This is a genomic window from Pseudomonas fildesensis (genome assembly GCF_001050345.1).
Lineage (GTDB): Bacteria > Pseudomonadota > Gammaproteobacteria > Pseudomonadales > Pseudomonadaceae > Aquipseudomonas > Aquipseudomonas fildesensis.
Genome location: NZ_LFMW01000013.1, coordinates 113,494 through 312,079, shown reverse-complemented (window position 1 = coordinate 312,079; position 198,586 = coordinate 113,494). Strand labels below are relative to the sequence as shown.

Sequence of the window (198,586 nt, the reverse complement as noted above, 5' to 3'; positions counted from 1 at the left end):
CACCAACTGAGGCTGTTCCTTGTCGACAACGGCTTTGAGCAGCTTGGCAACGGCCAGGGAGGTCAGCTCTTCAGCGGACTCAACCAGCACGGCGCGGTCGGCGCCCAGTGCCAGCGCGGTACGCAGCTGCTCTTGAGCAGTGGTCGGGCCGATGGAAACCACGACGATTTCAGTCGCCACGCGCCCTTCTTTTATAGAGAACTCTTTCAGGCGTACGGCTTCTTCCACGGCGATTTCGCAGAAAGGGTTCATCGACATCTTGACGTTAGCGAGGTCGACGCCGGAATTGTCCGCCTTGACGCGAACTTTCACGTTGTAGTCGACCACCCGTTTGATGGCTACCAGGACTTTCATGAATAACTCCATAGCAACTTAGTGAACCCGATATGCCACCGGCATACCGGGAAAAAAGATCAGCGCTCGCCCAGTTGCTCGATCACGCCGCTGGCTTTCAACTGCGCCAGACGCTCGTCATCCAAACCCAGCTGACGCTTGAGCACTTCATCCGTGTGCTCACCGAGCATCGGCGCCGGACGCAGGTATTCCACCGGTGTGCCGGACATCTTGATCGGGCTGCCGACCGTCACGAAGTCCGCCTTTAATGGATGTGGAATCGTCACCAGCATATTGCGCGCCTTGACCTGAGGTTCATCCAGGGCCTGGGCGATGCTGTTGATCGCACCGATAGGCACGCCACGCGGATGGACTCGGTCAATCCACTCCTGTGCACGCCCCTCAAGGAAGTGCCCTGACAAGATCTCAATGATCGCTTCGCGATTGGCCACACGGTCGGCGTTACGTGTAAAGCGAGGGTCTGCCGGCAGATGTGCCAGGCCGATGGCGTCGCACAGCGCGACAAATTGCGAGTCGTTGCCGCAGGCGATGATGAAGTCCTGGTCGCTGGCACGGAACACCTGATACGGCACGATATTGGCGTGAGCATTGCCGTAGCGCCCCGGTGGTTTGCCCGAGGCCAGGTAGTTCTGGCTCTGATTGCACAAGGTAGCGACCTGCACGTCCAGCAGCGCCATATCGATGTGTTGGCCTACACCGGTTTTTTCGCGGCTGAGTAAAGCCGCCTGGATGGCAACCGTGGAATAGAGGCCGGTCATTAGATCAGAGAAGGCCACGCCAACCTTCTGCGGGCCGCCGCCAGGCAAGTCATCGCGCTCGCCGGTAATACTCATCAGCCCGCCAATGCCCTGCACAATGAAGTCGTAACCAGGTTCGGCCGCGCGCGGGCCAGTCTGCCCAAAGCCTGTGACGGAGCAGTACACCAGCCGAGGGTTCAGCTGGGACAACGAGGCGTAATCCAACCCGTATTTTGCCAGGGAGCCAGCCTTGTAGTTTTCGATCAGTACATCACAATCGGTCGCCAGCGCACGCACCAATTCCTGCCCTTGCGGGCTGGCCAGGTTCAGCGCTACCGACAACTTGCCGCGATTGGTCGATTGGTAATACGACGCTTCAGAGGTCAACTCATCGCTCTGGCCTTTCATCCAGGGCGGGCCCCAACCACGGGTATCGTCGCCCGCGCCTGGCCGTTCGACCTTGATCACCTCTGCGCCCAGATCGGCCAGAGTTTGCCCGCACCAGGGGCCGGCAAGCACACGGCTCAAGTCGAGTACGCGGTATCCAGTCAAAGCACCCATGTCATTTCACCTTTGCTTGAGCGATTACACACGCTCGATCACCATCGCCAGCCCTTGGCCGACACCGATACACAGACTCACCACGGCGTAGCGCTTACCGCTGCGCTGCAAGGCTCGCGCAGTGCTAAGCGCCAGACGCGCACCGGAGGCACCCAAGGGGTGACCCACCGCAATCGCGCCGCCATTGGGGTTGACGCGAGGATCGTCGAACGCCACGCCCAGCCCTTTGAGGCAACCCAGAACCTGGCTGGCAAATGCTTCGTTGATTTCGATGATATCCATGTCCGCCAACGTCAGGTCTGCCCGTGCCAGCGCTTTATTGATTGCCTCCACCGGGCCCACGCCCATGATACGAGGGGCGACACCGGCAGCCGCGCTCGACAGGATACGCACCATGGGCACCAAACCATGGCGCTCGCCGGCCGCACGCGTGCCGATCAGCAACGCAGCGGCGCCATCGTTGACACCCGACGCATTGCCGGCGGTGACCACCCCGCCCTCGTGCAGCGGTCGCAGGCGGCTCAACGCCGCAAGGTCAGATTGCGGGCGTGGGTGCTCATCGTGCTCCACAAGGTTGGGCGGCGTTTTACGGCCAGTGGGCACGCTGACGGCCAGTATTTCATCGTCGAAGAAACCGCTTTCGCGCGCGGCTTCATAATTGGCCTGCGAGCGGGCCGCAAAAACGTCGGCCTGTTCACGGTCGATGCCGTATTCCTGCGCCACGTTGTCGCCGGTCTGCGGCATGGTGTCGTTGCCAAACTCCGCCACAATTTTCGGGTTCGGGAAACGCGCGCCAATGGTGCTGTCGTACACCGTCAAATCCCGGCTGTAGGCCGCCTCGGCTTTAGCCATGACAAAGGGCGCGCGTGACATGCTCTCCACCCCACCCGCCACAAACAGCTCGCCTTCGTGGCAAGTGACTGCGCGCGCCGCATCAATCACCGCTGCCAGTCCGCTGGCGCACAAGCGGTTGACCGTCTGTCCAGGCACAGTGACAGGCAGCCCAGCAAGCAGCGCCGCGTGACGCGCAATATTGCGACTGTCCTCACCGGCCTGATTGGTATTGCCGAGAATCACGTCCTCGATGGCATCGCCGGGGATGGCGTTGCGCGCGAGCAATTCCCGAATCACGTGGGCCGCAAGGTCGTCAGGCCGTACCGGCGCGAGTGCGCCCGCATGACGACCGAAAGGCGTACGTAACCCCGCAAAAATATAAGCATCGAGCATGGCAGTTTCCTAAGCGTTGAAAGGTCAGGTCAGTGTCGGTTCTGGGTGGCACAGCGATAGGCCCAGGGCCGCGCGACGGCGCAGCCAGGGGCCGGGGCGATAACGCGGGTCGCCGGTCAGATCGGTCATGCGCTCGAGGATGGTCAGCAAACGTTGGGGGCCGACACTGTCGCCCCAGGCCAGCGGGCCTTGCGGGTAACCCAGCCCACGGCGCACGCCTTCATCCAGGTCTTCAACGCTGGCAATGCGCTGCTGGACGATATCGCCCGCCAGGTTGACGATTAGCGCCAATACCCGCTGAGCGACGAAGCCGACGCTGTCATTGATCACACTGACGCCCACACCGTCGCGAGCCAACAGTGCATGGGCGGCATGGCGCATATCAGTGCGGGTCGCCGGTGTGATCATCAGCGTGCGGTAGCGCGTGCAATCCAGCAGAGGGTCAATGCACACCGTGCGCGTCGGGTCTACGCCAAAACGTTGCGCCGCGTTTGTCGCGTCAACGCCATAGGGCGCCAACAGGCAAAGCGCAGCGTCAGAAGGAGTGCTGCCCTGCTCTACCTGGGCGCCCAGTCGTTCCAACAATGCGCGGAGGCTGGCACGGTCGGCATCGTTTTCGGTACCCAACCACACCGGTGGCATAGCCTCTACGACGGGCACGGACTGGGGTTGCGGCACGTCGACCATTTGGCCGTTGGCATAGCGGTAAAAACCACGCCCCACCTTACGCCCCACATAGCCAGCCTCAAGCATTTGGCGGGTCAGCGCGGCAGGACGATAACGGGGTTCCTGGTAGAACTGGTTATAAATAGACTCGATCACTGGGTGGGATACATCCAGTGCCGTCAGGTCGAACAGCTCCAGCGGGCCCATGCGAAAACCCAGGCCTTCGCGCAGAATGCGATCGATCTCGGCGGGCTCGGTCACGCCTTCCTTGAGTATCTGTAAGGCTTCGGTGCTGTAAGCGCGCCCCGCGTGGTTGATGATGAAGCCGGGGGTGTCTTTGGCGCGGATCCCGCGGTGCCCCATCCTCGTGGCCAATGCCTGCAGGCTGTCACCGACGCCAGGGTCACTGGCCAGGCCATCAATGACCTCCACCACCTTCATCAGCGGCACCGGATTGAAAAAGTGAAACCCCGCCACACGTTCAGGCTTGCGGCACTCGCGAGCGATGCTGGTGACCGAGAGCGAAGAAGTATTGGTGGCAAGAATACAATCGTCGCGAACGACGGCCTCAAGCTGGGCGAGCAAGGCTTGCTTGGCATCAAGGCGTTCAATGATGGCTTCGACCACCAGGTCAACATCGCTGAGATCAGTCAATGCGCTGGCAACACGCAGGCGCTCAAGGGTTGCCTGGGCATCACTGGCCGAGATTTTGCCTTTGGCTACCAACTTGTCCAGGGTCTGTTGCAGGTTTTCGCGAGCGGTCTGCGCGGCGCCTTCACGGTTGTCGAACAGCATGACCTCAACACCGGCCTGGGCCGCTATCTGAGCAATACCCGTCCCCATGACACCCGCGCCCACGACAGCCATCCGTTTGATTTCACGTGCCATGGGTCATTCTCCAGTGAAGGTTGCTTTGCGTTTTTCAAGGAACGCATTGGCGCCTTCCTTTTGATCCCTGGAATCAAACAGCAACTGAAACGCCTTGCGCTCCAATGCCAGCGCACTCTCCAGAGGCAGGTCGGCACCGAGCAGCATGACTTCTTTGATCTGCGCGACGGCCAGAGGCGGCAACGCGGCTATTTGCGCTGCCAGTTCGAGGGCTCGGGGCAGTGTGAGCTCATCACTAACCACTTCACTGACCATGCCCATGGCAAGTGCCTCGGGTGCAGGCACCAGGCATCCGGTCAGGGCTATTCGCATGGCCTGGAATTTGCAGACAGCGCGGATCAGCCGTTGAGTGCCGCCGGCTCCCGGCATCAGGCCAAGCTTGACCTCGGGTTGACCGAAGCGCGCCGATTGACCGGCAACAATGATGTCGCAGTGCATCGCCAGTTCGCAGCCGCCGCCCAGGGCGAACCCATTCACTGCGGCGATGATCGGCTTGGGGCAGCGAGCGATAGCGTCCCACAGGAGTTCCGTGTGGCGAAGATACATCTCGACGGGGCTGGCCTGAGCAAACTCGCGGATATCAGCCCCAGCGACGAAGCACTGCTCGCCGCCAGTGAGGACGATTGAACGCACGCGGCCATTCACGGCCAAAGCGCGAAAGATATCGGCCAGTTGTTCACGTACGGCACTGTTGAGCGCGTTCTTGACTTCGGGCCGTTCAATGCGCACGACAGCGACCGCATCGTCTTGTATGTGCAGATGCACGACGGGCTCTTGATGGGAGTTCATATCGACCTCTTATTATTGTTTCGCTAGACGAAACTGGATTCCGTAATTAATAACAATCATAGGTATCCTCGTAAAGGCCTGTAAACAGAAAAAGAAAAAACACGCTTAAACCCCAGAATTTACTCGGCCGTAAGAACTTAAAATAAGTCACTTGGTTTTTAATACGCCAGCACATACAATTTCGTCAGGCGAAACTTAGTTTTATTTTCTTGCATTTTTTTAAAAGGGGGTTCTACCATGGCTCGCATCAAAGCAGATCAACAGGCCGCCGACACGACAACGGGAGCGGACGAAATCGGGTTACTGAAGATGGGCATGCTTGACCCCGCCAGCGCATTGAGCGACGACGAAAACAGCGGCCAGTTCGTAACGGCGCTGGCACGCGGGCTGGAGTTGATGCGCTGCTTTACCCCGCGCGACAACGTGTTGGGTAATCAAGAGCTGGCACGCATGACGGGCCTGCCCAAGCCGACTGTGACTCGCCTGACCAATACGTTGATGCGCTTAGGCTGCCTGAAACGAGAAGTGCATTCCGGCAAGTATCAGCTGGATGTTGGGGTGCTGGGTTTTGGCTACGCGATGCTATCGAACCTGGCGATACGCACGGTGGCCCATCCGTTGATGGAGGAGCTCGCCAATCATGCGCAAGCGGCTGTCGCCATGGCATCCCGCGATCGCCTGCAGATGGTTTACCTGGATGTGGTTCAGGGTCAGGGCAACATGACCATGCGCCGCCAGACCGGCAGTTACTTGCCACTGGCACAGAGCTCGGTAGGCCGCGCATGCCTCGCGGCAATGCCCGAAACCGAACGGGAGTTTTTGCTCGACCACATCCGCCAGCGTGAATCGGAGCAGTGGCCAACCATTCGCAAGGGGCTGGACCGAGCATTCAGAGATTACGCCGACTATGGCTTTTGCTTGTCGATCGGCGAGTGGCATCGCGACGTGAACTCGGTAGCGGTACCGCTGCTGCATCCGCAGTACGGGTTGCTGACCTTCAACTGCGGCGGACCGAGTTTTCAACTGCCGCGTGAACGACTGATGGACGATATCGGGCCGCGGCTGATCAACATGGTTAACAACATTGGTGCCGCTGCTCGCTGACGCAACGGAGTAACGGCGCCCTAATAAAAGAACCGCTCGCCTGCGAGCGTTAGGAGCGCACATGATCCGTGATACCGAAACCCTGCAGATTTTGTTGGATTCACTTCGCCAATTTGTCGGTGAAGTGCTGATTCCTCGCGAAAATGAGGTGGCTGACACCGACGCGATCCCCCAGGACATCGTCGAGCATATGCAAGCCATGGGGCTGTTTGGCCTGACGCTGCCGGAAGAGTTTGGCGGGCTGGGCGTGACGATGGAGGAAGAGGTGAATATCGCCTTTGAATTGGGGCGCACATCCCCGGCATTTCGCTCCTACATCGGCACCAACAACGGGATTGGCTCCATCGGTATCCTCCTGGATGGGACTGCAGAGCAGAAACAGCACTACCTGCCCAAGCTTGCCAGCGGCGAGCTGCTCAGTTCCTTCTGCCTGACTGAACCCGATGCCGGCTCTGATGCCGCCTCGCTCAAGACCAGTGCGGTGCGGGATGGCGACAGTTACATCCTCAATGGCACCAAGCGTTTCATCACCAACGCGCCCCATGCCGGCATCTATACCGTGATGGCTCGTACAAGCACCGAAATAAAAGGCGCTGGCGGTATCAGTGCGTTTATCGTCGAGCGCGGTACACCCGGTGTGTCCTTGGGCAAGCCCGACCACAAGATGGGCCATAAAGGCGCGCACACCTGCGACGTCATCTTTGAAAACGCTCGCGTGCCAGCCAGCCAATTGATTGGCGGCGTCGAAGGCGTGGGTTTCAAGACCGCCATGAAAGTCCTCGACAAAGGCCGCCTGCACATTGCGGCCTTGAGCGTAGGAGCGGCTGAGCGGATGCTCGATGATGCCCTGCGCTATGCGCTGGAGCGCAAACAATTCGGTAAACCCATCGCCGAATTCCAACTAATCCAGGCGATGCTGGCCGACAGCAAAGCGGAAATCTACGCCAGCCGCTGCATGGTCCTGGATGCTGCCCGCAAGCGCGATGATGGCCATAACGTGAGCACCGAAGCCTCGTGCGCCAAGATGTTCTCCACGGAAATGTGCGGGCGCGTTGCCGATCGCTGCGTGCAGATCCATGGCGGCGCCGGCTACGTCAGCGAATACGCGATTGAGCGCTTCTACCGCGATGTACGCCTGTTTCGCATTTATGAGGGCACTACCCAGATTCAACAGATCGTGATTGCGCGGAACATGATTCGCGACGCTCAAGGCTAAGGCACGCCCTTCCCTGCTCTACTCCACCCTAATAAATACAATAAAGGTAAGGCCCTCTATGGACGCTGCTGTTCATGCAAGCGCGACTGCGCACGCCAAATCCAATACCTGGGTACTGGTGTTCATTTTTTGTTTTCTTGGCTTGTTGATCGACGGCGCCGACTTGATGTTGCTGTCATACAGCCTCAATAGCCTGAAAGCTGAGTTTGGCCTCACGCATGTCGAGGCCGGCAGCCTGGGTAGTTTCACCCTGGCCGGCATGGCGATTGGCGGAATCTTCGGCGGCTGGGCGTGTGACAGGTTCGGCCGAGTCAAAACAGTGGTCTGGAGTATTTTGCTGTTCTCCATCGGCACTGCCGCCCTGGGCCTGACGCACAGTTATTGGCAGTTCGCGACCGTCCGATTCCTGGCTTCATTGGGCATCGGCGCGCTTTACGTAGCGTGCAACACGTTGATGTCCGAGTACGTCCCAACCCGTTACCGCACCACAGTGCTTGGCACCCTGCAGGCCGGCTGGTCTGTGGGCTACATCGTCGCGACCCTGCTGGCTGGTTGGATCCTGCCTATCCATGGCTGGCGCTGGCTTTTCTACATCGCGATTATCCCGGTGATACTTGCTCTGGTCATGCAACGGTTCGTACAGGAACCGCAGGCCTGGATCAATGCCCAGGCCGAGCGAGCCAAAGAAAAACTCGCAGGCATCCGTCATGGGGCAGTCGTCAAACGCGAGAGTATGTACAAGCAAATTTTCAGTGATCCGCAGGCACGTCGGATGTTTTTTTGTTGGGCGCTGACGGCCGGCTTCCTCCAGTTCGGCTATTACGGCGTGAACAACTGGATGCCAACCTATCTGGAAAGTGAACTGGGCATGAGCCTCAAGTCCATGACCGGCTACATGGTAGGCACCTATACCGCCATGATCCTCGGCAAAATTCTCGCAGGCATGGCTGCCGACCGCATTGGACGTCGAAGCGTATTTGCTTTTGGCGCACTGGGAACAGCTATTTTTCTGCCGGTGATCGTGCTGTTCCAAAGCCAGGAAAACATCCTGTGGATGCTGGTGGTGTTTGGCTTTTTGTATGGCATTCCGTACGGGGTGAATGCGACGTACATGACCGAAAGCTTCGAGGCAAAACTACGTGGGTCGGCGGTTGGAGGCGCCTATAACATAGGCCGAGTGGGTGCGGCGATCGCACCAGCTGCCATTGGCTTCCTGGCGTCACACGGCTCTATTGGCGTAGGTTTTCTAGTGATGGGTGCTGCTTACCTTATTTGCGGTGTGATTCCTGCGTTGTTCATCCGAGACAAACAATTTGATCCGCAAAAGCAGTAGGGAGAGCCTTGCATATGACCAGGAGCGATGGCATCTGCATCGTGGGCCGTCTTACGATAGGACGGGGATCTAAAAATTAAAAAGCCCGCCGCGATAGGCGGGCTTTAAGTTCGTTACAGGGTGAGGATTGGATAACAGTTTCCCGTGTTCACAAGTATGTTGCTCAGCGTGTGAAACGGCGGGCATCCATTATCCAGATACCACCAGTTTTTTTGCGACGTGGGTATCATCGACGTTACTGACCGAATGGCACAGCGCGGCTGGTCTGTATAAGGTCGACAGCTGTACATGGCGGATCACTACCGAGCCGCATCCGACATGATTGTGAGGTGGGCACTGAGCAAGTCCGCGCACTGCAATGTCGAGGTCGCTGAATGGTTGCCCTCTCAAGCAGAAAAACGGCGATTATTTGCGATGTTTGATCTGGGAACGCCACAGCTTTTCGAGCTAGGAAAGCTGCAAAAAATGGAAGCTTGGCTTAGTTCGCAATAGGTCGGTGGAGACAGTTTGATCGGAGCAGCTGCTTGCAGGGCTGCGCGAAACCATTACCCATGACAACCATCTGCTGGCAGCTGCAACTGCAATCTTCGATGGCCTGCTCGCGGGGTTCGTGAAAGAGGAGCAACCCAATGAGTAAGGTTTTTGCATCAGCGGTTGAAGAGGATCTGTCGAGGCCTGAACCAATCAGTTTGCGTGAGGCATTCTGGTTCTGGCTGAAGCTAGGGTTCATCAGCTTCGGCGGGCCTGCGGGACAGATCTCGATCATGCACCAGGAGCTTGTAGAGCGGCGACGCTGGATTTCCGAGCGCAGATTCCTACACGCTCTCAACTACTGCATGTTGCTGCCTGGGCCAGAGGCTCAGCAGTTGGCGACCTATCTTGGCTGGCTAATGCATCGAACCTGGGGAGGAGTGATCGCCGGGGTGCTCTTTGTGCTGCCCTCACTTTTCATCCTGATCGCGCTGTCGTGGGTGTACATCGAATTTGGTGAAGTACCCGTGGTGGCCGGACTCTTCTATGGCATTAAACCCGCCGTGACGGCTATCGTGGTGCAGGCGGCACATAGGATCGGCTCTCGGGCATTGAAGAACAATTGGCTGTGGGCGATAGCGGCTGCGTCATTTACAGCAATCTTTGCATTCAATGTTCCTTTCCCGCTGATTGTCTTGGGGGCAGCGTTAATTGGCTATTTCGGAGGGCGTTTGGCTCCGGAGAAGTTCAGAACCGGGGGGCATAGCGCTGCCAAAAAGTCCTTCGGCCCAGCCTTGATCGATGACGACACTCCGTCCCCGGAACATGCCCAGTTCAGTTGGCTCAAACTGGCGTCACTCGTATTGATCGGCGCCGTGCTATGGGCTTTGCCAATGGGGATTTTGACCGCGCTCTTTGGTTGGGAAGGCACATTGACCCAGATGAGTTGGTTCTTTACCAAGGCGGCGTTATTGACTTTTGGCGGGGCCTACGCTGTGTTGCCGTATGTCTACCAAGGCGCAGTCGGTCACTATGGCTGGCTAACCCCGACACAGATGATCGACGGGCTGGCTTTGGGGGAAACCACGCCAGGGCCGCTGATCATGGTGGTGGCTTTCGTCGGCTTTGTCGGGGCCTATGTCTCGCAAGTGTTTGGGGCGGATGAGGTGTTTCTGGCTGGAGCTGTCGCGGCCTCCCTAGTGACATGGTTCACCTTCCTGCCCTCATTTCTGTTCATTCTTGCGGGCGGCCCGCTGGTGGAGTCGACCCATAACGAACTCAAGTTCACGGCGCCACTTACTGCTATTACAGCAGCGGTGGTGGGCGTAATCCTCAATCTGGCGTGTTTTTTCGGCTATCACGTGCTTTGGCCGAAGGGCTTCGGCGGCAACCTCGACTGGCCCTCTGCACTGATCGCCATTGCAGCGGCAATTGCTTTGTTCCGCCTCAAGCGGGGCGTCATCCAGGTGCTGATGGCCTGCGCGCTCGCCGGTTTGGCAGTGCATCTGCTGCGTTAGAAAGCAGCAGCTGTTTAGCAATCTTTGGCGGGCAGGCTGATCATAAAGGTCGTATAACCTTCCTTGGAGACACATCCAACGGTGCCGTCATGTACATCAACCAGCGATTTGACGATTGCCAAACCTAACCCCGCATTGTTCGTGGCGCCCTCTCTACGTGCAGGATCAACTCTGTAAAAACGGTCAAACAACCGGGGCAAATGCTGTACCGCTATCTCCTCGCCGGGGTTTTCCACTGACAAGTTGATCATGTTGCCATCGGGCTCGATTCTCACGGAGATCGTAGAGTTATGGGGGGTATACCTGAGCGCATTGGACAGCAAATTGGAGATCATCCGATCTAGCATAGTCCTGTCACCGTACACCGTGCCGTGCCCAGAGACCTGTAGCTTTACCCCGGTGTCGTCTGCCAGTAACTGGTAATACTCGAAGAGTTTTTCGACGGCCGAACGTAACTCGATTTTCTCTTTGGCAGGTAGAACCAGACCGTTGTCCGACTTCGCCAAGAAAAGCATGCCGTCAATAATGCTGGAGAGCCGGTTCAGATCCTCTAGGTTGGAATAGAGATTCTCTTCATAGGTATCCGGCGCACGTTTCTTTGAAAGGATGACTTCGGTGTGGGTACGCAGATTGCTGATAGGAGTTCGTAGCTCATGCGCAATATCGGCTGAAAAGTTGGACAGCCGAACAAAAGACTCTTCAAGGCGAGCAAGCATGGCGTTGAACGAAGAGACGAGGCTCTCAAGCTCACGAGGCACCGAGTCGAACGGAATGCGCTCCTTTAGCGATCCAGCTGACATCGAAGCCGCTACTTTCGTCACTTGAGCGACCGGCTTCAAACCGCTGCGCGCCACCAGCCACCCTAAAGCTGCGCTGACCAACGCGCTGATAGCCAGCCCAATCACCAACCACCAGCGTAAAGTTTCAAAGAAATGCATATGGCTGGTGATGTCCAGACTCAACCACGCGGTCAATGCCTCGGTGTCACTTACCAAATGAACTTGGGCCTGCATGCCTCGGTACGTATGGCCTCCAGCCGTCCACTCCCACACATCTTTCTCTGGGTCACCAGAGTAGGTAGGGGGATGTCCAACTGCATTCGGTGTAGCGAAAATTGTCTTCCCTCCCTTGGTGGTAATCGAGGCTGAGAGTTCCTGATGAGCACCAAGGAGAGCTTGTAGTTGCAACACCACTTCTGAAGAGCCTACTGAGCCAGCTTCGCCATCCATAATTTGCCGAATGGATTCGAGCTTTTCCGTCATCGCCTGACGGTCGAGCGCTTTGAAGTGATGCCTGCTGAACGCATCGAAGGTAAAGCCTGCTAAAACCAGCACAGCTACCACTGCACAGACAAACATCATGCTCAAACGGAAGGTAAGAGATACACGCTTCATTCTGTATCTTGAGCATCTAGCATGTAGCCCATTCCCCTAGTGGTCTGAATCAGCTTGGTGTCGAAATCATCATCGATTTTGGCCCGGAGCCGGCGAATCGCGACCTCGATCACGTTGGTATCACTGTCGAAGTTCATATCCCAAACCTGCGATGCGATCAGTGATTTTGGGAGGACTTCCCCTCTACGGCGCATAAGGAGTTCTAAGAGGGAGAACTCCTTGGCGGTGAGGTCAATGCGTCGACCTGAGCGCGAGGCACGTCGTTTCAGAAAATCGACCTCCAGATCGCCGATTTTGATAGATGTTTGGTTGGGTACGGCGGAACCACGGCGAAGCAAGCTTCTGACACGAGCAAGCAGCTCGGAAAATGCGAAAGGTTTGACTAGATAATCGTCCGCTCCTAATTCCAAGCCTTTGACCCGGTCATCAACCCCATCCCTTGCTGTCAGAAATAGCACAGGAACTGAGCTCCCGGCTGTACGGACAGATCGAATGACCTCCCAGCCGTCCACGCCCGGCATCATTACGTCTAGGATCAGAAGATCGTAGGTCTCATTTAGCGCCTGGTGCAACGCCTCTTTTCCCGTAACAACTCGGTCGACAGTGAAGCCAGCCTCCACAAGACCCTGCTGTAGGTACATTCCGATTTTGGGTTCGTCTTCTGCGACCAAGAGTTTCATACACGGGCTCCGGTTTGCGGTGTTCTAGTGTGCTACCAATCTGACAACTTGTGCGCAAGCTTACGTAAATGTAATTGCCTCAACAGTCAGCGGATCGCGCCCTGGCACGACAGGTCGGTGTGTGGTGGCTTGGGTGAAGTGAGCTGGAAGGCAGCTTACAAAAATGTAATCAGCGATCTGAGCTTTTTGCGCTTAACCTACCTTCCAACCAAGGCGGAAGCACGACTCGTGACCCAAGGCTGGGGCATACAGGGCAACCGCACACTAAAACGTGACGAGGTGCATCGAATGTTCAAACTAAAGCTATCGCTGGCCGTGGCCTTGATGATTTGTGGTGTCGCGCAGGCAGCTGAGCAGCTCATAATTGATGTACATCGTGACGCGAACTGCGGGTGCTGCAAGGAGTGGGTTAAGCACCTTGAATTGAATGGATTCAAGGTGGTCGACCACGTAGAAAGCAATATGAGCGCTATCAAGCAGAGCCTGGGCGTGCCACAGGAACTCGCCTCATGCCATACGGCTGTAATTGGCGGAAAATTCGTAGAGGGTCATGTCCCAGCCGATGAAATCAAGAAGCTGAGTGGTCGTTCAGACCTAGCAGGAATTGCAGTCCCAGGCATGCCCGCAGGTTCTCCAGGCATGGAATACGGCCAAAACCATCAGCCATATAAAGTCTTGGGAGTCACCAAGGCGGGGGCGCAGGAAGTAGTCTCGCAGTACCCGATCAGCCGATAGCCTTTGCCCAGATCTGAATGCCCTCAAGGCCGCTCTGATCTGGCTTCCTGATCACCCCTGAGCCATCTCGATTGAGGGGCTCAAGGTTCCTAGCCAAGCCACCAGGCAAACGATGACGACAGCACAGGTGGATTCCAGCACAACGCTTTTTCTCAAAGCAGTCGCTGCCAGAGAATAGTCACCGGCCTGCAATGAGCGCTCAAGAGCAGGGCTCAGATAGAAGCGATTGAGGGTAGCAAGCCCGATCATGCCGGCGAACAGTACGATTTTCACGAGTAAAAGGACGCCATAGGGGCTGGATATGACATCAGTTACCGTCGGCCCGACGATGAAGAGATAATTAGCGACGCCTGTCACTATGATCGTACCCACAATGAGTGCGCCCGCTGTTTCAAACCCTTTGAGCGCTCTTGAAAGCACTCTTACGAGTTGCTCCGAATCAGCCCCCTTAATCCTCAACATCAGTCCAAACGCTGCGAGAGCGCCAATCCAGCCGCCAGCAGCAAGTAGGTGGAGAATATCAGCTGCAAAGTGCCAGAACCGCTGGGTACCTTCGTCCATCGCCCCGTGACCTGTCCATGCGAGCGTTGACAACGCGGTGCTGCCTGCCAAGGTAGCAACCCAGAGACTCCCTGTTGGCCATCTCTTGCTCTGGCTTGCGGCAAAAACCACCACTGCTAGCGAAATCATGCGCGTCAACCAGCTATAGCCGATCTCAGTCTCGTACAGCATCATTTCTATGTGAGGTCGCAGCTCGTCCCAGTCAGCGGCGCCACTCATATTGCGCGTCATAACGACAAAAAATGCTATGGACAAAAGCATACCCATAGCAGCGGTGCCAGCCAGTAGCGACCCAAAATGCAACAACGTTCCAGACACGCGCTCTTTACCCCGAAAGCTGTACAGTCCAAATACCGCCAGTCCGAACAAGAGCATCAGATCGAGATAAAGCGCGAGGCGCAGCGCCACGTTCAATGGGTCGCCCATGCTTATTTCACTTTGAACGTAACGCTGCCGGTAATCGGATGGGTATCGGAGGAGACCGCTCGCCATTCGACTTTGTAGGTGCCCGCAGTGAGAGGAGATGCCGGAGTCAAGATCATGGTTTTAGGATCGCTACTGCCGGCCACGCTGGCTTTCACAGCCATTGGGGCGTGTGACATACCAGGCATTTCCGTCATGACCAACTTGGCTCCGGAAAACTTGGTCACCAGGTTTTCGGAAAAATGCAGCTCAATCTTCGCAGGAGCTAGCCCGCTCTCGCCCTCAGCCGGAGTTGAAGACAGCAGCTTCGGGTGAGCTTGGGCAACTGCACTGAGCAGCAGGCTAGAAGAAAGAGCGACGGCCACAACACAGGATTTGAATACGGACATGCAAGGCTCCTCACAGCGCGAAGCTGTTGTAATGAGGTTAGATAATTATTTAGTACCGCTAACTTTGTTTCAGAACCACACTCGGACGCCGAGCACTAGGCGTGCTTCGTTGTTATCTTCGCCTTCCTCGCGGGCATAGTCTGCGGTTCTGCCATAAGCCCGATTCCAAGTTACACCGACGTAAGGTGCGAATTGCGGGCGGACTTCGTACCGAAGCCGCAAACCAACCTCACTTTCAGACAGCCCTGAACCAACCCCGCGTTGAGGATCGTTTTTGCCATAGAAATTGAATTCTGCCGTCGGTTGCAGAATCAGCTTATTAGTTAAGAGAATGTCGTAATTCCCTTCTAAACGCGCTGCGGTCTGGCCACCTTCACCCAAATAAGCAGTAGCTTGGGCCTCGAAATTGTAGAGCGCCAAGCCTTGGATACCGAAAGCAGCCCACGTCTGAGGGTCGCCTGGCTTGAAGTCTTGACGCACCCCTCCGACTAGATCCCACCAAGGGCTAATGGCGTGTCCCCATAAAGCTTGAACTTCAGCCTTTTCAGTCTTCCCATTAGTGCGCTCGCCTTCGGAGCGCAACCATAGCCGATCAACATCACCCCCTATCCAACCTTGTGCTTCCCAGTTCAGCGCGCTTCCATCGTCAGCATCCTGCCATTCCAGCTTCTCAAATATAAAAAATGAGTTGAGGGCTGTGTCATGAACTTGGTGACCACCTGGGGACTTATAGACTGCGGCTCTATCGGCATCGGTTAGCGGCGGAATCGGAGTCCGGCTTTGGATTTGTGGTTGCTTGGCGGGCTGCATACTCTCCATTTTACTGTGATCCATGCCCTGCATCTGGCTGTGATCCATATCGTCCATCTTGCCGTGATCCATACCCTGCATTTGGCTGTGATCCATGGTCTGCATCTGCCCGTCTTCGGCACCCCGGCTTGTTTCAGCGGCTGCCGGCAAGACAAAACCAGCAGTTATAGCAAATGTAAATACTGCTGAGTGCATGCGAGTCCCGCAAAAATAATTGCTCATAAGTCGACTCCTCATTCTTCTACACGCACTTCGCGGAACATCCCCATTTCCATGTGGTACAGGAGATGACAGTGATAGGCCCAGCGCCCGAGCGCATCGGCTGTTACTCGGTAGCTGCGCTTTGACCCTGGTGGCATATCAATAGTGTGTTTGCGGACAAGGAATTGGCCGTTCTCATCCTCAAGATCGCTCCACATGCCATGCAAGTGGATGGGATGAGTCATCATGGTGTCGTTAACGAGAACGATCCGAACTCGCTCACCGTATTTCAGTTTTAACGGCTCGGCATCGGAGAACTTCACGCCGTTGAACGACCAGGAAAATTTCTCCATATGACCGGTCAAGTGCAGTTCGATAGTTCGACTTGGCTCGCGGCCATCTGGGTCTTCAAACGTGCTCTTAAGATCAGAATACGTCAGTACCTTTCGACCATTTTCGCGAAGGCCCATGCCAGGATCATCAAGCTTTGGCGACGTCGACATTGCCTGCATATCGACGAGAGGATTGTTGGATTCTGTGGTTGGGTGCGACTGCATTTCCCCCATACCACCCATAGACATTTTGCTGTGATCCATTCCAGCCATATCGCCCATACCAGACATCGCACCATGATCCATACCGGCCATACCCATGTCGGCCATGGTGACGAGAGGACGAGGGTCAAGCTCAGGTACTGGGGCAGTCATGCCAGACCGGACGGCCAAGGTGCCTCTGGCGTATCCCGACCGATCCATCGACTGCGCAAACAGTGTGTAGGCGTCCTGAGTGGGTTCGACAATCACATCGTAAGTCTCGGCAGTGGCAATCCTGAACTCGTCTACGCTCACCGGCTTAACATACTGGCCATCGGCAGCTACAACAGTCATCTTCAAACCCGGAATACGAACATCAAAGTAGCTCATGGCTGAACCATTGATGAACCTCAATCTGAGCTTCTCGCCGGGTTTGAACGTGCCTGTCCAGTTGGAGTTCGGAGCCTGGCCGTTCATCAGGTAGGTGTACGTCGCACCACTGACGTCTGCAATGTCAGTGGGATTCATCTTCATTTCTGCCCACATTTTTCGGTCAGCGACGGTTGCTGACCAACCCTTGTCAGCTACGTCATGGATAAAGTCACTGACTGTTCGCTTGTGGGTGTTGTAGTAATCAGACTGCTTCTTCAGTGTTTTCATCAGCGAAGCAGGATCTTCATCCGTCCAGTCGGTAAGCATCACCACGAGGTCGCGGTCATACTCAAAAGGCTCCGGCTCTTTGGCATCGATGACCAGCGGGCCGTATACGCCAACTTGTTCTTGGAAACCGGAGTGACTGTGATACCAGTACGTTCCGTTCTGCTTGACCTTGAATTGATAAACATACGTGCCGTCAGGCTCGATCCCATGAAAGCTGAGGCCCGGAACACCATCCATGTTCGCGGGAAGGATAATCCCGTGCCAGTGGATAGAAGTCATATCCTTAAGGCGGTTCTTGACCCGCAAGGTCACGGTATCGCCCTCGCGCCAGCGCAGCTGAGGCCCCGGAAGCCCGCCATTGATTGTCATGGCTGTCCGAGGCTTTCCAGTGATATTTACCGGAGTTCCCCCAATAAAGAGGTCGAACTCTGTACCTGACAGGACATTGGTTTCGCCCAAGCGAGGTGCCGCCCATATAGGCGTCTGCCAAAGCCCTAGGCCACCGAGAATCCCGCCTGCGGTGAGACCTTTCACAAAGGTGCGCCGAGAAGTTTTGGATTGCATACCGATTAATGCCCCGTCAGTCGGATGTCAGTGCCTGCACTAGGATGTGCCCCTATGGGTACACATTTTGAAGAGCCGGTGTGTTAAGTCGGAAGATGCCACAAGCCAGCAAACGGGGTGATTACATTTCCGTAAGCTAGATGGCTCAGCAGTGATGCTTCTGCGTAAGCGTCCGGCCAAGACGCCCCCTTGAAATCACAATCAGTCGAAACTTTCGAAACCCGTTTACCAACACAGCTGTCGCAGAGAAATTTCAAAATTTTTGAACCGAGGTTAATCTTCTACCCCTTCGACTATGACGCAACCGTGCTCCACCTTTCAGCCTCGGTCATCAACACCCTCTATCGGGTAAAGGAGCTTCTTAGCAGGTAAATCCCGGGCGCGGGAACGTTCGGCTACATACTTTTACGTTCAATTGTCCGCAAGGTTTTTCCGAGCCCACTGCTTGGCGGCGGTGACTTGAATCGACTGCTGCTCGTTGAAAGTGGAATCTTTAGGCCACGCCACGCCTCTGCCTTGTGCGAACACAGCGCGATACTTTTTGATGTGATGAGTGGGGTCTTTCTCCAGTTCTTGGATAAGGTACGGAACTGTCCACACGTTCCGTTTGAATGGGCGTCCCAGAACACGTTCAAGGATGCTCGCAACCTGCCCATACGTCACAGTGTCGCCAGAAAGGTAGACGATTTGATTGCGGAAGCGAGGTTCAAAGAAAACAATTCTGCGCAGCCTACTCACATTGCGTAAGTCAGGCCTGAATCCATTGGTGCGGGAGTAGTTGATCAATCTCACTCGCCCGTTGAGTCGCACAGACTGGATCAAACTCATGATCGCAACCGCCCGTTTCCCAACGCGTAGCGATCCGGCGAAGAGCAGTTCTTGCGTCCAAGAGCCCAGGTCGGATTTGGTTATCACACCAATTATTATCAATGGGCACGCCACCGTCGTAGATGTAGCGCGAGAGCGCTGCCCAACGTTTAAGGCAGTAATCCAGCGCTCTACACATAGCCGAACCTTAGGGCACAAGCATTTGGCCAGGGGCGCATTTCGTAAGGTAGTAATCAAAATCTCGTAGACTCAAGAAACGACTGGGGCATCCGGCGGTGGAGTATCGACACCACTTACTCAAGTCGGTAGCTTTTATCGAAGGGTTGCAGCGCCGAAGTCCTAGTCGAGACTAAGCCGCCGGACGGCTCAAATAATTAGGGCGCTACATGCGTTTGGAAAATCTTGCTAACCACAGTCCACTTGCCTTCGACTTTCAGCAGATGAAAGAAATCAGTGAAAGAGATGCCTGACATACCGTTGGCGTCGATTCGAGCACTAGCGGCAGTACCGACGATCTCTATGCGCGTGATAGCAGCCTTTGCGTCAGGAGATGGGCGAAAATCCTTGTCGATCCCATCGAACAAGATTTGAATTGCTCCGCCAGACAACTTGCCATCGGCACCGACGCTGTACATCGTTGCTTTTTCGCTGAACGCAGGCTTCATGATGCTGCTCTTGGCCTGCCTGCAGCCCTCAATGTACTTGTTCAATACCTCAGTGATAGCGTGGTATTCGTCTACGTACATAGGTTTGACCATTGTTTTATTACTGATGACTTGTGGGTCGCCCGGTAGGTTTTCTGCTTGAGCAATCGCGCCAAAGCTCGAAATCAGGGCGACAAAAAACAAAATCTTGATAGAAGTAATTTTCATTTTTCTACTCTTAACTTAATAAGTAATTCGATTATCAATTTATGCTCAACTGCAAAAAACACAGCGGGCGTTCCGAAAAACTTTGGTGTTAATTTAGCTTCGTAGTGAACCAACGATGTGTTTTCAAAGATAATTTCCGCAGATTCACCGTAACCTGCGGACTCTTTGTTTTTTGAAACTACTCACTCAGACTGGTTTTGAGCTCTTGAGATGCCTGCTCGATCGCGGTGCGGGGAGTCGGCAGATGGCTGAACGCGTTCGACAGCCCGAAATCGTGAATCATACCGTTGTAGCGAACCGTCTTCACGGGTACGCCTGCAGCGTCGAGCTTGCGGCCGTAAGCTTCAGCTTCATCGCGCAGGACATCGAATTCCGCCGTTTGGATCAGCGTCGGCGGCAGGCCCTTCAACTGCTCGCTCGTGGCCAGCAGTGGAGAAGCGTAAATCTGTTTGCGTACCTCGGCGTCGGATGCGTAATTGTCCCAGAACCACGCCATCATGTCCTTCGTCAGGAAATAGCCGTTGGCAAACTCCTTGTACGACGGCGTGTCAAAGTTGGAGTCTGTCACTGGGCACAGCAACACTTGCGAGCTCAGTGCGGGTTTACCCTTCTCGTTGGCCATCAGGGCAACTACGGCGGCAATGTTCCCGCCTGCGCTGTTGCCGGCTACGGCGAGGCGAGTGCCGTCTACCTTGATATCTTCGCCATGTTCGGCGACCCATTTTGTCGCGGCATAGGCTTGCTCGGTGGCGACGCCATATGCCGCCTCTGGCGAGAGGCTGTAGTTGACGAAGACCGCCACCGCACCTGAGCCTACCACCAGGTCACGCACCAGTCGTTCGTGGGTCGGGAAGTCGCCCAACACCCAGCCGCCGCCGTGGAAATACATGAACGCGGGCAGCGTCTTCTGTTGGCTACCGACCGGGCGCACGATGGTCAACTTCAGATCGCTGCCGTTGACGCGTATCGTCATCTCGCTGACATCAGCTGCCGGCAAGGCCACTTGGGGGGCAGCCTGGGCACCCGCCAGCGCGGCACGGGCATCGACCGGCGTCATGGAGTCGAGCGTCTGGCCACCTTCAAGCGATTGCAAGAGTTTCGCCGTGTTGTGCTCAACTCCCGGGTATATGGTGGCGGAGGCAGTACCAGGCGCAAGGGCAACGACGGTAGGAGCGAGAGCAGAGGTAAGGGTTTTCATGACGTTTCCATTTTTATGTCTGAGTGCTGGGAAGCCTCAACTACCGCAGACTCAAGGACGACAGCGGTTCAAGACGCGACGTGGATGTGAAAGATCTTGCTGACGACCGTCCACTGGCCATCGACTTTCAACAAATGGAAAAAGTCGGTGAAGGAAATGCCTGATATGTCGTTGGCGTCGATGCGCGCACTAGCCGCCGTACCGACAATCTCAATGCGTACGATAGCTGCCGGTGCATCTGGAGATGGGCGAAAACCCTCGTCGATCCCCTTGAACAGGATTGCAATTGCGCCGCCGGCCAGCTTACCGTCTCCATCGACGCTAAACATCGTCGCTTGCTCATTGAAAGCAGACTTCATGATGCTGCTCTTTGCTTGCTTGCAGCCCTCAATGTACTTGTTCAGCACCTCGGTGATGGCTTGGTATTCGTGTACGTAAGTAGGTTTGCTCATGGTTTTACTCCTGCTTCGTTGGATTGGGTTGAGGACTAGCACCTCCCAGCCGCCCGCTTAGGACCTGGACTAATTCACGCTTTGGTATCAAGCCATACAGAACCGTAACGAGTGTAGGCAGCAGGAATCTCAATGATTTCTTTCAAATCATCCGCTGCAGTGCGCACCCAGAATGGATCACGCAGCATTTGCCGCCCGACAAACACCAGGTCGGCTCGGCCGTTCTGCAGGATTTCTTCGGCTTGACGACCACTCTGGATTACACCCACGGCCCCTGTAGCAATATGCAGTTCCTTACGCAGCAACTCAGCAGCCGGGACTTGGTAACCTGGATAGGTCTGAACCTTGATCATCTTGATCCCGCCGGAGCTGCAGTCGATCAGATCGACGCCCTGCTCTTTCATCCAGCGACCGTATTCAAGGAATGACTCAGGCGTGTTTCCGCCTTCGGCGTAATCAGAGCTGGAGATACGAACAAACAGCGGACGATCGCCCCAATGGGTTTTGACTTCATCCAGCACTTCGCGCAGGAAGCGATAGCGACGCTGGGCATCACCGCCATATTCGTCATCGCGGGTATTGGCGAGTGGGGAGAGGAACTCATTCAGCAAATAACCATGAGCGGCATGGATCTCGAGCACATCAAAGCCCGCTTCACTGGCGCGTCGTGCGGCATCGCCATAGAGCTTTACCAAATCCGGAATTTCATCAGCCAAGAGTGCGCGAGGCACAGGGCTGGTATCCGTGAACGGAATCGCCGAAGGTGCGATATGAATAAGGTTGGGCAGATCGGCATTGCGCCCTGCATGACCGATCTGGGCACCAGCTTTTGCACCAAAGCTGTGAAGCAGTTCAGTCAGAGACTTTAAGCCGACAACGTGTTCATCACTCCAGATACCAAGGTCACCGGCACCGATACGACCGTCAGCCTGAATAGCCAACGTTTCGGGAAAAATCAGCGCCGCCTGACCCAGAGCACGAGCTCCATAATGAACGCGGTGCCAGTCAGTGACAAAGCCATCATCCGCTGCCATGTGCATGCACATAGGGGACATGACGACCCGGTTTTTCAGTTTTAGGCCTTTAATTTCATGTGGGGATAACAACAAGCTCATCAAGCGGATTCCATAGTGTTCAATATCGAATGATGCTAGCTTACGGAGCACTTTCGCGTAAGTACGCACAATTTTGTGCTGTAGGCACACTTTTTATACCGTGGTGATAACAGTGAAAAAATGTAACCCTCAGGATGAAATTGAGGCCTTCGCTTGTCCCGTCGCGTTTACTGTCGATGTCATTGGCGGAAAATGGAAATCGCTCATACTGTTTCACCTGATGTCAGGAACGAAGCGCTTCAACGAACTGCGACGCCTGATACCAGATATCACTCAGAGGATGCTGACACTGCAGCTGAGAGAGCTGGAGGTTGATGGGATTATTCATCGCGAAATCTATCGCGAGGTGCCGCCAAAGGTGGAGTATTCGCTGACAGAATTAGGTAGCTCTCTCGCGCCTTTGGTGAGTGCCATGCGGGAATGGGGAGCTGTACATGAGCGTAAAATTTTGGAACTCAGGCGTGCGGTGCCGGTAAGTTCGGTCGCCTCCTGTTCCAGCATTTGATCTCGCGCGAGCGTCGGGCCTTAGTGCAGCCTTAGCCTTGATACGCCTTGGCGTGATCGGCAACCATCGCAACGAATTCGTTCTCGCCAACCGATTGCTGGTGGCAATCTTGGGCTCGAAAGGCCTCTGCTGCCCAAGCGATGGAGGCTTACCCCGGCGCCCAACAGACCCAGGCGTTGCTTTATATGACCCTAACGCCCCGCCCGGTGTACATATCCTGCCAGCCGAACGATTGGCCTGAGTTTTTAATCCTCGTACTAACGTCACGCAGGCTAGGGCCCGCCAGAGCTCCAGCAATGCACTTGGTTAAATAAAACACCCTGATCGAAACCCGGGTGTTCAGCGATGGCTGCAGTAGTCAACTGAGCTGAATGTCATCAGCTTCCAAATGCCCTTTTGCATTCAAGTTTAAAATGCTTGCCTAGCCAGGACTGGACGTGTCAATTCCTTGAATTCTTTAATGCCGGATTAGAAACAACTGAAGACTATTGTGACCATCCACGATCAGTCCTCGTATGAGTTCCTGGTAGTGGTCTGCTGTATTCAAATCTTGCAGGTCAAAGCTTGCAGACCAATTGATGAACGTCTTGGACTGTCCAGTGAGAGAGGCCAATTTCACCGTGGCAACATAGTTGTCCAGCGCTAATGGAGCCTCCTCGAAGCGGTAGGATAGCGTTGTATTGTGATCATCGACCGATAACAAACGCTCCCTGACAACTGCACCATCGGCCAGCGTGAGTCTGCGAATACAGCCGACCAATCCATCAGGTTGGTTGTCCTCAATGCTGCTTTCGACAATCGACGGATGCCATTTATGAATCTCTCCAAATTTTTTCAACACGCTCCAAGCGTTTCCTGTATTGCAGTCCAAGACAGCGGAAAACTCAACCATCGGCATCGTGTATCTCCCTTCAAATGATCTATTTGTGAAAACAGCTAACTCCGGCTCAAATGCAGCACTCGGAGGTGATGATGTGGACACCCGGTCTGTGCTCAAGGGCGGACTCGAGGAGCAGCTGGGCGATTCGCGACGCGGGGTTAAGTTGCCACCGAGCGGGTAAAAATCTTCCTGCCAAGCCGAGCGCAAACACCAGTGCACGCTCGCCGAGCCGCAGCTCATTGCGCGTCCCACTGATGACGCCGGGTCTCACATAGGTGAGTGATTCAAAACCAAGACCTGTAAGAGATGTTTCCAACTCGCCCTTTACCCGGCTGTAGAAAAAACTCGAGTTTGGGTTCGCCCCAATGGCCGAGTTGAGAACATATGTTGAGGTGCCATTCATTCTGGCAAAGCGCGCTACATCCAACGGGTACTCGTAATCAACAAGCCGAAAAGCGTCTCTCGATCCAGCGCGCCGCATCGTCGTGCCCAATGTGCAGATCACGGCATCCGCCCGCCACCAGTCGACTGTTTCCGGTAGATTGTCGAAGTCGGTTAGAGGTGCATGTAACTTGGGATGTGCTGCAAGCGCACGGCGAGTCGGCGCAACCACAAGGCTGATACGTGGATCGTCGAGCGCCTGTTTCAGAACCTCGCGTCCAACAAGCCCCGTAGCGCCAACCAAAATCAACTTCATTGTAAGCAACGCTCATGACCAAGCCTGCGAACCGCGTCGGAGACTGGTGTGTCACCCTGAGTGAGTTCGATAATGACCCGGCTCACCTTGGGCTGATCGATCAACTCGGCAAGTGTCGCTGCCACGTCATCTCTTGAAACTTCACCGTAAGGAATAGCGACGTCAGCACGGATTTTGCCAGTGCCGGTGTCATCCAGAAGCGTTCCTGGGCGCACAATCACCCAATCCAAACCCGTCCCCACCAAGTGAGCATCAGCTCGTTTTTTCACGGCAATGTAATTTTCGAAACCTTCGGATACCGGGCTACCACGCAGCGCATCGGGGAAGGCCGAGACCAGAATGAAACGCCGGACACCTGCTTGAATGGTTGCGGCCACTGCCAACTCCAATCCTCGCCCATCAATCGCATTGGTCAGATCCATACCTGCGCCGCCCGCACCTGCAGTGAAGACAACGGCATCACTGCTCGACATAAGCTGCGCCATTCGCCCTGATTCAAGCTCCAACAAATTGCCTTCGATGGGCGTCGCTCCCAAATCCGCAAGCTCACTCCCCTGCTCCGGGTTCCGATGCAGTGCGATCGCTTCGTAACCTCGCCCGACGAGTTGCTTAATCAATCGCCGCCCCACTTTGCCAGCGGCGCCGATGATGAAAACCTTACTCATGATCGCTTCTCCATTTGACGATGAACGAGCTCCGATCCCGGCATTGATTCAACCGGGATCGGTGAACACTCAACCTTCGAACTGGTGATAAACCTTGGCGATGACCTTCCAGGTGCCGTCGATTTTGATCAGGGTCAGGTAGTCGTTGTAGTCCGCGCCTATCGCATCCTTTTCCATATCGACACGCACCACGGCTGTCGTGGGTGTGATCGCCAGTATGTCGAGCCGAGTGGTAATTTCTGGGGCGCTACCGTTCTTCTGAACGAAATCAAACAAATTCTTGATCGGGCCGCCAAGCAGCTCACCATTTGTGAAACCGTACATCACGGCGTCTTTATGGAAAGCCTGAGCAACGCCTTCTGCACTGCCCACTCGCAGACCTTCAACGTACTGATTGGCAGTTGCGATGACAGCGTTGTACTCGGAAGTTGGTACTGCCTTGATGTTCTTTGACATGGTTTTCTCGTTTTAATAAGGGCGAGGTACAACCCACCTCGCCAGAGGCGCTCAAATACTCAAGCGCTCGGATGGGTGTGGTAAATCTTGCTGACGATCGTCCACTTGCCTTCTACCTTCAGCAGGTTGAAGAAGTCGGTGAATCGAAACCCCGAAACATTGTCGGTATCAACGCGCGCACTGGCGGCAGTGCCCACAATGTCGATGCGAACGATCGCGGCTTTGGCTTCGGGAGATGGGCGAAAAGAGTTGTCGATGACGTCGTACAGATTCTGGATCGCCCCGCCGACGAGCTTGTCACCGTCGACCCCAAACATGGTGGCCTGTTCGTTGAACGCGGGCTTCATCAAACTGCTGTCAGCCTTGGCCCCACCTTGGTTGTACTGGCTCAAAACGGCGACGATCGCGTTGTATTCCTGGACGTAAGTTGGATTGCTCATCATGTACTCCTGGTTGCATGTTGCCGGTGACCCTTTTGGTCAATCGGACACGAAAAACTCAACCGACAATTACCAATCCTGGCGAGTCGGCGAGATGATCAAATCGTTGACGGTGACGTTTTCCGGTTGATTGAGCGCGTAAATCACAGCACGGGCGATATCGTCAGGCGCAATGGCAATCCGGTTCAGCTCCTGAGCAGCCTTGCGCCCTTCAGGATCGCTGACCTTGTCTGCCCAGCCGGTATTGATCACGCCGGGGCTGACGGTGTTGACGCGAATACCATGCTGCACGCCCAACTCCTTGCGCATAGACTCGGTCATGGCCTGGACGAAAAACTTGGTAGCGCTGTAAACACCCGCCGCCGGGCCGACCTGGTGACCTGCAACGGAGTCCATGTTGAGAATCTGCCCGGACTTCCGTTCCAACATGAACGGCAGTACCGCAGCAGTAGCGTTGAGGTAGCCCTTGATGTTCACATCGATCATCTTTTCCCAATCCTGCACGGCCAAATCGACCCAGTTGGAAAAGAGCATGAGACCGGCGGTGTTGACCAAGATGTCCACAGCCCCGTAGGTGTCTTGTGCAAACTTCGCGAGCGCTTTGGTTTGATCCAGATGGGTAACGTCTGTGGTGAAAGCGACTACGTCGCTCCCGGCCTCACGCAGCTCGGCAACAAACGCTTCCAACCCGTTCTGATCGAGTGCTGCTGCCACGACGCGAACGCCCTGTGCGGCCAATGCGCGGGTGGTGGCAGCACCAATGCCGGAAGACGCGCCAGTGACAATGGCAACCTTGTTTTGCAGATAATTCATATTTAAGTACCTCTTGTGCGGCGAAATGCTTTCGCGACGGAGCCTCAAGCAGGTTGATAACGTCTTTCAGGCTGTAGCCATACTTTGCGAGCAAATTGCGTAGCTTCGTTTCGAATTCAATTTCTTTCTTGAGGCCAGAATCCCCCTTCAAGGCTTCGAGAGCTTGGAGCTGTTCGGCGTGGAGAGAAGGTCAGCATTCTCGTTCAGTACACTGGCAGATCCTCTGACGTGCCTAATAGAGAGGGGAAATGTCAAAAGAACTCCCTAGGGGCCTTGGCCTACAGAACTTGTACGTGCTCGCCACGTAGGTGGCCGAGATCGATGGGATCGATGCGGGCGCGAAAACGCCCGCATTGCCCTCGCCATCGGCAGCCATGGAGTCGTGCGTATACTGCGATTCTGTCAATTGCATAAGCTTTCCAATGAAAAAACTGCTTTCCGTAGGCAATCAGCCCCACCTTCTCAAGCCCTCCAACTACGTTTTCCGAAGCCAAGGTCGTTGCAAAGCAAAAGATCTACCTCGACCAGGCGAACAGTGCCATGGCCGAGCTGTGTTGCGGCTGCAAATGGACATGGATAGCTACAGCGAACCATGATGCAGTAAAAACCCGGGGCTCAAGACTTCAGAGCGTTTAGGGTTGATGCCCGGGCCCCAATCAAGGAGTGGGTTACCGCATGACAGCAGTTATAGATGATAGCTCGGGCTCCCCCGGAACCCATGCTTTACCCAGGCGTAGAAGCTATGCGTCAACACGCCAAGACGGGCAGCTACATTAGCGACAGGCAGCTTCTTTTCGGTCACTTGATTGACCGCTTGGATTTTGAATTCTTCGGGGTAACGCGGATTGCTAATGGCACCTCCTAATTGGCCTCAGTCTAAGGCAAAGGGGTGTCTACGAAACCCGGGGCGATTCACAGTTCCCTATGTTTTGTCTTCACGTTTCATTTCACGAAAAAACATTCGCCGATACTCAGACGGCGAAGTGCCGAGCTGAACTCCGAATTGTTGCCTCAAGGATAAGGGGGTACCAAAGCCTGCCTCACCGGCAACGCATTCAATCGGTAAATCCGTCGTTTCGAGCAGCTGTTGCGCCCTGGCGACTCGCTCAGCATTCAACCATTTAGAAACGGTACAGCCAGTGGCCTCCCTGAAACGTCGAGTGAACGTGCGCCTACTCATCTTCGCCATGTCTGCAAGAACGTCGAGCGACAGATCATTGGCTAGGTTCAATCTGGCCCACGCCAGTACATCAGACAAATGGGTCTCTCTAGAAAGTTGCGGCACAGGATGCTCAACGTATTGAGCTTGACCTCCTTGCCTATGTGGCGGCGTCACCAGCATCTTCGCAGTGCGATTCGCCACATCGGCGCCAAGTCGCTGCCTTACAAGATGAAGGCAACAATCGATTGCCGCCACGGTTCCCGCAGAGGTCACGATATTGCCATCACTGACATAGAGCACTTCGGGCCTGAAACGAACTTCAGGGAAACGTCTCGCAAACTCCTCTCTGACTGCCCAGTGAGTAGTCGCTTCTCTCCCATCAAGTAACCCGGCATCCCCAAGCACGAATGCGCCTAAACATAATCCGACGATGAGCTTGCCTTGGGCATTGGCGAGCTGAAGCGCACCCACCAGCTCGGCAGATGCAACGAGCGATTGCTCGGCCCACGCTGGAATGACGATTACGTCAGATGCCTCCATCAGCTCCAGGCCGTGCGTGACCGCTAAACCGATTCCTTGGTCGCTGCTCACCATTCCCGGCGTCTCTGCGCAGTAATTGATCTCGTATTGAGGTTCGCCAGGTGCCGACTGCGCCGTCCCCAGCACCACTCCCGGCACAGAAAGGTGGAACAGGCTAACGCCGTTAAAAGCCAGAACAGCAACACGTATCGATTGCATCAGGCAGCCTCTAATTGGCCGTGTACTTGCCATCGACGCACACGGGAATTTATGAACGACCGTCTACGGTGATGTATTTGCACAGACGGAAGGGGTAAGTCGTCTGCCTTCTCACATTTCCGGACAACACTGGCCACATGGCCCGATTATATCGAAATATGTCATTCAGGCCACTGTTGAGGTTCAAAGCATTGGGCAAGAATGGTCTCCTCGATGTATCAACAGGATTAATTTCATGAACCTTAGAACTCTCCCTCTTGCCATCAGTATTGCTTGCGCCGGGGTCGCCACAGCGGTATCTGCGGGCTCAGACATCTCCAAGATGTCGGATGCATCCCATAAAGTGGACTTGCAGCAAGTTCGTAACGCGACGGTCAGAATCTCCTACGGCGGTACGACCTTCCTGATCGACCCGATGCTGTCCAAAAAGGGAACCTACCCAGGATTTGAGAACACCTACCGCAGCAACCTCCGTAATCCGCTGGTAGATCTGCCCGAGTCGCCCGAAAAAGTGATCTCTGGTATCGACGCCGTCATCGTGACTCATACGCATCTTGACCACTGGGACGATGCCGCACAAAAGGCGTTGCCGAAAGACATCCCTCTGTTCACGCAGCATGAAGAAGATGCGAAGTTGATTCGCTCCCAAGGTTTCAAGAACGTACGCGTACTGACAGATGACGCTGAATTCGGCGGCGTCAAAATCACCAAGACCGGTGGTCAGCATGGCACCGACGAAATGTATGCAGTACCCGCTCTCGCCAAACCTCTGGGAGAAGCAATGGGAGTTGTTTTTCAAGCGCCAGGCTACAAGACCCTTTACCTAGCTGGCGACACTATCTGGCGTAAAGAGGTTGATCAGGCCATCGAGAAATATCGCCCCGAGGTCATCGTGCTTAATGCTGGGAAAGCAAAGATGACCGGCTTCGAGGGTGCAATCATCATGGGCGAAGAGGACGTTCTGCGCGCATCGAAGGCCGCGAAAAACGCGAAAATCGTCGCCGTGCACATGGACGCAGTCAACCACATGTCCCTGACTCGTGAAGAACTGCGCACCTACGTCAAGAAGCAAGGTATTGAGAGTCGCGTCGATATTCCGGAAGACGGCGCTTCACTAGAGTTCTGATTAATTGGGCTGTCGTTGACGCAGGCTTAATGTCCCGCAAACGGCTCGCCCTCACGACAGCATCACGTTGATAATTTGACTGGAGATCGTTCATGAAACGAGGTCTTGTAGTAGTTGATCTGCAAAACGAATACCTGCCCATTGGCAAATTGCCTTTGACCGGCATCGAAGGGGCTGTCGCGAATGCTGTCCGGGTGATCAGTCACGCGCGCGATACAGGTATTCCAGTTTTTCACATACGGCATGAGTCCGATAATGAGGGCGCTACCCTCTTCGTTAAGGGATCTGCCGGCGCGGAAATTCAACCAACTGTGGCTCCTGAAGGTCGCGAACCCGTGATCGTCAAAAAGCATATCAATGCTTTCAGGGAAACTGATCTGAAACAGCAGCTGGACGCCGCAGGTGTACAGGAAATCGTTGTCATAGGTGCAATGAGCCACATGTGCATCGACGCCGTTGTACGCGCTGCAGCAGACATGAGTTATCCGGTTACCGTATTGCATGATGCCTGCGCCACATTGGATCTCACTTTTCGCGGCGTAACTGTCCCTGCCGCTCACGCGCATGCGGCAATAATGGCAGCATTTGAGTTCGGCTACGCCAGCGTTAAATCTGTCGACGAGTATCTGTCGGCTTAAACGCGTATCGATTCAGCTATTCGGAGCCCATGCGGGCTCCTTTTGTTTTCTGATCTTGAAGGCTGAGTTAATCGGGCGATGTTTGCCCCATCTGGCCAACCTAGCGTTGGTAAATGACGCAAGCGTGCTTGCACGGCTCACTTGAAGTCCTTTAACCCTTGATAGCTACTAAATGTTTTGCGACAGCATCAAGGTTCAATAACGATTTCCTATGCGTAGGCCCTGTTGTGGTGAAAATAATTAGGTCGATGCAAATCATCGCAACAGGTCTCGCACAACGGTGGCACATGCAGCAGCGCTTTCGGTGGGCTAGTTCACTTTGACGGTGCCGCGCGAGTCGATGCTTTATGAAGCAGCTAACGAATGCCCTCCCGCTAGCTGAAAGGGCAGCGGAATGAAAGCAGGCTGCAGCGCGGTGGCTTTGTTTGTTTGCACTTGAATCCATTTATGGACGATTCGGGTCAAGGCTGTGCTTCTGCGCGACGCGGGCAATCGAAGTTCCGGGCTGGACGCACTCTAGGACAACCCGGATCTTGAAAGACTTAGGATAGAAAAGACATTGTGGTTGCATGGAAAGACCTGTTTGAACAGCTAGAAAGAGCGTCCACTCAATTTGATCTGCCCCCGAAAAGTTGCACGCCTTCTATGCCCGCCGTGCTTGAGTCCTGTACCCATTACGCAGCGGGAAACGGGAGAGGCGATCATGAGTTTGATCCTGTCTGCGCGGCTGAAGTGGCTATGCGTAGTGGACAATTCCTATGGGACGACGCTACTGGATAGCGTCGTCGAATCGTAGGCCATCAAAACGGGTAGTGCCTACCCCTGTAATTTGGCCCCATCATCCACAAAGGAAAGGTGGCGCTTCTTAAGCCACCTGAGTCGCAAACCTGCCCACCGCATCGACTACTCTCTTGGCGCCCTCCTGAATCTCAACAATTACTTGGCCTGCTTGCGTGGCAAGCTCAAGGCCTTGCTCAGCTTGGGACTTGCTGTTGGTCATCTCCGCGACGGTCTCATCTACCAGCTTCTGGTTCTGCAAGACGACCGAGGCAATTTCTTCAGTGGCCGTGCTGGTGCGTCCGGCTAATTGTCGAACCTCATCAGCCACCACCGCAAAACCTCGACCCTGCTCACCTGCACGAGCAGCTTCAATCGCAGCATTCAATGCCAGCAAATTAGTTTGCTGGGCGATACTACTGATTGTCTGAATGATGGAGCTGATCAACAATGACTGCTTACCGAGCGCTTCGACCCCACCCGAGGCAGCCTGCATATCAACAGCGATTTTACGCATGGTATGCATAGTGTCGTTGACTACGACTGCTCCGCGTTGAGCACTAACATCAGTCTGCTGGGAAATTTCAAATGCAGTCTGTGCTGCACCACTCACTTCTTGTTCACGGGCAACCTGGTCGGTGACAACCGTCGCAAACTTAACGACCTTGCAGAGTGTTCCTTCGGTGTCATAAACCGGGTTGTACGTCGCTTCCAGCCATACGGTTTGACCGCGACTGTCAATACGTTCAAATCGGCCAGCAACAAATTCACCCTTGTTCAAAGTTGACCAAAAATCCTTGTATTTTTGAGACGAAACTTCCTCTGGCTTGCAGAAAAGACGGTGGTGACTCCCTTTAGCTTGGCCCAGGTTGTAGCCCATCGCGTTTAAGAACTGGTCATTTGCCATGAGTACATGCCCGGAGAGATCGAATTCGATCACCGCCGTCGAACGAAGTAATGCGTCAATGAAAGAGGTGTTTTCCGATGCTTTTTCTACTCGTGAGGTAATGTTCGTCGCATAGCAGATGATATGACTCAAGCTGCCAGTCGCATCCGTTATCGGCTGCCAATGTGCGTGAAGCCACACCAATGAACCGTCAGCATGCAGATACCTGTATTCGTCAGAGATCGACTTACCTGCGGCTACTGCTGCTCGAAAGTTATGAAAACACGGAAGTTTGGATACGTACTGCGGAACGATATCGGCCATGGCACGACCTACGAGCCGATCCTGGGTGTGGCCCAAAGCCTTTGCAAAATTTTCGTTGCATGCGGTGATTTTAAAAGTCGAATCGATACTCAACGTTAGCATTTCACGGTTTAACCCATCACGCAGTTGGCGCAACTCCGACAGCTCGGCTTCCTGAGAGTGAAGCTGGCTCTTGATTTTGGTATTGAACATGGGAAACCGCCTCTAGGGTCATAACAAATATATCGGAATGACCTGCTGCATATAGAGGTCGTCCGACGGGCATAAAGCGATAGAACGTTTAGTCTTACTGCGAGGTGGATGAGCAACCGTCACATGAGCGGCACGACATTGTTCAGTGCAGACGTTCAATTTATAAGGCCTGGATGCCAGCGGAACTCTATTCTTCAAAGAAGCCCATTCGGCCCCGCCCTGAACATCCTAAGCCGCGCTGAAGAACGCCACTTTCGCGGTAAGGCTATCCGCCAACAGCGAGAGCTCCATGCTAGCCGTTGCCACTTGACGCGAGCCGGTGGCCGACTGCACCGTTGATCCGTGAATGCGGTTGATATTTTTAGCGACATCATCGGCCACGCTGCTCTGCTGCACGGATGCGCTCGCGATCTGGGCGTTCATGTGACTGATAGCGCCAACCTGCTCGCTGATCCTGGCCAATGCATTCTGAGCACTGCGAGTTTGTGTAACGGTTTGGCTTACCAGCTCGCAGCTATTGCGCATGGTTTCCGATGCGGTCTCAGCACCCAATTGCAGCGTACTGATCATCTCCCGAATTTCCTCGGTCGACTGCTGTGTACGGTTGGCCAGAGAACGTACTTCATCAGCTACCACCGCAAACCCGCGCCCATGCTCTCCTGCCCTCGCAGCCTCAATAGCGGCGTTTAGGGCCAACAAATTGGTTTGGGAGGCTATGGAGTTGATGACGTCGATCACTGACTCGATATTTTCACTGTGTTTGGATACCTGGTTCACGGTATCCGTAGTTTGTTCAAGAGTTAGTGCAAGCTGTTCGATGGCAAGAGTGGTGCTTGCAACTAATTGATTGCCGCTTTCCACTTCTATATCGGCCAACCGGGAAGCATTAGCCGCCTGCGCGGCATACCCGGATACTTCATTAACAGTCGCAGCCATTTGCGTGATGGCTGTGGCCACCTGCTCGGCTTCGCGGGTTTGCAGGCTAATCTGCTCATTGTTAGCCGATGATGTGGCAGACAATTGGGTAGACGAGTGATTGACCTCTTGGGCCGCTCTCCGCACCTGCTGGATAGTCTCTCTCAGGTGGCTAAGCGCGTCTTTCAATACACCCATCACGCTGCCAGGATAATCTGTGGAAATAGTCTGATTAAGATCACCTGCAGCCAGCCGCTGGATGGCTAATGCAACCTCGGTGGGCTCGGCGCCCAACGTGGATTTAACAAAACGAATAATCACAGCCGACAACATGATGCTCAGCAGCAGGGCAATAACGGTTGCGATCAGCATCAGTGTACTGAATTGGCTGGCTGTTGCCTGAACCGCGCCAAGCTTCGCCTTGATTGACGCCTCCTCGTAGTCGATCAGCGCATTCACCCGCTTCAACCACTCGCTGTAATCCATAGACGTTTGACGCATCAGTAGTGCCTGGGCTCCTGGAATGTCACCAGACCGGCGCAGTGCCAGTAACACCTGGGTAGATTTTAGGGTTTGTTGTTCGATTTCCTTAATAGCGCTGAGTAATCGAACCTCTTCCGCAGTCACGCTTGCGCCCTTGAACAGCTGATCCAGAGGAGCCGCAGAGTCGGAGTAGGCCTTTTCCAAGGTTGTAACCTCGAACAAGTATTTTTCCAGATCCAGATCGTTCGTCACCAGCACCGCATCCCGGATAGCAATTGCGCGGTTATGCACGCTTCCACGGAAATTGATCGCGTAGCGCTGCACCTTAGCTGCGTTTTCGCTAACGTCGCCTAGGGTGGAATCAATAAACGCAACGCGCTGAATGCCGATGGCAGTGATCACTAAAAGAAGCGCTAGGACTGCTGCGAAGCTAAGGCCTATACGTGTGGCCAACGAAAGCGTTTTCTTCATGGCTAGCTCGAAAATGTGCCCTGTACAGGACTGGAAGGATGCGGATGTCGCGAGTGGCGCTATTAGCCAATTACGCTTGCTGCGTTGACGATACGTCGATACCGAATTGCCCATCCAGTGAGTAATACGCACCACACCGATAGCTCATCGCTATCATTAAGGGCCGAATTTGTCGGCTGATATGCAATGGCCGCAGCAAGCTGTCCATGGGATTTAAGGATGGTTATGGCAGTCGGATCTATTGAGAGCGGTTGCCGAAAGCTAACGTTCCAGAGATCGCCAAATGGGCACCAAAAAACCCGTTTCATCGCGTAGTTGAGCCCCCATTTTTGGTTCGTGTCCTTGATCATATCCTGTAAAAAAACTTATACAAGATGTTTGTTTGTGTACAAGAAAAAGCGGTGACCACTGACGGTCTATTTTGATGACGAGTGCCCACCTTGCGCTCGAGAAAGGCTGCAGGAGGAATCGGGGGTGAGACAGAAGGCCTGGGATAAATGCTTTGTTCAGAGTGGGAGTGTAGCCAATTCGATACGCGCAGAGCGACGATGTCATTGCGTAAGGTGAACTGACCTTTAGTAGCAAAATCGTTTAGGCGGTAGTGGTTTGCTGACAGCAGAAAACACTGACGTTACCTCCCAAACGGGCTAAAAATTACCTGTACACTCATATTTCCTTGTATAGGCTTTATTTCTCGATAACGAAATCACTGGATTCTGTTTGATGATCACGACTCGGCGGTTACTCATCGTTCTGGGGGAGCCGAGACGCAGGCCCCCCCATCATCGACTCATGCCTGGCGTATTTCGTTAATGCACACCACTTTGGGTTGCGTCATGTCCTCATAGGCAAACCGCACCCCTTCCCGCCCCAGGCTTCCGTACTTGGATCCACCGAAAGGCATGGCATCGAAACGATAATCGGACGAGTCGTTAATCATCACGCCACCGGCTTCAATTTGCCGCGCCAACTTCAGGGCCTTGGACAGGTCACGTGTGAACAGTCCCGCATGCAAGCTGTACTCTGCAGCGTTGGCCAGAGCAACGGCATCGTCCAGATGATCAAAAGACTCCAGGATGACCACCGGTGCGAAGACTTCCTGCTGCCAAATCTGACTGTTATGGCTTACAAGCTCCAGCACGGTCGGCGAATAGCTTCCCGCTTGGCGATGGTGCCCGCACAAGAGAAGAGCACCCTCGGCCAGTGCTTCATTCACCCATTGTTCCGTGCGACGAGCCGCCTGCTCCGTAATCATCGGGCCAACATCGGTTGCTCGTTGATTCGGATCGCCAAGTACCAATGCACGCGTTTGACTGACAAAACGCTCGCGGAAGTCTTCGTAGATTGAACAATGTACGAGGATACGCTGCGTGCCGATGCAGTTCTGCCCCGCCGCCCAGAACGCACCAGAAACACAAGACGCTACGGTTGGTTCAAGATCACAGTCTTCGAGCACCAGAACCGGCGCATTCCCCCCTAGATCCATGGCCAGCTTCTTTAAGCCTGCACTTCGAGCAATTGACTCTCCAGTGGTAAAACCACCGGTGAAGGAAACCATCCGTACTTCGCGCAGCTCCACCAATGCTTTACCCAGATCGACGCCCCCGGTGGCAGTAGTTACCACAGACGGAGGCAGACCCGCGTCCACCAGGCACTCAACCAGCTTCAGAGCAGACAACGGTGCGAGCTCTGAGGGTTTCAGGATCACAGCATTGCCACCGGCGATGGCCGGGCCCAGTTTATGGGCGACTAAGTTCAGCGGATCATTGTAGGGGGTGATCGCGACAATTAGCCCCAACGGTTCGCGGGTGAACCAGCCCTGGCGCGATTCGGAACCTTCATATGCCTCAAATGGAATCACTTCCCCAGCGTTACGACGAGCCTCTTCCGCCGATAGCTTCAGCGTGTTCACACAACGCTTCACCTCCTTCTCGGCTTGTCGCAGCGTCTTTCCCGCCTCTGCAACAATGAGTATGGCAAACGCCGCAGACTCCAGTTCCACTCGCCGGGCCGCCTCTTCCAGGATACGTGCACGCAGGTGCCGAGGCATTGCCGCACTCTCGCGCACGCCAATCCGCGCGCGCTCCAGCAAGCCAGGAACCGCGCTTGCATCGAGGCAAGGGACGCTCCCCACCAGGCGCCCGTCGAACGGACTGAACACGTCAATTTGCTTGGCGCCCACACGCTGGACGCTGGCCATGCTGGATACGCTCATGTCGACTCTCCTATTGCTTGCCGTGGGTGGTATGGATGGCAATGATGTCGGACAGCAACGCAAAGGCCGTCTCGATACGACCGGCCCCAGGACCGGAAACCGTGACGTTGCCAAGCAGTGCGGTATTGAACGACACCGCATTGGTGGCACCGGAAATTCCTGCAAGAGGATGCGAATTCGGCAGCAGTCGCGCTTCCACACTCGCTCGAACCGAGCCATCAACTTCGCGACTTGCAGAGCCGATCAACTTCCAACTTGCGTCGTTGGCACTTGCTTGAGCGATGTCTTCTGGACTGATGCTACTGATCCCTGAACAAGCCACATCGCTGACATTCAATCGAGCATTGAGCAGCTCGTTGGCGAGGATCACCACCTTGAGGCGGACGTCAAACCCCTCCACATCGGCAGTTGGGTCGGCCTCGGCATAGCCGAGCTGTTGAGCCTGAGCGACTGCGTCGTTAAACGACAGGCCGTCCTTCATGCGGGTCAATACGTAGTTGGACGTCCCGTTGAGGATGCCTTCAAAGCCTTGAATCCCTACACCTGGCAGAGCCTGTCTTGCCAGACGAATCACAGGTGTACCGCTCATAACCGAACCTTCGTACTCGAAGGCAACACCATGACGACGGGCCAAATCCTTTAGCTCAGCGCCGTGCAGTGCAACTGGTCCTTTATTGGTGGTCACAACATGGATGCCACTTTCCAGCGCCCAGCGGCAGAACGTAGTAGCGGGCTCTCCATCGACTGGGTTGGTGAAGGTGGCTTCAGCAATCATGTCTGCACCGGAATGCCTGATGACGGTTTCGTTGAACGCCTCAGCGGTGCCGCCGGGCAGTTGAGCAAACACACCCTTCTCGACGGGCATCGCGACCAACTGCTTGGCGTCCAGGCCATCTTTAGCGACGATGGAGCCGAGAAAAAGGTCAGTCACACCGACGATTTTGATACTGAAGCCCAAAGAGGCTTTCCACTCGGCATTGCGCTCTGCGATCAGTTGAGCGAGACCACGATTGACACCGCCAAAACCTACCAGGGCAATTTTGTATTCCGTCATGAAGCCGTCCTCCTAGTCATTGTTCGATAGGAACATCGTAGGTGCCAGGCCCTGGCAGTTGAATATGGCAGAGTGCTGTATTAGTTGGCCATTTTGCCCAGGCGAGAAGACTCGCGACTCAAAAGCGCCCAAACGAATGGGCGCGCCTTACGCCGGGTCAGTAGCGCGCCCTTGGTCGGCTCAAAACACCGCGGAGAGGACGAACGAGGTCACGGTATTTTCCACCCCTGGCATGGCAGCGATTTCTTTCCATACGAGGTGGACACGTTCAGGGGAGGCGGCATTGACACGAAGCATCAAGTCAAACTCACCGCTCAACACTTCACATTGAACCACCTCTGGTAGGGAGCGCAGCACGGCAAGTACCTCATCTCCACGCATGCGGTCGTAGCGGTAGACAAAAATGACGGCACTAATGAGTGAGGACAGACGCCGGGAATCGCCCAGGCGTACCGTGTAGCCCTGAATCGCACCGTCTCGCTCCAGGCGCTCAATGCGTTGGCGTACGGCGTTGCGAGACAAGTTGATCTTGGCACCTAACTCAATGTGCGCGATCCGGGCATTCGCCGTGAGTTCAGCCAGTATGCGTTCGTCCAATGGATCCAGAATGCGCTTCATGCCCCCCCCTGCCACGCCAATAACAGCGCTCGGCGCAGGGCCTCCAGATCACCTTTGGCCAAGTACGGCGGCATTGCATGCACCTCTGGAACAACCGGTACTTCGCCCTGCCATACCCCCAACGTCGCCAACAACGCCGCCGATTTGGCCGGAGCTATTTGCCCAAACGTCACCATCGGAGCGCCCAGGCTGCGTCGATGCATTCGCCCAGCCAGAGCGCCTACGGCGGTATGAGGGTCGACGGCAGAGCCCGTCTCACGGAACAACCTGATGACTTCGTCGCGAACCTGCGACTCGTCCACAGCATAGGAATCGAACAGTACACGGGCACTGAGCCACTGCGGGTTGCCAATACTTAACTCACCACAGTCCTCGAAGTGTTCCATCAGCGTCTTCGTTGCGCCCCCATCGCGCCCATACAGCTCCCAGATGAACCGCTCCAGATTGGAAAACAGCGAGAAATCCATCGATGGAGACAACGTTCGGTTGCTCACTTGAGTCGAGTAGCGGTTACGGTGAATAAACTGGTGAAGCGCATCGTTACGGTTGGTGGAAATGATCACCTGATTGATCGGCAAGCCCATTTTTTGAGCGATGAAGCCGGCGTAGATCTCAGCAAAACTCGCTGCTGGAACGCTGAAACCGACAGGGCGTATCCCGCCGCCCAACTGTAAAGCTGCATGGAAGTACAAAACGATTTGTGCGAGAACGCCGACCCAGTTTGTCGAGTTGAAGCAGATCGGTATGACACCCTCTAATGGCCAGTCACGAAAGAGCCGGGAGACAAGGGTCTGACAATCGTCGAAGCTGCCGTCCACAGGAAAAAGCTGAACCTGTTCAGGGTTGGCTGTTTGTAAGGCCGCGAGTGTCTCGGCCGGCAGCCCATTACGCGGATAAAGCATCGACATTCGGGCTCCCGGGCAATCAGCAAACGCCTCCAGAGCCGCCAGCCCGGTATCGCCGTTGGTGGCACCGACGATCAGCGCCTGTGCACCGACCTCGCCGAGAAAGTGCGCGACCAGGCGCGATTGCAGTTGTGCGGCGAAATCCTTGGAGGACTGAGTCGGGCCATGAAAAAGCTGGAGAACCCACTCGTTATGACCGATCTGCTGAAGGGGGCAAATGGCCCGGTGATTAAAGTGACGATAACTATCGCTTAGCAGTTCTCGCAGAACGTTTTCATCGATAGAGGTGCCCACGTACGGTGATACGACTCGCCAAAGCAATTCATCGAAGGGCAGCCACGACCAACTGGCAATCTGCTCCGGAGTGAACACCGGTAAACTTTCGGGGACATAGAGGCCACCGTCGTCGGCGAGCCCCGACAACACCACGCTGCGAAAGTCCGCCCGCACGCCACTGCCACGTGTACTGACGTAGTGCATGATGACTCCAAATCCGAGTTACAAAGGGCGATGGGTTTGAGCCATCAGCCACGTGGAAAATATTGCGGCATCCGGTGAAAGTGCTTCACCTTCCTCGCGCACTAGATAAAAGGATTCGCTGGCTTCAATTCGGTGATTGAACGGAGCAACCAGGTGCCCGTTCTTGAGCAAATCCTCCACAACGGAAGAGCGTGCCAAGGCGACCCCCAGACCCAGCTCGGCCATACGGATGGTCGAAACCAGCGTATCGAACTGCAGGCCACGGGAGAAATCGACATCATCCGCGCCAACCCGCTTGAGCCAGTAGCCCCACCCTTCCTCGTACCCCAGCACATGAAGCAAAGAATGGTTGATCAGGTCGCGAGGCTCGCGTATCGGCGAACTGGCCATGAGCGCTGGTGCGCAAACCGGCTGGAGCATGTCCCAGGTTAATCGTTGAGAGTGCAATCCAGGCCACTCGCCGCACCCCCAGCGAATCTCCAGATCATCCTCTCCGTCCGGCTCCTTCACCCAAAGGTTACTGATATAGCGGATGTCAATCAGAGGGTACTCTCGACAAAAATCCGCGAGCCGTGGCGCCAACCAATATTGAAGGAAGGACAAACTGCCGCGAACCTTCACATGCCTTCGATTGCGCTGGCCAAAGATCTCGTTCGTACCCACCGCGAGACGGCTAATCGCATCTTGCACCACCGGCAAGTAAGACTGCCCTTCTTCGGTCAAGCCAAGCCCTCGAGGAAGACGCTTGAAAAGTGCAACTCCGAGGTGGCTTTCCAACTGACGAATCTGTTGACTGACTGCGCCTTGAGTCAGGTACAACTCCTGCGCGGCATGGGTGAAGTTCAAGCACCGTGCTGACACTTCGAACGCCCTCAGCCAGTTCAACGGTGGCAGGGATTTTTGACTCATCAGCGCGGCCTCATTGGGACTTATATCCGCTCAATCATCGCGTGATGGTTCAAACGGCGCCAGCAGAACGATGCCCGGTACCTGCTGAAGCCAGCCTTTGCGCCCGCTTCTTACGGGTGACCCAATAGACAAAGTAGCACCACCCGATAAACGGAAGACCGAAGTACAGCGCGACTCTCTGCTCGGGATCGAACGCGATGCCCACACAGGCCAGTAAGCAACACAAAATTGCGGCAATCGGAACATACGGATAGCCACGCACACGAAACTGCAGATCTTCAACTCGCCCGCCATGGGCAACGTAATGACGTCGGAAAGCGATTTGGCTAGCAGCAATGCTCATCCACACAACGACCACTGCCAGTCCGGAAATCGACACCAGGGCCAGGTAAACCGTATCGGGAGCAAGTACGCTGCTGAGCAGAGACGCCACTGCGCCGGCCATGCTCAACATGATCGCGTTGACCGGCGTACCCCGTGTTGACAGGCTGGCGAAACGCTTGGGCATGTGCCCTTGGTCGCTCAGCGTCCATAGCATGCGGGAAGCGGCATAAAGTCCCGAATTGGCTGCGGAAATCAAAGCCGTAAGAATCACGAAATTCATGATATCTGCCGAGTAGGGTATGCCGATCAGCTCGAATACCATCACAAACGGACTTTCTACGATCCCGGCCTGCTCCCGTGGCAATAGCGTGGCAAGAACGAAAATGGTGCCTACAAAAAACAGCGCCAAACGCACAACAGTGGTACGAATGGCCTTGGGGACGCTTGTCTGGGGGTCATGGGCTTCACCGGCTGCAATCCCGATAAGCTCTGTTCCAGAAAACGCGAAGGAGACGGCAAGAAGGGTCATTGCGATGGGCAGGTACCCGGTTGGAAAAAGCCCTTCGCGGGTGAAGTTGGACAGTCCGGCGCCTTGAATATGCTGCATCTCAAAGAGGCCCAAGATAGCGCCCGCCCCAATGACAATAAACGTAATGACGGTGAGCACCTTGACCAGCGAAAGCCAGAATTCAGTCTCTGCAAACAAGCGGACAGACACGACGTTACTTGTAAACACCGCAACGGCGAACAGCGCACTCCAAATCCACACGGGCGTATGAGGAAACCACCGCACCATGAGGATTCCCGCGGCTGTAAACTCAGAACCAATAGCGACCGCCCAAGTGAGCCAATATAGCCAGGCTACCGTATAACCCGTACCGGGCCCCAGGTACCGGGTTGCATAACTACTGAAGGAGCCCGTTTCCGGCATCTGAACAGCCAACTCGCCCAGGCAAACCATCACCAAATACACCATCACCGCACCAATGATGTAGGCAATCACCGCACCCAAAGGCCCTGCCTGATTAACCGTATAGCCGGAAGTAAGAAACAACCCTGTACCGATGACGCCACCCAGCGCCAACATAACAATATGTCGAGTCTGCATTTCTTTTTTAAAGTGCACGCCTGGCTCAGGCTGTTTAGCGTTAGTTTCTGTGGACATAGTGATGCTCTCATGAAATGTTCGGGCAAAAATTTGCTACCGACTATTAAGCAGTACAATTAAATTGCCGCTATTTTTTTGTTTTCACTCTTCATGAACAGACTGTCAGATGGTTAGTCGACAGCCTTTAACGCGGTCAAGCACTCGGTATGTGTGGTTGTATTCCCTTGTCTGTTGCTGACTAACGCAAAGGCTTGTTGAAGATCCGCCAACAGATCGACGGTCTCTTCAATGCCTACGGAGACCCTGACCAACCCTTCGGAAATCCCAAGGGCCTGGCGCTCCTCCAGGGTGTTCTCCACATGGCTCGTCGTCCGTGCCGGCCCATAGATAGTTTCCACTGCGCCCAAGTTACCTGCGCGGTGGGCGTAATTGAGCAGCGGCAACAATCGAGTCACTGTTTCCATCCCGCCTACCAATACAAAGCTTATGATTGCGCCAAAACCCTGCATCTGCGAACGAGCAATTACATGCCCTGGGTGTTGGGGCAGTCCCGGATAATTCACCGACTCAACCAATGGCTCACTGCACAGGTATTCAGCGATTACTTGTGCGCTCGCTTGCTGTTGGCGAAGACGCAGCGCGAGGGTCTTGATACCTCGAATGATTAAGTAAGCAGAGAACGGGTCGAGTGAGGCACCGTTGATTTCTCGGTAATGGCGAACTTGGGACATAAGGTGCTCGGCACCGCAGACCACACCGCCCAGTACATCACCGTGCCCGGACAGGAACTTGGTAGCGCTGTGTACGACCACATCGACACCCAGCGCGAGGGGGTTCTGATTCAACGGTGTTGCGAATGTATTGTCTGCTACGACCAAGGCACCTACCCGCCTCGCCGCGGCCACCAGGCGTCGAATATCAAGAATCTTCAGGGTCGGGTTCGTCGGGGTTTCCAAGTAAACAACGTCGCAGCCTTTAGCGATTTGATACTCGATAGCTTCAGTGTCATGAGTATCGCAAAGCGTTACATCGACCCCCATGCGCGGAAGAAACTCTTCAAAGATCTTGTTCGTGCCCCCGTAGCTATCGCGGGTAGATACCACACGCTGCCCGCAGGACAGAAAGGTATGTAATACACCGCTAATCGCCGCCATCCCGGTACTGAACGCCACCGCCGATTCTGCACGCTCCAGTTCGCACAGTTTGTCTTCCAGGACAGAGACCGTGGGATTGCTCATTCGGCTGTAAATAAATCCGGGCTCCTTGCCCAATGCCACGTCGTACCACTGATCAATATCATGGTAACCATAGGCGGCACTGAGCACGATGGGCGTCTGTGTTGCATTGTAGGGATGCTGAACCTGCTCTCCCGCCCAAACCACTCGAGTCCCCACGCCGGCCACCAAGTTCTGCTCGGCTTTTGTTTTTTTACTCATAAGTCTGTCTCGCATCGAAGAAACACAACGGTGTTCCGATTGGGCTTGCGAGGACTATAAGGAAGACGTTGGGTGATGAAAAATCATGTTAAAGGGGGCTAAGGGCAGGTTTTTTTAATGGATGTAGCGGGAGCAATGCCGGTGCTACAGGTGGCGCCCTCCTCAAGACGCGGCGGTGCCTTTTGGTGCCGTCAAATCATCGGGCATCGGGCGTGAGTTCGGGTCAGCGTTTATCGACGCTTACACCGAACTCAAATCGCTGATGATTCGCTACTCACAAGCCGACGGCATGGACGACGCCCATGCCGGCCTACCGCTTAGTTGCAAATGCTCAACGCGGGTTCGCCTTCGAGTCAGTAGAAGTACGCAAGACGAAACTGCAGCGAATTATCAATCTTCACGCCCTCACGCACGGACGTGTCATGCATGAGCTGCCCCAGGACCTGCACTTGCTTACCCAACATTGTCGCTACAGTGAAGCCAATCGTGCCATTGCTGCGGCTCGTGGCAAGGGTTTCATGGTCAAGCGTCTCGCGCGCGCCCCAGTTGTGACGATATGAGATCGCTGCGTAGGTGTCAGGGGTGAAGTTGTAGCGCAGATGATTGTGCAACTGAAGTAACGGATCTTTCTTGGCATCGGTGGAACGCTGCTCGTCGTAGAATTCGGTTTCGGCGATCACGTCCCAGGTAATTTTGTCGGTGAGCCCTTTGATATAACCGACCTGGAAATCCAGGGCCCAGCGATTGTCGCTCAAGGCAAAGCCCTGGTTCTTCTCGCTGCCGGTGGGCGCGGTAACGAATACCGACCAGCCCAGATGTTCATTCTTGGCAAGATCAGCAATGGTCCACACCGTTCCTCCGAAAGTGATATCACCCAGCCCCGAATTTTTGCTGTCGGTGGCACCGGTCTTCTGATAGCCGAAGGGGATGACAATCTGCGGGTCCCACGTAAGCCCTGTGTTGAAGAACTCAGTGAAGTGGATCAGCCGCAAGACCCCGACAGTCAGATCAAGGCCCAGGTTATCAGCCACTTTTTTGCCGCCGGAGTAGACCTTATCCCCTCTCGGGTTCTGCTGGTACAACACCACCACATCGGTACCTTGCGGTAGCGCAGTGTAGTCGCCAGGGTCGGGTTTAACATCGGCCTGGGCCAAGGGCGCCAGGCTGGCGAAAAGTGCGCTGAGCGTCAGAGTGCTAAGTGTTTTCATGACGTTTCTCTTTATTTTTATTGGAGGCAGAGCTTCGCCATGACGACTCCTTGGGGAGTCGCCAGGCAAGGTGAAACAGCATGGGATCAGTGAGAGGCAGTGTGCCCGGCAGCCTTGAGATCGGCCTGCAAATCCTGGGTACGCTTGACCAGGTATTGACGGATCAACTCCATATCTTCGCGCTGAAGAATGTCGGAGAAGTTCGGCATGCCCCTGTTGATCAGCGCTCCGCTGACAAAGGCGGGGAACGCCGCGTGTTTGTTGTCATCCAGATAGCGCAGGTCCGGCACCACGCCGCCACTGATAGCATTCAGGCCATGGCAGCCGGCACACAGGCCATTGAACAGACCGCGAGCCTGAGCCAGTTGCTCGGGGGTTGCCGTGAGTGTCTGATGCGTGGTCGGCAAAACCGGCGCAGCCTTTGGCGGCGGCAGCTCCCCGTGGGCACCGAGCTTGAAGGCAATCACCCGTGACTCCGCACGCACCTTGCCTTTGTTGGTCAATGGCCCGGTCAGCAAGGGGATGATTCCGCCCCAACCCACCGAGAACGCCACGTATTGCTCGCCATTGACTGTATAGGTGACAGGCCCTGCCATCACCCCGGAATTGGCCCGATGCTCCCACAGTTTCTTGCCGGTGTCGGCGCGATAGGCGACTACGCGGCCATCGGCAGTGCCCTGGAACACCAGGTTGCCCGCCGTGGCGAGCGTACCGCCGTTGCCGGCGCTGATATACGGCTGCTTCCAGGCCGCCTTCTGTTTAACCGGGTCCCAGGCAATCAACTCACCGCTCCAGGCTTCACGGATTTTATTGAGGGTTTCAGGATCTTCAGGCAGGTCCGGCACATCCAGCCCGAAGTTCACCACTGACTTGTTCGGCAAGAACATCGGTGCCTTGGCAGCCTTCAGTTCAGCCAAGGTGTACTGGGCCGGGATGTAGACGTAGCCGGTCTTCGGGCTAAACGACATGGGGTGCCAGTTGTGCCCGCCGAGAAAGCTTGGCTGCACAACCTTCGGCTCTTTGGAATAGTCGGCCGCGCCGGTAAGGATCGGGCGTCCGGTTTTCATGTCGATACCGCTGGCCCAGTTCACCGGGACGAAATTCTTCGCCGACAGCAACTTGCCGCTGGTGCGATCAAGGACGTAGAAGAAGCCGTTTTTCGGCGCTTGCATGATCACTTTACGCACGTTACCGTCAATCTTGATGTCGGCCAGAATCATGTGTTGGGTCGCGGTAAAATCCCACTGGTCTTGCGGCGTGATTTGGTAGTGCCACACGTATTCGCCTGTGTCTGGCCTGAGCGCCAGAATCGAAGACACATACAGGTTGTCACCCTTGCCATTGGTGCGGAACTGATAGTTCCAGGGTGAACCGTTGCCAGTGCCCACATAGAGAAGATCAAGCTCCGGGTCGTAGGCCATAGAGTCCCACACCGTCCCGCCGCCACCCCATTTGACCCAGCCGTCGCCGTCCCAGGTTTTCATCGCCTTGGCCATTGCCGGGTTTTCCGGTGGCAGCTTTGGGTCTCCCGGCACAGTATAGAAACGCCATACCTGTTTGCCGGTCTCGGCATCGTAAGCAGTGACGTAACCGCGAACCCCGAACTCGGCGCCGCCATTGCCGATGAGCACCTTGCCTTTGACGATGCGGGGAGCCCCCGTGATCGAGTAGCTCTTCGTGCGATCTATGATGGTGTCGACGCTCCACACGGGCTGACCATTAGCCGCATCAAGGGCTATCAAGCGGCCGTCAAAGCTGCCCACATAGACCTTACCCTGCCATACCGCAACGCCACGGTTGACCGGACCACAGCAACCCTGACTAAGGTTCTCGGCCGGCACCTTCGGGTCGTATTTCCAAAGCAACTCGCCCGTGGCGGCATTGATGGCATAGACAATGCTAAAAGCACCGGTGGTGTACATCACCCCATCGACCACGAGCGGCGTAGCCTCGGTGCCGCTGTCGATATCAAGCTTGGTCGTCCACGCCATACCCAGCTGCCCAACGTTGCTGGCATTAACGCTGACTAGTGGACTGTATCGCTGCTCGTCGTAGGTGCGGCCGTGGCTCATCCAGTTGCCCGGCTCTTGGTCGGCCGCGATGATTCGCTGGCCATCGACCTGAGCCGGGCCTGCCAACGCAACTGAGCAGAACGTGGCCATCAGTAAAGGGGTGCCTATCAGCAGGCTCCGTGGTTTCATTATTATTTTTCTCCAGCAATAATCGGCTCGGTATCACCCCCAGCCCAGGCAACCTTATTAGAGTGCCTGCCACGCAACATGACTTGACTGAGTCTGCCAAACCGCTTGGCATTTTCTGCCATGCTGGCACTTACGAGGGGTATTGGCGGAAATCCCGAGGGGCATGTTGGAAATGGCGTTTGAAGGCTCGGCTGAAATGCGCGGCGTCAACAAAACCCCATTTAAAGGCGATCTGAGTGATTGACTCATGACGCAGGTCTTGGGCCCGTAGATCCTGAGCCACCCGCTCCAAGCGGCGTTGCTGAATATAGCGAGAGATGCTTTCGTGACGCTGCTCGAAAAGCCGGTATAGCTGTCGGACCGAGACGTTCAAGCGGCGGGCCAGATATTCAGGACCTAACTCGGCCTCTTGCAGGGAAGTCTCAACCAAGCGGGTGGCCAAGCCATAAACATCATCATGGCCCACGCAGGAAAATCCAAGCTGTCCATCGGTACCTTGGTCCAGGCCGGCAGCGGCCAATCCGATCAATGCTTGCTCCAGTGCTGGGCCATCGCTTCTGCCGCCATAGTTGTTGCTCAACTTCACATCACCCAACGAACGCACCAATGCGCGAATCATGTGAGTGGAGACGCTATTGCGAGAGAGCTTGCCGAACAGTTGTTTCTGGCTGAGCTGCAAGCTGACTTCTTGGCGTGACAGGTGAATCGAGATGTTTTGCACTAACCCCTGCGGCTCGATCTCAAATGCCCGCGCAGAGTCAACCAAGGCGATGTCTTCAGGCCCCAACTCGATCACCTGGTTTTGTTGGCGAATGCGCTGATGGCCACTGCTCTGAAGAATTAGAAAACAGTAACGATCGTCGTCCCCGTCACCGCAGGTGTGACGACGGCTGATCAACCCCGCATTGGTACGGATATGTGCCAACTCCAAGCCACAGACATCCTGGCCGTGGACGCTGCCGATAAACAGATTGTGCTGATCTGAAAGCGCCGTGCTGAAGTTACCGCACACCGCACGCAAGTCGCGGCTCCAATTGGTGAACTCAGCGCAAGAGTTAAACACGGCAGGCATACCCCCTCCCACAGATTATTTTAGTTATACCGTTAACATATTATCTATTTTTCCCGGACGCAAGTACGGAGGCGCTGGCGACACAAAATTATGCACCTACCGGTATCTGTGAAACGTAAATAGAGGGCGATGCGGCCTCTGGTAGCGAAGATCCACGGCAAGGCCCGCATGCTGTTTAGCCAAGTAACAACGTGCACAACCAGAGTAGTTGCAATGGTCGTCCCACCAAACACTAGTCGCTGACTTCGGGACACCCACCGATGGACATGCGCTGCCGCGACCCTTCCGGTAGTAGCGGAACACCACGGCTCACTAGGCATGGCTTCCGCTAGGGAACATACCGTCAGGAAATCCACTGCGGCGTAACCCCAGGGCGCCGTCCATCAGCGCCGAGGCTTCGATGGACGGTCCTTGCGATCAATTCAGACCACTCGAGCGCGTTGTCGTCACGCACGCATCAAAAGTCATCCTTTACGTTTCCTCCCTTGATCTTGAACTCTCGGCTTTGCAGATAAACACTTCGAATAAAGTTGTACTTATCGCCCGTAATGAGCTTTTCGGATTTTAGGTATTGAGCACGTCCGTCGATCATGCTCATGCCGTACAGGCTATTACGCGTAGGAACGTCGCCGATGTAGCGAACCGGGTTGGCGTAGGTATCGGGAAAGATGGCTGGCGCATCGCGCAGTGTGCTTGGCCCCAGCAACGGCAGTACAAGGTAAGGCCCGCTATTGACCCCCCAATAACCGAGGGTTTGACCGAAATCTTCGTCACTGCGCTGCAACCCCATCGGCGTCGCGACGTCGATCAACCCCACCAGGCCAATCGTGCTGTTGAGCAAAAAGCGACTCGTATCGACGCCGGCACTATGAAACTTTGCTTGAAGTAAATTGTTAGCCAGATTTTTGGCCTCCCCCAGGTTGTTGAAAAAATTATGAATGCCGTCTTGAGCAATATGGGGGGTGACAAATTGATAGCCTTGGGCGAGAGGTTTCAGTGCATACGTGTCCAACGTGTCATTGAATGAAAAGATAGGTCGGTTAATACCTTCCCATGGATCCTTGTCGGAATCCGCGCGGGAAAGGGGTGAAATCATTATGAAACAGGCGCAGGCAAGCACCTGAGTGCAGCGGCTTAAATTGGAACGATATGCACACATGTTTATTCCCCGTTGAGTGAAGTCAGTCGATTTGATACGCGCAAGCCGTTCCATCGCTGCGGTTATGTGTGCACGTGGTGGAGCCATTAATTCCAACCGCCCCCCAGCACTTTGTACAACGTGATGCGGTTGCCCTGCTCGGTCAGACGCAGGGTGATCAGGTCCTGCTGTGCGCTGTAGAGGGAGCGTTGCGCATCCAAGGCTTCGAGGTAGCTTTGCGAACCGCCTCGATACAAGGCATCCGAGAGTTCGAAGCTTTTGCGGCTGGCATCGGTCAGGGCCTGTTGCGCGGCGATACGGCGATCCAGGGTGCTGCGCACGGCGAGTGCGTCGGCCACTTCGCGGAATGCGGTCTGCAGGGTTTGCTGATAGGTCTGCACCTGGATGTCGCGCTCGACCTTGGCCGAATCCAGGGTCGCGCGGTTACTCCCTCCGTCGAAAATCGGCACGCTGATGCTCGGGGCAAAGGTCCAGGCACCGCTGCCGGACTTGAACAGCCCGGCAAGCGCAGAGCTGGACGAGCCGGCGTTGGCGGTCAGGCTGATGCTCGGGTAGAACGCCGCACGGGCCGCACCAATATCGATATTGGCAGACTTGAGTGTGTGTTCGGCCGACAGCACATCCGGGCGTTGTTGCAACAGGCTGGAAGGCAGGCCCGCCGGAATCTCCACCAGCACCGCAGCCGACTCCAGGTGCGTGCCTGGCAAAAGTGCCTCGGGCAGGTCGCTACCCACCAGCAGGCGCAACGCATTGCGGTCCTGCAGAATCTGGCTCTCGTAGGACGCCACATCGCCCCGCGCCGACTCGACCGTGGTCTGGGCTTGCGCCACGGCCAGGGCGGCGGAACCGCCCAGAGCAAAGCTGCGCTGGGTCAAGTCGTAAGTGGCCAGTTGGCTGGTCAGGGTTTCCTGGGCCAGCAGCAACCGTTCGTTGTCGGCGGCCAAGGTCAACCAGGCAGTGGCGACTTCGGCCACCAGGCTGATTTGCGTGCTGCGCTGGGTTTCCGTCAGCGCCAGGTAGTCTTCCAGCGCCTCGTCCCGAAGGTTGCGTACACGGCCAAACACGTCCAGTTCATAACTGCTCAGCCCCAATTGCGCGCTGTAATCGTGAGTAGTGGCCGCCGTGCCGGTGTTGGACAGCGACCCCGGCGTACGGCTATGGGTGCCGCTGACGCCCGCGTCAATGCTGGGGAACAGGTCCGCACGCTTGATGCGGTACTGCGCCTGGGCCTTTTCAACGTTCAGGCTGGCAAGGCGCAAGTCGCGGTTATTGGTCAGCGCCAAGGCCTGCAACTGCGCCAGGCGGCTGTCGGTAAAGAACTGCTGCCATTTGATATCAGCGCTCACCTGCCCTTTGGGGCGGCTGGTCGCCGGCAGCCATTGCTCGGACACCGGCGCATCAGGACGCTCATACTGTGGTGCCAGATTGACGCAGCCACCCAGGGCCATGGCGGCCAGCAAGGGCCAGTGTGACTTGATCATGCATCACCTGTCGGGGCAGATTGGTTAGCGTTGCGTACTCGGCCAAAACGGCGGCGGATCAGCACAAAAAACAGCGGTACAAAGAAGATCCCCAGCACCGTGGCGCTGAACATCCCGCCCAGTACCCCGGTACCGATGGCCTGACGCCCGGCGGAGCCTGCGCCGGTACTCAAGGCCAGCGGCAACACGCCGAACATGAACGCCAGGGAGGTCATCAGGATCGGCCGCAGGCGCTGGCGCACCGCGATCAGCGTCGCGTCGATCACGCTGTTGCCTTGCTCTTGCAGGTGCTTGGCGAACTCAACGATCAGGATCGCGTTTTTCGCGGCCAGGCCCACCGTAGTCAACAGCCCGACCTGGAAATACACGTCGTTGCTCAACCCGGCGACACGGGTCGCCAGCACCGCACCGATCACTCCAAGGGGCACCACCAGAATCACCGAAAACGGCACCGACCAACTCTCGTAGAGTGCGGCCAGGCACAGGAACACAAACAATACGGAGATTGCGTAAAGCAGCGGCGCCTGGGACCCGGACAGTCGCAGCTGATAGGACTGCCCGGTCCACTCGTAGCCGATGCCTTGGGGCAATTGCCGGACAATGGCTTCAACCGCATTCATCGCATCCCCGGAGCTCACGCCTGGCGCGGGATCGCCAACGATTTCCAGGGAGGCGTTACCGTTGTAGCGTTCCAGCAACGGCGAGCCGTAACTCCAGGAGCTGCTGGCAAAGGACGAGAACGGCACCATTTCATTGTTACTGTTGCGCACAAACCAATGATCAAGATCCGCAGCCTGCATGCGCGAGGATGCCTGGCCCTGCACATAGACTTTTTTCACCCGGCCCTGGTTGAGAAAGTCGTTTACGTAAGTACCGCCCAAGGCCGTCGACAAGGTGGTGTTGATATCGCTGGTACTCAGGCTCAGGGCCCCGGCCTTGCGGTCGTCAATGCTGACCTTGAGCTGCGGTGCATCGTCCAGGCCGTTGCTGCGAACCCCCAGCAAGCGTGGATCTTTTCTGGCCAGTTCAAGAAACTGTTCGCGAGCCGCCACTAACGCATCGTGGCCCAGGCCACCGAGGTCCTTGAGTTGCAGGTCGAACCCCGAGCTCTGGCCCAGACCACGTACAGTCGGGGGCTGCATGACGAAAGCGTCGGCATCGCCGATGCTGGACAGCGCCATGGTCGCGCGCTGGGCAATGGAGGCCGCATCCTGGCCGGTGCCACCGCGCTCGGCCCAGTCCTTGAGGCGGATAAACGCCCGCGCAGTGTTCTGGCTGTTACCGCCCATGCCCAGCCCACTGATGCTGATCATCGCGTCGACTTCGGGCTGTTTCAGGATGTAGTCCTCGAACTGCTTGATCACCGATTGGGTCCGGCTGTCCGTCGCGCCTACCGGTAACTGGATCTGTGCCAGGAGGATCCCTTGGTCTTCGTCCGGCAGGAACGAAGTGGCCAGGCTCATGTAGCCCACCGCCATGACCACCAGCACCAGCCCGTAGAGCAGCAGGCTGCGCGCCCAACGCCGCAACACCACGCCCACCCAGCGCTCGTAACCGGCACTTGCACGTTCAAAGGTGCGGTTGAACCAACCGAAGAACCCGCGCTGAGCACCATGCCCCTGGCCGTCGCGCGTTTTGAGCAACGAAGCGCAGAGCGCGGGCGTCAGGGTCATCGCCACCAACACCGACAGGACCATAGCCGAGACAATGGTCACCGAAAACTGCCGATAGATAATCCCGGTAGAACCCCCGAAAAACGCCATGGGAATAAACACCGCGCTCAGCACCAGCGTGATGCCGACCAATGCGCTGCTGATTTCACGCATCGATTGACGCGTGGCTGCCACGGGCGATAGCCCCTCGCCCATCAACCGCTCGACGTTTTCCACCACCACAATGGCGTCGTCCACCAGCAAGCCGATCGCCAAGACCATGGCAAACATCGTCAAGGTATTGATCGAATAGCCAAACATCGCCAACACACCGAACGTGCCCAGCAGCACCACCGGCACGGTAATCGCCGGGATCAGCGTCGCGCGCAGGTTTTGCAGGAACAAGAACATGATCAACACCACCAGCACGATGGCCTCGCCCAAGGCCTTGACCACTTCCTCGATGGATAGGCTGACAAACGGTGTGGTGTCGTAGGCAATCACGTTTTTAAGCTGCATTTCTGTCGGGTAGAACGGTTCCATCTCTTTGAGCTTGGCCTTGACCGCCTTGCCGACGTTCAGCGCATTGGCGCCTGCTGCCAACTGCACACCCATGGCCGCGGCGGGCTTGCCGTTGAGGGCGGTGCTGATGTCGTAGCTTTCGCTGCCCAACTCCAGGGTCGCGACATCGCCCAGCAGTACCACCGCACCATCACTGTTGGACTTGACCACCACATTGCGAAATTCTTCGACAGTCTGCAGTTTGCTGCGGGCGCTGATCGTGGCGTTCAACTGCTGCCCCTTGATCGCCGGCAAGGCACCGAGCTGCCCGGCGGAGACTTCGGTGTTCTGCGCCTCCAGGGCGCTGCTGACGTCCGAAGGCATCAACGCGTACTTTTCCAAAAGGCCGGGGTCCAGCCAGATACGCATGGCGTAGCCCGACCCCAAGGTCTGCACATCGCCAACGCCGTCTATTCGGCTGATGGAGTCCAGCAAGGTGGTGGAAATGTAGTCACCGATCTGGGTGCCGCTGACACTGGGATCGTCCGATGCCAGGGCGACAATCATCAAGAAGTCCGAGCCACCCTTGGTCACGGTCAGCCCTTCGCTTTGTACCGATTGCGGCAGTCTCGACTCGGCTTGTTGCAGCTTGTTCTGTACTTGCATCTGGGCGACATCCGGATCGGTCCCGGCGGTAAAGGTCAAACTGATGCTGGCGCTGCCTGCCGAACTGCTGGTGGCCGACATGTAGGTCAGGTTATCCAGACCTTTCATCTGCTGCTCGATGACCTGGGTCACCGAGTCCTCTACGGTCTTGGCTGAGGCCCCGGTGTAGGTGGCGGAAATCTTGACCGTGGGCGGCGCGATGTCCGGGTATTGCTCCAACGGCAACTGGCTGATGGACAGGCTGCCACCGAGCATGATCACGATGGCGATGACCCAGGCGAAGATCGGTCGATCAATAAAAAAGTGCGCCACGGTTAACCCTCCTTAACAGGGGTGGACGCCGTGGCGGCCTGGTGACTGGCGTCTTGCACGTTTACCGCGGCGCCGGCACGGACTTTTTGTCCGCCTTCGACGATCAACTGGTCACCCGCCTTCAGGCCCGCCGTGACCCACCACTGGTTACCCACCGCGCGATCGATGGTCAGCTCACGTTGTTCAACCTTGCCGTCGACCACCAGCAACGCCGTGGTCACGCCGCTGGCGCTGCGGTTTACCGCTTTTTGCGGAATCAGAATGGCCTGGTCATTGCGCGCCTGTTCCAGCACCGCACGTACATACATCCCCGGCAGCAGCAGGTGGTCAGGGTTGGCGAATTCAGCGCGCAGGGTGACGGTGCCCGTACCCTCGTTGACACTGACGCCGCTGACCTTGAGCCGCCCCTGCTGGTTGTAGGTGCTGCCGTCGTCCAGCTTCAGGCTGATCCGTGCCTGGCCCTCGCCGTTGGACTGCAAGGCGCCGCTGGCCAGGTCACGCTTGAGCCGCAGCAGTTCGGTGGTCGACTGGGTGACGTCCACATAGATCGGATCGAGCTGCTGCACCGTGGTCAACGCGCTGTCCTGATTGGCAACCACCAGGGCGCCAGGGGTTACGGTGGACGTTTCAATACGCCCGCTGACCGGCGAGGTAATACGCGTGTAAGCCAGGTTGATCCGGGCGGTTTGGACTTCGGCCTCGGCGACTTGCACGTCGGCGGCGGCCGTCAGCAAGGTCGCCTGCGCGTCCTCGTTATCTTGCTGGCTGATGGCATTGATCTTCACAAGTTCGGCGTCGCGTTTGGCCGTGGCCTGCGCCGATTTAAGCGTGGCGCGGTACTTGGCGAGGCTCGCCTGGGACTGTGCCAGGGCCGCGGTATAGGAAGCCGCATCCAATTGGTACAGCGCTTGCCCAACCTTGACATCTGCACCCTCGACAAACAGCCGCCGTTGGACGATGCCGCCGACTTGCGGACGAATTTGCGCCACCATGAAGGCCTGGGTGCGCCCCGCAAGCTCGGTGGTCAGCACTTGGCTTTGGGGTTTTACGCTGATCACCGAGACGTTGGGGGTGACCGCTTCAGGTGCTGGCTCGCCGCCGGAGCAGCCGCCCAGCATGACCAGAATGATCAAGGACAGGAAAACCGCGGCGGTTACCAGAAATTTGGCGATTGTTTTCGTCGACATAGGTGCCTCTGCAAGACGGGATGACTTGAGTCAGCGCCATCCTGCGAGGCAAATGTGCAGGAAAATTGAAGATTGTCTGGCTGGGTTGAATCTTTTCTCCGCCAGGGCCTAAATGACCCTATCCATTCTTAACGGCCCCTCTCCATGAAGTTGAGTATCTCCACCAAGCTGTTTATTGCGGTACTGGCCGGTGTGCTGCTGGTCATCCTTAGCATGGGCTTGGCGACGAGCTGGAGTTTTGGGCGAGGCTTTCTCGGGTATCTCAATGAGCAGGCGCTGGACCGCATGGCGCCCGTGCTGCCGCGCCTGGCCAGTGCCTACGCGCGTGAGGGCAATTGGGAGTTCCTGCGCAACCAGCCGGATCGCTGGTTCGACATTATGCGGCCCGAAGTCGGCGAAGATCCGGCGAAGAACGACTTGCGCACCCCCATGGCCTCGGACCTGACGGGCGCCCTGTTTCGCATCGCCTTGCTGGATAAACACAAAAAACGCGTGAACGGCTACCCGGATATCGGCAACGACGCCCTGTTACGCCCGATCGTGGTGGCCGATGAAACCGTTGGCTGGCTGGCCGTGACCCCGTTCCAGAGCGTGACCGAAGCGGGCGGCGAACGGTTCCAGCATTACCAGTTACGCACCAGCCTGGTCATGGGCGCCTTTTCGCTGCTGCTGGCGATGCTGATTGCCTGGTGGATCGCCCGCACACTGCTGGAGCCGGTCAAACGAGTAGCCGCTGCGACGCACCGCCTGGCCAGCGGCGACTACAGCAGCCGGGTGGTGGTGGCCTCCAATGACGAAGTGGGCCAATTGGCCCGTGACTTCAACCAGCTCGCCTACACCCTGGAGCGCAATGAACAGATGCGTCGCGAGTTCATGGCTGATGTGTCCCATGAATTGCGCACCCCGCTGTCGGTGTTGCGCGGCGAGTTGGAGGCCATTGAGGATGGCGTACGCACCCTGAACCAAGGCTCGATGAAGTCTTTGCAAAGTGAGGTCAGCATGCTCAGCAAACTGGTGGATGACCTCTATGAGCTTTCGCTGGCGGATGTTGGCGCGCTGACCTACCGCAAGAACTCGTGTGCACTGGATCAACTGCTGCAAACCAGCGTGTCGATGTTCCAGGAGCGCTTGAACGCACGCCACTTGCGCGTCGAACTGGACCTGCCGCCTGAGCCCCTGGAACTGTTGGCCGATGCCAATCGCTTGCAGCAATTATTTTCCAACCTGCTGGAAAACGCCGTGCGCTATACAGATCCGAAGGGGGTCATACGCATCCGCGCCTTCCCGGATCGGGCCGACGTGTGCATCGACTTCCTCGACTCCGGCCCTGGCGTTTCGGCCGAGCAGCTGCCGCGCTTGTTCGAGCGCTTCTATCGCGGCGAGTCGTCGCGCAACCGTGCCAGTGGCGGGGCCGGCCTGGGGCTGGCGATTTGTCACAGCATCGCCCTCGCCCACGGCGGCAGCCTTAACGCCGCTCACTCCCCCCTCGGTGGCCTTTGGCTGACCCTGCGCCTGCCACGGAATATCTGACTCATGAGCGATGAAAGCCCGATCCTGATTGTTGAAGACGAACCGAAGCTGGCCGCATTGCTACAGGATTATCTGGTCGCCGCCGGCTACCCGACCCTGTGCCTCGACAACGGCTTGCAGGTGGTAGCAACCGTGCGCGCCCAAGCACCGCGCCTGATCTTGCTCGACCTTATGCTGCCTGGGCGCGACGGAATGCAAGTGTGCCAGGACCTGCGCAGTTTCAGCGCCGTGCCGATCATCATGATTACCGCCCGCGTCGAAGAGGTGGACCGCCTGATGGGTCTGGACCTGGGCGCCGACGACTACATCTGCAAGCCTTTCAGTCCGCGCGAGGTGGTAGCCCGGGTCAAGGCCATCCTGCGCCGCGGCCCCCAACTCCTGACCCGCGCGCCACCGCGACTGCTGATCGACGAAGCGCAGTACTGCGCATCACTCGACGGTATTGAACTGGACCTCACCCCCCTGGAACTTCGCTTGCTCAGCACCTTTGCACGTTCCGCCGGCCGGGTGTTTTCCCGTGATCAACTGCTCGACAAGATCTACTCCGACCACCGCGTGGTCACCGACCGCACAGTGGACAGCCATATCCGCAATCTGCGGCGTAAGCTGGAGCAGGCGTGCCCAGGGGAAACGCCCATCGAGTCATTGTATGGGGTGGGCTATCGGTTTCAGCTTTGATTTGAGCAGATAGTGGCCGTCGCTGTATCGATAACCGTTGCGCAGTGCTGGAGTCAAAAACCAGCACCAGACAAGCAGCCCACTTTGAAAATAAAGCAGCCCTAGAAAGCTTCGCTTTGTCATTGGCCCAACGAAGAACCTGGGTCAACGCTGATCTGGCGAAAACCGTGTGAACGGAGAACGCCTACCTTGGTAGGCAAGGAGTGAACCTTGAATCTGCAAGCGTTGACCGCGCGGGCCGCGGATGGCGCAGTACTCAACAAAGTCACCCCGGAGGAAAAGGCCGCAGAGGCACCGTTCTCGCCATTACATCTCTACCTGAGTCCCCAGTTCAATCACCCTATTCAGTGGCAATTTGAAATACCTGAGGTTGCTGTTGGCGTTCTTCAGCAGAAACGCGAACAGGTTTTCTCGCCAGCGTGCCATACCAATGCGCTTGGTAGGGATCACCGTTTCCCGGCTGAGGAAGTACGTCGTACGCATCGGACTGAAATCCAGCTCATTCAAATGACACAGGCTTAATGCCTTGGGTACGTCGGGCTCCTCCATGAAACCGAAGTGGAGACTGACCCGGAAGAACCCATCACCGTAGGCTTCAACCTCAAACCGTCGGTCTGCACTGACGCGAGGACTGTCTTCGGACACTACGGTGAGCAGCACCACTTGCTCGTGCAGCACCTGGTTATGCAGCAGGTTGTGCAAGAGTGCATGGGGAACAGCATCGGCCCTGGCTGTCAGGAAAACCGCTGTACCTTGCACCCGATGCGGCGGCTGCGAACGAATGCTGCTGATGAACAACGGCAGAGGCAGTGCGGTCTCGTCCAGCCGCTCGACGATGATTTTGCGCCCCCGCTTCCACGTGGTCATCAAGATGAACAAGCCGATGCCGGCGATCACCGGGAACGCACCGCCCTGGAAGATCTTCGGCGCATTGGCCGCGAAGTACAGGCTGTCGACCAGCAGAAAACCGAGCAGCATCGGGATAGCCACCCAACGCGGCGTTTTCCAGAGCAGCAGGACGACAGCTGAAGACAAAATGGTGGTGATCAACATGGTGCCCGTGACGGCCACCCCATAGGCAGCGGCCAAGGCACTGGACGACTCGAAGCCGATTACCAGCAGTACCACACCCACCATCAATGCCCAGTTGACCGTACCGATGTAGATCTGACCCTGCTCCTGACTGGAGGTGTGCTGGATAAACATCCGAGGCACGTACCCTAGCTGGATCGCCTGGCGCGTTAGGGAGAAAGCACCGGAGATCACTGCTTGAGAAGCGATAATGGTCGCAAGTGTGGACAGCGCGACCATCGGCAGCAGTGCCCAGTTCGGCGCGAGCAGATAGAACGGATTGCGCACCGCTTCCGGGTTCTCCAGGATCAGCGCACCCTGGCCAAAATAATTGAGCACCAGCCCCGGCAACACCAGAATGAACCAGGCCCGCGAAATCGGTTTGCGGCCAAAGTGGCCCATGTCGGCATACAGTGCTTCTGCACCGGTCAATGCCAACACGACGGCACCCAATATCGCCACACCCATTCCAGGATGAACGATGAAGAACTGCACCGCCCAAGAAGGGTTGAGCGCTTGCAGCACTTCGGGGCGCTGCAAAATGCCGTAGATCCCTAGGGCACCCAACACCACAAACCACATCACCATGACCGGGCCAAACAAAATGCCGATTCGGGCTGTGCCATGTTTCTGTATCAGGAACAGCGCCACCAGCACGATCACGGACAGCGGCACAACCCACTGCTCTATTCCGTCAAATGCCAGCTGTAATCCTTCAACCGCCGAGAGCACCGAAATCGCGGGGGTGATCATGCTGTCGCCGTAAAAAAGTGCCGCTCCAAACAACCCCAGCAGAACCAGTATTTTGCTCATATGTGGGTAAGGTGCTGCAGCGCGTCGGGCTAACGCCGTCAACGCCATGATGCCGCCTTCACCTTGGTTATTGGCACGCAGAATGAACAGCACGTATTTGATCGAGACGACCCAGATCAGTGACCAAAAGATCAACGACAGAATGCCGAGCACGCCGTCGTGATTGACCTGGACACCATAGTGGCCGGAAAACACTTCTTTAAGCGTGTAGAGCGGGCTCGTGCCGATGTCCCCGTACACCACGCCGACAGCGGCGACGAGCATGCCCACGCCTGACGTTTTGGATGGGGTGTCGTCGTGTGTAGCGGTCGCTGTCTCACTCAAGGGGCGCGTCTCTTAATTAGTAGGGAAGTCACTGCACGCCGTCCTTGGGCATTACGCTTTTCAGGGCCTTCAGAAAGCAAGGCGCATGGATGAACTCAAAGTTACGGCCAGTATCGTTGTGGGCAAAAACACCTACCGTAAAGAAACCGTAAAAAACTTACGGAAGATATACGCTCTGAACTGCTCCCGAGAGAAGCGTTTTCTGGCGCGCAATGGCCTGAAGGATGAACCCGCTCAAATACGTTTAACTCGCTGACCACTTGCCATACCTGATCCGCATCCTTTTGCCGCTGCGCTGAACGCTCCGTCTGGCGATAGCCCTCCCTGCGGCGAACGGGCGCAGCTGTAAAGCTTTTACATCGTTACCGAATTACGGCTAAATGCCATCCCCCTTTGCGGCGTCTTCATTCATGGCTTCGTTGAAACGCATCCGCCCGTGGATCGCCTGCCTGGCCGTGTTGTTAAACATGTTGGCCATGCCGTTGAGCCGCGCGATGCAGACGCCGGACATGCAATTGATGCTTTGGGGCGGTTTCTGTTCAGGTGGTGCGTTAAAGGCATTGCCTGCCGGATTCAATAAACTGATCGATACCCTCCAGCAACAGACGCCATCAAAAACCCTCATGCAACACGGCGATTGCTGCTGTGGACATGCTGGGCTGGCAGCGCTGCCATCGAACTACTACCGAAATTTCCTGCCTCGATACACACCTGACACCTCCCTCGACAACCCCGAACTGCCTACGCTGCACCCCAGAATCCGCTGGCCCAGCCTAAGCCCGCGCGCCTCGCCTATCGCCTGATATCCAACGTTGCTTCGCCGACAAATGTTCGGCGCTGTTTTCATTCCCTAGTGTTTGTGCGGCCTCCCCCTGTGACCGCCTAAACGCTCATGAATACTCTTGGTTATCAGGAAGTGTGCGTTATGCCTTCTCCAATCACTTTACCTCGTGCAAAGCCTTTGTCTGTGTCTGGCTCCATGTGGCCCCTGTTTTCGATTAGCGTGTTCGTTTTAAGCCCGCTTTCGTCAGCACTAGCCGAAACCGGCAAAATCGAAAACTCAACGCTCACCCTGGGCACGGTGAGCGTTCAAGGCAAGGCCAGCGGCCCGTTGAACACCAGTAACGTGCTTAGCTCAGTCGATATTTTGGGGGCAGACATCCTCGAGAAGATGCCAGTCAACTACAGCTGGGAGCTGTTCAGCCGTGCACCAGGCGTGATGCTCACTGAATTCAATCAAGGCACCACATCCGGAAAGATCTCCTTTCGAGGCTTCAACGGCGAGGGTGAAGTCAACGCGGTCAAGCTGCTGATTGACGGCATTCCGAGCAACAGCAATGACGGCAACATGCCGTACATGGATATGATTTTCCCTTTGGAGCTGGACAGCATCGAGGTGGTGCGTGGCACAAGCGATGCCCGCTATGGCCTAAACAACATCGCCGGCAACGTCAATATGCTGACCCGCACGGGTGGCGACTACAACAAGGCGCGGCTTCGTTATGGCAGCTTCAATACCCAGGAGGCCCAACTCGCCAAGGGCATTGAAAGCAACAATTGGACTCAGAACTACTTCTTCGCCTATCAAAAATCCGATGGCTACCGGGATCACGCCCAAGCAGACAAGTTTTCGATGTCTGGTAAGTGGTTCTACACACCGGACGACGACAGCTACCGCATCGGCTTGATCGCACGTCACTACGAAACCGAAGCTCAAGAGCCCGGGTATTTGACTGAAGACGATGCCCGTCATCATCCGAGTATGACCAACAGTTTCAACGCCACAGACAAGGGTACTCGGCGTATGAATCAGGTCAGCCTGCATTTCGATACAGACTTGGTTGAGAATCTCGCGTGGTCGGCGAAAACCTACGTCAACACCTTCGATGATCGACGCTGGACACAGTATTGGCGCACTAGCGCCCAACAGGAACGCGACGCCTACGAAACCCAATACGGCGCCCTCACCTCTCTGACGTGGCGACCCGAAGTCAGCTGGTTGTATGACGTTGCACTGGAAGGGGGAGCAGACGTACAACAGCAACAAAACAAGAGTGAGCGTTATCGAACCAAAGACCGTTCACGCCAGGCAACCACCCGCGACCAGCAATTCGATTTCGATACCTACGGCGCTTACGTCCAGGCCGAAATCAAACCTTTCGAGTCACTGAAGATCGTACCGGCCTACCGAGTCGACAAGATCCAGGGCGACTTCACCAACGAAATGACCGGCATGGACTACGACATAAACGACTACGGCCTGATCAAGCAGCCGAAGCTCAGCGTGGTGTATTCCCCATGGGAGGTGGCAAGCCTCTATGCCAACTGGGGGCGAACCTTCCAGGTGGGTACGGGCGCGGCAGCTTACAAGATCCCGCCGAGGGATACCGATCTGGCACCCTCGATCAATGAAGGCTGGGAAACCGGCATCAAGTTCACGCCGGCTGACTGGGTCGATGGTCGAGTCGCCTATTGGCAGCAAGAAGCCTCAGGCGAAGTCAGTCGCAGGCTAAACGATCCAAGTGGAGAGTCGGACAACGTCGGCGAAACCCGGCGCTGGGGCTACGACTTGCAGATGAACCTGCACCCTGACGAGCGAACTGAGATCTGGATGGCCTACTCCTGGCAGTATTCAAAAATACTCCAGCCGAGCGCCACGTTGCCCAACAGCAAAGGCCAGGAAATCGACCACATCCCCCATCACCTCTACAACGCCGGCATCAGCTATGAAGCGACCCCTGCCTTGCAATTGACCGCGTGGATGAACGGCCAGACCAACTATTACCTGGAGCGAGAAAACACCAAAGGTACTTATGGGGGTTACGTACTGATAAATCTCGGGGCCACTTACAAGGTGACCGAATCAGTGAGCGTAGATCTTCAGTTGAAAAACCTCACAAACCGATATTACGAATACGTCTGGTACGACCCGGATGGCGCCCAAGCATCCCTGCACTCGCCTGGAGAGGGTCGCGCGCTTTATGCCGGAGTGACATTGGACTTCTGACTTACCTCTATCACCTCAAGCGGTTAACCATCCCCGTGCTGTTAGCGGTGTTGGTTAACTCCTTTTACGGCTATCTCAACCTCATCCAGACTGGCGCTTAGAAGAACGCTATAGATCTCAGAAATCACCTGCATCGTTGCGTCTTCGAGCGTTCCTTCATTACGGCATAGAAACCAACCGTGATCTGCAATCGCTCGCTCGAACGCCTGGGTACAAGCGACATGTTCTCCCAGCGTGTGGATCACAGTACTGCTCAGCCCACGCCGGCGTGCTGCTGCCCTCGCCCATGAAATATCCGGGGCGGTGACAACCCCGACATGCAGGTCTGGCACTTGCACGTTTCGATCAATGTTCACCTGTAGAATCTCTGCAAACGGGACGATCCGGCGAAACGCGGCATCAGACGGGTACCAGCGATCAATCAAGATGATGCTGCCTGGCGGCTGTTTAGCCAGCACGTGCTGGGAAATCCAGGCCCGGCTATCAGCAAAGCGCTCACAAACCTCGAACTCCAGTTCCAAATCCCGGGTGGGGGTTCTGGCGAGTTTGTTGACGAGTGCCATTGTTTCACCCCGGCAGGGATCACTTTTTTGCTCGGAAAGTCGGATCACCTTTTTATTGTCTGCCCTTAGTACTTTCGTAACGGCCTCCAACAGTGTGGTTTTTCCGACGCCCTTGGGCCCATCTAGAGAAACAAACAGCGGACGATTCATTCTTCACGTATCGATTGTTAAATGAACACTCTAACCTGATTTGTAGATCAAACTGCCCGCTTTGACGGAAAGCCTGGAACCCCACGACGCCTCGCCACAAGTACAGTGCGCCCCCTTAACTGACTGGCAATAGGCCGATGCCCCCTAGAAATCCATCGTCGACGAAAGCTCCACAGTCCGTGGCGCTCCAAGCCCCAGGCTCGATAACAGCGGCGTTCCCCAATAGGCTTTGTTGGTCACGTTGTTAACGGTGCCGCGCAATATCACCGGGCGGCTGGCAAGCCGGGGGCTGTAGCGTGTGCCCACATCGAGCCATGGCCTGACCGAAACGTCTCAAACGAGGACGGCACCGGCAAATTGGGAAGGCGCCGGCCGGCGTTCAGCCTGGCCGGCGCATGGGCATTATCCGACCCAACCGACGGCGGTTTTCGGAATCACCTCCGACTCATCCAGTTTCGAGGCAAACATGCTCACCGCTTGCACCGCATCGCTGGTGCTGGTGCGTATTTGCAGAATCACCGAACCTGCCTGATCGGCCAGGTTGACGCCACGTTGCGCGCCTTCCTGGGTGGCATTCATGCTGCTCACCGCGTCACGTGTTTCCGACAGGATCAGCCCGATCATTTCGGCGATTTCTGCGGTGGAACGGCTGGTCCGTCCCGCCAATTGCCTGACCTCATCGGCCACCACGGCAAAACCACGGCCCTGATCGCCCGCGCGCGCAGCCTCGATGGCCGCGTTGAGCGCAAGCAGGTTGGTCTGGTCGGCGATGCCGCGAATGGTGTTGACGATGGCGGTGATCTGCTCGGAACGATCGCCCAGTTGCCCTACCAGTCGCGCAGAGGCGCCGATGTTCTCGGCAATCCGGCGCATTTCAGTGGCCGTGTCGTGAATCACCTGTGTGCCGTGCTCAGCAAAACGCTCTGTTTCGGACGAGATATGGTAGGCCCGGGAAGCGCCGCGTGAATCTTCCTCGAACTTCTCGACGCGCTCGGTGATGTCGCTGGCGAACTTGACGACTTTGATCAATTTTCCGTCGCCGTCGTACACCGGGTTGTAACTGGCCTCCAGCCACACGACACGGCCATGCTTGCCGATACGTTTGAATTGCCCGGTGAAAAATTCGCCGTTGTTCAGGCGGCGCCAGAAGTCGGTGTACTCGTTGCTGTTGATCAGTGCCGGCTCGCAGAACAGTCGGTGATGCTTGCCTTTGAGTTCCGCCAACGAATAGCCAATGACGTTGAGAAAGTTTTCGTTGGCGTCGAGCACTTGCCCGCCCAAATCGAACTCAATGACAGCCATTGCCCGGTCCAGCGCGGCCAGTTTGCTGCGGGTGGCCGCCTCCTGCTCAACTTTTGCGGTGACATCCAAGGCGTACTTGACCACCTTCAACACCTGGCCACGGTCATCCAGTATCGGGTTGTAACTGGCCTCCAGCCAGATCACCTTGCCTTGGCCGTCCACCCGTTTGAAGGTGCCCGACACGAACTTGCCGGCCTTGAGGTCCTGCCAGAACGTGGCATAGGCCGGGCTGCTGGTGAGCGCCGGTAAACAAAAATCACGGTGGGTCTTGCCGGCCAATTGCGCGGCGCTGTAGCCCAGGGTTTTCATAAAGTTGTCGTTGGCGCGCAACACCTTGCCGTTGAGGTCGAACTCGACCACGGCCATCGAGCGCTCGAGTGCGGCAATCAGTCCTTTGTACTCGGTGACTTCGGCCGTCCTGGCCGCCAGTTCTGTTTTAAGTGAGTTATTGAACATGACGTATCCTCAACCGAACGGGAACCTTGCATCTTCATTAACTATCGGCTGGCAATTACGCGACTTTACCCGGCAAAAATGATTATTTTCTGACGTCAAATTGCTGCTGGAGCCCCAGCCCTCAAGGCTTTGCGCCGAGCAACGCCAATCGGTCACGCATGCCTGTGCTGGCTGCCGGGCCGGCTTGCAAAGCGCGTGGCGCGAATGCCAGTGGGCTATTGCGCAGCGAGGTGAACCCATGGTTTGCCCCGACCGATTTTTTCGGGGACCATGGCGCCTTTCTGTTCCTGCCAACGAGAGGCGCCCATGGCCAACCACGACCTGTCCTACACTCCGGATCCCGATCCAGACTCCATCTCCTCCGACGTGATCGGCTTCAACGGCATCCTGGTCTCCACCCAGATCCCGACCCACGCGGACGGCAGCCTGGAGCTGGGCGATATCACCCTGCAAAGCGAATGTACCCTGCAAGCCCTGAAAGTGGCGCTGGAGAAGGCTGGCAGTTCCATGGACCGAGTGATGCACCTGACCATCTACCTCACCGACATGGCCGACCGCGCCGCGTTCAACGAGGTCTACAAGCGCTTTTTCGCCAAACCCTGGCCAGTTCGCGCTGCCGTTGGCGTTGCCGCCCTGGCGGTAGAAGGCATGCGCGTGGAAGTCACCGCGATGGCCGCCAAGGCCTGACAGCCCTGTGGTAGATGCCGGTCAGGCATTTCACAGCTACAATGCGCGCCTCAACCGTGACAAGCCTGACTAAAAAAACTATGTCCTTGCCCAAGCATCACCTGGAATTGCTCAGCCCTGCCCGCGATGTGTCCATCGCACGCGAGGCCATCCTGCATGGCGCCGACGCCATCTACATTGGCGGCCCGAGCTTCGGCGCTCGTCACAACGCCTGTAACGAGGTGAGCGATATCGCCCAATTGGTCGAATTCGCCCGTCGTTACCACGCGCGCGTCTTCACCACCATCAACACCATCCTGCATGACAACGAGCTGGAACCGGCGCGCAAGCTGATCCATCAGCTCTACGACGCCGGTGTCGACGCGCTGATCGTGCAAGACCTGGGGGTGATGGAGCTGGATATTCCGCCCATCGAGCTGCACGCCAGCACCCAGACCGACATCCGCACCCTAGGCCGCGCCAAGTTCCTCGACCAGGCCGGTTTCTCGCAGTTGGTATTGGCCCGTGAGCTGAACCTGCAGGAAATCCGCGCGATTGCCGACGAGACCGATGCCGCCATCGAGTTCTTCATCCACGGTGCCCTGTGCGTGGCGTTCTCCGGGCAGTGCAATATCTCCCACGCGCAGAACGGCCGCAGCGCCAACCGGGGCGACTGCTCCCAGGCCTGCCGCCTGCCGTACACCTTGAAAGACGACCAGGGCCGCGTTGTGGCCTTTGAAAAGCACCTGCTGTCGATGAAAGACAACAACCAGAGCGCCAACCTGCGCGCCCTGGTCGATGCCGGCGTGCGCTCGTTCAAGATCGAAGGCCGCTACAAGGACATGGGTTATGTGAAGAACATCACGGCCTATTACCGCCAGCGCCTTGATGAAATCCTCGAAGACCGCCCAGACCTGGCTCGCGCTTCCAGCGGCCGCACCGCGCACTTCTTCCTGCCCGACCCGGAAAAAACCTTCCACCGTGGCAGCACCGACTACTTCGTCAGTGACCGCAAGATCGACATCGGCGCCTTCGACACCCCAACCTTCACCGGCCTGCCGGTAGGTGTGGTGGAAAAAGCCGGCAAGCGCGACTTGCAGGTGATCACCCATGAACCGCTGTCCAACGGTGACGGCCTCAATGTACTGGTCAAGCGTGAAGTGGTGGGGTTCCGCGCCAACATCGCCGAGCCCAAAGGCGAGTTTGAGGAAGACGGCGAGAAGCGCTACCGCTACCGCGTCGAGCCGAATGAAATGCCGGCCGGCCTGCATCAGTTGCGCCCGAACCATCCGCTGAACCGCAACCTGGATCATAACTGGCAGCAAGCCCTGCAGAAGACCTCCGCCGAGCGCCGTATCGGCCTGTCGTGGGCCGCCCGCCTGCGCGAAGATCAATTGGTCGTGACCGCCACCAGCGAAGAAGGCATCAACGCCAGCGTCACCCTGCCCGGCCCGTTTGGCGTCGCCAACAAGCCTGAACAGGCCCTGGACACCCTGCGCGACCTGCTCGGCCAACTCGGCACTACCGAGTACCATGCCACCGCCATCGAGCTGGATGCGCCGCAGGCGTTCTTCATCCCCAACTCGCAGCTCAAGGCATTGCGCCGCGAAGTGATCGAAGCGCTGACCGCCGCCCGTGTTGCGGCCCACCCGCGTGGTGGACGCAAGGCCGAGACCACGCCGCCGCCGGTGTACCCGGAAGCGCACCTGTCGTTCCTGGCCAACGTCTACAACCAGAAAGCGCGCGACTTCTACCACCGTCACGGCGTGAAGCTGATCGACGCGGCGTTCGAAGCCCATGAAGAAACCGGTGAAGTGCCGGTGATGATCACCAAGCACTGCCTGCGGTTCTCGTTCAACCTGTGCCCTAAACAGGCCAAGGGTGTGACGGGCGTGAAAACCAAGGTAGCGCCGATGCAGTTGATCCACGGCGACGAAGTGCTGACCTTGAAGTTCGATTGCAAACCGTGCGAGATGCACGTGGTGGGCAAGATCAAGGGGCACATTCTTGGGTTGCCGCTGCCAGGCAGCGTGGTGGGTTATATCAGCCCGGATGATCTGCTCAAGACCATCCCTCGAGGCACGCACTAACCCTGGAGCGGGCTCGTTATGGCAAGCGAGCTTCCTGTGGCAAGTGGGCTTCCTGTGGCAAACGGGCTTCCTGTGGCGAGCGGGCTTGCCCCGCGTTGGGCTGCGAAGCAGCCCTGATACCAGACGCTGAAATTTGCCTGGAAAAATGCGCTGACTGTTTTTGGGGCTGCTGCGCACCCCAACGCGGGGCAAGCCCGCTCGCCACTGGAAGCCCGCTCGCCACAGAGTTCCATCCCCAGCCTCTTTGCAAGCCGGCAGCCGCCAACAAAATCGCCGCCACACCCAGCCATTGCAGCCAACCCAGGCGATGACCAAAGGCGATCCAGTCGACGAAAATGGCCGCAATCGGGTAGATGAACGACAGCGCGCCGGTGATTGCCGTGGGCAGTTTCTGGATCGCCCCATACAGCAACACATACATCAAACCCGTGTGCACCACCCCAAGTGTCACCAACGCGGCCCAGGCATTCGTCGACACTGGCAGGCTGTCCCAGGGCACTAAAGGCGCGAGCAGCAGCGCGCCGGTCGTCACTTGAATCAACGCCATCAAATGTGGCGGTATTTCCTTCAAGCGCTTGATGATCAGCGCGGCAATCGCATACAAAAACGCGGCGCCCAGCGCGAGTGCGATACCTGCCAGATAGTCCCCGCCACCGGTTTGCTGCTCGCCATGCGCCGTGACAATCGCCAACATCCCAAGGAACGCCACACTCAGCCAGGCGACTTTCTGCACGGTGATTTTTTCGCCCAGAAACAGAGCTGCCAGCATCACCAACATGAACGGCTGCACGTTGTACACCGCCGTACTGATCGCAATCGACGCGCGGGAATAGGACTCGAACAACAGCAACCAGTTGCCGACGATGGCCACGCCACTGAGCATCGCCAGCCCGAGCTTGGTCCAACTGAGCAGGTCCAGCCGCAGGTAACCGAGCAGAGCGCACACCAGCAACAGGGTCAACGCACCGATCACGCAGCGCCAGAACACCACTTCGATCACCGACACGCCAGACACCAGCACAAACCAGCCAATGGTGCCCGAGATCAGCATGGCGGCGACCATTTCCCACGACCCGCGACGAATGGATATATCCATGATTGAAGCTCCTCAAGTGAGGCTTAATTATGGCAATCTGATCCGCACCGGCTCCAGCGCCTAAAAAAGGCCAAAAGGCTGGATCACCTTTATTAATTAGGCGGACACCATGATTGACACCATCGACCAGCAACTCATCGCCGCCTTGATGGACGACTCGCGGCTGTCCCTAAAAGCTTTGGCGGGCGTCACCGGCCTGTCATCGCCCAGCGTCGGCGAACGCCTGCGCCGCCTGGAAGAGCGCGGCGTGCTCACCCACTACACCGTCGACATCGACCCCAAACACTTCGGCTACCTGCTGCAAGCCATCGTGCGCATCCGACCCCTGCCGGGCAAGTTGCAGGAGGTGGAGCGGCAGATCCAGGCGATTCCCGAATTTACCGAGTGCGACAAGGTGACGGGCGAGGATTGTTTTATCGCCCGGCTGCATGTGCGCACCATGGATCACCTGGACAGCCTGCTTGACCGGATCAACGCATACGCGGAAACCAACACCGCCATCGTCAAGAAAACCCCGGTAAAACGCCGCCTGCCGCCCCTGTCTGACTAACCTGCCATCCTGTGGCCAGCGGGCAAGTCGTGGCAAAAGGGACTGTTGTGGCGAGCGGGCTTGTTGTGGCGAGCGGGCTTGCCCCGCGTTGGGCTGCGAAGCAGCCCCAATAAAACCACCGCATTCTTCAAGATAGAACCGTGGCGTCTGGTTTCGGGGCCGCTTCGCAGCCCAACGCGGGGCAAGCCCGCTCGCCACAGGAAGCCCGCTCGCCACGATAGCCCCGCTCGCCAACACGCCCTTTTGCCACAACAATTTGCTCGCTGGCTGAAACACAGGGACACGCAAATCAACATAGGTCATCCGCCTCCACTGCTAGCGTGAAAGCTTATCTCTCATGTAAGGAGCAACGGATTGCCTCTTCAGCCAAACTCCCACCTGTTACGTCGTGGCCGCTATTCAGAATCTGGCCGAGCTTATTTAGTCACCGCCGTGGTGCATCAGCGCCATCCATTATTCCGTGACTTTCGCTTGGGCCGTTTACTGGTCGCTGAATTCAGGAAAGTCCACGATGCGGGCCAAGTGAATTCGCTGGCATGGGTGATCATGCCGGATCATTTTCATTGGTTGTTCGACCTCAATGACACGACGTTGCCCGACGTAATGAGACAGACCAAGTCACGCAGTACATTGAGCATTAACCGAGCGCGTTGCAGCAGGGAGAGATTTTGGCAGCGTGGCTACCACGACCGAGCAGTAAGGACCGATGAAGATATTCGAAAAATGGCGCGTTACATTGTCGCCAACCCGCTTCGAGCGGGATTGGTGGAGCACATTGGCGATTATCCACTGTGGGATGCAGCCTGGTTGTGACCCACATTTTTCTGCCATTTTGAATTCTGTGGCAGACCGGTTTTCTATGGCAAGCGGGCTTCCTGTGGCGAGCGGGCTTGCCCCGCGTTGGGCTGCGAAGCAGCCCCAATAAAACCACCGCATTCTTTCAGATAGAACCGTGGCGTCTGGTTTTGGGGCCGCTTCGCGCCCCAACGCGGGGCAAGCCCGCTCGCCACGACAGCTCGGCCACATTCAGTCATGCAGCGCTTTCGCGGGCGCCAACAAGCTCTGAAACTTTCGATAACGCGCTTCCAGCACCGCCCTTTGCGCCAAATCCGGTTCATACCGAGCCTTCACCGGCATACCTGCCCGCAACAAATCCTCACCCTGCCCCACCGCCAAAAACCCCAACTTTGCCGCCCCAATACACGCGCTCAACTCACTGCCATGCAGTGTAAAGATTTCCCGCTGCAGGATATTCGCCAGCAACTGCGCCCAGTACTCACTGCGCGCCCCGCCGCCCACCAACGCGCAGGCCCCTACGTTGGCACCGGCCGATTGCACCGCGCGCAGCGCATCCAGCAAACCGAAGCCCACCCCTTCCATCACCGCATAACCGAGCATCGCCGGTGTGCAGTCGTGGCCCAGGTTCATAAAGCCGCCGCGCAGCAGGGGATCGTTATGCGGCGTGCGTTCACCTGCGAGGTACGGCAGAAACAGTGGGGTCGACAGGGGCACGGGGCGCTCGATCGGGAGTTGCGCCTGGACCTGATCCAGCAGCGTCTGCTCATCGGGCATGCCCGTCAGTCGCGTGACCCAGCGCAGGCAACTGGCGCCCGCCAGCATGGCGCCCATGGTGTACCAACGGTCGGGCAGCGCATGGCAGAAGCTGTGCACTGCGCTGGACGGGTTGCCGGCGGCGTGATCGGTGATCGCGACAATCGCCGCGCTGGTGCCCAGGGTGATGAAACCGTCACCGGCGTTGATCGCACCAATCCCGACCGCCGCAACCGGATTGTCGCCGCCACCGCCAGCAATCACCACCTCAGCGGGCAACCCCAGCCGCGCCGCAGCACTTGCATTCAACGTCGCACTCGCTGCACCGCCCTCCACCAGCCGAGGCATCTGCGCAGGCGAAAGGCCGGTGGCACGCACCATCGGCCTAAACCATTCACGCTGCGCCACATCCAGCCACAGCGTACCGGCGGCATCGGACATCTCGCTGATGCGCTCGCCACTTAAACGCAAACGCAGGTAATCCTTGGGCGACAGCACACAGTCAATCGCCTGGAACACCTCGGGCTCATGCCGTTGCAGCCAGAGCAGCTTTGGCGCAGTCAGCCCGGCCATCGGCAAGCTGCCGGTGACCTCGGCGAATCCTGCGCCCAGTTGTTCGGCCTCAACGATGGCGCGCGAGTCATCCCACAGGATCGCCGGGTACAACACGCGGTCATCATCGCCCAGCAATACCGCGCCGTGCATCTGCCCCGACAGGCCGATACACGCGACGCGGGCATATGCCTCGTGGCTACGCAGTTGGTCCAGCGCCTGTAAACAGGCGTGCCACCAATCTTCCGGGGCCTGTTCGGACCAGCCGCTGTGGCGCCGCGATACACCCAAGCGCACGCCGGCATGGGCCAGCACGGCGCCGTCGGCGTCCATCAGGATGGCTTTGAGTTCGGACGTGCCAAGGTCGATGCCGAGGGAAACAGGACGGTTCATACGCGGGTTATTCCAATCAATGACAGCCACATGAATTACGTAATTGCAGGCTCGGCGCCAGGCGCACACTCTGGGTGGGCGCGGTGGGCGTGGCCATGCGTTGCAGCAACAAGTTGACGGCTTGGGCGCCCAGTTCCTTGACCGGCTGGGCGATCAACGTCAGGCGCGGCACGAAGAAGTCCGCCCAGTCAAAATCATCGAACCCCACCAGGGCCATCTGCCCCGGCACCTCGATGTGCGCGTCACGCAAGGCGTGCATGGCACCGAGGGTCATCAGGTTATTGCCCGCCATGATCGCCGTTGGTGGCGATGCCAGCGCCAACAATTGCGCAGTGGCCACCCGCGCCGGTTCGCTGCTGGAACCGCCGTTAACCAGCAACTGCGGATCAAAATCCAGACCCGCCGCCTGCAACGCAGCGCGATAACCCGCGACGCGCTCATCGGTAGTCCCGAACCCCGCCCGCCCGGCGATAAAGCCGATGCGCCGGTGCCCGTGTTCAATCAGGTGCGTGATCAGCGCCTGGGTCGACTGGGTGTTCTCCACCCCGACCTGATCGAATTGCACGCTCATCATGCGGTCCACCAGCACCGCCGGCATCTCAAAGGCGCGCAAATATTCCAGGGCTCGCGAACCGGTGGACGGCGCCAGCAAAATTCCGTCGACGCGCCGGTGATGCAGCGCGGTGACCACCCGCAGCTCCTGCTCCGGGTCGTCATGGGTGTCGACAAACAGCATCATGTAGCCGTGTTTGGCGCACTCGGTTTCAATCGCGTGCACCGTCTCGCTGAAGTAGTGGTTGGACAGCGCCGAAATCGCCACGCCAATCGTGCTGGTGCTCGAGCGCGCCAGCGAACGCGCCAGGGTGTTGGGGATGTAACCCAGGTCCTGGATCGCGCGCTGTACGGCCTGCACGGTGGTCAAGCTGACCTTGCGAGTGCCGTTCAACACATGAGACACCGTCGACGTCGACACCCCCGCCCGGCTTGCCACGTCATCCATGGTGACCACGGCGCCGCCCCCTCAATAAATCAATGTTTACTCGACCAGCCGCTGTACGTACCGACGTTGTCACGGGTGATCAGCTTTGGCGTGAGCAGGGTAACCGCTTCGGCCGGGGCCTTGTCATTGAGAATGTCATTGCCTACGTTCACGGCAGTCTGCGCCATGGCCCAAGGGTCCTGGCTGGACGACGCCTGGATCTGGGTATCGGTCTTCAGCGCGTTCTCGATGTCCGGGGCGCCGTCCACCGAGGTAATCACGATACCGCTGCGCTTCAGTTGCTTGGCCGCCAGGTCGCTGCCGATGGCTTGCGGGTCGTTGATCGCGAACAGGCCGTCGATTTTCGCAAAGCGCGTGAGGTAACCCTGCATCACGTTCAGGCCGCCTTCGCGCGAGCCTTTGCCGTCCTGGTCGTCAGACAGCACCTTGATGTCCGGTGCGCCGGCCAGCGCGGCTTTACAGCCTTTGACACGGTCGGTCACGGCGGTCACCTGCGGGCCGTTCTGGATAATCACATTGCCCTTGCCCGACAGTTTGTCCACCAGGAATTGGCACGCCAGCTTGCCGGCTTCGACGTTGTCGGTTTGCACCGTGGCGTTCACGCCCTTGGCGTCCACATCCACCGCCACCACAACGATGCCGGCGTCGCGCGCTTTCTTGATCGCCGAGGCCATGGCCGAAGGGTCGACGGCATTGATCAGGATCAGGTCGACCTTGGACGAGATGAAGTTATCGATCTGGGAAAACTGCTTGCTCAAGTCATAGTCGGCGGACACCGAGGTGACCTTGACGTTGGGGTTCAGCTCTTTGGCCCGGGCCGTGGCACCGTCGGCCAAGGTCACGAAATACGGGTTGCCGAGCGAGCCCATGCTGATGCCAAGGGCTTTCAATTCACGCGCTTCGACGACTTGGGACATCAGCGCAGCCAAGGCAATTACGGGAAAGATGCGTTTAAGGTTCATGCGGGTCTCTCTTGTGATTGTTGTTTGAGTCAAATCAGGTTCGCGCACCGGACTGGCGATAGCGATCCAGCGCCACCGCGCCAATGATCACGATGCCCTTGATGATGTATTGCCAGATATCCGAGACGCCCAGCAGCACCAGGCCATTGGTCAGTACCGCGATGATCAGCGCGCCGATCAGCGTGCCGCCAATGGTGCCGACGCCGCCGGTAAAACTGGTGCCACCGAGGATCACCGCCGCAATCGCATCCAGCTCATAGGATTGCCCCAGCTGCAGGCCGTTGGCGGCAAACAGGCGCGAGGCGCTCATCACCGCGCCCAGCCCGGCCAACGCACCGGACATCGCGTAGACAAACAGCAGCACCTTCCACACCTTGATCCCCGAGAGCCGCGCCGCTTCCGGGTTGCCGCCTACCGAATAAATCTGCACCCCCATCACCGTGCGGCGCAGGATGAACCACGACAGCGCCACCACCGCTACGGCGATGATCGCCAGCCACGGCACGCCGAGCACCGAGTCATTACCGATAAAGGCAAACGGCAGGTCCGGGTTGAACACGGTTTTGTCGTCGGCCAGCAACCGCGCCAGGCCTCGCATGGCGGTCAGCGCGCCGAGGGTGACGATAAACGGCGGCAAGCGCATGAACGCGATCAACCCGCCGTTGACCAGCCCCAGCAACAGACCGAAGCCTATCCCGGCGGCAATTCCGAACATGCCGAACTGCGGCGACATCGACGCCTGCAACGCCACCACGGCCGACGCCGCGAGGATCGCCCCCACCGACAGGTCAATGCCTGCCGTGAGGATCACAAAGGTCATGCCCGCCGCCAGCACCACGTTGACTGAAGCCTGTTGGGTGATGATCGACAGGTTCTGCAGGGTCAGGAAGTTTTCACTGGCCAGCGCAAAGCCAACCAGTAAAAGAATCAGCACCGGCAACATGCCGACCGTGCGCATCAGTTCCCGCACGCGTTCTGCCTTGCCTGTTGTTGCAACAATCGAATCAGCCATGGGCAACCACCTGATCGCCACCGGTGGCGAGGTCAATAATACGTTCCTGGGAAATGACGTGGCCCGAAGCCCCGCCGACTTCAGCGACCAACTGGCCTTCGCGCATGATCAGCACGCGGTCGCAGGTGCCGATGATTTCCGGCAACTCGCTGGAAATCACCACGATACCCACGCCCGCCTGGGCCAATTGATTGATGATGCGGTAGATCTCGGACTTGGAACCGATGTCCACGCCCCGCGTAGGTTCATCGAGAATCAGCACATGCGGCTTGACCTCCAGCAGCCGCGCCAACAGCACCTTCTGCTGGTTGCCGCCGGACAACGCACCCACGTTGACCTTGCCCGACGCCACGCGAATCGACAGCGACTTGATCGCGTCATTCGAACGCTGCGCTGCGTGACTTCGATCAAGCACGCCGCCGGCATGCGCATCCGGCACACACGCGCAGACATTAATGTTGTCGGCCACGCTCATGTCCAGGAACAGTCCCTGGGCCTTGCGGTCTTCGGTGAGGTACACCACGCCGGCGCGAATCGCGTCCGCCGGGTTGCGCAGTTGGGTGACCGTCTTGCCTACCACCTCCAGCGTGCCGGAGGTGCGCGGGTCGGCGGCGAAGATCAGCCGTGCCAGCTCGGTGCGCCCTGCCCCGACCAACCCGGCAATGCCCAGCACTTCGCCGGCGTGCAGGTCAAAGCTGCAATTGCGAACGCGTTTGCCGTCGGCCATGTCGCGCACACGCATCACTACGTTGCCGGGGTTGTACGCGGCGTGTTCCTTCTTGTAGAAGCCGGACAGATCGCGGCCCACCATCATTTTCACCAGTACTTCGGCCGACAACGCATCGCGGGTCAGCTCGCCGATGTACTGGCCGTCGCGCAGCACTGAGACGCGGTCCGACAGTTCGTAGATTTCGGCCATGCGATGGCTGATATAGATGATCGCCAGGCCCTGGCTGCGCAGCTGTTTGATCAAGGCAAACAGGCGGTCGGTCTCGCGCGACGAGAGTGGCGTAGTCGGCTCGTCCATCACCAGGATCCTGGCGTGGGCATGCAGGGCACGGGCGATTTCCACCAGCTGGCGCTCGGCAATCGACAGGCTGCTGACCCGCGTTGCGGGGGTGAACTCGGCGCCCAGGCGTTTCAGCACCTCCACGCAACCGGCTTGCATGCCCTTGCGATCGATGGTCCAGCCACGCCGCAGTTCACGGCCCAGGTAGATGTTCTCGGCCACGCTCAGGTTCGGGCACAGGCTCAGTTCCTGGTAGATCACGGCGATGCCGAGGGCTTTGGCGGTGGCGGGATTGAAGGTGGCGACGGGTTCGCCGCTGATGCGGATTTCGCCGCCGGGATCGGCCTGGTAGGCGCCGGAGAGGATTTTCATCAAGGTCGATTTGCCGGCGCCGTTCTCCCCCATCAAGGCGTGGATTTCGCCGGGGTAGACCTTCAGGCCGACATTCTTGAGCACGCGCAAACCGTTGAAGGTTTTGCTGATGCCCTGCATCTCGAGCAAGGGTTCAAGGCTCATGACTGAGCTCCTGGAATTATTATTTTTGTATTCGAGCTCCTTGAATCAGAGCCGATTGCCACCGACTCTAATCAGATACATTTGCTTACGCAAGCGCTTGCGCAGGCATTTTATTGCTGGGTGAAACGTTTCATCCGCGATCTAGCTGTCGTTTCGGCGCTCATAGCGTTTTGGCAACATCCGCAGCAGCGTGTTGTCCCGCACCCAGTAGTGGTGAAACAAACCTGCGGCGGCGTGCAGGCCGATCAACCAATAACCGGCGCTGCCCAGCCATTCATGCCAATGCTTGAATTGCTTGGCAAGATCCGGATCTACCGCCACCAACGATGGCAACGCAAACTCGAAGTACGGAATCGGTTTGCCGGCGGCATTGAGCATCAGCCAGGCCAGCAGCGGGGTCACGATCATCAACGCATAGAGCGCCAGGTGCATCAGGTGCGCGACGGCCGTCTGCCAGGTGGGCGGATGCGGCAGGATCGCCGGTCGCGGTGCCAGGCGGCCCAACAGGCGCAGCCAGACCAGCACGAAAATCGTGATACCAAACAGCGCGTGGGCGCCGAGGAATACACCCTTGAGCGCATGACCGCGAGGCAACAGGCCTTTGATCTCGATACAGCCATACACGCCGACAAACAGCCCCAGCATCAGCCAGTGCAAGGTCATCGACAGCCTTGCGTAGCGCGGTGTTATCAGGTTTTCGGTCATGGAAGGGAGCCTTGTGCAGAGCGTGGTGGCCAGACCTGGCCTTAAAGAATCCGCGCCACCCTGCCCGCCAAGTCTTAAGGCAGTCTGAAGATCGATAAAACGATCATTTTCACCACCTTCAGACTTCGTTAAGAAATGCCTTTGATACTCCTCCCAACTTCACTGGGGAGGCGTAACGCCAATGCCCGATATCAACTGGAACACGCCCTTGCCCCTGCTGTTCGGCCAGGCCGACAGTTCACCGCTACGCCTCGCCCGTGCCCTGCCTCAAGACCCTCAACGTCCCGCCTTCGAGGCGTTTATCCAACAGCGTTTTCGCCTCGCCCACGGCGCTGACATCCGGCATTTCATGCCGCAGTTGTTTGGCGTCAGCCAGGCCAATGGTGAGCTCTGCGCAGTGGCCGGGGTGCGGCTGGCTGGCGACGAACCGCTGTTCCTGGAACGTTACCTGGACCACCCGATCGACCCGCTGATCAGTGCCGCCGCCGAACAAACAGTAGAACGCCAGGCCATCGCCGAAGTCGGCAACCTGGCCGCCAGCAATACCGGCAGTGCGCGCCTGAGCATCATCGCCGTCACCTGGTTGCTGGCCATGGCGGGCCTGGAGTGGGTGGCATTCACCGGCAATATCGGCCTGGTCAACAGCTTCCACCGCCTCGGTTTGAAGCCGGTCACGCTGTGCGCCGCCGACCCGCAGCGCCTGGGGGACGAGCGCCACCACTGGGGCAGTTACTACGAAAGCCAGCCGTGGGTGCATGTCGGCAATATCCGCGCCGGGTTCATCCATTTGCGCAACATGGGCCTGTTCTCACGCCTGGGGTTGCCCACCACAATTGAGGACGCCAGCCATGTCGCCTGAAGCCCGCCGTTTCCACGCCGTACTTCGCGGTTATGCCGAACGCAACGACGGTGCCATCGCCCTGTGGGGCGACACCTTGAAAATGGACTACGCCTCACTGTTCGCCGAGGTGGCGTATCGGCAGGAACGCCTGCGCGATGAAGGCGTGAAGGTGGTGGCACTGGCCCTGGACAATGGCGTCGATGCGATGCTGTGGGATTTGGCGGTGCTGTTCGAAGGGTTGACCTGCCTGACCCTGCCGCCCTTCTTCAGCCCGGCCCAGCGCGCCCATTGCCTGGAACAGAGCCACGCTGAACGGGTGATCGCCGAACCCTACCTGGAAGCCGAGTTGCACGGGATCGGTTACCGCAAGTCCGGCGAATTCTGGTGCCGCACGTTTGAAGGCCGCCCGTCGATGCCGTCGGCAACCGCCAAGGTGACCTTCACATCCGGCACCACTGGGGCGCCAAAGGGTGTGTGCCTGAGCGCCGACAGCCTGCTGCGCGTCGCCCGCGAGTTGCACCAGGCCAGCCATGCCACCGACCCACGCCATCACCTGGCGCTGTTGCCCATCGCGATTCTGCTCGAGAACCTCGGTTGCTACGCCGCGCTGTATGCCGGTGCCACCCTGAGTTTGCCCAGCCAGAAAAGCCTGGGCATCCAGGGCGCCAGCGCAGTGGACGCCGCGCAATTGCTCGGTTGCCTGGCCGTGCGCCAGCCCCACAGTTTGATCCTGGTCCCGCAGTTGCTGTTGATGCTGGTGATTGCCGCCGAGCAGAAGGCCTTCAGCCCGCAAGGCCTGCGTTTTGCCGCAGTAGGTGGCGCGCGCGTATCCAAGGCCTTGCTGCAACGCGCGCAGCAGCTTGGCATGCCGGTGTTCGAAGGTTACGGGCTGTCGGAGTGCGCCTCGGTGGTGTGCCTCAATCGTCCCGGTGCACAGCGCCCCGGCAGTGTCGGCCGGCCGATGCCCCATGTGGAGATCCGTCTGGCCGAGGACGATGAAGTGCTGATCAAGGGCTCGACGTTGCTCGGCTACCTGGGCCAAACCGAACAGCCCGAACAGTGGTGGCCCAGCGGCGACCTGGGCGCCTTTGATGAGGACGGTTTTCTCTACCTCAAGGGCCGCAAGAAACATCAGTTCGTCACCAGTTACGGGCGCAACGTCAACCCTGACTGGGTCGAGGCCGAACTGACCCAAGACGGCGTCATCGCCCAGGCCTTCGTTTATGGCGAAGCCCTGCCACAGAACCATGCACTGCTCTGGCCCCATCGTGCCGACTGCAGCGACGCGCAACTCACCGCCGCCGTGGCCGCCGCCAATGCCGGCCTGCCCGACTACGCGCAGGTGCACCGCTGGACGCGCCTGCAAGAACCCTTCACCGCCGCCAACGGCTTGCTCACCGCCAACGGCCGGCCACGGCGCGACGCCATCGTCGCGCGTTATCACGCCCGACTTGCCCCTGCACTCAACGAGGAAACCTCATCGTGAATTTTTTCGACACGCTGCAAGACGCTACCCAACAGGAACGCCTAGCACTGTTCAACCTGCCGATCATTCGGGATGCGCTGGAAGGCAAGGTCAGCTTGCACAGCTATCGCGCGTTCCTGGCCCAGGCCTACTACCACGTGCGTCACACCGTGCCGTTGATGATGGCCTGCGGCGCGCGCCTGCCTTCGCGCCTGGAATGGCTGCGCAAGGCCGTCTGTGAATACATCGAGGATGAATACGGCCACGAACACTGGGTACTCAACGATATCGCCGCCTGTGGTGGCGACAAAGACGCCGTCCGTGACGGCCGCCCGGGCCTGCCCATCGAGCTGATGGTCAGCTACCTCTATGACCTGATCGCCCGTGACAACCCCGTCGGCCTGTTCGGCATGGTCAACGTGCTGGAAGGGACCAGCATCGCCTTGGCCACCCACGCGGCCGGCAGCATTCGTGAGCGCTTGCAGTTGCCGGCCACAGCGTTCAGCTACCTGAGCTCCCACGGCTCCCTGGACATCGGGCACATGGAAACTTATCGCCGCTTGATGAACAGCCTGGACGACCCTGACGACCAGGCCGCCGTGATCCATGCGTCCAAGGTCGTGTACGCGCTCTACACCGATATGTTCCGCAGCCTGCCGCGTATCGGGGAGGCAACCCATGCGCCTGTCTGACGCCCGTGTGGTGCTGACCGGCGCCAGCGGTGGCATCGGCCTGGCGATTGCCACCGCCTTGTGCGCCAGTGGCGCGCAGGTGCTGGCCGTCGCACGCCATCGTGCACCGCTGGAGGGGTTGCTGGAGCGCTATCCGCTGCAACTGCGCTGGGTCAGTGCCGACCTGACCTTTCTTGCCGACCGGCGCAAGGTGTTGGCCGCTGCCGAAGCCCTCGGCGGCGTCAACCTGCTGATCAACGCCGCCGGCATCAATCACTTCGCTATGCTCGAACAGCTGGACGACAGCGAGATCAACGCCATGCTGGCGCTGAACATCTCTGCGCCCATCTGCCTGACCAAGCTGCTGCTGCCGACGCTCCAGCAGGCTGCGAGCGCCATGGTGGTCAACGTCGGCTCCACCTATGGCTCCATCGGCTACCCCGGCTATGCCGCTTACTGCGCCACCAAGTTCGCCTTGCGCGGTTTCTCCGAAGCCTTGCGCCGAGAGCTGGCAGACACCCGCGTCGGCGTGTTGTACGTCGCGCCGCGCGCCACCCGTACGCGCATGAACAGCCCGGCGGCGCAGGCCTTGAACGACGCGCTCAAGTCCAACGTCGACGACCCGCACACCGTAGCGGCGGCGGTGGTCCAGGCGATTGCCGACGAGCGTCGAGACCTGTACCTGGGCTGGCCGGAGCGTTTTTTTGTGCGCCTCAATAGCCTGCTGCCAAATCTGGTCGACCGTGCCCTGCACAAACAACTGCCATTGATACGCCGCTTGAGCGACAAACCCATCGATAAGGACCCCGCCCCATGAAAAGCCTCTTCGCCGCGCTGCTGCTCATCGCCCTGAGCCCACTCACCTGGGCGCTGGATGCCACTGACCAGCAGCGCCTCAACGACATCCAGACGCGCTGGGCCCACATTCAATACAACCTGCCCGAGGAGCAGCGCCCCAAGGCCTTTGAACAGCTCGCCGCCCAGGCTACGGCCTTCACCCAGGCACGCCCCCAGGCGGCCGAGGCCTGGATCTGGTCCGGCATTGTCACCAGCAGCTGGGCGGGCGCCCAGGGAGGGCTCGGTGCATTGAGCAAGGTCAAGGCCGCCAGGGTCGACCTGGAAAAAGCCCTCGCTCTGGACCCCAAGGCCCTGCAAGGCTCGGCCTATACCAGCCTCGCGGCGCTGTACGACCGCGTCCCCGGCTGGCCGATAGGTTTCGGCGATGCCGACAAGGCTGACCAACTGCTCAAACAGGCCTTGCAACTGAACCCGGCGGGCATTGATAGTCTGTATTTCTGGGGCGACCACCTGTACCGGCAGAAACGCTACGGCGAAGCCCGCGACGCACTGCAAAAAGCCCTGCTGGCCACGCCACGGCCCGGTCGGGAAACCGCCGATACCGGCCGCCGCAAAGAGATCGAAAGCGTGCTGGCCGACATCAACAAAAAACTCAACTGACAGGAGTCTGCGTGCGCCTATTACTGATCGAGGATGACGTGGCATTGGGGGAAGGTATTCACCAGGCGCTGGTGCGTGAAGGGTACACCGTGGATTGGCTGCAGGATGGCAGCAGTGCGTTGCATGCCCTGCTCAGCGAGACGTTTGACGCGATGGTGCTCGACCTCGGCCTGCCGCGCATGGATGGGCTGGAAGTGCTGCGACGCTTGCGTGACACCGGCTCCAACCTGCCGGTGCTGATCCTCACTGCACGGGATGCCACCGAAGACCGCATCGCCGGGCTTGATGCCGGCGCCGACGATTACCTGATCAAACCGTTCGACCTGGACGAACTCAAGGCGCGCTTGCGTGCATTGCTGCGGCGCAGCGCCGGCCGTGCGCGGGCAGTGATCGAACACGCGGGTATTTGCCTGGACCCGAGCACGCAGCAAGTGAGCTACCACGGCGAACCGGTACTGCTCACCCCCAAGGAATATCAACTGCTGCACGAATTGCTCTCGCCGCCCGGCCGCGTGATGACCCGCGATCAGTTGATGCAATTGCTCTACGGCTGGAACGAAGAAGCCGAAAGCAACACCCTGGAGGTGCATATCCATCACCTGCGCAAGAAATTCTCCAGCGAGCTGATCCGCACCATTCGCGGCGTCGGCTACCTGGTGGAGGAACGTCGATGACCTCTATTCGGCGCCGTACGCTGACCCTGATCATCGGCCTGCTGCTGGGCGGGCTGCTGGTGATCAGCGTGCTCAACCTGCATGACAGCAATCACGAAATCGCCGAAGTCTACGACGCGCAACTGGCGCAAAACGCCCGCTTGCTCCAGGGCGTGATGAGCATGCCGTTGGCCAGCAAGGACCAGGCCGACCTGTATCGCGCTTTCAACAAAGCCCTGGGTGAAGCCATGCCCAAGGTCGACGGGCACCCCTACGAAAGCAAAATCGCCTTTCAGGTGTGGAACCCCCTGGGCGAGCTGGTGGTATTTACCAGCAGTGCACCGTCCTTTGCCACGCCGCCCGCCCGGCCGGGCTACAGCAATGTCGAGGACCTCAATGGTCGCCAATGGCGCGGCTTTGTCCTCAAGGACAAGGACAACGGCCTGCGTATCTGGGTGGGTGAGCGCGATGACGTGCGCTCCGACCTTGTCGGACGCATCGTGCGCCACACCTTGTGGCCCAACGTGCTGGGCAGCCTGATCCTGGCGGCGATGGTCTGGCTGGCTATCGGCTGGGGGCTCAAGCCGTTGGCCGATATGGCGGCGACTTTACGCGCGCGGCATTCCGGCTCCCTGGAACCGATGCAACTGACCCCCTTGCCCACCGAGCTTGAGCCGATGCAGGCGGCGTTGAACCGCATGCTCGCGCAAATCCAGGAGGTGCTGGGGCGCGAGCGACGCTTTATCGCTGACGCGGCCCACGAAATGCGCACGCCCCTGGCCGTGTTGCGGGTACACGCGCAAAACCTGCTGGAAGCGGGCACCGAGACACAGCGCCGCGAATCCCTGGAATACCTGATCTCAGGCGTGGACCGCACCAGTCGCCTGGTCAACCAACTGCTGACCATGGCACGCCTGGAGCCCACGGCTGCAAAGCTTGCCGTTCAACCCCTTGACCTCGCGGCGACCCTGCGCGAATGCCTGATTCAGCTCACGCCCTGGCTGTTGAGCAAAGGACTTGAGTTGTCATTCGACGTGGATGAAGCGCCCTACCCGGCCAAGGCTGACGCTGCGTCCATTAATATCGCCCTGACCAATCTGGTGACCAATGCGGCCAATTTTTCTCCGGAACAGGGGGTGATCACTGTCGGGTTGCGCAACACCGCCGATGGCTACGCAATGACGGTCGACGACCAGGGCCCGGGAATTGACGAGGCTGAGCGTGAGCGCCTGTTCGAGCGTTTTTATAGCCGTGGCAACGCCCACGGCGCAGGCCTGGGCCTGACGATTGTGCAAACCATTGCCCATCGCCTGGGCGGTGAAGTGCACCTTGAAAACCTTGCGGGTGGCGGGCTCCGGGCGACCCTGGAAATTCCACGTTGAGGGGCGTACAGCGTTAAGGCATTCATTTGAGGGTAATAAGCTTGCAGGGACGCGACACAAGCCATCAAAAAGCCACAATCTCTGCTATTGTCAAACCCTCTCATCTCCTGTTTATCGCACCCACGCGATCTTCTGTGAGCATGTTCTGCGCCATCGTCTGTCGACCATGGCGGGCCTGAAATTCACGGAACGCCCTGCGATGGATAAAAGCTCAACCGTCAGCCCGCCCGAACCCCAATCACGGGCCGAAAAAATCGTCGAATTCAAACGCCAGAAAACCCTGCTCAAGACCGGTGCCCTGCAAGACGCGATCTTCAACAGCGCGTATTTCTCCAGCATCGCCACCGACGAAAAAGGCGTGATCCAGATCTTCAATGTCGGCGCCGAACGCATGCTCGGTTATGCGGCCGACGATGTACTCAACCGCATTACCCCCGCCGACATTTCCGACCCTGCCGAACTGATCACCCGTGCCGCCGCCCTCAGCCTGGAGCTGGACACGCCAATCACCCCCGGTTTCGAAGCGCTGGTGTTCAAGGCCTCCCGTGGCATCGAAGACATCTATGAGCTGACCTACATCCGCAAGGACGGCAGCCGCCTGTCTGCCATGGTCTCGGTGACCGCCCTGCGCAACCGCCACGACACCATCATCGGCTACCTGCTGATCGGCACCGACAACACCGCTCGCAAGCAGGAAGAGGCCGAACGCAAGGGCTTTGAGCGCGCCCTGGAAGAAAAGAACCTGGAGCTGGAACACGCCAGCCATATGAAATCCGAGTTCCTTGCCACCATGTCCCACGAGTTACGCACGCCGCTTAACGCGGTGATCGGCTTTTCCGAGGCGTTGAAGGATGGACTCGTCGGCGACATGAGCGATGTGCAGCGCGAATACATCGGCGACATTTTCACCAGCGGCCAGCACTTGCTGTCGTTGATCAACGACATTCTCGATTTGTCCAAGGTCGAGGCCGGGATGATGGACCTGGAGCTGGAGGCCGTGGAGCTGGCCGGCTTGTTGGCCAACAGCCTGCTGATCGTGCGCGAAAAGGCCGCCCTGCAACGCATCCAGTTGAAGCTGGAAAGCCTGGACGACTTCGGCACGTTGCACCTGGACCTGCGCAAGACCAAACAGATCATCTACAACCTGCTGGCCAACGCTGTGAAATTCAGCGAACACGGCGGCTCCGTGACCCTGTCGGCACGCCAGGTGGCGCGCGAACAGGTCGGCCAAGTGCCCGGCGAATGGCCCGTACACAGCTTTGCGCTGCAACCCAGTGCCCACCAGCAGTTCCTCGAATTGAGCGTCAGCGACTCCGGCATCGGTATCGCCAAGGACGACATGGGCAAGCTGTTCAAGGCGTTCAGCCAGATCGACAGCAGCCTGGCGCGCAAATTCGAAGGCACCGGCCTTGGGCTGGCGATGGTCAAGCAACTCACCGACCTGCACGGCGGTAGCGTCGCCGTCGCCAGCCGCGAAGGCCAGGGGGCGCGGTTTGTGGTGTGGCTACCGTTACACCGCGCCCCGGAGGCTGCATGACCGATATCCTGATCGTCGAAGACAACGAGGCCAACATGCGCCTGGCTCGTCTGCTGCTGGTCAACGCCGGTCACACGGTGCTGTGGGCGGCCGATGCGGAAACAGGCCTGACCCTGGCCCGTGAAAAACAACCGGCGCTGATCCTGATGGATATCCAGTTGCCGGGTATGGACGGCCTGGCCGCCACTGCGCTGCTCAAGCAAGACCCGCACACCGCGCACATCCCGGTGATCGCGCTGACCGCGATGGCCATGAAGGAAGACCGGGAAAAAACCCGCCTCGCCGGCTGCGATGCCTACGTCATCAAGCCGCTACGCTACAAAGAGCTGTACCAGGTGATCGACACGCTGTTGCAACAAAGCACTCCTCCTCTCACATGAGTCCTCTCCATGGCCAGCTCACCCGCAACGCTTCTGATCGTTGATGACGAACCCCACATTCGCAAGCTGCTGGAAACCCTGCTGCAACACGAGGGCTACAACACCCTGAGCGCGGACAGCGGTGAAGAAGCCTTGCAGTTGGTGGCGCAACAGCCGCCCGACTTGATCCTGCTGGACATCATGATGCCGGGCATGGATGGCTACGAAGTGGCCAATCAGCTCAAGGGCAATCCCGCCACGGCGAACATACCGATCATCATGCTCTCGGCGCTGAGTGAGACCAGCGCACGGGTCAGCGGCCTGGAAACCGGCGCCGAAGAGTTCATCAGCAAACCGGTGGAACGTGTCGAGTTATGGCTGCGAGTGCGCAACCTGCTGCGGCTCAAGGCCCATGGCGATCAGCTCAAGCGCCATAGCCAGTTGCTGGAACAACAGTTGCAGCAGCACGTCGATGAAAACGCGCGCTTGAACGTACATGATCTGGCGCGCCAGAACCTGGAAAACGCCCTGCGCCAGGCGGTTGAACACAATGAATTCACCCTGCACTACCAACCCAAGGTCGAGTTGGCCAGCGGTGCGGTCTCTGCCCTGGAGGCCCTGCTGCGCTGGGACCGGCCCGGTTATGGCGCGGTATCCCCGGCGGTGTTCGTGCCGGTACTGGAAAGCCTGGGCCTGATCGTCCCCGTGGGGCGTTGGGTGATCAACAGCGTTTGCCAACAGATCGCCGCGTGGCAGAGCAGCCACATCGGCGCAGTTGAAGTCTCGGTGAACGTCTCCGGCCATCAATTGATCGAAGGCGACCTGATTGCCGATATCGCACACAGCCTGAAAAAAAACGGGGTTGACGCCCACTGGCTGGAGGTCGAGCTGACCGAAGGTTCGTTGATGGAAAACACCCAGCACACCATTGCCAGCCTGCAGCGCCTGCGGGCGATGGGGGTGAAAATCTCCATCGACGACTTCGGCACCGGCTATTCGAGCCTGGCGTACCTGCGACGTTTCCCCCTCGATACGCTCAAGATCGATATCGCGTTTATCCGCGAAGTCACCACCAACCCGCAGGACGCGGCAATCACCCGCACCATCATCGAACTGGCCCATAGCCTGAACCTGCGGGTCGTGGCCGAAGGGGTAGAAACCCAGGCGCAGTTGGCGTTTTTGAAGGAGGCCGGCTGTGATCAGATTCAAGGTTATCTGTTCAGCCGGCCGTTGCCTGCCGCCACCCTGGAACGCCTGCTGATTGAGCGCACACACCCCTTGTAGGCGCCAGCTTGCCGGCGATTGACGGCCATGGTCCGCATGAACACCATCAGTTCGCTGTCGATGTGAATCACATTGAACCTGCGCGCGGCGGCCGTCCTCAAACCTGCATAGACCACGGCCCGGACCACGCTCGATGACTTTTATTCTATGGTTGGCCGTACTTGGCGCCGTGTTGCTCACCCTCGCCCTCACCTCCTCTTACCTGCGCTGGATGCCGGTGACCACCTCGGCGGTGTGCCTGCTGCTGGGCGTGGGCATTGGCCCGCTGGGTGTGGATCTTCTGCACCTGGATATCAAGGATTCCGCGCGCTGGATGGAACACCTGACGGAAGTCGCGGTGCTGTTTTCGCTGTTCGTCAGCGGCCTGAAATTGCGCCTGCCGCTCAAACACCGCACCTGGCGCATAGCATTCGGCATGGCCGGGCCGGTGATGCTGCTGACCATCCTCGGCACCGGCCTGGCGCTGCATTACCTGTTTGACCTGTCGTGGGGTGTATCGCTGCTGGTGGGGGCGATTCTCGCGCCGACCGATCCGGTGCTGGCGGGACTGGTACAGGTCAATAATGCCCAGGACTATGACGCGCTGCGCTTCGGCCTGTCCGGTGAAGCCGGCTTGAACGATGGCACGGCCTTCCCCTTTGTAATTTTTGCCCTGCTGTTTATGCAGCACGGCGGTTTCGACGGCGACTGGCTGGGCGGCTGGGTGTTGAAAAACCTGCTGTGGGCGGTGCCCGCCGGGTTGCTGACTGGCTACTGGATGGGCCGAGGCATTGGCCGCATGACGTTGTGGATGCGCATCACCAACGCCGACAGCACCTTGTCACCCAATGACTACCTGACACTGGCACTGATTGCCCTGGCCTACGTAGCAGCCGAAGCCATCGGCGGTTACGGTTTCCTGTCGGTGTTCGCCGCAGGCCTGGGGTTGCGTCAGGCCGAGTTCAAATCCACCGGCATGTCGAAAACACCTTCCGAGCATTTGGCGCTGCCCGTGGTGGGCCACCTGGAAGTGGCACCGGAAAACGCCCTGCAGGGCGACACCACGCAACTGGCAGACGAACAGATTGCCGCCGGGGTGATGATGGGCGACATGCTGTCGTTCGGCAGCCTGGTGGAGCGTTCGATGGAGGTGTTCCTGGTGACGTTGCTGGGGATCGTGCTGGTCAGTCATTGGGATTGGCGCGCACTGGGCGTGGCAGCGTTGCTGTTCTGCGTGATTCGCCCGGCCAGTGTGCTGGCGATGCCTTGGGGCAGCCTGATCGACCGTCAACAACGCGGGCTGATGGGCTGGTTCGGGATCAAGGGAATCGGCAGCATCTATTACCTCTTCTACGCGCTCAACCATGGGCTGATCGGCACCAGCAGTGCGGTGGCGGTGAACCTCACGCTGTCGGTGATAGCCCTGAGCATCGTCGTTCATGGCCTGAGTACCCAGCCGATGCTGGCGTGGTACGAACGACGTGCCCAAGTGAAAGGTCAATCCTGACGATCGGTATTACCGAGGTCGGCCGCGTCATCCAGGTCATTGAGCGGCACTTCTGCATCATCCATCAGCGATCCTGGGTCTTCATTGCCTGGATCGTTGAGTTCGTCGTCGAGTTCTTTAGGCATGATCGTCTCCTCTAACCGCCTTGGGTGTCGATATCGGCATCGGTTTCAGGCTTGGGCTCGCGCTCGGGCTTGAAGTCTGGACTGTAGTCGTTTTCCTTGGCCTTGGGGTCTGCTGCAGGCTTCGGGTCTTTCGGCGCATCGGCGGCGGTGCCGGGGGCCGGTTCGCCGCCGTCGATGGCCGGATCGTTACGGTTGCTGACTTGCGGATTGTTGCTTGTGCTCATGGGTCACCTCTTTTGAAAAACGCAGCCTGCGTAAAGGTAAGGTCCTGCGGCGGGCGTTGAAGTTCCAATTGCTTAGGAGCCGGGGTTGTCGACCTGGATATAGAACGCGTAGGCGCCAAGCAGCACCCAGAACACCATGAACAGCCACGGCGCGCGCATCGAGAACAGCAGCGACTTGCGATAGCCCTTGTGGGACGACTCCATCTCGGAAAACAGCGGCGACTCATCGTAGGCCATGCCCATCAACGGCTCGCTGCGCAGCAGTTCGCTCTGCTTGTAGTGCCAGTGGTCGATGATTTCGTACGCGGCGCGAATGCCTGGCCAGGCGTTCAGGGAGCTGAGGATGCCGAGGAAGGCCAGGAATACCGGCACGATCAGTGTGAACAACTTGCCCCATTCCGGGTTGAGGTTGCCCATGCCGGAGACAAAGGCGATCACCAGGAACGACTGCGCCGTGAGATAGGCGTCGGTGCGGTTGGCCAGGATCGTGGTTTCGTACTGGATTTCGCGGCGATAGAAGTCGAGACGGTCCTTGGGGGAGCCGAACATTTTCGCGTTGTGTTCGCTGTGGTCGGAAAGGGCCGCTTCTGGGGTATTGGAAGAGATGATTCTGGGCACATCGGTGCTCCGCGGGGGTTCGAGTCTCATTAGAAGAAATGGGCTGGGGCTAAGTTCAAGTTTGTTCATGCACCAAGTCGGGGCGCTCTCCGCTCCCTGAGCGGGCTTCTGTCGTGAGCAAGGTTCTGCAGTAAGCGGGTTTCCCGTGGAGATCGGGCTCCTCGTGGCGAGCGGGCTTCATGTGGCGAGCGGGCTTCATGTGGCGAGCGGGCTTGCCCCGCGTTGGGCTGCGCAGCGGCCCTGAAACCAGTCGATGGGGTCTATCAGGAACACTGCGGCGGTTTTATTGGGGCTGCTGCGCAGCCCAACGCGGGGCAAGCCCGCTCGCCACAGGAGGCGGGGGGTCAGTACACCCAAACCTCCACCCGCCGGTTCTTGATCCGGCCTTCATCCGCCGTATTCGCCGCCACCGGCATCTGTGCGCCGAACCCACGGATATCGCGCAGCACCACACCGCTCTTCACCAACTCCCGCCGCACCGCCATCGCCCGTAACTTCGACAACAGCGCCGCCCGCTGCGGGTCGTTCTTGGCATCGCCAAACCCCACCAGCGTCACCTGCTTGTCGAGCTTTGCGTGGCTTCTTATATACGCCACCACCCGCTGCAGGTCCTGGCGCGCCTTGTTGTCCAGGCTGGCACTGCCTTCCTCGAAACGAAAATTCACGGTCAAGCGCTGAGCATCACGGGCGATGGCTTGATAGTCCTCGGGCATCGACGCGCGCGGCTCCACGCCGATCGCCTGCACTTGCTGCGCGATAAACCCATTGGCGGCCACAATCGCCTGGCCCTTGCTGCTCTGGGTAAAGTCCACCAGCGCCTTGGCCCACGGGTTATTGCCCGACGGCGGCAGGTAAAAAAACAGCCGACGTGATAGCGGATAATCCTCGGTGGCAATCAAGCTGTTCAACGGCAGCATCGGCTGCGAATTGCCATCGACAATCGCCACGGCCTTGGCCTGGCGCACATAGGGCAGGCCGATAAAACCGATGCCCTGGGGATCCTGGCTTACCGCATCGGACAATTGTTCGCTGGATTCGAAACGCTTGGCGGAAGCCGTGAGGGGCTTGCCGCGACGGCTCAGCACCAGTTCCTTGAACGTGTCGTAGGTGCCGGACTGATCATCCCGCGCATACACCTGAATCGCGCCGCCGACCCCGCCGAGATCCTCCCAGGTGCTGACCTCACCGTTGAAAATTCGTGCCAGTTGCTCGGTGTTCAGCGTGCCCAGCGGATTGCGCGGGTTGAGGATGATCGCTAAACCGTCGATGGCAATGACCTGTTCCGCCTCGGGGCTTTTGAGGTCGCCGAGGGGTTCGAGGTCTACCAGTTCACTGTCCTTGATGGGGCGGGACGAGGCGGCCAGGTCGGCGCTGTTTTTTTTCAGTGCAGTGAACCCGGTGCTGGAACCGTGGGCCGCGACTTCGATCGTCACGACCTTGCCCTGGCGAGTCTTGCCGACCACGCGCTGTTCATTCACCCCCGCGCCCGGTTCGCTGTGCACGGTTTGCAAGCCCTGATGCTCCATCAAACCTTTAACCAACGCCGGCCCCAACGCCGCGCCAATGGTGTTGGAACCCTGGATGCGCAAAGCAGGGCCTTGATCGGGAACGGGCAGGGGAGCAGAGACAGCGCAGAGGGGGAACAGGGTTAGCAGTAACAGAACGCGCAGCATCATGCCGCCACCTTCTCAAGGCAAAGGGAGTGCCGCGAGATTAAGTCAGGCAGATTTCAGAAATATGACTGGAGCACCACAAATCAAAATGTGGGAGGGAGCAAGTCGAGTCGTCGCACCGCCCCTCCCACATTTGACCGAGTACAGTCAGGGGTTCAGCTCAATTCCAGCCAGATCGGCGCATGGTCCGACGGCTTCTCCAGCCCCCGCAGATCGTAATCCACGCCGGCATCCTTGACCCGAGGCAGCAAGCCATTGGAGGCCATGATCACGTCAATGCGCAGCCCGCGCTTGGGCTCATCTTCAAACCCGCGGCTGCGGTAGTCGAACCAGCTGAAACGGTCGGCCACGTCCGGGTTCAGGTGACGGAAGCTATCCACCAGGCCCCAGTTCTTCAGGCGGGCCATCCACTCGCGTTCTTCCGGCAGGAAACTGCACTTGCCGGTCTTCAGCCAACGCTTGGCGTTGTCGGCGCCGATGCCGATGTCGCAGTCTTCCGGGGAAATATTCACGTCGCCCATCACCACCAGCGCCTGGTCATTGCTGAACTGGCTTTCGAGCAACTGTTGCAGGTCTTCGTAGAAGCGCTGCTTGGCCGGGAACTTGGTGGGATGATCGCGGCTTTCGCCCTGTGGGAAATAACCGTTCATGACGGTGACCGGGTTGCCGTTCTCATCGGCGAAGGTGCCCCAGATAAAGCGGCGCTGGGCGTCTTCTTCATCGCTGGCAAACCCTTTGTGCAGGCTCAAGGCTTCTTTGCGCGAGAGCAGGGCCACGCCGTAGTGGCCTTTCTGGCCGTGGTAGTACACGTGATAGCCCAGGGCCTGCACTTCGGCCAGGGGGAATTGGTCGTCGTGGACTTTAGTTTCCTGCAGGCCGATCACGTCGGGTTGATGCTTTTCAATCAGCGCCGCCAGCTGATGGGGGCGGGCGCGCAGCCCGTTGATATTGAAGGAGACGATTTTCATGGTCGGCAGTCCAGTCTGGCAAAAGGGCGATGCTAGCCGACAAGTCGGACGGGGGCCAGCGTGGCGGTAGGACCGATGCGCTGCTAATGTCTGGGAACGACTCGCGCCGCGTAAGTTCGTACCCATAAGAACGCCATCTTTTGAATGGTGCCCAGGGAGATGCACTGTATGCCTGACACTTCAACCGCCATTGCCGAAATTCGCCTGCTCAACAGCGGCTATTCCCGCGAAGCCCGTTCCTTGCTGTACCAGGCCTATCGTCACGAACCGACCTTCGCCTACATCTTCGAAGCCGAGCGCCCAGGCTACGAGCAGCGCGTGCGTGCCACGGTGCGCGAACTGGTCAAGCAGCATTTCTTCCAGAAGCTTCCCTCGATTGGCCTGTTCGTCAACGACCGGCTGATCGGCATCGCCCTGATCGCACCACCGCAGCGGCGCCTGGGCATCACCGAGAGCTGGGCCTGGCAATTGCGTATGTGGCTGAGCACCGGCGTGCGCGGTACACGGCGTTACCTGGAATACCATCATGCGGTGCTGGCCTGCCTGCCCAGCGAATCAGTGCATTTGTTACCGCTGCTGGGCATTCACCCGCAATTCCAGGGAAAACACTACGGTGAGCAGTTGTTGGAGGCGGTGCACAACTGGTGTGCCGAAGACCCGCATTCGTCGGGCGTGGTACTCGATACCGGCAACTCTCGTTACCTGGATTTCTACAAGCGACAGGGTTATGAGGAAATCGGTGAAATCGCCGTAGGACCTGTCCTGGAACATGTGTTTTTTCATCCTAATCCCCAGGCGTTACATGCTGTAACGGCATAGGGCAGAATTTTTCAGATTCGTCCGGGTTCTAAGATCCTCCCAAGCTCGTGTAGCATCCGCGCCTATGAAGTTTCCAGGAAGATTTACCAGCGGCTTGGTTCTGCTGTTCACAAGCTGCGGCGCCTTGGCGCAAAGCGAATTGGACGTGCGGATCAAGCCATCAAACGACGCGTTGAAAGCCAACATCGAAGGCTATATCGGCGGGGTAGGCGATCGTGATGAAGAGGCCTTGCTGCGGTTCAGCCGAGGCGCCGAAGAACAGGCGCGCAAGGCGGCCCAGGCGTTGGGTTTCTATCAGCCTAAGATCACCAGCGATGTAAAGGGTGGCAATAACCCGCGCCTGGTCATCACCATCGACCCCGGCGAACCGGTGCATTTGCGCAACGTGACCCTTCGCGTCGACGGCCAGGCGGCGAGCCTCAAGGCATTTCGCGTGCCCGCCAGTGACGACCTCAAATCCGGCGCCGTGCTCAACCACGGCCATTACGAAGACGCCAAGCGTCTGATCCAGAACCAGGCTTCGCGCTACGGCTTTTTCAACGGGCGCTTTATTAGCCAGAAACTGTCGGTGGACCCCCAGGCGGGCGTGGCCGATATCGAACTTATCTATGACAGCGGCCCGCGCTACACCATGGGCAAGGTCAGCTTTACCGGCGACACGCCGTTTGATGACGACTTGCTGCAACGCATGGTGCCGTTTAAAAGTGGCGCCCCTTACGATTCCGAATTGATCGCCGAACTCAACCAGAACCTGCAATCAAGTGGCTTCTTCGAAGGCGTGCGTGTGGACGCCGCCCCGGCTGCCTCGACCAATGACGTGATTCCGGTGGCCGTGCAACTGGAAACCCGCAAGCCGCGCACCATGGGCCTGGGCCTCGGTTACTCGACCGACGTCGGCCCACGGGGCAAGGCCAATTGGACCCGCCACTGGGTTAACCCCCAGGGACACAGCTATGGCTGGGAGGCCGAATTGTCGGCTCCGCGGCAGAACGTTGGCCTGTGGTACGACATTCCGCTCGACCCACCGCTCACCGACAAACTGCGCTTCGCCGGTGGCTACCAAAATGAAGAACTGGCCAACACCGACACCTTGAGCAAGCTGCTCACCCTCGGCCCCGAATGGCACAGCAAGTTGCCAAGCGGCTGGACCCGGGTGATCTCCCTCAAATGGCAGCGCGAAGAATATAGCCTGGGCAATGACTCGGGCCTCAGCAACCTGCTGATGCCGGGGATCAACTATTCCTACCTGCGCAGCGACAACCGCATCGACCCGCACAATGGCTACCGCCTGATGTTCGACGCCAAGGTCGCCAAGGAAGGGCTCGGTTCCGACACCAACCTGCTTTACGGCACCGCCACGGTCAAAGGTTTGACCACCCTGTGGGACAACCACCGTTTCCTCGCGCGGGCGCAGTTCGGCGGCAGCGCCACCAATGGCTACAAGTCGGTACCGCCTTCACTGCGCTTCTTCGCCGGTGGCGACCAGAGCGTGCGGGGCTACGAGTACCAGACCCTGTCACCGGAAAACGACCGGGGTGACCGCATCGGTGGCCGCTACATGGTGGCCCTGAGCGCCGAGTACCAATATTCGATTGCCGAGAAATGGCGGATCGCGACCTTTATCGACCAAGGCAACTCCTTCAACACCCTTGAAATGCCAAGCCTGAAAACCGGTGTCGGCGTGGGGGTGCGATGGGTCTCGCCGGTGGGGCCGATTCGTCTCGACCTGGCCCATGCCCTGGAAGATCCGGGCGGCGTTCGTTTGCACTTTTCCATGGGGCCTGAGCTGTGATGCGTGGTTTGAAAATAGCGGGGCTGGCCGTAGTCGCCATCCTCGCGTTGGTGTTGCTGGCGCTGTGGACGGTACTGGGCACCCAGGCGGGCAGCCGCTGGGCCTTGGGCCAGGTGCCGGGTTTGAGCGTGGAAAATTTCCAGGGTCGTCTGGGCGGCCAATGGAGTGCCGATCATCTGCTGTGGCAACAGGACAGCAGCCGCGTTGAGCTGAATGCGCCGAAGTTTGACTGGTCGCCGGCGTGTCTGCTGCGCATGACGCTGTGTATTGATCGGTTGGATGTGGAGCAAGTCAGCCTGCAGTTTCCACCCAGCACCGAGACGAGCAGCGGCCCCATCACGCTGCCGGATTTGAAGTTGCCGCTTGCCCTGCAGTTGGGCGACGTTCGCGTCGGTAGACTGCTGTTTAACGGCAGCGAAGAACTCAAGGGCCTGCAACTGGCCGCGCACTGGACCGGCGCCGGCATGCAGATCGACTCGGTGCACCTGCAACGGGATGATTGGGTGCTGGACCTGGCCGGCCTGCTGCAGCCCACTGGCGATTGGCCGTTGACCGCTACCGGTAACGTGAGCCTGCCCTATGCCCCTGGCGGTGCGCCGTGGAAGGTCGCGCTCAAGATCGATGGCGACCTGCTCAAGACCCTCAAGCTTGATGCCGACAGCAGCGGTTACTTGCCGGCCAAGCTCAAAGGTGAGCTGCAACCGTTGGCGGAAAACCTGCCCGCGCAATTGCACATCACCGCTGATGGGTTTAAACCCAGCGCCGATTTGCCTGACACCCTGCAACTTAATCAACTCGATCTCACCGCCAAGGGCGACCTGGAAAACGGTTACCAACTGGTGGGCAAAGCCGTACTGCCGGCGGAGAAAGGACCGGTGGACTTTCTGCTGCAAGGCAAGGTCGACGCCAAGGGCGCGCAGATCGCAGGCCTGGACTTGAATGCCGGTGAAAAACAAAGCCTCAAGCTCAGCGCCAACCTGGACTGGCAACAAGGCTTCAGCGCCGACGCAAAAATCGACTGGCTGGACTTCCCCTGGCATCGCCTCTACCCGGTGATCGACGAACCTCAGGTCGCCTTGCGTACCTTCAATGGCGAGATTTCCTACAAGGACGGCAACTACCTCGGCAACCTCAAGGCTGACCTCGACGGCCCGGCCGGCAAATTTAATGTGGTCACGCCGTTCAGCGGTGACCTCAAGCAAGTGTTCCTGCCCGAACTGAAACTGACTGCGGGCCAGGGCAAGGCCGAAGGCCACCTGACCCTGCAGTTTGCCGACGGCATCGCCTGGGACACCGCGCTGGACCTGTCGGCGCTGAACCCCGCGTACTGGGTCGCAGAGTTGCCGGGCACCCTGGCCGGACCGCTGCGCAGCAAGGGCGAGTTTAAAAACCAACAACTCAAACTGAACGCCGACCTCGACTTCAAGGGCCGTTTGCGCGGCCAAACGGCGGTGCTGACCGCCAAGGCCGAAGGCGCGGGTGAGCAATGGACCCTCGCCAACCTGGATATCCGCCTGGGCGACAACCGCATCAGCGGCAGCGGCAGCTTGCAGCAACGGCTGGCCGGGCAGATCGATATCAAGCTGGCGCGCCTGGCTCAGTTGTGGCCGCAGTTGCGCGGGCAGGTCAATGGCCGGCTCGACGTGGCAGGCACCTTGAAAGCCCCCCAAGGCAAGCTCGACCTCAAGGGCCAGCAACTCGCGTTTGCCGATAACCGCCTGCAAAACCTCATCCTCGACGCCACGTTGGATAACGCCCAGCACGCGAAGATCGACCTCAAGGGCAGCGGCATTCAAAGCGGCGACACCCAGGTCGGCACCCTGACTGCCAGTGCCCAGGGCGATATCAAGAGCCAGAAGGTTCAGCTCGATCTGGCAGGGCCGCTGGTCAAGTTGGCCCTGGCCCTGGACGGCAACCTCGACAAAGGCAACTGGCGCGGACGCCTGGCCAGCGGTGATGTGCAAGCCGGTGGCCAGGACTGGAAGCTGCAAGCCCCGGCGAAAATCGAACGCCTGGCCGACGGCAAGCTGACCTTTGCTGCGCACTGCTGGGTCTCCGGCCCTGCCAGCCTGTGCGGTGAAGACCAGCGCCTGATGCCGGAACCGAAGCTGCGCTACCACCTCAAGCAGTTTCCCATCGACAGCCTGGCGGCATTTTTGCCGAAAGACTTCGCCTGGCAGGGCAAGCTCAACGCCGACATTCAGCTCGATCTGCCCGCCAGCGGCCCCAAAGGCGTGGTCTCGGTGGATGCCAGCGGCGGCACCTTGCGCGTCAAGGACAAGGGCCAGTGGCTGGATTTCCCCTACGACACCTTGAAGCTGGAAACCACCCTCAACCCCAAGCGCATCGACACCCAGCTGAATTTCCGTGGCGGCAAACTCGGCGAGCTGCTGTTGCAGGCGCAGATCAACCCGCTGCCGAAAAACAAGCCGATCACCGGCAATTTCAGCCTTACGGGCCTCGATCTTGCTGTGGCGCGGCCGTTTGTGCCGATGGTGGAAAAGCTTCACGGCAAGCTCAACGGCAGCGGCCGGATCTCCGGCGGGCTGTTGGCGCCGCTGGTCAATGGCAACGTGAACCTGGTGGGCGGCGAAATTTCCGGGCCGGAACTGCCGATCAGCCTTGAAGACTTGAACGTGCAGGCGCTGATCGCCGGTGAAAGCGTGCAACTCAACGGCGGCTGGCGCAGTGGCAAGGCCGGGCAGGGTAGCCTCAAGGGCCAGATCGACTGGGGCCAGGCGCTGGTGGTCGACCTCAGCCTGCAAGGCTCGCAGCTGCCGGTCACGGTCGAACCTTACGCCGCGCTGGAAGTGGCGCCCGACCTGAAGATCAGCCTGAAGAACGACAAACTGGCGATAGCCGGCAAGGTGCACATCCCGCGCGGTGATATCACCGTGCGCGAACTGCCACCGTCGACCGTCAAGGTCTCGGATGACACGGTCATCGTCGGCAGCCAGACCGAGGAGGGCAAGCCACCGATGGCGATGGCCATGGATATCGACGTGGTGGTGGGCGAAGACACACTCAACTTCGCAGGCTTTGGCCTGACCGCCAAGGTGCAAGGCCACGTCCATATCGGCGACAACATGGATACCCGCGGTGAGTTGTGGCTCAACGATGGTCGCTACCGTGCGTATGGGCAGAGGCTCGATGTGCGTCGAGCTCGCCTGCTGTTCGCCGGGCCGCTCGACCAGCCTTACCTGGATATCGAAGCCATCCGCAAGACCGACGACGTCATCGCCGGTATCCGCCTGAGCGGCAGCGCCGAGCAACCCACCACGCAAATCTTCTCCGAGCCGGCCATGAGCCAGGAACAGGCGCTGTCCTACCTGGTGCTGGGGCGTCCGCTGAGCACCACGGGCGAAGACAACAACATGCTCGCCCAAGCAGCATTGGGCCTGGGCTTGATGGGCAGCGCCGGCGTGACCTCGGACATTGCCAATAAGTTGGGCATCCAGGACTTCGACCTCGACACCCAGGGCAGCGGCAATACCACCGCCGTGGTGGCCAGCGGCAAGATCACCGAGAAGCTCAGCCTGCGCTACGGGGTAGGGGTGTTCGAGCCGGCCAACACCATCGCCTTGCGCTACCTCCTGAGCAAAAAGGTGTACCTGGAAGTGGCCAGTGGCGTGGCCAGCTCCCTGGATATCTTCTACAAACGCGACTTCTAAGTCCTACTCGATAAAAAATGTGGGAGGGGGCTTGCTCCCGATAGCGGTGGATCACTACCGTTATCGGGAGCAAGCCCCCTCCCACATTTGCTCGTGTTCCAATCCGCCTTTCGTGAAATTACCAAGCAAGCTAATTATTCCATTTGACATTCGCTGCCTAAGCAGTAACATCTCGTCACACATTCACTGCCTAGGCAGTAATAAGGTGACTTTCGATGAAGCACTTCACCCCGGAGAACTTCCACAACTGCCAACTCGGCCTGTTGCTGGGCCGCGCGGCGATCCTTAAAGACAAGATTATCGACACCCACATGGAACCCCACGGCATCACCGCCGCGCAGTTCAAGGTGTTGATCATCATGGCGCAGTTCGGCGTCGACACCCCGGCGGAGCTGTGCCGCAACCTGTCCCTGGACAGTGGCTCGATGACCCGCATGCTCGACCGCCTGGAGCAAAAAGACCTGCTCAGCCGCAAGCGTTCCGAGCTGGACCGTCGCCAGGTGCAGTTGGTGCTGACCCCGGACGGCCAGCGCCTGGCGGACATGCTGCCGTACATCGGCGCCGATGCCTTGAACCAGCTGGCCGGCGCCTTGGAGCCGGGCGAGTTGCAAACCCTGGAAAACATCCTCAAGAAAATTCTGATAGCTGCCGGTGATCCCATCACCCTGCAGCGGGTAGGTAAAGAATGAACACACGTGCCCTTTGCCTGGTGCTGGTGGCCATGAGCATGGCCGGTTGCGCTAACTTCAGCGGCCTCGACACCCAAGGCAAACGCCTCGATGCCAACACCCTGCAAACCGGTAAATCCCTTAGCGGCGTGACCCTGTCGACCGCTGCATGGCCCACTGCCGACTGGTGGAAAAGCCTCGGCGACCCGCAACTCGATGGCCTGATCCAGGAAGCCCTGCAAAACAGCCCCGACATGCAAGTCGCCAGCGCGCGTGCCCACCAGGCCGAAGCGGCCGCCTATGCCGCCAACGCCGCGCGCATGCCAACCCTGGATGCCAGTGCCGGCGTGAGCCGTTCACGACTGGCCAAGGATCAGGACCCGCAGGGGCAGGGCGATGCCTATTCCACCGTGCGAAATATCGGCGCCAGCTTCAATTACACCTTCGACCTCTGGGGTGGCCAGCGCGCTGCCTGGGAAGCCGCGCTGGGCCAGGCCCGCGCCGCCGAAGTCGACCAGCAGGCCGCGCGCCTGACGCTCGCCGCCGACGTAGCCAAGGCCTACAGCGACCTGGGCCAGGCGCATATTGTGCGTGACCTGGCCAATGATGACCTCAAGCGCACCCGCCAGATGCTCGACCTGAGCCAGCGCCGCCTTAACTCGGGCATCGACAGCCAGTACCAGTACCAGCAGACCGAAAGCCTGGAAGCCAGCTCACAGTCGCAATTGATTGATGCGGAAAAACAACTGCAGAGCGCCAAAATCGCGCTTGCCGTATTGCTCGGCAAGGGCCCGGACCGTGGCAGCGAACTGGCCCGGCCCAACGTGCTCAAACCCAGCGTCGTCGCCGTGCCCTCGGTGCTGCCTGCCGAGTTGCTGGGCCGTCGCCCGGACCTGATCGCTGCGCGTTGGCGTGTGGAGGCGGCGAGCAAGAACATCGCCGCCGGCAAGGCCAACTTCTACCCCAACCTCAACCTGAGCGCGAGCGCCGGGGCCGAGTCGTTGCTGGGCGACGCAATGTTCGGGTCGGCCAGCCGCTTCTTCAACATTGCGCCGACGATCTCGCTGCCGATCTTCGACGGCGGCCGCTTGCGCGCCGACCTCGATGCGCGTGACGCCGATTACGACCTGGCCGTGGCCCAGTACAACAAAACCCTGGTGCAAGCCTTGGGCGATATCGGTAACACCCTTTCACAACTGCGCGAAACCGGCCGGCAAATCCAGGCCCAGCAACACGCGGCGGACATTGCGCAGCAGTCCTACAACACCGGGGTGCAGCGTTACAGCTCCGGGATCGGTAACTACCTGGATGTGCTCAGCATCGAGCAGCAATTGCTGCAGGCCCAGCGTCAGCTGGCGACCCTGAATGCCGCGCAGATCGATCTGTCGATTCAATTGATGCAGGCCCTGGGCGGCGGCTACAGCGCCGACAACGTGGCGTCGACCACCCCAGCTACACGCACGGAATAATTTGAGGTATTTGTCATGGCCACTGCCGAAAACACTAACGCAACAGAACAGCCCCAAGACAACAACCCACGCAAACGCAAGGTGATGCTGATCGGCCTGGCGCTGATCGTCATCCTCTGCGTCGTCGGCGTGTGGGGCTGGTACGAACTCTACGGCCGCTTCAGTGAAAGCACCGACGACGCCTACGTGAACGGCAACGTGGTGGAAATCACCCCGCTGGTCACCGGCACCGTGGTGAGCATCGGCGCCGACGATGGCGACCTGGTCCACGAAGGCCAGGTGCTGGTCAACTTCGACCCCAACGACGCCGCAGTCGGCCTGCAAAGTGCCCAGGCCAACCTGGCCCGCACCGTGCGCCAGGTACGCGGCTTGTACAGCAACGTCGACGGCATGAAAGCCCAGGTCAATGCACAGAAAGCTGAAGTGCAAACCGCCCAGGACAACTTTAACCGCCGCAAAACCCTGGCCCAGGGCGGCGCGATCTCCCTTGAAGAACTGTCCCACGCCCGTGACAGCCTGACCTCGGCCAAGAACGCGCTGACCAACCTTGAGCAACAACTGAAAACCACCAACGCGCTGGTGGATGACACCGTGATCAGCTCCCACCCCGACGTGCAAGCCGCCGCCGCGCAACTGCGCCAGGCTTACCTGACCAATGCGCGCAGCACCCTGATCGCACCGGTCACCGGCTACGTCGCCAAGCGCACCGTGCAGCTGGGCCAGCGCGTCCAGCCGGGCACCGCGTTGATGGCGGTGATTCCGCTGAACCAGTTGTGGATCGATGCCAACTTCAAAGAGACCCAACTGCGCAACATGCGTATCGGCCAGCCGGTCGATATCGAAACTGACATCTACGGCAGCGACGTGAAATTCAGCGGCACCGTTGACAGCCTCGGCGCCGGCACCGGCAGCGCGTTTGCATTGCTGCCGGCGCAGAACGCCACCGGTAACTGGATCAAGATCGTGCAACGGGTACCGGTGCGCATCCACATCAACGCTGACGAGTTGGCCAAGAACCCGTTGCGGGTGGGCTTGAGCACGTTGGTCAATGTGGACCTGCACGACCAGAGCGGCCCGGTGCTGGCGCAACAGGCGCCGCAAAAAGCCTCGTTCACCACCAACGTGTACGACCGCCAATTGGCCGAGGCTGACGCCATGATCACGCAGTTGATCCATGACAACAGCGTCGCCGCTCCCAAGGCTGCGCAACGCTGATGAGCAATAACGCCTCCTTCACGCCGCCCAGCTTGCTGATGGCCACGATTGGCCTGTCGCTGGCGACCTTTATGCAGGTGCTCGACACCACCATCGCCAACGTGGCGTTGCCGACCATTTCCGGCAACCTGGGCGTGAGTTCGGAGCAGGGCACTTGGGTGATCACCTCGTTTGCGGTGAGCAACGCCATCGCCTTGCCGCTGACCGGCTGGTTGAGCCGACGCTTTGGCGAAGTGAAGCTGTTTTTGTGGGCCACTATCCTGTTTGTACTGGCCTCTTTTCTCTGCGGTATTTCCACCTCGATGCCCGAACTGATCGGCTTTCGCGTGCTGCAAGGCCTGGTGGCGGGGCCCCTGTACCCGATGACCCAGACCTTGCTGATCGCGGTCTACCCGCCAGCGAGGCGCGGCATGGCCCTGGCGCTGCTGGCGATGGTCACGGTGGTGGCGCCGATTGCCGGGCCGATCCTCGGCGGCTGGATCACCGACAGCTACAGCTGGCCGTGGATCTTCTTCATCAACGTGCCCATTGGCATCTTTGCGGTCATGGTGGTGCGCTCGCAGCTGAAGAAACGCCCGGTGGTCACCAGTTACCAGCCGATGGACTATGTGGGCCTGTTGAGCCTGATCGTCGGGGTCGGCGCCTTGCAGATCATTCTCGACAAAGGCAACGACCTGGACTGGTTCGAATCCAACTTCATCATCATCGGCGCGGCGATTTCGGTGATTGCGCTTGCGGTGTTCATCATTTGGGAGATGACCGACAAACACCCGGTGGTCAACCTGCGGCTGTTCGCCCACCGCAACTTTCGCATCGGCACGATTGTGTTGGTGCTGGGCTACGCGGGCTTCTTCGGCATCAACCTGATCCTGCCGCAATGGTTGCAAACCCAGATGGGCTACACCGCCACCTGGGCCGGCCTGGCGGTTGCGCCGATCGGCATCCTGCCGGTGCTGATGTCGCCCTTTGTCGGCAAGTACGCGCACAAGTTCGACCTGCGCCTGCTGGCAGGCCTGGCGTTCCTGGCGATTGGCTTGAGTTGCTTTATGCGGGCGGGCTTCACCAATGAGGTGGACTTCCAGCACATCGCGCTGGTGCAGCTTTTCATGGGCATCGGCGTGGCGCTGTTCTTTATGCCGACCTTGAGCATCCTGATGTCCGACCTGCCACCGCACCAGATTGCCGACGGCGCCGGTCTTGCGACCTTCCTGCGCACCTTGGGCGGCAGCTTCGCGGCGTCGCTGACCACCTGGATCTGGATTCGCCGTGCGGACCAGCACCATGCGTACATGAGCGAGAACATGACGACCTATGACTCGGCCACCCGCGATGCGCTGAATGCGTTGGGCGGGGCAGGGCACCAGGCCTATGCGCAGCTGGACCAGATCCTCACCAGCCAGGCTTACATGATGTCCACCGTGGACTACTTCACGTTGATGGGGTGGATGTTCATGGGCTTGATCGTGATTGTGTGGCTGGCCAAGCCGCCATTTGCCGCCAAGGCCGGGCCGGCTGCTTCCGGCCACTGATATCCAAATGTGGGAAGGGCGGTGCGACGATTGATCGTTCCCACGCTCCGCGTGGGAATGCCGCCCTGGACGCTCTGCGTCCGCTCTTGAAGGTCGTGACGCGGAACGTCACAGGATGCACTCCTTTGCTGCGTGGAACGATCATCTCAGGCGACCAAGAGGTGTGATTCACAAGGCGCGGGGAGAAATCAAATGCCGCCAACTGAAATTCCTGCTCATCCCTCGGCAACGCCCTTCACTTACTGCTCACTCGCAAGTTGAACTTCCCGTATAAATCCTATTGTTTTCAAGTGCGTGTAATCCTATTCTTACGGACTTATGCGTCATTGAAATATTCTCATTAAGTTGCATGTAGCCTACTTCTTACAGTCACTTTTATAGTTTTGGCAAATTGCCATAATTCTCCTATGTGTCTTGGTGTGACAAGGCTACGCGATTAAACGAATCAGACGGCATCTTCATTAAGACGTGCAGTGGAAACTTGCCTGGCATCGAACGGGTTCCTAGTTTGCAATGCAAATAGTTGGAAAAATTAAGTTTGCCAACGCTGCTAAGAACCCATTTTTTGAAAACAGGTATTCATCGCGGTTTCAGCGATGAACTGATATGACAATTATTAGGTGGGTGTCTGCAATGAAAACTAAAATGAAAACTGCGCTGTTGTCTGTCGGGCTGTTAGTGGGTTCGATGTCCGTTGCTCATGCGGCGGATGGCACGGTTACGTTTTTGGGGTCGGTGCACTCGGGTGCTTGTTCTATTAAGCCTGAATCGGTCGATCAGACCGTTAGCCTGGGTGCGATCGCAAAGCATCAGTTGATGGATGGGGGTCGGTCTGAGTCCAGGAATGTGTTTATAGAACTTGAAGGCTGCGATTTGACTGGCCTCACCGATAAAACGGTGACGACTACCTTCACGGGGGCGCCATCAAGCGTTGTTCCTGGTGCGTTGGGCACTGTCGGTGGCGCGGGTGGCGTGGGCATCATGATGACGCATGGCAGTCAACCCATCGTATTGGGTACCGCTACGACCCCGCAGGTTATTGCCGCTGGTGATAACACCCTGCAATTTGGTGCCTACGTAAAAGGCGCCGTTACGGCTACGGCCCCGATCGTCCCTGGTAACTTCAGCGCGGTAGCTAATTTCACCTTGGCTTATCAGTAAGTTTTGCCCCTGCCACTGATGGTGGCAGGGGCAAACTGGCGGGAGATCCAGGTGAACACATTCATACATCTCGCTACAGCCTCTTTATTGATGATGTTCATCAGCCCTTGGGTTTTCGCGCAGACGCCTGCGCAAGGCGATGGAATCGTCACGTTGGGAGGACAGGTCATCGACTCAGCCTGCGGGCTGGAAGCGACCACCAGCGATCAAACCATTGAGATGGTGCCCGAGCCCATCGGCCGGCTTTTGCGACACGCGAGGGGAGTCATACAGCCCTTCCAGTTGCGTTTGGTCAATTGCTCATTGAGCCGCCCCGACCCGTCGCGTCCCGATGCAAATCTGCCTGACTGGCAACATCTGCGCGTGACGTTTGACGGCCCTAGAGACAGAGAAGGGCGCTCCTTTGCGGTCTTTGGCGGCTCACAGGGGGTTGCCCTGCATATTACGGACGCTGCGGGCCAGGAGAGCGTTCCCGGTGTGCCGATGGCTCTGTATCCGTTGGCTGAAGGTGACATGACACTTCACTACACGCTTCGCTTGGTCGGCAACGGGCTGCCGATGGCGGCTGGGTCTCACAGCGTCGCAGTGAAGTTCAAGTTGGAATATTTTTGAACATTGATGGGTTGCTTGCATGTTGAATACGTCGCAGGTCAAAAATACGCTACGCCCAAGCATCTTTGGCGGGTTGATGTCGCTGGCAGGCACTGCAATGGGTGCAGGGGATATCGAATTTAATACTGATGTTCTTGATTTGACTGATCGCACCAATATTGACTTGTCTCAGTTTGCACGCAGTGGGTTTATTCTGCCGGGCACCTACTCGATGGTTGTGCAGATAAACACCCAAGCGGTTGCCGAACACTCGGTGACGTTTTATCCACCCGATAATGACCCCAAGGGAAGTCAGGCATGTTTGTCGCCGGTGCTCGTCGAGCAGTTGGGCCTGAAGGCATCCGAAGCGGCCAAACTCACCTGGTGGAAAGGCGGGCAGTGCCTGGATATTCAAGGCTTGCCTGGCATGGAGGTCAGTGCAGATCTGGCGACCGCCACGCTGGACATCAGCCTCCCCCAGGCCTACTTGGAATACAGCGCCATCAACTGGGATCCGCCTTCGCGTTGGGATGAGGGCGTGCCAGGGCTGCTGATTGACTACAACATGACGGCGCAGTCCAGCTACCGAAAGAATGACGGCACGCGTAACAACCTCAGCGGTAACGGAACGCTCGGAGGCAATGCCGGGGCCTGGCGCCTGAGGGCTGATTGGCAGGGGCGTCTCGACAAGGATCGCGACGGCGGGGCCAGAGGGCAAACACTGGAGTGGAGTCGTTACTACGCTTATCGCGCAGTTGCTGCACTGCAAGCGCGCCTGGTGGTGGGTGAGGACTACCTGTATTCGGACCTGTTTGACAGCTTTCGCTTTACCGGTGCCGCACTCAAGTCGGATGAAAGCCAGCTGCCACCCAACTTGCGTGGTTACGCACCGGAAGTGGTCGGGGTTGCCAAAACCAATGCAAAAGTCATCGTCAGCCAGCAGGGGCGAGTGCTGTATGAAACGCTGGTCGCGGCAGGGCCTTTTCGCATTCAAGACCTGAGTGAAGCCGTGTCCGGCACGCTGGATGTGCGAGTGGAAGAGCAGGACGGTTCGGTACACAAATTCCAGATCAATACGGCAGGCGTTCCCTACCTGACGCGCCCTGGGCAGGTTCGTTACAAGCTGGCGATGGGGCGGCCGTCCAATCTTCAGTACGACGCTGACGGCAACTTTTTCGGCACTGGCGAGTTCTCCTGGGGCATCAGTAATGGCTGGTCGCTGTTGGGGGGCGGTATTACCGATAACAACTACCGTGCGCTGTCAGTTGGCGCGGGTCGTGATTTATTGGCGTTCGGGGCGATATCGCTGGATGTGACACAGTCTCATGCAAACGTATGGAATGAGACACTCTCGGGTAAGTCGTATCGCCTGCAATACTCTAAGAACTTTGAACGCTACGACAGCCAAGTGACGTTCGCCGGTTACCGGTTTTCCGAGAAGAACTATCTGAGTATGAGTGAGTACCTGGATGCTCGTCATTACGGGATGAACGGTGAACTCGGTGGGCGGGGGTTTTACAATCAGGACGGTGAGTACAGTGAGGACTGGAAGCCTATCGGCGGCAGCAAGGCACTTCATACGGTCACGGTGAATAAGCAGTTTCGTGATCTCGGCGCCACCGTCTATGCCAGTTACAACAAACAAACGTATTGGGAGCGGCCGGCCACGCAGCGCTGGAACTTATCGGTGTCGCGCTACTTTAAGGTGGGCACCGTCAAAAATTTGAGCCTGTCCCTGAATATGTACCGCACTCAGGAATACCAATATAAGGATAACGGCATGGCGCTGACGGTCAGTTTACCGCTGGGGCCCACCGGCACACTGTCGCTGGATGCCAATAGAGCCGCAGGCGATAACAGTTTTTCAACACGCTACAGCGATCGACTCGATGAGCGTAATAACTACCAGCTCAGTGCCAGCGACAAGTCCGCCAGTGGCTATCTGAGTCATATGGGTGACCAGGCTGACATCGATCTTAGCGCCAGTACGCAACAAGGTAATAACCGAACCCTCAGTGCGTCTGTTCGCGGCGGTGGCACGCTCACGCCTCACGGTGCGGCACTCCATCGTATCAATGGCACGGGCGGTACCCGTCTGATGGTCGATACCAGCGGTGTGCCCGATGTGCCGGTGCGCGGTTATGGCACATCGACCCGCAGCAATACCTTTGGCAAGGCGGTCATCTCTGATATCGGCAGTTATCAGCGTACGGCGGCCAGTGTTGATCTGGAGAACTTGCCGAGCAATGTCGAAGCCACGCAATCAGTGACGCAACTGACACTCACCGAAGGGGCCATTGGTTATCGAACGCTGGAAGTGATTGCCGGAGAGAAGGCCATGGCCGTTCTGCGCCTGCCGGACGGTAGCTCACCCCCTTTCGGCGCGACCGTTAAGAACATGAAGCAGCAGGACACCGGGATTGTGAACGACGGCGGCAACGTCTACCTGAGTGGCATTCAGGCAGGCGAGCAAATGGTCGTCAGATGGGGTGGCGACGAGCGATGCATCCTCACACTGCCTGTCATTTTGCCGGTGGATGGCTTGACCGACGCCTTGCAACTGCGCTGCCAGACGGTAGCCACCGAGCAAGCTTTACCCACGCCGGCAGCGTGACCGGAACGCGTAACGATATGGAGAACATAGCCTCATGATGCTCAATACACGCCTCACACTCCAAGCCTTCGCGCTGCTCGCGCTGGGTTTGAGCCACAGCGCTTACGCCGCTGTCGGCCTGGATCGTACTCGAGTGATTTTTGATGGAAGCAAAGACGCCACTAGCGTGAACATCACCAATAACAACACCCAGTTACCGTACTTGGCTCAAGGCTGGATTGAGGATGAAGAGGGCAAAAAAATAACCACGCCCTTGATCGTGCTACCGCCGGTGCAACGGTTGGAACCGGGTAAGCAAAGTCAGGTGAAAGTTCAGGCATTGCCGGCGGCCAAGTTGTTGCCGCAGGACCGAGAGACGGTCTTCTACTTCAACTTGAGGGAAATTCCGCCGCGCACCGATAAGGCCAACACCCTGCAAATCGCGCTGCAGACCCGGATTAAATTGTTCTACCGACCGCAAGCCATTACGCCAAGTCAGCAAGACTTTTCCAACCCCTGGCAGGAAAAGTTGACCCTTACCCGCGAAGGCGACCGTTATCGGGTGAACAACCCTACGCCTTACTACGTCACCCTGGTGGACGCGCGCAGCACAAAGGACGGCAAAACCGTGGCGGGCTTCGAGCCTCTGATGGTCGCGCCTAAAGGCACGCTGACCTTGGGGCCAACGGCCAAGGCACTCGGGGCAACGCCCTATTTGGCCTACGTGAATGATTACGGCGGGCGTCCGCTCCTGGCCTTCACCTGCAGTGGCGACACTTGCAAAGTGGATTCCCAGGCATCGCCGCCTAATGAGTAGTGTCTGTTGCCGGAGAACGTCATGAAGTTGCACAAAGCGAAGGTCTTGGGCTGCTTGTTACTGGCCTTGATGGCGCGGGCGCACGCTGCGGATGAAGAAGATGTCGAGGGCATGGTGGGGATGCTCAATATCAGCGGGTCCATGCACGAAACCCCTTGCAGTCTGGAGATGAGTTCACTTCATCAAACGATTGACCTGGGCGCCATATCCGCCGGCCAGTTGCAACGGCCTGGCGATCAGGCGACCTCTGTTGCATTTCAACTGCGTTTTAATGATTGCCGGCGCACCGCAGGCAGCATCACGAGTGAACGTACGGGGAACCTGACATGGAGTGCTTTTCAACCCGTGCTGTCGGTAGCGTTCATGGCGCCCGCCGATGCCGATGACCCGCGGCTGGTCAAAGTGCAAGGCATCACCGGGATGGGCCTGCGCTTGACCGATGCCTTGGGTCGGGATGTACAGCTGGGCTCAAGGGGCGAGCCTTTGTTTTTGCCCTTGGGCGGCAGCACGCAAACCTGGAACGTTCAGCCCACACGTACCTCCGCGCCTTTGACCAGCGGGGCATTTCGGGCCGTGGTGGATTTCAGGCTCAATTATGAGTGAGGGCAGAGTAATGGCTAGGTTAACCGGCTCGCGTGCCATTTTTACCGCTGCGTGCCTGCTGTGGGCGGTCAGCCAACCGGTGCAGGCCGATACCAATTTGACTATCCGCGCGGTCATCATCGCGCCTCCACCGTGTGTGATTAACAGCGGGAGTACGTTGAATGTGCCATTTGGCAACGACCTGCTGACGTCACGGGTGGATGGCGTCAGTTATCGTCGGGAGGTGCCTTATACCGTCAGGTGTGATCCTCCGGTCTTCAACAATGCGATGACGCTGGAACTCAAGGGCACAGCGGCTGCGTTCGACAGCAACGTGCTCTTGACCGGCAAGACCGACCTTGGGGTCAAGCTGTTCGTCAATGGGGCTGACTGGCCTCTGAATACAGCCGTGAGGTTTACCCATCCAAGCTTTCCAACCGTGCAGGCGGTGCCCGTTAAACGTGTGGGCAGCACGCTGACCGGTGGGGCATTTAATGCCGCCGCCACCCTCGTGGTCGAGTACCAATGACGCGCGCTAATAGAAAGGAACGATCAATGAAAAGTTGGCCGCAGCGAGCGTTACTCGCCTTGTGTTCCCTCGGCCTTTGCAGCGGTGCGTCGGCCAACCTGACGTTCAGCGGAACGCTTAACGAACCTCCGCCCTGCACGATTGATGCTGGAAAAACGATCGAAGTCGATTTCGGGGATGTCGGGGTAAAGCGGGTCGACGGGGTGCAATATCGCAAAGGGGTCGGCTACACCATTCGATGCAGTGCCGCCACGCTGCCGTGGCTGCTGAAGTTGAGCGTGAACGGTACCGCAACGACCTTTGACCCTTCAGCGGTGCAGACCAGTGTGCCTGAACTGGGCATTCGGCTTTTTCAAAATAGCCTGCCGTTTCGACTCAATACGCCACTGGACATCACCCTGTCGTCACCGCCGACACTGGAAGTGGTACCCGTCAAACGGCCAGGTGCGGTGCTGGCCCCCTCAAGGTTTACAGCGGTGGCCACACTGTTGGCCGAATACGAGTAGGAGCTGAGTCGATGCGACATGAAATTGTGCATAAGGGCTGGTCATGTGCCTGGCTGACGTTACTGCTGACTTTCGGCCTGATCCCGCTGGGGCATGCGGTGGACAACCTGCGTTTCAAGGGCAATCTGGTTGAACAGGCCTGCACTATCCGGCCTGGCGACGAGGCAATCACGCTGGAGCTCTGGGACATAACCAGCAAGCACCTTTATATCAACACGCGTTCAGTGGGAAAGGGTTTCAAGCTGCACCTGGATGCGTGTGACACCACGATTGGCAACACGGTCACCATCACCTTCGGTGGCGCAGAAAACAGGGCGCTACCGGGATTGTTCGCGCTCGATGGTGGAAGTGGTGCCTCTGGTATTGGGCTCGGTTTAGAGACGCTGAGTAATAAGCCACTGCCCGTGAACAGCGTTAGCGACGAACAGGTTTTGACTAACGGCAACAACGTGATTGAGCTCCAAGCCTACGTGCAGGGTGAGCCGAATGCGATCCGCGATCAAACCATTGGGCATGGTGCTTACAGGGTGACTTCTACGTTTACGCTGGACTATCCGTAGCGCTGTGAACCGTAACTCATGGGCTGAAAACAGCCCCATACAAACCTCAAGTCTCTTCTAGACGGCTTTAAAGCACGGACTGAATGTTCGCTGGGCAGTGTCTGGGTAGAGGAGTAACGAGAGATCAAAATGAAACGACTATCTATAGCCGGTATGCTGCTTGTCCTGGCGGGTGTTACTACGACCGCGAGAGCAGCTGATTGCCGTGTAAACGGTGGACCGTGGGTCGGCGGGACACCCAACCTGCAAGTCCCCGTAACCGTGCGGGTGGGCGCGGACAGTACCCGTATCATCCTCGAAGGGGCGAACATACAGTGCCGGTTCACCCCCTACCCCAATACCCCGGCTTGGTGGACGGACTACTGGGCAACCGGGACGAGGGTCGGCCCGGCCTGGACCCCTGGCCCAAAATTCGTCAACCAAGGCACCGGCTTACGAATACACGGGACCTACCGAGACACCCCTGTCCCGAATGGTATTCGGATCTCGACCATGCCCAATAACGCCTCAGCGGTTCCCGTCGATGTCACACCCTATATTTTAATCCGCAACAATCCGACGAACCCTATCGATGTTCGAATCGGGGATACCCTGGGCGTGTTACGACTCGACCAGACAAATAATTACGATTCTGGTGCGGCGAACCTCACGCTCACGTACACCGCCGCCAACAACTTCAGCATCTCCCCATCAGCCTGCACGATCAACAATAACAACCCGATCGAGATAAACTTCGGCAACGTACACCAGAGAGCAATAGGCACCGACCCGCTGACATCGACGGTCAGCCAACCCCGCCGACTCACCTACTCATGCCCGGATGGCGGCATTAATACGCCGATAACCATTACTTACAAAGGCACGCCTTCCTCGTTCAACACGAACCTGCTGACAATGAGCAACCCGGACGTGGGTACGGCCATGGTGCGTGCAGGGGCTGCAGTTCGAGTAAACGGTTCATTCCTGACCCGCATTACCAACAGCGTAGGGGGCGACGATGTGACGTTTTCTCTGGTTCGGCGAGCTGGCTCCCTACCTATCCCGGGGCCCATAACCGGGAGTGGTGTGCTCGTGATGGGCGTGCCATGACGCACGCACAAGGCTAAGGCCACCGCCACCTCGGGCGACCTCTTCCCATACTGCGAAGGGGCCTGGCCCGATGATGCTCCGTGGCGCTATTGAAAGGGGAGGTCAGGCGCCAGGCAACGCCAACTGCGGGTTGACGAAGTCAAACGCCGCCAGCTGAAACCCTTGCTCATCCACCTGCAACGCCCAACCCTGCTTGTCCCAATCCCCCAGCACAATGCGCTTGGCGGCTTGATCGCCACTCTGCAGCTTGTGGATGGCCGGGCGGTGCGTATGGCCGTGCACCAGGGTGCGCACGCCGAAGTGCTGCATCACGCGCGGCACTTCTTCGGGTGTGACGTCCACAATGTCGTTGGCCTTCATGCGCGTCTGCGCACGGCTCTCGCTGCGCAGCTTGCGCGCCAGCGAGTGGCGGGTGCGCAACGGCAAGTGACGCAGGATAAACAGCACAACCGGGTTACGCAGGATACGCCGCAGCTTCATATAGCCGATGTCGCGGGTACACAGGCTGTCGCCGTGCATCAACAGCACGGGCTCGCCATAAAACTGCACGACACTCGGGTCCTTGAGCAAGGTAGCGCCTGCGGCTTTGCAGAACGCCTTGCCGATGAGGAAATCGCGATTGCCGTGCATGATAAAAATCGGGGTGCCGCTGTCGCTCAGCTCGCGCAGAGCCTCGCCAATTGAACGCTGGAAGGGCGTCATCCCATCGTCGCCAATCCAGGCTTCAAAGAAGTCCCCCAGAATGTACAACGCCTGGGCGCCACGGGCGCGGCCGTGGAGTAAATCCAGAAACGCCCGGGTAATGTCCGGGCGCTCCTCTTCCAGATGCAAATCTGAAATCAGCAATATCACTCAACGATCTCGGCTTTCTCGACGATCACGTCTTCTGCTGGCACGTCCTGGTGGCCGGCTTTGCTGGTGGTGGAAACACCTTTGATCTTGTCGACAACGTCAGTGCCTGCGGTGACTTTACCGAACACCGCGTAGCCCCAGCCCTGGGTGTTCTTGCCGGTGTGGTTCAGGAAGGCGTTGTCGGCCACGTTGATGAAGAACTGCGCGGAGGCCGAATGCGGCTCCATGGTACGGGCCATGGCGACGGTGTACTTGTCGTTGGAAAGGCCGTTGTCCGCTTCGTTCTGGATGCTTGGACGCTTGTCTTTCTTTTCTTTCATGCCAGGCTCGAAACCGCCGCCCTGGACCATGAAGTTGCCGATGACACGGTGGAAAACGGTGTTTTCGTAGTGGCCGGCTTTAACGTATTCGATGAAGTTGGCGACGGTGATCGGCGCTTTCTCGGCGTTCAGCTCGATGACGATGTCACCGTGGTTGGTGGTCAGTTTGACTTGAGTCATGTTCACTACTCTTTTCAGGGAATTCGTGGGTTTGGACGCCTGGGCGCCTTACCGAATTGGCTAAAACAGCGGCCAAGGCGCGCAGTTTAGCGTGCTCGGCAGGAATTTCGAGGTGGTTTTTTACCGCCGGGGCAATTAAAGCAGCAGTTTTTGGCCGTGCTCTGTCAGGCGGTTGACAGCTTCGGCTATGATAAGCCCTTTGTTTTATCTGGCCTGACCCGGCCACGTACTCGTCTGTTCAAGGATCCTATGAGCAAGCCCACTGTCGACCCTACCTCGAATTCCAAGGCCGGACCTGCCGTCCCGGTCAATTTCCTGCGCCCGATCATCCAGGCGGACCTGGATTCGGGCAAGCACACGCAGATCGTCACCCGCTTCCCGCCAGAGCCCAACGGTTACCTGCACATCGGTCACGCCAAGGCGATCTGTGTGAACTTCGGCCTGGCCCAGGAGTTTGGTGGCGTCACGCACCTGCGTTTCGACGACACCAACCCGGCCAAGGAAGACCAGGAATACATCGACGCTATCGAAAGCGACATCAAGTGGCTGGGCTTCGAATGGTCCGGTGAAGTGCGCTACGCCTCGAAGTATTTCGACCAGTTGTTCGACTGGGCCGTCGAGCTGATCAAGGCCGGCAAGGCCTACGTCGACGACCTGAGCCCGGAACAAGCCAAGGAGTACCGTGGCACGCTGACCGAGCCGGGCAAGAACAGCCCGTTCCGTGACCGTTCGGTTGAAGAAAACCTCGACTGGTTCGCCCGCATGAAAGCCGGTGAGTTCAAGGACGGTGAGCGCGTGCTGCGTGCCAGGATCGACATGGCCTCGCCGAACATGAACCTGCGCGACCCGATCATGTACCGCATCCGTCATGCCCACCACCACCAGACCGGTGACAAGTGGTGCATCTACCCGAACTACGACTTCACCCACGGGCAGTCGGACGCCATCGAAGGCATCACGCACTCCATCTGCACCCTGGAGTTCGAAAGCCACCGTCCGCTGTACGAATGGTTCCTCGACAGCCTGCCGGTACCGGCGCACCCGCGTCAGTACGAATTCAGCCGCCTGAACCTGAACTACACCATCACCAGCAAGCGCAAGCTCAAGCAACTGGTCGATGAAAAACACGTGCATGGCTGGGATGACCCGCGCATGTCGACGCTGTCGGGCTTCCGTCGCCGTGGCTACACCCCTGCGTCGATCCGCAACTTCTGCGACATGGTCGGCACCAACCGTTCCGACGGTGTGGTCGACTTCGGCATGCTCGAATTCAGCATCCGCCAGGACCTGGATCAGAACGCTCCGCGCGCCATGTGCGTGCTGCGTCCGTTGAAAGTCGTGATCACCAACTACCCGGAAGACAAGGTCGACCATCTCGAACTGCCGCGTCATCCGCAGAACGAAGGCATGGGCGTGCGTGCATTGCCGTTTGCCCGTGAAATCTACATCGACCGTGACGACTTCATGGAAGAGCCGCCAAAAGGTTACAAGCGCCTGGAACCCAACGGCGAAGTGCGCCTGCGCGGCAGTTACGTGATCCGTGCCGACGAAGCGATCAAGGACGCCGATGGCAACATCGTCGAACTGCGTTGCTCCTACGACCAGGAAACCCTGGGCAAGAACCCTGAAGGCCGCAAGGTCAAGGGTGTGATCCACTGGGTGCCGGCCGCCGCCAGCATCGAGTGCGAAGTGCGTCTGTACGATCGCCTGTTCCGTTCGGCCAACCCTGAGAAGGCCGAAGACAGCGCGAGTTTCCTCGACAACATCAACCCTGACTCCCTGCAAGTACTCACTGGTTGTCGTGCCGAGCCATCGCTTGGCAACGCACAGCCGGAAGACCGTTTCCAGTTCGAGCGCGAAGGTTACTTCTGCGCGGATATCAAGGACTCGAAACCAGGTCAGCCGGTATTCAACCGTACCGTGACCTTGCGTGATTCGTGGGGCCAGTGATTAAGGCAGGCCTGACCGGCTTTGCCTAGAGAGAAGGAAATGTCGTGCTAACGATCTACAACACACTCAGCAAGACCAAAGAAGTCTTCAAGCCGCTGGATGGCAACAAGGTGCGCATGTACGTGTGCGGCATGACCGTGTACGACTACTGCCACATCGGCCACGGCCGCAGCATGGTTGCCTTCGACCTGGCGACCCGCTGGTTGCGTTTCAGCGGTTATGACCTGACGTATGTGCGCAACATCACCGACATCGACGACAAGATCATCAATCGCGCCAACGAAAACGGCGAGTCGTTCGACGTGCTGACCGAGCGCATGATCGCGGCCATGCACGAGGACGAGGCTCGCCTCAACATCCTCAAGCCGGACATGGAGCCACGCGCCACGGACCATATCCCTGGCATGCTGACCATGATCCAGACCCTGATTGACAAGGGTTACGCCTACGCTCCAGGCAATGGCGACGTGTACTACCGCGTCGCCAAGTTCATGGGCTATGGCAAGCTGTCGCGCAAGAAAATCGAAGACCTGCGCATCGGCGCGCGGATCGAAGTCGACGAAGCCAAGCAAGACCCGCTCGACTTCGTGCTGTGGAAAGGCACCAAGCCGGGCGAACCAAGCTGGGAGTCCCCTTGGGGCGCCGGGCGTCCGGGCTGGCACATCGAATGCTCGGTGATGTCCACCTGCTGCCTGGGTGACACCTTCGATATTCATGGCGGCGGCAGTGACCTCGAGTTCCCGCACCACGAAAACGAAATCGCCCAAAGCGAAGCCGCCACCGGCAAGACCTACGCCAACGCCTGGATGCACTGCGGCATGATCCGCATCAATGGCGAGAAGATGTCCAAGTCCTTGAACAACTTCTTCACCATTCGCGACGTGCTGGAAAAGTACCACCCGGAAGTGGTGCGTTACCTGTTGGTGTCGAGCCACTACCGCAGCGCCATCAACTACTCGGAAGACAACCTCAAGGACGCCAAAGGCGCCCTGGAGCGCTTCTACCACGCGTTGAAAGGCCTGCCCTGCGTGGCGCCCGCCGGCGGCGAAGCGTTCGTTGAGCGCTTCACCCAGGTGATGAACGACGACTTCGGTACCCCCGAAGCCTGTGCGGTGCTGTTCGAGATGGTGCGTGAGATCAACCGGTTGCGTGAGAGTGATCTCAATGCGGCGGCGGGTCTGGCTGCTCGCCTGAAAGAGCTGGCCAGCGTGCTGGGCGTGCTACAGATGGAAGCCGATGACTTCCTGCAAGCCGGCGCTGAAGGGCGAGTGGATGCGGCTGAGGTTGGTGCTTTGATTCAAGCGCGCTTGACGGCTCGGGCTAACAAAGACTGGGCGGAGTCCGACCGGGTTCGTGACCAACTGACCGCGATGGGTGTGGTGTTGGAAGACGGGAAGGGTGGGACGACGTGGCGGTTGGCTGATCAGGCTTGATTGGTAAACGCTGAACGAAAAACGCCCCGACTGGTTCGGGGCGTTTTGCATCCCGTGACGCTCAACGTCACAAGTGCGCAGGACCTGAACCATGGGGCGTCTGGCGGGACGCGGAGCGTCCCAGTCGGCATTCCCACGCAGAGCGTGGGAACGATAAAAACTGGTTGCGCTTGCGCGCAACGCGCCATGCCTGGCGCACCATAAAAAGGCGCCCGCCATCTTGAGGTGGACGCTGTGCGTCTAGAGTTTAACCAACCTCATACCTACTCTGAACAAACCCATTGTCCGACACGTACGTACTGACATGGCGAAGCTCATGCTGACTGCCAACCTGGCTGAACAGCGGAATGCCCTGTCCCAGCAGAACCGGGATGCGGGTGATGATCAGCTCACTGATCAGGCCTGCTTCAAGAAACGCCTGGATCGTTTGGCCGCCGTCGATATAGAGATGCTTCATGCCGCGCTCGGCTAACCGCGCTACGAGAGTGGTCACGTCTGCTGCCAGCACCTCGACCTTATCCTCCAAGTGCGCTGGTATCTCCAGCGACTGGTGTGAGAGTGCTATGACCGGCGTGTCCTCGTAAGGCCACTCCGGAAAGGACAAGATTTTTTCCAGAGTTTTTCGGCCCATCACCAGCGCATCAACCGTGGCGATAAAGCTCTCATAAGTCATGCCGTTCAACGCTACGCATTCATATTCCGGCTGGTGAAGCCACTCGATATCGCCATCGGGTCTGGCGATAAAGCCGTCGATGCTTGCTGCGATAAAGACAGAGCATTTGATATCCATGGGGGCTGAATTCCTTTTTTGTGCGATTGGACATGACGACGTTCAGCGTGTGACGCCGAGCAGGAGCGCCAATGTTAGTTTAATGTCTGCGTGTAATAACCGAGCGTTGCCAAAAAACACCCTGGGTTGCCTGGCGGATGCCGACGCCGCTTTCTGTCAAACACATTACCCGTGCGCGGAGCGTCCCTGGCGGCATTCCTTTGCCGCACGTGGGAACGATCAATCTATTTGGCAATGAACAGATCTGCCATTTTTATCTTTGATTCACTGTCTCATTTTGAGCTACGACGCTATCCACCAGTAGTTGAATTCCCTCCGGCATCCGGCAGATTCCCAAAGCCACGCTGCGGGGAATACCGTCGATCTCAAAAGCCAAATGGCTTGCCAGCGCTTGAACCGACGCAAGATCCTCCGACGCGTTGACCAGCAGCGTCTCGACGTCTAATCCTTCACGTACGGTAAACAAACCCTGCTCCTGAGCAAAGGGCTCCGGTTTCTCAGGTGGGTTCAGGTAGTGATTAATTTCTTGATGAGCGGCGGTGTGAAACGCGGTTGAATCCGACGGCGGATTTGGACTGTCTTTAATCATGGCGAAGCTCCTAGAGTGTTGGAGCCGACATCCGTCGCTGCGAAACGATTTTAGGGTGGCTGCTGTACGCAGGTTCGCAGACCGGGACTCTAGGCACCCGGCATACCCGAAGGTATCCCGCGCACAGCCGCCATAACATCAGGCATAAAAAAGCGCCCGCTATCTTGAGGTGGACGCTGTGCGTCTGGAGTTTAACCGGGCTGCGAAACCCGGCCGCTGAATTTGCAGCGACCGCCGAAGATTAGTGATGCATCTTCCGAGGGGCAACCCTAAAAAGATGTCGGAAAGTTCTCGTTTCTACGGTTTTTTTGACGCCGGCCGACGCGCGCTTTTAGATAGTCGCCACAACCCAACCCATGATGAAACTGACGGTGATTCAAATGGATTGTATTTTCTGCAGCATTGTCCGAAAAACCTCCCCGGCCCACATTCTGTGGGAAGACGAACACCACATGGCCTTCCTGTCTATTTTCCCCAACACCCCAGGCTTCAGCGTGGTGATCCCCAAACAGCATTACGGCAGTTATGCGTTTGCGCAGTCGGATGAAGTGCTGGCAGGTCTGGTTGTGGCGGCGAAGAAAACGGCGCTGCAGATTGACCGGGCGTTTCCCGATGTGGCGCGCACGGGGATGATCCTTGAAGGTTATGGGGTGGATCACCTGCATGCGAAGCTGTTTCCCATGCATGGGACGGGGCAGGACAGCACGTTCAAACCGCTGAGCTCGAAGGTGAATAAGTTCTTTGAGGCCTATGAAGGGTATATCTCGTCGCACGATTCGGATCGGGCGGATGATGCCGAATTGGCGGATTTTGCGGCACACATCCGATCTTTCGCCTAGCGTCGATCCAAATGTGGGAGGGGGCTTGCTCCCGATAGCGGTGTGTCAGCGACAGATGCATTCACTGACACCCTGCTATCGGGAGCAAGCCCCCTCCCACATTTTTGACCGTGCCCGTTTTATAGATCAGCGGCGGCTGCTGACTTCGGCGGGTACATCATCACCGGCCATGCGCTTACGGAACAGCGCCGTACGCGCCAGCAGCAGGGTGGTCACCGGCACGGTGATCGACAACAAAATCGGGATCAACCACCCGTGCAACACCGGCCCGGACTTGAGCGCCGAAAAGTAGATAATCGACGCCAACGCCACACACCACGCCCCCAACGTCGAGGCCAGTGCCGGTGGGTGCATACGCTGGAAAAACTCTTTCATCCGCAGCAAGCCAATCGCCCCGATCAGCGCGAACACGCTGCTGAGCACCAGCAGCAGCGCCACGCTCACTTCAACCCATAACGGCATCATTCAATCACCTCGCCACGCAGCAGGAATTTGGCCAGGGCAAACGAGCCCACGAAGCCGAACAGCGCAATCAACAACGCCGCTTCGAAGTAGGTGTCGCTGGCATAACGAATACCCAGCACCAGCATCATCAGCATCGCCAGGATGTACAGGTAGTCCAGCGCTAGTACCCGGTCCTGGGCGGACGGGCCTTTGAACAGGCGGATCAGGGTCAGCACCATGGCCAGCGAGAATAAAAACAGGCTGAACAGGATCGCATTGGAGAGCAGGGCGCTCATTCGAAGATCTCCATCAGGGGCCGTTCGTAGTCGCGTTTGAAGTGTTCGATAAACGGCGCTTCATCGTCCAGGTCGAACACGTGCAGCAGCAGAATGCTGCGGTCCAGGGCCAATTCTGACCAAACGGTGCCAGGCGTCACGCTGGTGATCATCGACAGCACGGCCAGGCCGTTGGCGTCGCGCAGGTCGAGAGGGATTTTGATAAAACGCGAACGCGGTGGGCGCGATCCGCACACCAACACGCCCCACGCCACTTGCAGGTTGGAGATGATCACATCGCGTCCCACCCGGAAAAACAGGCGAATGATCACCCCAGGGCGGCGGATGCGGATCGGCAACGGTCGCAACGGCGCCATCAGCAGCGGTGCGAGGAAGCCCAACAGCGCGCCCAGCAGCAGGTTGCCGGGGCTGACGGACAGGTTCAACACCAGCCACAGCAACCACAAGGCCAGCGACAACCACGGGGCAGGGAACAGGCGCTTCATGGTTGCACCTCCAGCGCGGCAGCCTTGCCTTCAGGGCTCAGCACCGGGCGCGTGGCCATCACCGCCATCACGTAGCGCTCCGGGTTGTTCAGGCTCTGGGCGGTGGCCAGGGTGTAGCGCATCAGCGGTTCGGCCTTGAAGGTCAGGAGGATGCTCAGGCCGAGCAGGAAGAAGATCGGCACACACTCATAACGTCGCAGCAGCGGTGATGGGCGCTCCTCCGGGGTCCAGAAGCGCTGGATGCCGAGGCGTGCGAAGGCGATCAGCGAGGCCAGGCCGGAAAGGATCAGCAGCGCCACCAGGCCCCACGCCGCCGGGCGGATCGGCTCATCCACGGCGTTACCCAGGCCCAGCGGATTGACCAGCGCACTCAACAGGCTGAGCTTGCCGATAAACCCGGACAGCGGCGGCATGCCGATGATCAGCAGGGCGCAGGCGACAAAACTCAAACCGAGGAACGCCATGGTCCAGGGAATCACTTGGCCAACCACGGCTTTTTGCTCGTCATCGAGGTTGACGCCAGGGCGCGGATGCAGGGATTCCATGGCTTTGGGCAGCGCATCAATCTCTTCATCCAGCGGCAGATCGTTGGCCGAACGCGAGCGCTCTATCAATTCGGCCAGCAGGAACAGCGCGCTCAATGCCAACGTCGAGCTGACCAGGTAAAACAACGCCCCGGCAGTCAGGCTTGGCTGGGCAAAGCCCACCGACGACAGCAGGATCCCGGCCGACACCAGGATGCTCAAACTCGCCATGCGCTCCAGCCGTTGCGCCGCCACCATCGCCAACGCTGCGCAAACGATGGTCGCCATGCCGCCGTACACCAGCCAATCGCCGCCAAACAACGCCGAAGCGCCAGCCTGGCCGGAGAACAGCAGGGTCCACAAACGCAGCACGGTGTACACGCCAACCTTGGTCATGATCGCAAACATCGCCGCCACCGGCGCGCTGGCTGAAGAGTAGGCGGGCGCCAGCCAGAAGTTCAGCGGCCACATGCCGGCCTTGGCCAGGAACGCCGTGGCGAGGATTGCCGCACCGGCGTGCAACAGGCCGCGATCGGCCTCCGGTACCAGCGGGATTTTCAGCGCCAGGTCAGCGAAGTTGAGTGTGCCGGTGACGCCGTAGATCATCGCCGCGCCAATCAGGAACAGCGACGACGCCAGCAGGTTGATCGCAATGTAATGCAGTCCCGACGACACCCGCGCCCGGCCCGAGCCGTGCAACATCAAGCCATAGGACGCCGCCAGCAGCACTTCGAAGAACACGAACAGGTTGAACAGGTCGGCGGTGAGGAACGCGCCGTAAAGGCCCATCATCTGGATCTGGAACAGCGCATGGAAGCTGGTGCCCGCCCGGTCCCAACGGGCCATGGCGAACAGCAGCGCACTCACGCCGATGATCCCGGTCAGCACCAGCATCAATGCCGACAGTTGATCGACCACCAGCACAATACCGAACGGCACCTGCCAGTTGCCCGGCAGGTATACGCCAATCGAGCCGGGGCCGCCTTGTTGCGTCCAGTACAGCAGCAAAATGGCGATGCCAAGGCCAACCGTGCTGGAGAACAGGTTGATGCGTGCCTTGAGTGGGCGGCGTTTCTCGCCGAGCATCAGCATCAACGCGGCGGTCAGCAACGGCAGCAGGATCGGCGCGACGATCAGTTGATTCATCCACGTCATTCCTTGGGCTCCCGGCCGTCCACATGGTCCGTGCCGGTCAGGCCCCGGGAGGCCAGCAGCACCACCAGGAACAGCGCGGTCATGGCGAAGCTGATCACGATGGCTGTCAGCACCAGGGCCTGGGGCAGGGGATCGGTGTAATTGAGCAGGTCTTGCGGCACGCCGTCCTTGATGATCGGCTCCTTGCCGATAAACAGGCTGCCCATGCTGAAAATGAACAGGTTTACCCCGTACGACAACAGGCACAGCCCCATCACCACCTGGAACGTCCGTGGCCGCAGGATCAGCCAGACGCCGGAGGCCGCCAGGACCCCAATGGCAATTGCGATGACTTCTTCCATCAGGCGGCTCCTTCCGTTGCGGCAACCACTTTGGCCTGGTTGCTCGGTTTATGTGCGCGTACGGATTGGTGGCCGAGGGCGGTGAGCATCAGCAGCGTCGAACCGACGACCACGGCGTATACGCCGACGTCGAAGAACAGCGCGCTGGCGATGTGGATATCGCCCAGCACCGGCAGGCTGACGTGCCAGGTGTGAGTGGTGAGGAACGGGTACCCGGCGAACAGCGCGCCCAGCCCGGTCAGCGTCGCCGAGAGCAGACCGAAGCCCATCCAGCGCATTGGCCGCAAGCTCATCTGCGCCTCGACCCACTGCGTGCCGGCGACCATGTATTGCAGGATAAACGCCACCGACATCACAAGACCGGCGACAAACCCACCGCCCGGTTGGTTGTGACCGCGCATGAACAGGTAGAACGACACCACCAGTGCAATCGGCAGCAGCAGGCGCACCAGCACCGCCGGCACCATCATGAAGCCCAGCGCGGTGTCGCTGGCCTGGCTCGGGTTGACCAGGTCAGTGGCCACGTCTGGCGCCAATTGGCGCTGTTGCGCGGGCAGTCGCATGCTTTCTTTCGAGGGGCGGAAGCGCCGCAGCAGGGCGTACACCGTCAGCGCCACGGCGCCGAGTACAGTGATTTCGCCGAGGGTGTCGAAGCCTCGGAAGTCCACCAGCATCACGTTCACCACATTGCTGCCGCCGCCTTCAGGCAGGGCGCGGCTGAGGTAGAACGAGGAGATGTCGTTGGGCGTCTGGCGGGTCAGCATGGCGTAGGACAGCAGCGCCATGCCGCCACCGACCACGGTCGACAGCAGCAAGTCACGCAGGCGACGAATGCGCGCCTTGCGCAGCGAACTCGGCAGTGGCGAGACTTCTTCGATCCGCCGCGGCAGCCAGCGCAGGCCCAGCAGGATCAGCACGGTGGTCACCACTTCAACCACCAGTTGTGTCAGCGCCAAGTCCGGCGCCGAGAACCACACGAAAGTGATGCAGGTCATCAGGCCGCACACGCTGACCATGGTCAGGGCCGCGAGCCGGTGGTACTTGGCTTGCCAGGCAGCGCCGAGGGCGCAGGCAATCGCCAGCAACCACAGGGTCACGAACACGATGGAACCCGGAATCTTCGGCCGGTCGCCCCAACTGATGCCGCTGTGCAGCATCGGGATCAGCCCGGCGATCACCGCCGCCAGCACCAGCAGGAACAACTGGGTTTGCAGGCGCTTGGTGCTGATGCGTTTTTCGATCTTGCGCACGCCGCGCATCATCACTACCAGGCTGCGCTCGAACATGCGCTTGCCGTTGAAGTAGCTGATGATCGGCGGGTACTTGAAACGGCCACGTTTGAGTTGCTTGCGCAGCAGCAGATAGAGCACGACGCCGCCGGTCATGGCCACCAGGCTCATGATCATCGGCGCGTTCCAGCCGTGCCAGATCGCCAGGCTGTACTCCGGCAGCACGCCGCCGACCACCGGCAGTGCGGCGGCGGCGAGGATCGAGCCGACCACCTGGGCCGGGAAGATCCCCACCAGCAGGCAGGTGAACACCAGCAGTTCAACCGGCGCGCGCATCCAGCGTGGCGGTTCGTGGGGGGTGTGGGGCAGGTCGGTGGCGGGTGGGCCGAAGAACACATCGACGGTGAAGCGCAATGCATAGGCGACGCTGAACGTACCCGCCACGGTGGCGATCACCGGCAAGGCAATTTCCAGCCAGGCCGTGGCTGAGATGAAGACGGTTTCAGCAAAGAACATTTCTTTGGACAGGAAGCCGTTGAGCAACGGCACCCCAGCCATGGACGCGCTGGCGACCATCGCCAGGGTCGCGGTGAATGGGATCAGCTTGACCAAACCACTGAGCTTGCGGATATCACGGGTGCCGCTTTCGTGGTCGATGATGCCCGCCGCCATGAACAGCGACGCCTTGAACGTGGCGTGGTTGAGGATATGGAACACCGCAGCGACGGCGGCCAGCGGGCTGTTGAGGCCCAGCAGCAGGGTAATCAGCCCAAGGTGGCTGATGGTGGAGTAGGCCAGCAGGCCCTTGAGGTCGTTCTGGAACATGGCGCAGTACGCGCCGAGGAGGAGGGTCAGGGCGCCGGCACCGCCGACGATCCAGAACCATTCTTCGCTGCCGGACAGCGACGGCCACAGACGGGCCAGCAGGAACACGCCGGCCTTCACCATCGTTGCCGAGTGCAAATAGGCGGACACCGGGGTCGGTGCGGCCATGGCGTGGGGCAGCCAGAAGTGGAAGGGGAATTGCGCGCTTTTGCTCAAGGCGCCGATCAGCACCAGGGCCAGCATCACCGGGTACAGTGAATGTGCGCGGATCTGGTCACCAGCGGCCAGCACCTGATCCAGGTCATAGCTGCCGACAATATGCCCCAGCAACATCACGCCCGCGAGCAGGCACAAGCCGCCGGCGCCGGTGACCATCAAGGCCATGTACGCGCCACGGCGCGCATCGGCGCGGTGGTGCCAGTAGCCGATCAACAGGAACGAGAACAGGCTGGTCAGTTCCCAGAAAAACACGATCTGGATCAGGTTGCCGGAGATCACGAGGCCGAGCATGGCGCCCATAAAGGCCAGGAAAAACGCGAAGAAACGTGGCACCGGGTCATCCGGCGACATGTAGTAACGCGCATACAGCGACACCAGCGTGCCGATGCCGAGCACGAGCATCGAGAACAGCCAGGCGAAGCCGTCCATGCGCAACACGAAATCCAGGCCGAGGCTGGGCAACCACGTGAATTCTTCGCGGATCACGCCACCGTGGGCGATCTGGGGGTAGAGCAGGGCGACTTGAACGGTTCCGGCCAGGGCCACAAGGCCAGCCAGCAGGGATTCGGTGTTACGTGCGTTGTGCGGCAGCAAGGCCGCGAGACAGCTGCCGATAAACGGCAGAAGCAGTAGAACTATCAGGGACATAGGCTTCTAATCTGCGGGAGTTTGGGATGCATCATACGTGCCGCTTTCTCGATCACCAAACGGCAAGATGTGGCAGGATCCTACAAAAGCAGTGGAAAGCAGCTACAAGCGGCAAGCTACAAGAGAATAGCCGTGCGTGCACATCTTGCAGCTTGAGGCGTGCCGCTAAGGGATCAACCCTGGCTTTCTTGCTCGGCTGCGGTTTGCGAATCGACAGCCTTCGAGCTGCTCCTCTTCCACTCACTCACAATCACCGCCACCACAATCAGCGCCGCCCCGACCATCGCAATCGGCGGAAAACGCTCCCCGGCAATCCGCCCGATCACCCCGGCCCACACCGGCTCTCCGGCATAGATCAACGTGGCCCGCGTCGGCGAAACACTTTGCTGCGCCCAGTTCATCGCCACCTGGATCACCGCGCTGGTCAAGCCCAGGCCCACGGCGCTGAACAGCAGCAGCCACGAGAACCCCGGCAGCGCCTCGCCCATCGGCACCACCATCAGGAACGACAGCAGCGACGCGGTGGCCAGTTGCACCACGGTGACCCGGCGCACATCCACCTGCCCGGCATAGGCGCTGATCAGAATGATCTCGGCCGCCACCGCCATCGCACAGATCAGTGTGGCGATTTCACCGGGGCTGAAGTTAAACGACGCGCCCGCAGGCCCCGTCAACAGCATCAACCCGGCAAACGCGAGCATGATGCCAAGGCTCGGCATCAACCCCGGGCGCCGCCCCAGCACCAGCCACTGCAGCAGCGGCACGCACGGCACATACAAGGCGGTGATAAACGCCGACTGGCTGCTCGGAATGGTCTGCAAGCCAATGGTCTGCAAACCGTAGCCGAACATGATCGACACGCCGATAAACACCCCGGCCTTCAACTCCAGCAGCGTCAGGTCGCGCAGGGTGTGCAAGGTAAAAAGGCTGACCACGATGGCCGCCGCAGCAAAGCGCAGGCCGACGAAAAACATTGGCCCGCTGACCGTCATCGCATGCTGCACCAGCAAAAAGGTGCCGCCCCAGATCATGGTGATCACCACCAGCAAGCATTCGGCTTTGCTTAAACGGTTGAAGCGCTTGGATGGGGTCGAGGTAGTCATGGCGGCTCTGAACTTGCACAGTAAGGACGCGGAACGCACAATGCGCCGCAAGCTGGGCAGTATACTGCGCACCCCCACCCATTGAGCAATATAGTGCACAAAGAAAATCCGCAACGGGCCTCGGTCCTGCAGCACGTCAGCCAGAACGTTCGTCGCCTGCGCCACGCCGCCGACATGAGCCAGACCGCACTCTCGGAAAAATCCGGGGTCAGCCGGCGCATGCTGGTCGCCATCGAAGCGGGGGAGAAGAACGTCAGCCTGTCCACCCTCGACCGCGTGGCCGAAGCGCTGGATGTGGCGTTCAGTGACCTGATCCAGGCCCCGGATGCGCCCGACCACAGCCGCATCAACGAACTGGCCTGGGCCGGTGAAATTCCCGGCAGCAAGGCCGTGTTGCTGGCCAAGGCAACCGCCCGGCGCGAAGTGGAATTGTGGGAGATGCGCCTGGAGCCGGGCGATCGCTACAGCCCCGAGCCAGACCCGGAAGGCTGGAGCGTGCAGCTGTTTGTCTTCGAAGGCAGCCTGACGCTGACCCTGGATGACGATGAAAAACACGTTGCCGCCGGTGAGTTCTATATGTTCGCCAGCCGCCAGGCCCACGCCTATCGCAATGATGGGGACGTGGCGGTGCGCTTTGTGCGCAACGTGGTCATCTAACTGTTTGCCCGGCAACAGTGGATGGACACTTTGCTGGTTTGAAACACGACCTTTCGCGTTATGACGCCAGCAACTAGCTGATTTAACTTAAGATTAATTTCAGGCACGACTCCTGCAATCACTCCAGCATCCCCTCGGAGCCTGGAGTCGGCCCATGTCAGCCCATCCTCAACACCCTGCCCACATCATCCGCTCGGACGCGGAAGCCATCGAGGTTGCCACGCGCCTGGCCGCACGGTTTGCGGTCGAGGCAAGCGCCCGCGACCGTGAGCGGCGTCTGCCCGTGGTCGAACTCGACGAATTTTCTGCCAGCGGCTTGTGGGGCATCACCATTCCCAAGGCCTACGGTGGCGCCGGAGTGTCCTATGTGACGGTAGCCGAGGTGATCAAGTTGATCTCCGCCGCCGACCCGTCACTGGGGCAGATCCCGCAAAACCACCTCGGCGTGGTGGATATCCTCCTGCAGACCGCTACTGAGGCACAAAAACAGCACTACTTCGGCAAAGTCCTGCAGGGCTACCGTTTTGGTAATGCCTTCTCCGAAGCCAAGAGCAAAAACGCCGGCACCTTCGACACCCAGATCCGTTTCCACGGCGACACCGCCCAGGTCAATGGTGAGAAGTTCTACTGCACCGGCGCGCTGTTCGCCCATATCGTGCCCACCGCCGGCAATAGCGAACACGACCAGGCGTTTATAGCCTTCGTCGAACGCGATGCGCCCGGCCTCACCGTTATCGACAACTGGGACGGCTTCGGCCAGCGCACCACCGCCAGCGGCGGTGTGACCCTCGACGGTGTGACCGTGCCCTTGAGTGCAGTGGTCCCCGCCCACTTGGCATTCGACCAACCCACCGCCGATGGTCCGATTTCGCAAATCATCCAGGCGGCGGTCGACACCGGCATTGCCCTCGGCGCACTGGAGCAAGCGAAGATCTTTGCCCGTCAGGCACGGCCTTGGATCGACAGCCAGCAGGAGCACGGCTGGCAAGACCCGTTCACCATCGCAGCGATCGGCGACCTGGAGTGGCGCGTGCACGGTACCGAGGCGATCCTGGTTAAAGCTGGAAAAGCCGTGGACCAGGCCCTTGCCGAACCCAATGAAGACACCGTCGCCAACGCCTCGCTGATCGTCGCCCAGGCCAAAGTCCTGTCGGCCGAAACCGCCTTGCTCGCCAGCAGCAAACTCTTCGAACTGGCCGGCACCCGCTCGGTGACCGGCAAGCACAACCTCGACCGCTTCTGGCGCAACGCGCGCACCCACACCCTGCACGACCCGGCCCGCTGGAAATACCACCTGATCGGCAACTTCGTGCTAAACGGCGTAAAGCCCGCGCGCCACGCCTGGAACTGAGGAACCTTATTTATGACCGCCCTGAACCAAGCGCGCCAACTACTGGAAAGCACCCGGCGCTTTATCCAGACCAGCGATGACCCCTACGTGATCAGCCGTTTCGGCGATTTGCAGATCCGCGTCGATGTTGCCGCCGCGTTGCTTGAGCGTGCCGAAACCCACCCAAGCCCTGTCGCCCTCACCGAAGCGCAGATCGCCGCCGCCGAAGCCTTGATCTTCGCCAGCAACACCGAATTTGAACTCACCGGCCAACGCACCGCACTGCCGCCGACCCTCGATGACCCACTGCGCTGGAAATACCAGGTTGTCGGCAACTACCACCTAAACGGAGTGCTTTGATGGCCCGTAAAATCCGTTTGAATGCCTTCGACATGAACTGTGTCGGCCACCAAAGTCCCGGCCTGTGGGCGCACCCGCGTGACCGCTCGTGGCAGTACAAGGACCTGGAATACTGGACCGACCTGGCGAAAATCCTCGAGCGCGGCAAGTTCGACGGCCTGTTTATCGCCGACGTGCTGGGTATCTACGACGTGTACAACGGCAACGGCGACGCCGCGATCCGCCAGGCCACGCAGGTGCCGGTCAACGATCCGCTGTCGCTGATCGCGCCGATGGCGCTGGTCACCGAGCACCTGGGTTTTGGCCTCACTGCTTCGTTGTCGTTTGAGCATCCGTATCCGTTTGCGCGGCGGCTCTCCACCCTCGATCACCTGACCAAGGGCCGTATTGGCTGGAACATCGTCACCTCCTACCTGGAAAGCGGCGCCAAGAACCTCGGCCAGAAAGCCCAGACCGAACACGACGCGCGCTACGACTACGCTGAGGAATACCTGGAGGTTTGCTACAAACTCTGGGAAGGCAGTTGGGAGGAAGGCGCAGTACTGCGTGATCGCGAACGCCGGATTTTCAGCGACCCGAGCAAGATCCACGAGATCCGCCATGTCGGCAAACACTTCCAGGTGCCCGGCATCCACCTCTGTGAGCCCTCGCCACAGCGCACGCCGGTGCTCTACCAGGCCGGTGCGTCCAGCCGTGGCAAGCAGTTCGCTGCCGAGCAGGCCGAGTGCGTGTTCGTCGCCGCGCCGTCCAAGGTACTGCTGAAAAAAACCGTTGCCGACATCCGCCGCCGTGCCGCCAAGGCCGGGCGTGATCCGAAAAAAATCCTGATCTTCAACTTGCAGACGGTGATCGTCGGCGAGACCGATGCCAAGGCCAAAGCCAAGTTTGACGAATACAAATCCTACGTCAGCTATGAAGGCGCCATGGCGCTGATCTCCGGCTGGACCGGGATTGATTTCAGCCAGTTCAAACCGGATGAGCCGCTCAAGCATGTGCACACCAATGCGATTCAATCGGCGGTGGAAGCGTTCTCCACGGCCGACCCGAACAAGGTCTGGACGCCGAACGAACTGGCGGATTGGGTCGGGATTGGTGGTTTTGGCCCGCTGTTTGTCGGCGGCCCGGAAACGGTCGCGGACCTGTTGCAGGAGTGGGTCGAAGAGACCGACGTGGACGGCTTCAACCTGGCCTATGCACTGACCCACGAAACCTTTATCGACGCCGTGGACCTGCTGGTGCCGGAGTTGCAGAAGCGTGGCGTGTACAAGACCGAATATGCCCAGGGCACGTTGCGCGAGAAGCTGTTTGGTGACGGTGCGCGATTGGCGCCGAACCACCCTGGCGCCGGCTACCGCGACCTGTCTGCCTTGCACGCTTCCAATGTGGGAGGGGGCTTGCTCCCGATAGCGGAGGGTCAGTTAGAACACCTGTGACTGACACACCGTCATCGGGAGCAAGCCCCCTCCCACCTGTGGATCTTCATTGTCAGATATACCCCGGCCAGCGGACCACCGCACGCTTACCACCCCAATAGGAGCATCCCCCCCTATGAGCGTGCACGAACTCAAACGTCCGCTGACGTTGGAATGGCCTGCCGAATTGCTCGGCAACCTGCCCAAGGCCCTCGACCAACTGCAGCACTGGGCGCAGATCACCCCGCTGCACACCGCCCTGCGCCACAAGCGCCAGGGCCAGTGGTATGCCTGGCGCTGGATCGATACCTTGCGCGATGTCGAGCGCCTGGCCGATGGTCTGCGCCAGCAGGGTTTCAGCGAACAGTCGCGGCTGGCCCTCAGCGGCGCTTTCGAACCGAACCTGTTGCTGCTCGCCTTGGCTGCCCAGTCTATCGGCGGGCAGGTGCTGACCGTGGCCGATGACCTAGAGCCCGAAGCCCTGCAGCAGCCGCTATGGCACATTCGCCCGACGCACGCCTATGTACAAAGTCGCCAGCAACAACGGCATTGGGCGGCCGTAGACCTGTTGGATTTCGGCCAATTGCTCGGCCCCTTAGACCCGGCCCAACACCTCAGCCGCTGGTGGCATCTCTCTGGTGAAACGGTGTTGTGGAGCGAGGAGGGCACCCAGTGGCAGGGCGGCCTCGCGGTGGTGCTGGAGCAATGGCTGAGCAGTGGCCACGGCCTGGCCTTCCCCGAAAGCCTGGCCTCGGCCCGGCGTGATCGCAGCGAAGTCGCGCCCACCGGCCTGCTGTTGTCGCCTGCGCGTCTGCAGCACCTGGCGGACGACATCGAGAGCCGCCTCGCGCCCCACGGCACCTTGCGCCGACGCCTGTGCGACTGGGCCATCGCCCACCCGCAAAACGGCCTGCGCCGCCTTTTGAAAAACCGCGTGCGCAAGCTGCTGGGTTTCCAGCGCCTGGCCTCTATCTGGCAACCACCCAGCACGCGAAAAACCGACAGCGATCCTGCGTGGCTGGCTGAGTTCAAACGGGATATCGCATGAGCCAGGCCATTCTCCAGGTGCGGGATATCTCGCTGTCATTCAAAGGCGTCAAGGCGATCAATGCCTTGTCCTTCGACGTACAACGCGGCGAGATCTGCGCGCTGATCGGCCCCAACGGCGCCGGCAAAAGCTCGTTGCTCAATGTGCTCAACGGCGTCTACCGCTTCGATGCCGGCGAGATCGTTTTCGAGGAACAACACTTCCACCGTATCGATCCCCTGGGGGCCGCGCGCCGAGGCATTGGCCGCACCTTTCAGAACAACGCACTGTTCAAGAAAATGAGCGTGCTCGACAACATCCTCACCGGCCTGTCGCGGCATCTGCGCAGCACCTTCATCGAGCAGGCCCTCGGCTTGCCCCGCGCACGGCGTGAAGCCGATGCGTTTCGCCTGCGCGCCCAGGGCATCCTCGAATTTTTGGAGTTGCAAGCCCACCGCGATGTACTGGTCGGCAACCTGTCCTACGGCCTGCAAAAACGTGTCGAGCTTGGCCGCGCGCTGATCGCCGGGCCCAGCCTGTTGCTACTGGACGAACCGATGGCCGGTATGAATGCCGAGGAAAAACAGGAAATGGCGCGCTTCGTCGCCGACGTGAACCGTGATCTGGGCACCACGGTGGTGTTGATCGAACACGACATGGCCGTGGTTATGGGCCTGTCCGACCATGTGGTGGTGCTTGACTACGGGCGCAAGGTCGGCGACGGCACGCCTGCCGAAGTTCAAGCCAACCCGGATGTGATCGCGGCTTATTTGGGAGTGACAAACGGATGACGTTTTTCTTCGAAACCCTGCTCGGCGGCCTGCTCGCCGGCACCATGTACTCCCTGGTCGCCATCGGCTTCGTGCTGATCTACAAGGCCAGCGGCGTGTTCAATTTCGCCCAGGGCTCGATGCTGCTGTTTGCCGCGCTGACCTTCGTCAGCCTGCATGACCAGGGCGTGCCGTTTGCCCTGGCGTTGTTGCTCACGGTGATCGTGATGATCGTCGGCGCCTTGCTCATCGAACGGCTGGTCTTGCGGCCGCTGGTGAACCGTTCGCAGATCACCCTGTTCATGGCCACGTTGGGCCTGTCGTTCATCATCGAAGGCCTGGCCCAGGGCCTGATGGGCTCGCAGGTGCGTGCGCTGGACCTGGGCATCGACGACGTGCCGCTGTTTGTCGGGCCGCTGATGCTCAGCCAGTTCGACCTGATTGCAGCGGCCGCTGCGGTGGTGCTGGTGACCGTGCTGGCGCTGCTGTTCAACAAGACCCGCATCGGCGTGTCGCTGCGCGCGGTGGCGGATGACACCACGGCGGCGCTGTCCATCGGCATCAACCTCAACCGTATCTGGCAGATCGTCTGGGCGGTGGCCGGGATTGTCGGGCTGGTGGCGGGGTTGCTGTGGGGCGCGCGCCAGGGCGTGCAGTTCTCGCTGTCGCTGGTGGTGCTCAAGGCCTTGCCAGTATTGATCATCGGCGGCTTCACCTCGATTGGCGGGGCGATTGTCGGCGGGCTGATTGTCGGCGCGGCGGAGAACCTAGCCGAGGTGTATATCGGCCCATTGATCGGTGGCGGCATCACGCCGTGGTTTGCCTACGTCCTGGCCCTGGCCTTCCTGTATATCCGTCCCGCCGGCCTGTTCGGCGAGCGCGCCATCGAGCGAGTCTGAAACCATGTCGATTCCCGTTGCTCAAGAAACCGCGCCGTTGCTGCTGATTCAGCGGCGCATTCCCTGGGGCCTGCTCGGCCTGTTGGCGCTGGCGTTTGTGGTAGTGCCGCTGTGGGGCAATGACTATTGGCTCAATGCGATCCTGATCCCTTTCCTGGTGTTGTCGCTGGCGGGGCTGGGCCTGAATTTGCTCACCGGCTACACCGGCCAAACGTCGGTGGGCGCCGCCGGCTTCATGGCCGTCGGCGCGTTCGCCACCTACGGCTTCCTGCTACGCCTGCCGGAGCTGGGACTGCCAGTGGCACTGCTCGGCGGGGGGATTATCAGCGCGTTGGTCGGCCTGTTGTTCGGCCTGCCCAGCTCGCGGATCAAGGGCTTCTACCTGATGGTCACCACCCTGGCCGCGCAGTTTTTCCTGGAGTGGCTGTTCGTCAAATTCCCCTGGTTCTACAACTACGGCTCGTCCGGGACCATCTCCGCGCCGAAGCTGGCGCTGTTCGGTCATGACCTCAACACGCCGCTGGGTCGTTACCTGCTGACGCTGGTCACGGTGCTGCTGTTGACCTGGACCGCTATCAACCTGGTGCGCAGCCAGGTGGGGCGCAACTGGATGGCGATCCGCGACATGGACACCGCCGCCGCCGTGGTCGGCATTCCGGTGGTGCGCTACAAGCGCCTGGCGTTCGCCGTCAGTTCGTTCTACCTCGGCATCGCCGGCGCGCTATGGGCCTTCGCCTACCTGGGCACGGCCAGCGCCAGCAGCTTCGATATCAATCGCTCATTCCAGATCCTGTTCATCATCATTATCGGTGGCATGGGCAGCATCGCCGGCAACTTTGTGGGCGCTGCGTTTATCAGTTTGCTGCCGATCTTCCTCAGCCACGCCGGGCAGGCGCTGTTCGGCGGTTCGGTGGATGCAGGGCAGTTGCAGAACCTGCAGAAAATCATTTTTGGCGTGTTGATCATCGTGTTCCTGATCAAGGAACCCGAGGGTTTGATTCGCCTGTTGCACAACCTGCGTGACCGTGTGCGGCAGTGGCCGCTGCGCTTCTAAAACATTCCCTTAAGAGAATCCTTCATGCGTGCATCCTTGAAACGTTCCCTGGCCGGCGCCGCCTTCGCGCTGGCTACCCTGGCCGGTGCTGTGCCCCAGGCAATGGCCTCGCCCGACCAGCAATTCATTCCCTTGGCGACCTATCGTGTTGGCGCCTACGCGTCCAGCGGCGTGCAGGTGTGGGCCGGGATGATCGACTACCTGCGGTATATCAACGAGGTCGAGGGCGGCATCAACGGCGTCAAACTGGTGTGGCAGGAATGCGAGACCGAGTGGACGGCGGAAAAGGGCATCGAGTGCTACGAGCGCTTCAAGAATGGCCTGGATGGCGCGCCGGTTGCGGTGTATCAGCCCAACGGCGCGCCTGCTGCGTATGCCCTGAGCGAGCGGGCGGAAGTGGACAAGATCCCGCTGATCACCCTCGGCTACGGCCGCACCGAAGCCACTGACGGCACGGTGTTCCCGTACAACTTCCCGGTGATGCTGACCTTCTACAGCGAGGCCTCGACCCTGGTGAACTACATCGCCCAGCGCGAAGGCGGCTTCGACAAACTCAAGGGCAAGAAGATCGCCACGGTCTACCACGACTCGGCCTACGGTCGCGAAACCCTCGGCCCGCTGAAACTGCTGGCGGAGAAATACGGCTTTGAAAATATCCAGATTCCGGTGGCCGATCCAGGTAATGAGCAATCGGCGCAATGGCGCCAGGTGCGCCAGGCCAACCCCGACTGGGTGTTCCTGCGTACCTGGGGCGTGTCCACACCGGTCGCGGTAAAAACCGCCGCGCGCTTCGGCTTCCCGGTGGACCATATCATCGGCGATATCTGGGCCAGTTCCAGCGAAGACGTATTGCCCGCAGGCGCTTCCGCCAAGGGCTACCTGGCGCTCACGCCTTACCCGGCGGGTGCCGACTTCGAGATCCACAAACGCCTCAAACAGTACGTGCTCGACAAGGGCCACAGCGACCTCAAGGACCTGAAAAACTTCGGCAGCGTCTACTACAACTCCGGCCTGGTGAACGCCGCCGTGGCGGTGGAAGCGATTCGCACCGGCCAGGCCAGGTTCGGCAAGCGCCCGCTCAACGGCGAGGAAGGCCGCTGGGGACTGGAACACCTGAACATCGACGACGCACGCCTCAAGGGCATGGGCTACCTGGGCCTGATGCAAAACCTCAAGCTGTCGTGCCGCGACCACGAAGGCGGCGGCTCGGCACGGGTGCAGCAGTGGGACGGCGCCAACTGGGCGTTGATCAGCGACTGGATCGCCGCCGACCGCGCGCTGTTGCGCCCGCTGATCGACGAAAAATCCGCCGCCTTCGCCAAGGAAAAAGGCCTGACGCCACGCACCTGCACCGGGGATGAATAAACCATGAGCCAGCCCGCCGCTGAATCGGCCACCCCGTCGCTGTTAACCGTCAACGACATCGAAGTGATCTACGACGGCGCGATCCTCGCGGTGGCCGGGGTGTCACTGAGCGTGCCCAAGGGCGCCATCGTCGCCTTGTTGGGCGCGAATGGCGCGGGCAAGAGCACCACGCTCAAGGCGATCTCCGGGCTGTTGCGCGCCGAACGCGCCGAGGTCAGCCGTGGCGTGATCGAATACGCCGGTCGCGACCTGGCCAGCATTGACCCCAGCCAGCGCGTGCGCCAGGGCATGGTGCATGTGCTGGAAGGTCGGCATGTGTTCGGCCAACTCACGGTGGAAGACAACCTGCGCAGCGGCGGCTTTGTGCGGCGCCTGAGCCGCAAGGACATGGAACACGACCTGGAACGCCTCTACGCCTGGTTCCCAAGGCTCAAGACCAAGCGCCACACCCGCGCCGGGCTCACCTCCGGTGGCGAGCAGCAAATGGTCGCCATCGGCCGGGCGTTGATGACACGTCCTACTTTGGTACTGCTCGACGAGCCGTCGATGGGTTTGGCGCCTATGATCGTGCAGGAGATTTTCCAGATCATCGCGCAGCTCAACCGCGAGCAGCAGGTGAGCTTCCTGATCGCCGAGCAGAACATCAACGTCGCGCTCAACTATGCGTCCCAAGGCTACGTGCTGGATACTGGGCGGGTGGTCCTGAGCGGCAGCGCCGCCGAGTTGCTGGCGCGGGGTGATTTGCATGACATTTATCTGGGTAAACAGTAAGGGCGAATCTGCATGACTGAATCCATCCGCAACGCTGATGTGCTGATCATCGGCGGCGGCCTGAGCGGCACGATGCTGGCCGTGCAACTGCTGCGCCTGCCTGGCCAGCGGCGCATCCTGGTGATAGAGCCGCGCTCGGAACTCGGCCGTGGCGAGGCCTATAGCGCTGTCGAACTGGGCCACACCTTGAACGGCAATGCGGCGCGCATGAGCGTCGACCCGGACAATGCCGACGACCTGACCCAATGGCTCACCGACTACATCGGCGCCGGGGGTTGGCCGCAGTCGAACCAGCAGCACGTGCCCATCAGCGAACTGTTCCCGCCACGCGGGATTTTCGGGTTGTACGCACAGCAGCGGTTGGCTGAAGCCAAGGCGCTATCCGCATCTACCGTTGAGCATGTGCGCGCGGAAGGGGTCGACCTGCAAGTCGATGCAGACTCGACCCTGCTGACCCTCGATAACGGCCAGCAACTGCGCGGTACCCATGCGGTATTGGCCACGGGCATGTTCCCGGCGGCGCGCACGCCGCAAACCGAATCCAGCGGTTTGAACGCCGCCGCTGTGGACCCCTGGGACGTGCAGGCCATGACTCAACTCGACCCGCAGTCGACGGTGCTGATCATCGGTTCAGGGCTGACCATGGTCGATGCCGTGGTGTCTCTGGAACAGGCCGGGCATCGCGGGCCCATCGAAGTTTTTTCACGTCACGGCCTGCTGCCCCATGTACGGCGGCAACCGCCGAGCTGGGCGGATTTTCTCGCCGCGGACCACAGCCTGCGCAGCCCTCGGCAATTGCTGTGTGAGGTGCGTCGCCAATGCCGGCTTGCGCTGGCGCAGGGCATCGATTGGCAGGCGCCGCTGGACACCGTACGCGCGCATATCGGCCGGTTGTGGAGCCAGGCCAGCGAGCGTGAGAAGCGCCAGTTTGTGCGGCATGTACGGCCGTGGTGGGAAAGCCATCACCACCGCTCGCCGCCGTTGAGTGCGCAGTTGGTGGCGCGGCTGTATGAAGAGGGGCGGTTGCGGATTCGGGCAGCTTCGTTCAAGGGACTGGAGCGTTCGTTGAGCGGGGTCAGCATCCGCTTGCGTCACCGTGGCGAGCACGCGATCAGCGAGGTTTCAGGCGCGGCGTTGATCAACTCCAGCGGCATCGAATACGACTGGCGGCGCGTGGCCCGGCCGTTGCCGCAGCAGTTGCTCAAGCGTGGGTTGATCCAGCCTGGGCCGTTGGCGTTGGGGATTGCGGCGGATGTGTCAGGGGCGGTGCTGGATGCTCACGGCCAGGTCAGCCAGCGACTGTTCGCCATGGGCCCGCCGTTGCGGGGGATGTGGTGGGAGAGTACGGCGGTCACTGATGTGGCGATTCAAGCCAAAGCGCTGGCCGCCAAGCTCACACACATCTAATTGATCGTTCCCACGCTCCGCGTGGGAATGCCGCCCTGGACGCTCTGCGTCCGCTCTTAAAACCGTGACGCAGAGCGTCACAACCTGCATTCCCACGCGGAGCGTGGGAACGATCAAGCGCGTGGGAACGATCAGGGAAGGGGCGCTTTCACAAAACCGGGTTTCAGGCCGAACACTTCAACTCCCTGCGGCGTCGATTGCCCGGTGGTCACTTTTACCCGCTCCACCGGGCCATCCATCGCCGCCCGATACTCGACCGTCATGTCCGGCTGGATCGCCTGGCCCGGAATCACCATCGCCTGCTCATTGTTGTAAGTCACAATCGTCAACCGCGCACTCATCCCCAACCGCACCCGTTGCAATTGCTCAGGCGTCAGCTTGGGAATCGACAGCGTTACCGGAAACTGCGCACTACCCTGGCTGTCGCTGGCGATCGCCAACCCGCTGACCACACTCACCGACCCGCTCAGCCGCTCGCCGTCAAACCCGTCACCGAGCACTTCCACCGCCTGGCCCTGGTGCAGCTGGTTGATGTCCAGCTCGGAAACCCTGGCGACGATTTTAAGCCGTTCGATATTGGCCAGGCCGAACAGCACCTGCCCTTGACTGACCTTGCTGCCGGCCTGCACCGGCGCGTTGTTGCTGCCACCTGCCTGTGGCGCGTTATTGCCCGGCGCAGGCACCACGATGCCGGAGAACGGCGCCTTGACCTCCTTGCCTTCAAGCAGCGTGCGCAGGGCGTCGTATTTCACCGTGGCATTGGTCAATTCCATCTCGGCGATCTGCCGGTATTCGCCCTTGCCCTGATCCAGTGCCTGCTGCAGTTCACTGCGCGCGGCGGCCAGGTCGAGCTGTTGCTGCTGGCTCTGTTGTTTAAGGTCGTCCAACTCGTTGCGGGGGATGATGCCGCGCTGGAACAGGTTTTCGCTTTCGGTGAGTTTGCGTTGGGTGTTGCCGGCGGTCATTTCTGTAGTGCGCAGGCTGCGGCGGGCGCGGCTGACGGTGGGGCTGCTGTCCCAGTCCTGCATTTCCTGCACCGTGCGCCGGGCCTTGAGCTGGGCGGAGAGGGCGTCGCGCAGCTGCACTTCGAGGGTGGCCGGGTCCATGCGCAGCAGCACCTGGCCGGCGGCGACCCGCTGGCCTTGCTCAACCAGGTTGGCTTGCACATTGCCGTCGAAGGGCGCGGTGAGGATGAGCGTGGTGTCGGGCTCGATCTTGCCCACCAGGCCGATCTGGTGCACCAGCGGATCAGGCTTTACCGCCAGCCATTGCTCGGTGGCGGTGGCCGGGTCTGAGGCGGGGTTGCGCAGGGCCAGCCCCGCACAGGCCAGCAGCACGATCAACACAGCCGCCAGCAGGCGTTTTCGATTAATAGTCATTGAGGGCGATTTCCCAGCTTTCCAGCGTCATGCCCAGGGTCAGATCGAGCTGGGTCTGGGCGTTCAAATAGGCGATCAGTGCGTTGAGCTGCGCGTTTTCGGCGTTGCGCAGGTCGGCCTCGAAGCTCAGCACCTGGAAGTTGGTGGAGCGCCCAGCGCTGAGTTTTTCCCGTTCGATTTCGATCTTGCGCCGCGACAGCGCCACGGCGCGCTGGGCGATTTCATATTGGCGCCAGCGGGTGCCGAGGTCGCGCACCACATCGTTGACGCTGCGCTCCAGCGCCTGACGTGCATCGGTGATGCGGATCTCCTGATCCTCGACATTCACCCGCGCGCGCACTTCGGCCTGGCGCGTGCTGATGTCGCCGATGGGGATCTGCACCTGTACCCCGGCGTAGCTGTCCCAGCTGCGGTTGTTGCTGTTGCCGGCATCGTTGTTGTAGGCGTCGCGTATCTGATTCGCGCCGGCCACCAAGTCGACTTGCCAGCGCCCGGAGTCCTTGGCGATCACCAGGTTGAGGTCGGCCTGCTGGCTGCCGAGCAGGGCGGCAAGGTATTCCGGCTGCTGGTTCTGCGCCAGGTTGAAGGCCTGGCGCTTGTCGATCTGCATGGGTTTGGCCTCCAGGGCTTCGGTGGCGCGAATCGGTGTCGACAGGTCCAGCGCCAGCAGGCGCAGCAACGCCAGGCGGTTGGTGTCGAGTTGGTTTTGCGCTTCTTCCACGCCGAGTTGCTGGGTGGCGATATCGGCTTCGGTCTGCACGATTTCGAACTCGGCCATGCGCCCGGCGCTGATCAACGCCCTGTTCACCTCCAGCAGGGTGCCGGAGCGCTTGAGGGCATCCTGCACGATGCTTAGTTGTTCCTGGGCGCGTAGCAGTTCGCGGTAGGTGGCGATGATCTGGCTGATGGTTTGCGCCACGGTGGCCTTGAGGTTCAGGCGGTTGGCCTGCTCCGACAGGCGCGACAGGCGCAGCGGCGCGGTGGTGGCGTCCCAACCGGCGCCGCGCATCAGTGGCTGGATGATTGCCAGGTCGAGGCCGTCGCTGCGGTAGCGGCCGGCGCGATCGGCGTTGTTCAGTTGCTGGGTCCAGGCCATGCTCAAGCGGGTACCGTACTCGCCGAGCAGGCTGGTGGACGGCGCGAGATTGGCGTTGCGTGCGTTGTCCTGGGAACCGCGGGTGCTGCGGTAGTAACTGTTGAGCGTGAGCTTGGGGTTGAACACGTCTTCGGCGACCCGCAGGTCGAACTTCTGCGCGACCCGCTGCAGGTAGGCGCTGCGAATCGCCGGGTTGTTACGCAGGCCCAGGTACACCGCGTCGCCCAGGGTCAGTGTGGTGACCTGGGCATTCAGCGACACGCTGCGGTCATAGCCGCTGCGGGTGGTGCTGGGCGCTGACGGCGTGATGAGCACATCGGCGGCCACGCCGTGCAGGCTGACCAAAACGAACAACCACAGCCATTTACTCATCACGCAGGGCCTCCACCGGCTGCAACCGTGAGGCCGAGACGGCCGGGTAGATGCCAAAGAACAAGCCCACCAGCAAGGTACTGCCCACGCCCAGAGGCAAGGCGGCGACGGCCAGGGAAAACTGCCAGCCCGACAGCCACGCATAGAGCCAGGCGGCGGTCATGCCGAGTACCGCGCCGCACAGCGCACCCACGGCAGTGAGGGTGACGGCTTCAAGCAGGAACAGGTTGCGGATATCCCGCTGGCGCGCACCCAGGGCCATGCGAATGCCGATCTCGCGGCGGCGCTCCGAGACATTCATCAGCATCACGTTCATCACTCCGACGCCGCCGCCCACCAGGGAAATCGCGCCCAATGCCAGCAGCAGGTAGGCGAAGGTGCGGCTTTGGCGGGTCATGCCGTCGATCATTTGCTGGGGCACCTGAATCTCGACCGTGTGTTCAGTCAGCTGGCTACTCAGGGCGATGGCCGCTTCCCGGGCGATGCGTTCCATGTCCTGGTCGGGTGCCGCGCGGATGATCACGTTGCTGATTTGCGGCGTGGCATAAATGCGGCGCATGCCGTCGGCGGGAACGAACAGCGATTCGTTGGCCTGCACCGGCATCAGCATGGCGCGGGGCTGGTCGCGCAGGATGCCTACCACCAGAAACAGGTAGTCGTTGATGCGCACGCGGTCGCCGAGCTGCAACGGATCGCCGGGGGCGCTCAGGGCTTCGGCCAGTTGGTCGCCGATCACGCCGTAGGTCTCATTGGCGTCGAAGGGCGAGAGGAAGCGTCCCTCGCGCAAGGGCAGGCGCATGGCGTGCTGGATATTCGCAGTGCTGCCGACAAAGTTGGCGTTGACGGTGCGGCCGTGGAATACGATGGGCCCGCTGAACAGCGTGAGGGCGCCGATGTGCGCGATGCCCGGCACGGCTTGGCGCACGGCGTCGAGATCAAGGCGGGTGCGCATGGGCACGTTGTTGCTACCCTTGGCCGGGAACTGCACGACCAGCGTGTCAGTGCCCATGTCCTTGAAAATCATCGCCGCATCCACCGCCGCGTTATGCCCGATGTTGATCAGTGCCACCACCGACGAACTGCCGATCACAATGCCCAGTAAGGCCAGGATCGAGCGTTTGCCCAGGGTGCGCAGGCTGACGAAGGCTTCATGCAGCAGTTGGCTCAGGCTCTGTTCGACCCGCAGGCTCATGGATGGCCGGCCTCGTGCACCGCGCCGTTGCGCACCAGGATCTTGCGTTCCAGGCGTTCGGCGATGTGCGAGTCGTGGGTGACGATGATCAGCGTGACCTGCTGCTCGCGGTTGAGCGCCAGGAGCAGGTCCATGATCTCCTGGGCGGTGGTGCTGTCGAGGTTGCCGGTGGGTTCATCGGCGAGAATCACCGAGGGGTTGCCGACCAGCGCGCGGGCAATCGCCACGCGCTGGCGTTGACCGCCGGACAGATCGGCAGGGCGATGGTGGGCGCGTTCGGCCAGGCCGACCTGTTCCAGCATGCGCAGGGCCTGCTCCACCGATTCATGGCGCGATACGCCGCGATAACTCAGGGGCAGGGCGACGTTGTCCAGCGCACTGAGGCGCGGCAGCAGGTTGAAACTCTGGAACACGAAGCCGATCTGCTGGTTGCGGATCGCTGCCAGTTCATCGGGGCTGGCGCTGAAAATATCGTGGCCGGCAAAGTGGTACTGGCCGCCGTTGGGCAAGTCCAGCAAGCCGAGGATATTGAGCAGGGTGCTTTTGCCGGACCCCGAGGCGCCGAGGATGCCGCAGCTGTCACCGCGGGCGATGGACAGGCACACATCATTGAGAATGGGCAGGTGCTGGCCGGCCAGCTGATAGCTTTTGCCGATGCCTTGCAGGGAAATCAAGCCTGGGTGCGCGGGGGTCTCTGTCATCATGACTACGCCTGCAGTCTCGACGGTGCCGTCATGCCCCCGGAAAATCTTTGTAACGAGTTCGGGAGCTGCCTGGTACGCGTCACGGACTGGTTTTGTTTCTTGTTTTTAAAATATTGTTTGAATGTCGTTTGAATAGTAACCGCGATCAATGCGCTTCGCCAGCCATGGATGTAGAGCGGTTTTACGCCTTGAAATGATTTCCTTCGGGGTGTGCCAAGCCTGTCAAAAAGCCTTCGACTACCCTCCATAAGCCCGCCAATGCAGGCTTTTGATCATATGGCGTAGTGTCACGACTTGCTTTCGAGTGGCGGCCCCGGTATAAAAAATCAAATTATTTTTTAAAACAATATTTCCTCATTGGAACTTCCATGGTCGCGAAGAAAGTCAGCGCTCCAAACATTACCAAGACTCGATTGCTGGATGCGACAGAGGCTCTCTTCATCAAATACGGCTATGACGCCGTTTTGCTAAGGCAGATTACCGAGCGTGCCCAAGTGAACCTGGCCGCCGTGAACTACCACTTCGGGGATAAGGATTCCCTGATGAAAACCCTACTGATGCAGCGCCTGGAGCCGCTCAACGAGCAGCGTCTGGAACTGCTGGCGCGGTGTGAAGCCGAGTCCGACGGCCCCCTCGATTGCGACACCTTGCTCGGCGTGCTGTTCGCCCCGGCCATGGGCCTGGAGCGCAGTGATCCGGCCAGCGGGGAAGGGCGCTCGTTCATTCGCTTCCTCGGTCGGGTCTACAGCGATACCTCGCCGTTTATCCAGGAATACCTCAAGGTGCATTACCAGCCGGTGTTCCAGCGCTTTTTCGAAGCCTTCGCCCTGGCCCTGCCAGACTTGCCGCGCAACGAGCTGGGGGTACGCCTGCAATTTGCGCTCAAGGCGATTTCCGGTGTGATGGCCGGCACCGAGTTGCGCCTGCTGATGAACTCCATGAGCCTGGGCCGCCCGGCCACCGATGCCGAAGTGATGGCCAAGTTGATCACGCTGGTGTCGGCGGCGATTCGTGTGCCGCAGCAAAGCCCCGAGGCCGAAACGGCATTGGCGCGGGTACTGGATACTCAGCGTGCCATCCGCGAGCAGGCGGCTGCGCCTGCTGCCAAGGCGTCGCGTTAGCTCAAACCCCGGGCAAAAAAAAGCCCGCTGGGGCGGCGGGCTTGATGTGAAGCATTTGTAACGGATGAGGCTTCACACTACGGTCCGGGATGTGAATAAATCGTGAAAAATATGTAAGAAAAAGTTAGAGATTCGAAAAGGCATATTTTCGATCGGCCCTGTGCCTTTCGTCGGCACCTGTTAACTCTGACAGTAGTCGCTCTGCTTGTTTGGGTGTTTGATTACCCCAACGTCCAGCTACTGAAAGCAGACTGCAACGCCGCCGACAAGGAGCTCGAAATGACCACAGGCCGTAAGAAGCATCAGCTTGATCCGATAGATATTCCGTTGATGTTTCCTCGGATTGAGGATGATTTGGAGCGTGCGGATGGTGGGGTCGGCAGGCTGCATGTGACGCGTGATCTCGTCGTTTATGTGACCTACCCCTTCGATGTATCAGTCGGTACCACGTTCCAGCTTATCTGGCAGGGAGCAGCCCCGGTCGGCTTCTACCTGGTACGTGAAGGTGATCTTCCCCGCACGCGTTACCCTCTTACGGTGCCCTCGAACGTCATCCGGGAGCGTTGGGCTGACCCGGTGTATTGCAAAATTATTCCGAGCAACGATGAACCTCAACAAACACCGCCGCTGCGTCTCAGGGTCAACCTTCAGAGGCCTGGCGGCAAGGCCCCTGAGCCGACGGAAGAGGGCCATCGCGGGCTGGTATTTGACCTTGAACCGGAGGTGGCCCTGGAAGGTGTTGACGAAACGAAGGCCAAGCAAGGGGTGGTCGTCACCTGTAGAAAGTGGGAGAACATGGCCGTCTATGACCTTCTGACACTGACTTGGGGGTCACAAAGAATCAACCACCTGGTACTGCTGGACGAGGTTGATAAAGACATCAACATTATGGTGAGGCCAGAGATAATCAGTGCAGCGGGCGACAATAAAATGCTCCCCGTGGGGATGACCGTCACAGGGCCTACCGGCAACCTTCCCGATGAAAATGCGCGTTGGTCAGTGATCTCCCATGTGCCAGTACATGCTCAAAGTCGACGCATGGACTCACCGTGGATCGACAAGCCAGTGACCGAATCCAAAATCGACCTGGCAGAGATTGGCAACGACGCCGTGCGCATTGGTATTCACGTGAACTCGGATAATTACGAGCGCTACACCCATATCCATTTTTTCTGGATTGGCACGCCGGCAGAGGGGGGGCCTATTGCCCATTCGGAAACTCGAGAGATCACCGGTGCACGGTCCCATTACTTCGAAGTACCCAATGGCCTGCTCAGCGCCATTGCCAAGGGGAGCGCGATTACCTACTACACACTTGACAGTCCAGACGAGGATAGCGATCGCTCAAACTACCGCCATATGACCGTTGACGGCGAGATCATTCAATGGCTGCCGCCGACCGTAGAGAGTGACTCGGATGGCCAGGTTGACCCAGATCTTCCAAAGGTAGAGATCTATATTCCTATACAGTCGGGCTGGCAATCATTCGAAGCGCTGGACCTGACACTCCTGGCCAGTGGTGTGGGGGGCACCATTGAGCACCACATTGGCATCGACCTTGGTGAGCTCTCTCCAGGTGAGGAGCAATTGACCGTTGTACTTGAAGGGGACGACCTCAAGCGATTCAAAGGGCGTTTAGCCGAACTGTTCTACAGCGCAACCAAGAACGGCGAAAGGCCGCGCGAATCCTTGCGCCGATCGTTGAGAATCGGCGACCTGCAGCCGGACATGTCCGCACCTGTCGTTCAGGATGAGCGTGACGGTGAGCTCCATCTGGATAAGGTGTCGCCGTTTGGCACGCCCATCCACGCGCCATTTTCCGACGTGGAGTTCGGCGATTGGATTACGTTGTGCATCAAGGGTGTGCACAGTGTCGATCTGCCCAAACAAGTGAATATCGGCGGTGTTGCCGTATCGTTTGATGTATTACCTCAAGACCTGACGCCCAATCGCGGTGAGGACACGTCTATCTATTACACCCTCAAGCGAGGGAGCCTGCCTGAGCGCTACTCCCTGACCACACCTCTGCATATTGTTTGAGACTGCCCCCTTAGATCTTCCAGCGCCCGGCGCTCTTGGCCAGTCGCTGGCGCATTGCATCCACATTCGCCGCCAGTTGCACCGTCAACAACCGATACCCGTCCAGGGCGCTGTATACCGGCGCATCCAGCGTGGGCTCGCCGCTCGTGTGGCTCGGCCGCTCCAAACGCTCCGTCACCCCCGACTTCAACGCCCGAGCCATCCCCACCCATTGCACCCGAATCTGCCGATGCTCGGCCTTCAACATCACCTGCATCCGTGCCATTGCCTGCTCATCATGCGGGTCCGGGCGGGTATTGCCGAGAATCTCCAGGGTGCTGATGCACATGCGCAAGTGCCGCTGGATTGCGTCCAGCTCAGTCATGGAGATCCGCACTTCCTTGGACACCGAGGGCATCAGCGAACGCAGTTGCAGCATCGCCGCATTCAGACGGTTGAGCAGTTTGAGGTGTTCATCATCGGTGACCGACTGGCCATTGATGATCCGGCTGTAGATCGCGGCGCAGTCGCGCAACGCACTGGCCAGGTTGTAGCGCCACGAATACACCGCATACAGCGGCAGCGCGAAGGAAAACGCCAGGGCCAGGACGATGCCGATGAGGATGTCGACGGTGCGCCACAAGCCATCCGAGATCGGATTGTCGCCGTGGCCGGCGACGATAAACACCGTGATCGCCGACAGCAGCGCGATATACCCACCCTTGCCGATGGCGTGATAGGAAAAGAACCCGCACACCACCGACATCAGCAAATAGGTCAGCAGTGGCTGGCCGAAGTAGGCCTGTTGCACCACCAGCAGCAAGCCGACGCTGGCGCCGATCAACGTACCGTAGGCGCGCTCCACGGCTTTCTTGCCGATATTGCCGTGGTGTTGCAACCCGCCGATCACGATCAGCATGGTCACCGACGCCCACTCACCGTGGGGCAGGTTGATGCCGGTGGTGAGCAGGATCGTCGCCAGCAAGCCGATGGACACGCGCACGGCGTGGATCAGCTTGGCATGGCGGTAGCGGCGATAAGGGTCGAGCAACGGGCGCAACAGGCGGCGTAGAACAAGCGGAAGGCTGAGATTCATGAGGTCTTACTTCAGGCATAGACCTTGTAGGAACCGGCAAGCCGGCTCCTACAGAGGTTGATTTCAGAAAATGTAGTCGGTGGTCAAAAAGCTCGAATCGCGGTTGCGCAGGATATCGCTGACCAGCGCCTTGTTGCTTTCCTGGAACTTGGTGGCCACAAGTGTGCGGATCGAGAACACGCGTAGCGCGTCATGTACCGACAGCGTGCCCTCGGCCGAGTTCTTGCGCCCGTTGAACGGGAACGTGTCCGGCCCGCGCTGGCATTGGGCGTTGATATTGATGCGGCCGACCTGGTTGGCAAAGGTGTCGACCAGGCGCCCGACTTCCACCGGGTTGGTGCCGAAAATGCTCAGTTGCTGGCCGAAATCCGATTCCAGCACGTAGTCGATCACCGTCTCCACATCACGGTAAGGCACGATCGGCACCACCGGGCCGAACTGCTCCTCGTGGTACACGCGCATCTGCGGGTTCACCGGGTACAGCACTGCGGGGTAGAAGAATGAACCGCGACTGGCACCGCCATTGGCATTCACCACCTGGGCGCCGTGTTGCGCTGCGTCGGCCACCAGTGCGTTGAGGAAGTCGACCTTGCCGGCTTCCGGCAGCGGCGTCAGCGACACGCCGTCTTCCCACGGCATGCCCGGTTTTAATGTCGCCAGTTTGGCGTTGAATTTTTCGATAAAGCTATCGACCACGTCCTCATGCACAAACAGGATTTTCAATGCAGTGCAGCGCTGGCCGTTGAACGACAGCGAGCCGGTCACCGACTCGCTGACGGCATTGTCCAAGTCCACTTCGGGCAGCACGATGCCGGGGTTTTTTGCATCCAGGCCCAGGGCCGCGCGCAGGCGGTGCGGCTTGGGGTGCAACTTTTTCAAATCGCTGGCGGCCTTGTTGGTGCCGATAAACGCAAAGATATCGATCTTGCCGCTGGCCATCAGCGCACTGACGGTTTCGCGGCCGCTGCCGTAAATCACGTTGATCACCCCGGCCGGGAAGCTGTCGCGGAACGCCTCCAGCAACGGGCGAATCAACAGCACGCCGAGCTTGGCCGGCTTGAACACCACGGTATTGCCCATGATCAGCGCCGGAATCAGCGTGGTGAAGGTCTCGTTCAGCGGGTAGTTGTAAGGCCCCATGCACAGCGCCACGCCCAGCGGCACGCGGCGGATTTGCCCGAGCGTGTCCTGCTCCAGCTCGAAGCGGCTGCTCCGACGGTCAAGTTCCTTGAGGGCATTGATGGTGTCGGTGATGTAGTCGCAGGTGCGGTCGAACTCTTTTTGCGAGTCCTTGAGGTTCTTGCCGATCTCCCACATCAGCAGCTTGACCACCGCATCACGCTGTTCGCGCATACGCCGCAGAAACGCTTCGACATGCTGAATGCGATCAGCCACGCGCATTGTCGGCCATTCACCCTGGCCGCGGTCGTAGGCACGCACGGCGGCGTCGAGGGCGGTGAGGGCGGTGTCGGCGTCCAGCAACGGCGTGCTGCCGATGTGCACGCGCTCGTCGCCCAATTGCACTGGGCTAAGCACCTGGGCCAGCGGGCCGTTCCATACCTGCAACTGGCCGTCGACCAGGTAATCACGCTGTTCGATGGGCGCCGCCAGGCGAAATTGCTCGGGAATATCGGCGGCCGAAGCGGGAAACAGCTGGGCAAGCAGGTTGTTGGTGGTCATGTCGCTACCCCTGGAATAGTTGCAAAACATGACTAGAGAGTCACCCATCCACCGGCTCTGTGGCAAGGCTTGTGCGCTTTCTGCTACGCACGGCCAGGTCCGGCGGGTAAACTGCGCGGCTTTCTTGAAGGAGTTCACATGAGTCAGTACCAGCCGGGCATTCTTGCCGCACCGGTGCCTTTGCAGGCACGCCATCTGTTTTTTGCCGTGGACTCCCTCGACGCCGTGCCCGCTGCGCTGGACGCGCTCGCGCAGCGCGTGGATTCGGCGGCGGTGGTCGGTTTCGGTGAGCCGCTGGTAAAGGCACTCGGTGCCGAGATTGAAGGGTTGCGGACTTTTCCTGCGGTCAGCGGGCCGGGCGCGCACAACCCGTCCACCCAACAGGCGCTGTGGGTGTGGCTGCATGGTGTGGATCGCGGTGAACTGCTGTTGCGCAGCCGGGCGTTTGAAAAAGCCCTGGCGCCGGCGTTTCGTCTGGTGCAGTCGACGGAGGGTTTCCGCTACAAGACCGGCTTTGACCTGACCGACTACGAAGACGGCACCGAAAACCCCCATGACGACGCCGCCGTCGAGGCCGCACTGACCGACAGTGGCGCCAGCTTCGCCGCGATCCAGCAATGGCAGCACGACCTTGACGGCTTCGCCGCATTACCTGCCCAGGAGCGTGACCACATCATCGGCCGTCGCCATGGTGATAACGAAGAACTCGACGACGCCCCCGAATCTGCCCACACCAAGCGCACCGCCCAGGAAAGCTTCACCCCGGAAGCCTTCGTCGTGCGCCGCTCGATGCCGTGGGCCGAGAATGGCCAGGCGGGGTTGATGTTCCTCGCCTTTGGCCATTCCTTCGATGCCTTCGAAGCGCAACTGCGCCGCATGAGCGGGTTGGAAGACGGGATTGTCGACGGCCTGTATCGCATCAGCACACCGTTGACCGGGGGTTACTACTGGTGCCCGCCGCTGAAGGACGGGCGTCTGGATGTGAGTGCACTTTTTCACACACTCCACACCTGAAGCGTGACGCCTGGCTAGCCGATCAATTCCACCTTGCCGCTGTGCAGCTTGTAGATCCCGCCGACAATTTGCAGCGTGCCCTTGGCCAGTGCGTCGCCCAACAGGCTTGATTGGCGCTTGAGCTGGGCGACGGTGTCGATGACATTTTGTGCGATGGCGTTCTCAAGCAGGTCGCCGGGCGCTTTCAACACCTTGTTGACGGATGGCTTGAGCGCGTCGGCCAGGCCCTGGATCTTGCCGGGGAACTTGGCGTTGTCCTTGACCGCCTTGACCCCGGCCGAAATCGCGCCGCAGCTGTCGTGTCCCAACACCATGATCAGCGGCGTACCCAGCACCGCCACGGCGTATTCGAGGCTGGCGAGGCCGTCATTGGTGACGAAGTTGCCCGCCACTCGAACGGCAAAGAGGTCGCCGCGGCCAGTGTCGAAGGCGTATTCGGGAGCGATCCTCGAATCGGCGCAGCCCAGTACGGCTGCGAACGGATTTTGCCCGCTGACCAAGGCTTCGCGCTCGCTCATGAAGTCATGGCGTTTGGTGACGCCTTCGGCGTAGCGGCTATTGCCTTCCATCAGCCGGGCGAGTGCCTGCTGCGGGTTGAGGTCGTTGGCAGGTTTGGGTGCAGGTGCGGCATGAATGTCGGCGGTGGGCAGCGCGCTGGCGAGCATCAAGGCGCCGGCACCGACGGTGGCCAGGCGCAGGAAGGCGCGGCGGTCATTGTTCAAGGAAGCGTCGGCGGGGGTGTGAGCGTTGCACATGGACTGGGTTCTCGGCGTGGGTGGTTAGAGAAAGCGCCAAGGGTGCAAAGAATGCCGCGCAAAAAATGTAGGAGGTTTCTTGGTTTAAACGTGTTCGTGCGCAGTGAAGATGAAAATTCTGACAGCCACGCAATCGGCCACTGAAAAAAATCGCCACTGCCCGTAACCTAGAGCCCTTTGTCACCTGCTTGGATCGTCCATGTCTTCTGTTGCCGATGGGTTGCCCCTGAATAAACGCTTGCCGGCCGTTATCGCCATCTCCCTGGGGATCGGCATGGCCACCCTGGACACGGCCATCGTCAACACCGCTTTGCCTACCCTGGCCGAAGGCATCGGCACCGATTCCGCCTCGGTGATTTGGGTGGTCAATGCCTACCAGTTGGCGATTATCGCGACGGTGTTGCCGTTCGCTTCGCTGAGTGATGTGCTCGGCCATCGCCGGGTGTACCTCGGCGGATTGCTGCTGTTCATTGTCTCGTCGCTGTTTTGCGGGATGGCCGGGTCGCTGGTCACGCTGACCGCCGCGCGCGTGGTGCAGGGGTTGGGGGCGGCGGCGATCATGAGCGTCAACACCGCGCTGCTGCGGCATATCTATCCGTCCCACATGCTCGGGCGTGGCCTGGGCTATAACTCGCTGGTGGTGGGGCTGGCGTTTACGCTCGGGCCGACGGCAGCGTCGGCGATTCTGTCAGTGGCGACCTGGCACTGGCTGTACCTGATCAATGTGCCGCTGGGCGTGCTGGCCCTGGTGTTGGGCCTGCGCTCATTGCCGGCGATCCCCATGACAGGGCATGCCTTCGACCGCCTTGCCGCCGTGCTGTGTGCCGGGTTGTTCGCCCTGTTGGTGCTGGGATTGGGCACGGCGGTGCATGGCGCACAGGGCGCGCTGACGCTGGGGCTGATCGCCGTGGCATTGGTGTGCGGCGCGTTGTTGCTGCGTCGCCAGGCGGGTCATCCGGCGCCGATGCTGGCGCTGGATTTGTTCAAGCGGCCGGTGTTTGCCTTGTCTTCGCTCACCGCGATTTGCGCATTCAGCGCCCAGGGCCTGGCCTTTGTGTCGTTACCGTTCCTGTTGCAGGCGGTGCTGGGCCACAGCCAGGTGGCCACCGGTTTTCTGATGACGCCCTGGCCGGCGGTTGTGGCCGTGATGGCGTTGGTGGCGGGGCGGTTGGCCGACCGCGTGTCCCTGGGCCTGTTGTGCGGGATCGGGCTGTTGATGCTCAGCGTCGGCATGGCCGCACTGGCCACCTTGGGCGATGACGCATCGGCATTCGATATTGGCTGGCGCATGGCGTTATGTGGCGCGGGGTTCGGCTTCTTCCAGTCGCCCAATCTCAAGGCCTTGATGACCAGCGCACCCTTGGCTCGCAGCGGCGGCGCCAGTGGCATCGTGGCGATTTCGCGGTTGTTGGGGCAGACGCTGGGCGCGTCGCTGGTGGCCCTGTGTTTCCACCTGTCGCTGAGCAGCGGCCCGCAATACGCGCTGTGGCTGGGCTGCGGGTTTGCATTGGTGGGCAGTGTGGCCAGCGGCCTGCGTTTGTTGCCCTACGGCAAAAAGGCGTGATTGGGCGTTGTAAAACCTGCTTCGGGAAGGCTAACGTTGCGACATGAATATTTCGGGATGTTTCAGATTCATGTCCAGCCTGGCCCTCCGCACTGCTGATACCACTTCCCGCCGCGCCGCGCTGACCCTCGCTTTATGCCTGCCCAGTGACGTGTTGCTCTACCTGCTACTGCCCATGGAGTCCCAGGCCTTCGGTATCACGCTGGCCCAGGCCGGGATGTTGCTGGCGGCCAACCGTCTGGTGCGGATTTTCGGCTACCGGCATGTGCTGAATTTCTACGCGCGCAACGGCGATCGGCTGACCTGCATGCTCGCCGCCGGTGCCGCAACGGCGTGTGCGCTGGGCAATTCGCTGCTGTCGGGGTTTGCCGCGTTGCTCGGCTTGCGGCTGATCTGGGGCCTGTGTTTTGCCGCGTTGAACCTGTCGACCCAAGTGTTGGCTACCTCCGAACCTGCGGGTGCCGCCCGCCGCGCAGGGCGTTCCCGTGCCCTGATCGCCCTCGGGCCGATGCTGGCACTGCCACTGGGTGGTTGGCTGACGTTATGGGCTGGGCCGCGTCCGATCTTTCTGATTCTGGCCGGATGCTGCCTGGCGGGTTTGTGGGTCGCGCGCGGCCTGCCTGCCGTCGGCCATGATTTACACAGCAGCCCGGGGCGGCGGTTCAAGTGGCCCGACAGTGTGGCGGTGTGGTCGTTTATCGAAGGCGTGGCGCTGGACGGGCTGTTTATCTTTGGCTTGTCGATCCAGGCACAGAAGATCATGGGCGGCGATGCGGTACTGATCGCCGGTGGGCTGATGGCCCTGCGTTACCTGTCCGAGTTGCTCCTCAGCCCGTTGGGCGGCCGAGCAGCGCAGCGCTTTGGCGCCACCTCGATGCTGCTGGTGTTCTCGTTCCTGAGTGCACTGGCCCTGACCGCGTTTGGCAGTTATTGGGTGATCGTCGGCGCGGCCGCGGTGTTGGTGCTGCGGGCGTTGCAATTGCCGCTGGTCACGACCCTGGTGGCCGAGCGCAACCCCGGCTCAATGCGGGTGTCGGCGCTGGCGTCGAATGCCGTGTGGCGTGACGTCGGCGCCGGCCTTGGGCCGCTGCTGGCGGGGTTGTTACTGCCGGTGGCCTCGGCCCCTTGGGTATTTGGCCTGGCGGGTGCTGCGATTGCTGTCAGCGCAGTGTTCTGCTGGCGGGCGAAGACGGCTTAAACCTTTTTAAGGCTTTCCAGCCAGGCGGGATCGAAGCGGGTTTGTTCGGTATCGATCCCCAGCGCCTGCATCTTCGCTTGATGCGCTTCGATTTCGCCCTGCAATTGCGCTTGTGCACTGGAGTTGGCGTCCAGTTCATGCATCTGCGTCAGCCCTAAATGGTAGAAGCGCAGCAGCTTGATCGCTGTCGGGTCATTGGCCTGGACCCGTTCGGCGACCTTATGCATCACATTGGTCACGCTCATCAGGCTGCGCTTGAGCTGCCAGCTATACACCGCCGGCGCCAGCCACGGCTGGGTCCAGAACGGGCCGCGCACCAGGGCGAGGGTGATCAACACCCCGGCAAACACGCCGCCGACGTTGTAGCGCAGGTTGTCACCGCCGGGCTCGCCGAACAGCATCACGGCCAGGCTCGACAGCAGCATCGCCAGCGCCACGAACAACACGGCCACGATCAGCGTGCTGCGGCGAGTCTGTTTGCGGTAAGTCACTGGGTCGCAGGGTTTGAGCTCGAACATCCGGGGCAGGTCTCCAGAAGGAATAGGGCGGCATCTTCTCATGCCTGGGCCAATCAAGTTGAACGATGCTTCGCGGCGCTTTCTCTAAACCTGTGCAGGCTACCCACTGATGAGGTGAACCACCATGCCCGATTACAAGCAGCCCCCGCCCGGCACGCCCGACCCGGATCGCACCCCCGGTGAAGAAGAACGCGACAACGATGCGTTGCGCCCCAACGACCCGAAAGAGCGTGACGAAAACGCTGATGTCGAGCGCGTTGAGGAAAACTTGGAAACCCTCCACGACAAAGCTCGCCCGCTGTAACAGGAGACTGTGATGAACAAACGCTCGGATGGGCCCCACTCCAACGAACACGCCAGTGGCAATGACGAGCTGGGTTTCGACCCGGATTCGCCTGACGTGGCCGACCCGCAGGTCGACCCGATAGGCCCGGCCATAGCGCCGCTGGACCAAGACAAAAAAGATGAAGCGAAAAAAAAGCCGCCCTACGATCCGTTGGGCGACTTGAAAAAGTAACGAAGGCCCCGCCCTGTGGCGAGGGAGCAAGCTCCCTCGCCACAAGTTACGTTGCGCTCTTTCTATTTTTTTACTGAAGGGTCTTGAGCGGGGCTTTGTTTATTTGGGTGGTGCCCACGTCACTTCGGTGATGCCGTATTTCTCCGCCCAGGGCCGGGTGGTTTTTTTCACCTGTTCGTGGCCCACACGACCGATACGGCTGACGTGGGCAACGTCGGCGTCAACGGCCGCCCAGTGCCACGCCTCGGCGTTGTTCATCACTTCGGCACGCACGACAAAAGACTTCGGCTGGCCGTGTAGTTGGTAGTTAATGGTGTAGATTTTTGCGGTACTCATGTTGCCTCCCTGTCTTGTTATAGATGGATCGGAAAGCGTTCAAAAAGGTTCATTCAAAATGACAAATTGCCGGTCGGCGCGTCATAGTGAGGCCTTCGCCCCCGTGCCCAAGGATCGCGCCATGCACCACCTGACCCATAGCCAGCTGTACCTGCAACGCTTGGGCTACGATTCTCCGCCACCGCCCACCCTGCAAACGCTGCAGGATTTACAGTTGCGCCATGTGTGCACCTTCGCCTTTGAAAGCCTGTCGACCCTGCTGCGCGTGCCGGTGCCGATCGACTTGCCCAGCGTCGAGCAAAAGGTACTGTTCGAGGGGCGCGGCGGTTATTGCTATGAGTTGAACCAGCTGTTCCTCGCCCTGTTGCAGGAACTCGGTTTCGACGCGCGCGGCATTACCGGCAGGGTGGTATTGGGCGGGCCGCCGGACGCCCATACGGCGCGTACCCATCGGCTGAACCTGGTGACCGTGGACGGCGTGCGTTACATCGCCGACGTCGGCTTTGGCGGCATGGTGCCGAGCAGTCCGCTGCAACTGGACAGCGAAGCGGAGCAGGCCACGGCCCATGAATTTTATCGCCTGACCTTCAGCGATGGCAGCTACACCCTGTGGGCCCAGGTCGGTGGCCATTGGCTCGGCCTGTATGTGTTCGACCTGCAGCGCCAAGAGCGAATCGACTATGAAATCGGCAACTGGTACGTCTGCACACACGCCGATTCGCCGTTTCTTGGGCAGTTGAAAGTGGCGCTGTTGGCCCCCGGCAAACGGCATACCTTGAACAACGGCCACTACGCGCTTCACTCGCTGGATAAACCCAGCGAAAAACGCGCGCTACAGAGTGCCGATGAACTGATGCATGTGTTGCGTGACACGTTCGGTATTCGCCTGCCGGCGCATCCGCAACTTCAAGAAATACTGGATGGTTTAATCGCGGCTGAGTCTTGAGTGGGTAAGCGCCCCGAACCCGTCGGGGCTTCATCCATCAGGCTAATGCGGCAAGCTGTGCCACTGTTTCCGGAAAGCGCGCCACCAGGCGAATCAGGGTCACGGCCTGCGCGTTGGGTTTTGCCCGGCCCTGTTCCCAGTTCTCCAGCGTGCGGGTATTGGTGCGCAGGTACATGGCGAACACCGAGCGCGAGAGGTTGAGTTGCTGGCGCACAGCGACCACTTCGTCGGCGGTCAGCGGTGCGAGTTTGTTGAGGTGAACCTTGTGGGTACGCAGGGTGATTTTGCCTTGGCGTTCGTTGGCCAGCGCGTCGAAGCCTTCGACCAGTTCGGAAAAAATTTCACGTTTCATGGTGTGTTCTCGCTTTGATTTCCATGTCCAGCATGTGTTTTAGGGCTTTCTTGTGGTGTGGCGTCAGGTCGTCCTGTTCGTGTTTGCCGTACAGGGTGAACAGCCAGAACTGCGTGCCGCCCGACCACCAGTAGTAAATGACCCGCAGGCCACCGCGTTTGCCTTTGTTGCGTCGCTCGTCGACAAAGCGAACCTTGCGTAATCCGCCTGTTCCCTCGATCACGTCTCCTGCTTCCGGGTTTTTCATCAGTTCCTGCTGAAAACCGTGGAAAAGCTCGTCACTCAGATAGTCCTTGCGATGTCGCTCGAAGGCCGGCAGTTCGATAAATAGAGCATCCATGTTCTGTACGTAGCCTGCGTATAGTTTGGTGGCCCACTCGCCATGGGTCAAGTGACCCTGCTGTGGGAACTTTCCTAAAACGCAAACACCATACGGCGGCCTTCATCGGCTAGATGCCAGATAAGGAGGCAGATGGAGGAGGAAATTTCCGTGAGTAGGGGAGGGTAAAAGCAGCGGCCCCAGAAACGCAAAACGGCGCCCGAAGGCGCCGTTTTGTTTATCTACATCCCGCTAAGCGATCAAACGCCCAACACCGCATGCTGCACCAGGGTGAGCAACGGTTGTGGGTACACGCCGAGGAAGAAGGCGAGCAGGGCGATGGCCAGCAGCATCACGCCACCGGCTTTCTGTTCCCAGTGCAGCTCGGCGTCTACACGGCGCAGGTTGGGTTCGATCAGGTACAGGGTGACCATCACGCGCAGGTAGTAGAACACGCCGATGGCGCTGCCCAGCACCAGGGACGCAACCAGCCACCACTCGTGGGCTTCGACACCGGTAGCGACGATGTAGAACTTGCCGATGAAACCGGCGGTCAGTGGGATACCGGCCAGGGACAGCATCATCACGGTCAGTACGGCGGTCAGGTACGGACGGCGCCAGAACAGGCCGCGGTATTCGTACAGGGCGTCGGCGTCACGGCCTTTGAACGGCGAGGACATCAGCGTGATCACGCCGAACGCGCCGAGGCTGGTGACCACGTAGGTGACCAGGTACACGCCGATCGCTTCCACGGCCAGGCCTTTGCTCGCCACCAGGGCGATCAGCAGGTAGCCGAAGTGGGCGATGGACGAGTAACCCAGCAGACGTTTGAGGTTGTTCTGGGTCAGGGCCAGCAGGTTACCGAACAGGATCGACGCGATGGCGATAACGGTCAGCACGTGGCTCAGCACGCCGGTGTTGGCGGCCGGCGAGATCTGGAACAGACGCACCATCACCGCAAACACTGCCACTTTCGACGCCGTGGCCAGGAACGCGGCCACCGGCGCCGGGGCGCCTTCGTACACGTCCGGGGTCCACAGGTGGAACGGCACCAGGGAGAGCTTGAACGCCAGGCCGATCAGCATCATGGCCAGGCCCAGTTGGGCGATGGGCGCAGGCATGCTGGTGGCGGCCAGGGCGTGGCCGATACCAGTGAAGCTCAGGCTGCCGGCTTCGGCGTAGAGCAGGGCCATACCGAACAACAGGAACGCGGAACCGGCCGCCGACAGGACCATGTACTTGATGCCGGCTTCCAGGGAGCGCTTGTTGAAGAAGGCGTAGGCCACCAGGCCGTAAGTCGGGATCGACAGCAGTTCCAGGCCGATGAACAAGCCGGCCAGGTGCTGCGCGCTGACCAGCACGATACCGCCGGCCGCAGCCAGCAGGATCAGCAGGTACAGCTCTTCCTTGTTGCCCGGGTAGCCCGTGCCGCCTTCACCGAGGTAGGCGTGGGCGAGGGTGACGCAGGCCAGGGTGGCGACGAGGATCAACGCGATGTACAGCAGCGCGAAGTCATCGACCATCATCAGCGGGGTCACCGCCAGGGGCGCGACCTTGAGTGCCGGGATGATCGACAGCAGGGCCAGGTTTAACCCCGCGCAGGACAGCAGGAAGGTCTGTGAGTGATTGCGGCGCCAGGCGATCGCCAGCATCACCGCCACAACGGTGAGGCTGGTGATCAGCAGCGGCGCAAGCGCGATAAAGTGTTGGATCGTGAATTCCATAGCGCTCTTACCGGGCCGAAGCGAGTTGAGAGAAGGCGGTGCCGAACCACTGCTGCACGCCATGCATCGTTGCGGCAGAAGTGTCCAGGAACGGTTGCGGGTACACGCCGATGTAGATCAGCAGTACCGCAAGGCCGAGCACCATGATCAGTTCGCGAGCATCCATCCCTTTCAGGACGGCGTCGGACTTGGCCGGGCCGAAGTAGGCGCGGTGGATCATGATCAGCGAGTAAACCGAACCGAACACCAGGCCGGACGTGGCGATGGCGCTGATCCACGGCGTTTGCACGAAGGCACCCATCAGGATCAGGAACTCGCCGATGAAGTTACCGGTACCCGGCAAGCCCAGGGATGCGGCGGCAAAGAACAGGCTGATCGCCGGCAGGTACGCAATGCGCGACCACACGCCGCCCATCTCCCGCATGTCGCGGGTATGCAGGCGTTCGTACAGCTGGCCACTGAGGATAAACAGCGCGGCGGCCGAAACACCGTGGGCCAACATCTGGATCACTGCGCCTTGCAACGCCAGCTGGCTGCCGGAGTAGATGCCGATCAGTACGAAACCCATGTGGGAAACGGACGAGAAGGCAATCAGGCGCTTGATGTCGGTTTGGGCGAAGGCCAGGAACGCACCGTAGAAGATCCCGATCAGACCGAGGGTCATGGCGATCGGCGCAAACTCGGCCGAGGCATTCGGGAACAGCGGCAGGGCGAAACGCAGCAGCCCATAAGCCGCCGTCTTCAACAGGATACCGGCCAGGTCCACGGAGCCGGCGGTCGGCGCCTGGGCGTGAGCATCAGGCAACCAGGAGTGGAACGGCACCACCGGCAGCTTCACCGCGAAGGCGATGAAGAAGCCCAGCATCAGGATGTACTCGGTGGTCAGGGACATCTTGGTTTTCAACAGGTCGGCGTAGTTGAAGGTAATCACGCCCGTGCTGTTGAAGTTGACCAGTACCAGACCCAGGATCGCCACCAACATGATCAGGCCGGAAGCCTGGGTGAAGATGAAGAACTTGGTCGCCGCGTAGATCCGGGTTTTCTTGCCGTCCGAAGAACTGTGACCCCAGAGCGCGATGAGGAAGTACATCGGCACCAGCATCATTTCCCAGAAGAAGAAGAACATGAACAGGTCGAGGGCGAGGAACACGCCGACAACGCCGCCCAGGATCCACATCAGGTTCAGGTGGAAGAAGCCCACGTGACGCTGAATTTCTTTCCAGGAACAGAGTACCGAGAGGATACCCAGCAGGCCGGTCAGCAGGATCATCAGCAGTGACAGGCCGTCGAGGGCCAGGTGCACGTTGATGCCGAAGCGCTGGATCCACACGTGCTTGAATTCAAGCGCGAAGGTTGGATCGACACCCGGTGCCGGAGCAAATGAATAGTCGCCATGGGCCCACAGCCAGAGGCCGAGAGCGAGTTCCAGGGACATGGTCAGCAACGCAATCCAGCGGGGGAGGGTGGCGCCGAAGCGTTCACCCATCCAGCAGAGCAGGCCGCCGATAAAGGGAATCAGGATTAGCCAGGGCAGAATCATGACGGGCTCGTTTCCTTTCGCAAGTTCGCAAAGTTCGCAATGTATGCAATGTGCATGGACATAGTCAGACCACTGCCACAACGATGGCGCCGATCACCAGAACGGCACCGGCCGCCATGGAAGTTGCGTACCAACGCAATTGACCGGTCTCGCTGCGGCTCAGGGCGGTGTGACCGGCCTTGGCGGCGCGCGGGATCAAACCGATGGTCTGATCGAGCGGGTCTTTGCGCAGTACGTGGCTGATGGCCAGGTAAGGCTTGACGAACAGTTTGTCGTAGATCCAGTCGAAGCCCCAGGCGGCGAACCACCAGGCCGAAAGGAAGCGGCCAATGCCACTGTTGGCAACGCCCGTGACAAAGCGACGCTTGCCGAGGAACAGCAGGGCCGCCAGCAGGATACCGGCCAGCGCGATGGCGCCCGAGGCGATTTCCAGGCTGTGCTTGGCGGCGCCACCGGCATGGCCGGCGCTTTCCGGCAGTACACCGGCCAGTGGCGGGGTGATCATGGCGCCGATGAAGGTCGACAGGATGATCAGCACCGACAGCGGCAGCCAATGGGAGATGCCGTGGCCTGCGTGGGCTTCGGTCTTGGCTTCACCGTGGAACGTGATGAAGATCAGGCGGAAGGTGTACAGCGAGGTCATGAATGCACCGACCAGGCCTGCGTAGAGCAGGTTCTGGTTACCGCTGGCAAAGGCTTCCCAGAGGATTTCGTCTTTCGAGTAGAAACCGGCGGTCACCAACGGCAGGGCAGCGAGTGCAGCACCACCGACGATGAAGCTGGCGTAAGCCAACGGCAGTTTCTTCCACAGCCCGCCCATCTTGAAGATGTTCTGCTCGTGGTGGCAGGCGACGATCACCGCACCGGAAGCAAGGAACAGCAGGGCCTTGAAGAAGGCGTGGGTCATCAGGTGGAAGATCGCCGCGTCCCAGGCGCCAACGCCCAGGGCCAGGAACATGTAGCCGATCTGGCTCATGGTCGAGTAGGCGAGGATGCGTTTGATGTCGGTCTGCACCAGCGCGGCAAAGCCGGCCAGTACCAGGGTCACGCCGCCCACTACGCCCACCAGGTGCAGGACATCCGGCGCCAGGGTGAACAAGCCGTGGGTACGCGCGATCAGGTAGACACCGGCGGTTACCATCGTTGCGGCGTGGATCAGTGCCGAAACAGGGGTAGGGCCTGCCATCGCATCTGCCAGCCAGGTTTGCAGCGGCAGTTGTGCCGATTTACCGACGGCGCCGCCCAGCAGCATTAGGGTCGCCAGGGTGATCCAGAAGTCGCCGACCTGGAATTTTTGCGGTGCCAGCACCAGCAGTTCCTGGATGTTCAGCGTGCCCACCTGTTGGAACAGGATGAACAGGCCGATGGCCATGAACACGTCGCCGATGCGGGTGACGATAAAGGCCTTGAGTGCCGCGTTACCGTTGTTGCGGTTGCTGTAGTAGAAACCGATCAACAGGTACGAGCACAGGCCCACGCCTTCCCAGCCGAAGTACAGGAACAACAGGTTATCGCCCAGGACCAGGAACAGCATGCTGGCGATAAACAGGTTGGTGTAGGCGAAGAAGCGCGAGTAACCCGCTTCACCGCGCATGTACCAGGACGCGAACAGGTGGATCAGGAAACCTACACCGACGACCACGCCAAGCATGGTGATCGACAGGCCGTCGACGTAGAGGGCGAAGTTGGGCTTGAAACCCTCCACCGACATCCACTGCCACAGCACCAGGGTGTAGTGGCCGCCTTCCGGCGGCGCCACGTTGAATTGCCAGATGACGTAGGCGGCGACAATCGCCGACAGGCCAATGGAACCCACACCGATCAAGGCAGAAAGGTTTTCCGACAGGCGTCCACGGGAGAACGACAGCAGCAGGAAACCGATCAGGGGAAATACGAAAGTCAGAAAGATCATGTTCATCCGCGCATCTCACTGGCAGCGTCGATATCAAGCGTGTGGAAGCGACGATACAGTTGCAGCAGGATCGCCAGGCCGATACTGGCCTCGGCGGCTGCCAGGCTGATCACCAGGATGAACATGACTTGTCCATCCGGCTGGCCCCAACGACTACCCGCCACGATGAATGCGAGTGCCGCAGCGTTCATCATGATTTCCAGGCTCATCAACACGAACAGAATGTTACGGCGAACCATCAGGCCGACCAGGCCAAGGCAGAACAGGATGCCGGCGACCGCCAGACCATGCTCCAAAGGGATAGCAGGCATCGTCATTGCTCCTTGGCTTCGTTGCGGCCCAAGTGGAAGGCGGTGATGGCTGCAGCGAGCAGCAGCATCGAAGCCAGTTCGACCACCAGCAGGTACGGGCCGAACAGGCTGATGCCCACGGCCTTCGCATCAACAGTGGTGTGGCCGATGGCCTGGCCGCTCTGGTGAGCGAACAGCACATACAACAGTTCACCCAGCAGCAAGGCTGCGAGGATCACCGGGCCGAGCCAGATGCCGGGCTTGAGCCAGACGCGCTCCTGGGCGACCGAAGCCGGCCCCAGGTTGAGCATCATCACCACAAACACGAACAGCACCATGATGGCGCCGGCGTAGGCGATCACTTCCAGGACACCGGCGAACGGTGCGCCGAGGGCGAAGAAGGTCATGGCCACGGCGATCAGCGAAATGATCAGGTAGAGCAGGGCGTGCACGGGGTTGGTGTTGGTGATCACGCGAAGCGTGGACACCACTGCAATACCCGATGCGAAATAGAAAGCGAATTCCATCTTTCTTCCTTAAGGCAGCAAGCTCTTCACGTTGATCGGCTCGGCTTCGTTTTGTGCGGCGCCTTTGGGCTTACCGGCAACGGCCATACCTGCAACACGATAGAAGTTGTAATCAGGGTTTTTACCGGGACCAGAGATCAGCAGATCTTCTTTCTCGTACACCAGGTCCTGACGTTTGAACTCGGCCATCTCGAAATCCGGTGTGAGCTGGATCGCGGTAGTCGGGCAAGCTTCCTCGCAGAGGCCGCAGAAAATGCAGCGCGAGAAGTTGATGCGGAAGAAGTCCGGGTACCAGCGACCGTCTTCGGTTTCAGCTTTCTGCAGGGAGATGCAACCCACCGGGCACGCCACGGCGCACAGGTTGCAAGCTACGCAACGCTCTTCGCCATCGGGGTCGCGGGTCAGCACGATGCGGCCGCGATAGCGCGGCGGCAGGTACACCGCTTCTTCCGGGTATTGCAAGGTGTCGCGTTTGCGGAAGCCGTGACCGAACACCATCACCAGGCTTCGCAACTGGGTACCGGTACCCTTAACGATGTCGCCAATATATTTGAACATGGGTCAAATCCTCACTGAACCGCGACCGCTGGCGTGTTCAACAACACAACGGCAGCAGTTACCAGCAAATTGATCAGGGTCAGCGGCAGGCAGAAGCGCCAGCTGAAATCCATCACCTGGTCATACCGTGGACGCGGAATGGAAGCGCGCAGCAGGATGAACAACATGATGAAGAACGCGGTCTTGAGGAAGAACCAGAAGAACGCCAGCTGTGGCAGGATGCCGAACGGACCGTGCCAGCCGCCGAAGAACAGCGTGACCAGCAGGGCCGAGATCAAGATGATGCCGATGTACTCACCGACGAAGAACATGCCCCATTTCATGCCGGCATATTCAATGTGGTAACCGTCGGCCAGTTCCTGTTCCGCTTCCGGCTGGTCGAACGGGTGACGGTGCGTCACGGCGACGCCAGCGATGAAGAAGGTACAGAAACCGAAGAACTGCGGAATGATGAACCACAGGTTCTGCGCCTGGTACTCGACGATGTCGCGCATGTTGAACGAGCCGACCTGCACCACGATGCCCATCAGCGCGAGGCCCATGAAAACTTCGTAGGACACGGTTTGCGCCGAGGCCCGCAAGCTGCCCAACAGGGCGAACTTGTTGTTACTGGCCCAACCGGCGAACAGCACCGCGTAGACCGACAGACCGGCCATGGCGAAGAAGAACAGCAAGCCGATGTTCAAGTCCGCCACGCCCCAGGTCGGGGTGATCGGGATGACTGCGAAAGCAATCAGCAAGGCGCTCATGGCCACGACCGGTGCCAGGGTGAAGATCACCTTGTCGGCAAACGGCGGGGTCCAGTCTTCCTTGAAGAACATTTTCAGCATGTCGGCGGCGATCTGGAACATGCCGAACGGGCCAACGCGGTTCGGACCGTAACGGTCCTGCCACCAGCCCAGCAGGCGACGTTCGACGAAGCTGAGCAGGGCGCCCGCAACGACCACGGCCAACAGGATCACGATGGCCTTGACGACCGAGATGATCACGTCGATCACTTCAGGGGTGAACCAGGTCATTGCGCTGCCTCCTGCAGACCGTCAACGGTTTGGCCAAAGATTGCCGGCGGAATACCCGCGAGGCCTTTCGGCAGTGCAACCAGGCCGGCACCCAACTCTTCGTTGATGCGCAGCGGCAGACGCAAGGTCTTGCCGGCTACGGTCAGGCTGAGCAGGGCACCCTCATTGACGCCCAGGCGGTCGGCTTCGGACTTGGCCACGGACACGTAGGCTTCTGGAATGCGTTCTTGCACCGGCGCGGCTTTGGACGAGGTCTCTTCGCTGCCGAACAGGTGGAAGAACGGCACAACCTGCCAGGTACCCTGGGCCGGGTTGAACGGACGCGGTACAGCGGCGAACCAGTTCAGCGAATCGCCCTGGGTTTCGATCAGGCGGGTGCCCGGGTCGCCAGCGCGGATATGACCACCGACTTCGTCCTGGAACTTGTTCCAGGCCTGCGGTGAGTTCCAGCCCGGCGACCAGGCAAACGGCACCTGCTGACGGGGCTCGACCGAACCCGAGTAACCTTCCATGGAGAAGGCGAACGCGGTGTCGTTGTCTTGCGGGGTACGCGGTTCGTGCACGCTGATATCGGCGCGCATGGCGGTACGACCGGAGTAACGCAGCGGTTCACGGGCCAGTTTCATGCCCTTGATGCGGAACGTGGCGGACGGTGCAGCGTCGACAATGCGCGCCAGTTGCGGTGCGCTTGCGGCGGCGGCTGCGGTCACGTGATCAAGCTGGGTCCAGTCGATCGGCTGGTTCAGCAGGGTGGCGCGCAGGGCGTGCAGCCAGCGCCAGCCTTCGTGAACCAGGATGCTGGCGTCCATGTACTTCGGATCAAACACCTGGAAGAAGCGCTGGGCGCGGCCTTCCTGGCTGACCAGGGTACCGTCGCCTTCGGCGAAGGTGGCGGCTGGCAGCACCAGGTGAGCACGGTCGCTGGTGGCGGTCTTCTGGTGATCGGCCACGATCAGCACTTTGGCGGCGTCCAGCGCGGCGTCGACCTTGGCCGAATCCGTGCGGGTGTACAGGTCGTTTTCCAGCACCACGATGGCGTCGGCATGGCCGTCGATCACCGCTTGCAGGCCAGCGTCCAGGGACTCGCCACCGAGCATGGCCAGGCCAAGGCTGTTGGCTTCCGGCACGATCAGGCTGATGGAACCGTTCTTGTCGCGCAGCTTCAAGGCCTTGGCGATGTTGGCAGCGGCTTCGATCAGCGCCTTGGAACCCAGGGAGGTGCCGGCAATGATCAGAGGACGCTTGGCCGCCAGCAGGGCGTCGGCGATGCGCTGGGCCAGCGCCACGGCTTCAGTGTCCAGGCCTTCGACGGCAGGCGCGCTGGCATCGAGGGCGTGGGCCACGGCGAAACCGATGCGGGCCAGGTCGTCCGGCGCTGCGTGTACGCATTCTTCGGCGATGTCGTCGAGCTTGGTTTCAGCCAGGCTGGCGATAAACAGCGGGTTCAACGCGTGCTGACCGATGTTTTTCACCGCGGCGTCGAGCCAAGGCTGGACGCGCATGGCGTCGGCCATGTCTTCGGCCTTGCCTTTGACCGATTGGCGCAGCGACAGGGCCACGCGCGCGGCGGTCTGGGTCAGGTCTTCACCGAGGACGAAGATTGCGTCGTGGTCTTCGATATCGCGCATGTTCGGAACGGGCAGCGGGCTGTCGTTCAGCACTTGCAGGACCAGGCGGATGCGCTCCAGCTCACCGGCTTCGATACCGCAGTAGAAGTGTTCGGCGCCGACCAGTTCGCGCAACGCGTAGTTGCTTTCGAGGCTGGCGCGTGGCGAACCGATACCGACGATGTTGCGACCGCGCAGCAGGTCAGCGGCTTTATCCAGCGCAGCATCGAGGCTCAGCTTGGCGCCGTCGGCCAGCAGTGGCTGGCGCGGGCGGTCTTCGCGGTTGACATAGCCATAGCCGAAACGGCCACGGTCGCACAGGAAGTACTGGTTGACCGAACCGTTGAAGCGGTTTTCGATCCGGCGCAGCTCGCCGTAGCGCTCGCCCGGGGAGATGTTGCAACCGCTCGAGCAGCCATGGCAGATGCTCGGCGAGAACTGCATGTCCCACTTGCGGTTGTAGCGCTCGGAGTGAGTCTTGTCGGTGAACACACCGGTCGGGCAGACCTCGGTGAGGTTGCCGGAGAACTCACTTTCGAGCACGCCGTCTTCAACGCGACCGAAGTACACGTTGTCGTGGGCGCCGAATACGCCGAGGTCGGTGCCGCCGGCGTAGTCTTTATAGAAGCGTACGCAGCGATAGCAGGCGATGCAGCGGTTCATCTCGTGGGAAATGAACGGGCCCAGTTGCTGGTTTTGGTGGGTACGCTTGGTGAAGCGATAACGGCGCTCGTTGTGGCCGGTCATCACCGTCATGTCTTGCAGGTGGCAGTGACCGCCTTCCTCACAGACCGGGCAGTCGTGGGGGTGATTGGTCATCAGCCATTCGACAACGCTGGCGCGGAACGCCTTGGACTCTTCATCTTCGATGGAGATCCAGGTGTTGTCGGTGGCTGGCGTCATGCAGGACATGACGATACGACCACGGGTGTCGTTCTCGTCGGTGTACTGCTTGACCGCACACTGGCGACAGGCACCGACGCTACCAAGGGCTGGGTGCCAGCAGAAATAAGGGATGTCGAGGCCTAGTGACAGACACGCCTGTAACAGGTTGTCCGCCCCATCGACTTCGAGCGCTTTGCCGTCTACGTGGATAGTGGCCATGGTTCAAAGTTCTTCGTTGGCCCGTTGTCAGCGGGCGTGGCTAATGGAATCTTGTTATTCATGTGCATCTACACAGCCATCAAGGCGTCAGCACATGAGAAGGCGAAGGGTACGGACCCTTCGCCTTGTTAAGCGTTACGCGCCGACTACAATCGGCCTCGCCAGAGGCGGGACGGCGGCGCTGGTAGGCGCGATGCCGGCTTCGAACTCCGAGCGGAAGTATTTGATTGCGCTGCCCAATGGCTCCACGGCGCCCGGTGCGTGAGCACAGAAGGTCTTGCCAGGGCCGAGGAAGTTGACCAGGCCCAGCAGGGTCTCGATGTCACCCTCGCGGCCTTCACCGTTTTCCAGGGCCATCAGCAACTTGACGCTCCATGGCAAACCGTCGCGGCATGGGGTGCAGAAGCCGCAGGATTCACGGGCAAAGAACTGCTCCATGTTGCGCAGCAGCGAGACCATGTTCACGGTGTTGTCCACCGCCATCGCCAGGCCAGTACCCATCCGGGTGCCTACCTTGCCGATGCCGCCGGCGTACATTTGTGCGTCAAGGTGCTCGGGGAGAAGGAAGCCGGTACCCGCGCCGCCTGGCTGCCAGGCCTTGAGGGTGTAGCCGTCGCGCATGCCGCCGGCGTAGTCTTCGAACAGCTCGCGAGCGGTCACGCCGAAGGGCAGTTCCCACAGGCCAGGGTTCTTGACCTTGCCGGAGAAGCCCATGAGCTTGGTGCCCATGTCTTCACTGCCTTCGCGGGCCAACGACTTGTACCAGTCCACGCCGTCGGCGATGATCGCCGGCACGTTGCACAGGGTTTCGACGTTGTTCACGCAGGTCGGCTTGCCCCACACGCCGACGGCGGCAGGGAAGGGCGGCTTGGAGCGCGGGTTGGCGCGGCGGCCTTCGAGGGAGTTGATCAGTGCGGTTTCTTCACCGCAGATGTAACGCCCGGCGCCGGTGTGCACGAACAGTTCGAAGTCGAAACCCGTACCCAGGATGTTCTTGCCCAGCAGGCCAGCTGCCTTGGCTTCTTCCACCGCACGGTTGAGGTGCTTGGCTGCGGTGGTGTACTCGCCCCGCAGGAAGATGTAGCCGCGGTAGGTTTTCAGCGCGCGGGCGCTGATCAGCATGCCTTCGATCAGCAGATGGGGCAGTTGCTCCATCAGCATGCGGTCTTTCCAGGTGTTGGGCTCCATTTCATCCGCGTTGCACAGCAGGTAGCGGATGTTGATGGATTCGTCTTTGGGCATCAGGCCCCACTTCACGCCAGTGGGGAAGCCTGCACCGCCGCGACCTTTAAGGCCGGCGTCTTTCACGGTCTGGACGATATCGTCCTGAGCCATGTCGGCGAAAGCTTTGCGCGCAGCAGCGTAACCGTTCTTGGCCTGGTACTCGTCGAGCCATACGGGCTCGGCATCGTCACGCAGGCGCCAGGTCAGCGGGTGAGTCTCGGCCGAACGCTTGATCAGGTTGGCCGGGCCGAAGGAAGTCAGGGTCATGGGTAGCCCTCGAGCAATTGGGTGACGCCAGCAGGCTGCACGTCACCGAATGTGTCGTCGTCGATCATCAACGCCGGCGCCTTGTCGCAGTTGCCCAGGCAGCACACCGGCAGCAGCGTGAAGCGGCCGTCCGAGGTGGTTTCGCCGAGGCCGATACCCAGCTTGCTCTGGATCTCGCTGACCACCGATTCGTGGCCGCCGATGTAGCAGACCATGCTGTCGCACACGCGAATGATGTGGCGGCCTACCGGCTGGCGGAAGATCTGGCTATAGAACGTCGCCACCCCTTCAACATCGCTGGCGGGGATGCCGAGGATCTCGCCGATGGCGTAGAGGGCGCCGTCCGGCACCCAGCCACGTTCCTTCTGGACGATCTTCAAGGCTTCGATCGACGCCGCGCGCGGGTCTTCGTAGTGATGCAGCTCGTGCTCGATGGCCGAGCGCTCGGTTTCACTCAGGGTGAAACGGTCTGTCTGGATAAGCGTGCTATTCATGCTTAGCGGTCCACGTCGGCCATAACGAAATCGATACTACCCAGGTACGCAATCAAGTCCGCGACCATCTCGCCTTTGATCACCGAAGGGATCTGCTGCAAGTGCGGGAAGCTTGGGGTGCGAATCCGGGTGCGGTAGCTCATGGTGCCGCCATCGCTCGTCAGGTAATAACTGTTGATACCCTTGGTCGCTTCAATCATCTGGAAGGATTCGTTGGCCGGCATCACCGGGCCCCACGAAACTTGCAGGAAGTGCGTGATCAGGGTTTCGATGTGCTGCAGCGTGCGCTCTTTCGGCGGCGGCGTGGTCAGCGGGTGATCCGCCTTGTACGGGCCGGCCGGCATGTTGCGCATGCACTGCTCGATGATTTTCAGGCTCTGGCGCATTTCTTCGACGCGCACGATGCAACGGTCGTAGGCATCGCCGTTGGCCGCCAGCGGTACTTCGAATTCGAAGTTCTCGTAGCCGGAGTACGGGCGCGCTTTACGCAGGTCGAAATCGCAACCGGTGGAACGCAAGCCTGCACCGGTGACGCCCCATTCCAGGGCCTCTTTGGTGTTGTAGGCAGCGACGCCGATGGTGCGGCCCTTGAGGATGCTGTTGTCCAATGCGGCTTTCTGGTACTCGTCCAGACGCTTGGGCATCCAGTCGATGAATTCCTTGACCAGGCGCTCCCAACCATTCGGCAGGTCATGGGCCACACCGCCGATGCGGTACCAGGCCGGGTGCAGGCGGAAGCCGGTGACGGCTTCGATGACCTTGTAGGCACGCTGACGGTCGGTGAAGGTGAAGAACACCGGGGTCATGGCGCCGACGTCCTGGATATAGGTACCCAGGAACAGCAGGTGGCTGGTGATCCGGAAGAACTCGGCCATCATGATGCGGATGGTGTCGACGCGGTCCGGTACCTTGATGCCGGCCAGCTTCTCGACCGAGAGCACGTACGGCAGGTTGTTCATCACGCCGCCGAGGTAGTCGATACGGTCGGTGTACGGGATGAAACTGTGCCAGGACTGACGCTCGGCCATCTTCTCGGCACCACGGTGGTGGTAGCCGACGTCTGGCACGCAGTCGACGATTTCTTCACCGTCCAGCTGCAGGATGATACGGAAGGCACCGTGGGCCGAAGGGTGGTTCGGGCCCAGGTTGAGGAACATGTAGTCCTCGTTGGTGCCGGAACGCTTCATGCCCCAGTCTTCCGGACGGAAGCGCGCCGCTTCTTCTTCCAGCTGTTGCTTGGCCAGGGTCAGGCTGTAGGGGTCGAATTCGGTGGCGCGGGCAGGGAAGTCCTTGCGCAGCGGGTGACCTTCCCAGGTCGGCGGCATCATGATGCGCGACAGGTGCGGGTGGCCCGGGAAGTCGATGCCGAACATGTCCCACACTTCACGCTCGTACCAGTTGGCGTTTGGCCAGATACCGGTCACGGTCGGAATGCTCAGGTCACTCTCGGAGAGGGCAACCTTGATCATCACGTCGCTGTTACGTTCCAGCGACATCAGGTGGTAGAACACGGTGAAGTCGGCGCCGCTCGGCAGCCCCTGGCGCTTTGTGCGCAGACGCTCATCCACGCCATGCAGGTCATACAGCATGACGTACGGCTTGGGCAGGTTGCGCAGGAAGGTCAGGACTTCGACGAGCTTGGCACGCGCCACCCACAGCACCGGCATACCGGTGCGTGTGGCCTGGGCGGTGAAGGCGTCAGGGCCAAAACGGTTATTGAGTTCGACGACCACATCCTGGTCGTCTGCCTTATAAGGCGGGATGTACAGAGCACTGCCTGTAGTCATGGTTTTTTATCGCTTTCGGTCAACGTAAAGAATGAAGCCAGGTTTTCGTTCTATAAAAGAAGCGGCTCTGGATCAGACTTCGTCGGGGCTGCGCAGGTTGGTGACTGCGATTCGCTGTTCGCGGCGCTGTTCCTTTTGCGACGGCATCTCGGCGCGGTACACGCCTTGGTCGCCGACGACCCAGGAAAGCGGGCGACGCTCCTTGCCAATCGATTCCTGCAACAGCATCAAGCCTTGCAGGAATGCTTCAGGGCGGGGCGGGCAGCCAGGCACGTAGACATCTACGGGCAGGAACTTGTCCACCCCCTGAACAACGGAGTAGATGTCGTACATGCCACCTGAGTTGGCGCACGAACCCATGGAGATAACCCACTTCGGTTCGAGCATTTGCTCGTAGAGACGCTGAATGATCGGCGCCATCTTGATAAAGCAGGTACCGGCGATAACCATGAAATCCGCCTGGCGCGGCGATGCCCGGATCACTTCGGCGCCAAAGCGCGCGATGTCGTGGGGCGCCGTGAAGGCGGTGGTCATTTCCACGTAGCAGCAGGACAGACCGAAGTTGTACGGCCACAGGGAGTTTTTACGTCCCCAGTTGACCGCGCCACTCAGCACGTCTTCCAGCTTGCCCATGTAGATGTTTTTGTGGACTTGGTCTTCTAACGGATCGGAAACGGTTTCCCGTTCGCCGATGGGGTACTGCTCGTTAGGAGCATCCGGGTCGATCCTGGTGAGATTGTATTGCATCGCCAAAGCCTCATTGTTTCAGCTTCGCTTGCCGCTTGCGACGAGCTTCCGGTGCCCAGTCAAGGGCGCCCACTCGAAATAGGTAGACAAGGCCTGCCAACAGAATTGCTATGAAAACGAGAGCTTCGACGAATCCGGTCCAGCCGCTTTCGCGGACGGACACAGACCAGGCAAAGAGAAAAAGGGCTTCGATATCGAAGATCACGAACAGCATCGCGACCAGATAGAATTTGGCTGAGAGCCGCAAGCGGGCGCCACCTGTAGGCAGCATGCCGGACTCGAACGGTTCATTTTTGCTGCGGCCCCAGGCTTTTGACCCGAGGAGGCTGGAGACACCGAGCATGAAGGCGCAAAGGCCGACAACACCGAGGAGGAAAATGGCAAAGCCCCAGTTGTGGGCCATGAGTCCTGTCGCTTCGGTCATGCTGGAAATCCTTAACAGAGAGCAAAGGTCTCTGAGCTCGAAAAAGTAACGATGCAGTGACGATATGTCGCACTGCAATCAATCGCGGTGATTTTATGGCTAAACACCGGGCAAGTAAAATTCCTATAGCGAAATTATTCGATGGAATAAGCACATAGTGCACCTTATTGGGGCTGTAACCCTTGCGGGGCGGGGATTAGCGGGCATTTAATCAATTCTGTTTTGTTTAATGAGTAACGAAGTTTTCATCCGCTAAATGATAATGAATATTGTTTGCGAGAGATTTAAGCGAATGTTTCTCGTGTAGCGGGGGAAGTTGCCGTTACTTGGTTGATTGCCGCTAGTTGTTCGAGCGAATCTTTTAACCGATTTATCTGCAGCCAATACCGCTCTGGATCAAGGTTTTGCACAAAATCTTCAGGCTGATCACATTTCCCAATGTGGGAGGGGGCTTGCTCCCGATAGCAGGGTGTTAGTCGACCTATTAATTGGCTGATACGCCGCTATCGGGAGCAAGCCCCCTCCCACATTTTGACCTTCATTGTGTCAGGAGGAGTTTTCTGTAGGCAAAAAAACGCCCCGAACCAGTCGGGGCGTCAGATCGTGCGGCATTGCGGTTAGCTCTTTAACGGGTCCGCAGTGGCCGTGTACTCACATCTATCAGTGGAACTGCTCTTCTTCGGTCGAACCGGTCAGCGCGGTCACGGACGAGGTACCGCCCTGGATCACGGTGGTCATGTCGTCGAAGTAGCCGGTGCCCACTTCCTGCTGGTGAGCCACGAAGGTGTAACCCTTGGAGGCGTCAGCGAACTCTTGCTCCTGCAGCTTCACGTAGGCAGTCATGTCGTTGCGGGCGTAGTCGTGCGCCAGGTTGAACATGCTGTGCCACATGTTGTGAATGCCGGCCAGGGTGATGAACTGGTGCTTGTAGCCCATGGCGGACAGTTCGCGCTGGAACTTGGCGATGGTCGCGTCGTCCAGGTTCTTCTTCCAGTTGAAGGAAGGCGAGCAGTTGTAGGACAGCAGTTGGTCCGGGTATTCCTTTTTAATCGCTTCGGCGAAACGACGGGCTTCGTCCAGGTCCGGTTTGGCGGTTTCGCACCAGATCAGGTCGGCGTACGGCGCGTAGGCAAGGCCACGGGCGATCGCCTGGTCGAGGCCGGCGCGTACTTTATAGAAGCCTTCCTGGGTGCGTTCGCCGGTCACGAACGGCAGGTCGTACGGGTCGCAGTCCGAGGTCAGCAAGTCAGCGGCGTTGGCGTCGGTACGGGCCAGGATGATGGTCGGTGTACCGGCAACGTCAGCGGCCAGGCGAGCGGCGGTCAGCTTCTGTACGGCTTCCTGGGTAGGGACCAATACTTTGCCGCCCATGTGGCCGCATTTTTTCACCGAAGCCAGTTGGTCTTCGAAGTGCACGCCGGCAGCGCCTGCCTCGATCATGCTTTTCATCAGCTCGTAGGCGTTCAGTACGCCGCCGAAGCCGGCTTCAGCGTCGGCCACGATGGGCGCGAAGTAGTCGATGTAGCCTTCGTCACCCGGGCCTTTACCGGCTTTCCACTGGATCTGGTCAGCGCGACGGAACGAGTTGTTGATGCGCTTGACCACGGTTGGCACGGAGTCCACCGGGTACAGCGATTGGTCGGGGTACATGGATTCAGCGGAGTTGTTGTCCGCTGCCACTTGCCAGCCGGACAGGTAGATCGCCTGGATACCGGCTTTCACCTGCTGGACTGCCTGGCCGCCGGTCAGGGCGCCCATGCAGTTGACGAAATCTTTCTCTGGGCGGAAGGACGGCTTGGCACCCTGGGTGACCAGCTTCCACAGCTTTTCGGCGCCGAGTTTTGCAAAAGTGTGCTCAGGTTGAACCGAGCCACGCAGGCGGACGACGTCAGCAGCGGAATAAGCGCGGGTCACGCCTTTCCAGCGTGGGTTTTCGGCCCAGTCTTTTTCAAGGGCTGCAATTTGCTGTTCGCGTGTCAGTGCCATGGGGAAAAACCTCGTCGCGTCTTTTATGGAAAATCTACTAGGTTGAAAATTCCGTTTGCCAGCCACGTGTTGAGTGCGTGGGTATGGCTGCTCGCTGACCAGAAGCTTAGGCGGTCAAGTCAGGTTCGACGGGGAAGGCGACGGGATGAGCGTATCGCGAGAGGGGGAGTTGAGCAGGTAAGGGCGAACTGCGAACAGTCTTCGGGCATCGTGGGCCTTTGTACCATTCATCAGTGTGTAGCCGGGTTACCTGGTTAGCTTCCGTCCCTCGGGACAACTTCGTTCCAGTCGCAACCTCGTCAAACACACCTTGTGGGCGGTACAGACACGAATCGGCTCAGGTGGGTAGCGTTGAGCGGCGATCCGAAGGCCCTTGCCAGGGCCCCTGATTAGCGGGAGCGAGGCCATCATGCCCATGCTTTTTTGGATCGTCAAACGTTTTGTAGTGCTTTTTTTAAAGCACTACATCTTTAGTCTAATACGACTCATCAGTCAGTTTTTGGTGCTTCAGTTCAATGTGTCGACCTTGACCCGTAAAGTCAGGTCGTCACGGCCCTGAGTAGAGTAGCTGCGGGTTGTAGAGGATTTGTCGGCCTGGGTTTCACGATTGATGCCGGCCAGGGAAATCCATTCGCCCAAGCGCCCGCTGACGCTTGTGTCGGTACTCTGCACGTTCACTACATCGGGGCGTTCCTGGCTCATGCGGTCGCGGTTGGTACTGATTGCCAGGTGCACGGTGTCGCCGGTGACGCTGGCGGTGACGTAAAAGCCCTGGGTGACGTTGCGATACTGGGTCTGGTTTTGCGGGCGGCCATAGGCATCTGGCTGGGTCGTGGTTAGAGGCACGCTCTGGCCGACCTGGATCAGTGCGGGCACGCCTTCGCTGGCCTGGATCTGCTGGATGCCGCCGTCGCGGCTGGCAGTGCCGTAGCTGATGATGCGGGTCTGGCTGTCGCCGCTGTTTTGCTGGTTGTTTTCGTTGGTGTCGACGGTGATCAGCAGGCGTTTGGACGGGGTGTCCAGTTGTGAGAGCAGTGCGCGCAGGCCCTGGATCTTGTCTGGCTCCGCATTCACGATCAGTTGGTTGCCGTAGGCGCTGACGGTGCCGTCCTTGCCGATGAAGTTTTGCGCAACTGGCAGCAGGTCGGCGCTGGTTCGGTTGCTCAGGTTGACGACTTCGGTGGCGGCGACTGCCGAGAAGCTGGCGGCCAGGAGGAGGGTGGTGAGCAGGGTGCGTAGGGACATGTCCGTTATCTCTGCGAGTCATTTAGGCTTGATAGTGCCAGTTTGTCGGCCTGGCGGGTCGCAAGTTTAGTGAGGATCGAGTCTGCACTGCTGATTGAGTAGGTCTGTTGTGGCGAGCGGGCTTGTTGTGGCGAGCGGGCTTGCCCCGCGTTGGGCTGCGCAGCAGCCCCAAAACCAGACGCCGCGCTCTTTCTGAAAGAACGCGGCGTTTTTTATTGGGGCTGCTACGCAGCCCAACGCGGGGCAAGCCCGCTCACCACAACAAGCCCGCTCGCCACAGGGATCAGCCCTCGCGCACCATATCGACATGCGGAATCCCGACTTCCAGGAATTCATCGCTGACGGTCTTGAAGCCCAACCGCTCGTAGAAAGGCGCAGCGTAGACCTGAGCGCTGAGGAATTGCTTGGTCTGGCCGCGCTTCTCGGCCTGACCAATCACCGCTTCCATCAGCTTGTCGCCGACCTTAAGCCCGCGCCAGTCCTTGAGGACCGACACGCGGCCGATTTCGCCGCTGGGCAGCAAGCGGGCGGTACCGATCGGAAAGTCGCCCTCGAACGCGAGGAAGTGCATCGCGCCCGCATCGTCATCATCCCATTCAAGCTCGGGTGGAACCGATTGTTCAGCGATAAACACTGCTTCACGAATGCGCCGAATCTCGTCGATATCCTTTCGCCAGTCCGCGACACTTACGTGAATCCTATTCATCGGCAAACCCCAGGCTTCCTTGCTTGACCAGTTCGCACAACAGATCGCGGCCGTCTTCGTCCGCCAGCCACTCGCCGAGGTTGTCGCTGTGCAGCGCATCGGCCGAGCACACCAGCTTCAGCAACTCACGCAGTTTGCCTGGCAGGTAGCGGCTCTGGCCGCTGGCGAATAGCAGCACGTCGTCGTCGACTTCGGACCAGGCCAGGCGTGCGCTCGGGTTGCGAATCAGCACACCGCCGTCTTCCAGGCTGCTGATAACGTCTTCTTCCTGCAGATCTTCCGGGCCGGTGACCAGTTCCGGGTAGCGCGGCTCGGTCATGAACTGGCCGAACCAGGTCAGCAGCATGCGCTCGTCGCCCATGTGTTCGGCCAGCAGGCTTTTCAGACGGTCGAGGGCGTCGCTTTGGATCTGGTGCGGGTCGCTGACCGGCTGGGCGTCGGCGTCGGTGTAACGCTCTTCGTCCGTCAGGTACTGGCTGAGGAAGTCGGTGAAGTGAGTCAGCACTTCGGCGGCGCTCGGTGCACGGAAACCCACGGAGTAGGTCATGCAGTCATCTTCGGCAATGCCGAAGTGTGCCAGGCGCGGCGGCAGGTAGAGCATGTCGCCCGGTTCCAGCACCCATTCGGCGCTCTGTTCGAATTCGGCGAGGATGCGCAGGTCGGCGTGCTGGAGCAGCGGGCTTTCGGAGTTGCACATCTGGCCGATTTTCCAGTTGCGCTTGCCATGGCCTTGCAGCAGGAACACGTCGTAGTTGTCGAAGTGCGGGCCCACGCTGCCACCTGGGGCGGCGTAGCTGATCATCACGTCGTCGATGCGCCAGGCCGGCAGGAAGCGGAAGTTTTCCAGCAGTTCGGCGACTTCCGGCACGAACTGGTCGACCGCCTGCACCAGCAGGGTCCACTCGCGCTCGGGCAGGGTGCTGAAGGCGTCTTCGGCGAACGGGCCGCGACGCAGTTCCCACGGGCGTTCGCCGTGTTCGATTACCAGGCGCGACTCGACTTCTTCTTCCAGGGCTAAGCCTGCCAGTTCGTCGGCGTCGATCGGGCTTTCGAAGTCAGGAATGGCTTGGCGGATCAGCAGCGGTTTTTTCTGCCAGTAGTCGCGCAGGAATTCCCGTGCTGTGATGCCGCCCAGAAGTTGAAGAGGGATATCAGGATTCATGTGTAACCTATTGAAAAAAAGCACTTTTAAGACTGGAATAAAAACGCCCGGCGCTGCCGGGCGTCTCAAGGGTCTTGCGGTAATCAGATGCGCTTGGCTTGGGCCACGGCGTTGCCGATGTAGTTGGCCGGGGTGAGCAGTTTCAGTTCGGCCTTGGCAGCGGCTGGCATATCCAGGCCGTCGATGAAAGTTTGCAGTGCTTCAGGGCTGATGCCCTTGCCGCGCGTCAACTCTTTCAGCTTCTCGTAAGGGTTTTCGATGTTGTAGCGGCGCATCACGGTCTGGATCGGCTCGGCCAATACTTCCCAGCATGCATCCAGGTCAGCGGCGATTTTCTGCTCGTTGAGTTCCAGTTTGCTGATGCCTTTGAGGCTGGCTTCGTACGCGATCACGCTGTGGGCAAAGCCCACGCCGAGGTTGCGCAGTACGGTGGAGTCGGTCAGGTCGCGCTGCCAGCGGGAGATCGGCAACTTGCTGGCCAGGTGCTGGAACAGGGCGTTGGCGATGCCGAGGTTGCCTTCGGAGTTTTCGAAGTCAATCGGGTTGACCTTGTGCGGCATGGTCGACGAGCCGATTTCACCGGCAATGGTGCGCTGCTTGAAGTAGCCCAGGGAGATGTAGCCCCAGATATCGCGATCGAAGTCGATCAGGATGGTGTTGAAGCGGGCAATGGCGTCGAACAGCTCGGCAATGTAGTCGTGCGGTTCGATCTGCGTGGTGTACGGGTTGAAGCCCAGGCCCAGTTCGTCTTCGATGAAGGCGCGGGCGTTTTCTTCCCAGTCGATTTCCGGGTAGGCGGATATGTGCGCGTTGTAGTTGCCGACAGCGCCGTTAATCTTGCCCAGCAGCGGTACGGCGGCGACCTGAGCGATCTGGCGCTCCAGGCGGTACACCACGTTGGCCAGCTCTTTGCCCAGGGTGGTCGGCGAAGCCGGCTGGCCGTGGGTGCGCGACAGCATCGGCACAGCGGCGAAGCGGATCGCCAGTTCGCGGATGGATTCAGCAGTCTGGCGCATCAGTGGCAGCATCACGTCATCACGGCCTTCGCGCAGCATCAGGGCGTGGGACAGGTTGTTGATGTCCTCGCTGGTGCAGGCAAAGTGGATGAACTCGCTGACCTGAGCCAGTTCCGGCAGCTTGGCCGCTTGCTCTTTGAGCAGGTATTCGATGGCTTTGACGTCGTGGTTGGTGGTGCGCTCGATCTCTTTCACACGCTCGGCGTGCTCCAGAGCGAAGTTTTCCGCCAGGGTATTCAGCACAGCGTTGGCTTCGGCGGAGAACGCCGGCACTTCGCTGATGGCGGGGTGAGCGGCCAGGCGCTGGAGCCAGCGCACTTCAACCAGTACACGAGCACGGATCAGGCCGTATTCGCTGAAAATAGGGCGCAGGGCCTGGGTTTTGCCGGCGTAGCGGCCGTCAACAGGGGAAACCGCAGTGAGCGAAGAGAGCTGCATGGGGTGTTCTCGGACAGTCGGGCAACGAAATGGGGCGCGTATCATACATGAAAAAATTCGCCGGTCCGTTGCCAACTGACCGGCGTATTACGCGTAACGGCTTGAAAAAGAACTGTCGGTGCGACTTATTCGTTGCGCATCAACGGGTAAAGCTCTTTGAGCAATTTGCGTCGGCTGATCACCAACTGCCAACGATGACCGCCCAACTGGCGCCACAACCGGGCCGAACGAATACCGGCCAGGAGCAGGGCGCGGATTTTCGAAGCGTTGTTCGGTTGCTGCAGGTTGCGCATGTCGCCGTGGACCTGGATCCGTTGGCGCAAGGTGCTCAAGGTGTCCTGGTACAGCGCGCCTGTTGCTGCGATCACGTTTTCGTGGGCCGGGCCGAAGTGCTCGACCTGGGACTGAATCTGCGGCAGGCGCTTGCCGATGGTTTCCAGCAAGTCGTCGCGCTTGGCCAGTTGACGCTCAAGGCCAAGCATCGACAGGGCGTAGCGCAACGGTTCACGCTGCAAGGTGCTCGGGTCGCGCTCCAGCGCGCCGATCAGCGCGCGGTAACCTTCGCGCAGCGCCATATCGTCACCGCCGTAGACTTCCAGGGTGTCCTTGGGGTCGCGGATCAGCAGGCTGCCCAGCATGCAGGTCAGGCCTGCTTCGGTGACCTGGCCGGTCTTGGCGATTTTGTCCACCAGCACTGCAGCGAGAAACACGCCGCCGAGTGCCGTCAATTGCTCCTGGGTCGGGCTCATGCCGGGTTGCTCCAGGGCTCGGCGATTTCAATCACGCCGCCGCCCAGGCAAATTTCGCCGTCATAGAACACTACGGACTGGCCAGGGGTGACCGCGCGTTGCGGGTCATCGAACGTGGCGCGGTAGCCGGTGGCGGTTTTTTCCAGGGTGCAGGGCTGGTCGCCCTGGCGATAGCGCACTTTGGCGGTCAGGCGGCGCGGGGTGCTCAGGTCTACCGGGTTGACCCAATAGATCTCCGAAACCAGCAGGGCGCCCGAGAACAGCAGCGGGTGTTCATTGCCCTGGCCGACGATCAGCACGTTGTGTTCCAGGTCCTTGACCAGCACGTACCACGGCTCTTCACCGGCGTCTTTCAAGCCGCCGATGCCCAGGCCCTGGCGCTGGCCGATGGTGTGGTACATCAGGCCGCTGTGACGGCCGATGACGTCGCCTTCGGTGGTTTTGATTTCGCCCGGTTGCGCCGGCAGGTATTGCTTGAGGAAGTCGCTGAAGCGGCGTTCGCCGATAAAGCAGATCCCGGTGGAATCCTTTTTCTTGGCGGTGGCCAGGCCGTGTTTTTCGGCGATTTTACGGACTTCGGGTTTTTCCAGTTCGCCCACCGGGAACAGGGTTTTGGCGATCTGTTCGCCGCCGACGGCATGCAGGAAGTAGCTCTGGTCCTTGTTTGGGTCCAGGCCCTTGAGCAGTTCGGTGCGGCCATCGATATCGCGACGACGCACGTAGTGGCCAGTGGCAATCAGGTCGGCACCGAGGATCATGGCGTAGTCGAGGAACGCCTTGAACTTGATTTCGCGGTTACACAGGATGTCCGGGTTCGGCGTGCGGCCGGCCTTGTATTCGGCCAGGAAGTGCTCGAACACATTGTCCCAGTACTCGGCGGCGAAGTTGGCGGTGTGCAGCTTGATGCCGATCTTGTCGCACACGGCCTGGGCGTCCGCGAGGTCGTCCATGGCGGTGCAATATTCCGTTCCATCGTCTTCTTCCCAGTTCTTCATGAACAGGCCTTCCACCTCATAGCCCTGCTCCATGAGCAGAACGGCGGAAACGGAAGAATCCACGCCGCCGGACATGCCGACGATGACGCGCTTCTTTTGTGTGTCAGAAGGGGCTGGATCACGCATAAGGTTTCAACGGGTGTCTTGAAAAAGGACGCGATTCTATCAGGCCCAAGCCTTCAAGGCTAAAGAGAAGGGCGGATCAATTCGAGACTGTGGCGCTGGCCGCTCAAATAATCATCGATACAGCGGATGATCAGCTCGCTGCGCCAGTCGTCGCGCAAGGCCATCAGCTCGTCACGGGTCAGCCAGCGGGCGCGGACGATGCCGTCGTCCAGTGGGTAGTCGGGGTGATGTTTCAGCGCCTTGGCGGTAAAGCACACGCGCTGGTAGGTCACGCCGTTACTGGGCGCGGTGTACAGGTAGATGCCGACGATGCCGGTGGCTTCGACGTCCCAGCCGGTTTCTTCGAGTGTCTCGCGCACGGCAGCTTCGGTCAGGGTTTCATGTGGATCGAGGTGGCCGGCGGGCTGGTTGAGCACGGCGCGGCCGCCCTTGAGCTCTTCGACCATCAGGAAGCGGCCGTTGTCTTCGACGATGGTGGCGACGGTGATGTGGGGTTGCCAGGTCATTGGATGCCTCTCGATTCTGAGTACGGTGCGGTCTTCAAGCAGGATTACAGTCAGTGTGGGAGGGGGCTTGCTCCCGATGGCGGTGAGGCAGTCGACTTATTGGTAACTGACTCACCTATATCGGGAGCAAGCCCCCTCCCACATTTGGATTCGGTTTCTTCAGTTGAACGCTGGAAACAGAAACCCCGGCACGGGGCCGGGGCTTCTTTGCATCCTTACAACTTTACACCAGCGCAGCGATTGCCGCGTTGAGGGTGTTGCTTGGGCGCATGGCCTTGCTGGTCAGCTCTGGGTTCGGCGCGTAGTAGCCGCCGATGTCCACTGGCTTGCCCTGTACGGCGTTGAGTTCGGCAACGATGGTTGCCTCGTTCGCGGCCAGGGTCTTGGCCAGTTCGCCGAATTGCCCTTGCAGGGCGGTGTCTTCGGTCTGGGCGGCCAGGGCTTGAGCCCAGTACAGCGCCAGGTAGAAGTGGCTGCCGCGGTTGTCGATGTTGCCGACTTTGCGCGATGGCGACTTGTTGTTGTCGAGGAACTGGCCGGTGGCCTGGTCCAGGGTCTTGGACAGCACCAGGGCTTTCGGGTTGTTGTACGTCTCACCCAAATGCTCAAGGGAAGCAGCCAGGGCCAGGAACTCGCCCAGGGAATCCCAGCGCAGGAAGTTTTCTTCCAGCAGTTGCTGTACGTGCTTCGGAGCCGAACCGCCGGCGCCGGTTTCGAACAGGCCACCACCGTTCATCAGCGGCACGATCGACAGCATCTTGGCGCTGGTGCCCAGTTCCATGATCGGGAACAGGTCGGTCAGGTAGTCGCGCAGTACGTTGCCGGTCACCGAGATGGTGTCCAGGCCCTTGCGGGTGCGCTCCAGGGTGAACTTCATCGCGTCGACCGGCGACATGATGCGGATGTCCAGGCCTTCGGTGTTGTGGTCCTTCAGGTAAGCCTGAACTTTTTCGACCACGACGCCATCATGCGCGCGTTGCGGGTCCAGCCAGAAGATGGCCGGGGTGCCGCTGGCGCGGGCACGGTTGACGGCCAGTTTGACCCAGTCCTGGATCGGCGCGTCTTGGGTCTGGCACATGCGGAAGATATCGCCGGCTTCGACTTTCTGTTCCATCAGCAGGTTGCCCTTGCTGTCGGTGACGCGGACAACGCCGTCAGCCTTGACCTGGAAGGTCTTGTCGTGGGAGCCATACTCTTCGGCTTTTTTCGCCATCAGGCCAACGTTTGGCACGCTGCCCATGGTGGTTGGGTCGAAGGCGCCGTTGGCCTTGCACTCTTCAATCACCGCCTGGTAGATGGTGGCGTAGCAGCGATCCGGGATCACGGCCTTGGTGTCGTGCAGTTGGCCGTCGGTGCCCCACATTTTGCCGGAGTCACGGATCATGGCAGGCATCGAGGCGTCGACGATCACGTCGCTCGGCACGTGCAGGTTGGTGATGCCTTTGTCGGAGTTGACCATCGCCAGGGAAGGGCGAGCGGCGTACACCGCCTGAATATCGGCTTCGATCTGCGCTTGCTGATCGCCAGGCAGGGCCTTGATGCGAGCGTACAGGTCGCCGATGCCGTTGTTCAGGTTGAAGCCGATCTGTTCCAGCACGGTCGCGTGCTTGGCCAGGGCGTCTTTATAGAACTCGGCAACGATCTGGCCGAACATGATCGGGTCGGAGACCTTCATCATGGTGGCTTTCAGGTGAACCGACAGCAGTACACCTTGTTTCTTGGCGTCTTCGATTTCAGCGGCGATGAAGCTGCGCAGGGCTTTTTTGCTCAGCACGGCGCTGTCGATGATTTCGCCAGCCAGAACGGTGGTCTTTTCTTTCAGGACGGTGGTGGTGCCGTCTTGGGCGACCAGCGCGATTTTGACAGCGTCAGCGCCTTCGATCTGTACGGCTTTTTCGCTGCCGTAGAAGTCGCCGTTGCTCATGTGAGCAACGTGAGACTTGGAGTCGGCAGCCCAGGCACCCATCTTGTGCGGGTGCTTGCGTGCGTAGTTCTTGACCGACAGCGGCGCGCGGCGGTCGGAGTTGCCTTCGCGCAGTACCGGGTTCACGGCGCTGCCCTTGACCTTGTCGTAACGTGCACGGGTTTCTTTTTCCGCGTCGGTGGTTACGGTTTCCGGGTAGTCCGGCAGGGCGTAGCCCTGGGCCTGCAGTTCCTTGATCGCCGATTGCAGCTGAGGGGTCGAGGCGCTGATGTTAGGCAGCTTGATGATGTTGGCTTCAGGCGTAACGGCCAGGTCGCCCAACTCGGCGAGGTGGTCCGGGATAGCCTTGTCGCCCAGTTGCTCGGGGAAGCTTGCGAGGATGCGCGCGGCCAGGGAAATGTCGCGGGTTTCCACGGCAATATCAGCGGAAGCGGTGAAGGCCTCTACGATAGGCAGCAGTGAATAGGTGGCGAGGGCTGGGGCTTCGTCGGTGAAGGTGTAGATGATCTTCGAGCGGTTGGGCATATTCGGATTAACTCTCTTCTTTGCTGAAAGCGTGCGCAGAAACTCGAGATGCGCCGGGTGGAGCGCGTTCGTTCAAAGTCATCCATGAGCGAAATGTCGAGATTTCTTCGCGGTGATGTTGGGTTGCATCAGTCGAGCGTCAAGCGGGTGGACTATTGTATTAGTCCTGCTTTTTGAGCTGAGAGCTTCTGTCTAGAGCGGTCAGCCGTCGTGACTCTTTGGTCAGCGGCGGCATTATACATAGGTCGCTATGCTTACGCCGAGCCTTCATACAAAAGGTGTGTCGTCCATTGGTCTAAAGGTCGCAGGCACCGTTTTGCGACCAAAGTCGCACGGTGTGCTCAAGATTGGCGATTTTGCCTTTGCTTTCAAGCTTGTAGGCGACTAAATGTGCTGTTTTCGACGCAAATGAACAGGGCGTGAGGTTTCGGTCGTCATGTATCTGGAGTAGGCTCGAACGCAGCCCGAAGTTTTAACCACAAACGGAGTTCAGCATGGGATACCAGAAGATTCAGGTTCCGGCAGTCGGCGAAAAAATCACCGTCAATCCAGACCATTCTCTCAATGTTCCTGACCGACCGATCATCCCTTACATCGAAGGCGACGGCATTGGTGTCGATATCAGCCCGGTGATGATCAAGGTGGTCGATGCAGCTGTTGAAAAGGCTTACGGTGGCAAGCGAAAAATTTCCTGGATGGAGGTTTTTGCCGGCGAGAAGGCGACCCAGGTCTACGACCAGGACACCTGGCTGCCCCAGGAAACCCTGGATGCGGTCAAGGATTACGTAGTCTCGATCAAAGGCCCGCTGACTACCCCGGTGGGTGGCGGCATTCGTTCGTTGAACGTAGCCCTGCGCCAGCAACTCGACCTCTATGTGTGCCTGCGTCCGGTGCGTTGGTTTGAAGGCGTGCCGAGCCCGGTCAAGAAGCCAGGCGATGTGGACATGACCATCTTCCGTGAGAACTCCGAAGATATTTACGCCGGGATCGAGTGGAAGGCCGGTTCGCCCGAAGCGATCAAGGTGATCAAGTTCCTCAAGGAAGAAATGGGCGTTACCAAGATCCGTTTCGACCAGGATTGCGGCATCGGCATCAAGCCGGTCTCCAAGCAGGGTACTGAGCGTCTGGTGCGCAAAGCCCTGCAATATGTCGTGGATAACGATCGTGAGTCGCTGACCATCGTGCACAAAGGCAACATCATGAAGTTCACCGAAGGTGCCTTCAAGGAATGGGCCTACGGCATCGCCGAGAAAGAATTCGGCGCGACCCTGCTCGACGGCGGTCCATGGATGCAGTTCAAGAATCCAAAAACCGGCAAGAAGGTAGTGGTTAAAGATGCAATTGCCGACGCCATGCTTCAGCAGATCCTGCTGCGCCCGGCCGAATACGATGTGATCGCCACGTTGAACCTCAACGGCGACTACCTTTCCGATGCGCTGGCGGCGGAAGTAGGGGGCATCGGCATTGCGCCGGGGGCCAACCTGTCCGATACCATTGCCATGTTCGAGGCTACCCACGGTACTGCGCCCAAGTATGCGGGCAAGGACCAGGTCAACCCGGGCTCATTGATTCTGTCGGCGGAAATGATGCTGCGCCACATGGGCTGGACCGAGGCTGCGGACCTGATTATCAAGGGCACTAACGGTGCGATTTCGGCCAAGACTGTGACTTATGACTTCCATCGCCTGATGGACGGTGCCAAGTTGCTGTCTTCGTCGGCGTTTGGCGATGCGTTGATTTCGCATATGTAAGGAAAGTGGCATAAAAAACGGCCACCTCGGATTGACTGGGGTGGCCGTTTTCGTATCGCAAGACTGCATGCTCGGCGGCGAATCAGGCCGTTTGTTTCTTTTCTTTATGAGCGTGCGATGCTGCGGGCTTTTCCGGTGTTTCAACTTTCACTGCATCAATGTTCACGGCGTGCAGCCCTTTCGGTCCTTGAATGATTTCAAAGCTCACAGCTTGTCCCGCCTTCAGCGTTTTGTACCCATCCATGATGATCGCCGAATAGTGCGCAAAAAGGTCCTCGCTTTTACCTTCTTCGTTAACAAAGCCATATCCCTTGGCGTTATTGAACCACTTGACCTTGCCATTGATCTTGACGCCAGACATACCCATATCCCTCTGCACCAGACTCCATCACTGGAGTATCATCCAGTTTATCCGTCCTAACCCGAATAAATAAGGTTGACTGCGCGGACCTTTTTTACCCACTGTGGGTTCTATTGGTTGTAACACCGATTTGCCGATAGTCAAGGCGACCAGTCAGTCACAGTTGAAATTCTGACAGGTCGCCCCCATCACTGTATTTGAACCACTGACGAACCTTTCTTTCCATGCATGCAATCAGCCAGATTCGACTAACATTCAATCAGGACCGCCCGGATCACGAACATGATGACGACGGTTCTGCAGGCATTGCTGTTCAGGAGGCCAAACCTGCACTCCAGGCGCCGCCGATGTACAAGGTGGTTTTGTTCAACGATGACTACACGCCGATGGATTTCGTCGTCGAAGTGCTCGAGGTGTTTTTTAACCTGAACCGCGAGTTGGCGACCAAGGTAATGCTGGCCGTTCACACAGAAGGACGGGCAGTATGTGGAGTGTTTACCCGCGACATCGCCGAGACAAAGGCAATGCAGGTCAACCAGTACGCCAGGGAAAGCCAGCATCCGCTACTCTGTGAAATCGAGAAGGACGGTTAACGCCGACCACTTGGGTATGAGGTGAAGCTATGTTAAACCGCGAGCTCGAAGTCACCCTCAATCTTGCCTTCAAGGAGGCCCGTTCGAAGCGTCATGAATTCATGACCGTCGAGCACCTGCTGCTGGCACTTTTGGATAACGAAGCTGCCGCCACCGTTTTGCGTGCGTGCGGCGCCAACCTCGACAAGCTCAAGCATGACCTGCAGGAGTTTATCGACTCCACCACGCCACTGATCCCCGTGCATGACGAGGACCGCGAGACCCAGCCAACCCTGGGCTTCCAGCGGGTGTTGCAGCGTGCTGTTTTCCACGTACAGAGCTCCGGCAAGCGTGAAGTCACAGGCGCCAATGTGCTGGTGGCGATCTTCAGCGAACAGGAAAGCCAGGCAGTGTTCCTGCTCAAGCAGCAGAGCGTTGCCCGTATTGATGTCGTCAACTACATCGCCCACGGTATCTCCAAGGTGCCTGGGCAAGGCGATCATTCCGAGGGCGAGCAGGATATGCAGGATGAGGAGGGTGGCGAGTCTTCTTCTTCGAGCAATCCGCTGGATGCCTATGCCAGCAACCTCAATGAATTGGCGCGCCAGGGGCGGATCGATCCGCTGGTGGGGCGTGAGCTGGAGGTTGAACGTGTCGCGCAGATTCTCGCGCGTCGTCGCAAAAACAACCCGTTGCTGGTGGGTGAGGCGGGCGTGGGTAAAACCGCGATTGCCGAAGGCCTGGCCAAGCGAATCGTCGACAATCAAGTACCGGACCTGCTGGCCAACAGTGTCGTCTACTCCCTTGACCTGGGGGCATTGCTCGCCGGTACCAAGTACCGTGGCGATTTCGAGAAGCGCTTCAAGGCGTTGCTCGGCGAGCTGAAAAAGCGCCCGCAGGCGATCCTGTTCATCGACGAGATTCACACTATCATCGGTGCCGGTGCGGCGTCCGGCGGGGTGATGGATGCCTCCAACCTGCTCAAGCCGCTGCTGTCGTCGGGTGATATCCGCTGCATCGGTTCGACCACGTTCCAGGAATTTCGCGGGATCTTCGAGAAAGACCGTGCCCTGGCGCGTCGCTTCCAGAAAGTCGATGTGTCCGAGCCTTCAGTTGAAGACACCATTGGCATTCTGCGCGGGCTCAAGGGGCGTTTTGAAGCGCACCATGGCATCGAGTACACCGATGAGGCACTGCGTGCAGCTGCTGAGCTGGCGTCGCGCTACATCAATGACCGGCACATGCCGGACAAGGCCATCGACGTGATCGACGAGGCGGGTGCCTACCAGCGCCTGCAGCCGGTCGAGAAGCGTGTGAAACGCATCGACGTGCCTCAGGTCGAGGACATCGTGGCGAAGATCGCGCGGATTCCGCCAAAACACGTCAACAGTTCCGACAAGGAGCTGCTGCGTAATCTGGAGCGCGACCTCAAGCTCACCGTGTTCGGCCAGGATGCAGCCATCGACGCGCTGTCCACCGCGATCAAGCTGTCGCGTGCGGGCCTCAAGTCGCCGGACAAGCCAGTCGGTTCGTTCCTGTTTGCCGGCCCTACCGGCGTCGGCAAGACCGAGGCGGCGCGGCAGTTGGCCAAAGCCATGGGCATTGAACTGGTGCGCTTTGACATGTCCGAATACATGGAGCGTCACACCGTGTCGCGCCTGATCGGTGCGCCTCCGGGCTATGTCGGCTTCGACCAGGGCGGTCTATTGACCGAAGCGATCACCAAGCAGCCGCATTGCGTATTGCTCCTCGACGAAATCGAGAAGGCCCACCCGGAAGTCTTCAACCTGTTGTTGCAGGTGATGGATCACGGGACCCTGACCGACAACAACGGGCGCAAGGCGGACTTCCGCAACGTGATCGTGATCATGACCACCAACGCCGGTGCTGAAACGGCCGCGCGGGCGTCGATCGGCTTTACGCACCAGGATCACTCTTCCGATGCGATGGAAGTGATCAAGAAGAGCTTCACTCCTGAGTTCCGCAACCGTCTGGACACCATTATCCAGTTTGGTCGCCTCAGTCATGAGGTCATCAAAAGCGTGGTGGACAAGTTCCTTACCGAGCTTCAAGCGCAGCTGGAAGACAAGCGCGTGCAGCTGGAAGTGACGGAGGCGGCGCGCAGCTGGATCGCAGAGGGTGGCTACGACGCGGCAATGGGCGCTCGCCCAATGGCACGTCTGATCCAGGACAAGATCAAGCGGCCGTTGGCCGAAGAGATCCTGTTCGGCGAACTCTCCGACCATGGTGGCGTGGTGCATATCGACCTGAAGGATGGCGAGCTGACCTTCGAGTTCGAAACCACGGCTGAAATGGCCTGATCGTAAATCGCAGTAACGCAAAGGCGCCGAAAGGCGCCTTTTTACTGCCTGGAGAAATTGGAGTTCATTAATAACAAAAATGGGGATCAAATGTGGGAGGGGGCTTGCTCCCGATAGCAGTGGGTCAGCCAAAGCATTTAGCAACTGACACACCGCTATCGGGAGCAAGCCCCCTCCCACCTACAAAAACGCCCGGCATAACCGGGCGTTTTGTATTGACTTGATTAACGAGCGCGGTAAGTGATGCGCCCTTTGCTCAAGTCATAGGGCGTCAGCTCGACGCGCACTTTGTCGCCGGTAAGAATACGAATGTAGTTCTTGCGCATCTTGCCGGAGATATGCGCGGTTACGACGTGCCCATTTTCCAACTCCACACGAAACATGGTGTTGGGCAGGGTGTCGACGACAGTGCCTTCCATTTCGAAGCTGTCTTCTTTCGACATGCAGTAAAGCCCTCGGTATCCAGTGAATGGCCCGGTGCAACTGCGCCAGGCAAAAGCGGCGTGCATTGTGCCCGAAAAAGGGTGTTTAAGCCAAGGGGTTCTAGTTAAGCGTGACCCATCTTTGATTAATTAGCAGTTCTATGGGTCGATATTGGGTCTTGTAATTCATCTTTTTGCAGTTCTTGATCCAGTAACCGAGGTACAGCGCCTCCAGTTCCTGGCGCAATGCTTCGCCAATTTGCCAGAGGATGGCGAAGCGTCCCAGGCTGCGACGCTCTTCGGCCGGTTCATAGAACGTGTAGACCGCCGACAGGCCATTGGGCAGCAAATCGGTCACGGCGACGGCCAGCAGGCGACCGTCGAGGCGAAACTCGTAGAAGCGTGAAAAGGGCAGGTCGCGCACCAGGAACGTGGAAAACTGGTCGCGGCTGGGCGGGAACATATCGCCATCGGCATGGCGCTGTTCGATGTAGCGCTGATACAGGTCGAAATATTCTTCGCTGAACTTGGGCTTGGCCGGCGTTACCGTCAGGTCGGCGTTGCGCTTGAGGATGCGCTTCTGGTTGCGGTCCGGCAGAAACTGCGCCACGGGGATGCGTGCCGGGACGCAGGCATTGCAGTTCTGGCAGTGGGGCCGGTACAGATGATCGCCACTGCGCCGAAAACCCATTTCCGATAGATCGGCATACACATGCACATCCATCGGCTGACTGGGGTCGAGGAACAGCGTGGTGGCCTGCTCGTCGGGCAGATAGCTGCAAGAGTGAGCTTGAGTGGCATAAAACTTCAAACGCGCCAGCTCGGTCATGATCAACCCTCGGGTAAGCTTTGAAATAAGTGTAAGCCAGGTGTGCGGATGTCGCCTAGGAAACCCACGGACCAGAGCTGGGTTGGTCCAGATGATCGCGCAGGAAACCGGCAAATTCGCTGCGGGGAATGGCGCGGGCGCCCAGGCTGTGCAAGTGATCATTGGGCATCTGGCAGTCGATCAACACAAATCCCCATTCCTGCAATTGCCGGGTCAGCGTGGCGAAGCCGAATTTCGAGGCATTGTCGGCGCGACTGAACATGGATTCGCCAAAAAACAACTGGCCCATCGCCAGGCCATACAGGCCGCCCACCAGTTCGCCCTGGTCCCACACTTCTACCGAGTGTGCATAACCTCGCTGGTGCAGCTCCAGGTAGGCGCTCTGTATGCCCTCGGTGATCCAGGTGCCATCCGCGTAGGCGCGCGGTTCTGCGCACGCCTGGATGACGGCAGCGAAGTCCTGGTCGAAGGTCACTGCATAGCGCTGCTGGCGCAACAGTTTGCCCAGGCTGCGCGATACATGCAGTTCGTCAGGAAATATCACGGTGCGCGGGTCAGGCGACCACCAAAGGATCGGTTGGCCTTCCGAGAACCACGGAAAGCAGCCATGGCGGTAGGCCTTGACCAGGCGCTCGGCCGACAAGTCGCCACCGGCGGCGAGCAGGCCATTGGGTTCGCGCATGGCTTTGGCCAGCGGAGGGAAGGTCAGTGTGTTGCGTTGTAACCAGGTGAGCATGGCATCCAGGCTTACGGAAGGGGAGGGGAGTGGCAGGAATGTCGCCTGCCCCAGGGGGTGATTATTGTCGACACAGCGCTGTGGGGCCAGCCCGAATAGGGCATTGGCGTGGATTAGCGTGAACGGGTGTTTCTGCAACTCTATGCCTGAGGCGTGGTCGTAATCGGGTCCGGCCCATGCAGGCCATTTGCCAAGCTTGCCCGGATTGGTAAAAACAGCTCATAAGCCTTTGTCAGCAAAGACAATGCATGCTCAAATTGAACATGTTGTGACAAATGAATTGTCTATGCTGCCGGGTGAGGGCAAGTGCGTGGCAACGGGGACGCAAACCCGTACAATGCGGCCATTGTGGCGTTATCGCCATTTCACCCATCCATTGCCCAGTGTTAAAAGTAGTTTCTACGACGTTCGTTTATTTTTTCAGCTGCTCGGATTGGGCAGCAGTGTGCAGTCATTCAACGATGGACGCGCTAAAGGCGCAGGAAAAGACCCGTTTTGAAGAAAACCACCGCGAAACCTAAGACAGTCGTGCCGGCCTGGCGTCAGCACCTGCATTATCGACTCAAGGAAGGTGCGCTGATCGCTATCGGCGCCCTGTGCCTGTTCCTGATGATGGCTTTGTTGACCTACGGCAAGGACGATCCGGGCTGGAGCCACAACAGCAAGATCGACGACGTGCAGAACTTCGGCGGGCCTGCCGGCTCCTATAGCGCCGATATCCTGTTCATGGTGCTGGGTTACTTCGCCTACATCTTCCCGTTGCTGCTCGCGATCAAGACCTGGCAGATCTTCCGCCAGCGTCACGAACCGTGGCAGTGGAGCGGCTGGCTGTTCTCGTGGCGCCTGATTGGCCTGGTGTTCCTGGTGTTGTCCGGCGCAGCCCTGGCGCATATCCACTTCCACGCGCCGACCGGTTTGCCGGCGGGCGCGGGTGGCGCATTGGGCGAAAGCCTTGGCGACCTGGCGCGCAAGTCCCTGAATATCCAGGGCAGCACCCTGATGTTTATCGCGTTGTTCCTGTTCGGCCTCACGGTGTTTACCGACTTGTCGTGGTTCAAGGTCATGGACGTGACCGGCAAAATCACCCTCGACCTGCTCGAACTGTTCCAGGGGGCCGCCAACCGCTGGTGGTCGGCCCGCGTCGACCGTAAGCGCATGGTGGCGCAGTTGCGCGAGGTGGACACCCGGGTCAACGAGGTGGTGGCCCCGAGTACGCCGGACCGACGTGAGCAAGCCAAGGTCAAGGAACGCCTGATCGAGCGCGAGCAAGCCCTGAGCAAGCACATGTCGGACCGCGAGAAGCAGGTGCCGCCGGTGATCGCTCCGGCGCCGGCCAAGGCTCCCGAGCCCAGCGCCCGTGTGCAAAAAGAGAAACAGGCGCCGTTGTTTGTCGACAGCGCCGTCGAAGGCACCTTGCCGCCGATTTCGATTCTCGACCCGGCCGAAAAGAAACAACTCAACTACTCCCCGGAATCCCTGGCGGCGGTCGGCCACCTGCTGGAAATCAAACTCAAGGAATTCGGCGTCGAAGTGACGGTGGATTCGATCCACCCGGGCCCGGTGATTACCCGTTACGAAATCCAGCCGGCCGCGGGCGTCAAGGTCAGCCGCATCTCCAACCTCGCCAAGGACCTGGCACGTTCCCTGGCCGTGACCAGCGTGCGCGTGGTGGAAGTCATCCCCGGCAAGACCACCGTGGGTATCGAGATACCCAACGAGGATCGCCAGATCGTGCGCTTCTCCGAAGTGCTGTCGACCCCGGAATACGACAACTTCAAATCGCCGGTCACTCTGGCCCTCGGCCATGACATCGGCGGCAAGCCGGTGATCACCGACCTTGCGAAAATGCCTCACCTGCTGGTGGCCGGTACCACCGGTTCCGGTAAGTCGGTGGGCGTCAACGCGATGATCCTGTCGATCCTGTTCAAGTCGGGCCCGGAAGACGCCAAGCTGATCATGATTGACCCGAAAATGCTCGAATTGTCGATCTACGAAGGCATTCCGCACCTGCTGTGCCCAGTGGTCACCGACATGAAGGACGCCGCTAACGCTCTGCGCTGGAGCGTTGCCGAGATGGAGCGACGCTACAAACTGATGGCGAAGATGGGCGTACGTAACCTGTCGGGTTTCAACGCCAAGGTCAAGGAAGCCCAGGACGCCGGTACGCCGCTGACCGATCCGCTGTACAAGCGCGAAAGCATTCACGATGAAGCGCCGCTGCTGACCAAATTGCCGACCATCGTGGTGGTGGTCGACGAATTTGCCGACATGATGATGATCGTCGGCAAGAAGGTAGAAGAGCTGATCGCACGTATCGCCCAGAAGGCGCGTGCGGCGGGGATTCACTTGATTCTCGCGACCCAGCGCCCGTCGGTGGACGTGATCACCGGCCTGATCAAGGCCAACATCCCGACCCGCATGGCGTTCCAGGTGTCGAGCAAGATCGATTCGCGGACCATCATCGACCAGGGCGGCGCCGAGCAACTGTTGGGCCATGGTGACATGCTCTACATGCCACCGGGCACCAGCCTGCCAATCCGCGTCCACGGCGCCTTCGTCTCCGATGATGAAGTGCATCGCGTGGTCGAAGCCTGGAAACTGCGTGGCGCGCCGGAATACAACGACGACATCCTTGCGGGTGTCGAAGAAGCCGGCAGCGGCTTCGATGGTGGCAGCGGTGGCGACGATGATGCCGAAACCGATGCGCTGTATGACGAAGCCGTGGCGTTCGTGCTCGAAAGCCGCCGCGCCTCTATTTCTGCGGTACAGCGCAAGCTGAAAATCGGCTACAACCGTGCCGCCCGCATGATCGAATCCATGGAAAACGCTGGCGTCGTGACCGCAATGAACACCAACGGCTCGCGCGAAGTCATCGCTCCCGGGCAAATGCGCGACTGATCACGTGCCGCGTGGCATCACGCGGCTCGCCCTAACGACTCAATGAGGACTCCCATGCGTCTTATCCGCATGCTGTTGTTGCCGGTACTGGCCCTGACCGCTGTTTCGGCCCACGCTGACCCGGCCTCCGTCGCCAGCCTGAAGAACCTGTTGGACAAATCCCAGACCCTGACCGCGCGCTTCTCCCAGCTCACGCTGGATGCCGGCGGTACCCAGTTGCAGGAAACCGCCGGCGAGATGGCCGTGCAGCGCCCAGGGCTGTTCTACTGGCACACGGAAGGCAAGGCCGAGCAGACCATCGTCTCGGACGGCCAGAAAGTCACCCTGTGGGACCCGGACTTGGAGCAGGCGACCATCAAGAAGCTGGACCCGCGACTGAACCAGACTCCGGCGCTGCTGCTCTCGGGTGACGTGTCGAAAATCAACGACAGCTTCGAGATCACCTCAAAGCAGACCAGCAACGTGATCGAGTTCACCCTCAAGCCGAAATCCAAGGACACGCTGTTTGACACGTTGTCCCTGTCGTTCGGCAACGGCGTGATCAATAACATGCGCCTGGTCGACAGCGTCGGCCAGCGCACCGATATCCTGTTCTCCGGGGTCAAGGCCAACCAGCCGGTACCGGCGTCCAAGTTCAAGTTCGACATCCCCAAGGGTGCCGACGTGATCCAGGAATAAACTGCCGAGAGGTTTTAAACGCTGCCCATGGATCTGTTTCGAAGTGACCCGATTGCTCAACCATTGGCCGCGCGTTTGCGTTCGACCAACCTGGACGAGTACGTCGGTCAGGAACACCTGCTCGCTCGCGGCAAGCCGCTGCGCGAAGCCCTGGAGCAGGGTGCGCTGCACTCGATGATTTTCTGGGGGCCGCCGGGGGTGGGTAAAACCACCCTGGCGCGGCTGCTGGCGAAAGTCTCGGATGCGCATTTCGAAACGGTCTCGGCGGTGCTCGCCGGGGTCAAGGAGATCCGCCAGGCGGTGGAAGTCGCCAAGCAACAGGCCGGGCAATACGGCAAGCGCACCATCCTGTTTGTCGACGAAGTGCACCGTTTCAACAAATCGCAGCAGGATGCGTTCCTGCCCTATGTCGAAGACGGCACGCTGATCTTCATTGGTGCCACCACCGAAAACCCTTCGTTTGAATTGAACAACGCCTTGCTGTCACGGGCGCGGGTCTATGTGCTCAAGAGCCTGGACGAAGCGGCGATGCAGAAGCTGTTGCACCGCGCCTTGAGCGAAGACAAGGGCCTCGGTAAGCGCCAGCTGAGCCTCGGCGACGAAGGCTTCAAGATTCTGCTGAGCGCCGCCGATGGTGACGGCCGACGCTTTCTCAACCTGCTGGAGAACGCCTCCGACCTGGCCGAAGACGGCAGTGAGATTGGCGTCGACTTGCTGCAAAGCCTGCTCGGCGACACACGCCGGCGCTTCGACAAGGGTGGCGAAGCCTTTTACGACCAGATATCGGCGCTGCACAAATCCGTGCGCGGTTCGAACCCGGACGGCGCGTTGTACTGGTTTGCACGGATGATCGACGGTGGTTGCGACCCGCTGTACCTCGCGCGCCGCGTGGTGCGCATGGCCAGCGAAGACATTGGCAACGCTGACCCGCGCGCCCTGAGCCTGTGCCTGGCCGCCTGGGAAGTTCAGGAGCGTCTCGGCAGCCCGGAAGGCGAGTTGGCGGTGGCACAAGCCATTACCTACCTGGCCTGCGCGCCGAAAAGCAACGCGGTGTATATGGGCTTCAAGTCCGCATTGCGCGCGGCCGCCGAACACGGCTCCCTGGAAGTGCCGCTGCACCTGCGCAATGCACCGACCAAGCTGATGAAACAACTGGGCTACGGCGATGAATACCGCTATGCCCATGACGAGCCGGATGCCTACGCGGCCGGCGAAGATTACTTCCCTGACGAGCTTGAGCCACAGCCGTTCTACCAGCCGGTGCCTCGTGGCCTGGAGCTGAAAATCGGTGAAAAGCTCAACCACCTCGCCCAACTCGATCGCCTCAGCCCAAAACAGCGGAGAAAGTAGTGTTCAAGACGATTCTTGCCGTGTCCGCAGCCGGCATCGCTGGTACATTATTGCGTTTCGCCGCTGGCACTTGGGTCAGCGCCAATTGGCCGAAGCATTTTTATGCGGCGACCCTGGCGGTCAACCTGGTGGGCTGTTTGATCATCGGGCTGTTGTACGGCTGGTTTCTGTTGCGCCCGGAAGTGCCGATTGAAATTCGAGCCGGCTTGATTGTCGGCTTTGTAGGCGGTCTGACGACCTTTTCATCCTTTTCACTGGATACGCTGCGCCTGCTGGAAAGCGGGCAGGCCCTGGTAGCCTTCGGTTACCTGGGCATCAGCGTGTTCGGCGGGCTGCTCGCCACCTGGGCTGGCCTGTCCTTGACCAAACTTTGATAAACGAGAGACCGACATGCTCGATTCCAAACTGTTACGTAGCAACCTTCAGGACGTAGCGGACCGCCTGGCATCCCGTGGCTTTGCCTTGGATGTTGCGCGCATCGAAGCGCTGGAAGAACAGCGCAAGACCGTCCAGACCCGCACCGAAGCACTGCAGGCTGAGCGTAATGCGCGTTCCAAATCCATCGGTCAGGCCAAGCAGCGCGGCGAAGACATCGCGCCGTTGATGGCGGACGTGGAACGCATGGGCACTGAACTGTCCGACGGTAAAATCGAGCTGGAAGGCATTCAGGGCGAGCTGGATTCGATCCTGCTGGGTATCCCCAACATTCCCCATGAATCGGTGCCGATTGGCGAAGACGAAGACGGCAACGTCGAAGTGCGTCGCTGGGGCACGCCGAAAGCCTTTGATTTCGAGATCAAGGACCACGTCGCCCTGGGCGAATTGACCGGTGGCCTGGATTTCGAAACCGCCGCCAAAATGTCCGGCGCGCGCTTTGCCTTGCTGCGCGGCCCGATCGCGCGCATGCACCGTGCCCTGGCGCAGTTCATGATCAACCTGCACACCGGCGAGCACGGTTACGAAGAGGCTTACACCCCGTACCTGGTTCAGGCCCCGGCGCTGATGGGCACGAGCCAGTTGCCGAAATTCGAAGAAGACCTGTTCAAGATCAGCCGCGATGGCGAAGCCGACCTGTACCTGATCCCGACCGCCGAAGTGTCGCTGACCAATATCGTGGCCGGCGAGATCCTCGACGCCAAGCAACTGCCGATCAAGTTCGTTGCCCACAGCCCGTGCTTTCGCAGTGAAGCCGGTGCTTCGGGTCGCGATACCCGCGGCATGATCCGCCAGCACCAGTTCGACAAGGTCGAGATGGTTCAGATCGTTGAGCCATCGACTTCCATGGAAGCCCTGGAAGGCCTGACCGCCAACGCCGAACGTGTCCTGCAACTGCTGGAGCTGCCATACCGCGTATTGGCATTGTGCACCGGCGACATGGGTTTCAGCGCCGTGAAGACCTACGACCTCGAAGTGTGGGTGCCGAGCCAGGACAAATACCGCGAAATTTCTTCGTGCTCCAACTGTGGTGATTTCCAGGCCCGTCGCATGCAGGCGCGTTTCCGCAACCCGGAAAGCGGCAAGCCGGAACTGGTGCACACCCTTAACGGTTCGGGCCTGGCTGTAGGTCGCACCCTGGTGGCCGTGCTGGAAAACTACCAACAGGCTGACGGCTCGATCCGCGTACCTGAGGTGCTCAAGCCTTATATGGCGGGCGTTGAGGTCATCGGCTAAATGGAATTTCTGCCGCTGTTTCATAACCTGCGCGGCAGTCGTGTGTTGGTCGTCGGTGGCGGGGAGATTGCCTTGCGCAAATCCCGGCTGCTGGCCGACGCCGGCGCGTTGCTGCGGGTGGTTGCTCCCCAGATTGAAGTCCAGTTGCGTGAACTGGTACTGGGCAGTGGCGGGGAATTGATTTTACGCGGTTATCAGGAGGCCGACCTTGATGGTTGCACCCTGATCATCGCGGCGACGGACGACGAGCCACTGAACGCGCAAGTGTCCAGTGATGCCAAACGCCGTTGCGTGCCGGTCAACGTGGTGGATGCGCCAGCCTTGTGCAGCGTGATCTTCCCGGCGATTGTCGACCGTTCGCCCCTGGTGATTGCAGTGTCCAGTGGCGGCGATGCACCCGTGCTGGCACGCCTGATCCGCGCCAAGCTGGAAACCTGGATTCCGTCCACCTATGGCCAATTGGCCGGGTTGGCGGCGCGTTTTCGTGCCCAGGTGAAAGGCTTGTACCCGGATGTGCAGCAACGCCGGGCGTTCTGGGAAGAAGTGTTCCAGGGCCCGATTGCCGACCGGCAACTGGCCGGGCAGGGCGCTGAAGCTGAGCGTTTGCTGGTGGAAAAAGTCAACGGCAAGCCGCCCCATGCGCCGGGTGAGGTCTACCTGGTGGGCGCAGGCCCCGGTGATCCAGACCTGCTGACCTTCCGTGCCTTGCGCTTGATGCAGCAAGCCGACGTGGTGCTGTATGACCGCTTGGTGGCCCCGGCGATTCTCGAGTTGTGCCGCCGCGACGCCGAGCGCGTGTACGTGGGTAAACGTCGCGCCGAACACGCCGTGCCGCAAGACCAGATCAACCAGCAACTGGTGGACCTGGCCAAGCAAGGCAAGCGTGTGCTGCGCCTCAAGGGTGGCGATCCGTTCATCTTTGGGCGCGGCGGTGAAGAGATCGAAGAGTTGGCGGCCCATGGCATCCCGTTCCAGGTGGTGCCGGGGATCACGGCGGCCAGTGGTTGCGCGGCGTATGCCGGGATTCCGCTGACACACCGCGACTATGCGCAGTCGGTGCGTTTTATCACGGGACACTTGAAGGACGGGACTTCGGACCTGCCCTGGAATGACCTGGTGGGGCCATCGCAGACCCTGGTGTTCTACATGGGCTTGATTGGCTTGCCGATCATCTGCGAACAGTTGATCAAGCATGGGCGTGCGGCGGATACGCCGGCGGCGTTGATCCAGCAGGGCACCACGTCCAACCAGCGCGTGTTTACCGGCACCCTGGCCGACTTGCCACGCATGGTGGCGGAGCATGAAGTGCATGCGCCGACACTGGTGATCGTGGGTGAGGTGGTGGTGTTGCGTGAGAAGCTGAAGTGGTTTGAGGGTGCTCAGGCGCAAGTCTAGACGAACGCCCCCTTGTGGCGAGCCCGCGTGGTGTGGCGAGCGGGCTCGCCACAAAGAGACCGCTCGCCACGGGAAGCCTGTTCAGCTCCAGACACCTTTGCCGGCCAGCTTTTGTCGATCATGCTTGGCATCAAACGCCTGTAACGGCCCCTTCGGCACTATCCCCGTCGGATTGATCGTCCGGTGACTCGCATAGTAATGCCCCTTGATGTGCTCGAAATCCACCGTCGCGGCGACGCCCGGCCACTGATACAACTCCTTCAGCCAGTTCGACAGGTTCGGATAGTCCGCAATCCGCCGCAAATTGCATTTGAAGTGGCCGTAATACACCGCATCAAAGCGAATCAGTGTCGTGAACAGTCGCACATCGGCCTCGGTCAGGTGTTCGCCGGCCAGGTAACGATGGTCGCTCAGGTGCTGTTCGAGATGATCCAACTCGGCGAACACATCATCAAACGCACTTTCATACGCCTGCTGCGAAGTGGCAAAGCCTGCACGGTATACGCCGTTGTTGACGGCGGGGTAGATGCGCTCGTTCAACGCATCGATAGTCGAGCGCAGCGCGTCGGGATAGAAATCCAGGGTATTGCCGGTCAGCCCGTTGAACGCGCTGTTGAACATGCGGATTATCTCCGCTGATTCATTGCTGACGATGCGCTTGAGCTTCTTATCCCATAACACCGGCACGGTGACGCGCCCGGTGTAGTCCGCTGTATCGGCGGTATAGCGCTGGTGCATGTAGGTAAAGTCGTCGAGCGTATCGCCGGTGGCGCCGTGGGCCTTGTCGAAGGTCCAGCCGTTTTCCAGCATCAGCCAACTGACCACGGACACGTCGATCAAGGCTTCCAGGCCCTTGAGCTTGCGCATGATCAACGTGCGGTGGGCCCAGGGGCAGGCGAGAGAGACGTAGAGGTGGTAGCGACCGGCCTCGGCCTTGAAGCCACCTTCGCCGCTGGGGCCGGGTTGACCGTCGGCAGTCACCCAGTTGCGGCGTTGTGCCTGTTCGCGCTGGAAAGCGCCATCTGCGCTACTTTCGTACCACTGGTCGTGCCAGCGTCCTTCGATCAGCAAGCCCATGACTGGCTCCTTGGCTAATAAGCGTTGGAGCCCAGTCTAAAGGGATGAGTTCGAACTAAAAGCGCAAAGACTGCGGGTGAATGATCGATTAAATCGATTTGTCCCGCGCATCCCAGTACTGCTGGGCCAATGCGAAGGCCTGTTCCCGGGAATGGCCGAGGCCGCGCAACGCCAACGCCATGGTGGCGATCAGGGCCAGTTGCGGGTAGCTGTCCTCCACGTCGCCGCGCCACAACGCCTTCAAATGCTCGGGCTCCAGGCTCGCCGGTTTGACGTGGCGCTGGGCGGACAGGGCGGGCCATTCTTCGTCCCAGCTTTCGCCGCCGGTGGTGCCGTAGAGGTGGCTGAGGGTGTCGGGATTGATCTCGATTTCGCCGCCGTCACCTTTGACCACAATGACGTTGTCGCCGAGCAGGCCGCTGGCATCGCGATGCACGCCCTGGTAGCCGGGATGGAAGATGCTTTGCAGGCCGCAACGGGCATTCAGCGGGTTGAGCAGACGCGCCAGGGAGTGGATCGGCGAGCGCAGGCCCAGGGTGTTGCGCAGGTCAATCATGCGCTGCAGTTGCGGCGCCCAGTCACCCAGCGGAATAAACGCCAGGTTGCCGTGTTCTAACGCCGTCTCGACCTGCTGCCAGTTACGGCACAGCGGGATCTGCAAACCCTCCAGCAATTGCTCGGTGTACAACCGTCCGGCCGTGTGGGCGCCGCCGCCGTGCATGAGGATGCGCACACCATTTTGCGCCAGGCACTTGGCCGCCAGCAGGAACCACGGCAGATGACGCTTCTTGCCGGCGTAAGTCGGCCAATCGACATCGACGTTCAGCGATGGCGCATGCAGGCGCTCGCGCACCGCTTCGGTGAAGCCGGCGAGTTCTTCCGGGCTTTCTTCCTTGTGACGCAGCAGCATCAGGAAGGCACCGAGTTGGGTGTCTTCGACTTTTTCGTCGAGCAGCATGCCCATGGCTTCGCGGGCTTCTTCGCGGGTCAGGTTGCGCGCGCCGCGCTTGCCTTTACCGAGGATGCGCACGAACTGCGCAAACGGATGCTCGGCGGGGGTTTCGAGGGTCAGCGGGGCAAAGTCGGTCATAAGCAATTCGTCGGCCTGGGCAGGCCCGCCAACTTGGCGGCGAGTTTGGCGGGAGTGCCCTTGAACAGTTGGTTAAGGTGCAGGCTGTTGCCCTTTTCCGGGCCCAGCTTCAAGGC

General features: G+C 59.3%; 177 protein-coding genes and 10 pseudogenes (1 of these 187 cut by a window edge). 77 read left to right on the top strand and 110 right to left on the bottom strand.

What is annotated here, in order from left to right:
- From ACR52_RS21035 to ACR52_RS21015, 5 genes are all read right to left on the bottom strand, one after another.
- The coding region (locus tag ACR52_RS21035; RefSeq protein WP_048728992.1) for an electron transfer flavoprotein subunit beta/FixA family protein at positions 1-354 on the bottom strand (354 nt) is incomplete at its 3' end.
- A gap of 59 nt (positions 355-413) precedes the next feature.
- Positions 414-1,652, bottom strand: coding sequence for a CaiB/BaiF CoA transferase family protein (locus ACR52_RS21030; protein WP_048728990.1), 1,239 nt, complete (start codon positions 1,650-1,652; stop codon positions 414-416).
- 24 nt (positions 1,653-1,676) lie between these two features.
- Complete coding sequence (locus ACR52_RS21025) at positions 1,677-2,879, bottom strand: 3-oxoadipyl-CoA thiolase (protein ID WP_048728988.1); 1,203 nt, start codon at positions 2,877-2,879, stop codon at positions 1,677-1,679.
- Positions 2,880-2,903: 24 nt separating this feature from the next.
- Positions 2,904-4,433, bottom strand: a complete 1,530-nt coding sequence (locus tag ACR52_RS21020; protein ID WP_048728986.1) for a 3-hydroxyacyl-CoA dehydrogenase — start codon at positions 4,431-4,433, stop codon at positions 2,904-2,906.
- A 3-nt stretch (positions 4,434-4,436) separates the two neighbouring features.
- Complete coding sequence (locus ACR52_RS21015) at positions 4,437-5,222, bottom strand: enoyl-CoA hydratase (protein WP_048728984.1); 786 nt, start codon at positions 5,220-5,222, stop codon at positions 4,437-4,439.
- A gap of 237 nt (positions 5,223-5,459) precedes the next feature.
- Here ACR52_RS21015 and ACR52_RS21010 point away from each other — a divergent pair, with 237 nt between their 5' ends.
- The 5 genes and pseudogenes from ACR52_RS21010 to chrA all read left to right on the top strand — a co-directional run bounded on the left by ACR52_RS21010 (position 5,460) and on the right by chrA (position 10,863).
- Complete coding sequence (locus tag ACR52_RS21010; RefSeq protein WP_048728982.1) at positions 5,460-6,326, top strand: IclR family transcriptional regulator; 867 nt, start codon at positions 5,460-5,462, stop codon at positions 6,324-6,326.
- A 61-nt stretch (positions 6,327-6,387) separates the two neighbouring features.
- Positions 6,388-7,542, top strand: a complete 1,155-nt coding sequence (locus ACR52_RS21005) for an acyl-CoA dehydrogenase family protein (protein ID WP_048728979.1) — start codon at positions 6,388-6,390, stop codon at positions 7,540-7,542.
- A gap of 58 nt (positions 7,543-7,600) precedes the next feature.
- Positions 7,601-8,875, top strand: a complete 1,275-nt coding sequence (locus ACR52_RS21000; RefSeq protein ID WP_048728976.1) for an MFS transporter — start codon at positions 7,601-7,603, stop codon at positions 8,873-8,875.
- Between the two features lie 514 nt (positions 8,876-9,389).
- Positions 9,390-9,512, top strand: a pseudogene (locus tag ACR52_RS31350) (chromate resistance protein ChrB domain-containing protein); the annotation flags it as partial.
- Positions 9,505-10,863, top strand: a complete 1,359-nt coding sequence (chrA, locus tag ACR52_RS20995; protein WP_048728974.1) for a chromate efflux transporter — start codon at positions 9,505-9,507, stop codon at positions 10,861-10,863. The pseudogene ACR52_RS31350 and the gene chrA, both read left to right, overlap by 8 nt.
- Positions 10,864-10,877: 14 nt before the next feature.
- Here chrA and ACR52_RS20990 read toward each other — a convergent pair whose 3' ends face one another.
- Together ACR52_RS20990 and ACR52_RS20985 are read right to left on the bottom strand one after the other, a co-directional pair.
- Positions 10,878-12,257 (bottom strand): heavy metal sensor histidine kinase, encoded by a 1,380-nt coding sequence (locus ACR52_RS20990; RefSeq protein ID WP_048728968.1) that lies wholly within the window; start codon positions 12,255-12,257, stop codon positions 10,878-10,880.
- A complete protein-coding gene (locus tag ACR52_RS20985; protein WP_048728967.1) occupies positions 12,254-12,937 on the bottom strand; it encodes a heavy metal response regulator transcription factor in 684 nt (227 codons plus the stop codon). The genes ACR52_RS20990 and ACR52_RS20985 overlap by 4 nt, the downstream gene beginning before the upstream one ends.
- Positions 12,938-13,225: 288 nt before the next feature.
- Between ACR52_RS20985 and ACR52_RS20980 the strand changes: the two genes are divergently transcribed.
- Entirely contained in the window at positions 13,226-13,672 is a 447-nt protein-coding gene (locus ACR52_RS20980) for a DUF411 domain-containing protein (RefSeq protein ID WP_048728966.1), read from the top strand.
- 51 nt (positions 13,673-13,723) lie between these two features.
- On the opposite strand, the gene copD is transcribed toward ACR52_RS20980, so the two are convergent.
- The 10 genes and pseudogenes from copD to namA all read right to left on the bottom strand — a co-directional run bounded on the left by copD (position 13,724) and on the right by namA (position 22,278).
- Positions 13,724-14,659 (bottom strand): copper homeostasis membrane protein CopD, encoded by a 936-nt coding sequence (gene copD, locus ACR52_RS20975; RefSeq protein WP_048728964.1) that lies wholly within the window; start codon positions 14,657-14,659, stop codon positions 13,724-13,726.
- A gap of 2 nt (positions 14,660-14,661) precedes the next feature.
- A complete protein-coding gene (gene copC, locus ACR52_RS20970; protein WP_048728963.1) occupies positions 14,662-15,045 on the bottom strand; it encodes a copper homeostasis periplasmic binding protein CopC in 384 nt (127 codons plus the stop codon).
- A gap of 69 nt (positions 15,046-15,114) precedes the next feature.
- A complete protein-coding gene (locus ACR52_RS20965; protein ID WP_048728961.1) occupies positions 15,115-16,077 on the bottom strand; it encodes a copper resistance protein B in 963 nt (320 codons plus the stop codon).
- Positions 16,078-16,088: 11 nt separating this feature from the next.
- Complete coding sequence (locus ACR52_RS20960) at positions 16,089-17,813, bottom strand: copper resistance system multicopper oxidase (RefSeq protein WP_048728960.1); 1,725 nt, start codon at positions 17,811-17,813, stop codon at positions 16,089-16,091.
- Between the two features lie 411 nt (positions 17,814-18,224).
- Positions 18,225-18,533 (bottom strand): annotated as a pseudogene (locus ACR52_RS20955) (aromatic alcohol reductase); the annotation flags it as partial.
- A gap of 28 nt (positions 18,534-18,561) precedes the next feature.
- Positions 18,562-18,828 (bottom strand): annotated as a pseudogene (locus tag ACR52_RS29625) (IS66 family transposase); the annotation flags it as partial.
- A 187-nt stretch (positions 18,829-19,015) separates the two neighbouring features.
- Positions 19,016-19,399, bottom strand: coding sequence for a nuclear transport factor 2 family protein (locus ACR52_RS20950; protein ID WP_048729028.1), 384 nt, complete (start codon positions 19,397-19,399; stop codon positions 19,016-19,018).
- A gap of 292 nt (positions 19,400-19,691) precedes the next feature.
- Positions 19,692-20,711, bottom strand: coding sequence for an alpha/beta hydrolase (locus ACR52_RS20945; protein ID WP_048728955.1), 1,020 nt, complete (start codon positions 20,709-20,711; stop codon positions 19,692-19,694).
- A gap of 68 nt (positions 20,712-20,779) precedes the next feature.
- Positions 20,780-21,163: a nuclear transport factor 2 family protein gene (locus tag ACR52_RS20940; protein ID WP_048728954.1), complete on the bottom strand. Its 384-nt coding sequence runs from the start codon at positions 21,161-21,163 to the stop codon at positions 20,780-20,782.
- A gap of 74 nt (positions 21,164-21,237) precedes the next feature.
- Complete coding sequence (namA, locus tag ACR52_RS20935) at positions 21,238-22,278, bottom strand: NADPH dehydrogenase NamA (protein WP_048728951.1); 1,041 nt, start codon at positions 22,276-22,278, stop codon at positions 21,238-21,240.
- A 112-nt stretch (positions 22,279-22,390) separates the two neighbouring features.
- Here namA and ACR52_RS20930 point away from each other — a divergent pair, with 112 nt between their 5' ends.
- Positions 22,391-22,783: a winged helix-turn-helix transcriptional regulator gene (locus ACR52_RS20930; RefSeq protein ID WP_048728949.1), complete on the top strand. Its 393-nt coding sequence runs from the start codon at positions 22,391-22,393 to the stop codon at positions 22,781-22,783.
- Positions 22,784-23,240: 457 nt separating this feature from the next.
- On the opposite strand, the gene ACR52_RS20925 is transcribed toward ACR52_RS20930, so the two are convergent.
- From ACR52_RS20925 to ACR52_RS29620, 7 genes and pseudogenes are all read right to left on the bottom strand, one after another.
- Positions 23,241-23,681: an SRPBCC family protein gene (locus ACR52_RS20925; RefSeq protein ID WP_048728947.1), complete on the bottom strand. Its 441-nt coding sequence runs from the start codon at positions 23,679-23,681 to the stop codon at positions 23,241-23,243.
- Between the two features lie 49 nt (positions 23,682-23,730).
- Positions 23,731-24,360 carry an NAD-dependent epimerase/dehydratase family protein gene (locus ACR52_RS20920; protein WP_048728945.1) on the bottom strand — a complete coding sequence of 210 codons (630 nt, stop codon included), beginning with the start codon at positions 24,358-24,360 and terminating at the stop codon, positions 23,731-23,733.
- Entirely contained in the window at positions 24,357-25,025 is a 669-nt protein-coding gene (locus tag ACR52_RS20915) for an NAD(P)-binding oxidoreductase (RefSeq protein ID WP_048728943.1), read from the bottom strand. Before ACR52_RS20915 ends, ACR52_RS20920 begins: the two co-directional genes overlap by 4 nt.
- A gap of 69 nt (positions 25,026-25,094) precedes the next feature.
- Positions 25,095-25,481 (bottom strand): nuclear transport factor 2 family protein, encoded by a 387-nt coding sequence (locus ACR52_RS20910; protein ID WP_048728942.1) that lies wholly within the window; start codon positions 25,479-25,481, stop codon positions 25,095-25,097.
- Between the two features lie 59 nt (positions 25,482-25,540).
- Positions 25,541-25,921 (bottom strand): nuclear transport factor 2 family protein, encoded by a 381-nt coding sequence (locus ACR52_RS20905; RefSeq protein ID WP_048728941.1) that lies wholly within the window; start codon positions 25,919-25,921, stop codon positions 25,541-25,543.
- A 69-nt stretch (positions 25,922-25,990) separates the two neighbouring features.
- Positions 25,991-26,734: an SDR family oxidoreductase gene (locus ACR52_RS20900; RefSeq protein WP_048728938.1), complete on the bottom strand. Its 744-nt coding sequence runs from the start codon at positions 26,732-26,734 to the stop codon at positions 25,991-25,993.
- A 43-nt stretch (positions 26,735-26,777) separates the two neighbouring features.
- Positions 26,778-26,912 (bottom strand): annotated as a pseudogene (locus tag ACR52_RS29620) (transcriptional regulator); the annotation flags it as partial.
- 143 nt (positions 26,913-27,055) lie between these two features.
- Between ACR52_RS29620 and ACR52_RS31835 the strand changes: the two are divergent.
- A pseudogene (locus ACR52_RS31835) lies at positions 27,056-27,313 on the top strand (hypothetical protein); the annotation flags it as partial.
- Between the two features lie 142 nt (positions 27,314-27,455).
- Here the strand turns inward: ACR52_RS31835 and ACR52_RS29615 are convergent.
- Positions 27,456-27,587: pseudogene (locus ACR52_RS29615) on the bottom strand (transposase); the annotation flags it as partial.
- 69 nt (positions 27,588-27,656) lie between these two features.
- Entirely contained in the window at positions 27,657-28,634 is a 978-nt protein-coding gene (locus tag ACR52_RS20890) for a GlxA family transcriptional regulator (RefSeq protein WP_048728932.1), read from the bottom strand.
- A gap of 235 nt (positions 28,635-28,869) precedes the next feature.
- Between ACR52_RS20890 and ACR52_RS20885 the strand changes: the two genes are divergently transcribed.
- Positions 28,870-29,760, top strand: coding sequence for an MBL fold metallo-hydrolase (locus tag ACR52_RS20885; RefSeq protein WP_048728929.1), 891 nt, complete (start codon positions 28,870-28,872; stop codon positions 29,758-29,760).
- Between the two features lie 92 nt (positions 29,761-29,852).
- Positions 29,853-30,398: a cysteine hydrolase family protein gene (locus ACR52_RS20880; RefSeq protein ID WP_048728927.1), complete on the top strand. Its 546-nt coding sequence runs from the start codon at positions 29,853-29,855 to the stop codon at positions 30,396-30,398.
- A 445-nt stretch (positions 30,399-30,843) separates the two neighbouring features.
- Here the strand turns inward: ACR52_RS20880 and ACR52_RS31830 are convergent, their stop codons facing one another.
- The 18 genes and pseudogenes from ACR52_RS31830 to ACR52_RS20800 all read right to left on the bottom strand — a co-directional run bounded on the left by ACR52_RS31830 (position 30,844) and on the right by ACR52_RS20800 (position 54,934).
- On the bottom strand, positions 30,844-30,969 hold the full coding sequence (locus tag ACR52_RS31830; protein WP_152687657.1) for a transposase: 126 nt from the start codon (positions 30,967-30,969) through the stop codon (positions 30,844-30,846).
- 294 nt (positions 30,970-31,263) lie between these two features.
- Positions 31,264-31,698: pseudogene (locus tag ACR52_RS31825) on the bottom strand (methyl-accepting chemotaxis protein); the annotation flags it as partial.
- 102 nt (positions 31,699-31,800) lie between these two features.
- Positions 31,801-32,487 (bottom strand): annotated as a pseudogene (locus ACR52_RS31820) (PAS domain-containing protein); the annotation flags it as partial.
- Positions 32,488-32,805: 318 nt separating this feature from the next.
- A complete protein-coding gene (locus tag ACR52_RS20870; RefSeq protein WP_048728921.1) occupies positions 32,806-34,446 on the bottom strand; it encodes a methyl-accepting chemotaxis protein in 1,641 nt (546 codons plus the stop codon).
- Positions 34,447-35,236: 790 nt separating this feature from the next.
- Entirely contained in the window at positions 35,237-36,661 is a 1,425-nt protein-coding gene (locus ACR52_RS20865; protein ID WP_048728917.1) for an aldehyde dehydrogenase family protein, read from the bottom strand.
- Between the two features lie 10 nt (positions 36,662-36,671).
- Entirely contained in the window at positions 36,672-37,715 is a 1,044-nt protein-coding gene (locus ACR52_RS20860; RefSeq protein WP_048728913.1) for a homoserine dehydrogenase, read from the bottom strand.
- 180 nt (positions 37,716-37,895) lie between these two features.
- The gene (locus ACR52_RS20855; RefSeq protein WP_048728910.1) at positions 37,896-38,333 is read right to left on the bottom strand and encodes an Lrp/AsnC family transcriptional regulator; all 438 of its coding nucleotides are present in this window, start codon (positions 38,331-38,333) and stop codon (positions 37,896-37,898) included.
- A complete protein-coding gene (locus ACR52_RS20850) occupies positions 38,330-39,718 on the bottom strand; it encodes a threonine synthase (protein ID WP_048728907.1) in 1,389 nt (462 codons plus the stop codon). Before ACR52_RS20850 ends, ACR52_RS20855 begins: the two co-directional genes overlap by 4 nt.
- Positions 39,719-39,736: 18 nt before the next feature.
- Entirely contained in the window at positions 39,737-40,627 is an 891-nt protein-coding gene (locus ACR52_RS20845) for a LysR substrate-binding domain-containing protein (RefSeq protein ID WP_048728905.1), read from the bottom strand.
- A 49-nt stretch (positions 40,628-40,676) separates the two neighbouring features.
- Entirely contained in the window at positions 40,677-42,116 is a 1,440-nt protein-coding gene (locus tag ACR52_RS20840; RefSeq protein WP_048728902.1) for an amino acid permease, read from the bottom strand.
- A 113-nt stretch (positions 42,117-42,229) separates the two neighbouring features.
- Positions 42,230-43,495 carry a cystathionine gamma-synthase family protein gene (locus ACR52_RS20835; RefSeq protein ID WP_048728900.1) on the bottom strand — a complete coding sequence of 422 codons (1,266 nt, stop codon included), beginning with the start codon at positions 43,493-43,495 and terminating at the stop codon, positions 42,230-42,232.
- A 353-nt stretch (positions 43,496-43,848) separates the two neighbouring features.
- On the bottom strand, positions 43,849-44,703 hold the full coding sequence (locus ACR52_RS20830) for a transporter (protein ID WP_048728897.1): 855 nt from the start codon (positions 44,701-44,703) through the stop codon (positions 43,849-43,851).
- Positions 44,704-44,789: 86 nt separating this feature from the next.
- Complete coding sequence (locus ACR52_RS20825) at positions 44,790-46,904, bottom strand: PQQ-dependent dehydrogenase, methanol/ethanol family (RefSeq protein ID WP_048728895.1); 2,115 nt, start codon at positions 46,902-46,904, stop codon at positions 44,790-44,792.
- Between the two features lie 130 nt (positions 46,905-47,034).
- The gene (gene feaR, locus ACR52_RS20820; RefSeq protein ID WP_048728891.1) at positions 47,035-47,976 is read right to left on the bottom strand and encodes a transcriptional regulator FeaR; all 942 of its coding nucleotides are present in this window, start codon (positions 47,974-47,976) and stop codon (positions 47,035-47,037) included.
- 457 nt (positions 47,977-48,433) lie between these two features.
- Complete coding sequence (locus tag ACR52_RS20815) at positions 48,434-49,135, bottom strand: MlaA family lipoprotein (RefSeq protein ID WP_048729026.1); 702 nt, start codon at positions 49,133-49,135, stop codon at positions 48,434-48,436.
- 86 nt (positions 49,136-49,221) lie between these two features.
- Positions 49,222-50,616, bottom strand: coding sequence for an efflux transporter outer membrane subunit (locus tag ACR52_RS20810; RefSeq protein ID WP_048728887.1), 1,395 nt, complete (start codon positions 50,614-50,616; stop codon positions 49,222-49,224).
- Positions 50,613-53,747, bottom strand: a complete 3,135-nt coding sequence (locus ACR52_RS20805; RefSeq protein WP_048728886.1) for an efflux RND transporter permease subunit — start codon at positions 53,745-53,747, stop codon at positions 50,613-50,615. Before ACR52_RS20805 ends, ACR52_RS20810 begins: the two co-directional genes overlap by 4 nt.
- Before the next feature lie 2 nt (positions 53,748-53,749).
- Positions 53,750-54,934, bottom strand: coding sequence for an efflux RND transporter periplasmic adaptor subunit (locus tag ACR52_RS20800; RefSeq protein WP_048728882.1), 1,185 nt, complete (start codon positions 54,932-54,934; stop codon positions 53,750-53,752).
- 144 nt (positions 54,935-55,078) lie between these two features.
- On the opposite strand from ACR52_RS20800, the gene baeS reads away from it, so the two are divergent.
- Both baeS and ACR52_RS20790 read left to right on the top strand, forming a co-directional pair.
- On the top strand, positions 55,079-56,464 hold the full coding sequence (gene baeS / locus ACR52_RS20795) for a sensor histidine kinase efflux regulator BaeS (RefSeq protein ID WP_048728880.1): 1,386 nt from the start codon (positions 55,079-55,081) through the stop codon (positions 56,462-56,464).
- Positions 56,465-56,467: 3 nt separating this feature from the next.
- Positions 56,468-57,142 (top strand): response regulator, encoded by a 675-nt coding sequence (locus ACR52_RS20790; RefSeq protein ID WP_048728878.1) that lies wholly within the window; start codon positions 56,468-56,470, stop codon positions 57,140-57,142.
- A 306-nt stretch (positions 57,143-57,448) separates the two neighbouring features.
- Here ACR52_RS20790 and ACR52_RS20785 read toward each other — a convergent pair whose 3' ends face one another.
- The gene (locus ACR52_RS20785) at positions 57,449-59,290 is read right to left on the bottom strand and encodes a potassium transporter Kup (RefSeq protein WP_048728877.1); all 1,842 of its coding nucleotides are present in this window, start codon (positions 59,288-59,290) and stop codon (positions 57,449-57,451) included.
- 145 nt (positions 59,291-59,435) lie between these two features.
- Between ACR52_RS20785 and ACR52_RS30795 the strand changes: the two genes are divergently transcribed.
- The 3 genes from ACR52_RS30795 to ACR52_RS20780 all read left to right on the top strand — a co-directional run bounded on the left by ACR52_RS30795 (position 59,436) and on the right by ACR52_RS20780 (position 62,357).
- On the top strand, positions 59,436-59,606 hold the full coding sequence (locus tag ACR52_RS30795) for a hypothetical protein (protein WP_161799311.1): 171 nt from the start codon (positions 59,436-59,438) through the stop codon (positions 59,604-59,606).
- 154 nt (positions 59,607-59,760) lie between these two features.
- Entirely contained in the window at positions 59,761-60,153 is a 393-nt protein-coding gene (locus tag ACR52_RS29605; RefSeq protein ID WP_082143191.1) for a DUF2946 domain-containing protein, read from the top strand.
- 176 nt (positions 60,154-60,329) lie between these two features.
- Positions 60,330-62,357 carry a TonB-dependent receptor gene (locus ACR52_RS20780; RefSeq protein WP_048728875.1) on the top strand — a complete coding sequence of 676 codons (2,028 nt, stop codon included), beginning with the start codon at positions 60,330-60,332 and terminating at the stop codon, positions 62,355-62,357.
- 41 nt (positions 62,358-62,398) lie between these two features.
- Here the strand turns inward: ACR52_RS20780 and ACR52_RS20775 are convergent, their stop codons facing one another.
- Together ACR52_RS20775 and ACR52_RS20770 are read right to left on the bottom strand one after the other, a co-directional pair.
- Positions 62,399-63,070, bottom strand: coding sequence for a dTMP kinase (locus ACR52_RS20775; RefSeq protein ID WP_048728873.1), 672 nt, complete (start codon positions 63,068-63,070; stop codon positions 62,399-62,401).
- Positions 63,071-63,472: 402 nt separating this feature from the next.
- Positions 63,473-64,828, bottom strand: coding sequence for a methyl-accepting chemotaxis protein (locus ACR52_RS20770; RefSeq protein ID WP_048728871.1), 1,356 nt, complete (start codon positions 64,826-64,828; stop codon positions 63,473-63,475).
- Between the two features lie 306 nt (positions 64,829-65,134).
- Here ACR52_RS20770 and ACR52_RS20765 point away from each other — a divergent pair, with 306 nt between their 5' ends.
- Entirely contained in the window at positions 65,135-65,515 is a 381-nt protein-coding gene (locus tag ACR52_RS20765; protein ID WP_048728869.1) for a RidA family protein, read from the top strand.
- An 80-nt stretch (positions 65,516-65,595) separates the two neighbouring features.
- The gene (locus ACR52_RS20760) at positions 65,596-67,584 is read left to right on the top strand and encodes a peptidase U32 family protein (protein ID WP_048728866.1); all 1,989 of its coding nucleotides are present in this window, start codon (positions 65,596-65,598) and stop codon (positions 67,582-67,584) included.
- Positions 67,585-67,813: 229 nt separating this feature from the next.
- Here the strand turns inward: ACR52_RS20760 and ACR52_RS20755 are convergent.
- Positions 67,814-68,680, bottom strand: a pseudogene (locus ACR52_RS20755) (DMT family transporter); the annotation flags it as partial.
- Positions 68,681-68,789: 109 nt separating this feature from the next.
- Here ACR52_RS20755 and ACR52_RS20750 point away from each other — a divergent pair.
- Positions 68,790-69,230, top strand: a complete 441-nt coding sequence (locus tag ACR52_RS20750) for an Lrp/AsnC family transcriptional regulator (protein ID WP_048728861.1) — start codon at positions 68,790-68,792, stop codon at positions 69,228-69,230.
- A gap of 354 nt (positions 69,231-69,584) precedes the next feature.
- Entirely contained in the window at positions 69,585-70,043 is a 459-nt protein-coding gene (locus ACR52_RS29600) for an REP-associated tyrosine transposase (RefSeq protein ID WP_082143190.1), read from the top strand.
- Positions 70,044-70,256: 213 nt separating this feature from the next.
- Here the strand turns inward: ACR52_RS29600 and xylB are convergent, their stop codons facing one another.
- The 6 genes from xylB to ACR52_RS20720 form a co-directional block, all read right to left on the bottom strand.
- Positions 70,257-71,726 carry a xylulokinase gene (gene xylB / locus ACR52_RS20745; protein ID WP_048728857.1) on the bottom strand — a complete coding sequence of 490 codons (1,470 nt, stop codon included), beginning with the start codon at positions 71,724-71,726 and terminating at the stop codon, positions 70,257-70,259.
- A gap of 16 nt (positions 71,727-71,742) precedes the next feature.
- Positions 71,743-72,735: a LacI family DNA-binding transcriptional regulator gene (locus ACR52_RS20740; protein ID WP_048728854.1), complete on the bottom strand. Its 993-nt coding sequence runs from the start codon at positions 72,733-72,735 to the stop codon at positions 71,743-71,745.
- A 20-nt stretch (positions 72,736-72,755) separates the two neighbouring features.
- Entirely contained in the window at positions 72,756-73,688 is a 933-nt protein-coding gene (locus ACR52_RS20735; RefSeq protein ID WP_048728852.1) for an ABC transporter substrate-binding protein, read from the bottom strand.
- Positions 73,689-73,722: 34 nt separating this feature from the next.
- Positions 73,723-74,700: an ABC transporter permease subunit gene (locus ACR52_RS20730; protein ID WP_048728846.1), complete on the bottom strand. Its 978-nt coding sequence runs from the start codon at positions 74,698-74,700 to the stop codon at positions 73,723-73,725.
- Positions 74,693-76,225: a sugar ABC transporter ATP-binding protein gene (locus ACR52_RS20725; RefSeq protein ID WP_048728833.1), complete on the bottom strand. Its 1,533-nt coding sequence runs from the start codon at positions 76,223-76,225 to the stop codon at positions 74,693-74,695. Before ACR52_RS20725 ends, ACR52_RS20730 begins: the two co-directional genes overlap by 8 nt.
- 141 nt (positions 76,226-76,366) lie before the next feature.
- Entirely contained in the window at positions 76,367-76,930 is a 564-nt protein-coding gene (locus ACR52_RS20720) for a cytochrome b (RefSeq protein WP_048728829.1), read from the bottom strand.
- 181 nt (positions 76,931-77,111) lie between these two features.
- Between ACR52_RS20720 and ACR52_RS20715 the strand changes: the two genes are divergently transcribed.
- From ACR52_RS20715 to ACR52_RS20665, 11 genes are all read left to right on the top strand, one after another.
- Positions 77,112-77,789, top strand: a complete 678-nt coding sequence (locus tag ACR52_RS20715; protein WP_048728826.1) for a thermostable hemolysin — start codon at positions 77,112-77,114, stop codon at positions 77,787-77,789.
- On the top strand, positions 77,779-79,257 hold the full coding sequence (locus ACR52_RS20710) for an AMP-binding protein (protein ID WP_048728822.1): 1,479 nt from the start codon (positions 77,779-77,781) through the stop codon (positions 79,255-79,257). The genes ACR52_RS20715 and ACR52_RS20710 overlap by 11 nt, the downstream gene beginning before the upstream one ends.
- Positions 79,254-79,928, top strand: coding sequence for a TenA family transcriptional regulator (locus tag ACR52_RS20705; RefSeq protein ID WP_048728818.1), 675 nt, complete (start codon positions 79,254-79,256; stop codon positions 79,926-79,928). Before ACR52_RS20710 ends, ACR52_RS20705 begins: the two co-directional genes overlap by 4 nt.
- Positions 79,915-80,724, top strand: a complete 810-nt coding sequence (locus tag ACR52_RS20700) for an SDR family oxidoreductase (protein WP_048728815.1) — start codon at positions 79,915-79,917, stop codon at positions 80,722-80,724. The genes ACR52_RS20705 and ACR52_RS20700 overlap by 14 nt, the downstream gene beginning before the upstream one ends.
- On the top strand, positions 80,721-81,365 hold the full coding sequence (locus tag ACR52_RS20695; RefSeq protein ID WP_048728811.1) for a tetratricopeptide repeat protein: 645 nt from the start codon (positions 80,721-80,723) through the stop codon (positions 81,363-81,365). The genes ACR52_RS20700 and ACR52_RS20695 overlap by 4 nt, the downstream gene beginning before the upstream one ends.
- 11 nt (positions 81,366-81,376) lie before the next feature.
- Entirely contained in the window at positions 81,377-82,039 is a 663-nt protein-coding gene (locus tag ACR52_RS20690) for a response regulator (RefSeq protein ID WP_048728808.1), read from the top strand.
- Entirely contained in the window at positions 82,036-83,400 is a 1,365-nt protein-coding gene (locus ACR52_RS20685; RefSeq protein WP_048728806.1) for a sensor histidine kinase, read from the top strand. Before ACR52_RS20690 ends, ACR52_RS20685 begins: the two co-directional genes overlap by 4 nt.
- 199 nt (positions 83,401-83,599) lie before the next feature.
- Complete coding sequence (locus tag ACR52_RS20680; protein WP_048728803.1) at positions 83,600-84,937, top strand: sensor histidine kinase; 1,338 nt, start codon at positions 83,600-83,602, stop codon at positions 84,935-84,937.
- Positions 84,934-85,317 (top strand): response regulator, encoded by a 384-nt coding sequence (locus ACR52_RS20675; protein WP_048728800.1) that lies wholly within the window; start codon positions 84,934-84,936, stop codon positions 85,315-85,317. The genes ACR52_RS20680 and ACR52_RS20675 overlap by 4 nt, the downstream gene beginning before the upstream one ends.
- 9 nt (positions 85,318-85,326) lie before the next feature.
- Positions 85,327-86,580, top strand: coding sequence for an EAL domain-containing response regulator (locus ACR52_RS20670; RefSeq protein ID WP_048728796.1), 1,254 nt, complete (start codon positions 85,327-85,329; stop codon positions 86,578-86,580).
- A 133-nt stretch (positions 86,581-86,713) separates the two neighbouring features.
- Positions 86,714-88,066, top strand: coding sequence for a cation:proton antiporter (locus ACR52_RS20665; RefSeq protein ID WP_048728793.1), 1,353 nt, complete (start codon positions 86,714-86,716; stop codon positions 88,064-88,066).
- Here the strand turns inward: ACR52_RS20665 and ACR52_RS31520 are convergent.
- The 5 genes from ACR52_RS31520 to xthA form a co-directional block, all read right to left on the bottom strand.
- Positions 88,057-88,191, bottom strand: a complete 135-nt coding sequence (locus tag ACR52_RS31520; RefSeq protein WP_269084190.1) for a hypothetical protein — start codon at positions 88,189-88,191, stop codon at positions 88,057-88,059. The two genes, ACR52_RS20665 and ACR52_RS31520, sit on opposite strands and share 10 nt — an antisense overlap.
- An 11-nt stretch (positions 88,192-88,202) precedes the next feature.
- On the bottom strand, positions 88,203-88,415 hold the full coding sequence (locus tag ACR52_RS20660; RefSeq protein ID WP_048728790.1) for a hypothetical protein: 213 nt from the start codon (positions 88,413-88,415) through the stop codon (positions 88,203-88,205).
- A gap of 72 nt (positions 88,416-88,487) precedes the next feature.
- On the bottom strand, positions 88,488-89,033 hold the full coding sequence (locus ACR52_RS20655) for a hypothetical protein (protein WP_048729023.1): 546 nt from the start codon (positions 89,031-89,033) through the stop codon (positions 88,488-88,490).
- Between the two features lie 344 nt (positions 89,034-89,377).
- Entirely contained in the window at positions 89,378-90,709 is a 1,332-nt protein-coding gene (locus ACR52_RS20650; RefSeq protein ID WP_048728786.1) for a substrate-binding domain-containing protein, read from the bottom strand.
- Between the two features lie 152 nt (positions 90,710-90,861).
- A complete protein-coding gene (gene xthA, locus ACR52_RS20645; protein ID WP_048728783.1) occupies positions 90,862-91,674 on the bottom strand; it encodes an exodeoxyribonuclease III in 813 nt (270 codons plus the stop codon).
- 168 nt (positions 91,675-91,842) lie between these two features.
- On the opposite strand from xthA, the gene ACR52_RS20640 reads away from it, so the two are divergent.
- The 16 genes and pseudogenes from ACR52_RS20640 to ACR52_RS20565 all read left to right on the top strand — a co-directional run bounded on the left by ACR52_RS20640 (position 91,843) and on the right by ACR52_RS20565 (position 111,265).
- Positions 91,843-92,493, top strand: a complete 651-nt coding sequence (locus ACR52_RS20640; RefSeq protein ID WP_048728778.1) for a GNAT family N-acetyltransferase — start codon at positions 91,843-91,845, stop codon at positions 92,491-92,493.
- Between the two features lie 64 nt (positions 92,494-92,557).
- A complete protein-coding gene (locus ACR52_RS20635) occupies positions 92,558-94,285 on the top strand; it encodes an autotransporter assembly complex protein TamA (RefSeq protein ID WP_048728776.1) in 1,728 nt (575 codons plus the stop codon).
- Positions 94,285-97,956: a translocation/assembly module TamB domain-containing protein gene (locus tag ACR52_RS20630; RefSeq protein WP_082143189.1), complete on the top strand. Its 3,672-nt coding sequence runs from the start codon at positions 94,285-94,287 to the stop codon at positions 97,954-97,956. Before ACR52_RS20635 ends, ACR52_RS20630 begins: the two co-directional genes overlap by 1 nt.
- A 215-nt stretch (positions 97,957-98,171) precedes the next feature.
- Positions 98,172-98,645, top strand: a complete 474-nt coding sequence (locus ACR52_RS20625) for a MarR family winged helix-turn-helix transcriptional regulator (RefSeq protein ID WP_048728768.1) — start codon at positions 98,172-98,174, stop codon at positions 98,643-98,645.
- On the top strand, positions 98,642-100,093 hold the full coding sequence (locus ACR52_RS20620; protein WP_048728765.1) for an efflux transporter outer membrane subunit: 1,452 nt from the start codon (positions 98,642-98,644) through the stop codon (positions 100,091-100,093). Before ACR52_RS20625 ends, ACR52_RS20620 begins: the two co-directional genes overlap by 4 nt.
- 15 nt (positions 100,094-100,108) lie before the next feature.
- Positions 100,109-101,308 carry an efflux RND transporter periplasmic adaptor subunit gene (locus ACR52_RS20615; protein WP_048728762.1) on the top strand — a complete coding sequence of 400 codons (1,200 nt, stop codon included), beginning with the start codon at positions 100,109-100,111 and terminating at the stop codon, positions 101,306-101,308.
- A complete protein-coding gene (locus ACR52_RS20610) occupies positions 101,308-102,837 on the top strand; it encodes a DHA2 family efflux MFS transporter permease subunit (RefSeq protein ID WP_048728759.1) in 1,530 nt (509 codons plus the stop codon). The genes ACR52_RS20615 and ACR52_RS20610 overlap by 1 nt, the downstream gene beginning before the upstream one ends.
- Before the next feature lie 645 nt (positions 102,838-103,482).
- Positions 103,483-103,998, top strand: coding sequence for a fimbrial protein (locus ACR52_RS20605; RefSeq protein ID WP_048728756.1), 516 nt, complete (start codon positions 103,483-103,485; stop codon positions 103,996-103,998).
- Positions 103,999-104,049: 51 nt separating this feature from the next.
- The gene (locus ACR52_RS20600; protein WP_048729021.1) at positions 104,050-104,610 is read left to right on the top strand and encodes a fimbrial protein; all 561 of its coding nucleotides are present in this window, start codon (positions 104,050-104,052) and stop codon (positions 104,608-104,610) included.
- 19 nt (positions 104,611-104,629) lie between these two features.
- Positions 104,630-107,241: pseudogene (locus ACR52_RS20595) on the top strand (outer membrane usher protein).
- Positions 107,238-107,999, top strand: coding sequence for a fimbria/pilus periplasmic chaperone (locus ACR52_RS20590; RefSeq protein WP_048728752.1), 762 nt, complete (start codon positions 107,238-107,240; stop codon positions 107,997-107,999). Before ACR52_RS20595 ends, ACR52_RS20590 begins: the two are co-directional and overlap by 4 nt.
- A 21-nt stretch (positions 108,000-108,020) precedes the next feature.
- Positions 108,021-108,602, top strand: coding sequence for a fimbrial protein (locus ACR52_RS20585; protein ID WP_048728748.1), 582 nt, complete (start codon positions 108,021-108,023; stop codon positions 108,600-108,602).
- Between the two features lie 10 nt (positions 108,603-108,612).
- A complete protein-coding gene (locus ACR52_RS20580; RefSeq protein ID WP_048728745.1) occupies positions 108,613-109,110 on the top strand; it encodes a fimbrial protein in 498 nt (165 codons plus the stop codon).
- A gap of 26 nt (positions 109,111-109,136) precedes the next feature.
- A complete protein-coding gene (locus ACR52_RS20575; protein WP_048728741.1) occupies positions 109,137-109,616 on the top strand; it encodes a fimbrial protein in 480 nt (159 codons plus the stop codon).
- An 11-nt stretch (positions 109,617-109,627) separates the two neighbouring features.
- Positions 109,628-110,176 carry a fimbrial protein gene (locus ACR52_RS20570; RefSeq protein ID WP_048728739.1) on the top strand — a complete coding sequence of 183 codons (549 nt, stop codon included), beginning with the start codon at positions 109,628-109,630 and terminating at the stop codon, positions 110,174-110,176.
- 129 nt (positions 110,177-110,305) lie between these two features.
- Positions 110,306-111,265 (top strand): fimbrial protein, encoded by a 960-nt coding sequence (locus ACR52_RS20565; RefSeq protein ID WP_048728736.1) that lies wholly within the window; start codon positions 110,306-110,308, stop codon positions 111,263-111,265.
- Between the two features lie 102 nt (positions 111,266-111,367).
- On the opposite strand, the gene lpxH is transcribed toward ACR52_RS20565, so the two are convergent.
- Together lpxH and ACR52_RS20555 are read right to left on the bottom strand one after the other, a co-directional pair.
- Positions 111,368-112,117 (bottom strand): UDP-2,3-diacylglucosamine diphosphatase, encoded by a 750-nt coding sequence (gene lpxH / locus ACR52_RS20560; protein ID WP_048728731.1) that lies wholly within the window; start codon positions 112,115-112,117, stop codon positions 111,368-111,370.
- A complete protein-coding gene (locus tag ACR52_RS20555) occupies positions 112,114-112,617 on the bottom strand; it encodes a peptidylprolyl isomerase (protein WP_048728728.1) in 504 nt (167 codons plus the stop codon). Before ACR52_RS20555 ends, lpxH begins: the two co-directional genes overlap by 4 nt.
- 249 nt (positions 112,618-112,866) lie before the next feature.
- Between ACR52_RS20555 and ACR52_RS20550 the strand changes: the two genes are divergently transcribed.
- Together ACR52_RS20550 and cysS are read left to right on the top strand one after the other, a co-directional pair.
- Positions 112,867-114,567, top strand: coding sequence for a glutamine--tRNA ligase/YqeY domain fusion protein (locus tag ACR52_RS20550; RefSeq protein ID WP_048728724.1), 1,701 nt, complete (start codon positions 112,867-112,869; stop codon positions 114,565-114,567).
- Between the two features lie 44 nt (positions 114,568-114,611).
- Positions 114,612-116,000, top strand: a complete 1,389-nt coding sequence (gene cysS / locus ACR52_RS20545; RefSeq protein WP_048728721.1) for a cysteine--tRNA ligase — start codon at positions 114,612-114,614, stop codon at positions 115,998-116,000.
- 247 nt (positions 116,001-116,247) lie between these two features.
- Here cysS and ACR52_RS20540 read toward each other — a convergent pair whose 3' ends face one another.
- Both ACR52_RS20540 and ACR52_RS20535 read right to left on the bottom strand, forming a co-directional pair.
- Positions 116,248-116,790, bottom strand: coding sequence for a dihydrofolate reductase family protein (locus tag ACR52_RS20540; protein ID WP_048728719.1), 543 nt, complete (start codon positions 116,788-116,790; stop codon positions 116,248-116,250).
- A 253-nt stretch (positions 116,791-117,043) separates the two neighbouring features.
- Complete coding sequence (locus tag ACR52_RS20535) at positions 117,044-117,379, bottom strand: DUF6124 family protein (RefSeq protein WP_048728716.1); 336 nt, start codon at positions 117,377-117,379, stop codon at positions 117,044-117,046.
- Positions 117,380-117,759: 380 nt separating this feature from the next.
- Between ACR52_RS20535 and ACR52_RS20530 the strand changes: the two genes are divergently transcribed.
- A complete protein-coding gene (locus ACR52_RS20530) occupies positions 117,760-118,218 on the top strand; it encodes an HIT family protein (protein ID WP_048729020.1) in 459 nt (152 codons plus the stop codon).
- Positions 118,219-118,344: 126 nt separating this feature from the next.
- On the opposite strand, the gene ACR52_RS20525 is transcribed toward ACR52_RS20530, so the two are convergent.
- The 7 genes from ACR52_RS20525 to ACR52_RS20495 form a co-directional block, all read right to left on the bottom strand.
- Positions 118,345-118,683, bottom strand: coding sequence for a Na+/H+ antiporter subunit G (locus ACR52_RS20525; protein WP_048728713.1), 339 nt, complete (start codon positions 118,681-118,683; stop codon positions 118,345-118,347).
- The gene (locus tag ACR52_RS20520) at positions 118,680-118,958 is read right to left on the bottom strand and encodes a K+/H+ antiporter subunit F (protein ID WP_005789171.1); all 279 of its coding nucleotides are present in this window, start codon (positions 118,956-118,958) and stop codon (positions 118,680-118,682) included. Before ACR52_RS20520 ends, ACR52_RS20525 begins: the two co-directional genes overlap by 4 nt.
- Positions 118,955-119,443 (bottom strand): Na+/H+ antiporter subunit E, encoded by a 489-nt coding sequence (locus ACR52_RS20515; protein ID WP_048728709.1) that lies wholly within the window; start codon positions 119,441-119,443, stop codon positions 118,955-118,957. Before ACR52_RS20515 ends, ACR52_RS20520 begins: the two co-directional genes overlap by 4 nt.
- The gene (locus ACR52_RS20510; RefSeq protein ID WP_048728706.1) at positions 119,440-121,122 is read right to left on the bottom strand and encodes a monovalent cation/H+ antiporter subunit D; all 1,683 of its coding nucleotides are present in this window, start codon (positions 121,120-121,122) and stop codon (positions 119,440-119,442) included. Before ACR52_RS20510 ends, ACR52_RS20515 begins: the two co-directional genes overlap by 4 nt.
- Positions 121,119-121,463, bottom strand: a complete 345-nt coding sequence (locus tag ACR52_RS20505; RefSeq protein WP_003192163.1) for a Na+/H+ antiporter subunit C — start codon at positions 121,461-121,463, stop codon at positions 121,119-121,121. The genes ACR52_RS20510 and ACR52_RS20505 overlap by 4 nt, the downstream gene beginning before the upstream one ends.
- Entirely contained in the window at positions 121,463-124,384 is a 2,922-nt protein-coding gene (locus ACR52_RS20500) for a monovalent cation/H+ antiporter subunit A (RefSeq protein ID WP_048728700.1), read from the bottom strand. Before ACR52_RS20500 ends, ACR52_RS20505 begins: the two co-directional genes overlap by 1 nt.
- 173 nt (positions 124,385-124,557) lie before the next feature.
- Positions 124,558-125,487 carry a DMT family transporter gene (locus ACR52_RS20495; RefSeq protein WP_048728698.1) on the bottom strand — a complete coding sequence of 310 codons (930 nt, stop codon included), beginning with the start codon at positions 125,485-125,487 and terminating at the stop codon, positions 124,558-124,560.
- A gap of 93 nt (positions 125,488-125,580) precedes the next feature.
- Between ACR52_RS20495 and ACR52_RS20490 the strand changes: the two genes are divergently transcribed.
- The 11 genes from ACR52_RS20490 (at position 125,581) to ACR52_RS20440 (ending at position 136,539) form a co-directional block, all read left to right on the top strand.
- The gene (locus ACR52_RS20490) at positions 125,581-126,144 is read left to right on the top strand and encodes a helix-turn-helix domain-containing protein (RefSeq protein WP_048728695.1); all 564 of its coding nucleotides are present in this window, start codon (positions 125,581-125,583) and stop codon (positions 126,142-126,144) included.
- 154 nt (positions 126,145-126,298) lie between these two features.
- The gene (locus ACR52_RS20485; RefSeq protein WP_048728692.1) at positions 126,299-127,495 is read left to right on the top strand and encodes an SfnB family sulfur acquisition oxidoreductase; all 1,197 of its coding nucleotides are present in this window, start codon (positions 126,299-126,301) and stop codon (positions 127,493-127,495) included.
- A gap of 12 nt (positions 127,496-127,507) precedes the next feature.
- Complete coding sequence (locus tag ACR52_RS20480; protein ID WP_048728690.1) at positions 127,508-127,834, top strand: acyl-CoA dehydrogenase; 327 nt, start codon at positions 127,508-127,510, stop codon at positions 127,832-127,834.
- Positions 127,834-129,267: an LLM class flavin-dependent oxidoreductase gene (locus tag ACR52_RS20475; RefSeq protein ID WP_048728687.1), complete on the top strand. Its 1,434-nt coding sequence runs from the start codon at positions 127,834-127,836 to the stop codon at positions 129,265-129,267. The genes ACR52_RS20480 and ACR52_RS20475 overlap by 1 nt, the downstream gene beginning before the upstream one ends.
- Before the next feature lie 115 nt (positions 129,268-129,382).
- Positions 129,383-130,294 carry an AMP-binding protein gene (locus ACR52_RS20470; protein WP_048728683.1) on the top strand — a complete coding sequence of 304 codons (912 nt, stop codon included), beginning with the start codon at positions 129,383-129,385 and terminating at the stop codon, positions 130,292-130,294.
- Complete coding sequence (locus tag ACR52_RS20465; RefSeq protein ID WP_048728681.1) at positions 130,291-131,064, top strand: ABC transporter ATP-binding protein; 774 nt, start codon at positions 130,291-130,293, stop codon at positions 131,062-131,064. Before ACR52_RS20470 ends, ACR52_RS20465 begins: the two co-directional genes overlap by 4 nt.
- On the top strand, positions 131,061-131,942 hold the full coding sequence (locus tag ACR52_RS20460) for a branched-chain amino acid ABC transporter permease (RefSeq protein WP_048728678.1): 882 nt from the start codon (positions 131,061-131,063) through the stop codon (positions 131,940-131,942). Before ACR52_RS20465 ends, ACR52_RS20460 begins: the two co-directional genes overlap by 4 nt.
- A 4-nt stretch (positions 131,943-131,946) precedes the next feature.
- On the top strand, positions 131,947-132,996 hold the full coding sequence (locus ACR52_RS20455) for a branched-chain amino acid ABC transporter permease (RefSeq protein ID WP_048728676.1): 1,050 nt from the start codon (positions 131,947-131,949) through the stop codon (positions 132,994-132,996).
- Positions 132,997-133,020: 24 nt separating this feature from the next.
- On the top strand, positions 133,021-134,361 hold the full coding sequence (locus ACR52_RS20450; protein ID WP_048728673.1) for an ABC transporter substrate-binding protein: 1,341 nt from the start codon (positions 133,021-133,023) through the stop codon (positions 134,359-134,361).
- Positions 134,362-134,364: 3 nt separating this feature from the next.
- On the top strand, positions 134,365-135,132 hold the full coding sequence (locus ACR52_RS20445) for an ABC transporter ATP-binding protein (RefSeq protein WP_048728668.1): 768 nt from the start codon (positions 134,365-134,367) through the stop codon (positions 135,130-135,132).
- A gap of 12 nt (positions 135,133-135,144) precedes the next feature.
- Positions 135,145-136,539 (top strand): FAD/NAD(P)-binding protein, encoded by a 1,395-nt coding sequence (locus ACR52_RS20440; protein ID WP_048728663.1) that lies wholly within the window; start codon positions 135,145-135,147, stop codon positions 136,537-136,539.
- A gap of 131 nt (positions 136,540-136,670) precedes the next feature.
- On the opposite strand, the gene ACR52_RS20435 is transcribed toward ACR52_RS20440, so the two are convergent.
- Genes ACR52_RS20435 through ACR52_RS20420 form a run of 4 tightly spaced genes read right to left on the bottom strand, consistent with a single transcriptional unit; the run spans position 136,671 to position 141,282 of the window.
- On the bottom strand, positions 136,671-137,918 hold the full coding sequence (locus ACR52_RS20435) for an efflux RND transporter periplasmic adaptor subunit (protein ID WP_048728659.1): 1,248 nt from the start codon (positions 137,916-137,918) through the stop codon (positions 136,671-136,673).
- Positions 137,908-139,386 carry a TolC family protein gene (locus ACR52_RS20430; protein ID WP_048728656.1) on the bottom strand — a complete coding sequence of 493 codons (1,479 nt, stop codon included), beginning with the start codon at positions 139,384-139,386 and terminating at the stop codon, positions 137,908-137,910. Before ACR52_RS20430 ends, ACR52_RS20435 begins: the two co-directional genes overlap by 11 nt.
- Entirely contained in the window at positions 139,379-140,578 is a 1,200-nt protein-coding gene (locus ACR52_RS20425) for an ABC transporter permease (RefSeq protein WP_048728654.1), read from the bottom strand. Before ACR52_RS20425 ends, ACR52_RS20430 begins: the two co-directional genes overlap by 8 nt.
- The gene (locus ACR52_RS20420) at positions 140,575-141,282 is read right to left on the bottom strand and encodes an ABC transporter ATP-binding protein (protein WP_048728651.1); all 708 of its coding nucleotides are present in this window, start codon (positions 141,280-141,282) and stop codon (positions 140,575-140,577) included. Before ACR52_RS20420 ends, ACR52_RS20425 begins: the two co-directional genes overlap by 4 nt.
- Before the next feature lie 368 nt (positions 141,283-141,650).
- On the opposite strand from ACR52_RS20420, the gene ACR52_RS20415 reads away from it, so the two are divergent.
- A complete protein-coding gene (locus ACR52_RS20415) occupies positions 141,651-142,403 on the top strand; it encodes a TetR/AcrR family transcriptional regulator (protein WP_048728649.1) in 753 nt (250 codons plus the stop codon).
- A gap of 279 nt (positions 142,404-142,682) precedes the next feature.
- Positions 142,683-144,443 (top strand): hypothetical protein, encoded by a 1,761-nt coding sequence (locus ACR52_RS20410; protein WP_048728646.1) that lies wholly within the window; start codon positions 142,683-142,685, stop codon positions 144,441-144,443.
- 10 nt (positions 144,444-144,453) lie between these two features.
- Here the strand turns inward: ACR52_RS20410 and ACR52_RS20405 are convergent, their stop codons facing one another.
- Positions 144,454-145,518 carry an FUSC family protein gene (locus tag ACR52_RS20405; protein WP_048728643.1) on the bottom strand — a complete coding sequence of 355 codons (1,065 nt, stop codon included), beginning with the start codon at positions 145,516-145,518 and terminating at the stop codon, positions 144,454-144,456.
- Between the two features lie 63 nt (positions 145,519-145,581).
- Positions 145,582-147,198: an NADP-dependent glyceraldehyde-3-phosphate dehydrogenase gene (locus tag ACR52_RS20400; RefSeq protein WP_048728640.1), complete on the bottom strand. Its 1,617-nt coding sequence runs from the start codon at positions 147,196-147,198 to the stop codon at positions 145,582-145,584.
- A gap of 138 nt (positions 147,199-147,336) precedes the next feature.
- Here ACR52_RS20400 and ACR52_RS20395 point away from each other — a divergent pair, with 138 nt between their 5' ends.
- Positions 147,337-148,212, top strand: coding sequence for a Dyp-type peroxidase (locus tag ACR52_RS20395; protein WP_048728638.1), 876 nt, complete (start codon positions 147,337-147,339; stop codon positions 148,210-148,212).
- Positions 148,213-148,226: 14 nt separating this feature from the next.
- Here the strand turns inward: ACR52_RS20395 and ACR52_RS20390 are convergent, their stop codons facing one another.
- Positions 148,227-148,967 (bottom strand): carbonic anhydrase, encoded by a 741-nt coding sequence (locus tag ACR52_RS20390; protein ID WP_048728635.1) that lies wholly within the window; start codon positions 148,965-148,967, stop codon positions 148,227-148,229.
- Positions 148,968-149,166: 199 nt separating this feature from the next.
- On the opposite strand from ACR52_RS20390, the gene ACR52_RS20385 reads away from it, so the two are divergent.
- Entirely contained in the window at positions 149,167-150,531 is a 1,365-nt protein-coding gene (locus ACR52_RS20385) for an MFS transporter (protein WP_048728633.1), read from the top strand.
- Between the two features lie 70 nt (positions 150,532-150,601).
- On the top strand, positions 150,602-151,729 hold the full coding sequence (locus tag ACR52_RS20380; RefSeq protein WP_048728630.1) for an MFS transporter: 1,128 nt from the start codon (positions 150,602-150,604) through the stop codon (positions 151,727-151,729).
- Here ACR52_RS20380 and ACR52_RS20375 read toward each other — a convergent pair.
- Positions 151,726-152,247 (bottom strand): DUF3087 domain-containing protein, encoded by a 522-nt coding sequence (locus ACR52_RS20375; protein WP_048728627.1) that lies wholly within the window; start codon positions 152,245-152,247, stop codon positions 151,726-151,728. The genes ACR52_RS20380 and ACR52_RS20375 overlap by 4 nt on opposite strands.
- Positions 152,248-152,371: 124 nt before the next feature.
- Between ACR52_RS20375 and ACR52_RS20370 the strand changes: the two genes are divergently transcribed.
- Together ACR52_RS20370 and ACR52_RS20365 are read left to right on the top strand one after the other, a co-directional pair.
- Complete coding sequence (locus ACR52_RS20370; RefSeq protein WP_048728626.1) at positions 152,372-152,551, top strand: hypothetical protein; 180 nt, start codon at positions 152,372-152,374, stop codon at positions 152,549-152,551.
- 12 nt (positions 152,552-152,563) lie between these two features.
- Entirely contained in the window at positions 152,564-152,764 is a 201-nt protein-coding gene (locus ACR52_RS20365) for a DUF6021 family protein (protein WP_048728623.1), read from the top strand.
- 99 nt (positions 152,765-152,863) lie between these two features.
- Here the strand turns inward: ACR52_RS20365 and ACR52_RS20360 are convergent, their stop codons facing one another.
- On the bottom strand, positions 152,864-153,100 hold the full coding sequence (locus tag ACR52_RS20360) for a DUF6555 family protein (RefSeq protein WP_048728620.1): 237 nt from the start codon (positions 153,098-153,100) through the stop codon (positions 152,864-152,866).
- A 121-nt stretch (positions 153,101-153,221) separates the two neighbouring features.
- Between ACR52_RS20360 and ACR52_RS20355 the strand changes: the two genes are divergently transcribed.
- Positions 153,222-154,046, top strand: a complete 825-nt coding sequence (locus tag ACR52_RS20355) for an arylamine N-acetyltransferase family protein (protein ID WP_048728614.1) — start codon at positions 153,222-153,224, stop codon at positions 154,044-154,046.
- A 37-nt stretch (positions 154,047-154,083) separates the two neighbouring features.
- Here ACR52_RS20355 and ACR52_RS20350 read toward each other — a convergent pair whose 3' ends face one another.
- From ACR52_RS20350 to ACR52_RS20235, 24 genes are all read right to left on the bottom strand, one after another.
- Positions 154,084-154,398: a helix-turn-helix domain-containing protein gene (locus ACR52_RS20350; protein WP_048728611.1), complete on the bottom strand. Its 315-nt coding sequence runs from the start codon at positions 154,396-154,398 to the stop codon at positions 154,084-154,086.
- Entirely contained in the window at positions 154,388-154,738 is a 351-nt protein-coding gene (locus ACR52_RS20345) for a type II toxin-antitoxin system RelE/ParE family toxin (RefSeq protein WP_048729017.1), read from the bottom strand. Before ACR52_RS20345 ends, ACR52_RS20350 begins: the two co-directional genes overlap by 11 nt.
- A 239-nt stretch (positions 154,739-154,977) precedes the next feature.
- On the bottom strand, positions 154,978-156,441 hold the full coding sequence (nuoN, locus tag ACR52_RS20340; protein WP_048728607.1) for an NADH-quinone oxidoreductase subunit NuoN: 1,464 nt from the start codon (positions 156,439-156,441) through the stop codon (positions 154,978-154,980).
- A 7-nt stretch (positions 156,442-156,448) separates the two neighbouring features.
- A complete protein-coding gene (nuoM, locus tag ACR52_RS20335) occupies positions 156,449-157,981 on the bottom strand; it encodes an NADH-quinone oxidoreductase subunit M (RefSeq protein ID WP_048728604.1) in 1,533 nt (510 codons plus the stop codon).
- A 64-nt stretch (positions 157,982-158,045) separates the two neighbouring features.
- A complete protein-coding gene (nuoL, locus tag ACR52_RS20330) occupies positions 158,046-159,899 on the bottom strand; it encodes an NADH-quinone oxidoreductase subunit L (protein WP_048728601.1) in 1,854 nt (617 codons plus the stop codon).
- Entirely contained in the window at positions 159,896-160,204 is a 309-nt protein-coding gene (nuoK, locus tag ACR52_RS20325; RefSeq protein ID WP_003219560.1) for an NADH-quinone oxidoreductase subunit NuoK, read from the bottom strand. Before nuoK ends, nuoL begins: the two co-directional genes overlap by 4 nt.
- Before the next feature lie 2 nt (positions 160,205-160,206).
- Complete coding sequence (gene nuoJ / locus ACR52_RS20320; RefSeq protein WP_016974946.1) at positions 160,207-160,710, bottom strand: NADH-quinone oxidoreductase subunit J; 504 nt, start codon at positions 160,708-160,710, stop codon at positions 160,207-160,209.
- Positions 160,711-160,719: 9 nt separating this feature from the next.
- Complete coding sequence (gene nuoI, locus ACR52_RS20315) at positions 160,720-161,268, bottom strand: NADH-quinone oxidoreductase subunit NuoI (protein WP_003174725.1); 549 nt, start codon at positions 161,266-161,268, stop codon at positions 160,720-160,722.
- A gap of 11 nt (positions 161,269-161,279) precedes the next feature.
- Complete coding sequence (gene nuoH, locus ACR52_RS20310) at positions 161,280-162,287, bottom strand: NADH-quinone oxidoreductase subunit NuoH (RefSeq protein WP_048728598.1); 1,008 nt, start codon at positions 162,285-162,287, stop codon at positions 161,280-161,282.
- Complete coding sequence (gene nuoG, locus ACR52_RS20305; RefSeq protein ID WP_048728594.1) at positions 162,284-164,998, bottom strand: NADH-quinone oxidoreductase subunit NuoG; 2,715 nt, start codon at positions 164,996-164,998, stop codon at positions 162,284-162,286. The genes nuoH and nuoG overlap by 4 nt, the downstream gene beginning before the upstream one ends.
- Positions 164,999-165,133: 135 nt before the next feature.
- Positions 165,134-166,489 carry an NADH-quinone oxidoreductase subunit NuoF gene (nuoF, locus tag ACR52_RS20300; protein WP_048728590.1) on the bottom strand — a complete coding sequence of 452 codons (1,356 nt, stop codon included), beginning with the start codon at positions 166,487-166,489 and terminating at the stop codon, positions 165,134-165,136.
- Complete coding sequence (nuoE, locus tag ACR52_RS20295; RefSeq protein WP_048728587.1) at positions 166,486-166,983, bottom strand: NADH-quinone oxidoreductase subunit NuoE; 498 nt, start codon at positions 166,981-166,983, stop codon at positions 166,486-166,488. Before nuoE ends, nuoF begins: the two co-directional genes overlap by 4 nt.
- 2 nt (positions 166,984-166,985) lie before the next feature.
- Positions 166,986-168,770, bottom strand: a complete 1,785-nt coding sequence (gene nuoC, locus ACR52_RS20290) for an NADH-quinone oxidoreductase subunit C/D (protein WP_048728582.1) — start codon at positions 168,768-168,770, stop codon at positions 166,986-166,988.
- A gap of 72 nt (positions 168,771-168,842) precedes the next feature.
- Positions 168,843-169,517 carry a NuoB/complex I 20 kDa subunit family protein gene (locus tag ACR52_RS20285; protein ID WP_003174719.1) on the bottom strand — a complete coding sequence of 225 codons (675 nt, stop codon included), beginning with the start codon at positions 169,515-169,517 and terminating at the stop codon, positions 168,843-168,845.
- A gap of 10 nt (positions 169,518-169,527) precedes the next feature.
- Entirely contained in the window at positions 169,528-169,941 is a 414-nt protein-coding gene (locus ACR52_RS20280; RefSeq protein WP_003219575.1) for an NADH-quinone oxidoreductase subunit A, read from the bottom strand.
- A gap of 660 nt (positions 169,942-170,601) precedes the next feature.
- Positions 170,602-171,927, bottom strand: coding sequence for an isocitrate lyase (gene aceA, locus ACR52_RS20275; RefSeq protein WP_048728577.1), 1,326 nt, complete (start codon positions 171,925-171,927; stop codon positions 170,602-170,604).
- A gap of 507 nt (positions 171,928-172,434) precedes the next feature.
- Positions 172,435-173,172, bottom strand: coding sequence for a secretin N-terminal domain-containing protein (locus tag ACR52_RS20270; protein ID WP_048728574.1), 738 nt, complete (start codon positions 173,170-173,172; stop codon positions 172,435-172,437).
- 283 nt (positions 173,173-173,455) lie between these two features.
- On the bottom strand, positions 173,456-173,878 hold the full coding sequence (locus tag ACR52_RS20265; RefSeq protein ID WP_048728571.1) for a GNAT family N-acetyltransferase: 423 nt from the start codon (positions 173,876-173,878) through the stop codon (positions 173,456-173,458).
- Positions 173,871-175,040, bottom strand: coding sequence for a ribosomal protein uL16 3-hydroxylase (locus ACR52_RS20260; RefSeq protein WP_048728568.1), 1,170 nt, complete (start codon positions 175,038-175,040; stop codon positions 173,871-173,873). The genes ACR52_RS20265 and ACR52_RS20260 overlap by 8 nt, the downstream gene beginning before the upstream one ends.
- An 83-nt stretch (positions 175,041-175,123) precedes the next feature.
- Positions 175,124-176,494 (bottom strand): adenylosuccinate lyase, encoded by a 1,371-nt coding sequence (gene purB, locus ACR52_RS20255; protein ID WP_048728565.1) that lies wholly within the window; start codon positions 176,492-176,494, stop codon positions 175,124-175,126.
- A gap of 125 nt (positions 176,495-176,619) precedes the next feature.
- Positions 176,620-177,243, bottom strand: coding sequence for a high frequency lysogenization protein HflD (hflD, locus tag ACR52_RS20250; protein WP_048728563.1), 624 nt, complete (start codon positions 177,241-177,243; stop codon positions 176,620-176,622).
- On the bottom strand, positions 177,240-178,364 hold the full coding sequence (mnmA, locus tag ACR52_RS20245; RefSeq protein WP_048728558.1) for a tRNA 2-thiouridine(34) synthase MnmA: 1,125 nt from the start codon (positions 178,362-178,364) through the stop codon (positions 177,240-177,242). Before mnmA ends, hflD begins: the two co-directional genes overlap by 4 nt.
- Before the next feature lie 59 nt (positions 178,365-178,423).
- The gene (locus tag ACR52_RS20240) at positions 178,424-178,870 is read right to left on the bottom strand and encodes an NUDIX hydrolase (protein WP_048728556.1); all 447 of its coding nucleotides are present in this window, start codon (positions 178,868-178,870) and stop codon (positions 178,424-178,426) included.
- A 223-nt stretch (positions 178,871-179,093) separates the two neighbouring features.
- A complete protein-coding gene (locus ACR52_RS20235; RefSeq protein WP_048728553.1) occupies positions 179,094-181,319 on the bottom strand; it encodes an NADP-dependent isocitrate dehydrogenase in 2,226 nt (741 codons plus the stop codon).
- A 494-nt stretch (positions 181,320-181,813) separates the two neighbouring features.
- Here ACR52_RS20235 and icd point away from each other — a divergent pair, with 494 nt between their 5' ends.
- A complete protein-coding gene (gene icd / locus ACR52_RS20230; protein WP_048728551.1) occupies positions 181,814-183,070 on the top strand; it encodes an NADP-dependent isocitrate dehydrogenase in 1,257 nt (418 codons plus the stop codon).
- A gap of 82 nt (positions 183,071-183,152) precedes the next feature.
- On the opposite strand, the gene cspD is transcribed toward icd, so the two are convergent.
- On the bottom strand, positions 183,153-183,431 hold the full coding sequence (gene cspD, locus ACR52_RS20225; RefSeq protein ID WP_082143194.1) for a cold shock domain-containing protein CspD: 279 nt from the start codon (positions 183,429-183,431) through the stop codon (positions 183,153-183,155).
- A 224-nt stretch (positions 183,432-183,655) separates the two neighbouring features.
- Here cspD and clpS point away from each other — a divergent pair, with 224 nt between their 5' ends.
- Positions 183,656-184,024 (top strand): ATP-dependent Clp protease adapter ClpS, encoded by a 369-nt coding sequence (clpS, locus tag ACR52_RS20220; protein WP_010567912.1) that lies wholly within the window; start codon positions 183,656-183,658, stop codon positions 184,022-184,024.
- A gap of 29 nt (positions 184,025-184,053) precedes the next feature.
- Positions 184,054-186,324 (top strand): ATP-dependent Clp protease ATP-binding subunit ClpA, encoded by a 2,271-nt coding sequence (gene clpA, locus ACR52_RS20215; protein WP_048728543.1) that lies wholly within the window; start codon positions 184,054-184,056, stop codon positions 186,322-186,324.
- 224 nt (positions 186,325-186,548) lie between these two features.
- Here clpA and infA read toward each other — a convergent pair whose 3' ends face one another.
- The 3 genes from infA to aat form a co-directional block, all read right to left on the bottom strand.
- Positions 186,549-186,767 carry a translation initiation factor IF-1 gene (infA, locus tag ACR52_RS20210; RefSeq protein ID WP_002553999.1) on the bottom strand — a complete coding sequence of 73 codons (219 nt, stop codon included), beginning with the start codon at positions 186,765-186,767 and terminating at the stop codon, positions 186,549-186,551.
- Positions 186,768-186,867: 100 nt separating this feature from the next.
- Positions 186,868-187,575, bottom strand: coding sequence for an arginyltransferase (locus ACR52_RS20205; RefSeq protein WP_048728536.1), 708 nt, complete (start codon positions 187,573-187,575; stop codon positions 186,868-186,870).
- A gap of 55 nt (positions 187,576-187,630) precedes the next feature.
- Entirely contained in the window at positions 187,631-188,311 is a 681-nt protein-coding gene (gene aat / locus ACR52_RS20200; RefSeq protein ID WP_048728533.1) for a leucyl/phenylalanyl-tRNA--protein transferase, read from the bottom strand.
- A 495-nt stretch (positions 188,312-188,806) separates the two neighbouring features.
- Here aat and ftsK point away from each other — a divergent pair, with 495 nt between their 5' ends.
- Genes ftsK through cysG form a run of 6 tightly spaced genes read left to right on the top strand, consistent with a single transcriptional unit; the run spans position 188,807 to position 196,303 of the window.
- Complete coding sequence (ftsK, locus tag ACR52_RS20195; protein ID WP_048728527.1) at positions 188,807-191,209, top strand: DNA translocase FtsK; 2,403 nt, start codon at positions 188,807-188,809, stop codon at positions 191,207-191,209.
- Between the two features lie 54 nt (positions 191,210-191,263).
- On the top strand, positions 191,264-191,887 hold the full coding sequence (gene lolA, locus ACR52_RS20190) for an outer membrane lipoprotein chaperone LolA (RefSeq protein ID WP_048728525.1): 624 nt from the start codon (positions 191,264-191,266) through the stop codon (positions 191,885-191,887).
- A gap of 27 nt (positions 191,888-191,914) precedes the next feature.
- Positions 191,915-193,237, top strand: coding sequence for a replication-associated recombination protein A (locus ACR52_RS20185; RefSeq protein ID WP_048728521.1), 1,323 nt, complete (start codon positions 191,915-191,917; stop codon positions 193,235-193,237).
- Positions 193,237-193,611: a fluoride efflux transporter CrcB gene (gene crcB, locus ACR52_RS20180; RefSeq protein ID WP_048728518.1), complete on the top strand. Its 375-nt coding sequence runs from the start codon at positions 193,237-193,239 to the stop codon at positions 193,609-193,611. Before ACR52_RS20185 ends, crcB begins: the two co-directional genes overlap by 1 nt.
- Positions 193,612-193,627: 16 nt before the next feature.
- Positions 193,628-194,908: a serine--tRNA ligase gene (gene serS, locus ACR52_RS20175; protein ID WP_048728515.1), complete on the top strand. Its 1,281-nt coding sequence runs from the start codon at positions 193,628-193,630 to the stop codon at positions 194,906-194,908.
- Positions 194,909-196,303 (top strand): siroheme synthase CysG, encoded by a 1,395-nt coding sequence (cysG, locus tag ACR52_RS20170; RefSeq protein ID WP_048728512.1) that lies wholly within the window; start codon positions 194,909-194,911, stop codon positions 196,301-196,303. It begins immediately after the preceding gene.
- A gap of 81 nt (positions 196,304-196,384) precedes the next feature.
- Here the strand turns inward: cysG and ACR52_RS20165 are convergent, their stop codons facing one another.
- From ACR52_RS20165 to ACR52_RS20155, 3 genes are all read right to left on the bottom strand, one after another.
- Positions 196,385-197,380, bottom strand: a complete 996-nt coding sequence (locus ACR52_RS20165) for a glutathione S-transferase family protein (protein WP_048728511.1) — start codon at positions 197,378-197,380, stop codon at positions 196,385-196,387.
- Positions 197,381-197,468: 88 nt separating this feature from the next.
- Positions 197,469-198,452 carry a glycosyl transferase family protein gene (locus ACR52_RS20160; RefSeq protein ID WP_173439308.1) on the bottom strand — a complete coding sequence of 328 codons (984 nt, stop codon included), beginning with the start codon at positions 198,450-198,452 and terminating at the stop codon, positions 197,469-197,471.
- A 14-nt stretch (positions 198,453-198,466) separates the two neighbouring features.
- A protein-coding gene (locus tag ACR52_RS20155; RefSeq protein ID WP_048728503.1) for a TusE/DsrC/DsvC family sulfur relay protein crosses the window boundary here: on the bottom strand, positions 198,467-198,586 show its 3' end. The gene runs 216 nt beyond the window's last position; the window shows 120 of its 336 coding nt (coding positions 217-336); the start codon falls outside the window, past its right edge — the gene reads right to left on this strand; the stop codon is at positions 198,467-198,469.

What these genes read in the sequence shown, in the direction of transcription:
- ACR52_RS21030 (WP_048728990.1), bottom strand. Translation starts at nt 1,652, where the DNA reads ATGGGTGCTTTGACTGGATACCGCGTACTCGACTTGAGCCGTGTGCTT.
- ACR52_RS21025 (WP_048728988.1), bottom strand. Translation starts at nt 2,879, where the DNA reads ATGCTCGATGCTTATATTTTTGCGGGGTTACGTACGCCTTTCGGTCGT.
- ACR52_RS21020 (WP_048728986.1), bottom strand. Translation starts at nt 4,433, where the DNA reads ATGGCACGTGAAATCAAACGGATGGCTGTCGTGGGCGCGGGTGTCATG.
- ACR52_RS21015 (WP_048728984.1), bottom strand. Translation starts at nt 5,222, where the DNA reads ATGAACTCCCATCAAGAGCCCGTCGTGCATCTGCACATACAAGACGAT.
- ACR52_RS21010 (WP_048728982.1), top strand. Translation starts at nt 5,460, where the DNA reads ATGGCTCGCATCAAAGCAGATCAACAGGCCGCCGACACGACAACGGGA.
- ACR52_RS21005 (WP_048728979.1), top strand. Translation starts at nt 6,388, where the DNA reads ATGATCCGTGATACCGAAACCCTGCAGATTTTGTTGGATTCACTTCGC.
- ACR52_RS21000 (WP_048728976.1), top strand. Translation starts at nt 7,601, where the DNA reads ATGGACGCTGCTGTTCATGCAAGCGCGACTGCGCACGCCAAATCCAAT.
- chrA (WP_048728974.1), top strand. Translation starts at nt 9,505, where the DNA reads ATGAGTAAGGTTTTTGCATCAGCGGTTGAAGAGGATCTGTCGAGGCCT.
- ACR52_RS20990 (WP_048728968.1), bottom strand. Translation starts at nt 12,257, where the DNA reads ATGAAGCGTGTATCTCTTACCTTCCGTTTGAGCATGATGTTTGTCTGT.
- ACR52_RS20985 (WP_048728967.1), bottom strand. Translation starts at nt 12,937, where the DNA reads ATGAAACTCTTGGTCGCAGAAGACGAACCCAAAATCGGAATGTACCTA.
- ACR52_RS20980 (WP_048728966.1), top strand. Translation starts at nt 13,226, where the DNA reads ATGTTCAAACTAAAGCTATCGCTGGCCGTGGCCTTGATGATTTGTGGT.
- copD (WP_048728964.1), bottom strand. Translation starts at nt 14,659, where the DNA reads ATGGGCGACCCATTGAACGTGGCGCTGCGCCTCGCGCTTTATCTCGAT.
- copC (WP_048728963.1), bottom strand. Translation starts at nt 15,045, where the DNA reads ATGTCCGTATTCAAATCCTGTGTTGTGGCCGTCGCTCTTTCTTCTAGC.
- ACR52_RS20965 (WP_048728961.1), bottom strand. Translation starts at nt 16,077, where the DNA reads ATGAGCAATTATTTTTGCGGGACTCGCATGCACTCAGCAGTATTTACA.
- ACR52_RS20960 (WP_048728960.1), bottom strand. Translation starts at nt 17,813, where the DNA reads ATGCAATCCAAAACTTCTCGGCGCACCTTTGTGAAAGGTCTCACCGCA.
- ACR52_RS20950 (WP_048729028.1), bottom strand. Translation starts at nt 19,399, where the DNA reads ATGGTCAAACCTATGTACGTAGACGAATACCACGCTATCACTGAGGTA.
- ACR52_RS20945 (WP_048728955.1), bottom strand. Translation starts at nt 20,711, where the DNA reads ATGAAAACCCTTACCTCTGCTCTCGCTCCTACCGTCGTTGCCCTTGCG.
- ACR52_RS20940 (WP_048728954.1), bottom strand. Translation starts at nt 21,163, where the DNA reads ATGAGCAAACCTACTTACGTACACGAATACCAAGCCATCACCGAGGTG.
- namA (WP_048728951.1), bottom strand. Translation starts at nt 22,278, where the DNA reads ATGAGCTTGTTGTTATCCCCACATGAAATTAAAGGCCTAAAACTGAAA.
- ACR52_RS20925 (WP_048728947.1), bottom strand. Translation starts at nt 23,681, where the DNA reads ATGCCGATGGTTGAGTTTTCCGCTGTCTTGGACTGCAATACAGGAAAC.
- ACR52_RS20920 (WP_048728945.1), bottom strand. Translation starts at nt 24,360, where the DNA reads ATGAAGTTGATTTTGGTTGGCGCTACGGGGCTTGTTGGACGCGAGGTT.
- ACR52_RS20915 (WP_048728943.1), bottom strand. Translation starts at nt 25,025, where the DNA reads ATGAGTAAGGTTTTCATCATCGGCGCCGCTGGCAAAGTGGGGCGGCGA.
- ACR52_RS20910 (WP_048728942.1), bottom strand. Translation starts at nt 25,481, where the DNA reads ATGTCAAAGAACATCAAGGCAGTACCAACTTCCGAGTACAACGCTGTC.
- ACR52_RS20905 (WP_048728941.1), bottom strand. Translation starts at nt 25,921, where the DNA reads ATGAGCAATCCAACTTACGTCCAGGAATACAACGCGATCGTCGCCGTT.
- ACR52_RS20900 (WP_048728938.1), bottom strand. Translation starts at nt 26,734, where the DNA reads ATGAATTATCTGCAAAACAAGGTTGCCATTGTCACTGGCGCGTCTTCC.
- ACR52_RS20890 (WP_048728932.1), bottom strand. Translation starts at nt 28,634, where the DNA reads ATGCAATCGATACGTGTTGCTGTTCTGGCTTTTAACGGCGTTAGCCTG.
- ACR52_RS20885 (WP_048728929.1), top strand. Translation starts at nt 28,870, where the DNA reads ATGAACCTTAGAACTCTCCCTCTTGCCATCAGTATTGCTTGCGCCGGG.
- ACR52_RS20880 (WP_048728927.1), top strand. Translation starts at nt 29,853, where the DNA reads ATGAAACGAGGTCTTGTAGTAGTTGATCTGCAAAACGAATACCTGCCC.
- ACR52_RS31830 (WP_152687657.1), bottom strand. Translation starts at nt 30,969, where the DNA reads ATGCAACCACAATGTCTTTTCTATCCTAAGTCTTTCAAGATCCGGGTT.
- ACR52_RS20870 (WP_048728921.1), bottom strand. Translation starts at nt 34,446, where the DNA reads ATGAAGAAAACGCTTTCGTTGGCCACACGTATAGGCCTTAGCTTCGCA.
- ACR52_RS20865 (WP_048728917.1), bottom strand. Translation starts at nt 36,661, where the DNA reads ATGAGCGTATCCAGCATGGCCAGCGTCCAGCGTGTGGGCGCCAAGCAA.
- ACR52_RS20860 (WP_048728913.1), bottom strand. Translation starts at nt 37,715, where the DNA reads ATGACGGAATACAAAATTGCCCTGGTAGGTTTTGGCGGTGTCAATCGT.
- ACR52_RS20855 (WP_048728910.1), bottom strand. Translation starts at nt 38,333, where the DNA reads ATGAAGCGCATTCTGGATCCATTGGACGAACGCATACTGGCTGAACTC.
- ACR52_RS20850 (WP_048728907.1), bottom strand. Translation starts at nt 39,718, where the DNA reads ATGCACTACGTCAGTACACGTGGCAGTGGCGTGCGGGCGGACTTTCGC.
- ACR52_RS20845 (WP_048728905.1), bottom strand. Translation starts at nt 40,627, where the DNA reads ATGAGTCAAAAATCCCTGCCACCGTTGAACTGGCTGAGGGCGTTCGAA.
- ACR52_RS20840 (WP_048728902.1), bottom strand. Translation starts at nt 42,116, where the DNA reads ATGTCCACAGAAACTAACGCTAAACAGCCTGAGCCAGGCGTGCACTTT.
- ACR52_RS20835 (WP_048728900.1), bottom strand. Translation starts at nt 43,495, where the DNA reads ATGAGTAAAAAAACAAAAGCCGAGCAGAACTTGGTGGCCGGCGTGGGG.
- ACR52_RS20830 (WP_048728897.1), bottom strand. Translation starts at nt 44,703, where the DNA reads ATGAAAACACTTAGCACTCTGACGCTCAGCGCACTTTTCGCCAGCCTG.
- ACR52_RS20825 (WP_048728895.1), bottom strand. Translation starts at nt 46,904, where the DNA reads ATGAAACCACGGAGCCTGCTGATAGGCACCCCTTTACTGATGGCCACG.
- feaR (WP_048728891.1), bottom strand. Translation starts at nt 47,976, where the DNA reads ATGCCTGCCGTGTTTAACTCTTGCGCTGAGTTCACCAATTGGAGCCGC.
- ACR52_RS20815 (WP_048729026.1), bottom strand. Translation starts at nt 49,135, where the DNA reads ATGTGTGCATATCGTTCCAATTTAAGCCGCTGCACTCAGGTGCTTGCC.
- ACR52_RS20810 (WP_048728887.1), bottom strand. Translation starts at nt 50,616, where the DNA reads ATGATCAAGTCACACTGGCCCTTGCTGGCCGCCATGGCCCTGGGTGGC.
- ACR52_RS20800 (WP_048728882.1), bottom strand. Translation starts at nt 54,934, where the DNA reads ATGTCGACGAAAACAATCGCCAAATTTCTGGTAACCGCCGCGGTTTTC.
- baeS (WP_048728880.1), top strand. Translation starts at nt 55,079, where the DNA reads ATGAAGTTGAGTATCTCCACCAAGCTGTTTATTGCGGTACTGGCCGGT.
- ACR52_RS20790 (WP_048728878.1), top strand. Translation starts at nt 56,468, where the DNA reads ATGAGCGATGAAAGCCCGATCCTGATTGTTGAAGACGAACCGAAGCTG.
- ACR52_RS20785 (WP_048728877.1), bottom strand. Translation starts at nt 59,290, where the DNA reads ATGCTCGTCGCCGCTGTCGGCGTGGTGTACGGGGACATCGGCACGAGC.
- ACR52_RS30795 (WP_161799311.1), top strand. Translation starts at nt 59,436, where the DNA reads ATGGATGAACTCAAAGTTACGGCCAGTATCGTTGTGGGCAAAAACACC.
- ACR52_RS29605 (WP_082143191.1), top strand. Translation starts at nt 59,761, where the DNA reads ATGGCTTCGTTGAAACGCATCCGCCCGTGGATCGCCTGCCTGGCCGTG.
- ACR52_RS20780 (WP_048728875.1), top strand. Translation starts at nt 60,330, where the DNA reads ATGTGGCCCCTGTTTTCGATTAGCGTGTTCGTTTTAAGCCCGCTTTCG.
- ACR52_RS20775 (WP_048728873.1), bottom strand. Translation starts at nt 63,070, where the DNA reads ATGAATCGTCCGCTGTTTGTTTCTCTAGATGGGCCCAAGGGCGTCGGA.
- ACR52_RS20770 (WP_048728871.1), bottom strand. Translation starts at nt 64,828, where the DNA reads ATGTTCAATAACTCACTTAAAACAGAACTGGCGGCCAGGACGGCCGAA.
- ACR52_RS20765 (WP_048728869.1), top strand. Translation starts at nt 65,135, where the DNA reads ATGGCCAACCACGACCTGTCCTACACTCCGGATCCCGATCCAGACTCC.
- ACR52_RS20760 (WP_048728866.1), top strand. Translation starts at nt 65,596, where the DNA reads ATGTCCTTGCCCAAGCATCACCTGGAATTGCTCAGCCCTGCCCGCGAT.
- ACR52_RS20750 (WP_048728861.1), top strand. Translation starts at nt 68,790, where the DNA reads ATGATTGACACCATCGACCAGCAACTCATCGCCGCCTTGATGGACGAC.
- xylB (WP_048728857.1), bottom strand. Translation starts at nt 71,726, where the DNA reads ATGAACCGTCCTGTTTCCCTCGGCATCGACCTTGGCACGTCCGAACTC.
- ACR52_RS20735 (WP_048728852.1), bottom strand. Translation starts at nt 73,688, where the DNA reads ATGAACCTTAAACGCATCTTTCCCGTAATTGCCTTGGCTGCGCTGATG.
- ACR52_RS20730 (WP_048728846.1), bottom strand. Translation starts at nt 74,700, where the DNA reads ATGGCTGATTCGATTGTTGCAACAACAGGCAAGGCAGAACGCGTGCGG.
- ACR52_RS20725 (WP_048728833.1), bottom strand. Translation starts at nt 76,225, where the DNA reads ATGAGCCTTGAACCCTTGCTCGAGATGCAGGGCATCAGCAAAACCTTC.
- ACR52_RS20720 (WP_048728829.1), bottom strand. Translation starts at nt 76,930, where the DNA reads ATGACCGAAAACCTGATAACACCGCGCTACGCAAGGCTGTCGATGACC.
- ACR52_RS20715 (WP_048728826.1), top strand. Translation starts at nt 77,112, where the DNA reads ATGCCCGATATCAACTGGAACACGCCCTTGCCCCTGCTGTTCGGCCAG.
- ACR52_RS20710 (WP_048728822.1), top strand. Translation starts at nt 77,779, where the DNA reads ATGTCGCCTGAAGCCCGCCGTTTCCACGCCGTACTTCGCGGTTATGCC.
- ACR52_RS20700 (WP_048728815.1), top strand. Translation starts at nt 79,915, where the DNA reads ATGCGCCTGTCTGACGCCCGTGTGGTGCTGACCGGCGCCAGCGGTGGC.
- ACR52_RS20695 (WP_048728811.1), top strand. Translation starts at nt 80,721, where the DNA reads ATGAAAAGCCTCTTCGCCGCGCTGCTGCTCATCGCCCTGAGCCCACTC.
- ACR52_RS20685 (WP_048728806.1), top strand. Translation starts at nt 82,036, where the DNA reads ATGACCTCTATTCGGCGCCGTACGCTGACCCTGATCATCGGCCTGCTG.
- ACR52_RS20680 (WP_048728803.1), top strand. Translation starts at nt 83,600, where the DNA reads ATGGATAAAAGCTCAACCGTCAGCCCGCCCGAACCCCAATCACGGGCC.
- ACR52_RS20675 (WP_048728800.1), top strand. Translation starts at nt 84,934, where the DNA reads ATGACCGATATCCTGATCGTCGAAGACAACGAGGCCAACATGCGCCTG.
- ACR52_RS20670 (WP_048728796.1), top strand. Translation starts at nt 85,327, where the DNA reads ATGGCCAGCTCACCCGCAACGCTTCTGATCGTTGATGACGAACCCCAC.
- ACR52_RS20665 (WP_048728793.1), top strand. Translation starts at nt 86,714, where the DNA reads ATGACTTTTATTCTATGGTTGGCCGTACTTGGCGCCGTGTTGCTCACC.
- ACR52_RS31520 (WP_269084190.1), bottom strand. Translation starts at nt 88,191, where the DNA reads ATGCCTAAAGAACTCGACGACGAACTCAACGATCCAGGCAATGAAGAC.
- ACR52_RS20660 (WP_048728790.1), bottom strand. Translation starts at nt 88,415, where the DNA reads ATGAGCACAAGCAACAATCCGCAAGTCAGCAACCGTAACGATCCGGCC.
- ACR52_RS20650 (WP_048728786.1), bottom strand. Translation starts at nt 90,709, where the DNA reads ATGATGCTGCGCGTTCTGTTACTGCTAACCCTGTTCCCCCTCTGCGCT.
- xthA (WP_048728783.1), bottom strand. Translation starts at nt 91,674, where the DNA reads ATGAAAATCGTCTCCTTCAATATCAACGGGCTGCGCGCCCGCCCCCAT.
- ACR52_RS20640 (WP_048728778.1), top strand. Translation starts at nt 91,843, where the DNA reads ATGCCTGACACTTCAACCGCCATTGCCGAAATTCGCCTGCTCAACAGC.
- ACR52_RS20635 (WP_048728776.1), top strand. Translation starts at nt 92,558, where the DNA reads ATGAAGTTTCCAGGAAGATTTACCAGCGGCTTGGTTCTGCTGTTCACA.
- ACR52_RS20630 (WP_082143189.1), top strand. Translation starts at nt 94,285, where the DNA reads ATGCGTGGTTTGAAAATAGCGGGGCTGGCCGTAGTCGCCATCCTCGCG.
- ACR52_RS20625 (WP_048728768.1), top strand. Translation starts at nt 98,172, where the DNA reads ATGAAGCACTTCACCCCGGAGAACTTCCACAACTGCCAACTCGGCCTG.
- ACR52_RS20620 (WP_048728765.1), top strand. Translation starts at nt 98,642, where the DNA reads ATGAACACACGTGCCCTTTGCCTGGTGCTGGTGGCCATGAGCATGGCC.
- ACR52_RS20615 (WP_048728762.1), top strand. Translation starts at nt 100,109, where the DNA reads ATGGCCACTGCCGAAAACACTAACGCAACAGAACAGCCCCAAGACAAC.
- ACR52_RS20610 (WP_048728759.1), top strand. Translation starts at nt 101,308, where the DNA reads ATGAGCAATAACGCCTCCTTCACGCCGCCCAGCTTGCTGATGGCCACG.
- ACR52_RS20605 (WP_048728756.1), top strand. Translation starts at nt 103,483, where the DNA reads ATGAAAACTGCGCTGTTGTCTGTCGGGCTGTTAGTGGGTTCGATGTCC.
- ACR52_RS20590 (WP_048728752.1), top strand. Translation starts at nt 107,238, where the DNA reads ATGATGCTCAATACACGCCTCACACTCCAAGCCTTCGCGCTGCTCGCG.
- ACR52_RS20585 (WP_048728748.1), top strand. Translation starts at nt 108,021, where the DNA reads ATGAAGTTGCACAAAGCGAAGGTCTTGGGCTGCTTGTTACTGGCCTTG.
- ACR52_RS20580 (WP_048728745.1), top strand. Translation starts at nt 108,613, where the DNA reads ATGGCTAGGTTAACCGGCTCGCGTGCCATTTTTACCGCTGCGTGCCTG.
- ACR52_RS20575 (WP_048728741.1), top strand. Translation starts at nt 109,137, where the DNA reads ATGAAAAGTTGGCCGCAGCGAGCGTTACTCGCCTTGTGTTCCCTCGGC.
- ACR52_RS20570 (WP_048728739.1), top strand. Translation starts at nt 109,628, where the DNA reads ATGCGACATGAAATTGTGCATAAGGGCTGGTCATGTGCCTGGCTGACG.
- ACR52_RS20565 (WP_048728736.1), top strand. Translation starts at nt 110,306, where the DNA reads ATGAAACGACTATCTATAGCCGGTATGCTGCTTGTCCTGGCGGGTGTT.
- ACR52_RS20555 (WP_048728728.1), bottom strand. Translation starts at nt 112,617, where the DNA reads ATGACTCAAGTCAAACTGACCACCAACCACGGTGACATCGTCATCGAG.
- ACR52_RS20550 (WP_048728724.1), top strand. Translation starts at nt 112,867, where the DNA reads ATGAGCAAGCCCACTGTCGACCCTACCTCGAATTCCAAGGCCGGACCT.
- ACR52_RS20540 (WP_048728719.1), bottom strand. Translation starts at nt 116,790, where the DNA reads ATGGATATCAAATGCTCTGTCTTTATCGCAGCAAGCATCGACGGCTTT.
- ACR52_RS20535 (WP_048728716.1), bottom strand. Translation starts at nt 117,379, where the DNA reads ATGATTAAAGACAGTCCAAATCCGCCGTCGGATTCAACCGCGTTTCAC.
- ACR52_RS20530 (WP_048729020.1), top strand. Translation starts at nt 117,760, where the DNA reads ATGGATTGTATTTTCTGCAGCATTGTCCGAAAAACCTCCCCGGCCCAC.
- ACR52_RS20525 (WP_048728713.1), bottom strand. Translation starts at nt 118,683, where the DNA reads ATGATGCCGTTATGGGTTGAAGTGAGCGTGGCGCTGCTGCTGGTGCTC.
- ACR52_RS20520 (WP_005789171.1), bottom strand. Translation starts at nt 118,958, where the DNA reads ATGAGCGCCCTGCTCTCCAATGCGATCCTGTTCAGCCTGTTTTTATTC.
- ACR52_RS20515 (WP_048728709.1), bottom strand. Translation starts at nt 119,443, where the DNA reads ATGAAGCGCCTGTTCCCTGCCCCGTGGTTGTCGCTGGCCTTGTGGTTG.
- ACR52_RS20510 (WP_048728706.1), bottom strand. Translation starts at nt 121,122, where the DNA reads ATGACGTGGATGAATCAACTGATCGTCGCGCCGATCCTGCTGCCGTTG.
- ACR52_RS20505 (WP_003192163.1), bottom strand. Translation starts at nt 121,463, where the DNA reads ATGGAAGAAGTCATCGCAATTGCCATTGGGGTCCTGGCGGCCTCCGGC.
- ACR52_RS20500 (WP_048728700.1), bottom strand. Translation starts at nt 124,384, where the DNA reads ATGTCCCTGATAGTTCTACTGCTTCTGCCGTTTATCGGCAGCTGTCTC.
- ACR52_RS20495 (WP_048728698.1), bottom strand. Translation starts at nt 125,487, where the DNA reads ATGACTACCTCGACCCCATCCAAGCGCTTCAACCGTTTAAGCAAAGCC.
- ACR52_RS20485 (WP_048728692.1), top strand. Translation starts at nt 126,299, where the DNA reads ATGTCAGCCCATCCTCAACACCCTGCCCACATCATCCGCTCGGACGCG.
- ACR52_RS20480 (WP_048728690.1), top strand. Translation starts at nt 127,508, where the DNA reads ATGACCGCCCTGAACCAAGCGCGCCAACTACTGGAAAGCACCCGGCGC.
- ACR52_RS20475 (WP_048728687.1), top strand. Translation starts at nt 127,834, where the DNA reads ATGGCCCGTAAAATCCGTTTGAATGCCTTCGACATGAACTGTGTCGGC.
- ACR52_RS20470 (WP_048728683.1), top strand. Translation starts at nt 129,383, where the DNA reads ATGAGCGTGCACGAACTCAAACGTCCGCTGACGTTGGAATGGCCTGCC.
- ACR52_RS20465 (WP_048728681.1), top strand. Translation starts at nt 130,291, where the DNA reads ATGAGCCAGGCCATTCTCCAGGTGCGGGATATCTCGCTGTCATTCAAA.
- ACR52_RS20460 (WP_048728678.1), top strand. Translation starts at nt 131,061, where the DNA reads ATGACGTTTTTCTTCGAAACCCTGCTCGGCGGCCTGCTCGCCGGCACC.
- ACR52_RS20455 (WP_048728676.1), top strand. Translation starts at nt 131,947, where the DNA reads ATGTCGATTCCCGTTGCTCAAGAAACCGCGCCGTTGCTGCTGATTCAG.
- ACR52_RS20450 (WP_048728673.1), top strand. Translation starts at nt 133,021, where the DNA reads ATGCGTGCATCCTTGAAACGTTCCCTGGCCGGCGCCGCCTTCGCGCTG.
- ACR52_RS20445 (WP_048728668.1), top strand. Translation starts at nt 134,365, where the DNA reads ATGAGCCAGCCCGCCGCTGAATCGGCCACCCCGTCGCTGTTAACCGTC.
- ACR52_RS20440 (WP_048728663.1), top strand. Translation starts at nt 135,145, where the DNA reads ATGACTGAATCCATCCGCAACGCTGATGTGCTGATCATCGGCGGCGGC.
- ACR52_RS20435 (WP_048728659.1), bottom strand. Translation starts at nt 137,918, where the DNA reads ATGACTATTAATCGAAAACGCCTGCTGGCGGCTGTGTTGATCGTGCTG.
- ACR52_RS20430 (WP_048728656.1), bottom strand. Translation starts at nt 139,386, where the DNA reads ATGAGTAAATGGCTGTGGTTGTTCGTTTTGGTCAGCCTGCACGGCGTG.
- ACR52_RS20425 (WP_048728654.1), bottom strand. Translation starts at nt 140,578, where the DNA reads ATGAGCCTGCGGGTCGAACAGAGCCTGAGCCAACTGCTGCATGAAGCC.
- ACR52_RS20420 (WP_048728651.1), bottom strand. Translation starts at nt 141,282, where the DNA reads ATGATGACAGAGACCCCCGCGCACCCAGGCTTGATTTCCCTGCAAGGC.
- ACR52_RS20415 (WP_048728649.1), top strand. Translation starts at nt 141,651, where the DNA reads ATGGTCGCGAAGAAAGTCAGCGCTCCAAACATTACCAAGACTCGATTG.
- ACR52_RS20410 (WP_048728646.1), top strand. Translation starts at nt 142,683, where the DNA reads ATGACCACAGGCCGTAAGAAGCATCAGCTTGATCCGATAGATATTCCG.
- ACR52_RS20405 (WP_048728643.1), bottom strand. Translation starts at nt 145,518, where the DNA reads ATGAATCTCAGCCTTCCGCTTGTTCTACGCCGCCTGTTGCGCCCGTTG.
- ACR52_RS20400 (WP_048728640.1), bottom strand. Translation starts at nt 147,198, where the DNA reads ATGACCACCAACAACCTGCTTGCCCAGCTGTTTCCCGCTTCGGCCGCC.
- ACR52_RS20395 (WP_048728638.1), top strand. Translation starts at nt 147,337, where the DNA reads ATGAGTCAGTACCAGCCGGGCATTCTTGCCGCACCGGTGCCTTTGCAG.
- ACR52_RS20390 (WP_048728635.1), bottom strand. Translation starts at nt 148,967, where the DNA reads ATGTGCAACGCTCACACCCCCGCCGACGCTTCCTTGAACAATGACCGC.
- ACR52_RS20385 (WP_048728633.1), top strand. Translation starts at nt 149,167, where the DNA reads ATGTCTTCTGTTGCCGATGGGTTGCCCCTGAATAAACGCTTGCCGGCC.
- ACR52_RS20380 (WP_048728630.1), top strand. Translation starts at nt 150,602, where the DNA reads ATGTCCAGCCTGGCCCTCCGCACTGCTGATACCACTTCCCGCCGCGCC.
- ACR52_RS20375 (WP_048728627.1), bottom strand. Translation starts at nt 152,247, where the DNA reads ATGTTCGAGCTCAAACCCTGCGACCCAGTGACTTACCGCAAACAGACT.
- ACR52_RS20370 (WP_048728626.1), top strand. Translation starts at nt 152,372, where the DNA reads ATGCCCGATTACAAGCAGCCCCCGCCCGGCACGCCCGACCCGGATCGC.
- ACR52_RS20365 (WP_048728623.1), top strand. Translation starts at nt 152,564, where the DNA reads ATGAACAAACGCTCGGATGGGCCCCACTCCAACGAACACGCCAGTGGC.
- ACR52_RS20360 (WP_048728620.1), bottom strand. Translation starts at nt 153,100, where the DNA reads ATGAGTACCGCAAAAATCTACACCATTAACTACCAACTACACGGCCAG.
- ACR52_RS20355 (WP_048728614.1), top strand. Translation starts at nt 153,222, where the DNA reads ATGCACCACCTGACCCATAGCCAGCTGTACCTGCAACGCTTGGGCTAC.
- ACR52_RS20350 (WP_048728611.1), bottom strand. Translation starts at nt 154,398, where the DNA reads ATGAAACGTGAAATTTTTTCCGAACTGGTCGAAGGCTTCGACGCGCTG.
- ACR52_RS20345 (WP_048729017.1), bottom strand. Translation starts at nt 154,738, where the DNA reads ATGGATGCTCTATTTATCGAACTGCCGGCCTTCGAGCGACATCGCAAG.
- nuoN (WP_048728607.1), bottom strand. Translation starts at nt 156,441, where the DNA reads ATGGAATTCACGATCCAACACTTTATCGCGCTTGCGCCGCTGCTGATC.
- nuoM (WP_048728604.1), bottom strand. Translation starts at nt 157,981, where the DNA reads ATGATTCTGCCCTGGCTAATCCTGATTCCCTTTATCGGCGGCCTGCTC.
- nuoL (WP_048728601.1), bottom strand. Translation starts at nt 159,899, where the DNA reads ATGAACATGATCTTTCTGACTTTCGTATTTCCCCTGATCGGTTTCCTG.
- nuoK (WP_003219560.1), bottom strand. Translation starts at nt 160,204, where the DNA reads ATGCCTGCTATCCCTTTGGAGCATGGTCTGGCGGTCGCCGGCATCCTG.
- nuoJ (WP_016974946.1), bottom strand. Translation starts at nt 160,710, where the DNA reads ATGGAATTCGCTTTCTATTTCGCATCGGGTATTGCAGTGGTGTCCACG.
- nuoI (WP_003174725.1), bottom strand. Translation starts at nt 161,268, where the DNA reads ATGTTCAAATATATTGGCGACATCGTTAAGGGTACCGGTACCCAGTTG.
- nuoH (WP_048728598.1), bottom strand. Translation starts at nt 162,287, where the DNA reads ATGACCTGGTTCACCCCTGAAGTGATCGACGTGATCATCTCGGTCGTC.
- nuoG (WP_048728594.1), bottom strand. Translation starts at nt 164,998, where the DNA reads ATGGCCACTATCCACGTAGACGGCAAAGCGCTCGAAGTCGATGGGGCG.
- nuoF (WP_048728590.1), bottom strand. Translation starts at nt 166,489, where the DNA reads ATGACCCTGACTTCCTTCGGCCCGGCCAACCTGATCAAGCGTTCGGCC.
- nuoE (WP_048728587.1), bottom strand. Translation starts at nt 166,983, where the DNA reads ATGAATAGCACGCTTATCCAGACAGACCGTTTCACCCTGAGTGAAACC.
- nuoC (WP_048728582.1), bottom strand. Translation starts at nt 168,770, where the DNA reads ATGACTACAGGCAGTGCTCTGTACATCCCGCCTTATAAGGCAGACGAC.
- ACR52_RS20285 (WP_003174719.1), bottom strand. Translation starts at nt 169,517, where the DNA reads ATGCAATACAATCTCACCAGGATCGACCCGGATGCTCCTAACGAGCAG.
- ACR52_RS20280 (WP_003219575.1), bottom strand. Translation starts at nt 169,941, where the DNA reads ATGACCGAAGCGACAGGACTCATGGCCCACAACTGGGGCTTTGCCATT.
- aceA (WP_048728577.1), bottom strand. Translation starts at nt 171,927, where the DNA reads ATGGCACTGACACGCGAACAGCAAATTGCAGCCCTTGAAAAAGACTGG.
- ACR52_RS20270 (WP_048728574.1), bottom strand. Translation starts at nt 173,172, where the DNA reads ATGTCCCTACGCACCCTGCTCACCACCCTCCTCCTGGCCGCCAGCTTC.
- ACR52_RS20265 (WP_048728571.1), bottom strand. Translation starts at nt 173,878, where the DNA reads ATGAATAGGATTCACGTAAGTGTCGCGGACTGGCGAAAGGATATCGAC.
- ACR52_RS20260 (WP_048728568.1), bottom strand. Translation starts at nt 175,040, where the DNA reads ATGAATCCTGATATCCCTCTTCAACTTCTGGGCGGCATCACAGCACGG.
- purB (WP_048728565.1), bottom strand. Translation starts at nt 176,494, where the DNA reads ATGCAGCTCTCTTCGCTCACTGCGGTTTCCCCTGTTGACGGCCGCTAC.
- hflD (WP_048728563.1), bottom strand. Translation starts at nt 177,243, where the DNA reads ATGAGCCCGACCCAGGAGCAATTGACGGCACTCGGCGGCGTGTTTCTC.
- mnmA (WP_048728558.1), bottom strand. Translation starts at nt 178,364, where the DNA reads ATGCGTGATCCAGCCCCTTCTGACACACAAAAGAAGCGCGTCATCGTC.
- ACR52_RS20240 (WP_048728556.1), bottom strand. Translation starts at nt 178,870, where the DNA reads ATGACCTGGCAACCCCACATCACCGTCGCCACCATCGTCGAAGACAAC.
- ACR52_RS20235 (WP_048728553.1), bottom strand. Translation starts at nt 181,319, where the DNA reads ATGCCCAACCGCTCGAAGATCATCTACACCTTCACCGACGAAGCCCCA.
- icd (WP_048728551.1), top strand. Translation starts at nt 181,814, where the DNA reads ATGGGATACCAGAAGATTCAGGTTCCGGCAGTCGGCGAAAAAATCACC.
- cspD (WP_082143194.1), bottom strand. Translation starts at nt 183,431, where the DNA reads ATGTCTGGCGTCAAGATCAATGGCAAGGTCAAGTGGTTCAATAACGCC.
- clpS (WP_010567912.1), top strand. Translation starts at nt 183,656, where the DNA reads ATGCATGCAATCAGCCAGATTCGACTAACATTCAATCAGGACCGCCCG.
- clpA (WP_048728543.1), top strand. Translation starts at nt 184,054, where the DNA reads ATGTTAAACCGCGAGCTCGAAGTCACCCTCAATCTTGCCTTCAAGGAG.
- infA (WP_002553999.1), bottom strand. Translation starts at nt 186,767, where the DNA reads ATGTCGAAAGAAGACAGCTTCGAAATGGAAGGCACTGTCGTCGACACC.
- ACR52_RS20205 (WP_048728536.1), bottom strand. Translation starts at nt 187,575, where the DNA reads ATGACCGAGCTGGCGCGTTTGAAGTTTTATGCCACTCAAGCTCACTCT.
- aat (WP_048728533.1), bottom strand. Translation starts at nt 188,311, where the DNA reads ATGCTCACCTGGTTACAACGCAACACACTGACCTTCCCTCCGCTGGCC.
- lolA (WP_048728525.1), top strand. Translation starts at nt 191,264, where the DNA reads ATGCGTCTTATCCGCATGCTGTTGTTGCCGGTACTGGCCCTGACCGCT.
- ACR52_RS20185 (WP_048728521.1), top strand. Translation starts at nt 191,915, where the DNA reads ATGGATCTGTTTCGAAGTGACCCGATTGCTCAACCATTGGCCGCGCGT.
- serS (WP_048728515.1), top strand. Translation starts at nt 193,628, where the DNA reads ATGCTCGATTCCAAACTGTTACGTAGCAACCTTCAGGACGTAGCGGAC.
- cysG (WP_048728512.1), top strand. Translation starts at nt 194,909, where the DNA reads ATGGAATTTCTGCCGCTGTTTCATAACCTGCGCGGCAGTCGTGTGTTG.
- ACR52_RS20165 (WP_048728511.1), bottom strand. Translation starts at nt 197,380, where the DNA reads ATGGGCTTGCTGATCGAAGGACGCTGGCACGACCAGTGGTACGAAAGT.